Source organism: Streptomyces sp. NPDC025618, from assembly GCF_055558795.1.
Genome location: NZ_JBVHLW010000004.1, coordinates 71,482 through 244,756 on the forward strand (window position 1 = coordinate 71,482; position 173,275 = coordinate 244,756).

The following is a 173,275-nucleotide window of genomic DNA, read 5'->3' on the forward strand; positions in this document are numbered from 1 at the left end:
GTGGGCACCGAGGACGCCTACCGCGAAGTGCTCCTCGGCTCCTCCCGCGTGGCCACCTTCCGCACCTTCGCCAACTGTGTCACCGCCGTGCGCGCCTATCTCGACCACCACCGCTTCGTCGCCCACTACCGCTCCCCGTTCGAGGACGCCCCCCGCGCCCTCTCCCCCTCCGCCCGCAAGGCACAGGCCCTCATGCGGCCGGGCGAACAGCTCAGCGAGCACGCGGCGAAGCAGCTCCTGCGCGCGTACGGCATCCGCGTGCCCCGGGAACAGCTGGTGACCAGCGCCGCCGCTGCCGTTCGGGCCGCCGGGCTGGTGGGCTACCCCGTGGTGATGAAGGCGTCGGGCCCCCAGCTCGCCCACAAGACGGAGCTGGGCCTGGTGAAGATCGGCCTGACCTCGGCGAGCCAGGTCCGCGACGCCTACCGCGAGCTGACCGACATCGCCCGCTACGAGGGCCTGCCCCTGGACGGCGTCCTCGTCTGCCAACTCGTCGGGCACGGCGTGGAGATGGCGGTCGGGATCTCGCCGGACCCGCTCTTCGGCCCCACCGTGACGGTGGGGCTGGGCGGGGTGCTGGTCGAGGTGATGCGCGACATCGCGGTGGGCGTACCGCCGTTCGACGAGGGCCGGGCCCGCGCGATGCTCGGCGAACTGCGCGGCAGCACCCTGCTGGACGGGGTCCGGGGAGCGCCCCCGGCCGACGTGGACGCGCTCGTGGAGACCGTCCTGCGCGTGCAGCGCATGGCTCTGGAGCTGGACGGCGAGCTCGCCGAGCTCGACATCAACCCCCTCGTGGTGCTGGACCGCGGCCAGGGCGCGGTGGCCCTGGACGCGCTGGCCTTCTGCCGCTGAGCCGCCCGCGGCGACCCTGAGAACCAGGAGCTTCCCCATGCCCGTCTCCCCCCGTGAAACGTCCGACGACACTCCCGGAGCGGACGGACCCACCGAGCCCCCCGGGCCCGTCCGCTCCGATGCCTCAGTGATACTCCACGCCACTGACAACGGAGTCCTGCGGATCACGCTCAATCGTCCCAAAGCTCTCCACGCCATCACCGCTGACCTGCGAGAACAACTGATTTCAAGATTTTTTGACGCTTCCGCCGACCCGGCCGTGCGAGCCGTCGTCGTCACCGCGACGGGCCGGGCCTTCTGCGCCGGGGCTGATCTTCGCCCGACTTCCCGGCCCCGGCCCGGCGGGCCCGTACCGGGCGATGTCGCCCGCCTGATCCAGCGCGGCGCGCAGCGGCTGATCGGCGCGGTCCTGGACTGCGAGAAGCCTGTGATCGCCGCCGTGAACGGCGTCGCCGCCGGGCTCGGCGCACACCTCGCGCTGGCCTGTGATCTTGTCCTGGCGGGCGAATCGGCGCAGTTCATCGAGGTGTTCGTGCGCCGCGGCCTGGTCCCCGACGGGGGCGGCGCCTATCTCCTCCCGCGGCTCGTGGGCCCACGGCGCGCGAAGGAGCTGATGTTCTTCGGTGACGCCCTCTCCGCCGAAGAGGCGGAACGGCTGGGGCTGGTGAACCGGGTGGTGCCCGACGGCGAACTGGCCGGGACGGCTCACGCCTGGGCGGAGCGGCTGGCCGCCGGACCGACCCGCGCCCTCGCCCTGACCAAGCAGCTGATCAATGCCTCCCTCGACGCCGACCGGGCGGCGGCCTTCACCGCGGAGGCCACCGCGCAGGAGATCAACATGACGACGGCGGACGCCCGGGAGGGCCTGGCGAGCTTCGCGGAACGGCGCGCCCCGCGCTTCAGGGGCCGTTAGCGCCCACCCGGCCCTTCCAAGCTGACTCTCCGTCAGTTTCAATGGAGCCATGATGGGACACGCGGGCATGGCGGCTGCCGCCGTGCGATATCTGCGGTCGACCGGAGCGCCGACCTCCGCACCACCGGGGCCCGCCCTCCCGCCCCGCCCGGAGCCGCCGCGCGTCGATCCCATGCCGCGACCGGAACTGCGGGCCGTACGAGCGGACGAGCCGATTCCGCCAGCCCCGGACGAATTCCGGCGCGTACTCGGCCACTTCGCCAGCGGCGTCACGGTGGTCACGGCGCCGGGGCGGGACGGCGAACCGCCCGCGGGCTTCTCCTGCCAGTCCTTCGCCTCCCTCTCCCTCGACCCGCCGCTGGTCGTCTTCATGGTGGCCCGTACGTCCTCCACCTGGCCGCGCATCGCCCGCGCCGGCGTCTTCTGCGTCAACATCCTCGGCGCGGACCAGGAAGAGCTCTGCCGGGCCTTCGCGGTCAGCGGCGCGCGGACGGCCGACAAGTTCGCGGGCGTACGGCACGAGCCGTCCCCCGCGACCGGTTCACCCCGCCTCGCGGACGTCCCGGCATGGGTCGACTGCGCGGTTCACGCCGTGCACACCGGCGGGGACCACCTGATCGTCGTCGGGAGCGTCGAGGCACTCGGAGCGGGCGCGGGCGCGGCCGGGGCGCGGCCGCTGCTCTTCCACAGGGGCACGCTCGGGACGTTCACCCCCTGAGGGCGCCCAGCCGGGCTACTTCTTGTGCCCGGCCACCTTCGTCAGCACATAGCGCTTGCCGGAGCCGGGCTTGCCGATCTCGTGGTAGATCCGCGGCTTCTTCTGCGTGCCGCCGACGCTCCAGTCGCGGCTGAGCTCGCAGGACTTGATGCGCAGGACCACGCTTTCGATCTTGCCGTTCTCCCGGAGAGGCTTCCAGTTCCCCGAGCCGTCGCAGTCCTTCGGCCGGTCCTTGCCCGTCTCGTCCCAGACGTAGTTGTCGAGCCCCTGAGCGACGGCACCGCCGTCCGAGTCGAACTTGACCGTGCCGCCGTGGCCGTCGGTCCAGGTGCCGGCCAGGTCCGACTTGTGCAGCTGCGGCGGCTCGTACACCTTCACCAGGCCGGTGCCGTAGACCCCCGCGCCCACCACGGCGACCGCCAGCCACGCGAGTGCCCCGTCGCGCGCGATCCTGCGGACCAGGCCCCTGGGGCGGCCCTTGCGGACGCGCCGGCCGGCGACAGCCGCGACGAAGGCGGCGGGCAGCAGCCCGGCGGTGAGACAGGCCCACCACAGGACGTAGGACAGCGCGGGGGCGAACGCGTGGCTGCCGAGCGCCGCCACACCCCCGAACGCGATCACCAGCAGGGCCGCCACCACCGGCACCGCGGCGAGATCCAGGCGCAGGCGCTCGGCCCTGCCCATGCGCCGTGCCACGCGCCGCGCGAGCCCCAGCGCGGGCATCACCGCGACGCCCGTGACGAAACCGCTGACGAGGACGGCGAAGAACGCGATGCCGAGGACCGCCGCGATGATCACGGCCACGTTGTGCGGCAGCCCGTCGTGCTCGCGCGAGAGCATCACCAGGACGGCGACCGTCCCGCCGATCACCGCCTCCGCGCACAGACCGGCCATCGACGCGCAGAACGCCGCGCCGAATCCGTCCGCGTGCACCGCGCGCTTCGGCGCGCGAGCGGACCGCTCGGGTGCCGCTGCCACCTCTGCCTCGGCCGGCTTGGCGTCCGGCTCGGCCTGCTGTGTCATAACCGCCCCTCTCCCCAAGAAAGATTCCCCCAGAGGCCGGGAGGTTGCTTCCGCGCACAGACCGTGACCAGCACTGCCCTCCGGACTGCCGGCTCGCACCGGCGAGGAGGCTCATACGCACACCGCGTCGGCACGCGCCGCGGCGGACCATTCTTACCGATTGCCCGCCTTGACCGGAATGAGGCCCGACGCGGCCGCACTCTTCCGGAGGGCCGGAAAGTCTTCGACAGACACGAGCCAACAACACCTCGCGGCCGTGACCGGCGCAAGACCGCGGACACGGATCGCAAGAGGGATCACACAGCGGGGGCGGCCGCCGGGACGCGGGACGGCCTCCTCCGGATGACCAGAGCCATCAACGCGGCCACCGCGCACAGTGCTCCGGAGGCGTACCAGACGAGGTCGTACGAGCCGAGGGCGTCGCGGGCCACACCGCCCAGGAACGCGACCAGGGCGGCACCCACCTGGTGGGAGGCGAGCACCCAGCCGAAGACGATCGCGCTGTCGTCCCCGTAGTGCTCGCGGCACAGGGCGATGGTCGGCGGCACGGTGGCCACCCAGTCGAGCCCGTAGAAGACGATGAAGAAGACCATCGGGAGGTGCACCGCCGGGGCCATCAGCATCGGCAGGAACATCAGCGAGACCCCCCGCAGCCCGTAGTAGACGGCGAGCAGCCTGCGCGCCTCGAACCGGTCGGTGAACCAGCCGGAGGCGATCGTCCCGACGACATCGAAGACACCGACCACCGCGAGCAGCCCGGCGGCCGCCGTGACCGGCATCCCGTGATCGTGGGCGGCGGGCACGAAGTGCGTCTTGACCAGTCCGTTCGTGGACGCGCCGCAGATCGCGAAGGTGCCGGCGAGCAGCCAGAAGGGACCGGTGCGGGCCGCCTTCACCAGAGCGCGCACCGCACGCCGGGCCGCACCGGAGACGGGCGCGGGTTTCGGCGTGTACTCCGGCGCCCCGTAGGCGGCGAGGCCGACGTCCGCCGGGTGGTCGCGCAGCAGCAGCCAGACGAAGGGGACGACGGCGAGCGCGGCGGCGGCTACGATCAGCGCCGCGGGCCGCCAGTCGTGGTGTTCGACGATCCAGGAGAGCAGCGGGAGGAAGACCAACTGCCCGGAGGCGCCCGCGGCGGTGAGGATGCCGGTGACCAGGCCGCGCCGGGCGACGAACCACCGGTTCGTGACGGTCGCCGCGAAAGCGAGAGCCATCGAGCCGCTGCCGAGGCCGACGAGCACACCCCAGCACAGGACGAGCTGCCAGCTCTTTGTCATGAAGACGGTCAGCCCCGCGCCCGCCGCGATCACGGTCAGGGCGCAGGCGACGACCCTGCGGATGCCGAAGCGGTCCATGAGAGCCGCGGCGAAGGGCGCGGTGAGCCCGTAGAGGGCGAGGTTGACGGAGGCGGCGAAGCCGATGGTGCCGCGTGACCAGCCGAACTCCGCGTGCAGCGGTTCGATCAGCAGGCCGGGCAGGGAGGCGAACCCGGCAGCTCCGATGATGGTCACGAAGGTGACGAGGGCGACGAACCAGGCGCGGTGGATCCGGGCCCGCCGCTCGCCGCGCGGCGAGCGCTCCGCCGCACGGGCGGGGCGAGGAGTTGTCTGGGTCACGTCATCAGCATCGGGAGCATACTGGAGACGAACGAGTGGCCGGAAGGACAGTATTCGCAAGGATCGGGCCACGGTGGTCCGGTAGGCCGCAGGTCTGCGGCAGCCTTGTGGAAGGCGGGCCGGGGATTGTCAGTGGCCGGCCGCAGACTGGTCGGAGCAGGGCGGGAGCCCGCCCGGGAAGGACGTGGGGGGACGCTATGGACATGCCGCAGACCACCGAAGCCGGGCGTACGGTCCGCCGCCCGGGCCGACGGCCGCACCGCGTCGCGGTGCTCGCCCTGACGGGCGTCATCCCCTTCGAGCTCTCCATCCCGTACCGCATCTTCGGCAAGGCGAGGACGCCGTCCGGCGAGCCGCTGTACGAGGTGGTGACGTGCGCGCTCGCACCGGGCCCCGTGCGGACCGACGCCGACTTCTCCATCACCGTCGAGCGCGGCCCGGAGGCTCTCGCGGAGGCCGACACCGTCGTCATCCCCGCGTCGTACGAGCCCGGCCTCCCCTACACCGAGGGCAGACTCGAGGACGCCCAGGCCGCCGCCCTCGCGCACATACGCCCGGGCACACGCCTGGTGTCCATCTGCACCGGGTCGTTCATCCTGGCGGCCGCCGGTCTCCTCGACGGGCGGCCGGCCACCACCCACTGGAGCAGCACCGATCACTTCCAGCGGCTGTTCCCGTCGGTCCGGGTGGACGCCAACGTGCTGTTCGTCGACGACGGCGATCTGCTGACCTCCGCGGGGGTGGCCTCCGGCATCGACCTGTGCCTGCACATCGTGCGGCGCGACCACGGGTCCGCGGTGGCCAACGAGGTGGCCCGGCGCAGCGTGGTGCCTCCGCACCGCGACGGCGGCCAGGCGCAGTACATCCACCGGCCCGTGCCGGAGCCGCAGTTCGCGACGACCACGGCGGCGCGCGCGTGGGCACTGGGGCGGCTGCACGAGCCCATCCAGCTGCGCGACATGGCCGAGCAGGAGGCGATGAGCGTACGGACCTTCACGCGCCGCTTCCGGGAGGAGGTCGGGATCAGCCCCGGGCAGTGGCTGACCCAGCAGCGGGTGGAGCGGGCTCGGCACCTGCTGGAGGACAGCGACCTCTCCGTGGACCAGGTGGCGCGCGACGCGGGATTCGGCACGGCGGCGTCCATGCGGCAGCATCTCCAGGCCGCGCTGGGTGTGTCGCCGACGGCGTACCGGCGTACGTTCCGGACGGCACCGGAGGCCTCCCACCGCTGATCCGTCTCCGGTCCCGCTGCCCGCCCGGCGGTGGCGCGACAGCGGTCAGGTGAAGGTCAGTACGGCGCGTGCCACCCGTCCGCCCAGGGTGTCGTCGACGGCCTTCGCGAAGCCCTCGACCGGGTAGGCCGCGGTGACCAGTTCGTCCAGCAGGAGACGGCCTTCGGCGTACAGCCGGGCGTAGAGGGCGATGTCGCGCTGCGGACGGGACGAGCCGTAACGGCAGCCCAGTATCGACTTGTCCAGATAGAGGGACGAGACGGGGAAGGACGCCTCGGCGGTCGCGGGCGGCACCCCGAGCAGCACCGCCTGACCGTGCCGGTCGAGGAGACCGACCGCCTCCCGTACGAGGCCCACGTCCCCGACGCATTCGAAGGCGTGGTCCGCGCCGCTGGGCAGGATCGCGCGCACGGCCCCCCGGATGCCGTCGGTGGCGGAGGCATCGACGAAGTGCGTGGCCCCGAACTGCCGGGCCGCGCCCTCCTTCCCGGGGTTCGCGTCGATCGCGACGACGACCGAGGCCCCGGCGACGCGCGCTCCCTGGAGGACGTTCAGCCCGACGCCGCCCGCTCCGATGACGACGACGGAATCGCCCTGGCGGACCCGGGCCCGGTTGAGGACCGCGCCCACACCGGTCACGACGGCGCACCCGATGACGGCCGCCGAGGCCGGCGGCACGTCGGAGGGGATCCTGACCGCCTGGACCGCCTTGACGACCGTCCGCTCGGCGAAGGCGGAGCAGGACGCGAACTGGTAGAGCTTGCCCCCGCGCCGGGCGAAGGGCCTGCCGGGCATGCCGATCGAGCTGCGGCACATGGTCGGGCGGCCGCGGTCGCACTCGGCGCACGCGCCGCAGTTGGCGAGGGTGGAGAGCGCGACGTGATCGCCGCGCGCCACGTGGGTGACCCCGACGCCGACCTCTTCCACCACTCCCGCCCCCTCGTGCCCGAGCACCGCCGGGACGGGGTAGGGGATGGTGCCGTCGATGACGGACAGATCGCTGTGGCAGAGGCCGGCGGCGGACACGGCGACGAGCACCTCGCCGGGCCCCGGCCCGCGGACGACGAGGCCGTCGACGACCCGGGCACGCTCGCCGTCGAAGATGACACCTCTCATGGCTGGTCCGTCCTCTCGGCGGCTGGGATGCGGGGCGGGCTGGGCGGCTCAGGCGGGCCAGACGACGGACTGGAGTTCGCTGTACGCGTCCAGCCCGAAGGAGCCGCCGTCCCGGCCGACCCCGCTCTCCTTGAAGCCGCCGAACGGTGTCTCGGGGTGCCGTTGGAGCGTGTTGATCCCGACGTTGCCGCAGCGCAGGCGGGCGGCGAGGGCCCAGGAGCGGCCGGTGTCGGCGCTGAAGACGTAGTCGTAGAGGCCGTACGAGGTGCCGTTGGCGATGTGGACGGCCTCGTCCTCGTCCTCGAAGGGAAGGGCCACGACGACGGGCCCGAACAACTCCTCGCGGGCGACGGTCATGTCCGGGGTGGCGTCCGTGATCAAGGTGGGTGCGACGTAGAAGCCCCGGTCGAGGCCGGGGCGGGCGCCGCCCACCGCGACGCGGGCACCTTGCGCGCGGGCTCCGGCGATGTACGCCTCGACGCGGTCGCGCTGCGCGGCGGAGATCAACGGGCCCACGATCGTGGAGTTATCCACAGGGCTCCCGATCTTCAGCGCCCGCGCGTAATGTGAGAGGCCGGTGACGGCCTTCTCGTACGACGACCGGTGGACGAGCACCCGGGTCGGCGCCGTGCAGATCTGCCCGCTGTGGAACGACCAGACCGAACCGACCGCCCCGATCGCCGACTTGAGCACGTTGTCGTCGGCATCCTCCAGGACGATGGCCGCGCCCTTGCCGCCCAGCTCCATCAGGGTGCGCTTCATCGACCTCCCCGCGGCTTCGGCGATCTTCTTTCCGACAGCGGTGGAGCCGGTGAAGCTGACCATGTCGACACCGGGATGGGCTACGAGCGCCTCGCCCGTGGCGGGGTGCGAGCCGGTGACGACGTTGAAGACGCCGTCCGGAAGGCCCGCCTCCTTGAGGATCGGCCCCAGCGCGAGACAGCAGAGTGGGTCCTGCGGCGCCGGCTTGGCGACGACCGCGTTCCCCATGGCCAGGGCGGGCGCGACCTTGCCCGCGAGATTGACGACCGGGAAGTTGTAGGAGGTGATGCAGCAGACGACGCCCACGGGGCGCCGGACCGCGGCGGCGCCCAGCAGGCCGCCCGGAGCCAGTGGGGTCCCCTTGACGGGGCAGGGCGCGAGCGGGACGACACCCGGCTCGAGCGCGCCCCGCGCGTAACGGCGGAACCGGTCGACCGCCGGGGGCAGTTGCAAGGCCGTCGCGACGCGGACCGTCGCGCCCGTCTCCGCCTGGAGGAGAGGTATCAGTTCCTTCGCACGTTCATCGAGCAGTTCCGCTGTCCGGTCCAGAACGGCCGCGCGCTCGCGCGGATCCGTACGGGACCAGCCGTCCTGAGCGGCCCGCGCGGCGGCCACGGCATCGGCGACTTCGGCGGGAGTCGCCTCCGGGGCCTCCCCGACGACCTCTTCGGTCGCCGGATTGACAACTGCATAGTGCCCTTTTTCCGGCGTGCGCCATGCGCCGTCGATCCACAGTCCGTACGCCGTCATGGACGCGGCTCCTTCGGCAGGCCGAGCACGCGCTCGGCGATGACGGTGCGCTGGATCTCGTCCGACCCGCCGTAGATGGTGTCGGCACGCGAGAAGAGGAACAGGCGTTGCAGAGAGTCGAGTTCATAAGGTTGATCGGCATCCCAGGCGCCCGGTCCCAGGGTGGCGGCCGGGCCACGGATCGCCATCGCCAGTTCGCCGAGTTCCTGGTGCCAGCGGCCCCACAGGAGTTTCGCGACGCAGGGGGCCCCGGGGTCGCCGGACGACCCCAGGGTGCGCAGGGCGTTCCAGCGCATGGTCTGCAACCGGGCCCAGTGCCGTACGATCCGGTCGCGCGTGACCGGATCCGCTGCGGCACCCGTCTCCAGGGCGAGGCGGATGAGTTCGTCCAGCTCGGCGGCGAAGCCGATCTGCTGGGCGAGGGTGGACAGCCCGCGCTCCCGGCCGAGGAGGTCCATCGCGACCGGCCAGCCGTTGCCCTCCCCGCCGACGAGGTCTTCGGCACGGGCCTCGGCCCCGTCGAAGAACACCTCGTTGAAGTGGGCGGCCCCCGACATGTCGCGGATCGGGCGGACCTCGATCCGGCCGGGCTGGTCCATCGGCATGAGCAGCAGGGAGAGTCCGTGGTGCCGCCGCGCCCCTTCGGTGGTGCGAGCCAGCAGGAAGCACCAGTCCGCTTCATGGGCGTGGGAGGTCCAGGTCTTCTGTCCGGTGACGCGGTAGGTCCCGCCCGCGCCGGTGAGGACGGCGGACGTGCGGAGGGCGGCGAGGTCCGAGCCGGCGCCGGGCTCGCTGTAGCCCTGGCACCAGATGGCTTCCCCCCGGGCGATGGCGGGCAGGAACCGGCCGCGCTGGGCGGGGGTGCCGTGGGCGAGGAGCGTGGGGGCGAGGAGGTTCTCGCCCATGTGGCCGAGGCGGGCGGGCGCCCCTGCCCGCGCGTACTCCTCGGCCCAGACGACCTGTCCGGTCAGGCCGGCGGTGCGGTTGCCGTAGGCGCCGTGAGAGGTGTCCCAGGCAAGGCCGATCCAGCCGCCGGTCCCGAGTTCACGCTCCCAGGCCCGGGGCGAGGGGGCCGGGTGGGATGCGAGGTGTCCGGCGAGCCAGCCGCGCGCCTCTTCCCGGAAGGCTTGGTCCTCCGGCCCGAATGCGAAGTCCACACTCTGTCCTCTCCCTGCGGCGCCCTGCCGCGCTCACTCGGCGCGAGGACGATGGGTGACCGCGATCTATGGCGCCCCTGGGGCGGCCATACCCTGGGGGCACACGCCCCCGGCACGCGGTCAGGCGTTGGGTCGCTCATGGGCGGCAGCAGCTTTGGCCATCGCCTCCAGCCTCGCGAGCAGCGGCATCGGGTCGGTGCCGACGGTGCCGGGGAGGTGGTCCGCGATCTTCTGCGGGGTCCAGGCGCCGTCGGCGTACGCGGCGCGCAGTTCGCGCGGCTGGGCCCAGACCGCGATCTTGGGACCGGCCACGGTGTAGACCTGTCCGGTGATGCCGTGCTCGCGCGCCCGGTCGCTGAGGAGGTAGACCACCATGGTGGCGACGTCCTCGGGTTCGCCGATCTCGGTCAGCTCCATCGGCACCCCGGCGGACATCCGCGTACGGGCCACGGGGGCCACGCAGTTGGCGGTGACGCCGTATTTGTGCAGCCCCAGGGCGGCGCTGCGGACGAGCGAGATGATGCCGCCCTTGGCGGCGGAGTAGTTGGCCTGCGCCACGCTGCCCTGATGGTTGCCGCTGGTGAAGCCGACGAGCGCGCCGTGCCCTTGGCGGCGCATGAGCGCGGAGGCGGCGCGGAAGACGGTGAAGGTCCCCTTGAGGTGGGTGGCGATGACCGGGTCCCACTCCTCCTCGCTCATATTGAAGAGCATCCGTTCCCGGAGGATGCCCGCGGCGCACACGGCTCCGTCGAGCCGGCCGTAACGGGCCACCGCGGTCTCGACGACCCTCTGGCCGCCCGCCATGGTCGACACGTCGTCCGCGAGCGCGATCGCCCGGCCGCCCGCCGCCTCGATCTCCTTGACCACCGCGGCGGCGACCTCGCTCGCCGGTTCCGCGCCGTCGACGGACACGCCGTAGTCGTTGACGACCACGCTCGCTCCTTCGGCCGCGCAGGCCAGGGCGACCGCACGGCCGATGCCACGGCCGGCGCCGGTGACGGCGATCACCTTGCCGGTCAGGAAGTCACCCATGCGGCACCCCTTCCGCGTTTCTGACGGACCGTTAGATTTTTGAGCAGAGCGGGCCCGGACACAAGACCCGGCGGGGCCCGGATCTGGGGAGGGGACGCATGTCTTTGCCGGCGGAGTTCTACGACATGGCCAAGCGCGTCAACAACTGGGGCCGTTGGGGCAGAGAGGACGAGATCGGGACCCTCAACCTGATCACGAACGAGGTCGTCCGCGACGCCGTGTCGACAGTGCGCACGGGCCGCCGCATCCCGCTGGCCGTGCCGCTGCGGCAGGAGGGGATCCAGACCGGACTGATCCCCGGCAGGGTCAACCCCCTGCACACGATGGTCTCGATCAACCTGGAGCTGTTCGGCGCAGGCGCCGTCGCCAGCAGCGACGACGCCGTGACCATGGGCCTTCAGGCGGGGACACACTGGGACGGGCTCGCCCACATCTCGCACGGCGGCAAGATCTACAACGGCCGCCCGGCGAGCTCGATCACGGCTCATGGGGGCGCGGCGTACCACGGCATCGAGAAGGTCCGGCACATCGTCTCGCGCGGGGTCCTGCTCGACGTCGCCCGCGCCCACGGAGTCGAGCGGCTCGCCGCCGGGCACGCCGTCGGCCCGGAGGATCTGAACGCCGCGGAGGAACTCGCGGAGATCAGGGTGCGGGCGGGGGACGTCGTGCTGGTGCGGACGGGGCAGATCCAGATGTATCTGGCGGGCTCCCGGCGGGCGTACGGCCATCCGTCACCCGGACTGTCGTTCCGCACACCCGAGTGGTTCCACGCCCGGGATGTCGCGGCGGTCGCCAACGACACCCTGACCTTCGAGATCATCCCGCCGGAGATCGCCGGGCTCTGGCTTCCGGTGCACGCGCTCGACCTCGTGGAGATGGGGATGCCGCAGGGGCAGAGCTGGAACCTGGAGGAACTGTCGCGGGCATGCGCGGAAGAGGGGCGCTACGCCTTCCTGCTCACCGCGACGCCGGAGCCCTTCACGGGCGGGACCGGTTCGCCGGTCGCTCCGGTCGCGATCCTCTGACTGACGCGATCCTCAGACTGACGCGACCCTCTGACTGACGCGACCGTCTGACGGCCGGGTCGGCTTCGCCTCGGCCCGGCCGGGCCATTTTCCCCCGGCTGGAGCAACCGCAGGAGGCCCGCAGGAGCGATCACCGGGGCGACTCCGGGGAACTCACCCTCGCCCGCGAAGAAGTGGGCGGGCGGCGGCGCACCGATGCGCACCCCGAGCACGGCACCGCACGCCGCCGCCGGCTCCGGCGCGCAAGCCCTGTTTGCGCCGGACCGCGACCCGTACTCGCCAAGCAGCCCAGTACGAACGGGCCCCTCGACGTCCCCTCGCAACGAATCGCTGCGTCCAAGGGTGATCACGTGGACACTTCACGTCAACACCTGGTCTGGACTTTGTCGACTAAGCCCGATTTGTGACGGCGCGTGGCGACTCGAAAGCGCCGACCCAGGGGGCCCGCCCCCGGTCGACCTCGCACCAGATGCGCTTGCCCGCACCCTCGGGCTGCCAGCCCCAGCGGTCGGCGAGGCCGTCCACCAGCTCCAGACCCCGGCCGCCCGTGTCGTCGCCCTCGGCGCGTCGCGGGCGGGGCGGGCGGGCGCTGATGTCCGCGACCTCCACGCGGACGGTGCCCGCACAGAGCCCGGCCTGGCCGGAGGTGTCGGCGGCGTCCGGGAAGAGCATGCGCAGCACGGCCGGACAGCCGGTGTGCACCACGGCGTTGGTGACGAGCTCCGAGATGAGCAGGATCAGCGTCTCCGCCAGGGGCTCATCGACGCCTATGCCGGAGCCGGCCAGTCGCGACCTCGCCCACCTGCGGGCCCGTCCCACCTCCGCGGGATCGGCCCGGACTTCCATCTGCATCTGAAGCACCTGCACCGCTCACACCATCCGAACCGGCGGACACAACGCCTCGCGTCTCCGTGGGGTCACGGAACGTGACCCCGCTCCGAGACAGCATGGTTGACGCACAGTCACCTCAACAAGCGCTTCGGGCATATTCCGGCGCAAAGGAGTATGTGTACTGCATACTGTGCGACGCGCGCTGCGAAGACTCGAACATCGGAGGGCCGCAGGCCCCGTTCCGAGACGAGCGCCGGACATTTTCCCGCCCGGCGTTGCCGCGTGGACAACACCCGACTTGTTGCGCCCCTGAACCACTCGCATCCAAGGGAGAGTACCCGAGGGCGGGACCGACTCCACCCAGTGACGAGTAACGCACAGGACACAGCCTGATATCGGCGTTCTGCGAGCCGTTAGTTATGACATGACCGGCATTCCGCCCATGCCGATTAAGCCTGGACATTTTCCTCACCCAGGGTGTCCCACCAAACATCTGGCGCATTTTCTCGGGCGGCGTCCATCAACAGTTCATTCGCAAGGAATTCCTCCGATTCTTCGGTCGACTGCCACTGGCAGGCTCTTACCCAGGCGCGTTTGAGATGCAGATGAATGTCGGCTTCCCATGTGAAGCCCAGGCCACCGTGCACTTGCAGACAGTCACGGGCGTTGCGGATAGCAGCACTGTCCGCAAGCAGCTTCGCGCCCATGATCTCGGCCTGGGCCTCCGTCAATGACGCGGCGTAGACGCCCGCGCGAGCGAGGTCGGTGCGTACGAGCATCTGGGCACACAGGTGCTGCACCGCCTGGAAGGAACCGACCGGGCGGCCGAACTGGGTGCGGTGGCGCGCGTGGGAGACGGCGAGCGCGAGGGTGGCGCGGGCGCTGCCGAGTTGCTGCGCGGCCGTCAGCAGTGCCGCCTCACAGCGCAGCCGTGCGACATCGGCCGCCGGGCCAAGGGCGGCCGTGCGGGCGGGAGATGGCAGTTCCCGTACCCGGTGCAGGGGGGTGAGCGGATCGACGGAGCGGAAGGGGGCGGCCGCCAGGGCGCGCGGGCCCCTACCGCCCGCCACGGGCAGCAGCCGGGCGGTGTCGCCGGTGAGCAGCAGTACGGCGTCGGCGGACGCGAGGTGGGCGGTGACGCCGGAGCCGTCCAGGGCGGTGACGACCCGGGTGCCGTCGGCCGCGCCGGGCACGAGGCCGGCGGCCAGTTGGGTGGCGGCCAGGGGGCCGGGCAGCAGGGCTCGCCCCGCTTCCTCGAAGAGGAGTACGGCTTCCGGGAGTCCGAGGCCCGCCCCGCCGTCCTCCTCGGGCAACCGCAGCGCGAAGAAGCCGGCCTCCCCGAGCGCCGCCCACAGCCGCCGGTCCACGGCAGGCTCCGCTGCCCCATGAGCCCCCGGGGCCCCGGCGTCCTCGTCGGCCCCCAGCGCCTCACTCCGGCCGTGTGGAGCGTCCACTTCGGCCCGCAGCCTCTCGCGCGGGTACCGGGCCGCCAGGAGCGTGCGCATTCCCGCCTGGAGGGCGCGCTGGTCGTCGGTCAGCCGGAAGTCCATGGTCACCGCGCCTTCGGCAGGCCGAGGACGCGCTCGGCGACGATGTTCCGCTGGATCTGGGAGGTGCCCGCGGCGATCGTGTAGGAGAGCGAGGAGAGCCGGTCGGCGGTCCACGCCTGGTCGGCGTCCAGGGACTGCGGGCCCAGGACGGATGCCGCGGCCTCGTACAGCTCCTGGCGCGCTTCGGAGTAGCGCAGCTTGAAGACCGAACCGGTCTCGCCCGGCACGCCGCTGCCGCCGGTGCGTGCCGCGTGGTCCGCCTCGCTCACGTTCCACTGGATGAGCCGCCACAGGGCCGCGAACTCGGCGTTGAGCCGCCCCAGGCGGCGGCGGAGCACGGCGTCGTCCCAGCGGCCGTTCGCGCGGGCCGTGCGGGCGAGCCGGGTGAGGGTGCGGCGGCAGGCGATGACCTCGCCCGCGAAGGCGGTGCCGCGCTCGAAGGCGAGGGTGACCATGGTGACGCGCCAGCCGTCGTTCTCCGCGCCGACCCGGTTGGCGACCGGCACCCGCACCCCGTCGAGGAAGACCTCGGCGAATTCGTCGGACCCGGCGAGGGTCCGCAGGGGCCGTACGGTCACGCCGGGCGCGTCCATCGGCAGGGCGAGCCAGCTGATGCCCCGGTGCCGGGGTGCCGAAGGGTCGGTACGGACGAGCAGTTCGCACCAGTCGGCGACCTCGGCGTGCGAGGTCCAGATCTTGCTGCCAGTGACGACGTAGGAGTCACCGTCGCGGACGGCGCGGGTGCGCAGGGCGGCGAGGTCGGAGCCTGCCTCGGGCTCCGAGAAGCCCTGACACCAGATCTCCTCGCCGCGCAGGATGGGCGGGAGCCACCGGGCCCGCTGCGCGGCGTCGCCCTCCGCGGCGATGGTGGGTCCCGCGTGCAGCAGACCGACGAAGTTGGCGCCCACATAGGGCGCGCCGGCCCGCTCCGTCTCCTCCAGGAAGATCAGGTGCTGTGTGGGGGAGGCGCCGCGGCCACCGGCCTCGGAAGGCCAGTGCAGTCCCGCGTATCCGGCGTCGTACAGGGCGCGTTGCCAGGCGCAGTCGTGGGCGCGCCGCGCGGGCCAGTCGGTGGCCGGCGGCCGCGGCGGCAGTTTCGGCAGCGTTTCGCGCAGCCATGCGCGCAGCCGGTGCCGGAATGCCTCCTCCTCCGCTGTGGCGCCGATGTCCACCGCGCCTCACCTGCCCGGCCGGTCGAGGTCGAGGCCGAGCATGCGGATGGCGTTGCCGCGCATCAGTTTGTGGACGGTCTCCTCGTCCAGACCGCGGACGTGGTCGAGCGCGACGTCCTTGGTGTGCGGGAAGGTGGAGTCGACATGGGGGTAGTCGGTCTCGAAGGTGGCGTTGTCGCGGCCCACCTCATCGAGTGACGCGATGCCGTGTTTGTCGCGGAAGAAGCAACAGAAGACCTGTCGGTAGTAATAGCTGGAGGGCGGTTCGGGGATCAGGTCGCGCACTCCGCCCCAGGCGCGGTGTTCCCGCCAGACGTCGTCCGCGCGCTCCAGGGCGTACGGGATCCAGCCCATCTGCCCCTCGCTGTAGGCGAGTTTGAGGCGCGGGAAGCGCACCAGTACGCCGCTGAAGAGGAAGTCGGCCAGCGAGGCCATGGCGTTGTTGAAGGACAGGGTCGCCTGCACCGCGACCGGGGCGTCCGGCGATGCGGCGGGCATCTGCGAGGACGACCCGATGTGCATGTTGACGACGGTGTCCGTCTCCTGGCAGGCGGCGAAGAAGGGGTCCCAGTAGCCGGAGTGGATGCTGGGCAGGCCCAGGTGGGTGGGGATCTCGCTGAAGGTCACCGCGCGCACGCCCCGGGCGGCGTTGCGGTGGATCTCGGTGACGGCGAGGGAGACGTCCCACAGGGGGATGAGGCAGAGCGGGATGAGCCGGCCGCCGCTGTCGCCGCACCACTCCTCGACCATCCAGTCGTTGTAGGCCCGCACGCAGGCGAGCGCGACCTCCTTGTCATGGGCCTCCGCGAAGGTCTGGCCGCAGAAGCGGGGGAAGGTCGGGAAGCACAGGGACGCCTCCACGTGATTGAGGTCCATGTCCTTGAGGCGCTCCGCCGGGTCGAAGCAGCCGGGGCGCATCTCCCCGCGGGTGATGCCCTCCAGGGTCATGTCGTCGCGTTCGAAGCCGACGGCGGCGATGTTGCGCTTGTACGGGAAGGCGAGGTCCTCGTAGACCCACCAGTCGGCGGGCCGGCCGTCGGGGTCCATGGAGACGGTGTACTTGCCGCCCTTGTAGACGAGTTCGCCGATGCCGGTGGTGAGCGGGCGGGGGCCGCGGTCGTGGAAGCGGGCGGGGAGCCAGGAGGCGAAGAGGTGGGCCGGTTCGATCACATGGTCGTCGACGCTGACGATGCGGGGCAGTTCCACGGCGGCCCTCCAGCTCATCTGACGCTCCGTCAGAAATGAGGCTAGCCTCCCCTCCATGGACCGACAAGGCGTGGCGCCCCGCGCTTCGCGCCACGCCCGCCGCCGGAGCGGCCGACACTGGGAGCCCCCATGACCGGTACCGATGACGACCTCGCCGCCTCCCGCACCCTGTGGGAGCTGCTCGCGCGCCGCGCTGCCCGCACCCCCGACGCCACCGCGCTCGTCCAGGCCGACGACCCCGGCCCCACGGGCGCCGACCGGCGGCTGTCCTTCGGCGCGCTGCGGGAGCGGACGGAGCGCACGGCGGCCGGGCTGTACGAGCTCGGGGTGCGCCCCGGCGACCGGGTCGCCTGGCAGCTGCCCACGCGCATCGAAACCGTCGTGCTGACCTTCGCCCTGGCCCGCCTCGGCGCCGTGCAGTCGCCCCTCATCCCCTTCCACCGCGACCGCGAGACCGGTCACGCGCTACGCGCCGTCGAGGCGGCCTTCTTCGCGATCCCCGGCACCTGGCGGGGCTACGACCACGCGGCCATGGCCTCCCGGCTGGCGCGACGGATGCCCACGCCGCCGCTGGTGTTCACCGCCTACGACGCCCTCCCGCAAGGGGATCCGGCGGTCCTCCCGCCACCGCCCGCCGACGGCGACACCGTCCGCTGGGTCTACTGGACCTCCGGCACGACCGCCGAACCCAAGGGCGCCCTGCACACCGACCGCGGCCTGATCGCCGCCGGCGCCTGCCTCGCCCGCGCCCTCCGCCCCAGCCCGGCGGACACCGGCTCGATGGCCTTCCCCTACGCGCACGTCGCCGGCCCCGACTACACCGTGATGATGCTGCTGTGCGGCTTCCCCGCCATCCTCCTGGAGCACTTCGCGCTCCCCGCCGCGCTGGACGCCTACCGCCGCCACGGCGTCACGATCGCGGGCGGCTCCACCGCCTTCTACGCGATGTTCCTCGCCGAGCAGCGCAAGGAACCGGGCCGCCGGATCCTCCCCACGCTCCGCCTGATGGCGGGAGGCGGAGCGCCCAAGCCGCCCGCGCTGTACCACGACGTCGTCCGCGAGCTGGGCTGCCGGCTGACACACGGCTACGGCATGACCGAAGCCCCAATGATCACCATGGGGGACCCGGACGACACCCCGGAGAACCTCGCCACCACGGAGGGCCGCCCGGCCACGGGGATGGAGATCCGGGTCACCGGCGCCGACGGGCTGCCCGTCCCGCCGGGTGTGGACGGGGACGTACGGCTGCGCGGCGAGGCCGTCTGCCGCGGCTACCTCGATCCGGCGCAGACCGCCGAGGCGTTCGACGCGGACGGCTTCCTCCGCACCGGCGACCGCGGCCACCTCACGGCCACCGGGCACCTCGTGCTCACCGGACGCGCCAAGGACGTCATCATTCGCAAGGGCGAGAACATCTCCGCCCGCGAGATCGAGCGGCTCCTCCAGGAACACCCCGCCGTCGAGGACGTCGCCGTGATCGGACTCCCCGACCCGGCGCGCGGGGAGCGCGTCTGCGCCGTCGTCCGGCAGGCCACCGGGAGCACGCCCCTCACCCTCGCCGGCATCGTCGCCCACCTGCGGAGCGCGGGCCTGGCCGTGCACAAACTCCCCGAGCGGCTGGAGCTGGTCGACGAGCTGCCGCGCGACGCCACCCTCGGCAAGGTCCTCAAGCAGCGGCTGCGCGAGCGCTTCTCCGAGGACTGACTCACCGGGTCCGGTAGGTGGCGGTGGCCTGGTCGAAGTAGCCGTCGACCGTGCGCTGTTCGTCCGCCGGGCCGATCACCTGGAGCACGTGATAGCGGCCGCCGAGGATCATCGCGGAGTTGCGCACATAGACCTGCCGACCGCTGCTGTCGTTCCAGTTGAACGTGCCCTCCGCCGACGCCCGCTGCCCGACGTCGATACGGCGCAGCCCGGAGGCGCCCGCCCAGGAGGACGAGCGGTAGGCGCCGAGCTCCGGCTCCTTGTCCTGCTGATAGGCCATGGGGTCGCTGCCGAACTCGGCGACCTTGTCCCGGCCGGGTACGACCAGCAGTTGGCAGTCGCCGCCGAAATAAACCACCTGGCCCCGGTCGTTCTCACCGCGCCGCTGCCAGTCCTTGGCCACCGCCACGGTGAAGCCCTTGGGGTCCTGCCGCAGGGTGAAGCCCTTGGCGAGCCCCTCGCTCTCGGGGATCACGTCGTCCGAACCCGCCGCGGCCTGGCCCACCTTGCCGGTGGCGGGGGCACTCGGGACCCCGGAGGACGTGCCCGTGTGCTCCGTCGGCGCCTTCCCCTCGCTCTTGTCGGCCCCCGGCATCAGCAGCATGGCGTACAGCACCACCCCGACCAGCAACAGCAGGATCAGCCCCAGGAGTAACCGCCCGAGGCTGAGCGGGCTGCGCCGTACGCGCTGCTCCTGGAGGTGCCCGGTGGTGTGCGCCCGGGCGCGCGGCTGGAGTTGGTCCTTGGCGCTCTTCTTGTGCCGCCCGTGCGCGGGAGAGGCCGCGTCCACGGCCGCGGCCGGACGGCCGCGCCTGCGGCGCACGAGTTCGCCCTTGCGCCGTATGACCGGCAGCCGGTGCTGGTCGGCGGGGACTCCCGGCCCGATCGAGGGCACCGTGACGGTGCGGCTGCCGATGTCGGGCTCTGGCGCCGAGCGGATGAGGGACCGCAGCCACCCGCGCAGCTCCTCGAACTCCGGCCGCTCGGCGGGGTCCTTGCGCATGAGGGACTCGACCACGGGCCGCAGCGCGCCGCACTCCTCGGCGTACGCGGGCGGTTCCACGCAGACGAGCTGGAGGAGGTCGGCCGTGCTGTTCTCGGGGTACGGCGCGTGGCCCTGCACCACGCGGAAGAGCAGCGCGCCCAGGGCCCACAGGTCGGCCGCGGGGCCGACCGGAGGGGCGAGCTGCCAGTTCTCCTGCACCGGCCACGCCTGCTCGGGCGACCAGCGCTCGGTGACAGCTCCGACCACCACCATCCGTGCCTGCCGGGCCCGTTCGGCCGCGTGCGCGCTCCCCGCCGGACCGGCGCCGCCCCATCCGGCAGGGTCGGCCCCCGGGCCCTCGTCGCCGTCGGCCGGGGAGACCGGGTCGGCCAGGGAGTGCGGGTCGGCTGGAAAGTGCGGGAAAGAGTCCTGCGCGGGAGGGGCCGCCGCCGGCTCCGGACCGGGGACGCGGGGCGTGCCAGGGCCCGGGCGGGGCGACGGCGCACGGCCGGCGGGAGCGGGCGCGGGAGCCGTGCCGCTGGCCGCGCTGCCACCGCCCCAGGTGGAGGTCCCGGCCGGGCTGTGCGCGGCGCTCTCCGCGGCCGCCCGCGCGGCCGCGGCCCGGGCCCCCGCGCGGTACGCGGCGATGGCTCCGGCCCGCGCCGCCCGCGGGTCCTGCGGCACATGCCCGGACGCGCCTCCCCCGAGCCCGCCGGGCGCTGTGTCGCCGGGCGGAAGGAATCCGCCCGCGGCGCCCTGATCGCGATACGCGGGCCTGCCCTGCGCGGGGCCCGGGGCGCCCGGTCCCGGCACCCGGCCGCCGCCGGAGGCACCGTACGCCGACGGCCCGCCCGGCGCGGCGGGGCCGCCGGGAAGGCCGCCACCCCTCGGTGCGGCCCCCGGGCGCGGCGACACCCGGCCGCCATCTGGCGCCCCCGCCGATCTCGGCCGAACAGCACCACCCGGCCGCGCCACCGCGTCCGTCCCCGCACCCGAAGCCGGGCCGCCCGGCACCGGGTCGTAGCCGCACAGGGCCTCTTCCGCCGCGCCCGCCGCCAGGCCGGTGAGGAGGGCGCGGCCGTCGTCGCAGATGAGGACCGTGCGGGTGGTGATGTTGCGGTGGGTCCAGCCGTGGGCGTGCAGGGCGCGCAGGGCGGTGAGGACGTCGGCGGCGACCTCGGCGGCGCGGTGCGGGGAGAGAGCGCGCTCGGCGAGGAGCGCGGCGAGCGGGCGGGCGGAGACGAGCTCGCTGACGATCCACAGGCTGCCCCCCTCCGCGAAGACGTGGAAGACCTGGTCGAGCCTGGGGTGGTCGGGGACCTGCGCGGCGGCGCTCGCGGCCGCGAGCGCGCGGCGCACCGCCGGGTCACCGGAGCCCAGCCGGGCGGCGGCCTCCCCGCGCGCGGATCCGGCGCCGTGCGCCCGCTCGCCCTCGACGACCTCGGCCTCCACGACCTCCGGCAACGGGATCTGCCGGACGAGGACTTCCTGGCCGCTATAGGTGTCGAAGGCGCGGGTCTCCACGAGCTCGAACACATCGGACGGTGGCAGCGGCAGGCGATAGCGGTCGGCGAGCACCCGTCCCGCGTAATCGTCCACGACGCCTCCCCACGCGCGTGATCCGCACCGTCGCCCCATTGACGGCCGAGCGGCCGTCAACACCGGTCAAGTTGCTGCCTATTGTGGTTGCGTACCGTCCACGACGACTCACGATACGTGCCCAACCCACCCCTTCGGGGCCGTACGGCTCAGTACGTCGCCGCGTACGCCGTCACGTTCCGCCCCACGGGCCCGCGGAGCGGACCGCACTCCCTCAGGTCACGTGCTCACCAGCGACCGGAGCGGGCTCCGGGCCCCTCAGCCCGCGGATCAGCCCTCGGGTCAGTCCTCGGGCGTGAACGTCCTGAAGGCCATGTCGCGCAGGGAGCGGCATTCCACGCCGTTCCACTTGGCCTTCTCGCACGTGATCATGATGGCGTAGCCGTGCTCGTCGTCCACCTTGAACCCGCGGTTGAGGACCTGGACGCGCTTGCCGTCCTGGTCGCGCTCGAAGGACCAGTCGGCCACGGTGGGATAGTCATGGCCGTTCCAGGAGTGGACGTCCTTGATGCCGAGGCCCTTGTAGTTCCTCATGCTGTGCTTGGCGCCGGACTCCGCCTCGCGCCACGCCTTGGCGGCGTCCGCCTGCGGTTCGGGCCCGAAGTCGACCTGCAGCCGGGGGAAGCCGCCGTCGGCGCTGTAGACGGCCCCGGAGTGGTCGCCCGCCGTGCCGGTCTGCTTCCAGCCCTTGGGCATGTCGATCTCGAACTCGTACGCGTCGTTCTCGACCCGCCCGAAGCCGGACTTGGCACCACCGGGAGCCTGCCGGTCCACGGCGCCCGGGAGTTCGCCCGTCGCCGACGCGGCGGCGGACTTGACGGGCTTGCCGCTCTTGGCGCCCTTGTCCCCGCCGCCGTTCCCGTCGTTGCCCACCGCGAAGGCGAGCACCGTCCCGACCACGGCGAGCACGACCACGACCGCCACGATGACCAGCGTGCGGCGCGGCACGACCTCCAGGACCGAGGCCCGCTCCCACGTCACCCGCTGCAGCCCGCCCGTGCGGGGCGCGCCGTCGTGGGAGACCCGCGCGGCGACACCGGCGTCACCCGCGACGGCGGGCTTCGCCGCCGGCGTCTTCGGCGAACCGCCGGAAGCGGCGACACCGGCCTTCTTCAAGGACGGCTTCAAGGACGGCTTCAGCGACGGCTTGCCCGAGGGCCTCGCCGTCGCCTTCTCCCCCGGCCGGGCCGCGGCGGACCGCGCCGCCGGCTCGGGGATCGCCGGGATGGCGATCGCCTGCGTCGCGTCCAGCTCGGGCCCCGGCTCCGGCGGCGCCGGCAGCCGCTCGTCCGGGGCGTTGACCGCGCCGTTCAGCAGCGCCCGGGCACCGGCCTCGTCCAGCCGCTTCTCGGGGTCCTTGGCGAGCAGCCCGTACATGACCTCCGCCAGCGGTCCCGCGTTCCGGGGCGGGCCCAGCGGCTCGGTCATCACGGCGGTGAGGGTCGCTATGGCCGAACCCTTGTCGTACGGAGGGACGCCCTCGACGGCCGCGTACAGCAGGCCGCCCAGGGACCACAGGTCCGCCGGAGGGCCGGGCTTCTGGCCGCGCGCCCGCTCCGGGGATATGTACGAGGGCGCGCCGACCAGCATTCCCGTCGAGGTGACCGAGGGGTCGCCCTCGACCTGCGCGATGCCGAAGTCGGTGAGCACCACGCGGCCCTCGTCCGCGATCAGCACGTTGGACGGCTTCACGTCGCGGTGCAGGATGCCCTGGCGGTGCGCGGCGCCGAGCACGTCCAGGACGGCCAGCCCGACCTCCGCGGCGCGCCGCCACTTCAGCGGCCCGTCCTCACGGATGACGTCGGCGAGCGACCGGCCCTCGATGAGCTCCATGACGATCCACGGCCGGTCGTCCTCGTGCACCACGTCGTAGACGGTGACGGCGCCCGCGCTGCGGATGCGGGCGATGGCCTTGGCCTCGCGCAGCGTGCGCGTGATCAGGCGGCGCTTCTCGTCCTCGTCGATGTTGGCCGGGAACCGCAGTTCCTTCACCGCGACCGTGCGCCCCAGGGTCTCGTCGGTCGCCCGCCAGACCGTGCCCATGCCGCCGCGCCCGAGGACGTCCCCGAGGCGGTACCGCCCGGCCAGGAGGCGCCCTGCCGTGCCCTGCGTCTGCTCCGCCTCCGACATGCGTCCCCTCTGGCAATCAGCTCTGCGACCAACCCACCCTGGCAGAGCCACCATTGTCTCTCATCCGCGGACCGGTGGAAGGCCAGGGTCCACGGGCCCCCGGATGATGGCCGCATGCCGACACCCCGGCGCCACCGCGCGCCGCGCCTCGGCCACCGCCGCGCGGACCCTGCCTGACCTGCGCTGTCACGGCACGGGTGCTGACGGTGGCACAGCGGTGGGCCACGCGGACCGGTCTCTCCTGAGGGACCTGCTTTCGGCCGGAGCGGTTCCCGGACCGGCCGAGCTGTCACAGGATGCTCATGGGTGCCCTGTTAACACCGTGTATGTAGGCATCCGCAGGCGACACTCCCTCAGTTATCGCGTCAACAACGACACTCCTGACTCACCCACACGAAGACGATCGCTTCCGCGCGGACCGGCCCCCGGTCGCGTCTCAGATCGGCTGTACGTCCGGTGCTCCCAGCCGTGCCGCGTCGGCCGTCAGGTCGTCGGGCTGCAACTGCGATTCGCGCTCCGCCTCGACCCTCTTCTCGTAGCGCTCGATCTCCTTCTCGACCTGCGTGTGGTCCCAGCCCAGCACGGGCGCCATCAGCTCGGCGGCCTCGCGCGCGGTGCGGGTGCCGCGGTCGAAGGTCTCGATGGAGATGCGCGTACGGCGCGTCAGGACGTCGTCCAGGTGGCGCGCGCCCTCGTGCGAGGCGGCGTAGACGACCTCCGCCCGGAGATAGTCGTCGGCCCCGGTGAGCGGGTCGCCCAGGGTCGGGTCGGACGTGACGAGGTCCAGCACCTCGTCCACCATCGAGCCGTAGCGGTTGAGCAGGTGCTCGACGCGCGCCACATGCAGTCCGGTGCGCCGGGCGAGCTGCGCGCGGCCGTTCCACAGCGCGCGGTAGCCCTCGGCACCCACCAGCGGCACGTCCTCCGTGACGCAGTCGGCCACCCTCTGCGCGAGCCCGTGCACCGCCTCGTCCACGGCGTCCTTGGCCATGACCCGGTAGGTCGTGTACTTCCCGCCCGCGACGACCACCAGCCCCGGCACCGGGTGGGCCACGGTGTGCTCGCGGGAGAGCTTGCTGGTCGCGTCCGACTCCCCCGCCAGCAGCGGGCGCAGCCCCGCGTAGACGCCCTGCACGTCGTCACGCGTGAGGGGCACCGCGAGCACGGAGTTGACGTGCTCCAGCAGATAGTCGATGTCGGCGCTGGACGCCGCCGGGTGTGCCTTGTCCAGGTCCCAGTCGGTGTCGGTCGTGCCGATGATCCAGTGCCGGCCCCAGGGGATCACGAAGAGGACGCTCTTCTCCGTCCGCAGGATCAGGCCCGAGCTGGAGTGGATGCGGTCCTTCGGCACGACCAGATGGATGCCCTTGGACGCCCGTACGTGGAACTGGCCGCGCTCGGCGATCAGCTTCTGGGTGTCGTCCGTCCACACGCCCGTGGCGTTGACGATCTGCCGGGCCCTGATCTCGAACTCGCCGCCCTGCTCCAGGTCGTGCACCCGGGCGCCGACGACCCGCTCGCCCTCGCGCAGGAACCCCACCACGCGCGCCCGGTTGGCCACATCGGCGCCGTAGGCCGCCGCCGTGCGCACGAGGGTGGTGACGTAGCGGGCGTCGTCCATCTGCGCGTCGTAATACTGCAGCGCGCCGACCAGGGCGTCCTTCCGCAGGCACGGTGCGACCCGCAGCGCGCGCTTGCGGGTGAGGTGACGGTGGGTGGGCAGGCCGCGGCCATGGCCCGAGGAGACGGACATCGCGTCGTAGAGGGCGACACCCGAACCCGCGTAGAAGCGCTCCCAGCCGCGGTGCTGGAGGGGATAGAGGAAGGGGACGGGCTTGACCAGGTGCGGCGCGAGGCGCTGCAGCAGCAGCCCGCGCTCCTTGAGCGCCTCACGCACGAGCGCGAAGTCGAGCATCTCCAGATAGCGCAGGCCGCCGTGGATGAGCTTGCTGGAGCGGCTGGAGGTGCCCGCCGCCCAGTCGCGCGCCTCGACGAGCCCGGTCGACAGGCCGCGGGTCGCCGCGTCCAGCGCGGTGCCCGCGCCGACGACTCCGGCTCCGACCACCAGGATGTCCAGTTCCCGCTCCGCCATACGGGCGAGCGCCTCACCGCGCTCGACCGGCCCGAGTGTCGCTGTCCTCACTGCTGCCTCCCGCTCGACCGCTGTCACTGCCGTTCACTTCAGCCGCGCTTCCGTCCGGGCCGCGGCCGTCCGTCAAGCCTCTGATCCGCCTGTGCCCCTGCCGTCCGGAGGGCCCGCCGTGGGGAGCGGACACCCGCTCTCCTTCGATGCTGCCCCAGATCGCCCGCTTCGGCCGGGCCGGAAGCACCCGGGTGCGAGCCACGACGCCGCAATCCCTCATAACAGTCATATATCCGCTTAACCTGATGTATGCCCTCCAGGTCGTCCAGGGACCGGCCCTCCGGGAAGGACCGCCTCGCCATGCCCGCAGATCTCGCCGTCATCGGTCTGGGCCCCCTCGGCCTCCCTCTCGTCCGGGCAGCCACCGCCGCCGGCATCGCCACCATCGGCTACGACCCCGACCCCTACACGGTCGCCGAGCTCCGCGCCGGACGGCTGCCCTCGGAGGGCGTCGACGGCACCCTCACCGCCGCCGACGTCCGCCGCATGCTCGCCGCCGGCTTCCGGCCGACGACCGCGGACGCCGAGCTGGGCAGGGTCCGCACGGCCGTGATCTGCGCCCCCACCCGGCTCGGCGAGGACCGGGCGCTGGACCTGACGCCCGTCGGGGACGCGGCCCGCACGCTCGCGGCGCGGCTGCGCCCGCACACCACGGTGCTCCTGGAGTCAGCCGTCTACCCAGGAGCCACAGAGGAATACCTGCTTCCCTTGCTGGAGGCAGGCTCCGGGCTGCGCGCCGGACGGGACTTCCATCTGGCGTACTCCCCCAGCCGCGCCGACCCCGGCAACCGCCGCCACAGCTACACCACCACCCCCAAGGTGCTGGGCGGACTCACGCCCGCCTGCACGGAGGCCGCCGCCACCTTCTACGGCCGGATCTGCGAGAAGATCGTCCGCGCGCGCGGACCGCGCGAGGCGGAGACGGTGCGGGTGCTGGAGACCAACTACCGGCACGTCAACATCGCGCTCGCGAACGAGATGGCGGTCTTCTGCCACGACATCGGCGTCGACATGTGGGACGTCGTGCGCTGCGCGGAGACCAAGCCCTTCGGCTTCCAGGCGTTCCGCCCGGGGCCCGGCGTGGGCGGCCACGGCGTGCCCGTCGACCCCAACTACCTCTCCTACAAAGGCCGCAGCCTCGGCTACCCGCTGCGCATGGTCGAACTCGCGCAGGAGGTCAACGGGCGGATGCCGCGCTACGTCATCCAGCGCTGCGCCACGCTCCTCAACGAACACGGCAAGTCCGCGCGCGGCGCGCGCGTCCTGCTGCTCGGCGTCAGCTACAAGGCGGACATCGCCGACCAGGAGGGCTCGCCCGCCCGCGAGATCGGCTCCCGGCTGATCGAACTGGGCGCCCAGCTCAGCTATCACGACCCCTACGTCGCGCAGTGGCGCGTGCTCGGGCAGCCCGTGCCGCGCGCGGACTGCCTCTACGAGGCCGCCTCGGAGGCGGACCTGACCGTGCTCCTCCAGCACCACCGCACGTACGACCTCCAGGGGCTGGCGGTGAAGGCACAGCTGCTGCTGGACACCCGCGGGGCGACACCGGCGGGGGCCGCCCACCGGCTGTGAGAAGCACGGCCCCCGGACCGCCCGGCCCCGGACCGGCTACAGCCGGCCCGTGCCCAGCAGGCGGTTCGGCTGCGCGTCCAGGACCGTCTTCAGCGACGCGAAGTCCTCCACGCAGCGCCCCGTACCGACCGCGACGCAGTCCAGCGGCTCGTCGGCGACGATGACCGGGATGTCGAGCTCCTTGCTCAGCCGCACGTCCAGGCCGCGCAGCAGCGCGCCGCCGCCGGTGAGGACGATGCCGCGGTCCATGATGTCGCCCGCGAGCTCCGGCGGCGTCTCGTCCAGGGTCTGGCGGACCGCCATGACGATGGCGTCCACCGGCTCGGCCAGCGCGTGCCGGATCTCGTCGGCCGTCAGCTCCAGCGTCTTCGGCAGACCGCTTACCTGGTCGCGACCGCGAATGGTGAAGCGGTCCGGCGGCAGCAGGCCCTGCGTCTCCTCGGGGTCGCCGCCCACGTCCTCCAGGCCGTCGTTCTTCTCCAGCTGCTTGGCGAGCGCGGTGAGCCCGGCGGCGGTCCAGGAACCCGTGGGCGAGGCCGAGCCGATGCTCATCTTGATTTCCTCGGCGGTGCGTTCACCGATCGCGAGGGCGAACTTCTTCTTCACGTACGAGGTGATGGCCACGTCCATCGCGTCCCCGGCGGTGCGCACGGAGCGGGCCGTGACGATGCCGCCCAGCGAGATCACCGCGACCTCGGTGGTGCCGCCACCGATGTCGACGACCATGCAGCCGGTCGGCTCGCTGACCGGCAGCCCCGCGCCGATCGCCGCCGCCATCGGCTCCTCCACCAGGTGCACCTGACGGGCGCCGGCCCGGGACGCGGCCTCGATGACCGCGCGCCGCTCGACACCCGTGATGCCGGACGGCACGCACACCACGACGCGCGGACGGGTGAAACGGCGGTTGCCCAGCACCTTCTTGATGAAGTGCCGCATCATCCGCTCGGCTATCTCGAAGTCGGCTATGACGCCGTCGCGCAGCGGGCGGACCGCGACGATGTTCGAGGGGGTGCGGCCGATCGTCTCCTTGGCCTCCGTACCGACCGACAGCACGCTGCCGTCCTCGGCGTTGACGGCGACAACTGATGGTTCGTTGAGCACAACCCCCTTACCCCGCACGTACACCAGCGTGTTCGCCGTGCCGAGGTCGATCCCCATGTCCCTGCCGCTGAACGACTTGCTTTGCGCCATAAGGTGCCATTATTCCTTACAGTCGAACTTTTATACGGAGTTCACAGCGGGCCGCTCGCTGTCGGTGACAGCGGTGACCGCACTGCCGCGGCGCCCGCTCCCTCTCGCTCCTTCACTTTCGCAAGAGGTCACACACCACATGAGTCACCCCCGGCATCAGCGGTTCCCGTAAACACCGGCCGCCGCGGAAACGACGAGGGCCCGGACCGCCGAAGCGGTCCGGGCCCTTCGCCCTGCTGAAGGTCAGCGGTTGTCGTGCTGCGACGGCGCGACCGTCACCTCGACCCGCTGGAACTCCTTGAGCTCGCTGTAGCCCGTGGTCGCCATGGCACGGCGCAGCGCGCCGAACATGTTCATCGACCCGTCCGGCGTGTGCGAGGGGCCGGTGAGGATCTCCTCGGTGCTGCCGACCGTGCCCAGGTTCATGCGCTTGCCGCGCGGCACGTCCTCGTGGACGGCCTCCATGCCCCAGTGGAAACCACGGCCCGGCGCGTCGGTGGCGCGGGCGAGCGGGGAGCCCATCATCACGGCGTCGGCACCGCAGGCGATGGCCTTGGGCAGGTCTCCGGACCAGCCCACGCCGCCGTCGGCGATGACGTGGACGTAGCGGCCGCCAGACTCGTCCATGTAGTCCCGGCGGGCGGCGGCCACGTCGGCCACCGCGGTCGCCATCGGGACCTGGATGCCCAGGACGTTACGGGTGGTGTGGGCCGCGCCGCCGCCGAAGCCGACGAGGACGCCCGCCGCGCCCGTACGCATCAGGTGCAGCGCCGCGGTGTACGTGGCGCAGCCGCCGACGATGACCGGGACGTCGAGCTCGTAGATGAACTGCTTCAGGTTCAGCGGCTCGGCGGCGCCGGAGACGTGCTCGGCGGAGACGGTCGTGCCACGGATCACGAAGATGTCCACGCCGGCGTCGACGACGGCCTTGGAGAACTGCGCGGTGCGCTGCGGGGAGAGCGCGGCGGCGGTCACGACACCGGAGTCGCGGACCTCCTTGATGCGCTGCCCGATCAGCTCCTCCTTGATGGGGGCCGCGTAGATCTCCTGGAGGCGCCGGGTCGCGGCGGTCTCGTCCAGCTCGGCGATCTCGGCGAGGAGCGGCTCCGGGTCCTCGTAGCGGGTCCACAGGCCCTCGAGGTTGAGCACGCCCAGGCCGCCCAGCTCGCCGATGCGGATGGCGGTCTCGGGCGAGACGACCGAGTCCATGGGCGCGGCCAGGAACGGCAGCTCGAAGCGGTAGGCGTCGATCTGCCAGGCGATCGAGACCTCCTTCGGGTCGCGGGTACGGCGACTCGGGACGACGGCGATGTCGTCGAACGCGTACGCCCGGCGGCCGCGCTTGCCGCGCCCGATCTCGATCTCAGTCACGTTTGTGGCCTTTCCTTCTTCGTCTGCCGCATCCCAGTATCCCTGACGCGATGCGGTTCCGGCGGCGGCGGATCCGCGGGGCTCCGCCCCCGCCCCCGGACCGCAAACCGCCGGGCGGGCTGAATGATCAGCCCGCCCGGCGTTTGTGGATTCCGACAATCAGCGACGCGAGTAGTTCGGCGCCTCGGTCGTCATCTGACAGCCCCGCCCGGGGGACAACCCCCGGACCCCCGGCCGGACACCCAGCCTCAGCGACGCGAGTAGTTCGGCGCCTCGGTCGTCATCTGGATGTCGTGCGGGTGGCTCTCCTTGAGGCCCGCCGCCGTGATGCGGACGAACGTGCCCTTGTCCTTGAGCTCCTGGACGTTCGCCGAGCCGACGTAGCCCATGGAGGCGCGCAGGCCGCCGATGAGCTGGTGGGCGACCGAGGACAGCGGGCCGCGGTAGGGCACCTGGCCCTCGATGCCCTCGGGGACGAGCTTGTCCTCGGAGAGGACGTTGTCCTGGAAGTAGCGGTCCTTGGAGTACGAGCGGGCCTGGCCGCGCGACTGCATCGCACCCAGCGAGCCCATGCCGCGGTACGACTTGAACTGCTTGCCGTTGATGAAGACCATCTCGCCCGGCGACTCCTCGCAGCCCGCGAGCAGCGAGCCGAGCATCACCGTGTCCGCGCCGGCGGCGATCGCCTTGGCGATGTCGCCCGAGAACTGCAGGCCGCCGTCACCGATCAGCGGGACGCCCGCCGCGTGGCACGCCTTCGCGGCCTCGTAGATCGCGGTGACCTGCGGCACGCCGATGCCGGCGACGACGCGGGTGGTGCAGATCGAGCCCGGGCCGACGCCGACCTTGACGCCGTCCACGCCCGCGTCGATCAGCGCCTGGGCGCCGTCACGCGTGGCGACGTTGCCGCCGACGACATCGACGTTGATGTTGGACTTGACCTTGGCGATCATGTCCAGGATGCCGCGGCTGTGGCCGTGGGCGCTGTCGACGACCAGGAAGTCGGCACCGGCCTCGACCAGCGCCTGGGCGCGCTCGTACGCCTCGTCGCCGACACCCACGGCGGCACCGACGACCAGGCGGCCCTCGGAGTCCTTCGCGGCGTTGGGGTACTTCTCGGCCTTGACGAAGTCCTTGACCGTGATGAGGCCCTTGAGCACGCCGGCGTCATCGACCAGCGGCAGCTTCTCGATCTTGTGGCGGCGGAGCAGCTCGATGGCGTCCTCGCCGGAGATCCCGACCTTGCCCGTGACCAGCGGCATCGGGGTCATGACCTCGCGCACCTGGCGGCCGCGGTCCAGCTCGAAGGCCATGTCGCGGTTGGTGACGATGCCGAGCAACTTGCCCGCCGGGTCGGTGACCGGCACACCGCTGATGCGGAACTTCGCGCACAGCGCGTCCGCCTCGGCCAGCGTGGCGTCCGGGCGGACCGTGATCGGGTCGGTGACCATGCCGGACTCGGAGCGCTTGACCAGGTCGACCTGGTTGGCCTGGTCCTCGATGGAGAGATTGCGGTGCAGGACACCGGCGCCGCCCTGGCGGGCCATGGCGATGGCCATGCGCGCCTCGGTCACCTTGTCCATCGCCGCGGACAGCAGCGGGATGTTCACCCGGACGTTGCGCGAGACCCGGGAGGAGGTGTCGACGCCGTTCGGCAGGACCTCTGAGGCGCCCGGCAGCAGCAGGACGTCGTCGTATGTCAGACCGAGCATCGCGAATTTCCCGGGCATTCCGTCGACGTTGTCAGTCATGACACCTTCCCAATGGTCTTGCCCCAGCGCGGACTCCCATGCTAACGGCCGTCACAGGTGTCCCATTCCACGACGGCTGAGTCCCGCGTCACTTGGATATTCCTATGAAGAGGGGGTGCCGGGCGGCTTGGACCCCTCTCCGTCACTGCTCGGCGAGCGCCCGCAGCCTGCTCAGCGCCCGGTGCTGGGCGACCCGCACGGCACCCGGGGACATGCCCAGCATCTGCCCCGTCTCCTCGGCGGTCATCCCGATGGCGACGCGCAGCAGCACCAGCTCGCGCTGATTCTCCGGGAGATTGGCCAGGAGCTTCTTGGCCCACTCGGCATCGCTGCTGAGCAGCGCCCGCTCCTCGGGTCCCAGGGAGTCGTCGGGCTGCTCCGGCATCTCGTCGGAGGGCACCGCGGTGCTGCCCGGGTGGCGCATGGCGGCGCGCTGGAGGTCGGCGACCTTGTGCGCGGCGATGGCCACGACGAACGCCTCGAAGGGACGGCCGGTGTCGCGGTAGCGCGGCAGGGCGCAGAGCACCGCGAGGCAGACCTCCTGCGCCAGGTCGTCCACGAAGTGCCGGGCGTCGCCCGGCAGCCGCGAGAGCCGGGTGCGGCAGTAGCGCAGCGCGAGGGGGTGCACCAGCGCGAGCAGATCGTGTGTGGCCCGCCGGTCCCCCTCGACAGCGAGGGTGACGAGTGCGCCGATCTCCCCGGGGGCGGCAGCCGCGGGTGACCCCGTCGTGTCGTCGTCGCGCATCGGTCCATGGTGCCTTGACGCCAAGCGATCCACGGCACCGCCTTCATAGTCGTGCATCGAACCGTTACGCGTAGGTGTCCTCGTACTCACGTCTCGCGTCTCCCCCTTCCGGGTATACCCGCCCCCGCCCTCACGACTCCACCGATAGCTTGTGCCGGTACCGCGTGGCACAGGACAGGGCTTGTCCGTCATGGGGTCATCGCCGACCGAGTGCGGAGCCTCGGCCTCCGGCCGGGGAGGGGTCACACTCCAAGGATGCGGCATCCCTCGGAGTTTCGGCGCTGCACGGCCACGCGATGAGGTCACGGCACGGTCACCTACCCGGGTGGCGCGCACCGCGACCTCACGGCGCTGCGCGCCACTCCCGGCTCAGCGAACCAGGCCCCAGCGGAATCCGAGGGCCACGGCGTGGGCCCGGTCCGAGGCGCCCAACTTCTTGAAGAGCCGCCGCGCGTGGGTCTTCACGGTGTCCTCGGAGAGAAACAGCTCACGGCCGATCTCCGCGTTGGAACGGCCGTGGCTCATCCCCTCGAGCACCTGGATCTCACGCGCGGTGAGAGTGGGGGCGGCGCCCATCTCGGCCGAGCGCAGCCGCCGGGGGGCGAGCCGCCAGGTCGGGTCGGCGAGCGCCTGCGTCACGGTGGCCCGCAACTCGGCGCGCGAGGCGTCCTTGTGCAGATAACCGCGCGCCCCGGCGGCGACCGCGAGCGCGACGCCGTCGAGGTCCTCGGCGACCGTGAGCATGATGATGCGTGCGCCGGGGTCCGCGGAGAGCAGCCGGCGGACCGTCTCGACACCGCCGAGTCCGGGCATCCGTACGTCCATCAGAATGAGGTCCGAACGATCGGCGCCCCAGCGGCGGAGGACTTCCTCGCCGTTGGCCGCCGTCGTCACACGCTCGACGCCGGGCACGGTCGCCACCGCACGGCGGAGCGCCTCTCGGGCAAGCGGGGAATCGTCGCAGACGAGGACGGATGTCATGACCGTCCTCCGCAGCTGATGCGCGTCACCTTGAGCCTCCAGGCTGGTACTGATCGTCACCTGTGCGATCGACGCTCTCCGGCAGGCTCGGACATCTGCCCGACTGCTTCATCCGTCAACCGCCTCCGCCCTCTCAACGACGGTCACCCGAAAGAGTTACGGGCTCGGTCGGCCACGTTCGGCACTCTACGTGAGGGCGCGGACACGGAGCAGGGCGCATTGGGGGCGCCCTTCGCGGCGCACAAGCTATGCCCCATTTGCCCAGGCGGACCAGTCTTTCTTCCCATTTGCCGGTGTCTATGACTAGATTCGCAATCAGTCATATTTACATCTGCTTCCACGGCAGACGTAGACGGCACAGGCAGTGCGTCCGCATCAGATCGCTCGTGCCGGGCCGCTTCCGCCGGATCCTCCGGCGGATCGCCCCGGCGGATCGCTTCGAGGGGATAGCCATGGCAGATTTCTCCCGCCTTCCCGGTCCCAACGCCGACCTGTGGGACTGGCAGCTCCTGGCGGCGTGCCGCGGGGTCGACAGCTCGCTGTTCTTCCACCCCGAGGGCGAGCGCGGCGCGGCCCGCAGCGCGCGCGAGACCTCGGCGAAGGAGGTGTGCATGCGCTGTCCCGTACGGGCGGAGTGCGCGGCCCACGCCCTGGCCGTGCGGGAGCCCTACGGCGTCTGGGGCGGCCTCACCGAGGACGAGCGCGAGGAGCTGATGGGCCGCGCGCGGCACCGGGTCATCGCCGTGACCCCCACCAGCGCCTGAGCGCCTCCGGCCCGGCCCTCGCTACGGACGCGCGGCCGCGGTCGCCAGCTGGTCGAGCATCGCCGCCACCGCCGGCACCCGCGCCAGGTCCGGCAGCGTGAGGGCCACGATCTCGCGCTGCACCACCGGCTCGACCGGCACGGTGCGCGCACCCTTGGGGCGTACGGACTCCAGCGCCAGCTCCGGCATCACCGCCACCCCGAGCCCCGCCCCGACCAGCCCGAACACCGCCGGGTAGTCATCCGTCGCGAAGTCGATCCGGGGCGTGAAGCCGGCGCCCTCGCACACCTCGACCAGGTGCTTGCGGCAGCGCGGGCAGCCCGCGATCCACGACTCCCCGGCGAGCTCCGTGATCCCTATCCGCTCCGCCCCGGCCAGCCGGTGGTCCTCCGGCACCACGCCGATGAGGCGGTCGGTGAGCAGCGGGCGCACGACCAGGTCGTCCCACTCCGCGGCCGCGGCGGGGTCGGCGCCCCGCACCTCGGGGTAGCGGAAGGCCAGCGCGATCTCGCAGTCGCCGTCGCGCAGCATCTCCACCGAGCGCGGCGGCTCCGCCTCCACCAGCGAGACCCGGGTGCCGGGGTGCGCGGCGCGCATCCGCGCGAGGGCGCACGGCACCAGCGTCGAGCTGCCGCTGGGGAAGGACACCATCCGCACCCGCCCGGCGCGCAGGCCGGCGATCGCGGCGATCTCCTCCTCGGCCGCGGTCAGCCCGGCGAGGATCCCGGAGGCGTGCCGGACCAGCGCCGCACCGGCCTGGGTGAGGCGCATCTCGCGTCCCGTGCGGATCAGCAGCGGGGTGCCCGTGGACTGCTCCAGGGCCTTCATCTGCTGGCTGACGGCGGGCTGGGTGCACCCCAGCTCCCGGGCCGCGGCCGAGAAGGAACCGGTGGCGGCCACCGCGCGCAGCACCCTCAGGTGACGAGCCTCGATCATTCTTCGAGCATAAGCCCACCTTGGGGGTGATCGTAAATATCGGTTCACTACTTTGAGCGACGTCGCCTAGCCTTCCCCCATGCATCTGCACTCCGTGAACATCGGCCGCGGCCGCAGCGAGGATCTCCCCGGCTTCGCCGCCGGGCTGGCCACCGGCATCGACAAGCGCCCCGTCACCGGCCCGGTCGCCGTGGCGGCCCCCGGCCCCCGGGGCACGGGGGGCAGCGGCCTCGCCGGTGACACCGTCGTGAATCTGCGCCACCACGGCGGGGACGACCAGGCGGTGTACGCGTTCGCGCGCGAGGACCTCGACCGCTGGGAGCGCGAGCTCGGGCGCGCGCTGCCCGACGGGGCGTTCGGCGAGAACCTCACCACCAGCGGGGTCGACGTCAACGGCGCGCTCATCGGCGAGCGTTGGCGCGTGGGCGCGGACCTGCTGCTGGAGGTGAGTTCCCCGCGCATCCCCTGCCGCACCTTCGCGACCTGGCTGGGCGAGGAGGGCTGGGTCAAGCGCTTCACACAGGCGGCCGCCCCCGGCGCCTACCTTCGGGTGATAGCCCCCGGAGAGGTCCGTGCGGGTGATCCCGTCACCGTCGTCCACCGGCCGGATCACGCCGTTTCGGTCTCGTACGTCTACCGCGCCCGCACCCTCGAAAGGGACCTGCTGCCCGGCGTTCTGGCAGCTGGCGACGCGCTGCCCGCGGGCATCCGGGAGAAGGCGCTCGCGGATGCCGCCGCCCGCTGAGCGCGGCCGGGGACCGGCAAAAAGCGGACGGCGCACCGCCACGGGGCGCCCCCGGGCTCTAACGTGCCTGTATGACGACTGTATTGATCACAGGAGCGACCGCCGGGATCGGCGCCGCCTTCGCGCGCAAGCTCGCGGCCGACGGCCACGACCTGGTCCTCGTCGCCCGCGATGAGGAGCGCCTGCACGAGCAGGCGACCGACCTCCACGACCGGCACGGCGTGGAGGTCGAGGTCCTCCCGGCCGATCTCGCCGAGGACAAGGGCATCGAGTCCGTCGAGGCCCGGCTCCGCGACGGCTCGCGGCCGGTGCATCTGCTGGTCAACAACGCCGGGTTCGGCAACAAGGGCGCCTACCTCGAAGTGCCGATGGCCGACGAGCTGCGGATGCTCAAGGTGCACTGCGAGGCGGTGCTGCGGCTGACCTCGGCGGCGGCGGAGGGGATGCGGGAGCGCCGCAGGGGCGCGGTCGTCAACGTGGCGTCGGTGGCCGCCTTCACCCCGCGCGGCACATACGGCGCGAGCAAGTCGTGGGTGGTGCAGTTCACCCAGGGCGTGGCCCGGGACCTGGCAGGCTCGGGCGTGCGGCTGATGGCCCTGTGCCCCGGCTTCGTGCGTACGGAGTTCCACCAGCGGGCCGGGATGGGCACGGACAACGTCCCCGGCTGGCTGTGGCTGGACGCGGACAAGGTGGTCACGGCGGCGCTGCGCGACCTCGCGCACGGCAAGACCCTCTCCGTGCCGGACCCGCGCTACAAGGCACTCACGGGTCTGATGCGGCTGGCGCCGCGCGGTGCCGTGAGCCGGGCGTCCTCCACGACGGGCCGCAAGTACGGACCGAAGTAGCCGGAAGCCACCGGGAACGGCCGCGGCCCGGCACCCCCGAGGGGGCACCGGGCCGCGGCCGCGCGATGCGCGTGGCGTCAGTGCGCGTGCCCGTGGCCGTGACCGGCCTCGGGCTCCTCGTCGGCCGGCTTCTCGACGACCAGGGTCTCGGTCGTGAGCAGCAGCGACGCGATGGACGCGGCGTTCTCCAGCGCGGAGCGGGTGACCTTGACCGGGTCGATGACGCCGGCCTTCACCAGGTCGCCGTACTCGCCGGTCGCGGCGTTGAAGCCCTGGCCCTTGTCGAGCTCGGCGACCTTGGAGGTGATGACGTAGCCCTCCAGGCCGGCGTTCTCGGCGATCCAGCGCAGCGGCTCGACGGCGGCGCGGCGGACCACGGCGACACCGGTGGCCTCGTCGCCGTCCTTGCCGAGGTTGCCCTCGAGCACCTTGACGGCGTGGACCAGCGCGGAGCCACCACCGGAGACGATGCCCTCCTCGACCGCGGCGCGGGTCGCGGAGATGGCGTCCTCCAGACGGTGCTTCTTCTCCTTGAGCTCGACCTCGGTGGCCGCGCCCACGCGGATGACGCAGACGCCGCCGGCGAGCTTGGCGAGGCGCTCCTGGAGCTTCTCGCGGTCCCAGTCGGAGTCCGTGGACTCGATCTCGGCCTTGATCTGGTTGACGCGGCCGAGGACGTCCTCGGAGCTGCCGCCACCGTCGACGATGGTGGTGTCGTCCTTGGTGACGGTCACGCGGCGGGCGGTGCCCAGCACGTCCAGACCGGCCTGGTCGAGCTTGAGGCCGACCTCCTCGGCGATGACGGTGGCACCGGTGAGGGTGGCCATGTCGCCGAGCATCGCCTTGCGGCGGTCACCGAAGCCGGGCGCCTTGACGGCGACGGCGTTGAAGGTGCCACGGATCTTGTTGACGACGAGGGTGGAGAGCGCCTCGCCCTCGACGTCCTCGGCGATGATCAGCAGCGGCTTGCTGGCGCCGGCCTGGATGACCTTCTCCAGCAGCGGCAGCAGGTCCTGGATCGAGGAGATCTTGCCCTGGTGGATCAGGATGTACGGGTCGTCGAGGACGGCCTCCATGCGCTCCTGGTCGCTGACCATGTAGGGCGAGAGGTAGCCCTTGTCGAAGGCCATGCCCTCGGTGAAGTCCAGCTCCAGGCCGAAGGTGTTGGACTCCTCGACGGTGATGACACCGTCCTTGCCGACCTTGTCCATCGCCTCGGCGATGAGCTCGCCGACCTGCTTGTCCTGGGCGGACAGCGCGGCCACGGCGGCGATGTCGGTCTTGTCGTCGATCGGACGGGCGGTCGCGAGCAGCTCGTCGGAGACGGCCTTGACCGCGGCGTCGATGCCCTTCTTCAGGGAGGCCGGGGAAGCACCGGCGGCGACGTTGCGCAGACCCTCACGGACCAGCGCCTGGGCCAGGACGGTCGCGGTGGTGGTGCCGTCACCCGCGATGTCGTTGGTCTTGGTCGCCACCTCCTTGACGAGCTGGGCGCCCAGGTTCTCGTAGGGGTCGTCGAGCTCGACCTCACGCGCGATGGTGACACCGTCGTTGGTGATGGTCGGGGCACCGAACTTCTTGTCGATGACGACGTTGCGGCCCTTGGGGCCGATCGTCACCTTGACCGTGTCGGCCAGCTTGTTGACACCGCGCTCGAGGGCGCGACGGGCGTCCTCGTCGAACTTCAGGATCTTCGCCATGGTTGCTTCAAGTCCTCTCGTTGCGATCCTCGGCCACGCAGCGGCGGCCGCTATCGCTCAAACGAACTGCGCCCCGGGCGCCCGGCCGGTGAAGAGCGGGAGCACGGGGCGCAGATCAAAAACTTCGGGTGAATTACTTCTCGACGATCGCGAGGACGTCGCGGGCCGAGAGGACGAGGTACTCGTCGCCGTTGTACTTCACCTCGGTGCCGCCGTACTTGCTGTAGAGCACGACGTCGCCGACGGACACGTCGAGCGGAAGACGGTTGCCCTCCTCGAAGCGACCCGGACCGACGGCGAGGACGACGCCCTCCTGGGGCTTCTCCTTCGCGGTGTCCGGGATGACCAGGCCAGAGGCCGTGGTCTGCTCGGCGTCGAGCGGCTGGACCACGATGCGGTCCTCGAGCGGCTTGATGGCAACCTTGGAGCTGGCGGTCGTCACGATCCGACCTCCCCCTTCGGAGATCTCACGGGGTTAACTGTCTGAGGTGGCGACCAGGTCGGATCCGTCGTCGCGGGTGCCGGATCTGCCCGTCGCTGTGTTTGGCACTCCCGGGTGGAGAGTGCCAACGGAAGCGAGACTATGACGCGGTTAGCACTCGGTCAAGCGGAGTGCCAATTCGCCGTGCGGCGCGCGCCGTGACGCGGGGGTGGATCTTCCCCTGCGCCACCGGCCGTAATCGTCGTCCGCACCAGCGCTTCACGGCGGCGCGCCTCCACCGCCGGACGGGCCCGGCGCACCGCATCCGGTCTGCCGCCCGCGACGGAGCCGCGCGCCTCGCTCAGACGTAGTCCTCCAGGCGGGCCACCGTGTAGCCCTGCCGCTGGATGCTGCGCAGCATGTTCGTCACCATCTCGGTCATCGAGGTGCCCTTGAGCTCCTGCGGCCCGCGGAAGTGCGCGAGGACGATGTCGCCGGGGCGCAGCTTGTCGCCCTCGGCGTAGCGCATGTCGTTGATCTGCATCGTCGCCTCCCACAGCACGAGCGCCTTCACCCCGCAGCTCCCGGCGGCGGTGAGCGTCGCGTCGTTGTAATTGCCGTAAGGCGGGCGGAACAGCCACGGCTCGACCCCGGTCCGCTTCTTCAGCCGGTCCTGCTGCCCGCATATCTCGTGGCGCTGGGCGTCGGGCGAGAGCGTGCGCAGGTTGGGGTGGGAGAGGGTGTGGTTCTGGATGGTGTCGGGGTGGCCGGCGTCGCCCCGGAGCTGCTCGAAGTAGCCGTAGCCGCGGCCCGCGCGGGCGATGTCGTCCGTCAGGAACATCGTGTAGGGCAGCTTCAGGTCCTTCGTCATCTTCACGAACTCCGGGTCCTTCTCGGCCCCGTCGTCGAAGGTCAGGAAGACGACCTTGTCCTTGGTCTCCACCCGCCGCACGACCCTGGGCTTCTCCCCCCGCTTCATCCCGTCCGTCACCTTCCCCGCGGGCGGCGCGGGCGGCGCGGCGAGGGGCGCGTCGAGCCCCCAGCGGCGGTACGCGCCGGTGTCGGCGGAGGGCGACGCCGAGGGCGCTTCCGTACGGCCGGTGGCCGACGGGGCGGACTTCCCCGGTCCGGAGGACGATCCGGAACACCCGGAGACGAGTCCGGCGAGCAGCAGGGCGACGGCGACGGCCCGGGGGCCGGATATGGAAGGACTCACCCATCCGATTCTTGTGCACTCGTTCGAGTTAGGCGAGGCGGGTACGGGTGGCCGCGTCCCGGAGGCCGGCCGCGGAAGCCGATTACGGAAAGCGGCGGGGCTGGGGAAAGAATGAAACCGTGCCCGCACCGAACCAGCCGACCGAAGCCTTCGCCGCCCTTCTCACCGCCGAGGGGCGCCACCTCCTGGACGAGCTCCGCGACCACGACCCCGCCCAGGAGCTGGCCACCGCGACCCGGCTGCGCCGTGAGCACCCGGCCGAGCTGGTCTCCGCCGCGATCGGGCAGGCGCGGCTGCGGCAGCGGGCCGTCGCGAAGTTCGGGGCTGAGGACGCGTACCGCATGTTCTTCACCCCCAACGGCGTCGAGCAGTCGACCCGCAGGACCGTGGCGGAGTACCGCGCCGCCCGCTTCGCCGCGCTCGGCGTCCGCTCCGTGGCCGATCTCTGCTGCGGCATCGGCGGCGACGCGCTCGCGCTGGCCCGCGCGGGCGTACGGGTCCTCGCCGTCGACCGCGACCCGCTGACCTGCGCGGTCGCGACCGCCAACGCGGAGGCGCTCGGCCTGGCCGAGCTCATCGAGGTGCGCTGCGCGGACGTCACGGAGATCGACACCGCAGCGTACGACGCCGTCTTCGTCGACCCCGCCCGCCGTGGCGGACGCGGCCGGATCTTCGACCCGGAGGCGTACTCACCCCCGCTGTCCTGGGCCGTGCGGGCCGCCCTCGCGGCCCCGCGCGCCGCGCTGAAGATCGCGCCCGGCATTCCGCACGAGGCGATCCCCGCCGAGGCGGAGGCCGAGTGGATCTCGGACGGGGGCGACGTCAAGGAAGCGGTGCTGTGGTTCGGCACCGCGCCCGGCACGCACCGCTCGACGCTCCTCCCCTCGGGCGCGACCCTCACCGGCCGCGGCCTCCCCGACCCCGCGGTCCGCCCGGTCGGCCGCTATCTCTACGAACCGGACGGCGCCGTCATCCGCGCCCACCTCGTCGCCGAGGTCGCGGAGGACCTCGCCGGCGGCCTGATCGACGAGACGATCGCCTATGTGACGGGCGACGAACTCCGCCCGACGCCGTACGCGACGCCGTACGAGATCACCGACGTGCTCCCCTTCAACCTCAAGCACCTCAAGAAGCTGGTGCGCGAGCGGGAGATCGGCGTCGCGGTCATCAAGAAGCGCGGCTCGGCGGTGGAGCCGGAGGAACTGCGCAAGAAGCTGAAGCTCGAAGGGGGGAACTCCTGCGTGATCGTCCTTACGCGCGTGGCGGGGGCCCCGACCATGCTCCTGGGGCATCCGGCCCAGGCGTAACCGGACCTCAAGTCCCGCCGCCGCGTCACTCGTTGCTGATGCCGTGCACGCGCTCGCGGGTGTGCGCCTGGATGTCCTTGATCGTGATGTCCAGCAGCTGGCTGGACAGGTGGTGCAGGGCGCGCGAGGCCGCCAGTTCGTCGCCGATCGCCGGGACGTTCTCGTCGGCGGGGTGGCAGTGCGCGGTGCCGTCGCCGACCATCGGGCCCGGCGCCCTGCCCGTGAGGCGGGCCTCGGCGGTGACCACGTGATCGTGTTCCTTGATGCTGACCTCGACAGTCCAGACCTTGCTGCCGCTCACGGGTGGACCTCCTTGCGCGCCGACGCGGTCCCACCACGCTGACACGCGGGTGCGGGGCGCGCACGGGGCCATGGGCCGAACGGGACTTCGCGGTACCCCTGAGCAGGTACCGCGAGAGTTGCTTACGCGGCCGGCCGCGCCCCGGGAAGCTGGTCACCGTGATCAGTGAGATTCCGCCTCGTGGGGCGTACGTCATCGACACCCGGACCGACCGGGTCGGCCAAGTCATGGACCACACAGGCGACTTCGTCCACCTACGCCCGCCCGGTGGCGGCAAGGAGTGGGAGTGCCCCGTCACCTCACTCCAGATCACGACCCTGCGCGCCTATCTGCGCGCACACGTGACGGACGTCAACAACCACCGGAGGTTCATCCGGTGACCGGCGGCGGTCGGTCGTGGTGACCCGCGTCGTCCCGCCCTTCGAGCAGCTCTGACCGGCTTCGCCGCTCGCCCCTACGCCAGATCCGTCAGATCCTCCGCGTAGAACGTCGTCAGCGGCTGGGGGCCTATGTACTGCTGGCAGTTGCACTGGCCCCGTTCATAGCTCGTCGGCTTCTTGTCCGCGTCCCAGGCCGACGGGAGCTCCACCGATTCGTGGCAGCGGCCCTGCTTGTCGTGTTTGGCCAGGTGGTGGGTGCAGCCGCAGACCGGCTGGGGTGGCTTGGACGCGGATTCCAGGGCCTCGCGCTGCTCGCGCTCGGTCTCCAGGAGTTCGAGCTTGCGCTCGTGGCGCGTGCGCAGGGCAGTGCGGCCCATGTCGGCCGCCTTGGTGAAGCCTCCGACGCCGAAAAAGATCAATACCCACCAGAGCCATTCCATATCCGGCTCCTCCCCGTCCGCCCTGCCCGGCCTCCAGAATAGGTGTTCCCCGTTCGGGCCCGGCAGGGCTGTGGACAACCCGCTACCGGCTCACGACTCGTACAGGTTCTTCTTGCTCAGCTCGTGCACGTGGTCGTGGTCGTGGGAGTGGCCGTGGTCATGGGAGTGCGCGTGGTCGTGGCCGGGTACGTGCGTCTCGGTCACCGGCAGCGAGGAGTCCGCCGAGAGGTCCCACGACGACGCGGACCGCCCCCGTGCCACCATCTCCGAGCCCAGGGCCGCGACCATCGCGCCGTTGTCCGTGCACAGCTTCGGGCGCGGCACGCGCAGCGTGATGCCGGCGTCCTCGCAGCGGCGGGCGGCCATGGCGCGCAGCCGCGTGTTCGCCGCGACACCGCCGCCGATCATGAGGTGGTCGACGCCGTTGTCCTTGCAGGCCCGCACGGCCTTGCGGGTCAGGACGTCCACGACCGCCTCCTGGAAGGACGCCGCCACGTCCGCGACCGGCACCTCCTCGCCCGCCGCGCGCCTGGCCTCTATCCAGCGGGCCACGGCAGTCTTCAGACCGGAGAACGAGAAGTCGTAGACCGGGTCGCGCGAGCCCGTCAGACCGCGCGGGAAGCGGATGGCCTCCGGGTCGCCCTCGCGCGCGTACCGGTCGATGACCGGGCCGCCGGGGAAGCCGAGGTTCAGCACGCGGGCGACCTTGTCGAACGCCTCGCCCGCCGCGTCGTCGATCGTCGAGCCCAGCGGGCGGACGTCGGAGGTGATGTCCGGCGCGAGGAGCAGCGAGGAGTGTCCGCCGGAGACCAGCAGGGCCATCGTCGGCTCGGGCAGCGCGCCGTGTTCGAGCTGGTCGACGCAGATGTGCGAGGCGAGGTGGTTCACGCCGTAGAGCGGCTTGCCGAGGGCGTACGCGTACGCCTTCGCGGCCGAGACCCCGACGAGCAGCGCGCCGGCGAGGCCGGGGCCCGCGGTGACGGCGATGCCGTCCAGGTCCTTGGCGCTGACCCCCGCCTCCTTGAGCGCCCGCTCGATGGTCGGGACCATCGCCTCCAGGTGGGCGCGGCTGGCGACCTCGGGCACCACGCCGCCGAAGCGGGCGTGCTCGTCGACGCTGGAGGCGACGGCGTCCGCGAGCAGCGTGTGGCCCCGGACGATGCCGACGCCCGTCTCGTCGCAGGAGGTCTCGATGCCGAGGACGAGGGGTTCGTCAGCTCTGGGAGCCATGGGTCATTCCTTGCACTGCGGAGTTCGGATCGGAAAGGCGCATCACGAGCGCGTCGACGTTACCGGGCTGGTAGTAGCCACGGCGGACGCCGACCGGCTCGAAGCCGAAGCGCTCGTAGAGCCGCTGGGCGCGGGTGTTGTCGACGCGCACCTCCAGGAGCACCTCACGGCACTCGAAGGCGGTCGCGGTGGTGAGCAGTTCGGCGAGCAGCCGGGCGCCGAGGCCGGTGCTCCAGTGCTCGTGGGCGACGGCGATGGTCTGTACGTCGCCGGTACCGTCGATCGCGGCGAGGCCGGCGTAGCCGACGACGTGGCCGTCGGGGGCCTCGGCGACCACATAGCGGCGGTTGGCACCGGCGCCGCGGGCGTGGGCGAGCTCGGACCAGAACAGGCCCTTGGACCAGGCGTCGTCCGGGAAGAGCACGCGCTCCAGCTCCAGCACCGGCCCGATGTCCCACCAGCGCATCTCGCGGATACGCACTGTCTCGGTCACTTCGGTGTGACCACCTTGTAGTTCGCGGGCACCTGCGCGTCCGGACGGCGCAGATAGAGCGGCTGGGCCGGCAGGAACTCCCCGCCCGTCCGCAGCTTCTCCACCGCCAGCGACGCCAGGGCGCCCGCCGACTGGTGCTCGGGCATGTCGGTGCGCACGTCCGTGAACGCGTCCGGATAGAGCAGCCCGCCCGCGCCGATGACGGTCAGCCCGGCGAGCGGCTCGGTGAGGTCGGCGGGGCGGTCCACGGCGGGCTCGGTGACGCGGGTACGCGCGTCGCCGTACCGCGCCCAGTAGACCTCCTTGCGGCGGGCGTCCGTCGCCACGACGAACTCGCCCTCCAGCCCCCGCTGCCCCGCCGCGTACGCGATCCCGTCGAGCGAGCACAGCCCGTGGACGGGCACGGAGAGCGCGGCGCCGAAGGTCGCGGCGGTCACGATGCCGACGCGCAGGCCGGTGTAGGGGCCGGGGCCGACGCCGACGACGATGCCGGTCACGTCCGCCAGCGTGCGACCTGCCTCGCCGAGCACCCGGTCGACGGCGGGAAGCAGCAGCTCACCGTGCCTGCGGGCGTCCACCTGTCGCGATTCGGCGATGACTTTGTCGCCGTCGTGGAGGGCGGCGGTGACGGCGGGGGTTGCGGTATCAAGAGCGAGCAGCAGCACACTGACAGCCTACGGCGCGCCATGGGGCGGACGGTGCCCGCGCCCGCTCTCGCCGAGGGCGCGGCGGGGGCGTACGCGGGTGCTACGGTCAGCCGCATAGCCGTACGCAGGACGAAAGGGTGCGCAGCGTGGCACGCAGCAGCTCGGGAGCGATGGTGACAGCGCTCACCGCGGTGGCGCTGGCCGGAGTCGGGTTTCTCGCCTACCAGGCGGACGCCGCGCCCGGACGCCCGCACGCGGCCGCTTCCGCCGCCCCGTCCGGCTCCGGCACGGTGTCCCCCGGCCAGGACGCCGGCGGCAAGGACAAGCCCGCGCAGGACCCCGCCACGACCGTCCCGGCGAACTCCGGCACCGGGAAGCGGGTCGTGTACGCGCTCGGGGCCAAGCGGGTGTGGCTGGTCGGCGTGAACGGGCAGCCGACCCGGTCGTTCGAGGTCGCGCCCAGCGCGGTGAACCCGCTGCCGGGGTCCTACAAGGTGACCTCGCGGACGCCCACCGGCAATGGCTCGGACGGGGTCCCGATCGAGCACATCGTGCGCTTCCACCAGAACGCGGCCGGTGTCGTCTTCGGCTTCAGCGCGGCGGTCGACGGTTCGTCGCCGAAGCCGTCCGCCACGCAGAAGACCGGTGGCATCCGGGAGCAGCCGGCGGACGGGCGGGCCATGTGGGAGTTCGCGGTGAGCGGGGCGAGCGTGGTGGTGGTCCCGTAAGGGGGCACCGGCGGCCCCTGCGGGGGCACCGGCCGTCGGGGGCTACGCGCCGTTCACCCTGACGGGTTTCTTTTTCCCGGCGCGGCCGGGGGCTCGTCTCACGCCGCCGGGCGGTCGCGTTCCTCTTCGGGCCCGGGGGCCCGCGGGGGCGTGGACACCGCGTCCGCCGCCGCGCACGCCGCCAGGAGGTCCCGCATCGACAGGGGCCGCTCTTCGGACCGCTCGTCACGGCGGTCGGCAGCAGGCGCAGGCTCGGCGGCTGGTTCTCGGGCCGTCATGAGTGCCTCCTGGGGCAGCTGGGCAAGGTTAGGTAGACCTAACCGTGTCTCTGTCTTCCATGTGACCACGCCGGAGACCGCCCGCGCAACATGTTGCCGACGGCTTGTCGGAATGAAGCGGCGTACGGCGACATGAAGCGGCGTACGGCGACGGGCCCCGTACCATCGACGGGTATGAACGCCCCGCATGACATCTCCACCGCCAACATCGCCCATCTGACCGTCAAGTCCGCCGAGGACATGCGGGACTTGGGCCGCAGGCTGGCCGCGCTGCTGCGGCCCGGCGATCTGGTCCTGCTCACCGGTGAGCTGGGCGCGGGCAAGACGACGCTGACCCGTGGGCTGGGCGAGGGCCTGGGCGTGCGGGGCGCGGTCACCTCGCCCACCTTCGTGATCGCCCGCGTCCACCCGCCCCTCGGCTCCGGCCCGGCCCTCGTGCACGTCGACGCCTACCGGCTGAACGGCGGCCTGGACGAGATGGAGGACCTCGACCTGGACGTCTCCCTGCCGGAGTCGGTCATCGTCGTGGAGTGGGGCGACGGCAAGGTCGAGGAGCTCTCGGACGACCGCCTGCACGTGGTGATCGAGCGGGCCGTGGGGGCGGAGGCGGATCTCTCCGAGGACGCGGACGACGTGCGGGGGGTTCGCTTCGAGGGTGTGGGCGAGCGGTGGGCCGGCGCGGACCTGGCTGGGCTGGGCTGAGGTCTCGGGTGCGGGGCGGCTCCGCCGTGGGGAGCGCGCCTTGGGCCCCCCGTGGGTCCGTTGCCGCCTGCGGCGGGAGCGGCCTGCGGCCGCGTCCTCAATCGCCGGACGGGCTGGATTGCGCGGACCGTGGCCACCCTATTCAGCCCGTCCGGCGCTTGAGGACACCGCGCGGAGCGCGGTCAGAGGGGGGCTGAGGGCAAGCCCCCGGTTCCAGAGGAACCGGTTCAGACCCGGCGCCGCGCCGCCGATACCCGCTCGCACGACGCCCCCGCCGCCGCGGCGAGCAGCTCCATCAAGCAGCCGGAAACCACTTCCGGCTGCTCCATCATCGCCATATGGCCGACCCCGGGGAGAAGCACCAGCCGCGCGTCCGGGAGGACCTCCGCGATCGCCTCGGAGTGCGCGCTCGGGATCATCAGGTCCTTGTCGCCGGCTATGACGGCGACGGGACGGTCGGCGAACGTACAGAGCGCCTCGACCTTGTCGTGCCCCGCGAAGACCTGGTAGAACTCCGCGACGATGTCGACCGGGGTCGCCTCCAGGAGGCGCTCGGCGAAGCGGGCGACGGCAGGGTCCACGTCGCGGGAGCCGAACGAGTAGCGGCGGATGAGGCCCGCGAAGAGGTCGGCGGTGGCCCGGCGGCCGCGCTCCACCAGTTCCGGCTGCGTGGCCATCACCTTGAAGACGCCCGGCAGCACTCGCCGCACCACGCTCATGCCCGCGGCCGGCAGCCCGTACGTATTGGCCGCGAGGCCGCCCGAGGACGTGCCGACGAAGGCCGTGCCCACGACACGCTCGGCGATCAGCCCGGGGTACTGCGCGGCCAGCGCCATCATCGTCATGCCGCCCATGGAGTGCCCCACGAGCACCAGTGGTCCCTCGGGGGCGGCGGCGTCGATGACCGCCTTGAGGTCGCGGCCGAGCAGGTCGACGGAGACCGGAACGCTCCCGTCCAGCTGGGAGCGGCCGCGCTCCGAGCGGCCGTGGCTGCGCTGGTCCCAGAAGACCGTGCGGACGGCCCCGCGCAGCGCGGCCCGCTGGAAGTGCCAGGCGTCCTGGCTGAGGCAGTAACCATGGCTGAAAACCACGGTGACCGGCGGGGGCGGGCGCCGCCCGAAGATCCGCTTCAGCAGCGGTTCCTGCGCGCCGCCGGAGGAGCCGGCCGGGGCGTCCCCCACCTCGTCGACCTCGTAGTAGAGCTCCGTGCCGTCCTCGGCGACCGCCCGTCCCGGCCGGCCCCGCAGCGTGCCGTAGGGGCCCATCGAGTCCAGCGCGAGCCGGGCCTTGCGACGTACGCCGCGCCCCACGGTCAGACGTTCCACCGCCACGCCGACCGCGGCTCCGGCGGCCACCACGCCGATCGCGGCCGTGGCGACACCCGCGCCCCGGCGCCACCCGGCGCTCCCGGCCGCATCGACCGCGGCGGCCCCCAGGCCGGCCACGTCGGCCACTCGGGTCACTCCGGTCCCGTCGGTCTTCGCGCTGTCGCTCATGCCGTGCCCCCCGTGTCCTAGCTCTCCTGCCCGATCACGTCCGTGCTCTCGTTCACGTTCTCCCGCGCGGCCCCGTTCACACCCGCGTCCATGTCCACGTTCTCACCGACATAGACGCGAGGCACCCGGCTGGTGATGCGCGTGACGACCTCATAGGCGATGGTTCCGGTCGCCCGCGCCCAGTCCTCGGCGGTCGGCTCGCCCCGGTCGCCCGGTCCGAACAGCACCGCCTCGTCGCCCGCACGCGCGCTGTCGCCGCCCAGGTCGACCACGAACTGGTCCATGGCCACCCGGCCCGCGACCGTCCGCCACTTGCCCCCGATCAGCACGGGCCCCGTCCCGGAAGCGGCGCGCGGGATCCCGTCCGCGTAGCCGACGGGAACGAGGGCGAGAGTAGTGTCCCCCGGCGTGACGTAGTGATGCCCGTATGAGACACCGTGCCCGCCCGGCACCCGCTTGACCGAGGCGAGGGACGCGGAGAGCGTCATCACGGGCCGCAGACCGAGCTCGGCGGACGTGCCGAGCTCGGGGCTCGGCGAGACGCCGTAGATCGCCAGGCCGGTGCGGACGAGGTCGAAGTGGCTCTCCGGCAGCGTGAGGGTCGCCGGGGAGTTGGCTATGTGCCGCACCTCCGGCTCGATGCCCCGCGCCTCGGCATAGGACACCGCGTCCTCGAAGACCCGCAGCTGCGCCTGGATGGACGGGTGGCCCGGCTCGTCCGCGCACGCGAAGTGCGACCACACACCGGTGACCTCGATCAGGCCCTCGTCCTCCGCGGCGCGGGCGGCGGCGATCAGTTCCGGCCAGTCGTCGGGCTGGCAGCCGCTGCGGCCGAGACCGGTGTCGATCTTCAGCTGTACGCGGGCGGCGCGGCCGCACGCGCGGGCCGCCTCGCTCACCTCGCGCACGGCCCACAGACCGCTCACCGACACGTCGACGTCCGCCTCGACCGCCTCCCGCCAGGGCCCGCCCGGCGTCCACAGCCAGCACATCAGGCGGCCCCGGTCACCGGCCGCGCGGAGCGCGAGCGCCTCCTCCGGCGTGGCCGTGCCGATCCAGGCCGCGCCCGCCTCACGAGCCGCCCTGGCACACGGGATCGCGCCGTGGCCGTACGCGTCCGCCTTCACCACGGCCATCAGCTGCGCCCGGGGCGCACGGGCGCGCAGCAGGCGTACGTTGGCCCGCAGGGCGGCCAGGTCGACCAGGGCACGGGCGCGCATCGGTGTCTCGTTCATCCCCGTCAGTCTCTCAGGTGTCCGTTTCCGTGCGCTCCCACTGCCGGATCCGCCGCGATACAGGGGCGTGCGGAGGACCTGAAGGTGACACTGGGGAGCATGAGGACTGCGTACAGCGTCGAGACCGTACGGGCCGCCGAGCGCGCGCTCATGGCACAGCTCCCCCAGGGCGCCCTGATGCAGCGCGCGGCCGCCGGGCTCGCGGCCGCCTGCGCGAGCCTGCTGGGGCGTACGTACGGGGCGCGGATCGCGCTGCTCGTCGGCAGCGGGGACAACGGCGGGGACGCGCTCCACGCCGGCGCCCGGCTCGCCCGGCGCGGCGCGGGCGTCACCGCCGTCCTGCTCGCCCCGGAGCGCACGCACGCGGGCGGCCTGGCCGCGCTGCGGGCCGCGGGCGGGCGGGTCGCCTCCGCGGAGGCCGCGGAGGCGGCCGTGCGCCGCGCCGACCTCGTCATGGACGGCATCGTCGGCATCGGCGGCAAGGGCGGACTGCGGCCGGAGGCGGAGGCGCTGGTACGGGCCGCGTACGCGGGGGGCGGGACGATCGTCTCCGTCGACCTGCCGAGCGGCGTCGACGCGGACACCGGCGAGGTGCGCGGCGCGGCCGTGCGCGCGGACGTGACCGTCACCTTCGGCGCGTACAAACCCGGCCTCCTGCTCGACCCCGCGCGCGAACACGCGGGCGCGCTGCGGCTGGTCGACATCGGGCTGCGGCTGCCGTCCGGGCCGGACGCCGAGGCGCTCCAGCACGCGGACGTCGCCTGGCTGCTGCCGCGCCCGCAGGCGGAGAGCGACAAATACCGGCGCGGTGTCGTCGGCGTCGTCGCGGGCTCGGCCCGCTATCCGGGCGCCGCGGTGCTCGCCGTGGCCGGCGCGCTGCACGGGGGCGCGGGGGCCGTGCGCTACGTCGGCCCCGCGGCGGAGGCGGTCATCGCCCGCTTCCCCGAGACGCTCGTCTCCGCGGGCCCGCCGTCGAAGGCGGGGCGGGTACAGGCGTGGGTCGTCGGCCCCGGTCTCGGTGACGGCGCGGACGCGCGGCAGGCGCTGGAGGATGTCCTGGCCTCGGACGTCCCGGTCCTGATCGACGCGGACGGGCTCCGCCTGCTCTCCCCCGAGGCCCTGCGGGCCCGCTCCGCCGGAACCGTCCTCACCCCGCACGCGGGCGAGGCCGCCGTCCTCCTCGGCCAGACCCGCGAACGCGTCGAGTCCGCCCGCCTGGTGTCCGTACGCGCCCTGGCCGGGCGCTACGGCGCCACCGTCCTCCTCAAGGGCTCCACCACGGCGGTCGCCGCCGCCCGCCACGCGGTACGCGTCAACCCCACGGGCACCCCCTGGCTCGCGACGGCGGGCAGCGGCGACGTCCTGTCGGGCCTGACGGGCGCCCTCCTGGCAGCGGGCCTCACGGGCTACGACGCCGCGTCGGCGGGCGCCTACCTCCACGGCCTGGCGGCCCGCTCCCTGGGCCAGGCCCCGCTGACGGCCTCGGCGGTGGTGGAGGCGCTGCGGGGGGTGTGGCGGGAGGTGGTGGAGGGGTGAGGGGCGGTTGACCGGGAGCCGGTGTCCGACCGGCGAGCGGCACTACCCACGCCGCCACTCCGCCGTCACCGTGAGTTCCGCGCCCGCCGGGAGGCGGTGGGCGTTGAGGACCGGGCCGCTGTGTTCTATGAAGATGCAGAAGGACTTCAGGTCCGCCAAGTGCGCCGCGTCCAGGGGTTCCGTCGAGGAGCCGCAGTAGAACCAGAGTTCCTCGAGGCCGGGAAACGCGCGCGCCACGTGGGCCAGCCCGGCGAGGTGCCGTGGCTCTTCCAGGAACAGGCGCCGCACCTGCGGCAGCGGTGCGGCGGACGCCCAGGCCGTCAAGGACTCGTCGGTGACCCTCAATTCCCTCAGCGCGGGGAGGTGCTCCAGCGCCAGGCGGCCGCTCGCGGCCGTGTCCGTGCCGAAGTACGACACCGAGATCAGCGCGCGGCACCCCGCCGCGTCCCGCAGCCGCAGTTCGGCCGACGGGCCCCGGCCCAGCCTCAGGTACTGGAGGCCCGGCGGCAGGGACACCTCCGGGCCCGGCCGTGGCCCCATGGGAGGCCAGTCGAGGGCCAGCACCTCCAGCCTCGCCATGTCCGCCACGGCGTCCAGGTCGCCGGGGTCGTGACTGACCGCGAGGTTCAGCGTGTGGAGTGCCTCGCTGTGCACGGCGCCCAGGTGCGACCACCCGCGCGACTCCGCGATGCCGAGCGCCGCCACCGGCGGGCAGGAGCGCAGCGCGCTGAGGTCGACGACCTCCGGGTTCGAGCGGAACGACAGCGTGTTCAGCACCGGGGTGCCCAGGTCCGTCAGGTCGTCCGCCGTGAGCGCGCCCACGCACCGCACCCAAGGCCGGCCGCCGAGCCGTTTCAGCGCGGAGACCTGGGCCTTCGACTGCACCACGAATTCCAGGTCCTCCACCCCCTCACCCGTATAGGCGAGTTTGGCTATCACATCGTCCGCGTAGTGGTCGGTGTCGAACCGGTCCCACGCCCAGACGAGCTGGGCGCGCACCCCGAGGTGCCGGTGGTCGGCGTATTCGGACAGCAGGGGAATGGCCCGGGCGTCCGCCACCGTCGTCGCGGCCACGACGACGGCGTGCGCGACCTCGTCCGACTTGCTGCCGAACTTCTGCAGCCGCTCACTGCCGGGACCGGGCAGCAGGTCGAGGATGACCCCGCCCGCCCGCGCCAGCACCTTCGCCGACTGCACGTCGCGCGGCGGCACCAGCCGCAGCGCCGCGTCGGCCACCCGTCTGCGTACGGCCGGGTCGAGCTCCGTCGCGTGCTCCAGGCAGGCCGCCGCCAGCAGCCGCAGCCGCTGCCGGTGCGGCTCGTCCCGCGCGGCCCGGTCCAGCAGCATCCCCAGCAGCTCGTCCCGGCCGCGCCGGTTCGCGTGGCCGACGGCCATGCGCAGGACGTCCTCCCACTGGTCGTCGTGCGCGTGCTCGACCAGGACGCCGAAGTCCCCTTCGTCGACGGCCGCCTGGGCACCCAGGTAGTCCTGGAACGTGCGGTGGATGAAGTCCAGCGTGTCCGCCGTCGGCTGCCGCAACAGCCCGCTCCGCAGCACCAGATGGCGCAGGATGCCCGCCGCGTCACCCTGCTCCGCCAGCGACGGCATGTACGGCAGCGCGCCCTCGACGATCCGTACGGCCTTGGGCCACTCGATCTCGGAACGGCCGTTGCGGATCAGCCAGTACGCGATCTTCTGCAACAGCACGACCTGCTGGGCGTGGTCGAGCCCCGGGCCGGGTATGTCGCGCTCCCGGTCGCGCCGCACGAGCAGCAGCTCCAGCGCGGCGCGGTACAGCTCCATCCGGCCCTCCGGGAGGCTGCCGCGCCGGGAGCGGTTGAGCGCGCAGATCAGCGCGCACATCAGGGGGTTGGTGGCGAGCCGGCCGAGGTCCGGCTTGGTCACCACCGCCTTGGCGAGCGCCGCCCGGAAGTCCGGGATCCGCTCGCTTCCCCGCCGGCCCGCGGCCGCGTGCCAGCGGTCGATGAAGGCGGCGACGTCGCCCCGGCTCATCGGCAGCAGCTCCAGCTCCGTGAAACCGGCGTCCGCGAGCCAGCCCTCCCGTACGGCGGCGGGGCGGGTGGTGATGACGTACCGGGCCTCCGGATAGGCGGCGAGCAGCTCCTTGATCCAGGTCAGGGTGCGGCGGCGGTCGGCCTCGGGGACCTCGTCCACCCCGTCGATCAGCAGCAGGACGCGCCCTTCGGCGAGCCGCCGCGTCACCCAGCCCCGGGCGGCGGGCTGCCCGGACAGCGGCCGGGCAGCGGTGTGCAGGAACTCCTCCGGGCCCGGCAGGCCGCCCCGCCGGATGAGCGTACGCAGCGGGAGCGGCAGCGGCACACAGCCGCGTAAGTGGTCGAGGCCCGGCGGCAGTTCGCCCTTCGCGGTGAGCGTGGTGAGCCACTGCAGCAGCGTCGTCTTGCCCGAGCCCGCGGCGCCGCGCAGCAGGACGCGGCGCTGTCCGGCGAGGGCCGCCTCGGCGCGGCGCGGTGAGGTCACCGGGGGACAGCTGCTCCCGGGGCGGTGACCCGGATCGAAGCCCGTCCCCACGTCCCAGTGCGCGCCGCGCCCCGGCCGCGGGGCGAGCCGCTCCACGCCCGTCATCTCCAGGCTCAGGTAGGCCGGGTCCAGCGGCCACGCCTCCCCTTCGGTGTCGGACAGCGTCAGGCCGACGATCGTCAATTCCCCGGCACGGCCGCCGAGGTACTCCCGCAGCCGCCGCTCGAACGCCTCGTCCTCCAGCTCCGCGGGCGACGCCGGCGCGCGCGACACCGGCTCGTGGCCGTGCTCCGCGCACAGCTCCAGGAACGCCGGGTCCCACAGCACGCCGGACAGGGGCGTCACCACCAGCCGCCCGTGCGGCCAGCCGCTCGGGTCCTCGCGGACGACACCGCACAGCAGACCGCCCGCGAAGACCGCCGCACCGGACATCCCGGCCCACGGCGACCCGCCGTCCGCCGGCGCGGCCGGGGCGCCGTGGTCGCTGTCGAGCACGTGGTGTTCGCCGAGCAGCCCGCTGCCGGGCTTGAGGGTGCCGACGAGCTGTTCGGTGTCGAGCTCGTCGTACGCGTCCCGGGCGACCTGCGGAAAGCCGACCGCCTGCGCCCCGCGCCAGACGCGCAGGTCGCCGATCAGCCCCCAGACGACCGGCTCGAAGGCCGCCGCCGTCTCCGGCGGCACCAGGTCCCGCTCGGCCAGGAGCAGCGCGACGTCGTGCTTCCCGTCGCCCCGGGCCCACAGCGTCCGGCAGTCCACCAGGCCGACGCCACCGGGAACGGCCACCCGCACGGGCTCCTCCGCCACGTGGGCGGCCGTCAGCACGAGACGTGGGGCGAGCAGATAGCCGCTGCCCTGCGTCCACTGTCCGATGACGGCCGCTATGCGTTCCTTCGCTGGATGCACGGGCACAGGCTACTCAGCGCCCCCGCCAACCGCCCCGGAACGAAGGCCGGTCAGGGCTCCATTCCTCGCGTACCAGTAGCTACCGTCAGCCTCATGACAACAGCGCCCTCGGCCTCTTAGCAGGCAGGACCGCCCTCATCACCGGCGCCGGCGACGGCATAGGCGCGGCCGCCGCCCGTGTGTTCTGTCGTGAGGGCGCGGCCGTCACCCTCGTCGCGCGGAGCGAGGAGAAGCCGGCCGCGCTCACCGAGGAGCTCACCGGCAGCGGCCACCGGGCCGCGTACGCCGTCGCCGACGTCGCCCTCCCCCGCGAGGCCGCCCACGCGGTCGAGGCCGCCGTCCGGAACTTCGGCGGGCTGGACATCGCGTTCAACAACGCCGGTGTGTGGGCCGCCCGGTCGCCCATGCACCTGGTGGGCGACGACGTCTACGACGGCATCATGGACACCAACGTGCGCGGCGTCTGGAACTGCATGCGCGCCGAGATCGCCGTGATGCTCGCACGGGGCGGCGGCACCATCGTGAACAACAGCAGCGCCGCGGGGCTCGTCGCCACCCCCGCCGCCGCGCCGTACATCGCCGCGAAGCACGCCGTCATCGGGCTGACCGAGGCCGCGGCGGCCGAATACGCGGAAGCGGGCATCAGGATCAACGCCCTCGCGCCCGGCATCACCCTCATCGAGGAGGTCGCCGGATATCTGCGGAGCGTTCCGGAGGCGGCGGAGGCGATGCACAGGTCGTCGCTGCTGCCGCGCGGCGCGCGGCCGGAGGAGATCGCCGAGGCGGCCGCGTGGGTCGCCTGCGACCGCGCGTCCTTCGTCGTGGGCGCGACCGTCCCGGTGGACGGCGGCTGGACCACGCGCTGAACGCCCCCGGACGCCGGACGAGCGGGGCGCGCCGCGCCTGATCGTCAACGCGCCGCACGGACAGGCCCGTCCGGCCTCCGAGGACGCCCCCTCACTTCTCCGCGATCACCACGGCCGACGCGATGCCCGCGTCATGGCTCAGGGAGACGTGCCAGGAGCACACCCCCAGCTCCTCGGCGCGCGCCGCGACCGTGCCGGTGACCACCAGGCGCGGCTGGCCGGTCGGCTCGGTGGTCACCTCCGCGTCCGTCCACAGCAGATTGCCGGGCGCGCCCAGGGCCTTGGCCACGGCCTCCTTCGCGGCGAAGCGGGCGGCGAGGGAGGCGATGCCCCGCCGCTCGCCGCTCACCAGATACAGCTCGCGCTCGACGAAGAGCCGGCCGGCCAGGCCGGGCGTGCGGCGCAGGGCCGCGTCGAAGCGCTCGATCTCGGCGACGTCGATGCCCACTCCGACGATCATTCGACGGTCACCGACTTCGCGAGGTTGCGGGGCTGGTCGACCTCGTTGCCGCGCGCGGTGGCGAGCTCGCAGGCGAAGACCTGGAGCGGCACGGTGGCCACGAGGGGCTGGAGCAGCACGGGAGTCTGCGGGATCTCGATGAGGTGGTCGGCGTAGGGGCGTACGGCCTCGTCGCCCCGCTCGGCGATCACGATCGTCCGGGCGCCCCGCGCGCGGATCTCCTGGATGTTGGAGACGATCTTGTCGTGGAGCACCGAGCGGCCGCGCGGCGAGGGGACGACCACGACGACCGGCAGGTCCCGCTCGATCAGCGCGATCGGGCCGTGCTTCAGCTCGCCGGCGGCGAAGCCCTCGGCGTGCATATAGGCCAGCTCCTTGAGCTTCAGGGCGCCCTCCAGGGCCACCGGATAGCCGACGTGCCTGCCGAGGAAGAGCACCGTGTTCTTGTCCGCCAGGGAGCGGGCCAGCTCCCGTACGGGCTCCATCGTCTCCAGCACCTCGTCCACCTGCGTGGCGATCGCGGAGAGCTCGCGCACGACCGAGCGGATCTCGTCGCCCCACTTCGTGCCGCGCACCTGGCCCAGATACAGCGCGACGAGGTAGCAGGCCACCAGCTGGGTCAGGAACGCCTTCGTGGACGCCACCGCGACCTCGGGCCCGGCGTGGGTGTAGAGCACGGCGTCCGACTCGCGGGGGATCGTCGAGCCGTTGGTGTTGCAGATCGCGAGCACCCGCGCGCCCTGCTCCCGCGCGTGCCGCAGGGCCATCAGGGTGTCCATCGTCTCGCCGGACTGGCTGATCGCGATCACCAGCGTCCGCTGGTCGAGGATCGGGTCGCGGTAGCGGAACTCGCTCGCCAGCTCCGTCTCGCACGGGATCCGCGTCCAGTGCTCGATGGCGTACTTCGCGATCATGCCCGCGTGGTACGCCGTGCCGCACGCCACGATGACGACCTTGTCGACCTCGCGCAGCACGGAGCCGGGGATGCGCACCTCGTCCAGCGCCAGCGTGCCCGCCGCGTCGATCCGGCCGAGCAGGGTGTCCGCGACGGCCTTCGGCTGCTCGGCGATCTCCTTGAGCATGAAGTAGTCGTAGCCGCCCTTCTCGGCGGCGGAGGCGTCCCAGTCCACGTGGTACGCGCGGACGTCCGCGGGCGCGCCGTCGAAGTCCGTGACGGTCACGCCGTCGCGGCGCAGCTCCACGACCTGGTCCTGGCCGAGCTCCAGGGCGTCGCGGGTGTGGGCGATGAAGGCGGCGACGTCGGAGGCGAGGAAGGACTCGCCGGCCCCGACGCCGACGACCAGCGGGGAGTTGCGGCGGGCGCCGACGACGACGTCCGGCTCGTCGGCGTGCACGGCGACGAGGGTGAACGCGCCCTCCAGCCGGCGGCACACCTGCCGCATCGACTCGGCGAGGTCGCCGCAGGAGGAGAACGCCTCGGACAGCAGGTGCGAGACGACCTCGGTGTCGGTCTCGGAGCCCAGGGCGTGACCGCGCTCGGCCAGCTCGGCGCGCAGCTCGGCGAAGTTCTCGATGATGCCGTTGTGGACGACCGCGACGCGGCCCGCGTTGTCGAGGTGCGGGTGGGCGTTGGCGTCGGTGGGGCCGCCGTGGGTGGCCCAGCGGGTGTGGCCGATGCCGGTCGGGCCGGACGGCAGCGGGCGGTCGGCGAGCTCCTTCTCCAGATTGGCGAGCTTGCCCGCCTTCTTCGCGGCCGCGAGCCCGCCGTCGGCGAGCACGGCGACCCCGGCCGAGTCATAGCCGCGGTACTCCAGGCGCTTCAGCCCGGCCAATACGACGTCGAGGGCGCACTGCCCTCCCACATAGCCAACGATTCCGCACATGCGCAGCAGCGTACGGCCCAGGGCCCGGCGGGTGCCCCCAATGGCGGAACGCGGGCGCCCGGAAGTGTCCACGCGCCCCCGTGGGCCCCTCAACGCCCCCGCTCGATGCGGTCGATCGCGTCCTGGACCAGTTCGAGGTACTCGATCTCCTCGCACCGCGGCTTGCTGCCGAACTCATAGCGGTCCAGGCAGTCGCCCAGGTCCTGGCCGAGGTCCTCGTCCGGCAGCTCGGCGGCCAGCTCGCCCGCGACCAGCGCGGCGAAGTCGGGGCGCGGGTCCGCCGCCGCCCGGACGTCCTGGGCGGGGCGCGGGCGGCGCGCGAGGCGGCGTACGAAGTGGCGCAGGGAGACCCTGACGGAGTTGCGCAGGGCGCGGAGAACGAACACGGCGTTCCTAGCGGGGGTGCGGCGGCCGGTGGTGGGTGCCGGTGGCCGGAGAGGGGGACCGTAGTCCTGACCCGCCAGTAGGTACAGGGCCTCCGCGGAACTTCACCGTCCGGCAGCACGCGAGTCACCCGAAACCGGTGAGAACCCCCGCTTCCGCCACCCGGAAGTGAGCCGCGCGCCGCGCCCGCGCACAATGGGCCCGTGCCGACCACCTCAGAGCAGCAGCAGCGCCGCCGCGACTCGTCCCCCTATGTGGACCTGACCCGCGCGGAATGGAGCGCCCTGCGCGAGAACACCCCGCTGCCCCTGACCGCTGAGGAGGTCGAGCGGCTGCGCGGGCTCGGCGACGTCATCGACCTGGACGAGGTGCGGGACGTCTATCTGCCGCTCTCCCGGCTGCTCAACCTCTACGTCGGCGCCACCAGCCAGTTGCGGGGCACGCTCAACACCTTCCTCGGCGAGGCCGGGACCCGTGGCCACGGATCGCAGCCGGGCACGCCCTTCGTCATAGGGGTCGCGGGCAGCGTCGCCGTCGGCAAGTCGACCACCGCGCGCCTCCTCCAGGCGCTGCTGGCCCGCTGGCCGGAGCACCCGCGCGTCGAGCTGGTCACCACGGACGGCTTCCTGCTGCCCAACGCGGAGCTGCACCGCCGGGGCCTGATGTCGCGGAAGGGCTTCCCCGAGTCCTACGACCGCCGGGCCCTCACCCGCTTCGTCGCCGACGTGAAGGCGGGCAAGGAGGAGGTGACCGCGCCGGTCTACTCCCACCTGATCTACGACATCGTCCCCGGCGAGCGGCTGACCGTGCACCGCCCGGACATCCTGATCATCGAGGGCCTCAACGTCCTCCAGCCCGCCCTGCCGGGCAAGGACGGGCGCACGCGGGTGGGGCTCGCCGACTTCTTCGACTTCAGCGTCTACGTGGACGCGCGGGCGGAGGACATCGAGCGGTGGTACTACGACCGCTTCAAGAAGCTGCGCCTGACGGCGTTTCAGGACCCGCACTCGTTCTTCCGTCGGTACACGCAGGTGCCGGAGGAGGAGGCGCTGGATTACGCGAGACGCAACTGGCGCACCATCAACAAGCCGAACCTGCTGGAAAATGTGGCGCCGACGCGCGGCCGCTCGAACCTGATCCTCCGGAAGGGACCGGACCACAAGGTGCAGCGCCTGTCCTTGCGCAAGCTTTAGGGGTACGCGCGGGGTGGGGTGCGGTTCCGCTGCGCCTGCGGCGGACCCGCACCCCCCGAACCGCCTACCCCAGCGCCGACTTGACCGCGTCAGCGAGCCGCTCCGCGACAGACTTCGCCTGCTCGATGTCCGGCGCCTCCACCATGACCCGAACCAACGGCTCCGTCCCCGAGGACCGCAGAAGCACCCGCCCGGTAGCCCCGAGCTCCGCCTCCGCCGCGGCGACAGCCGCACCGAGCTCCTCGGAGGTCTTCACACGCGACTTGTCGACATCGCGCACGTTGATCAGGACCTGCGGCAGCCGCTCCATGACCCCGGCGAGGTCGGCCAGCGACCGGCCCGTCGCGGCGACGCGGGCCGCCAGCATCAGGCCGGTGAGGGTGCCGTCGCCGGTCGTCGCGTGGTCGAGGACGATGACGTGGCCGGACTGCTCGCCGCCGAGGGCGAAGCCGTGGGCCTTCATCTCCTCCAGCACATAGCGGTCGCCGACCGCGGTCTGGACGAGCTCGACGCCCTCGCGCTCCATGGCCAGCTTGAAGCCGAGGTTGGACATCACGGTGGCGACGACCGTGTTCTGGCGCAGCGAGCCCGCCTCGCGCATCGCGAGCGCTAGGACGGCCAGGATCTGGTCGCCGTCGACCTCGTTGCCCTTGGCGTCCACGGCCAGGCAGCGGTCGGCGTCACCGTCGTGGGCGACGCCCAGGTCGGCGCCGTGCTCGACCACGGCGGTACGCAGCTTGTCCAGGTGGGTGGAGCCGCACTCGTGGTTGATGTTGAGGCCGTCGGGCTCGGTGCCGATGGTGATCACCTCGGCGCCCGCGCGGGAGAACGCCTCGGGGGAGACGCGGGAGGCGGCACCGTGGGCGCCGTCGATGACGACCTTGAGGCCGTCCAGGCGGTTGGGCAGCACGCCGATGAGGTGGGCGACGTAGTTGTCGAAGCCCTGGTCGTACTCCCGGACCCGGCCGACACCGGCGCCGGTGGGCCGGTCCCAGGGCTCGCCGGAGGCGTGCGCCCGGTAGGTCTTCTCGATCCGGTCCTCGAGCTCGTCGGCGAGCTTGTGGCCGCCGCGGGCGAAGAACTTGACACCGTTGTCCGGCATGGCGTTGTGGCTGGCGGACAGCATCACGCCGAGGTCCGCGCCGAGCGCCCCCGTGAGATACGCGACGGCCGGCGTGGGCAGCACGCCCACCCGCAGGACGTCCACACCGGCGCTGGCGAGCCCGGCCACCACGGCGGCCTCCAGGAACTCCCCGGACGCGCGCGGGTCCCGTCCCACCACGGCCACGGGGCGGTGGCCCTCGAACGTACCCGCCTCGGCGAGCACATGCGCCGCGGCGACCGACAGACCGAGCGCCAGCTCGGCTGTCAGATCGGCGTTGGCCACACCGCGCACACCGTCCGTACCGAAGAGTCGTCCCACTGGTGTCCTCCGAAAAAACGCGGGGGTTACGGGGCCCGGGAGGGGCCCCCGCGAAAGAAAGGTGTCGAATCCGGAACCGGAGCGTTGCGCCCGGGTACATCCAGGTATACGCCCCGTGCCGCCGATAGCCGAACGCCCCGGCGGGCACGGAGCGTGCCGCCGGGGCGTTCGAGCAGAAGCAGCGAAGCCGCTGTTTAGCGCTTGCTGTACTGCGGAGCCTTGCGGGCCTTCTTCAGACCGGCCTTCTTGCGCTCGACCGCACGGTCGTCGCGGCTCAGGAAGCCGGCCTTCTTCAGCGGGCCGCGGTTGTTCTCCACGTCCGCCTCGTTCAGCGCGCGGGCCACACCGAGGCGCAGGGCGCCGGCCTGGCCGGACACGCCGCCACCCGCGATGCGGGCGACAACGTCGTAGCGGTCGTCGAGCTCGAGCACCTTGAAGGGCTCGTTGACTTCCTGCTGGTGCACCTTGTTGGGGAAGTAGTCCTCAAGGGTGCGGCCGTTGATCTTCCACTTGCCGGTGCCCGGGATGATCCGGACGCGGGCGATGGCGTTCTTACGACGACCCAGGCCGGCGGCCGGCTGCGGGTCACCGAAACGGGACGCGAGCGACTCGGAGGTGTACTCCCCCTCGACGATCTCGGTCTCGGTGGTGTACTCCTCGACGCCAACCTCGTCCTCGATGACGGGGGTCTCGGCGGTGGTCTCAGCCACGATTCTCCTCAGATACTTTCTGTCTGGTCGGCGGTGGCCGGGACTAGCCCTGCTTGACCTGGGTGATCTCGAACGGGACGGGCTGCTGGGCGGCGTGCGGGTGCTCGCTGCCCGAGTAGACCTTCAGCTTCGAGAGCATCTGACGGCCGAGGGAGTTCTTGGGGATCATGCCCTTGATGGCCTTCTCGACGGCCTTCTCGGGGCTCTTGTCGAGCAGCTCGTCGTAACGAACGGCACGGAGACCACCCGGGAAGCCGGAGTGGCGGTACGCCAGCTTCTGGGTCTTCTTGTTGCCGGACAGGTGCACCTTGTCGGCGTTGATGATGATGACGAAGTCACCCATGTCCATGTGCGGGGCGTACACAGGCTTGTGCTTGCCGCGCAGCAGGTTGGCGGCCTGGGAGGCCAGACGGCCCAGGACGACGTCCTGCGCGTCGATGATGTGCCACTGGCGCGTGACATCGCCGGGCTTGGGGCTGTACGTACGCACGGTCGTAGCCTTCGCTTCTTCAGTGAGTGTGGGTCCTGACACGTCTCTCCGGGCGGTCAACCGACACTGGCGGCGGCTCGGGGACGCAACCCGAACGCGCACCGGTGGTTTTCGGCCCGATGAGCAAGCGTAAGGGCCCCTCGCGTGAGAACGACCAAGCCAATACGCATAACGAACTCGTAGAGTACCGGTCGTCTACGGGCGGGGTCAAAACACATGGTCTCACCGGCGGCCGGGCCCCGCCAGCTAGGCCGTACGGGCTACGCCTGCGGCGGGCTTTCCCCAGCCCCGCCCCTTCCCGGCTGCATCTGATGTGCGGCTCCGCCGCGTGGAGGGCTGTCACCCCAGACCCCGCAACACGCTTCGCGCGTTGTCCTCAAACGCCGGACGGGCTGAATGTGCTGGCTACGGTCCGCACAACCAGCCCGTCCGGCGATTGAGGACAACGCGCGAAGGGCGCTCCCGCCGCAGGCGGAAGCAACCCGCACCCGGGAAACTACCGCCGTCGTGCCACCCGCGCCTCGTCCCACACCGGCTCCGGAACCTCCCGGACCAGGCCGTCCGAGCCGAACACCACAAATCGATCGAACGCACGAGCGAACCACCGATCGTGCGTCACCGCGAGCACCGTCCCCTCGTACGCCTCCAGCCCCTCCTGAAGCGCCTCCGCCGACTCCAGGTCCAGGTTGTCCGTCGGCTCGTCCAGCAGCAGGGCCGTCGTCCCGGCCAGCTCCAGGAGCAGGATCTGGAAGCGCGCCTGCTGCCCGCCCGACAGCTTCTCGAAGGGCTGGTCGCTCTGCTTCTCCAGCTCGTACCGCCGGAGCACGGACATCGCGCCGCCCCGGTCCTTCGCGTGCTCGGTCCAGAGGATGTCCACCAGCGTGCGGCCCAGCAGCTCGGGGTGCGCGTGGGTCTGGGCGAAGTGCCCGGCCACCACGCGGGCGCCCAGCTTCCACGTGCCCGTGTGGGCCACGTCGTCACCGGCGAGGAGCCGCAGGAAGTGGGACTTGCCGGAGCCGTTCGAGCCGAGCACCGCGACCCGCTCGCCGTAGAAGACCTCCAGGTCGAACGGCTTCATCAGGCCGGTGAGCTCCAGCTTCTCGCAGGTCACGGCCCGGACCCCGGTGCGCCCGCCGCGCAGCCGCATCCGGATGTCCTGCTCGCGCGGCGGCTCCGGCGGCGGGCCAGCCTCCTCGAACTTCCGCAGCCGGGTCTGCGCGGCGGCGTAGCGCGAGGCCATCTCGTGGCTGACCGCGGCCGCCTGCCGGAGGTTGATCACCAGCTTCTTCAGCTGGGCGTGCTTCTCGTCCCAGCGGCGGCGCAGCTCCTCGAAGCGGGCGAAGCGCTCCTTGCGGGCCTCGTGATAGGTGCCGAAGCCGCCGCCGTGCACCCAGACGTCCGACCCGGCCGGGCCCGGCTCGACGCTGATGATCTTCTCGGCGGCGCGGGCGAGCAGCTCACGGTCGTGGGAGACGAAGAGCACGGTCTTCTTCGTCTCGCGCAGCCGCTCCTCCAGCCAGCGCTTGCCGGGCACGTCGAGGTAGTTGTCCGGCTCGTCGAGGAGCAGCACCTCGTCCGTGCCGCGCAGCAGCGACTCCAGGACGAGCCGCTTCTGCTCACCGCCGGAGAGCGTGCGCACCTCGCGCCACTGCGCCTTCTCGTACGGGACGCCCAGGGCGGCCATCGTGCACATGTCCCAGACGGTCTCCGCCTCATAGCCACGCGCCTCGGCCCAGTCGGAGAGGGCCTGCGCGTAAGCCATCTGCGCGGCCTCGTCGTCCCGCGTCATGATCGCGTCCTCGGCCTGGTCCACGGCCGCGGCCGCTTCCCTGATCCTCGGCTGCGCCACGGATACCAGGAGGTCACGCACCGTACGCCCGTCGCGCACGGAGCCCACGAACTGCGGCATCACGCCGAGCCCGCCGGTGACCGAGACCGTGCCGCCGTGCGGCTGGAGCTCCCCGGAGATCAGCCGCAGCAGCGTCGTCTTGCCCGCGCCGTTCGCACCGACGAGCGCGACCGCCGCGCCCTCCCCGACCCGGAAGGAGACGTCACCGAGCAGCGCCCGGCCGTCCGGAAGATAGAACTCCAGGTGCGCTGCTTCGACGTGTCCCATGGGTGGGATTGTCGCCGCTGGTGAGGGGTGCGACCAACCGGATTACGATGCACGCCATGAGCTTTGGGCAGGGAGGGCCGCACGGGGCCCCGGGGGAACCCCATCGGCCGACTCCGCAGTGGGGCCCGCCCCCGCAGCCACCGCCCTGGGGGCCCGCGGCCGACACGCCGCGGACGCCCGACTGGTCGGCCCTCGCCGACGACACCGCCGCCCGCGACCGCCGCCGCAAGTGGCTCCTCCTCGGTGGCGGCGGCGCGCTCGCCACGGCCGCGGTCGCCACGGCCGTGACCTTCGCGGTCGCCGGCTCGCACGGCGGCGGCAAGCAGTCCGGCCTGCCCGCGCCCGAGAAGCTGCCGAGCTCCTCCGGCGCCCCGGAGCCGTCCTTCTCCGAATCCGCCCCGCCGCCCCCGCCGAACCCCCTCGACTTCATATCCAGCGCCGACAAGGACAAGGCGCCGCTGAGCACCAAGACGCTCTTCCCGCACACCAAGCCGGTCCTGTACAAGCGCAAATACGAGCAGACCGCCACCGCCACCACGACGGACTGCGCCTCCGCGACCCAGGGCGCGCTCGGCTCCGTCCTCACCGACAACGGCTGCCGCGAGGTGCTGCGCGCCACGTACGTACGGGACGGGATCGCGGTCACCGTCGGCGTCGCCGTCTTCGACGACAAGGCGGCCGCGGCCAAGGCCAAGGACCAGTCCTCCGGCAACATCGCCTCCCTCTCCGGCGACAACGACCCCGCCTTCTGCCGCGCGACGGCCTGCCGCCTGACGGCGAACGCGCAGGGGCGCTACGCGTACTTCACGGTGGCGGGGTACGCGAACGGGAAGGCGGTGGGTGAAAGCGATACCGCCGCGCTGACGGCCGGCCGTGACGTGTCGGACTACACGTTCCGCCGCATCATGTACCGGGCTCAGGCACAGGCGGCGGATTCGGTACGGTCGAGCGCGCCGCGGGCTTAGGGCTTTTCCCCAGCGCCCTGCGGGCGCGTCCTCAATCTCCCCCAGCTAACGCTGGGAGGTGCCCCCAACGGGCTGGTTATGGCTGAGCTCAGCCATAACCAGCCCGTCCGGCGATTGAGGACAACGCGCGAAGCGTGTTGCGGGGGTCTGGGGGATCACCCCCAGTTTCGGGAAGGGGCGGGTAGGGGAAAAAGCCCGCCGCAGGCGCCGCCCGTCACCCCGACGGATCCTCGTCCTCGTCGTCCTCCCCGGACCCCACCGCGGCGGAGCCGGCAGAGCCCCCACCCCCCGCCACCCCCCGAAGCTTCGCCACCTGCGCCCGCACAAGCGCGAGCGGCACCGTCACCCCGTCCGGATCCGAAAGACTCGTCGCGAAGAACATCGCGAGCGTCCTCCCCGACCGCACGGCGGTGATCAGGCTGGGCGCCCGCTCGGCCACGTTCTCCAGGCGGATCGCCACGGCCTCGTCCCCCAGCTCGGGTGGCGACAGCGTGCGGACCGCCTCGAACTCCTGCGGCTCGCCCTCGCCCGTTCGCATCCGGAAACCGTCCGCGCAGGCGGCGGCCGCCGTACGCAGGGCCTCCAGCGTGTCGGCCGCGCCGTCCCCCGCGTACTCCGAGACGCGGATCATGCCCATGAGGCCCTCGAAGTCCATGTCCTCGCCGGTCTTGGCGAAGGTGCGCACCAGCGTCGCGGTGGGCGCGGGCCGCAGCCGGAAGCCCAGCGCGTCGGCCAGCGGCCGGCACGCCTCGGTGTCCGTACGGGGCGTGCCCGCGCCCGCCGCGCCCTCGCCCGCCTTCTCGATCCGGAAGCCGGGCACCTCGTGCGCGCCCAGCTCCACCCGTCTCAGCTCGGCGGGACCCGGCACCGCCGCCTTCTCCGGGCGGGGCGCCCCACGGGACCCGCCGCCGTCTGCACCACACCCGGCCGTCAGCCCGAGGGCCACGACCGCGGAGACCGCCACCATCGCCTTCACACCCCCAGCCTCCCAGCGCCCGCGGGGTCCGTCCGGGCGCCACGCCCGGCGCTCCGGTTACCCTCTGGACGGCTGTCCGAGCGCCTCCGGCGCACGGCCAGCGGGGGCGATCACCCCCTTGACCCACGACCTGTGACTCAAGCCACAATGTAGGCTTCGCAGGCAACCGATACCCCTCCCAACGGTCTTTACCGACGGATCGGACCGCACCCGACCAACACTTGGCCCAGCGGTCCGCACAAGGGGCAGACCCGGACACCCAGGCCAGGGGGAAGGACGGACGCGGCGCCGACGTGCCGCGCACACACCGCCATGAAGATCTCTTTCCTTTTGCAGAACGCCTACGGCATCGGCGGCACGATCCGCTCCACGTTCAACGTCGCCGGCGCCCTCGCGGCCCGCCACGACGTGGAGATCGTGTCGATCCACAGAACCGGTGGCACGCCCAAGCTCCCCCTGCACCGCAAGGTCAAGCTGGTCCACCTCATCGACACCCGCGCCGAGACCGGCGCCGACCGGGACAACCCGGCCCTGGAGCAGGACAGCGCGCTGGTCCCGCCCGTCGAGGCGAAGGGCGCGCAGTTCAGCGCGCTCACCGACAAGCGCGTCGCCGAGCACCTCGCCCGCACCGACGCCGATGTCGTGATCGCCACCCGCCCCGGCCTGGTGATGTATCTCGCGGAGTTCGGCCAGGACCGCTACCTCAAGATCGGTCAGGAGCACCGGATCTACGGCACGCACGAGCCGAACATCCGCGCCGCCCAGGACCGCGCCATCCCGCTGCTGGACGCGCACACCGCCGTCTCCGAGGCCGACGCGGCCACCCACCGCGAGCACTTCCCGGGCGTGAAGACCAAGCTGATCGCGCTGCCCAACGGCGTCCCGCCGTCCGAGGTCGAGCCCTCCGACAGCACCGTCAAGCTGGTCGTCGCCGCGGGCCGCCTCATCCCCGTCAAGCGCTACGACCTGCTGGTCAAGGCGTGGGCCACCGTCGCCGCCGCCCGCCCCGACTGGAAGCTGCGGATCTACGGCCGCGGCCCCCAGCAGGCCAAGCTGCGCGAGCAGATCGACAAGCTGGGTCTCAACGAGCACGTCCGCCTCATGGGCCCCCACTCCCCCATCGAGACCGAGTGGGCCAAGGGCTCCATCGCCGCCGTGACCTCCCGCGAGGAGTCCTTCGGCATGACGATCGTGGAGGCCATGAACTGCGGCGTGCCCGTCGTCGCCACCGACTGCCCGCACGGCCCCGGCGAGATCATCAGCGACGGCAAGGACGGCCTGCTCGTCACCAACCTCGACAGCGACGCCATCGCCAAGGGCCTGCTCAAGCTGATCGAGGACGACGAACTCCGGCACGCCATGGGCAAAGCCGCCCTGGTCTCCGCCGAGCGCTATCAGCCGGACGCCATCGCCCGCCGCTACGAGGACCTCATCGAGAGCCTCGGCGGCGACACCGGCACCCCCGCCGCCCCTGCCGGCAGCGCCCCGAGCGAGCCCCGCAAGCCGGCGCCCGTGCCGCTGTCGAAGGTGCTGCGCCGCACCGCCGGCAAGCTCCTCCGCCCGCTGCGCCGCTCCGTGGCCAAGCCCGCCACCCCGGCGGTCAAGGCGGCCATAAAGGAGATCGTCCGCAAGCCGCTGCGCTGCACGGCGTCCTGCCGCGTCGACGCCGACGGCAATCTCGTGGTCTCCGTCGACCGCAAGGGCCTGTCCGGCGAGAAGCTGTCCCTGACGGTCACCCGCCGCAAGGAGGGCAAGCCGGTCAGCGTGCCCCTCAAGGCCGCGGCCGACGGCAAGGGCCCCTACACCGCGGTGCTCGACCGCCGCGAACTCCGCCTGGGCGAAGGCCGTTGGGACTTCCACGTCGTGCGGGGTGACGACGGCGCCCGCCGCCGGGTCGTCTCGCACCTCGCCGAGGGCCGCGGACTGGTGGAGCTGGAGCCGCTGACCGGCTCCCCGTTCACCTGGTGGGTGCCCTATCCCACCGTCGACGGCTTCCTCGCGCTGCGCGCCTGGAACCGCAAGCAGCACGCCGAGGCCCGCACGGTCCGGCAGGGCAACAACGCGCTGACGGTCGAAGGCACCCTGCACGGCGCGGAGTTCACCGTCGGCAGCGAACCCGTCCTCGTCGCCACCCCGCGCATCGAGGCGGCCTCGGCGGTGACCGTTCCGGTGACGGTCGTCAACGGCACGGCCTTCACCTTCAACCTGCCGTACGCCGACCTGCGCCACGCCCGCGCCGGGGACGAGAACACCGTCTGGGACCTGGCCGTGCGCCCGGCCCCCGACGCCGAGCCGATCCGTGTCGCCCGGCTCATCGGTGACATCGTCGACCGCAACAAGACCGACATCTATCCGGTGATCGACGGCATCAAGCCGTACTTCACGGTCAACAGCGACCTCGCCGTCAGCTGCCCCGCCCCTGACGCTTCCTGACGTCGCATCAAAAAGCGCCGGGCGGGCTGGAGTTCCAGCCCGCCCGGCGCTTTCGCGCGCGGCGCTTCAGCAGCAGCCCGCCCCGGGCAGCGTGCGCTTGTTGCGTGCCTCCCGGTTGCGCGCGGCGAGTTCGGAGTCCGCCGGATAGCCGACCTCTTCGAGCGTCAGCCCGTGCGGCCGTACGACATGCACCGCGGAATCGCGCACGCCCGCGGCCAGCACCTTGCCCGGCCAGTCCACCGGCCGGTGCCCGTCGCCGACGAACAGCAGCGCGCCCACCAGCGAACGCACCATGTTGTGGCAGAAGGCGTCGGCCTTCACCGTCGCGGTGACGACACCCGAGGCGTCCCGCTCCCAACTCAGCCGCTGGAGCGTGCGGATGGTGGTCGCACCCTCGCGCTTCTTGCAGTACGCGGCGAAGTCGTGCTCCCCGAGCAGCGCGCGCGAGGCGGCGTTCATCGCGTCGACGTCCAACGGCCAGTCGTGCCACAGGACATGACCGCGCAACAGCGGATCGACGCCGCCCACGTGATCGGTCACGCGGTAGGCGTACCGCCGCCAGATCGCCGAGAAGCGCGCGTTGAAACCGGCCGGAGCCTCCGCGACCTTCCACACCCGCACATCGTGCGACAGCCGTCCGGCGAGCCGGCGGAGCAGCTTCTCCTCGTGCTCGGCCCACACCTCGGCCGGCAGGTCGACGTGCGCGACCTGGCCACGGGCGTGCACCCCGGAGTCCGTACGGCCGGCGACCGTCAGCTCATAGGTCTCGGACGACCGCGTCACCGTACGCAGGGCGGACTCGATCTCGCCCTGCACGGTACGCAGGCCCGAGCGCTGCTTGGCCCAGCCGGAGAAGTCCTTGCCGTCGTACGACAGATCCAGCCGCACCCGCACAAAGCCGGGCTCAACTTCGTCACTCACCGAGAGTTCCTCGTTTCAAGAATTTGCGGCGCCACGAGAACGCGGAACGGGCCCGCCCCCGAGGGAGCGGACCCGTCTCACGGACCCAGGATGGGCCCCTCCTGCGCGGCGGCGCCAGGAGGGAGCGTCAGGCGTCCTTGGACTCCTCGGCCGGAGCCTCGGCGGCAGCCTCGGACTCCTTGACCGCACGCTTGGTGGCGGCCTCGGCCTCGGCGACGGTCGCCTTCTTCGCGATCTCGCCCTCGACGAGCTCGATCACGGCCATCGGGGCGTTGTCGCCACGACGGTTGCCGACCTTGGTGATACGGGTGTAGCCACCCGGACGCTCGGCGAAGCGCGGAGCGATCTCGGTGAAGAGCGTGTGGACGATGCTCTTGTCCGTGATCGTCTGAAGAACCTGGCGACGGTTGTGGATGTCGCCCTTCTTCGCCTTGGTGATCAGACGCTCGGCCACGGGGCGCAGGCGACGGGCCTTGGCCTCGGTGGTGGTGATGCGGCCGTGCTCGAAGAGCGACTTGGCGAGGTTCGCCAGCATCAGCTTCTCGTGCGCGGCACCGCCGCCCAGACGGGCACCCTTGGTGGGACGCGGCATGGTGTTTCTCCTTTAGTCTGCCCCGGCCGTATCAGGTACCGGAGTCAGTATCCGAGCAGGCGGTCGCCTGTCGGAGACCCGAGCCCCCGAAGGGGCGCGGGGAACTGCGCGACCAGCCGAAGCCGACCCGCAGCCGAAAACCGATCAGTACTGCTCGGTCTCCACGAACCCGGCATCCGCGTCGTCGTCGGCGCCGAACGCGTCGGCGGCGGCGGTCGGGTCGAATCCGGGCGGGCTGTCCTTGAGGGCCAGGCCCATGCCGGCCAGCTTCGCCTTGACCTCGTCGATCGACTTCGCACCGAAGTTGCGGATGTCGAGCAGGTCGGCCTCGGAGCGGGCGACGAGCTCACCCACGGAGTGGATGCCCTCGCGCTTGAGGCAGTTGTAGGACCGAACGGTGAGCTCGAGCTCCTCGATCGGCAGCGCCAGGTCGGCGGCCAGGGCGGCGTCCGTCGGGGACGGGCCCATGTCGATGCCCTCGGCGTCGATGTTGAGCTCGCGGGCCAGACCGAACAGCTCGACCAGGGTCTTACCGGCGGACGCCATGGCGTCACGCGGGCGCATGGCCTGCTTGGTCTCGACGTCGACGATCAGCTTGTCGAAGTCGGTGCGCTGCTCGACTCGGGTCGCCTCGACCTTGTAGGTGACCTTCAGAACGGGCGAGTAGATGGAGTCGACCGGGATACGGCCGATCTCCTGGCCCACCTGCTTGTTCTGGACGGCGGAGACGTAGCCGCGACCGCGCTCGACGGTCAGCTCCATCTCCAGCTTGCCCTTGGCGTTCAGCGTCGCCAGGACCAGGTCGGGGTTGTGCACCTCGACGCCGGCCGGCGGGGCGATGTCCGCCGCGGTGACCAGGCCGGGACCCTGCTTGCGCAGGTACATCACGACCGGCTCGTCGTGCTCCGAGGAGACGACCAGCTGCTTGATGTTCAGGATGAGGTCGGTGACGTCCTCCTTGACGCCCGGCACGGTGGTGAACTCGTGCAGGACCCCGTCGATCCGGATGGACGTGACCGCCGCACCGGGAATCGAGGAGAGGAGCGTACGACGCAGGGAGTTACCGAGGGTGTAGCCGAAGCCCGGCTCCAGCGGCTCGATCACGAACCGGGAGCGGAACTCGTCGACGACCTCTTCGGTCAGCGAGGGGCGCTGAGCGATCAGCATGCGAAGCATCCTTCAGTCATGGACACCCACTATTTGATGTCCTGAGGTACTACAAGGGTACGGGCGGTACGGCTCCGAAGAGCCGTACCGCCCAGACCCTCAAGGCAACCGCGAAGCGGTCACGCCATACGCGGCGGCGTCAGACGCGGCGGCGCTTCGGCGGACGGCAGCCGTTGTGCGGGGTGGGGGTGACGTCCTGGATCGAGCCGACCTCGAGGCCGGTCGCCTGGAGCGAACGGATGGCGGTCTCGCGACCGGAACCCGGGCCCTTGACGAAGACGTCAACCTTGCGCATGCCGTGCTCCTGCGCGCGACGGGCAGCCGACTCGGCGGCCATCTGCGCGGCGAACGGAGTGGACTTGCGGGAGCCCTTGAAGCCGACGTGGCCGGCGGAGGCCCAGGAGATCACGTTGCCGGACGGGTCCGTGATCGAAACGATGGTGTTGTTGAACGTGCTCTTGATGTGCGCGTGGCCGTGAGCGACGTTCTTCTTTTCCTTGCGACGCACCTTCTTGGCTGCGCCCTGACGTCCCTTGGGGGGCATGTCTTACTCCTGTGGAGTGGAGGTGATCGGTCCTACAGCGAAGACCGCTGGTGAGCGTCCGCTGAGGACTACTTCTTGCCCGGCTTCTTCTTGCCGGCGATCGCGCGACGCGGGCCCTTGCGGGTACGAGCGTTCGTGCTGGTGCGCTGACCGTGGACCGGCAGGCCACGACGGTGACGCAGACCCTGGTAGCAGCCGATCTCGACCTTGCGGCGGATGTCGGCCTGGATCTCGCGACGGAGGTCACCCTCGGTCTTGAGGTTGGCGTCCACGTACTCGCGGATCTTGACCAGGTCCTCTTCGGGAAGGTCACGAACGCGGGTGTTCGGGTTCACACCGGTCGCGGCGAGAGTCGCCTGCGACTGGGTGCGGCCGATACCGAAGACGTAGGTGAGTGCAACCTCCACGCGCTTGTCACGCGGGATGTCAACACCGGAAACGCGTGCCATTGAATGGCTCCAGTTGATTCTCGGGGGTCTTCCACAGTGCCGCTCTCGACCGCCGACCGTCCTGGATCAGGAGCGGTGGTACGTTCCGAGTCCCCGGCCCCCGCCGGAGGTGTCGCCAGCCGTGGCTGGACGGGCCCTGCGTATGTACGTTGCTGTGCGTCGCGCGAAGTAACTGCGAAGTGCAGGTTCTGCGTCAGCCCTGGCGCTGCTTGTGGCGCAGGTTGTCGCAGATGACCATGACCCGGCCGTGGCGGCGGATCACCTTGCACTTGTCGCAGATCTTCTTGACGCTCGGCTTGACCTTCATGGGATGTCAGGTTCTCCGGGTCAGTGCCGTCACCCCGCGAAGGGGGCGTCGACAAGATCTACTTGTAGCGGTAGACGATCCGGCCACGCGTCAGGTCGTAGGGAGAGAGCTCCACGACGACCCGGTCATCCGGGAGGATGCGGATGTAGTGCATCCGCATCTTGCCGCTGATGTGCGCGAGGACCTTGTGACCGTTCTGGAGCTCCACCTTGAACATTGCGTTCGGCAGAGACTCGATCACGGTGCCCTCGATCTCGATGGCACCTTGCTTCTTGGCCACGCTTCGCCTTTCGAATCGGCTACCTTGATCAACTCCCGTGATCGAACACCACCTGCGGAAAGCAGGCATGCGGATACACGAGAGCCGACGCGTCAGTCTACGTCAGGGCAACCCGAAAGACTAATCCAGGGGTGACTGCCCAGCCGCAGAGATCCTTAAGCCAGCGGGTCGGGTGCGGCCGTGATGCCGTACTCCGCCAGCTTCGCCTTGCCGCCGTCGACCGCCGTCAGCACCAGCGGGCCCTGCTCCGTCAGGGCGACGGAGTGCTCCCAGTGGGAGGACCAGGTCAGGTCGTCGGTGAGGACCGTCCAGTCGTCCTCCAGGACGTGCGTGCGCGCCGTGCCGAGGCTCACCATCGGCTCGATCGCGATGCAGAAGCCGGGGACGAGCTTGGGGCCCTTGCCGCGCTTGCGCGAGACGTAGTTCAGCAGGTGCGGGTCCATGTGCATCTCGCTGCCGATGCCGTGCCCGCCGTAGTCCTCGATGATCCCGTACTTCCCGGTGGCCGGGCGGGGCTGGCGGCGGATGTAGCCCTCGATGGCCTTGGAGATGTCCACCAGGCGGTTGCCGTTCCTCACGGCCGCGATGCCGGCCCACATCGACTCCTCGGTCACCCGGGAGAGCTCGACCAGCTCCGGAGCGTGACCGGTGCCCACGAAGGCCGTGAAGGCCGCGTCGCCGTGCCAGCCGTCCACGATCGCGCCCGCGTCGATCGAGATGATGTCGCCGTCCTTCAGGACGGTCTTCGTGTCCGGGATGCCGTGGACGACGACCTCGTTCACCGAGGTGCAGATCGTCGCGGGGAAGCCGCCGTAGCCGAGGAAGTTCGACTTCGCGCCGTGCTCGGCGAGCACCTTGCGGGCGACCTCGTCCAGGTCCTTGGTCGTCGCACCCGGCACGGCCGCCTCCCGGGTGGCCGCGTGAATGGCGGCGACGACCAGCCCCGCCTCGCGCATCTTCGCGATCTGCTCGGGAGTCTTGATCTCCACCATGGGGGTGCTGCCTCTCTCGGTGCCGCGTCACGGATGGTGCCGCAAACTAAAAAACTGCTCGGACAACACTACGGCCGCGATGCCGGGTGGGGCATCGCGGCCGTGGGAGGACCGGGGTCCGTCAGGCGTTCGCGCGGTCCAGAGCCGCCATCGCGCGCTCGGTGATCTCGTGGACCGGGCCGAGCGCCGAGATCGTCACCACGAGGCCCTGGGCCTTGTAGTAGTCGATGATCGGCTCGGTCTGCGTGTGGTAGACCTCGAGGCGGTCACGGACCGTGTCCTCGTGGTCGTCGTCACGCTGGTAGAGCTCGCCGCCGCAGGCGTCGCAGACACCCTCGGTCTTCGGCGCGTTGTAGATCACGTGGAAGACGTGGCTGCTGTCCCGGCGGCAGATCCGGCGGCCGGCGATCCGCTTGACGACCTCGTCCTCCGGGACCTCCAGGTCCAGGACGGCGTCCAGCGCCAGGTCCTCGGCCTTGAGGATCTCGTCCAGGGCCTCGGCCTGGACGAGATTCCGCGGGAAGCCGTCCAGCAGGAAGCCGCGTTCGGCGTCGGCCTGCTCCATGCGGTCCTTGGCCATCCCGATGGTGACCTCGTCCGGCACGAGCTGACCGGCGCGCATGTACTCCTGCGCCTTCTGCCCGAGCGGCGTGCCCTGACTGATGTTCGCCCGGAACAGGTCACCCGTCGAGATGTGCGGGATCGCGAGATTCTTGGCGAGGTACGCGGCCTGCGTACCCTTGCCGGCGCCGGGCGGCCCGACGAGGACGATTCGCATCAGCGGAGGAACCCTTCGTAGTTGCGCTGCTGAAGCTGGCTCTCGATCTGCTTCACAGTCTCCAGACCGACACCCACGATGATCAGGATGCTGGTTCCCCCGAACGGGAAGTTCTGGTTTGCGTTGAGTGTGACCAGTGCCACGGTGGGCACCAGGGCGATCAGGCCCAGGTAGAGAGAGCCGGGCCACGTGATGCGATTCAGCACGTAGCTCAGGTACTCCGCGGTGGGACGACCGGCCCGGATGCCCGGAATGAACCCACCATACTTCTTCATGTTGTCGGCAACTTCTTCGGGGTTGAAGGAGATGGCGACGTAGAAGAAGGCGAAGAAGACGATCAGCAGGAAGTACGTGACCATGTAGACGGGGTGGTCACCCTTGACGAGGTTGGAGTTGACCCACGTCGCCCAGCCCGCCTTGGAGCCGGTGAACTGCACCAGCAGCGCCGGGATGTACAGCAGCGACGAGGCGAAGATGACCGGGATCACGCCGGCCTGGTTCACCTTGAGCGGGATGTAGGTCGACGTGCCGCCGTAGGACCGGCGGCCGATCATGCGCTTCGCGTACTGCACGGGGATGCGGCGCTGGGCCTGCTCGACGAAGACCACCAGCGCGACCATGGCCAGGCCGCAGATGATGACGAGCCCGAACTCCAGCCAGCCGCCCATCAGCTTGCCCTGGAGCTTGATGCCCCACAGGCCGCTCGGGAAGCCCGCCGCGATGGACGTGAACATCAGGATGGACATGCCGTTGCCGATGCCGCGGTCGGTGATCAGCTCACCGAGCCACATGATCAGACAGGTGCCCGCGGTCATGGTGATGACCATGGTGGCGGTGGCGAAGATGGACTTGTCCGGAACGATCTGGTTGCCGACCGCACAGCCGCTGAACAGCGCGCCGTTGCTCGCGGTGGCCACCAGGCCGGTGCCCTGGAGGATGGCGAGCGCGACGGTCAGATAGCGCGTGTACTGCGTGATCTTGGCCTGCCCGGACTGCCCCTCCTTCTTGAGGGCCTCCAGCCGGGGAATGACCACGGTGAGCAGCTGCAGGATGATGCTTGCCGTGATGTACGGCATGATCCCGAGCGCGAAGATCGTGATGTGCAACAGCGCGCCACCGCTGAACATGTTCACGAGGCCGAAGAGGCCCTGGCCGCTCTTGGCCTGGTCCATACACGTCTGGACGTTGGAGTAGCTGACGCCCGGGACCGGTACATGCGCACCGAGCCTGAAGAGCACCATGATGCCCAGCGTGAACAGCAGCTTCTTGCGCAGGTCGGGCGTCTTGAACGCCCGGGCGAACGCGGTGAGCACGGTGCCTCCTGCGCCTCTCACGCGGGACGCGAGAGGTGACGGTCTTGAGGATCGACGAATACATATCAGTCAAAATCCGCACGGACAGGGGCCGCGCGGAGGTTAACAGTGCACGCCACCTTACCGGCGACCGTGCCCCCCTTGGAACGACCAACCGGGGATGCCCCTTTTGGGACATCCCCGGTTGTCAGATCAACGAGTTCAGACGAGCTCGGTGACGGTGCCGCCGGCGGCGGCAATCTTCTCCTTGGCGGAGCCGGAGACGGCGTCGACCGTCACCTGCAGCGCCACGGAGATCTCGCCCTGGCCCAGGACCTTGACGAGCTGGTTCTTGCGAACCGCACCCTTGGCGACCAGATCGGCCACCGTGACCTCGCCACCCTGCGGGTAGAGCGCGGCCAGCTTGTCCAGGTTCACGACCTGGAACTCGGTGCGGAACGGGTTCTTGAAGCCCTTGAGCTTCGGGAGACGCATGTGGAGGGGCATCTGCCCACCCTCGAAGCGCTCCGGAACCTGGTAACGGGCCTTGGTGCCCTTGGTACCACGACCTGCGGTCTTACCCTTGGACGCCTCACCACGACCCACACGGGTCTTGGCGGTCTTGGCGCCCGGGGCGGGCCGGAGGTTGTGGACCTTCAGCGGGTTCTGCTCCGCCATGTCAGTCGACCTCCTCAACCGTCACGAGGTGGCGGACGGTCTGCACCATGCCGCGGATCTCGGGACGGTCCTCCTTGACGACCACGTCGTTCATGCGCTTGAGACCAAGCGAACGAAGGGTGTCGCGGTGGTTCTGCTTGCTACCGATGTAGGACTTGACCTGCGTGACCTTGAGGCGAGCCATTACGCACCCGCCCCTGCACGCGCCCGCAGCAGTGCGGCGGGGGCGACGTCCTCCAGCGGCAGACCACGACGGGCGGCGATCTCCTCGGGACGCTGCAGTCCCTGGAGGGCCTCCACCGTGGCGTGCACGATGTTGATCGGGTTCGACGAACCGAGCGACTTCGACAGGATGTCGTGGACGCCGGCGCACTCGAGCACCGCGCGCACCGGGCCACCGGCGATAACACCGGTACCGGGGGACGCGGGCTTGAGCAGGACGACACCGGCCGCCTTCTCGCCCTGGATCGGGTGCGGGATGGTGCCCTGGATGCGGGGGACCTTGAAGAAGTTCTTCTTGGCCTCTTCCACGCCCTTGGCGATGGCCGCGGGAACTTCCTTGGCCTTGCCGTATCCGACACCTACGGTGCCGTCACCGTCGCCCACCACGACCAGCGCGGTGAAGCTGAAGCGGCGACCACCCTTGACAACCTTGGCGACGCGGTTGATCGCGACAACGCGCTCAACGTACGCGGTCTTCTCGGCGGCAGGGCCACCGTCGCGACCCTTCCGGTCCCGCCGCTCGCCGCCACCGGCACCGCTTCCGCGGCGCTGGGGTCCAGCCATTGGATTTACCTCTCTCTGTTACGTCCGCTAGCTCCGGAACCGGGGCTTAGAACTTCAGCCCGGCTTCGCGGGCGGCGTCAGCCAGAGCGGCAATGCGCCCGGCGTACCTGTTGCCACCACGGTCGAACACGACGGTCTCGACGCCGGCAGCCTTCGCACGCTCGGCGACCAGGGCACCGACCTGCTTGGCCTGCGCGGACTTGTCGCCCTCGCCACCACGGATCGACGCGTCCAGGGTCGACGCCGACGCCAGGGTGTGACCCTTGATGTCGTCGATGACCTGAGCGGTGATACCGCGGTTCGAGCGGGTCACGACGAGGCGCGGACGCTCCGCCGTACCCGACACGTTCTTGCGAATGCGGACATGGCGGCGGGCCTTGGCGGCACGCTTGTAAGCGTCGCCCTTGGCGATCTTCACACCGTATGCCATGGCTTACTTACCAGCCTTTCCGACCTTGCGGCGGATGACCTCGCCGGCGTACTTGACGCCCTTGGCCTTGTACGGGTCGGGCTTCCGCAGCTTGCGGATGTTCGCCGCGACCTCGCCGACCTTCTGCTTGTCGATGCCCTCGACGCTGAGCTTGGTCGGGGACTCCACCTTGAAGGTGATGCCCTCGGGCGCCTCGATCAGGATCGGGTGGCTGTAGCCCAGGGCGAACTCCAGGTTGGAGCCCTTCGCCTGGACGCGGTAACCGACACCGCTGATCTCGAGAGCCTTGCTGTAGCCCGCGGTCACGCCGGTGATCATGTTCGCCACCAGCGTGCGGGACAGGCCGTGCAGGGCCTTGTTCTGACGCTCGTCGTTGGGACGCGAGACGACAAGAGTGCCGTCCTCGGCCTTAGCGATCTCGATGGGCGCGGCAACGGCGTGCGTGAGGGAACCCTTGGGGCCCTTCACGTGCACCGTACGGCCATCGATGGTGACGTCCACACCAGCGGGAACCTGGATGGGCAGCCGTCCAATACGCGACATTGGCTATTCCTCCGTTCCCGATTACCAGACGTAGGCGAGGACTTCCCCACCCACGCCCTTCTTGCTGGCCTGCTGGCCGGTCAGGAGACCGTGGGACGTGGAGATGATCGCCACGCCCAGGCCGCCGAGGACCTTCGGCAGGTTGGTGGACTTTGCGTAGACCCGCAGACCCGGCTTCGAGATGCGCTTGATGCCGGCGATCGAGCGCTCGCGGTTCGGGCCGAACTTCAGCTCGAGGGTCAGGGACTTGCCGACCTCGGCGTCCTCGACCTTCCAGCCGGTGATGTAGCCCTCCTGCTGGAGGATCTCCGCGATGTGCGACTTGATCTTGCTGTGCGGCATCGACACGGTGTCGTGGTATGCCGAGTTAGCGTTTCGCAGACGGGTCAGCATGTCTGCGATCGGATCGGTCATGGTCATGTTTGGCCTTCGGCCTCTCTCGCCGGGGTTTCCTATCTGCGCCATCCCTCTCCCCGAGCAGAGTCGGGACGGGTGCGGCGCGGGGACCTACGGCGTAGTAAGCGACTTTAAGTGGGCGTACGCCCACGGGCGGTCTCGGGCGGCAGGCGCCCAACCCTTCCACTCTACGGGAGTGTGGGGCGGGCGCCCGCCGACCAGATGCTTACCGAGAGTCCTGGTCAACCCAAGTGGGTTGTTACCAGGAGCTCTTGGTCACGCCCGGCAGCTCGCCACGGTGAGCCATCTCACGAAGGCACACGCGGCACAGGCCGAACTTGCGGTACACGGAGTGCGGACGGCCACAGCGCTGGCAGCGCGTGTAGGCGCGCACACCGAACTTCGGCTTGCGGGCAGCCTTGGCAATAAGAGACTTCTTCGCCATCTCGCTTACGCCTCCTTGAAGGGGAAGCCGAGGTGACGAAGGAGGGCGCGACCCTCGTCGTCGTTGGTCGCCGTGGTGACCACGGTGATGTCCATACCCCGGACGCGGTCGATCTTGTCCTGGTCGATCTCGTGGAACATGACCTGCTCCGTGAGACCGAAGGTGTAGTTGCCCCGACCGTCGAACTGCTTCGGGGACAGACCACGGAAGTCGCGGATGCGCGGCAGCGCGAGCGACAGCGTACGGTCCAGGAACTCCCACATGCGGTCACCGCGGAGGGTGACGTGGCAGCCGATCGGCTGCCCCTCGCGCAGCTTGAACTGCGCGATCGACTTGCGGGCCTTGGTCACGGCCGGCTTCTGACCCGTGATCGTGGTGAGGTCGCGGATGGCGCCCTCGATCAGCTTGGAGTCGCGGGCGGCGTCGCCCACACCCATGTTGACCACGATCTTGGTCAGGCCGGGGACCTGCATGACGTTCTCGTAGGAGAACTCCTCGCGGAGCTTCCCGGCGATCTCGTCACGGTAGCGCTGCTTGAGACGCGGTGCGTTGGTGGTGGCAGTCATCAGATGTCCTCACCGGTGCGCTTGGCAACGCGGATCTTGTTGCCCTCGTCGTCGAAGCGGTAACCGACACGCGTGACGACCTTCTTGCCGTCCTTCTCCACGATCAGCTGAACGTTGCTGACGTGGATGGGGGCCTCGGTCGTCACGATGCCGCCGGTCTTGGAACCACGAGCGGTCTGGCCGGCCTTGGTGTGCTTCTTGACCCGGTTGACACCCTCGACAAGAACACGGTCCTCAGCGGGCATGGCCTGAATGACCTTGCCCTGCTTGCCCTTGTCCTTGCCGGTGATGACCTGAACCAGGTCGCCCTTCTTGATCTTCATCGGTTACAGCACCTCCGGCGCGAGCGAGACGATCTTCATGAACTTCTTCTCGCGCAGCTCTCGGCCCACGGGGCCGAAGATACGGGTGCCGCGGGGGTCACCGTCGTTCTTGAGGATGACGGCCGCGTTCTCGTCGAAGCGGATGTACGAGCCGTCGGGACGGCGGCGCTCCTTGACGGTGCGAACGATGACCGCCTTGACGACGTCACCCTTCTTCACGTTGCCACCGGGGATCGCGTCCTTGACGGTGGCGACGATGACGTCACCGATGCCCGCGTAGCGGCGACCCGAGCCACCGAGAACACGGATGCAAAGGATCTCCTTGGCACCAGTGTTGTCGGCGACCCGAAGTCGCGACTCCTGCTGGATCACGTCTATCTCCTGATCGTCTGCCGGTTCCCGGCGGGGGTCTCAAGGAATTGAGACCCCACGCCGAGCCTGGCGGAACTTATCCGAGGGGAAACCCCGCTCGGACGGTAATTGCGGAATTCCCTTGCGGGAAATTCCTTACTTGGCCTTCTCGAGGATCTCGACGATGCGCCAGCGCTTGCTCGCCGACAGCGGACGCGTCTCCATGATGAGGACGCGGTCGCCGACACCGGCAGCGTTCTGCTCGTCGTGCGCCTTGAGCTTGTTCGTACGGCGGATGACCTTGCCGTACAGCGCGTGCTTGACGCGGTCCTCGACAGCGACGACGACGGTCTTGTCCATCTTGTCGCTGACGACGAGACCCTCACGGGTCTTGCGGAAGCCGCGCTCGTTCGTCTCAGTCACATTCTTCTCGCTCATCAGGCGCTCTCCACCGTCTCGATGCCCAGCTCGCGCTCGCGCATCAGGGTGTAGATCCGGGCGATGTCCTTACGGACGGACTTGAGCCGACCGTGGTTCTCGAGCTGCCCGGTCGCCGCCTGGAAGCGGAGGTTGAACAGCTCTTCCTTGGCCTCACGGAGCTTCGCGACGAGGTCCTCGTCGTTCAGCTCACGCAGCTCGGTCGCCTTGATACCAGCGGCCATCACGACTCACCTGCCTCGCGCCGAACAATGCGGCACTTCATCGGAAGCTTGTGGGCGGCGCGGGTGAGCGCCTCACGAGCAACCTTCTCGTTCGGGAAAGACAGCTCGAACATCACCCGACCGGGCTTGACGTTCGCGATCCACCACTCCGGAGAACCCTTACCGGAACCCATGCGGGTTTCGGCCGGCTTCTTCGTCAGCGGGCGGTCGGGGTAGATGTTGATCCACACCTTGCCGCCACGCTTGATGTGACGGGTCATGGCGATACGAGCGGACTCGATCTGCCGGTTCGTCACGTAGGCCGGGGTCAGGGCCTGGATGCCGTACTCACCGAAAGCGAGCTCGGTGCCACCCTTGGCCATGCCCGAGCGCTTCGGGTGGTGCTGCTTGCGGTGCTTGACCCTGCGAGGGATCAGCATGTCGGTCAGGCCTCCGTTCCGGTGGACTCGGCCGGAGCAGCGGCAGCGGCCTCGGCCTTGGGGGCCTCGGCAGCGGCGTTCTGCTGCGGCTTGCGGCCGCGGCCGCCACGCTCGCCACCACGGCCACCGCGGGCCGGGCGGTCCTGGGCGCCGCCACGGGACGGGCGGTTGCCCGCACGCGCCGCGGCGTTCTCGGCGCGGACCTCGGCGATGTTCTTGACGTCGCCCTTGTAGATCCAGACCTTCACGCCGATGCGGCCGAAGGTGGTCTTGGCCTCGAAGAAGCCGTAGTCGACGTTCGCGCGGAGCGTGTGCAGGGGCACACGGCCCTCGCGGTAGAACTCCGAGCGGGACATCTCGGCGCCGCCGAGACGGCCACCACACTGGATCTTGATGCCCTTGGCGCCGGCCTTCATCGTCGACTGCATGCTCTTACGCATGGCGCGACGGAAGGAGACGCGGGAGGACAGCTGCTCGGCGACGGCCTGGGCCACCAGCTGAGCGTCCACCTCGGGGTTCTTGACCTCGAGGATGTTCAGCTGAACCTGCTTGCCGGTCAGCTTCTCCAGCTCGCCGCGGATGCGGTCGGCCTCGGCGCCGCGGCGGCCGATGACGATGCCCGGACGAGCGGTGTGGATGTCGACGCGGACGCGGTCGCGGGTGCGCTCGATCTCAACCTTCGAGATACCGGCGCGCTCCATGCCCTTCGTCATCATGCGACGAATGGCAACGTCTTCCTTGACGTAGTCCTTGTACAGCTTGTCGGCGTACCAGCGGGACTTGAAGTCCGTGGTGATGCCGAGGCGGAACCCGTGCGGGTTAACCTTCTGGCCCATTACCGGGTTCCTTCCTTGCTGCTGACGACCACGGTGATGTGGCTGGTCCGCTTGCGGATCCGGTAGGCACGGCCCTGGGCACGCGGACGGAACCGCTTCAGGGTCGGGCCCTCGTCGACGTACGCCTCGCTGATGACCAGCGAAGAGGCGTCGGTGTGGTCGTAGTTGTGTGCAGCGTTGGCGATGGCGCTGTCCAGCACCTTGCCAACCGGCACGCTCGCGGCCTGCGGGGCGAAACGCAGGACCGCCTGAGCCTCCGTGGCATCCATGCCACGGATGAGGTCCACCACGCGGCGGGCCTTCATGGGCGTGACGCGGATGTACCGCGCCTGGGCCCTGGCTTCCATGGTTGTCCCTTCGGTGTCAGTCATAGTCGTTCACACCCCGCCTTAGCGGCGCTTCGACTTGCGGTCGTCCTTGACGTGGCCGCGGAAGGTGCGGGTCGGCGAGAACTCGCCGAGCTTGTGGCCGACCATCGACTCGGTGACGAACACCGGGACGTGCGTCTTGCCGTTGTGCACCGCGAGCGTGTGGCCCAGCATGGCCGGCACGATCATGGAGCGACGGGACCAGGTCTTGATGACGTTCTTGGTACCGGCTTCGTTCTGAGCGTCCACCTTCTTGATGAGGTGGGCGTCGACGAAGGGTCCCTTCTTGAGACTACGCGGCATCTAAACCCGCTCCTAGCGCTTCTTGTTCGTCTTGCGGCGGCGGACGATGTACTTGTTGCTCGCCTTCTTGGGAGAACGAGTACGACCCTCCTTCTGACCCCACGGGGAGACCGGGTGGCGACCACCGGAGGTCTTGCCCTCACCACCACCGTGCGGGTGGTCGACCGGGTTCATCGCCACACCACGCACGGTCGGGCGAACGCCCTTCCAGCGCATACGGCCGGCCTTGCCCCAGTTGATGTTCGACTGCTCGGCGTTGCCGACCTCGCCGACAGTGGCGCGGCAGCGGACGTCGACCAGGCGGACCTCGCCGGACGGCATGCGCAGGTGGGCGTACTGGCCCTCCTTCGCCAGCAGCTGCACGGACGAACCGGCAGAGCGGGCGAACTTGGCGCCGCCACCGGGGCGGAGCTCGATCGCGTGGATCGTGGTACCGACCGGGATGCTGCGCAGCGGAAGGTTGTTGCCCGGCTTGATGTCGGCCTTGGGGCCGTTCTCGATCCGGTCACCCTGCTGGAGCTTCGCGGGGGCGATGATGTAGCGCTTCTCGCCGTCTGCGTAGTGCAGCAGCGCGATGCGCGCGGTGCGGTTCGGGTCGTACTCGATGTGAGCGACCTTGGCCGGCACGCCGTCCTTGTCGTGACGACGGAAGTCGATCACGCGGTAGGCGCGCTTGTGGCCACCACCCTGGTGGCGAACGGTCACACGACCGGCGTTGTTACGGCCGCCCTTGCTGTGCAGGGGGCGGACCAGCGACTTCTCCGGCGTGGACCGCGTGATCTCGACAAAGTCGGCGACGCTGGAGCCACGACGGCCCGGGGTCGTCGGCTTGTACTTGCGGATACCCATTTCTCAGTCCTCGTCCGATTCCGGACGACTCGGACTCCGTTAGGAGACCGGGCCGCCGAAGATGTCGATACGGTCGCCCTCGGCGAGGGTCACGATGGCGCGCTTGGTGTTGGCGCGCTTGCCGAAACCGGTCTTGGTGCGCTTGCGCTTACCCTGACGGTTGATCGTGTTGACCCCGGTGACCTTGACCGAGAAGACCGCCTCGACGGCCTGCTTGATCTGGGTCTTGTTCGCGCGCGGGTCGACGATGAACGTGTACTTGTTCTCGTCGAGAAGCGCGTAGCTCTTCTCCGAGACCACCGGCTTGACCAGGATGTCACGGGGGTCCGTGTAGGTCTTGCTGGTGACCACGGCGACAGTCGCCTCGCTCATCAGGCGTCGCTCCCTTCGAGCTCGCCGGCCGTCTTCGCGGCCACGAAGGACTCGAAGGCAGCCTTGGTGAAGACCACGTCGTCCGAGACGAGCACGTCGTACGTGTTCAGCTGACCCGGCTCCAGGATGTGGACCTGGGGCAGGTTGCGGGCGGACAGCCACGCGGCCTCGTCGGCGCGGTCGACGACCAGGAGCAGGTTCTTGCGCTCCGAGATCTTGCCGAACAGCGTCTTGGCGGCCTTGGTGGAAGCGGCACCCTCGACCACGCCGGAGACGACGTGGATGCGGGAGTGGCGCGCCCGGTCGGTGAGGGCACCGCGCAGGGCGGCGGCCTTCATCTTCTTCGGGGTCCGCTGCGAGTAGTCACGCGGCACGGGACCGTGCACGACGCCACCACCGGCGAACTGCGGCGCGCGGGTCGAACCCTGACGGGCGCGACCGGTGCCCTTCTGGCGGTACGGCTTCTTGCCGCCGCCTCGGACCTCACCGCGGGTCTTGGTCTTGTGCGTGCCCTGACGGGCAGCGGCCAGCTGCGCGACGACGACCTGGTGGATCAGCGGAATGCTGACCTTCGCGTCGAAGATCTCCGTGGGGAGCTCGACGGTCCCGGCCTTGTCGCCTGCCGGCGAAAGGATGTCAATGGTGCTCATCGTTACCTCAGGCCCCCTTGGCCGCGGTACGGACCAGGACGAGGCCGCCGTTCGGACCAGGAACCGCGCCCTTGATCAGGAGCAGGCCCTTCTCCGCGTCAACGGCGTGGACGGTCAGGTTCTGGGTGGTGACCCGCTCGTTGCCCATGCGGCCCGCCATGCGGAGGCCCTTGAACACGCGGCCCGGGGTGGCGCAGCCACCGATGGAACCGGGGGAGCGGTGCTTGCGCTGGGTGCCGTGACCGGCGCCGAGGCCCTTGAAGTTGTGACGCTTCATGACACCGGCGAAGCCCTTGCCCTTGCTCTTGCCGGTGACGTCGACCTTGACGCCCGACTCGAACACGGCAGCGGTGATCTCCTGGCCGAGCGTGTACTCGCTGGCGTCAGCGGTACGCAGCTCCACCAGGTGGCGGCGCGGGGTGACGTCGGCCTTGGCGAAGTGACCCTTGAGGGGCTTGTTCACCTTGCGCGGGTCGATCTCGCCGAAGGCGATCTGGACCGACTCGTAGCCGTCGCTGTCGTTGGTGCGGACCTGGGTGACGACACAGGGCCCGGCCTTGACGACGGTCACCGGGACGACCCGGTTGTTCTCGTCCCAGACCTGGGTCATGCCGAGCTTCTCGCCCAGGACGCCCTTAATGTTCTTAGCCATCTCGCGCGTCACCTCAGAGCTTGATCTCGATGTCGACGCCCGCCGGCAGGTCGAGGCGCATGAGCGAGTCAACCGTCTTCGGCGTGGGGTCGAGGATGTCGATGAGGCGCTTGTGCGTGCGCATCTCGAAGTGCTCGCGCGAGTCCTTGTACTTGTGCGGCGACTTGATGACGCAGTACACGTTCTTCTCAGTGGGCAGCGGCACCGGGCCTGCGACCGACGCACCAGTGCGGGTCACCGTCTCGACGATCTTCTTCGCCGAGGAGTCGATGACCTCGTGGTCGTAGGCCTTGAGCCGGATGCGGATCTTCTGTCCCGCCATGGCTACTTCGTAGTCCTGTCTCTCGTAACGCTCTGGGACTCGGTGTGCTGCGCCTCTTGCGAGGCGCCGCCCCTCCTCCGACCCACGCGGTCGGGCGTGTCGCCCCCCTTCCGGAAACTTTCCCAAAGGAAAATCCCTTACGAAGGGGGATGTGGGGGAAGGACACCCACCGAGTGCCTGGCCGGGGCCGCGTCAACGCTTCCCGGAAGATTCCCGTACTTCCACCCCTGAGAAGAGGTGACGAGTACTGCGGGACTCGCTTCCAGTCCTCCCGGCGGGAGGCGCGCAAACATCAGCTCACAACCGAGCAACCTGAACAGTGTGCCATACGCCCCCGAAGGGGCGCCAATCGCAGCCGAAGAAGGTACCCCGACCGGCTCAGTTGTCAAACCACCTCGCCGACATACGGGACACTATGGTCGCGTAGGCCCAGGCCGCCCACCAGCGGTCAGCCGGCCCGACCGTCGCGCCGGCACCCTGGGCCACCTTGGCCTTACCCGCCTTTGCCGTGGTTTGCCGTGGTCTTGAGCAACCCACGCGATCCCCATCACGTCCCCTAACACGCTGGGGCAGCCGGGGACTGCGTGCTGCACAACGAGACGGAGTCGCTTAGTTGAACACCTCACAGCGCATGGTGATATCCCGCCGGACCGCGCTCGCCGGCCTGGCCACCACCTCCCTGGCGGTCGCGGCGGGGTGCAGCGGCGGCGGGGGCGCCAAGAAGCCCAAGGCGTCCGCGAGCCCGATCAGGGCGGTGGATCCCCATGCCACGCAGTCGTTCAACGGCGTGAAGAACCCCCTGCTGCTCCAGATCATGGCGCACCCCGACGACGACCTGTTCTTCATGAACCCCGACGCCCTGCACATCGTGGAGTCCGGGGTGCCCGTCGTCTCGGTCTATGTGACGGCCGGCGAGGCCGTGGGCCAGAACTGGATCGAGGGCATGCCCAAGGGCAAGCCCGACAAGGCCGCCTACTCCTCGGCCCGCCACCAGGGCCTCCGCCAGGCGTACGCCGAGATGCTGGGCGCCGACAAGTTCACGGGCTGGAAGAAGTCCGTCCTGGACCTGGGCAACGGCGTCAAGGCGGAGACCGACGAGCTGTCCCACGGCGACCGCCGCGCCCAGCTGATCTTCCTCAACATCGCCATGCTCTCCGCCCACGAGATGCGCCTGCCGCTGCTGTGGGAGCGCCCGTCCGCCGAGATGCAGAGCCTGGTCGCCACGGGCTCGCCGTGCACCACGGTGAGCAAGTACACCCACGGCACGCTGGTGGACACGCTGGCCACGATCATGGACCGCTTCAAGCCGTCCGTGATCCACACGATGGACCCGGACCCCGACTACCAGGTCCACGACGCCACGCACCCCAAGGACAACGACTACGGCGCCTGCTCGGACCACCGCGACCACACGCCGACCGCGCTCTTCACCTGGAAGGCGATGTCGCAGTGGGTCGCCGACGCCACGAAGCGTGACGGGCACACCCCGCGCTTCGTGACCACGGCCTTCCGCGGCTACTACAACCAGCGCTGGCCGCACAACCTGCCCCCCGAGGTCGTGGAGCAGAAGCACCGCCTGGTGGAGGCGTACGGCGGCGATCCCACGTGGGAGTGCGGCAACCCCGCGGGCTGCGGCGACTACGGCCAGGGCGGCGACCGCCCGATGAAGAACCGCAAGGGCTGGATCCGCTCCACCCACTACCGCTACGAGGGCGCCACGACGGCCCCGGACACCGACAGGTCGGGCCGGCTGGTGGCGTACGGCGTGCTCGGCATGCAGGCGGTGCGCTGGCAGGAGACCTCCGCGGGCAGCGGCCGCTGGGGCGACCCGCAGAACCTCGGCGGCGGCCCCCTCGCCCCCGCCCTGGCCTCCGTCAAGGACAGCGCCGGGCGGCGGCTGCTGTTCGGCCTGCGGTTCTCGGCCCTGGCGGGCCAGGGGCGGCCGGACACCCGCGAGATCGTCGTGGCGGAGCAGGGCTCCCCCGACGGCGCCTTCAAGGACTGGAAGCCGCTCGGCAACCCCGAGCACAAGGCCGACCGCGGCCGCCGCCTCGGCATGCCCGCCGCGATCGCCACCCCGGACGGCCGGGTGCACCTCTTCGTCCGCAACGCCGGCAAGGGCGTCTCCAGCCGCGTCCGCGAGGCCGACGGCACGTGGGGCAAGTGGCAGAGCCTGCACGGCCAGGAGATCCAGGACGGCCTGACGGTCACCCTGGACCAGGACAAGCGCGTGCACGTCTTCGGCACGGGCCGGGACACCGTGCACCACTGGAGCCAGGACGCGCCGGACAAGCCGGTCCGCGCGATGCCCCTCAAGGGCCTCCCCCAGCCCGGCGGGCTCCCCGGCGCCACGCTGGACCCGGACGGGCGGCTCGCGGTCGTCTACCGCACCCCTGAGGCCGTCCAGCCGTCCGTATACCGCTTCAAGCCGGGCTCCGACGACGTCGCCACCACCGAGCTCAAGGAGTTCCCGGGCTACGGCCCGCTCGACGCCCACACCCTGGCCGTACGCGGCGGCGACACCGTGACCGTCCTCGGCCGGGCCGTCGACGGCAAGCTCCAGGTGGTCGACGCCGGCTCCGGCGACGCCTCGCCCCGCACCGCGCCCGACCAGGTCGCCGTGGGAACCGCGGCGGTGCTCACCGACGCCGGCCACCAGCTGTGCGTGGTGGCCATGGGCACGGACGCGAGCCCCTGGGTCTGGCGCCCCGGGAACAGCTGACGGACAGGCCGCCCACCGCCCCCGGAATTCACCCTCCGGGGGCGCCGCCTTTCCCCAGTACGAGCGATTCCACGCCATGACGTGGATCGCTGCCGGGCGCGGACGCCCTTGCTACGTTGCGACGATGCCGTCGACGACTCCCGGACCACCCGCGAACGGACGGCTCCTCGCCGTCAGCGACCTGCACATCGGCATGGCCGACAACGTACCGATCATGGAGTCCCTGCGGCCCGGCACGGACGACGACTGGCTGATCGTGGCCGGGGACGTCGCCGAGGAGGCCGCCGACGTCGAGCGGGCCCTGACGCTGCTCGCCGCCCGCTTCGCCAAGGTGATCTGGGCGCCGGGCAACCACGAGCTGTGGACTCCCCCGGGCGACCCGGTGGCCCTGCGCGGCCAGGCGCGCTACGAGCACCTCGTCGGGCTCTGCCGCCGCCTCGGCGTGGCCACGCCCGAGGACCCGTATCCGGTGTGGGAGGGCGAGGGCGGGCCGGTGGCCGTCGCCCCGCTGTTCACGCTCTACGACTACAGCTTCCGCACCCCCACCGCGGCCTCCAAGCGGGAATCCCTGGAACAGGCGCACGCGGCGGGCATCGTGTGCACGGACGAGTACCTCCTGCACCCGGAGCCCTATCCGGCGGCCGACGACTGGTGCCGCGCCCGGGTGGCCGCCACCGAGGCCCGGCTGGCCGCGCACGACCCGTCGGTGCCGCTGGTCCTGGTCAGCCACTGGCCGCTGGTGCGCGAGCCCACGGACGTCCTGACGTACCCCGAGTTCGCGCAGTGGTGCGGCACCGCGCTGACCCGCGACTGGCACCGGCGCTTCCCCACGGCGGCCGTCGTCTACGGCCATCTGCACATCCCCCGCACCACCTGGTACGACGGCGTCCGCTTCGAGGAGGTCTCGATCGGCTACCCGCGCGAGTGGCGCCGCCGCGGCCACCCCCGGGGTCTGCTGCGGCAGATCCTGCCGTACGACAAGGCGTGAGCACCCGGCCGCGGACAGACGAAAGGGCCCGCACATCCGAAGATGTGCGGGCCCTTCCTGACCGTCTAGGTCAGACCTTCAAGCAAGAGGACTTACTTGTTGATCTTGGTGACCTGGCCGGCGCCGACGGTGCGGCCGCCCTCACGGATGGTGAAGCGCAGGCCCTCCTCCATGGCGACGGGCTGGATCAGGGAGACGGACATCTCGGCGTTGTCGCCGGGCATGACCATCTCCGTGCCCTCCTTGAGGGTCACAACACCGGTCACGTCAGTCGTACGGAAGTAGAACTGCGGACGGTAGTTGTTGAAGAACGGGGTGTGACGGCCACCCTCGTCCTTCGACAGGATGTACGCCGTGGCCTCGAACTCGGTGTGCGGCGTGACCGAACCCGGCTTGATGATGCACTGGCCGCGCTCGACGTCCTCGCGCTTGATGCCACGGAGGAGCAGACCGACGTTCTCACCGGCCTGGCCCTCGTCGAGCAGCTTGCGGAACATCTCGATGCCGGTGACCGTGGTGGTGGTCTTCTCGGTCTTGATGCCGATGATGTCGACGGTCTCGTTGACCTTCAGGACACCACGCTCGATACGACCGGTGACGACGGTGCCACGACCGGTGATCGTGAAGACGTCCTCGATCGGCATCAGGAACGGCTTGTCGACGTCACGCTCGGGCTGCGGGATGTTCTCGTCGACGGCCTTCATCAGGCCGAGGAGCTTCTCGCCCCACTCCTTGTCGCCCTCGAGCGCCTTGAGCGCCGAGACCTGGACGACCGGAGCGTCGTCGCCGTTGAACTCGTACTCGTTGAGGAGCTCACGGACCTCGAGCTCGACGAGCTCCAGGATCTCCTCGTCGTCCACCATGTCGGCCTTGTTCAGGGCGACGACGATGTACGGAACGCCGGACTGGCGGGCCAGGAGCACGTGCTCCTTGGTCTGCGGCATCGGACCGTCGGTCGCGGCGACCACGAGGATCGCGCCGTCCATCTGGGCGGCACCGGTGATCATGTTCTTGATGTAGTCCGCGTGACCGGGGCAGTCGACGTGGGCGTAGTGACGCGACTCGGTCTGGTACTCAACGTGAGCGATCGAGATCGTGATACCACGCTGACGCTCTTCGGGCGCCTTGTCGATCTCGTCGAACGGCGTGAAGGGGTTCAGCTCGGGGTACGCGTCGTGCAGCACCTTGGTGATCGCCGCGGTAAGAGTGGTCTTACCGTGGTCGACGTGACCGATGGTGCCGATGTTGACGTGCGGCTTAGTCCGCTCGAACTTCGCCTTCGCCACTGGGTCCTCCTACGGAGTGGTTCTGTACGCCTTACTCATCGGCGCCAGGTGATCTTTGCTGGGGTGCCGTCCGCCGGGGCATCCGCCACGCATCGAAAGGAACACGTTCCTCACGTTACGCGGTGGCATGCCCCGACAGTCGGTGTAAAGCCTAAAGCGTGAGCTTTGCGTGCGGAGACGCGGTTACTCGCCCTTGGCCTTCGCGATGATCTCCTCGGCGACGTTCCGCGGAACCTCGGCGTAGGAGTCGAACTGCATCGAGTAGCTTGCGCGACCCGAAGTCTTGCTGCGGAGGTCTCCGACGTAGCCGAACATCTCCGACAGCGGAACCAGGCCCTTGACGAGCTTGGCGCCGTGACGGTCCTCCATGGCCTGGATCTGGCCACGGCGGGAGTTGATGTCACCGATCACATCGCCCATGTAGTCCTCGGGGGTGGTGACCTCGACGGACATCATCGGCTCGAGCAGAGCCGGGGACGCCTTGCGAGCACCCTCCTTGAACGCCATGGAACCGGCGATCTTGAAGGCGAGTTCGGACGAGTCGACGTCGTGGTAGGCGCCGTCGAGCAGCGTCACCTTCACGCCGGTCAGCGGGTAGCCGGCCAGCACGCCGAACTCCATGGCCTCCTGGCAACCCGCGTCCACGGACGGGATGTACTCCCGCGGGATACGGCCACCGGTGACCTTGTTCTCGAACTCGTAGCCATCGCCCTCGAGGGGCTCGATGGCCATCTGCACCTTGGCGAACTGGCCGGAACCACCAGTCTGCTTCTTGTGCGTGTAGTCGATACGCTCGACGGCCTTGCGGATCGTCTCGCGGTACGCGACCTGCGGCTTGCCGACGTTCGCCTCGACGCGGAACTCACGGCGCATACGGTCGACCAGCACGTCGAGGTGCAGCTCGCCCATACCCGCGATGATGGTCTGGCCCGTCTCCTCGTCCGTGTGGACCTGGAAGGACGGGTCCTCCTCGGCGAGACGCTGGATGGCGACACCCAGCTTCTCCTGGTCGCCCTTGGACTTCGGCTCGATGGCGACCTGGATCACCGGGGCCGGGAAGTCCATGGACTCGAGGATGACCGGCTTGCCCGCGTCACAGAGGGTCTCACCGGTGGTGGTCTGCTTCAGACCCATGACGGCGACGATGTCACCGGCACCCACCGACTCGATCTCCTCACGCTTGTTCGCGTGCATGCGGTAGATCTTGCCGATGCGCTCCTTCTTGCCCTTCACGGAGTTCTGCACCTGGGTGCCGGTCTCCATGCGGCCCGAGTAAACCCGGACGAAGGTGAGCTTGCCGAGGTGCGGGTCGCTCATGATCTTGAAGGCGAGACCGGCGAACGGCTCGTCGTCGGACGGCTTGCGCTTGACGACCTCGTCGGGGTTGTTGACGGCGTGGCCCTCAACAGCCTCGATGTCCAGCGGCGACGGCAGGTAGCGCACGACCGCGTCGAGCAGGGGCTGAACGCCCTTGTTCTTGAACGCGGTGCCACAGAACACCGGGGTGACGGTGACGGAGTCGGCGCCGCCGCGGGAGGCCAGCGTGATGCGACGGATGGCGGCCATCAGCTGGTCCTCGGTGGGCTCCTTGCCCTCGAGGAACAGCTCCATCATCTCGTCGTCGTGCTCGGCGACGCCCTCGAGGAGCTTGCCGCGCCATTCCTCGGCAGCCTCGGTGTGCGTGGCCGGGATGTCGACGACGTCGTACATCTCGCCCTTGGCGGCCTCGGCGGACCAGACCAGCGCCTTCATCTGGACGAGGTCGACCACGCCCTTGAAGTCGGCCTCGGCACCGATCGGCAGCTGCATGACCAGCGGAACCGCACCGAGGCGGTCGACGATCATGTCGACGCAGCGGTGGAACTCGGCACCGGTGCGGTCGAGCTTGTTGACGAAGCAGATACGCGGAACGCCGTAGCGGTCCGCCTGACGCCACACGGTCTCGGACTGGGGCTCAACACCGGCAACGCCGTCGAACACCGTCACGGCACCGTCGAGGACGCGCAGCGAACGCTCCACCTCGACGGTGAAGTCGACGTGGCCCGGGGTGTCGATGATGTTGATGGTGTGGTCGACGTCGTTCAGCGGCCAGTGGCAGGTCGTCGCGGCAGACGTGATCGTGATGCCGCGCTCCTGCTCCTGCTCCATCCAGTCCATCGTGGCAGCGCCGTCGTGGACTTCACCGATCTTGTACGAGACACCGGTGTAGAACAGGATCCGCTCGGTGGTGGTCGTCTTGCCCGCGTCGATGTGGGCCATGATCCCGATGTTGCGGACCTTGGCCAGGTCAAGCGAAGTGGTGGCCATATGGCTCAGTCTTCTCTCGGTTCTCGATGGGGGTAGCGACTACCAGCGGTAGTGCGCGAAGGCCTTGTTGGACTCGGCCATCTTGTGCGTGTCCTCACGCTTCTTGACCGCAGCGCCCAGACCGTTGGAGGCGTCCAGGAGCTCGTTCATGAGGCGCTCGGTCATGGTCTTCTCGCGACGGGCGCGGGAGTAACCGACGACCCAGCGAAGCGCCAGGGTGGAGGCGCGGCCCGGACGGACCTCGACCGGCACCTGGTAGGTGGCGCCACCGACACGACGGGACTTGACCTCGAGAGCCGGCTTGACGTTCTCGAGGGCGCGCTTGAGGGTGATGACCGGGTCGTTACCGGTCTTCTCGCGCAGACCCTCCATGGCGCCGTACACGATGCGCTCGGCGGTGGAGCGCTTTCCGTGCAGCAGGATCTTGTTGATCAGGGAGGTGACAAGAGGAGAACCGTAGACCGGGTCGATGATGACCGGGCGCTTCGGGGCGGGGCCCTTACGAGGCATTCTTACTTCTCCTTCTTGGCGCCGTAGCGGCTGCGAGCCTGCTTACGGTTCTTGACGCCCTGCGTGTCGAGGGAGCCGCGGATGATCTTGTAGCGAACACCCGGCAGGTCCTTCACACGGCCACCGCGCACGAGCACGATCGAGTGCTCCTGCAGGTTGTGGCCCTCACCCGGAATGTAAGCGGTGACCTCGATGCCGGAGGTCAGACGCACACGCGCGACCTTACGGAGCGCCGAGTTCGGCTTCTTCGGGGTGGTCGTGAAAACACGCGTGCAGACGCCACGACGCTGGGGCGAACCCTCGAGCGCGGGCGTCTTGTTCTTCTCGACCTTGTCCTGCCGGCCCTTTCGGACCAGCTGCTGGATCGTAGGCACCGTTTCTCCGGTTTCTGTGTGCCGATCACGATAAAACTAACCTGGGAGCTACCACCGACCCACGCGGTCGGGTGTGTCGAAGGCTGCAGACCACCGCCGAAGACGGCTAGGCGCAGATTTCGGTGTCTCGGACCGGTGACGGTCCGGGTCTCCCGCACGGTCTAAAGGCACGCACGAGAGCCCAGGGACACCCCAGGCACAAGGTCAGAGCGTACCTAGCGCATGGGCTGCGGTCAAAACAAATGCACACGCGGTGGACACCCCGGCGCGCGTGGCACAGCGCGGCCCGGGGCCCGTTTCCCCGGGCCCCGCACGGGCGACCGGGGCATCGCCGAAGATGACGATCACTCTACCGGCCGAACGAGTGAGAGTGACAACACGCCGCAGGGCGGCCACCCCCGGAAGGGGATGACCGCCCTGTGCGTTCGACTTGCGACTTACTGGTTGTACGGACCGTAGTCGTAGTCCTCCAGCGGGACCGCCTGGCCGGAGCCGGTGCCGAAGGGCGAGTAGTCGATGTCGTCGTAACCGACGGCCGAGTACATCGCGGCCTTGGCCTCCTCGGTGGGCTCCACCCGGATGTTGCGGTAACGGGACAGGCCCGTACCGGCCGGGATGAGCTTACCGATGATGACGTTCTCCTTGAGGCCGATCAGGGAGTCCGACTTGGCGTTGATCGCCGCGTCGGTGAGCACCCGGGTCGTCTCCTGGAAGGACGCCGCCGACAGCCACGACTCGGTGGCGAGCGAGGCCTTGGTGATACCCATCAGCTGCGGACGGCCGGAGGCGGGGTGACCGCCCTCGGTGACCACACGACGGTTCTCACCCTCGAAGCGCGAGCGCTCCACGAGCTCGCCCGGCAGCAGCTCCGCGTCGCCGGACTCGATGATCGTCACGCGGCGCAGCATCTGCCGGATGATGATCTCGATGTGCTTGTCGTGGATCGACACACCCTGCGAGTTGTAGACCTTCTGGACCTCGCCGACCAGGTGGACCTGGACGGCGCGCTGACCCAGGATGCGCAGAACGTCGTGCGGGTTGGTGGCACCCACGGTGAGCTTCTGGCCCACCTCGACGTGCTCACCCTCGCTGACCAGCAGACGGGCACGCTTGGAGATGCCGAAGGCGGTCTCCTCGGAGCCGTCGTCCGGGGTGACGACAATCTTCTTGGTCTTCTCGGTCTCCTCGATACGGACGCGGCCGGCCGCCTCCGAGATCGGGGCGACACCCTTGGGCGTACGGGCCTCGAAGAGCTCGACGACACGGGGCAGACCCTGGGTGATGTCGTCACCGGCCACACCACCGGTGTGGAAGGTACGCATCGTCAGCTGGGTACCCGGCTCACCGATGGACTGGGCCGCGATGATGCCGACGGCCTCACCGATGTCGACCAGCTTGCCGGTGGCCAGCGAGCGGCCGTAGCAGAAGGCACAGGTGCCGACCGCGGACTCACAGGTGAGGACCGAGCGGGTCTTGACCGTCTCGACGCCGTGGGCGACGAGCTGGTCGATGAGCACATCGCCCAGGTCGACGTTGGCCGGCGCGATGACCTTGCCGTCGACGACGACGTCCTCGGCGAGCATGCGGGCGTAGACGCTGGTCTCGACGTCGTCCGCCTTGCGGAGCACGCCGTCGGCACCCTTGGACGCGATCTGCAGCTTGAGGCCACGCTCGGTGCCGCAGTCCTCCTCGCGGATGATCACGTCCTGCGAGACGTCCACCAGACGACGGGTCAGGTAACCCGAGTCGGCGGTACGCAGGGCGGTGTCCGCGAGACCCTTACGGGCACCGTGGGTGGAGATGAAGTACTCCAGCACGGACAGACCCTCACGGAACGACGCCTTGATGGGTCGCGGGATGGTCTCGTTCTTCGCGTTCGACACCAGACCACGCATACCGGCGATCTGACGCATCTGCATCATGTTTCCTCGGGCACCCGAGTCAACCATCATGAAGATGGGGTTCGTCTTGGGGAAGTTCGCGTTCATCGCCTCGGCGACCTCGTTGGTCGCCTTGGTCCAGATCGCGATGAGCTCCTGCGTGCGCTCGTCCTTGGTGATCAGACCGCGCTCGTACTGCTTCTGGACCTTCTCGTCCTGCGCCTCGTAGCCCTTGACGATCTCCTTCTTCGCCTCGGGAACGACGACGTCGGAGATGGCCACGGTGACACCGGAACGGGTCGCCCAGTGGAAACCGGCCGCCTTCAGGTTGTCGAGCGTCGCCGCCACGATGACCTTGGGGTAGCGCTCGGCCAGGTCGTTGACGATCTCGGAGAGCTGCTTCTTGCCCACCGAGTAGTCGACGAACGGGTAGTCCTCGGGCAGCAGCTCGTTGAAGAGCGCGCGGCCCAGCGTGGTGCGCAGCCGGAAGCTGTCACCCTGCTGCCACTCCGGCTCGCCCTCCTCGGCGACCGGGGGAACCCAGCCACGCGGGGGAACGGTGCCGATCGGGAAGCGGATGTCGACCTTCGCCTGGAGCGAGAGCTCGCGGGCGTCGAACGCCATGATCGCCTCGGCGACCGAGCCGAAGGACCGGCCCTCGCCGATGACCTTGCGCTCCTCCTCGTCGGTGGTGAGGAAGAACAGACCCAGCACCATGTCCTGGGTCGGCATGGTGACCGGACGGCCGTCGGCCGGCTTGAGGATGTTGTTCGAGGACAGCATCAGGATGCGGGCCTCGGCCTGCGCCTCCGCGGAGAGCGGCAGGTGGACGGCCATCTGGTCACCGTCGAAGTCCGCGTTGAACGCGGTGCAGACGAGCGGGTGGATCTGGATGGCCTTGCCCTCGACCAGCTGCGGCTCGAAGGCCTGGATGCCGAGGCGGTGCAGCGTGGGCGCACGGTTCAGCAGCACCGGGTGCTCGGCGATGACCTCTTCGAGGACGTCGTACACGACGGTGCGGCCGCGCTCGACCATGCGCTTGGCCGACTTGATGTTCTGCGCGTGGTTCAGGTCGACCAGGCGCTTCATCACGAACGGCTTGAAGAGCTCCAGCGCCATGGCCTTGGGCAGACCGCACTGGTGCAGCTTCAGCTGCGGACCGACGACGATGACGGAACGCGCGGAGTAGTCCACACGCTTACCGAGCAGGTTCTGACGGAAACGACCCTGCTTGCCCTTCAGCATGTCGCTGAGGGACTTCAGCGGGCGGTTGCCGGGACCGGTGACCGGGCGACCGCGGCGGCCGTTGTCGAACAGCGCGTCGACGGCCTCCTGCAGCATCCGCTTCTCGTTGTTCACGATGATCTCGGGGGCACCGAGGTCAAGGAGACGCTTGAGGCGGTTGTTGCGGTTGATCACACGGCGGTACAGGTCGTTCAGGTCGGAGGTCGCGAAGCGGCCACCGTCCAGCTGCACCATCGGACGCAGGTCCGGCGGGATCACGGGGATGCAGTCGAGCACCATGCCGCTGGGGCTGTTGCGGGTCTGCAGGAAGGCGGAGACGACCTTGAGGCGCTTGAGCGCACGGGTCTTCTTCTGGCCCTTGCCGGTCCGGATGATCTCGCGGAGGCGCTCGGCCTCCTCGTCGAGGTCGAAGGACTCCAGGCGCTTCTGCAGCGCGGCGGCGCCCATCGCACCCATGAAGTAGGTGCCGAAGCGGTCGCGCAGCTCGCGGTAGAGCAGCTCGTCGCCCTCGAGGTCCTGGACCTTGAGGTTCTTGAAGCGGCTCCACACCTCGTCGAGGCGGTCGATCTCGCGCTGCGCGCGGTCGCGCAGCTGCTTCATCTCACGCTCGGCGCCCTCGCGCACCTTGCGGCGCACGTCGGCCTTGGCACCCTCGGCCTCGAGCTCGGCCAGGTCGGCCTCGAGCTTCTTGGCGCGGGCCTCCAGGTCGGCGTCGCGGCGCTGCTCGATCTGCTGACGCTCGACGGAGACGTGGGCCTCCAGCGAGGGCAGGTCGCGCGTGCGGCGCTCCTCGTCCACCCACGTGATCATGTAGGCGGCGAAGTAGATGACCTTCTCGAGGTCCTTCGGGGCGAGGTCGAGCAGGTAGCCCAGGCGCGACGGGACGCCCTTGAAGTACCAGATGTGGGTGACGGGGGCGGCGAGCTCGATGTGGCCCATCCGCTCACGGCGCACCTTGGCGCGCGTGACCTCGACGCCACAGCGCTCACAGATGATGCCCTTGAAGCGGACACGCTTGTACTTGCCGCAGTAGCACTCCCAGTCCCGGGTCGGACCGAAGATCTTCTCGCAGAAGAGTCCGTCCTTTTCGGGCTTCAGGGTGCGGTAGTTGATGGTCTCCGGCTTCTTGACCTCGCCGTGGGACCAGGTTCGGATGTCGTCCGCGGTCGCCAGGCCGATCCGCAGCTCGTCGAAGAAGTTGACGTCGAGCACTGTTCGTCAATCCCTCTTTCAGGGTTTGTGCCCCCTCGCGCCAGCGAGTTATTGGGCTCTACATCATGGTCTGGGGGTCCAGGGACGGTGGGGGGCTTCCGGAGAAGCCCCCCACCAGACCCGTCAGACCTCTTCGACGCTGCTCGGCTCGCGCCGGGACAGGTCGATACCGAGCTCTTCCGCCGCGCGGAAGACGTCCTCGTCCGTGTCGCGCATCTCGATGGACATGCCGTCCGAGGACAGCACCTCCACGTTGAGGCACAGCGACTGCATTTCCTTGATGAGCACCTTGAAGGACTCGGGAATGCCGGGCTCGGGGATGTTCTCGCCCTTGACGATGGCCTCGTAGACCTTCACGCGGCCGGTGACGTCGTCGGACTTGATGGTCAGCAGCTCCTGGAGGGCGTAGGCGGCGCCGTATGCCTCCAGCGCCCACACCTCCATCTCACCGAAGCGCTGGCCACCGAACTGAGCCTTACCACCCAGCGGCTGCTGGGTGATCATGGAGTACGGACCGGTCGAGCGGGCGTGCAGCTTGTCGTCGACCAGGTGGTGCAGCTTGAGGATGTACATGTACCCGACGGAGATCGGGTCCGGGAACGGCTCGCCGGAGCGGCCGTCGAACATCCGGGCCTTGCCGGAGGGCAGGACCAGGCGGTCACCGTCGCGGTTGGGGATCGTGGACTCGAAGAGACCGGCGATCTCGTCCTCGCGGGCACCGTCGAAGACCGGGGTCGCGACGTTGGTGCCGGCGGCGACCTCGTCGGCGCCGATCGCCTGGAGCCGCTTCATCCAGTCCTCGTCGCCCTCGACCTTCCAGCCGCGGCTGGCGAGCCAGCCGAGGTGGATCTCGAGGACCTGTCCCGGGTTCATTCGGGACGGGACACCGAGCGGGTTGAGGATGATGTCGACCGGGGTGCCGTCCTCGAGGAAGGGCATGTCCTCGACCGGAAGGATCTTGGAGATGACACCCTTGTTGCCGTGGCGGCCGGCGAGCTTGTCACCGTCGGTGATCTTGCGCTTCTGCGCGACGTAGACGCGGACCAGCTGGTTCACGCCCGGCGGCAGCTCGTCGCCCTCTTCGCGGTCGAAGACGCGGACGCCGATGACCTTGCCGATCTCACCGTGCGGCACCTTCAGCGAGGTGTCACGGACCTCACGGGCCTTCTCACCGAAGATCGCGCGGAGCAGGCGCTCCTCCGGCGTCAGCTCGGTCTCACCCTTGGGCGTGACCTTGCCGACGAGGATGTCGCCGGCGACGACCTCGGCACCGATGCGGATGATGCCGCGCTCGTCGAGGTCGGCGAGGACCTCCTCGGAGACGTTCGGGATGTCCCGGGTGATCTCCTCCGGGCCGAGCTTGGTGTCACGGGCGTCGACCTCGTGCTCCTCGATGTGGATCGAGGAGAGGACGTCGTCCTGCACGAGGCGCTGCGACAGGATGATCGCGTCCTCGTAGTTGTGACCCTCCCACGGCATGAACGCCACGAGCAGGTTCTTGCCGAGCGCCATCTCGCCCTCGTCCGTGGACGGACCGTCGGCGAGCACCTGGCCGGCGATGACGCGCGCGCCCTCGTCCACGACGACCTTCTGGTTGAAGGACGTGCCCTGGTTGGAGCGGGAGAACTTGGCGACCCGGTACGTGTTGTACGTGCCGTCGTCGTTGGCGACGGTGACGTAGTCCGCGGAGACCTCCTGGACCACACCGTCCTTCTCCGCCTTGATGACGTCACCGGCGTCGACCGCGCAGCGGTACTCCATGCCGGTGCCGACCAGCGGGGCCTCCGCCTTGATCAGCGGAACGGCCTGGCGCATCATGTTCGATCCCATGAGCGCGCGGTTGGCGTCGTCGTGCTCGAGGAAGGGGATCATGGCGGTCGCGACCGACACCATCTGGCGCGGGGAGACGTCCATGTAGTCGACGTCGTCGCCGGCGATGTAGTCGATCTCGCCGCCACGGCGGCGGACCAGCACGCGGGACTCGGCGTAACGCATGTCCTCGGTGAGGGGGGCGTTCGCCTGGGCGATGACGAAGCGGTCTTCCTCGTCGGCAGTCAGGTAGTCCACGTCATCGGTGACGACGCCGCCCACGACCTTGCGGTACGGGGTCTCGACGAAGCCGAAGGCGTTGACACGGCCGTACGAGGCGAGCGAGCCGATCAGACCGATGTTCGGGCCTTCGGGCGTCTCGATGGGGCACATGCGGCCGTAGTGCGACGGGTGAACGTCTCGCACCTCGAAGCCGGCCCGCTCACGGGACAGACCACCGGGGCCCAGCGCGGACAGACGGCGCTTGTGGGTCAGGCCCGACAGCGGGTTCGTCTGGTCCATGAACTGGGACAGCTGGCTGGTGCCGAAGAACTCCTTGATGGAGGCGACGACCGGCCGGATGTTGATCAGGGTCTGCGGCGTGATCGCCTCGACGTCCTGGGTGGTCATCCGCTCGCGGACGACGCGCTCCATACGAGCCAGACCCGTGCGGACCTGGTTCTGGATGAGCTCACCGACGTTGCGCAGACGACGGTTGCCGAAGTGGTCGATGTCGTCGGTCTCGACGACGATCGAGGTGCCGTTCTCGCCGACCGTCTCCAGCTCACCCGCGTGCAGCTTGACCAGGTACTTGATCGTCGCGATGACGTCGTCGACGGTCAGCACACCGGCGTCGAGGGGGGCGTCCGCGCCGAGCTTCTTGTTCACCTTGTAGCGGCCGACCTTGGCGAGGTCGTAGCGCTTGGGGTTGAAGTAGAGGTTCTCGAGCAGCGTCTGCGCGGCCTCGCGCGTCGGCGGCTCGCCCGGGCGCAGCTTGCGGTAGATGTCGAGCAGCGCGTCGTCCTGGCCCTGGGTGTGGTCCTTCTCCAGGGTGGCGCGCATGGACTCGTACTCGCCGAACTCCTCGAGGATCTGCTCGGTCGTCCAACCGAGGGCCTTGAGCAGGACGGTCACGGACTGCTTGCGCTTGCGGTCGATGCGGACACCGACCATGTCGCGCTTGTCGACCTCCATCTCCAGCCAGGCACCCCGGGACGGGATGATCTTGGCGGTGAAGATGTCCTTGTCGGACGTCTTGTCGATGGAGGAGTCGAAGTAGACGCCCGGCGAGCGGACCAGCTGCGAGACGACGACACGCTCGGTGCCGTTGATGCAGAAGGTGCCCTTGTTGGTCATGAGCGGGAAGTCGCCCATGAAGACCGTCTGAGACTTGATCTCGCCGGTCTCGTTGTTGGTGAACTCGGCGGTGACGAAGAGCGGGGCCGCGTACGTGAAGTCGCGCTCCTTGCACTCGTCGATGGAGTTCTTCGGCGGCTCGAAGCGGTGGTCGCGGAAGGTCAGCGACATCGACCCGGAGAAGTCCTCGATCGGGGAGATCTCTTCGAAGATCTCCTCCAGACCGGACTTGGTGGGGACGTCCTGACCGCTTTCCAGCGCAGCCTCGACGCGAGCCTTCCAGGCGGCGTTGCCGAGCAGCCAGTCGAAGCTCTCGGTCTGCAGCGCAAGGAGGTTCGGAACCTCGAGGGGCTCCTTGATCTTCGCAAAAGAGATGCGCAGCGGGGCGGTGCTGGCGCCGGTGTTCGTATTGGCAGTCGAGGCGTTGCGCGAGGCGGCCAAGAGGGGGTCCTTCCGAGGGCTCGGACTCACTACGCGCGTACCGGCCCCACTCCGTGCATTGGATAAGAAATCCCAGGTCAGCGGGTTTCCATCGGCAGTGCTCGACAGTGGGCATGCCCCTGGTGACGGGCAGGGAGCAGCTAACAGGCAGCGCAAAGGGTCAGTGTAGCCACTTGGCCCACTGATGTCCAGAGCGGATTTCCGGAGACCGGTGCGATACCAATCTCTCCCTCCGGGATCCTGTTGTTCCTCATTGCCTGGAGCAAGGCTTCCCTCTTCGCCTTCGATCCATGCCTCGGGCTGCGGATCGATGTGGCGACGCGTCCTGAGAATTGCGCGCGGCGTGCCGTTCGTCAAGGCCCCTCGGCCTCCGGACGCCTCCCGTGGCGTCTTCCACGGCCGTCCGCCCGGCGCCCTCTCACGCGCTTCCGGCAGACAACGAAGATCACCATACTCGCCCCCGCGCCCGGGGCAAGGCAGCCGTCGCGGGAACGCCCAAGGGCGACCACCCGCATGGGTGATCGCCCTTGAGACTTACGCACCGCCCGGACGTGCCGGGCCGCGCGGGAGAGAGTCAGCAGACTCCGAAGGTCACTTGACCTCGACGGAGGCGCCGGCGCCCTTGAGGGCCTCGGCGGCCTTGTCCGCGGCGTCCTTCGCGACCTTCTCGAGGACCGGCTTCGGGGTGCCGTCGACGAGGTCCTTGGCCTCCTTCAGACCCAGGGAGGTCAGCTCGCGCACGACCTTGATGACCTGGATCTTCTTGTCACCGGCGGCGGTGAGGATGACGTCGAACTCGTCCTGCTCCTCGACGGCCTCGGCGGCGGCAGCGGCGCCACCGGCGGCGGCAACGGCGACCGGGGCGGCGGCGGTGACGTCGAACTTCTCCTCGAAGAGCTTCACGAACTCAGAGAGCTCGATGAGGGTCATCTCCTCGAACTGAGCGAGCAGGTCTTCCTGAGAGAGCTTCGCCATGATGGCGGTCCTTCCACTAAATCGGCTGGTGCCGGATGTACATGTAGGCGGGCGTACTGACGGCCCGCTGCGACCAGCGCCTCAAGCGGCGCTGATCAATGCGCGAGCCGAATTACTCGGCACCGCCCTGCTCGGCCTTCTTGGCACGAAGCGCCTCCGCGGTGCGGACGAACTTCGAGGGAAGCGCCTGGAAGAGCGCGGCAGCCTGGGACTGCTTGCCCTTCATGGCGCCCGCCAGCTTGGCGAGCAGAACCTCGCGGGACTCGAGGTCCGCGAGCTTCTTGATCTCATCGGCGGACAGCGCCTTGCCATCAAGGACACCGCCCTTGATGATCAGGTTGGGGTTCTCCTTGGCGAAGTCACGAAGACCCTTCGCCGACTCCACCGGGTCACCGGTGATGAAGGCGACAGCCGTCGGACCAGTGAACTGGTCGTCCAGCGTCGTGATCCCGGCCTCGTTGGCCGCAATCTTGGTCAGCGTGTTCTTCACCACGGCGTACTGGGCGTTCTCACCGAGCGAACGGCGCAGCTGCTTGAGCTGTGCCACGGTGAGACCGCGGTACTCGGTAAGCACGGCGGCGTTCGAGCTGCGGAACTTGTCCGTCAGCTCGACAACCGCGGCAGACTTGTCGGGCCTCGCCATGAGCCTCGGCCTCCTTCCGGGTGATTCGGACCGCATAGACACGCGAAGGGACCTGGGCAAAACGAAACGCCCCGGCGCAGGCGCTCGGGGCGTGCACTCGACCGGCCGGACCAGAGGTCCTCCCGGGAGTTCATCCACAAATCACCTGCGCAGGTCGCCCGCAGCTAGCGGATCCTTCGGCCACCACACCTTCGCTACGAAGGCACAGCAACGACCAGCGGTCTTTGGCTTCTGGAACAAGGTACGGGAAGGGGCAGCCCGAGGCAAATCGGCCGTGCGGGCCCTTGGCGGCGGCCGCCCGGGAGCGGGCTCTGGCGCCTCCGGCCGGGCGCCCCCGGCCTGGCCGCGGCCGGCCGCACCGCGGGCCGGGAGCATGGCGTCCGCGGGCTTCCGGGCGCCGCTCGCTGCCACTGCCACCGACCCACCGGCTCAACAGGCACAGGACGAAGAGCCGGGCCCCGCATCTCCGAAGAGGTGCGGGGCCCGGCTCTTTGCAACGATCACTCGCTACGAGGGGTCGGTTCAGACCGTCTCGTCCTCGACCAGGAGGTTGCGGGTGCGGTTGGAGTCCAGCGCGATGCTGGGGCCCATCGTCGTCGTGATGGACGCCTTCTTGATGTAGCGGCCCTTCGCGGCGGACGGCTTGAGGCGGTTGATCTCCTCGAGCGCGGCGGCGTAGTTCTCGACCAGCTTGGTCTCGTCGAACGACACCTTGCCGATGATGAAGTGCAGGTTCGAGTGCTTGTCGACGCGGAACTCGATCTTGCCGCCCTTGATGTCCGTGACAGCCTTCGCCACGTCCGGGGTGACCGTGCCGGTCTTCGGGTTCGGCATCAGACCACGCGGACCGAGCACGCGGCCGAGGCGGCCGACCTTGCCCATGAGGTCCGGGGTGGCGACGACGGCGTCGAAGTCCAGACGGCCCTTCGCAACCTCGTCGATCAGTTCGTCGGAGCCGACGATGTCGGCGCCAGCGGCTTCCGCGGCCGCAGCACGGTCACCGGTCGCGAAGACCAGGACCCGGGCGGTCTTACCGGTGCCGTGCGGAAGGTTCACGGTGCCGCGGACCATCTGGTCGGCCTTGCGCGGGTCGACACCCAGGCGCATGGCAACCTCGACGGTCGCGTCGAACTTGGTGGTGGAGGTTTCCTTCGCGAGACGGACGGCCTCGAGGGGGGCGTACAGGCGCTCCGCCTCGACCTTGGCGTCCGCAGCGCGGAGAGTCTTGCTGCGCTTCACTGCTTCTCCTCAGTGGTTATGGAGTCGTGGTACGGACCAGCGCTGGCCCTCCCACGGGTACCGCTTGGGGTGGCTGATCAGCCCGCGCGTTGATCGCTCGGGCTTCCTCACTCGCTCGCTACGCGGACGACCTCGCTGCGCTCGGCCGGCCACTGCGCGAACTCGTTCGTCAGCCCTCGACCGTGACGCCCATGGAACGGGCGGTGCCGGCGATGATCTTCTCGGCGGCGTCCAGGTCGTTGGCGTTCAGGTCGGGCATCTTGGTGGTGGCGATCTCACGCACCTGGTCGCGGGTGATCTTCGCGACCTTCTTGGTGTGCGGCTCGCCGGAGCCCTTCTCCACGCCCGCGGCCTTGAGGATCAGCTTCGCGGCCGGCGGAGTCTTCGTCACGAAGGTGAAGGAACGGTCTTCGTAGACCGTGATCTCCACCGGCACGACCATGCCACGCTGCGACTCGGTCGCGGCGTTGTAGGCCTTGCAGAACTCCATGATGTTGACGCCGTGCTGACCCAGCGCGGGGCCGACCGGCGGAGCCGGGTTCGCGGCACCGGCGCTGATCTGGAGCTTGATCAGCCCTGTGATCTTCTTCTTCTTGGGAGGCATTGCTCTCTCCGGGTCCTAGTGAGAGTTTTTTGCCCGCGCACAGTGCGCGCAGGCATACCGCACCACGATAACGGGTAACATGCTGCGGCCAAAAACCGAGCAGGTCAGACAGGCTGTGAGCAGCCGGTCTGACCTGTTCGGAGGCGTATGTCCCAGAAGAACTAGTTCTTCTGGATCTGGTCGAAGCTGAGCTCGACCGGGGTCTCGCGACCGAAGATCTCGACGAGGCCCTTGACCTTCTTCGAGTCGGCGTTGATCTCGTTGATCGTGGCCTGGAGCGTCGCGAACGGGCCGTCCGTGACGGTGACCGAGTCGCCCACCTCGAAGTCCAGCACCTGGACCTCGACCTTGCGGGACGGCGCCGGCTTGCCCTCGGCCTCGGCGGCCTCGCGGGCGGCCTTCTCCTCGGCCTCCGGGGCGAGCATCTTGACGATCTCGTCCAGGGTCAGCGGGTACGGGTCGTAGGCGTTGCCCACGAAGCCGGTGACGCCCGGGGTGTTGCGGACGACGCCCCAGGACTCGTTCGTCAGGTCCATGCGCACCAGCACATAGCCGGGGAGCTTGTTCTGGCGGACGGTGCGGCGGTCGCCGTTCTTGATCTGGACGACCTCTTCCTGCGGCACCTCGGCCTGGAAGATGTAGTCCTCGACGTTGAGCGAGACGGCGCGCTGCTCGAGGTTGGTCTTCACGCGGTTCTCGTAACCCGCGTAGGTGTGGATGACGTACCACTCACCGGGCAGACCGCGCAGCTCGTCGCGGAGCGCGGCGACGGGGTCGACCGGGGCCTGCTCCTCGGCCGGCACCTCGTCGGCCTCGACCGCGGCGGCGGCCTCGGACTCGGCGTCGTCCTCGACGTGGAGGGCGGCCTGCTCGGCGGGCTCGCCGGCGGCGGAGTCCTCGGCGTCGAGCTCGTCGACGCCGTCGGCGTTCTCGACGATCTCCTGCGCGGTGTCGTCGCCCTCGACCTCGGCCGAGGCAGCCGCGACCACGTCGGCCTCTGCCGCCTCGACGGAGTCGACGGCGTCGTTCAGGTTCGGGTCAGACACGTGGCTGCTTCTTCCTGGCTTCAAGGGGTGGAACGTGCGAAGGGGCGGCTCTCCGAGAAGCAGCCGCCCTACGCGCGGGTTCAGCCGAAGACGTACTTGACGGCGTTGGAGAACCCATAGTCAATCACGGTGACCAGGCCAATGACGATGACGACAAAGACGATCACGACAGTGGTGTACGTCGAAAGCTGGTTCCGCGTGGGCCAGACGACCTTGCGGAGCTCTGCGACGATCTGGCGGTAGAACAGCGCGAGGCGGCCGAAGGGGCCCTTCTTCCCGCGCTTCCCGCCACGGCGGCCCTTCTTGGCGGCCACCTCGTCCTCGGGACGACCGCTCTCAGGCGTCGCGGTGGAGCCCAGGGCTTCCGTCACTACGTCCTCACCTGAATCCGGGTCGTGAGCCGTGCCGCGCCCGGTTGAGCCGCACGGCGGTGCATTTCAGTACGTACGCATGCACGCACCCTGGAAACGATGCGTGTAGCAGGGCCGAAGGGACTTGAACCCCCAACCGCTGGTTTTGGAGACCAGTGCTCTACCAATTGAGCTACGACCCTTTGTGGTTCCCCCAACCTACCGCATCCGGGCGTACGCACGGTGTGCGTGCCCGAGAAGAGGCGGACGTGCCGGTGAGGGGCCAACGACGGATGAGTGTACGTGCTCCGGAGGCCCGCGTCGAACAGCGCCACCCGGGGCACCCACGGCCCAGGCGCCGCAGGGGCGGGCAGGTGCCCGGCGGTAACGCTCCGGCCGACTCGTGTGCCCCGCTCCCGCCCGGTCTGCGACGATGCCTGCATGAGCGCTGCGACTCCTTCCGAGCCCCCCGTACAGTCCCCCACCGAGCGCCGGGTGTCGGCCCGTATCGGATCGATCTCCGAGTCCGCCACCCTCGCCGTGGACGCCAAGGCCAAGGCCCTCAAGGCCGCCGGCCGCCCGGTGATCGGCTTCGGCGCGGGCGAGCCCGACTTCCCGACCCCCGGCTACATCGTCGAGGCCGCGGTGGAGGCGTGCCGCACTCCGAAGTACCACCGCTACACCCCCGCCGGCGGCCTGCCCGAGCTGAAGAACGCGATCGCCGCCAAGACGCTGCGCGACTCCGGCTATGAGGTCGACGCCTCCCAGGTGCTCGTCACCAACGGCGGCAAGCAGGCCATCTACGAGGCGTTCGCCGCGATCCTCGACCCGGGCGACGAGGTCATCGTGCCCGCCCCGTACTGGACCACCTACCCGGAGTCGATCCGCCTCGCGGGCGGTGTGCCGGTCGACGTCGTCGCCGACGAGACCACCGGTTACCGCGTCTCGGTCGAGCAGTTGGAGGCGGCCCGCACCGAGCGGACCAAGGTCCTGCTCTTCGTCTCCCCCTCCAACCCGACCGGCGCGGTCTACAGCCGCGAGCAGGTCGAGGAGATCGGCCGCTGGGCCGCCGAGCACGGCCTGTGGGTGCTGACGGACGAGATCTACGAGCACCTGGTCTACGGCGACGCGGAGTTCTGCTCCCTGCCGGTGGTCGTCCCGGAGCTGCGCGACAAGTGCATCGTGGTCAACGGTGTCGCCAAGACGTACGCGATGACGGGCTGGCGCGTGGGCTGGATCATCGGCCCGAAGGACGTCGTCAAGGCCGCGACCAACCTCCAGTCGCACGCCACCTCCAACGTCTCCAACGTCGCGCAGATCGCCGCCCTGGCCGCGGTCTCCGGTGACCTGGACGCCGTCGCCGAGATGCGCACCGCCTTCGACCGCCGCCGCCGGACGATCGTGCGGATGCTCAACGAGATCGACGGCATCGTCTGCCCGGAGCCGGAGGGCGCGTTCTACGCCTACCCGTCCGTGAAGGGGCTGCTGGGCAAGGAGATCCGCGGCAAGCGGCCCGCCACCTCGGTGGAGCTGGCCGCGCTGATCCTCGACGAGGTCGAGGTCGCGGTGGTGCCGGGCGAGGCGTTCGGCACGCCGGGCTACCTGCGCCTGTCCTACGCCCTGGGCGACGAGGACCTGGTCGAGGGCGTCTCCCGGATCCAGAAGCTGCTGGCGGAGGCCACGGCCTGACGGCCGTCCCCCACCGCATTGCCGCGGGCCCCCGGCCAGGTGCCGGGGGCCCGCAATTCTTTTCGGCCGGGCCCCGTTCAGGGAAAGTCCCTTCCGGTTGCCGGGCGCGTGCGGCAGGATCCTGGAATGGAGAGTGTTCGCGACGTCAAGCTGCTGCCGAAGGCCCATCTGCACCTGCACTTCACCGGGTCCATGCGCCCGTCGACCTTGCTGGAGCTGGCCGACAAGTACGGGGTGCACCTGCCCGAGGCGCTCAGTGGCGGCGAACCTCCCCGGCTGCGCGCCACCGACGAACGCGGCTGGTTCCGCTTCCAGCGGCTCTACGACATCGCCCGGTCCTGCCTGCGCTCCCCCGAGGACATCCAGCGCCTGGTGCGCGAGGCCGCCGAGGAGGACGTGCGCGACGGCTCCGGCTGGCTGGAGATCCAGGTCGACCCCACCTCGTACGCGCCCCGGCTCGGCGGGCTGATCCCGGCGCTGGAGATCATCCTCGACGCCGTCGACAGCGCGTCCCGGGACACGGGCCTCGGCATCCGCGTCATCGTGGCCGCGAACCGCATGAAGCACCCGCTCGACGCCCGCACGCTGGCCCGGCTCGCCGTGCGGTACGCCGACCGCGGCGTCATCGGCTTCGGGCTCTCCAACGACGAGCGGCGCGGCCTCGCCCGCGACTTCGACCGCGCCTTCGAGATCGCCCGGGAAGGCGGCCTCCTCGCCGCGCCGCACGGCGGCGAGCTCGCGGGCCCCAGCAGCGTCCGCGACTGCCTGGACGACCTGCGCGCGGGCCGCGTCGGGCACGGCGTGCGCGCCGCGGAGGACCCCCGGCTGCTCCGCAAGCTCGCGGAGCGCGAGGTGGCCTGCGAGGTCTGCCCGACCTCGAACGTGGCGCTGGGCGTCTACGAGAAGCCGTCCGACGTGCCCCTGCGGGTGCTCTACGAGGCGGGCGTGCCGATAGCCCTGGGCGCGGACGACCCGCTGCTCTTCGGCTCGCGGCTGGCCGCGCAGTACGACGTGGCGCGGGAGCACCACGGCTTCACGGACGCGGAACTGGCGGAGCTGGCCCGCCAGTCGGTCCGGGCGTCACGGGCCCCGGAGGACGTCCGGGAGAAGCTGCTGTCCGGCGTGGACGACTGGCTGGCGGCGTAGGCCGCGCGCGGTCAGAGCGCGCAGCCCACCGTCACCGGCTCGTTGACGAGGGTGACGCCGAACGCCGCGTGGACGCCGTCGCGGACCTCGCGGGCGAGGGCCAGCAGGTCCTCCGTGGTGGCGTCGCCGCGGTTGGTGAGCGCCAGGGTGTGCTTCGTGGAGATGCGGGCGGCGCCCTCGCCGTACCCCTTGGTGTAGCCGGCCTTGTCGATCAGCCAGGCCGCGGAGGTCTTCATGAAGCCCTCCCCCGCCGGGTACGAGGGCGGCAGGACGCCCGCGCCGAGCCGCTGGGCGACCCGCTCCAGGAAGGCGGCGTGCTCGGCCTCCGTGAGGATCGGGTTGGTGAAGAAGGAGCCCGCGGACCAGGTGTCGTGGTCCTCCGGGTCGAGCACCATGCCCTTGCCCGAGCGGAGCTTCAGCACGGTCTCCCGGGCCTTGGCGGCGGGTACGCGCTCCCCCGCCGCCACGCCGAGGGCGCGGGCCGTCTCGGCGTACTTGAGCGGCGCGGACAGCCCGTCCGCGTCCTCCAGCCGGAAGCGGACGCGGAGCACGACGTGGCGCGTGGGGTCCTGCTTGAAGCGGCTGTGGCGGTAGGAAAAGGCGCACTCCTCGTTCGTGAGGGTGACGACCTCGTCGGCGCGGCGGTCGTAGGCGACCACCTCGGTGATCGTCGCGGAGACCTCCTGGCCGTACGCGCCGACGTTCTGGATCGGGGTGGCACCGGCGGAGCCGGGGATCCCGGCGAGGCACTCGATGCCGGCGAGCCCGGCCTCGACGGTGCGGGCCACGGCGTCGGACCAGTTCTCACCGGCGGCGAGTTCGAGGTCGGTGCCGTCGAGGGTGAAGCCGGTGGTGGCGATGCGCAGGGCGGTGCCGTCGAAGCCCTTGTCGGAGACGACCAGGTTGCTGCCGCCGCCGATGATCAGCAGCGGGGTGCCGACCGCGTCGGCTTCGCGTACGGCCGCGATCACCTCGTCGTCGGTGGTGGCGGTGACCAGGCGGGTCGCGGGGCCACCGAGACGGAAGGTGGTCAGGGGGGCGATGGGGGCATCGTGGAATTCCTGCACGCGCCCCAGCGTAAACGCTGCGCTGAGCCGCTCTCTTCGGGTCACCCCGCCGCACGGATCCTGCCGTCAGGGCTGCGCCCGGGCCCCGTTTTCCGGGTGCTCTTCGGTTTTTCGGCTGCGCCTGCTGTTGCTGGTGCGGCACGCCTGCTCAAGAGCCACGTGAGCTTCGTGTGCGGCCGCGGGTCGTGCAGGGCTGGTCGCGCAGTTCCCCGCGCCCCTGACGGGGCGGGGGCCGGGGCCCGACGTAAGGGGCACCCGCCCCTGGCGGGTGCCCCTTACGTCTGCGTTCCGGAGGGTGTCGCTCAGGCGAGCCTGACGACCGCGCGGGACATGCCCAGCACCTTCTGGCCCGCGCTCTTGACCAGCAGGTCGACGCGGACCGTACGGGACTCGTCGTCCTTGGCCGCGACCTTGCCGCCGACCTCGATGACCGCGCCCTCGTCGTCGTTCGGCACGACGACCGGCTTGGTGAACCGCACGCCGTACTCCACGAGCGCGCCCGGGTCGCCGGTCCAGTCGGTCACCACGCGGGCCGCCTCGGCCATGGTGAACATGCCGTGCGCGATGACGTCCGGCAGCCCGACCTCCTTGGCGAACTTCTCGTTCCAGTGGATCGGGTTGAAGTCGCCCGAGGCGCCCGCGTAGCGGACGAGAGTGGCACGGGTCACCGGGAAGGACTGCACCGGCAGTTCGGTGCCGATCTCGACCTCGTCGTAGGAAATGCTCGCTGCCATCACGCCTCCTCGGCGGCGCGCGCCACCAGCATCGTGTGCGCGGTCACCACATGCTCACCGGACTCATCGTGCACATCACCACGGACGGTCACCAGGTCGTTGCCCGCCATGGACTTGATCGCCTCGATCGTGGAGATGACCGTCAGCCGGTCGCCCGCGCGGACCGGGCGGGTGTAGGCGAACTTCTGGTCGCCGTGCACCACGCGGTCGTAGTCCAGGCCCAGCTGCGGGTCCTGGACGACCTGACCGGCGGCCCGGAAAGTGATCGCGAACACAAAGGTCGGCGGAGCGATCACATCCGGGTGACCGACGGCCTTGGCGGCCTCGGGGTCGGTGTAGACCGGATTGGCATCACCGATGGCCTCGGCGAATTCGCGGATCTTCTCCCGGCCGACCTCGTACGGCTCGGTGGCCGGATAGGTCCGTCCGACGAAGGACTGGTCGAGTGCCATGGGCTCGGCACCTCCTGAGTGGACTGCGATGGATTCCTGGGAACCGGTTCACGGGATCCCGGGGAACCGGCGCCGATTCCGCGAACGGTCGCGGATACGCCATGAGGCCGCCCCCAGGATCTGGGGACGGCCTCATGAACGAGCCTGTGTTTAGCGCGTCTCGCGGTGCGCGGTGTGCGCGTTGCAACGAGGGCAGTGCTTCTTCATCTCAAGACGGTCCGGGTCATTACGCCGGTTCTTCTTGGTGATGTAGTTCCGCTCCTTGCACTCCACGCAGGCCAGCGTGATCTTCGGGCGGACGTCGGTGGCAGCCACGTGAGTGCTCCTTGACGGATGGACGGATGAACGCAGACAAGAGTAGCCGACCGGAGGACCGACCCCACAATCGGCTACTACGTGTAGCGGTGACCGGACTTGAACCGGTGACACAGCGATTATGAGCCGCTTGCTCTACCGACTGAGCTACACCGCTTTGATGCGAGAGAGATCCTCGCCCGAAGGCGAGGAACCTCACACACCAGAGCCCCAATACGGAATCGAACCGTAGACCTTCTCCTTACCATGGAGACGCTCTGCCGACTGAGCTATTGGGGCGAGCGAGGAAGACATTACACGGTTGGCCGCCGAACGTGAAATCCGTATCCGGCGGCCACCCCGGAGGGCACTTCCCGCCCCTCTCACACCACACCAGTACGACTATTCGTCGCTTGCTCGAAGCCGATCCGAACGCGCCCTAGGCTCGGAACACGCTGCGTGATCATGCACGCCCCGGACCCCGGAGGAGCGCGATGCCCGACAGCCAGCCGCAGCCCCCGAGAAACCCCGGGGGTGACACCCCGCCGGTCCCCGGCGCCGCGCCCGGCGACAGCGCCCTGGTGCTGTGCGGCGCCCGGCTCGCCGACGGCCGCACCGTGGACGTACGGCTCAGCGGCGGGACCATCGAGGCCGTCGGGACCTCCGGCAGCCTCGCCCCCGGGCCGCGCGTCGACCTCGGCGGCTATCTGCTGCTGCCCGCCCCCGCCGAGCCCCACGGACACGGCGACACGGCGCTCACGGCGGACGCCGACGGGCCCGTCCCGTACTCCGTCGAGGACGTCCAGCGCCGCGCCACCGAGGCCGCGCTGCTCCAGCTCGGCCACGGCGCCACCGCGCTGCGCTCGCACGTGCGGATCGGTGACGTCCAGGGCCTGCGCTCGCTCGAAGCCGTCCTCCAGGCGCGGCGGGCGCTGCGCGGGCTCACCGACCTGACCACCGTGGCGGTCCCCCGGCTGCTCACCGGGGTCGCCGGGGCCGACGGGCTGGCCATGCTGCGGGACGCCGTGAAGATGGGCGCGGCCGTGGGCGGCTGCCCCGACCTCGACCCCGACCCCACCGGCTACGCCGAGGCCGTCCTGGACCTCGCCGCCGAGCACGGCTGCGCCGTCGACCTGCACACCGACGGCGCCGACCCCGCCCGGCTCGCCCGCCTCGCCGCCATGGCCGGCGGCCTGCGCCCCGGCGTGACCCTCGGCCCCTGCGGCGGCCTGGCCCGGCTGCCGTACGAGCAGGCCGTGCGGGCCGCCGAGCAGCTGGCGGCGGCCGGGGTGACCGTGGTGTGCCTGCCGCAGGGCGACTGCGGCGCCCTGGAGCAGCGCGGGGCCCGGGTCTCGCGCTGCGCGCCGGTGCGGCTGCTGCGGGCGGCCGGGGTGCGGGTGACGGCCGGCAGCGGGGCGCTGCGGGACGCGGCCAATCCGGTCGGCCGCGGCGACCCCCTGGAGGCCGCCTTCCTGCTGGCCTCGCGCGGCGAGCTGCGCCCGCTGGACGCCTACGAGGCCGTCAGCGGCTGCGCGCGGGCCGCGATGGGGCTGCCCCCGGTCCGGGTCGAGGCGGGCTTCCCCGCGGAGCTCCTGGCCGTGCGGGGGCGCCGTGTGGAGGGCGTGCTGTCGCTCGCCTACAGCCGTCTGGTGGTGCACCGGGGGCGCGTGGTGGCGCGGACCAGCGCGGTGCGGGAGTACTGCGATTCCTCGGCCGCGGCGGCGCTGGAGCTGCCGCGGCAGTCCTCGCGCGGCGGCGAACCCTCCTGACGGGCGCCTGATCAGGCCGGTTCGCGCCCTTCCGCGTGGCGGCGAGGGCCGTGGCGCGTACGGTCGGATCATGCGCATTGTCATCGCTGGTGGACATGGTCAGATCGCGCTGCGGCTGGAGCGGTTGCTCGCCGGGCGCGGGGACGAGGTCGCGGGGATCATCCGCAGGCCGGAGCAGGCGGGGGCGCTCCTCGCCGCGGGCGCGGAGCCGGTCGTGTGCGATCTGGAGTCGGCGTCGGTCGCGGACATCGCCCGGCATCTGGAGAGCGCCGACGCGGCCGTCTTCGCGGCCGGGGCGGGGCCGGGGAGCGGCGTGGAACGCAAGGACACCGTGGACCGCGGCGCGGCCACCCTCTTCGCCGACGCGGCGGAGGCGGCGGGCGTCCGGCGCTTCCTGGTGGTCTCCTCGATGGGCGCGGACCGCGAGCCGCCGGAGGACACCGACCCGGTCTTCGCCGCGTACCTCCGGGCGAAGGGCGCGGCCGACGCGGACGTACGGGCCCGGGCCGGGCTGGACTGGACGATCCTGCGGCCGGGCAGGCTCACCGACGAGCCCGGTACGGGCCGGGTCGCCCTGGGCGAGGCGACGGGCCGCGGGCCGGTCTCCCGGGACGACGTGGCGGCGGTCCTGGCGGCGCTGCTGGCCGAACCCCGCACGGCGGGGCGCACGCTGGAGCTGATCGCGGGCGACACGCCGGTGGACGAGGCGGTGAAGAGCGTGGCGGAGGGCTGAGCCGGGGAGCGCGACGAGCCACTGCCGGGAAAGTGCGGGAGATCACATTCTCCCGGCGGCGCGGGAATCCGCGAGCGTCCGGAAAACACTGAAGGGCCTTCTCCGATAAGGAGAAGGCCCTTCACATGTGGCGGCGCCAGGGTTCGAACCTGGGTAGGCTGAGCCGGCAGATTTACAGTCTGCTCCCTTTGGCCACTCGGGCACACCGCCAAGGGTTGCCGCCGCGGATTCCGCCTTGCGGTGGTGCTCCGTGGCAACGACGTAAACCATACCCGATGACCAGGGGTGGTCCGCCACTCGATTCATCACCCCTCGCGCGGGGCCCGGGTGACTAGGCTTGCGGAGCGGCCACGGGCCGTACCCCCTGATGGATCTACGTATGAGGAGCCAACTCAATATGGCCGACTCCAGTTTCGACATCGTCTCGAAGGTCGAGCGGCAGGAGGTCGACAACGCCCTCAACCAGGCCGCCAAGGAGATCTCGCAGCGCTACGACTTCAAGGGCGTCGGCGCCTCGATCGAGTGGTCCGGCGAGAAGATCGAGATGCGCGCGAATGCCGAGGAGCGGGTCAAGGCCGTCCTCGACATCTTCGAGACCAAGCTGGTCAAGCGGGGCATCTCGCTGAAGTCCCTGGACGCGGGCGAGCCGCAGGCATCCGGCAAGGAGTACAAGATCTTCGCCTCGGTCGAGGAGGGGATCTCGCAGGAGAACGCGAAGAAGGTCGCCAAGATCATCCGCGATGAGGGCCCGAAGGGCGTCAAGGCGCAGGTCCAGGGCGACGAGCTGCGCGTCAGCTCCAAGAGCCGCGACGACCTCCAGGCGGTCCAGGCCCTCCTCAAGGGCAAGGACCTGGACTTCGCGATCCAGTTCGTCAACTACCGCTAGCCGCACGGGCCACGGACCGCCGTGGCCCGGGGCGCGGCGACGACGAGGGCGCGCCGGGGGGTGATCCTCCCCGGCGCGCCCTCGTCGTGCGCGCGGTGCTCCGCCCGTGCGGGGGCGTGCCGTTCAGCGGGTGGCGAAGGGGCGGTCCGTCGGGACGATCTCGCGGCCCAGTGGCATCAGGGAGATCGGGATCAGCTTGAAGTTGGCGATGCCCAGCGGGATCCCGATGATCGTGAGGCACAGGGCGATGCCGGTGAAGATGTGCCCGAGCGCCAGCCACCAGCCCGCGAACACGAACCAGATGACGTTGCCGATCAGCGAGCCCGCCCCGGCGTCACGCCGCTCGACGGTGGTCCGCCCGAAGGGCCACAGGGCGTAGCCGGCGATGCGGAAGGAAGCTATCCCGAAGGGGATCGTAATGATCAGAACGCAACAGATCAGGCCCGCGACCACATAGCCGATCGCCATCCAAAGGCCGCAGAGGACCAGCCAGATGACATTCAGGATGAACCTCATGAATACAGCCTCCCACGCGAAACAGTGCCTAGCGAGCAGGACGCTTGCCCACCGGAAAGTGGTTGCCCTGAAGGCGGTCGCGCGGGCTCAGCGGGGACGGCTCCGGCGGACGGCCGCCGTCTGATGCCTGATGCCTGACGCCGGGTCCGGCTCTCTGCCCGCGGCACCGCGTGTGCGGCCCGGTCCACAAGGGCGGACGACGCCGAAGGGCCGGACCAGCCGCGGGGACACCGCAGAAGCGGCGCTCGCGAGAGGAAACGGCGCGTGGACGCTCCCCTTCGCCGAGGCCGCCGAGGTCACCGGGCTCGCCGAGGCCGCCGAGCGCCGGTCGCCGGCTCCTGTGCGACCGCTCGGGGCGGCCGGCGGCGGCCTGGCTCAGATCCGGCGGCCCGCCATGCCTTCGAGGCGGCTGATGCGCTCGGCCATCGGGGGGTGGGTGGAGAAGAGCTTGGACATCCCCTCGCCCGCGCGGAACGGGTTCGCGATCATCATGTGGCTCGCGGTCTCGATGCGCGGCTCGGGGGGCAACGGGAGCCGCTGGGTGCCCGCTTCGAGCTTGCGCAGGGCGGAGGCGAGGGCCAGGGGGTCGCCGGTCAGGCGCGCGCCGGAGGCGTCCGCCTCGTACTCCCGGGAGCGGCTGACGGCGAGCTGGATGAGGGAGGCCGCGATGGGGCCCAGCAGCATGATCATGATCATGCCGACGATGCCGGGGCCCTCGTCGTCGTCCGATCTGCCGAAGGGGATCAGCCAGGCGAAGTTCACCAGGAACATCACCACCGAGGCGAGCGCGCCGGCGATCGAGGAGATCAGGATGTCGCGGTTGTAGACATGGCTGAGCTCGTGGCCGATGACGCCGCGCAGCTCGCGCTCGTCGAGCAGGCGCAGGATGCCGTCGGTGCAGCAGACGGCGGCGTTGCGCGGATTGCGGCCGGTGGCGAAGGCGTTGGGCGCCTCGGTGGGTGAGATGTACAGCCGGGGCATGGGCTGGCGGGCGGCCGTGGAGAGCTCGCGCACCATGCGATAGAGCTGCGGCGCCTCGAACTCGCTCACCGGCCGGGCCCGCATCGCCCGCAGGGCCAGCTTGTCGCTGTTCCAATAGGCGTAGGCGTTGGTGCCGAGCGCCACCACGACGGCGACGACCAGGCCCACGCGCCCGAAGAGGCTGCCGATGACGATGATGAGCGCGGACAGCCCCCCGAGGAGGACCGCGGTCCTGAGCCCGTTGTGCCGGCGGTGCACGGTACGCCCTCCAGATCGTGCGGCAGGGGAACCCTTTGCGGTGGTGCGCGCCACTTCGCAGTGGAGCCTCCAGTGGAACCTTCCTGCCCGATCAACGCCAGACGAAGGCCGCTGGTTCCCTTGTGCGCGCGAGGGGGCGCCTGGGCCGTACGGGTGAGCGTGCCTACAGCAACGCCCCCGAGGCGAAGCGCAGGACGAGCTGCGGGGCGCCCGACAGGGCGAGGCCGGCGAGGGCCGCGAGCGCCGTCGCGGCGGCCAGCGGCAGCGGGATCCGCGCGGGCCGTTCCGCCGCCTGCCCCTCCGCCCCGGCCCCGGCCTCCGGCGCGCGGAAGAGCAGCGCCGTCCACTGGAGGTAGTAGTAGAGGGCGATCACGACGTTGACGGCCATGACGACCGCCAGCCAGCCCAGCCCCGCGTCCACGGCGGCGTGGAAGACGGTGACCTTGGCGAACAGGCCGATGATGCCCGGCGGCAGGCCGGCCAGGCAGAGCAGGAAGAAGCCGAGCGCCAGGGCCGCCAGGGGCCTGCGGGCGTAGAGGCCCCGGTAGTCCGCGACGCGGTGCGCCGGGTGCGTACGGGCGACGAGCGCGGCGACGGCGAAGGCGCCGAGGTTCACGGCCGCGTACATCAGGGCGTAGGCGACGGTGGAGCCGATGGCGTGGCCCGGGTCGTCGGCGTATCCGGCGGCCGCGATCGGCACCAGCAGATAGCCGGCCTGGCCGATGGAGGACCAGGCGAGGAGGCGTACGGCGCTGCGGGTGCGGTCCGGGCGCTGGCGCAGGGCGCCGGCGTTGCCGAGGGTCATGGTGAGCGCGGCGAGGACGGCGAGGGCGGGCGCCCAGACGTCCGCGTAGGACGGGAACGCGACGACCGTCACGAGGATGAGGCCGGTGAAGCCGACCGCCTTGCCGACGACGGAGAGATAGGCCGCGATGGGCAGCGGGGCGCCCACATAGGTGTCGGGCACCCAGAAGTGGAAGGGCACCGCCGCGGTCTTGAAGGCGAAGCCGACGAGGGTGAGGGCCACGCCCGCCTGGGCGAGGGTGCCGAGGCGCGGGTCCACGTGGGTGAGGGCGTCGGCCACCTGGGTGAGGTGCAGGGTGCCGGTCGCGGCGTAGACGAAGCTGACGCCGAGGAGCGTCACGGCGGTGGCGGTGACCGAGGAGAGGAAGAACTTCAGGGCCGCCTCGGAGGAGCGGCTGTCGTCGCGGCGCAGGCCGACGAGGGCGAAGGCGGGCAGGGAGGCCACTTCGAGGGCGACGACGAGGGTCGCGAGGTCCCGGGAGGCGGGCAGCAGGGCGGCGCCCGCGACGGAGGACAGCAGCAGGAACCAGTACTCGCCCGAGGGGAGCGCGAAGTCGACGAGGTCGCTGACGGACAGCAGGGCCGTCAGCAGGGCGCCGCCCAGCACGAGGAGCTGGATGACGAGGGTGAAGTGGTCCGCCGTGTAGCTGCACGCGCGCGTGCCCGACGTCAGGCAGAAGGTGGAGCGGTCGCCGTCGAGGAGCGGCAGCAGGGAGAGCCCGGCGAGGGTGAGGCCGGCGAGCGAGATCCCGCCCAGGAGGGGCTTCCTCCGCGCGGGCAGGAAGAGGTCGGCGACCAGGACGACGAGCGCCGTCACGGCGACGACGGTGGGCGGGGCGATGGCGAGCCAGTCGACGGACTGGACCGCGCTTCCGGCGAGGGGAACCATCAGTTGCCTCCTCGGAGGAGCTGCTGAACGGCCGGGTCGGTGAGGCCGAGGAGGGCCGCGGGCCAGAGTCCGGCGAGGACGGTGAGGGCGACGAGGGGGGTCCAGGCGGCGAACTCGTAGGTCTGGACGTCGGTGAGGGCGGGCGCGCCCCCGGGCCGGCCCTCGCCGTCGCCGCCCATGCACACCCGGCGCACCACGATCAGCATGTACGCGGCGGTGAGCAGCGTGCCGAGGCCGGCGAGCGCCATGTAGGTGAGGTAGGCGGGGCGGCTGAGGCCCTCGGCGGGGTGGAAGGAGCCGAGCATCGCGAGCATCTCGCCCCAGAACCCGGCGAGTCCGGGCAGGCCGAGCGAGGCGACGGCGCCGAAGGCGAGCAGGCCGCCGAGGCGTGGTGCCCTGCCGTAGAGCGCGGCGCCGGTCGCCCCGGAGAGGGCGTCGAGATCGCTGGTGCCGTGCCGGTCCTTGATGGCGCCGACGAGGAAGAAGAGGAGGCCGGTGATGAGGCCGTGGGCGATGTTGGCGAAGAGGGCGCCGTTGACGCCGGTGGGGGTGAGAGTGGCGATGCCCAGCAGGACGAAGCCCATGTGGCCCACCGAGGAGTAGGCGATCAGGCGCTTGAGGTCGCCCTTGGCGCCGCGGCGGGCGAGGGCCAGGCAGGCCAGCGAGCCGTAGATGATGCCGACGACCGCGAAGGCGGCGAGGTAGGGCGCGAAGGTGTGCGCGCCCTCGGGGGCGATGGGCAGGACGATGCGGACGAAGCCGTACGTGCCCATCTTCAGCAGGACGCCCGCGAGGAGGACGGAGCCGACGGTCGGGGCGGCGGTGTGGGCGTCGGGCAGCCAGCTGTGGAAGGGCCACATCGGGGCCTTGACGGCCAGTCCGGCGCCGATGGCCAGAACGGCGATGACCTGCGTGGTGTGGCTCAGTCCTGAGCCGTTGTCAGTGGCGAGTGCCACCATGTCGAAGGTGCCGCCCTTGATGCCGATGAGGAGGAGGCCGAGCAGCATCACGACGGAGCCGAGCAGGGTGTAGAGGATGAACCGCCAGGCGGCGCGCTCCCTGCCCTCGCCGCCCCAGCGGGCGATGAGGAAGTACATCGGGATGAGCACCATCTCGAAGGCCAGGAAGAACAGCATCAGGTCGAGGACGGCGAAGCTCGCGAGGGTGCCGGCCTCCAGCACGAGGAGCAGCGCGACGAATGCCTTGGGAGACGGGCCCGACGGCAGTTTGAAGTAGCTGTAGACCGCGCTGAGAAAGGTCAGCAGCGCGGTGAGCACGAGGAGGGGGAGCGAGACGCCGTCGACGCCGAGGTGGATCCGGATGCCGAGGGCGGGGATCCAGCTGATGTCGGTGGTGGCCTGCATCCGCGCGGGGTGGCCGTGGTCGAAGCCCGCGGCGAGGGCCACGGTCAGGGCCAGGACCACGCCGGTGACGGTGACGCCGTGGCGGAGCACGGCCTGCTCCGGGCTTTTGCCCTTGAGGCCGGGCGGCGCCGGGAGCAGGGCGGCGACGGCACCGAGGAGGGGGACGGCGACGGTCGCAGCGAGGAGGGACTGCATGACGGTATGACTCACGGTCAGGCTCCGGTGGCTACGAGCACGGCGGCGACGGCCAGGACGACGGAGCCGGCGAGCAGGGCGCTGAGATAGGTCTGCACATTGCCGGTCTGGGCGCGGCGGACGGCCGCGCCGAGCAGGCGGGGGGCGCCTCCGGCGCCGCTGACGTAGGCGTCGACGACCTCGCGGTCGAGGAAGCGGACGAGCCGGGCGGCGGCGCGTACGGGCCGTACGAACAGCCTGGTGTAGACGGCGTCGAGGTGGAAGCCGGTGACGGCGTGGCGGTGCAGGGGGCCGAGGAGGAGGCGGCCGGGGTCGGCCACATCGTGGGCGCCCGCGATGTGGCCGTAGGCCGCCACGTGGGTGGCGATGGTCTCCTCCTCGGAGACGTAGGGGGCGGCGTCCGGGTCGGCGGCGACGGCGCCCAGGGGCGCGCGGGTCGCGAGGGGGGCGGTGCGCCGCCAGGCCGCGTAGGTGACGAGCAGGCCGGCGAGGGCACAGCCGGTGCCGAGGACGGAGGTGGTGAGGGTCGGGGTGAGGGAGCGCCCGTCGAAGAAGTGAGGGAGCTTCCAGGCCGCCAGGCCGAGCCCGAGGGTGGGGATGAAGAGGACCCACAGGACGGCGTTCATGACGGCGGGCTGCCTGCCGTGGTCGGGCGCCTGCGGTCCCTTGCCGTGGAAGGCGAGCAGCCACAGCCGGGTGGCGTAGGCGGCGGTGAGGAGGGCGGTGAGCAGCCCGGCGGCGAGGACGGTCCAGCCGGCCGCGTGCGGGATGCCGTGCGCGTCGGCGCCGGTGGCGTGCTCGGCCGCGCCGAGGACGGCCTCCTTGGAGAAGAAGCCGCTGAACGGGGGGATCGCGGCCAGTGCGAGCAGGGCGACGGTCATCGTCCAGTACGCGTCGGGGACGCGCTTGGCGAGGCCGCCCATGCGGGCCATGGCGCCCAGCGAGTTGGTGCCGGCGGCGTGGATGATCACGCCTGCCCCGAGGAAGAGGAGGGCCTTGAACGCGCCGTGGGAGATGAGGTGGAAGACGGCCGCGTCGCGGTCGCCGACGGCGAGGGCGCCGGTCATGTAGCCGAGCTGGCCGACGGTCGAGTAGGCGAGCACGCGCTTGATGTCGTCCTGGGCGAGCGCGGCGAGCGCCGAGCCGACCATGGTGACCGCCGCCATCACGGCGAGCACCACCAGCGCCGCCGAGGAGGCGGTGAAGACGGGGAGGAGCCGGGCGATGAAATAGACACCGGCGGCGACCATCGTCGCGGCGTGGATCAGCGCGGAGACGGGCGTGGGGCCCGCCATCGCGTCGGGCAGCCAGGTGTGCAGCGGGAACTGGGCGGACTTGCCCGCGACGCCCGCGAGCAGCAGCAGCGCGATGAGCGTCGGGTGCCCGACGGAGCCGGAGGCGACGGCGCTGAGGATGCCGTTGATCCGGAACGTTCCGGCGTCGGCGGCCAGCGCGAGGATGCCGATCAGGAAGGGCACGTCACCGAGCTTGGTGACCAGGAACGCCTTGAGCGAGGCGCTGCGCGCGGCCTCGGTCTCCCAGTAGTGGCCGACCAGGAAGTACGAGCAGATGCCCATGATCTCCCAGCCGACCAGCAGCACCATGAGGTCGCCGGAGTAGACGACGAGCAGCATGGCGGAGGTGAAGAGGGAGACGAGGGCCGCGTAGGAGGGGTAGCGCGGGTCGTCGCGCAGATAGGCCGTGGAGTAGAGCTGGACGCAGGTCGCGACGACGCCGACGAGCACGGCCACGAGGACGGCGAAGCCGTCGAGGTGCAGCGCGAGGTCGATGGGCACGGACCCGGTGGGGGTGAGCCGGGTGGCGGCGTCGAGGGGCGCTCCCCCGCCCTGCCGACAGGCGACGACGACGGCGAGCACGGCCGCGGCGAGGGTCGGCAGCACGGCGAGGGGCCGTACGAAGCCGGGCGCGCGGCGGCCGAGCAGGAGCCCCGCGACGGCGCCGAGGAAGGGCAGCAGGGGGACGAGTACGGCGGTGGTCGTGGTCGTCACGCGGCGGCCTCCGCCTTCTCCTCGCGGTCACCGGGTCCGGCGTCGGATCCGGGGGCGTCCTCACCGAGGTCGCGGAGCCGGTCGATGTCGGCGGTGCCGCGGTTGCGGTACACGAGCAGCACGATCGCCAGGCCGATGCCGATCTCGGCGGCGGCGATCGCGATGATGAAGAGGGTGAGCGCCTGGCCCGCGTGGAGCGTGTCGCGCAGCCACACGTCGAAGGCGACGAGGTTGAGGTTGACGGCGTTGAGCATCAGCTCGACGGACATCAGGACGAGGATGGCGTTGCGCCGGGCGAGCACGCCGTAGAGGCCGGTGCAGAAGAGCAGGGCGGCGAGGACAGCGGGATAGACGAGGTGCATCAGCGCTTCCCCCCTGTCGCGCCGTCAGCTGTGCCGGAGCCGTCAGCTGTCCCGGAGCCGGCGTCTGTACCGGAGCCGGCGTCGGCCTTGCGCCGCGAGAGGACGACCGCGCCGACGAGTGCCGCGAGCAGCAGCACGGACAGGGCCTCGAAGGGCAGCACCCAGTGCCGGAAGAGGATCTCTCCGGAGACCTTGGTGGTGCCCTGCGGGGCGGCGCCGTCGAGGTCGATCCAGGTCGTACGGAAGGCGTCGGCGACCACCCACACCAGGGCGACGGCCGCGGCGACCGCGACCCCGAGGGCGGGGTAGCGGTTGGCGGAGTCGGCGTCCGGGGAGCGGCCGATGGGCGCCTTCGTGAGCATCAGTCCGAAGAGCAGCAGGACGACGACGGAGCCCACGTAGATCAGCACCTGCACCCAGGCGATGAACTCCGCCGTCAGCAGGAGGTACTCGACCGCGAGCCCGCCGAGGGTGACCACCAGCCACAGCGCGGCGTGCACCAGCTGCTTGGTGGTGACGGTGACCAGGGCCGCCCCGAAGGTGACCAGGCCGACCAGGAGGAAGGCGATCTCCACGCCGGACGTGGAGAGGAAGCCGTGCGTCTGCGCGGCGGCGAGCGTGTGGGTGCCGTGCGCCTGCGCGGCGAGCGCTGCGGTGGCGGTCACGCTTCTCCCTCCTCTGTCTCTTTCTCCTTCTCCCGCTGGGCGGCCATCTTCTCCGCGGTCTTGCGGGCCGCCGCGATCTCCTTCGGCTCCTCGGCCGCCGGGTCCAGCGCGGGCGGCTCCGGCACCGTCCACATCCACTCGCGCAGCTTGTCGCGCTCGTGGGTGAGGTCGTGGATGTCGGTCTCGGCGTACTCGAACTCCGGGGACCAGAAGAGCGCGTCGAAGGGGCACACCTCGATGCAGATGCCGCAGTACATGCAGAGCGAGAAGTCGATGGCGAAGCGGTCGAGGACGTTCCGGCTGCGCTCGCGGCCGCCGGGGGCGGCCGGGGGCACGGTCTCCTTGTGGGAGTCGATGTAGATGCACCAGTCCGGGCACTCACGGGCGCACAGCATGCAGACCGTGCAGTTCTCCTCGAACAGGCCGATGACACCGCGGGTGCGGGGCGGCAGTTCGGGAGTCACGTCCGGGTACTGCGCCGTGACCGAACGCTTCGTCATCGTCCGCAGCGTGACGGCGAGGCCCTTGGCGAGGCCGGTACCGGGGAGCGGCACTACTGGATCACCACCTTGACGACGCCGGTCAGCGCGATCTGCGCCAGGGCGAGCGGGATGAGGACCGTCCAGGCCAGCTTCTGCAGCTGGTCCTCGCGCAGTCGGGGATAGGTGACGCGCAGCCAGATGACCACGAAGGCGAGGACGAGCGTCTTGAGCAGCGTCCACAGCCAGCCGAGGCCGTCGGCGCCGAACGGGCCGTGCCAGCCGCCGAGGAAGAGGACCGTCGTCAGACCGCAGAGGACGACGATGCCCGCGTACTCGGAGAGGAGGAAGAGCGCGAAGCGGAGGCCGGTGTACTCGGTGTAGGCGCCGAAGATGATCTCGGAGTCCGCCACCGGCATGTCGAACGGCGGGCGTTGCAGCTCGGCGAGCCCGGCCGTGAAGAAGACGAGGCCGCCGACGATCTGCCAGGGCACCCACCACCAGTGGAAGGCGTCCACGATGCCCGGCAGCGAGACCGTGCCCGCCGCCATGGCGACCGAGGCCGCCGCGAGCAGCATCGGCAGCTCGTACGCCATCAGCTGGGCGGCGGTGCGGAGGCCGCCGAGCAGCGAGAACTTGTTCGCCGACGCCCAGCCGGCCATCAGCGAGCCGAGCACTCCGACGCCCATGACGGCGAGGACGAAGAAGATGCCCGCGTCGATGAACTGCCCCACGGCGTTGCCCGGCCCGACCGGGATCGCGACCAGCACCAGGAGATACGGCAGGAGGGCGACGGCCGGCGCGAGCTGGAAGATCCGCCGGTCCGCGCCCGCGGGCACGACGTCTTCCTTCTGCGCGAACTTCACGCCGTCCGCGACGAGCTGTGCCCAGCCGTGGAACCCACCGGCGTACATCGGCCCGAGCCGCCCCTGCATATGGGCCATGACCTTGTGCTCGGTCTGCCCGATCGCCAGCGGCAGCACGAGGAAAACGGCGAACACGGCGACGAGCCGCAGCACGACGTCGAGGGTGTCACTCACGGACGTCGCCTCCTTCGGTCGTCTCGGGCCGGGCGCCGGGGTCCGTCTTCCGGTCGTCCGCGGACCGGTCGTCTGCCGACTGGTCTTCACGGACGGGCTGGTCGGGGGTCTCCGCTGCGGCGGGGGGTACGGGCTCCGCTGCGGCAGGGGGCTCGGGTGGCGCGGGCTCCGCCGCTTCCGCTGCCGCGGGGGGTGCGGGTTCCGCTCGCGCGGGGGAAGCGGGCGGTGCCGGCTCCGCTCCCGCGGAGGGAGCGGCTTCCGCCGACTCCGCTCGCGCGCCGTCTTCCTCCGGCTCCGCTGCCGCGGGAGGTACGGGTGATGCCGATCCCGCTCCCTCGGAGGATGCGGCTTCCGCCGACTCCGCTCGCGCGGGGGAAGCGGACGGTGCCGGCTCCGCTCCCGCAGAGGGCACGGCTTCCGCCGGGGCGGGTGGGGTCTTGTCGTCCTCGAAGGCGGGGCGGGCGTGGTGCCACGGCGCATCGGGCGACCGCGGCGCGGTGCTCGGCGCGCGGGGCGGCTCGCCCTGGCTCGCGGAACCATCGGCGGCGCTCCGCTGCTGGCTCGCGGAGCCATCGGTGGCACTGCGGCTGCGCCGCGCGGGCGCGCCCGCACCCGACTGCCGGCTCGCGGATCCCTCACTCGCGCTGCGCGAACGGCGTGCCGGAGCCGCCGCGGTGGGCTGCTCACCTGCGGGGCCGTCCGCCACCGGCGGCGCCTCCGCCGCGTCGGCCTGCTGACTCACCGAACCCTCACTCGCACTGCGCGAACGGCGCGCAGGAGCGGGCCCCGTAGACGGCGCCTCTCCCGTCCCGGCCTGCTGGCTCGCCGAACCGTCCGCCGCACTGCGGCTGCGCCGCGCGGGGCGTTCCGGCGCGGCAGGCGCGGACCCGGCCGCCGCCCCGGCGGCCTGCTGGCTCGCCGAGCCCTCGCTCACACTGCGGCTGCGACGAGCCGGGCGGTCCGTCGGCGGAGCCGGCTCCGCCGGCGCCTGGCTCGCGGAGCCCTCGCTCACGCTGCGGGCGCGGCGTACGGGGCGGTCGCCCGTGGCCGCCGCGCGGGCTCCGCGTGCCGGGCGGGCCGGGGCCGGGGGGAGCTGGCCCTTGAGGGGGCCCCACTCGTTGGGGTCGGGGACGCCCGGTGGGAGCATCTGACGGCGCTTCGGCCCGCCGCCCTCGGACTCGCCCGGCTCCTTCGCGCCCGGCCATGCCTTCGCGACGCGCGCCGCCAGCACGAAGTCCTTGCGCAGCGGGTGCCCCTCGAAGCTTTCGGGGAGCAGCAGCGGTACGAGGTGGGGGTGCCCGGTGAAGTCCACGCCGAACATCTCGTGGGTCTCGCGCTCGTGCCACGCCGCACCGGCGTAGACGCCGGTCGCGGTCGGCAGCGCGGGCTTGTCGTGCGGCACGGTGGTGCGCAGGACGAGGCGGCGCACCCCGCCGTCCGGGCCGGGCAGGGCCACGAGGTGGGCGCAGACACGGAAGCCCGTACCGGGCTCGTCGACCGCGCTCAGCCAGTCGAAGAACGTGCAGCCCAGCGTGGTGCGGGCGGTTTCGAGCGCGGTGAGCCACGCGGCGGCGGGCACGTCGACGGTCAGCAGCCCGTACGCCTCCTCGGCGCTCGCGCCCTCGCCGAACAGCTCGGCGGCACCGCGCGGCAGCCACCCGACGAGCGGCTGCGCCGCTTCGTCGGCGGGGGCGGCAGCCGCGTCCTGCGGGGCCCCGTCAGCGGCCGGGGCCTGCTCCGGCGCGCCCTCACCCTGATGCGTCGGCTCGCTCATCGTCCGGCCTCCCCGGCATCGTTGCCGGAGCCCTCACCGGCGGCCTCACCCGAGGCGGACCCCGTGGCGGAGCCACTGCCGGAGCCCTCACCGGTGGCATTCGCGGCGGCGGACCCCGCCGCGCCCGGCGTCGGCGGCGGCGTCACAAGACCGCTCTTCAGCGCCGCGGCCGACGGGCCGGAAGCCGCGCCCGCGGAAGCCGGCGAACCGCCGGGGGCAGTCGCGTACCGGTCCCGCAGGGACTCCTGGGCGATCTTCTCCTGGAGCTTGAGGATGCCCTGGAGCAGCGCCTCGGGGCGGGGCGGGCAGCCGGGGACGTAGACATCGACCGGGATGATCTGGTCGACGCCCTTGGTCACCGCGTACGAGTCCCAGTACGGGCCGCCGCAGTTGGAGCACGCGCCGAAGGAGATGACGTACTTCGGCTCCGGCATCTGCTCGTACAGCCGCTTGACCGCGGGGGCCATCTTGTCCGTCACCGTGCCCGAGACGATCATGAGGTCCGCCTGGCGGGGGCCCGGGGCGAAGGGGATGACGCCGAGCCGGATGAAGTCGTGCCGGGCCATGGACGCGGCGATGAACTCGATCGCGCAGCAGGCGAGGCCGAAGTTGAAGACCCACAGGCTGTAGCGGCGGCCCCAGTTCAGGACCACCTTCATGGGTTCGGGCGCGAGCCGGGACAGTACGCCCAGCCGTCGGGGCTCGGGCAGGTCCACCGGTGTCACGTCCATTCGAGGACGCCCTTCTTCCATGCGTACAACAGACCCACGGCCAGGAAGCCGAGGAAGATGAACATCTCCACGAGCGTGGCGCCGCCGAAGCCCGGCGCGGCGAAGACCGTCGCCCAGGGGAACAGGAAGATCGAGTCCACCGCGAAGATCACGTACAGGAAGGCGTAGACGTAGTAGCGGATCTGGGTGTGTGCCCAGCCCTCGCCGACGGGGTCGACGCCGCACTCGTACGTCAGCAGCTTCTCGGGCGTCGGCACCACGGGCCGCAGCAGCCGTCCGGACGCGAAGGCGACGGCGACGAAGAGCACGCCGACGACCGCGAGCAGTCCGACGACCGAATAGCTGTGGAAATAGTCCGTCGCCAGCTGGACGTCGGGGACGCCCGCACTGTCGGTGCGCACGGTGGCCTCCGGCACGTCCGCCCTCGCTCCCTGTCCAGCACATTTCGACGATTCTTTACGCACGGGAGTCTAGGCCCTGACAAGGTCACGGCGAGCAGCGCTGTCCGGCCGGAGGTGGGGTTATCCCCACCCGGGCGCCCCCAGGGCCCCCATGGCGTCGGCCCGTCCGGCCCGGCAGGCTGGGCGTATGACCGCCAGCAGTGCCGCACACAGCGCCACCACAAGCACCACCGGGAGCACCGGCCCCGCGACCCTCCGTCACGGCGGGACCGAGCCCGACCAGGACCGGCTGCCGCCCGTCCGCTTCGCCTTCGACGCGTCGACATGGCGGGAAGTCGCCCACCTCCTGCTGAATCTGCCGGTGGGAATGATGGGCTTCGTCTATGTGTCGCTGTGGTTGTACGCGGGTGCGGGCCTGTCGGTGACCGTGATCGGGCTGCCGGTGCTGGCGGTCGGGCTGCTGGGGTCGCGGGGGCTCGGCCGGCTGGAGCGGGGGCGGGCGCGGGGGCTGCTGGGCGTCCGGATCGACGAGCCGATCCCGCTGTCGCGGCACCCGCGGAACGCGGGCTTCCTCGCCTGGACGTGGGCGGCGGTGAAGGACCCGGTGGCCTGGCGGGCGACGCTGTACTCGTTCATACGACTGCCATGGGGCGTTCTCACTTTCGGCGTGACCCTCTGCACGCTGCTCGTCGCCTGGCCCGTTCTCGGGTACCTGGCGCGCGGGCTCGCGAACGTGGACCGGGCCATGGTGCGCGGGCTGCTGTCCCCGTCCAGCGAGCTGGAACGGCGGGTCGCCGAGCTGGAGTCGGACCGCGGCATCGTCGTGGACACCGCGGCCGCCGACCTGCGCCGCATCGAACGCGACCTGCACGACGGCGCCCAGGCCCGCCTCGTGGCGCTCGCGATGGGGCTGGGTCTGGCGAAGGAGAAGGTGCTGGAGGACCCGGAGGCCGCGGCGCGGATGGTCGACGAGGCGCACGGCGAGGTGAAGCTCGCCCTCCAGGAACTGCGCGACCTCGCCCGCGGCATCCACCCGGCCGTCCTGACGGACCGTGGCCTGGACGCGGCGCTGTCGTCGGTCGCGGCCCGCTGCACCGTGCCGGTCAGCGTCTCGGTGGACCTGGCCGCCCGGCCCGCGCCGGCGATCGAGGGCATCGCCTACTTCACGGTCTCCGAACTCCTCCAGAACATCAGCAAGCACAGCGGTGCCCGCAGCGCCGAGGTCGAACTGTGGCGGGCGGAGAACCGCCTGCTCATCCAGGTCCGCGACGACGGCAGGGGCGGCGCGTCGACGGACTCCGGCAGCGGACTGGCGGGCCTGGCCGAGCGGCTGGGGTCGGTGGACGGGCTGTTCGCCGTGGCGTCGCCGGCGGGCGGCCCGACGGTGATCACGGCGGAACTGCCGTGGCGCGACCGCCCGCTGCGCTCGGCGGGCGGCTGACCACGGTGCCGACCGCTTCCGAGTGCGGGTCGTTCGCGCCTGCGGCGGGCGGCCTCACACGCCGGCCGGGCTGATTGTGTGTGGTCCCTGGCCCCTTCCGCCCCGGCCGGGGCAGGGGCGCCCGCCCCCCCATGGTGGGGACAGCCCCACCCCCAGGACACCGACCCGCTCCATGGCCCGGCCATCCGCGTTCGGGAAGGCTGGGACGCAAGAGAAGCCCTGGCAGATCGGACGACTGAGATGGCCATCGACAAAGGACAGGCGGCACCGCACCGCGTGCCCGCCGTGCTGCGCGCGCCCCTGGAGGGGCGCACCTGGCGGGAGTTCCTCTATCTCCTGCTCAGCTTCCCGATGTCGGTGCTGACCTTCGTCTACGCGGCCACGATGGTGTCCCTGGGGGTCGGCCTGCTGGTCACCTTCGTCGGGGTGCCGGTGCTGGCCGCGGCGCTCCTCGGGTCCCGCGCGCTGGGCGCCGTCGAGCGCGTACGGGCGCGGGCGCTGCTCGGCGTCGAGATAGCCGAACCGGAGCCCGTACGCCCGCCGAAGGGCAAGCGCGGTCCGCTCGCCTGGACGGGGGCGCTGCTCAAGAGCGGTACGTCCTGGCGGAGCCTGCTCTACTGCGCGGTCCACCTGCCGTGGGCGGTGACGGCCTTCGCGGTGTCGCTGACGCTGTGGACGGTCAGCTGGGCGCTGTTCCTCTACCCGGCGTACGCGTGGATGTACCCCACCTACTGGGGCCAGCCCGGCATGCAGGTGTTCGGCGACGACAACGGCACCTCGCTCTACCTCGACAACCCCTTCGAGATCGGGGTCACCTGCGCCATCGGCCTGGTCTTCGTCCTGATCACCCCGTGGATCATCCGCGGTCTCGCCTTCGGCGACCGGATGCTGGTGCTGGGGCTGCTGGGGCCGTCCCGGCTGGCCGAGCGGGTGTGGGAGCTGGAGGAGGACCGCGGCGTGGTCGTGGACACCGCGGCCGCCGACCTGCGCCGCATCGAACGCGACCTGCACGACGGCGCCCAGGCCCGCCTCGTGGCGCTGGCCATGGACCTCGGGCTGGCGAAGGAGAAGCTGGAGGAGGACCCCGAGGCCGCGGCGAAGATGGTCGACGAGGCGCACGGCGAGGTGAAGCTCGCCCTCCAGGAACTGCGCGACCTCGCCCGCGGCATCCACCCGGCGATCCTCACCGACCGGGGCCTGGGCCCCGCCCTCTCCGCCCTGGCGGCGCGCTGCACCGTGCCGGTACGCGTCGAGGTCGACCTGCCGTCCCGTCCGGCCCCGGCGATCGAGGGCATCGCCTACTTCACGGTCTCCGAACTCCTCCAGAACATCAGCAAGCACAGCGGTGCGCGGACGGCGCGGGTCGATGTGTGGCGTGCCGAGAACCGCGTGCTGCTTCAGGTCTCCGACGACGGCAGGGGTGGCGCGTCGACGGACTCCGGCAGCGGACTGGCCGGCCTGGCCGAGCGGCTGGGGTCGGTGGACGGGTTGCTGGTGGTCGACTCGCCTGTGGGCGGGCCCACGACGGTGACGGCGGAGCTTCCTTGGCGGGGGTGAGGTGGGTTGCCCTCGCCTGCGGCGGGCTTTTTCCCCAGCTGCGGGTCCGTTGCCGCCTGCGGCGGGAGCGCCCTGCGGGCGCGTCCTCAAACGCCGGATGGGCTGAATTGCGCACCCACATCAGCCGAAACCAGCCCGTCCGGCGTTTGAGGACAACGCGCGGAAAGAGCCCGCCGCAGGCGCGCACCCCCCTCGCCGTCCCCATTGCTGCGATGCTGGACGCTCATACAGCGGCAGCAAACAGGGGGCAAAGGAATCGTGGAGGACAGAGTGCGGGTCGTCATCGCCGAGGATTCGGTGCTGCTTCGGGAAGGGCTGACCCGCCTGCTGACCGATCGAGGGCACGACGTCGTCGCGGGCGTCGGTGACGCGGAAGCGCTGCTGAAGGTCATCAGGGAGCTCGCCGACGAAGGCGCCCTGCCGGACGTCGTGGTCGCGGACGTACGGATGCCGCCGACGCACACCGACGAGGGCGTGCGGGCGGCCGTGCGGCTGCGCCGGGAGCACCCGGAGCTGGGTGTGCTGGTGCTCTCGCAGTACGTGGAGGAGCAGTACGCGACGGAGCTGCTGGCGGGGAGCAGCCGGGGTGTGGGCTATCTGCTCAAGGACCGGGTGGCGGAGGTGCGGGAGTTCGTCGACGCGGTGGTGCGCGTCGCCCGGGGCGGCACCGCCCTGGACCCCGAGGTCGTCGCGCAGTTGCTCGGGCGCAGCCGCAAGCAGGACGTGCTCGCCGGGCTCACCCCGCGCGAGCGCGAGGTGCTCGGCCTGATGGCCGAGGGAAGGACGAATTCCGCCGTGGCACGGCAGTTGGTGGTCAGCGACGGCGCCGTCGAGAAGCACGTCAGCAACATCTTCCTGAAGCTGGGGCTGTCGCCGAGTGACGGGGATCACCGACGGGTGCTGGCGGTGCTGACGTACCTCCGGTCCTGAGCCTTCCGTACCACACCCGTCGGGGAGAGCCGCCCTGGTGAGAAGGTCGCCGGGGCGGGGCCCTAGGCCAAAAGACCAAGTCGGAGCCACCTCCTCCGCAAAGGCCGTCCAGGTGGCTCGAAAACCGCTTACCAGGACAAAACGGAAAGGCTACGGCGCGGGCAACTTGTGATCCGTCCCAGGTAGGCGACCCTTACCCCCGTACGATGGCGGTGGGAACGCCGGCCGTCACCACCGCGTGCGAGCCGCCGCCACGAGGGAGGTCCGTAGCAGTGACCAGCCAGGTCAGCAGCCCGGCCGAGCAGGCCGAACCAGGCGAGCAGCCGAGTGGGGCCGCCCCGCCGCCGACGGAGCGGGAGCCTTCGCACCTCAGCCCGCCGCGCCATCCCGACGAGGAGTCGGGCACCAAGTCCGTGCGGAAGCTGGAGCGGGTGATCATCCGGTTCGCGGGGGACTCGGGTGACGGCATGCAGCTCACAGGTGACCGGTTCACGTCGGAGACGGCGTCGTTCGGCAACGACCTCTCCACGCTGCCGAACTTCCCCGCCGAGATCCGCGCCCCCGCCGGGACGCTGCCGGGCGTCTCCAGCTTCCAGCTGCACTTCGCCGACCACGACATCCTCACCCCGGGTGACGCGCCCGACGTGCTGGTGGCGATGAACCCGGCCGCGCTGAAGGCGAACATCGCCGACGTCCCCCGGGGCGCCGAGATCATCGTGAACACCGACGAGTTCACCAAACGCCCGATGGCGAAGGTCGGTTACGCGGTCTCGCCGCTGGAGGACGGGTCGCTGGACGCCTATCGCGTCCACCCCGTGCCCCTGACGACGCTGACGATCGAGGCCCTGAAGGACTTCGGCCTGTCGCGGAAGGAGGCCGAGCGCAGCAAGAACATGTTCGCCCTCGGCCTGCTGTCGTGGATGTACCACCGGCCCACCACGGGCACGGAATCCTTCCTGCGGAAGAAGTTCGCGAAGAAGCCCGACATCGCCGAGGCGAACGTCGCGGCCTTCCGGGCCGGCTGGAACTTCGGTGAGACGACGGAGGACTTCGCGGTCTCCTACGAGGTCGCCCCCGCCACCGCCGCCTTCCCCACCGGCACCTACCGCAACATCTCCGGCAACCTCGCCCTCTCCTACGGCCTGATCGCCGCCGGGAAGCAGGCCGACCTGCCGCTCTACCTCGGCTCGTACCCGATCACCCCGGCCTCCGACATCCTCCACGAGCTGTCGAAGCACAAGAACTTCGGCGTGCGCACGTTCCAGGCGGAGGACGAGATCGCCGGCATCGGCGCCGCCCTCGGTGCCGCCTTCGGCGGGGCGCTCGCGGTGACCACCACCTCCGGCCCCGGCGTGGCGCTGAAGTCCGAGACGATCGGCCTGGCCGTCAGCCTCGAACTGCCCTTGCTGGTCGTGGACATCCAGCGCGGCGGCCCCTCGACGGGTCTGCCCACCAAGACCGAGCAGGCCGACCTGCTCCAGGCGATGTACGGGCGCAACGGCGAGGCCCCGGTGCCGGTCGTCGCGCCGCGTACCCCGGCCGACTGCTTCGACGCCGCCCTGGACGCCGCCCGCATCGCCCTGACCTACCGCACCCCGGTGTTCCTGCTCTCCGACGGCTATCTCGCCAACGGCTCCGAGCCCTGGCGGATCCCGGATGTCGACGAACTGCCCGATCTGCGCGTGCAGTTCGCCACCGGCCCCAACCACACCCTGGCCGACGGCACCGAGGTCTTCTGGCCCTACAAACGCGACCCGCAGACCCTGGCCCGTCCCTGGGCCGTGCCCGGCACCCCCGGCCTCGAACACCGCATCGGCGGCATCGAGAAGCAGGACGGCACGGGCAACATCTCCTACGACCCGGCCAACCACGACCTCATGGTCCGCACCCGCCAGGCCAAGATCGACAACATCGCCGTCCCCGACCTCGAGGTCGACGACCCGGACGGCGCGGGCACCCTGGTGCTCGGCTGGGGATCGACGTACGGGCCGATCACCGCCGCCGTACGCCGCCTGCGCGCCCAGGGCGTCCCCATCGCCCAGGCCCACCTGCGCCACCTCAACCCCTTCCCGCACAACCTCGGCGACGTCCTGGCCTCCTACACCAAGGTGATCGTCCCCGAGATGAACCTCGGCCAGCTCGCCACCCTCATCCGCGCGAAGTACCTGGTCGACGCCCACTCCTACAACCAGGTCAACGGCATGCCGTTCAAGGCCGAGCAGCTCGCCACCGCGCTCAAGGAGGCCATCGATGACTGAGGCGCTCAAACTGGTCCCCAAGGCCGAGGCCGCGCAGAGCATGAAGGACTTCAAGTCCGACCAGGAAGTGCGCTGGTGCCCCGGCTGCGGCGACTACGCCATCCTCGCCGCCGTCCAGGGCTTCATGCCCTCCCTCGGCCTGGCGAAGGAGAACATCGTCTTCGTCTCCGGCATCGGCTGCTCCTCCCGCTTCCCGTACTACATGAACACCTACGGGATGCACTCCATCCACGGCCGCGCCCCCGCCATCGCCACCGGCCTCGCCTCCTCCCGCCCCGACCTGAGCGTCTGGGTCGTCACCGGCGACGGCGACGCCCTCTCCATCGGCGGCAACCACCTCATCCACGCCCTCCGGCGCAACGTCAACCTCAAGATCCTGCTCTTCAACAACCGGATCTACGGCCTGACCAAGGGCCAGTACAGCCCGACGTCGGAGGTCGGCAAGATCACCAAGTCGACGCCGATGGGGTCGCTGGACGCGCCCTTCAACCCCGTCTCGCTCGCGATCGGGGCCGAGGCGTCCTTCGTGGCCCGCACGGTCGACTCCGACCGCAAGCACCTCACCGAGGTGCTGCGGCAGGCCGCCGAGCACCCCGGCACCGCGCTGGTGGAGATCTACCAGAACTGCAACATCTTCAACGACGGTGCCTTCGAGGCCCTCAAGGACAAGGAGCAGGCCCAGGAGGCGGTCATCCGCCTCGAACACGGCCGGCCCATCCGCTTCGGCAGCGACGACGGCAAGGGCGTCGTCCGCGACCCGGACACCGGCGACCTCAAGGTCGTCACGGTCACCCCGGACAACGAGGCCCGGATCCTGGTCCACGACGCCCACAGCGCCAGCCCCACCACCGCCTTCGCGCTGAGCCGCCTCGCCGACCCCGACACCCTGCACCACACCCCCATCGGCGTGTTCCGCAGCACCGACCGGGCCGTCTACGACACGCAGATGTCCGATCAGCTCGAAGCCGCCATCGTCCAGAAGGGCAAGGGCGACCTCGCCTCCCTCCTCGCCGGCAACGACACCTGGACCGTCGCCGGCTGACGCGGCACCACGAACGCCGGGCGGCCGACTTTTCGGCCCGTCCGGCGTTTGGCCGTACGGGCCCCGGCGCGGAGCCGGAAGATACGGCTATGGCCGACCGCCCCGAAGTCGTACCCGACATCCCCGACCGGCTCGCCTATCGCGTCAAGTGCCGACTGCTCGGCCGCCCGCTGGTGACCCAGGAGCTCTCCCACGAGACGCTGTCCAACCCGCTCGCCCTGGGCGTCCTCGCCTCCGACTGCATCTCCTCCACCGCGTACGGCAGCGAGGAGATACTGCGCATCCTCGTACCCGTCGTGGGAGCCGCCGCGTTCAGCCTGCTGATGCCGGTGACCGGCGCGATCCTGTTCGTCCTGCTGCTCCTCACGCTCTCCTACCGCGACGTGGTGTCCGTCTACACCCGCGCCGGCGGCTCGTACGTCGTCGCCCGTGAGAACTTCGGGCCGCGCGTCGCCCAGATCGCCGCCGTCGCGCTCCTCGTCGACTACATCGTCACCGTGGCCGTGCAGACGGCCGCCGGCACCGACGCGCTGATCTCCCTCGCCCACCTCACCGGCGACGGCTACACCGGCCTCGACCACCTCAAACTCCCCATCACGGTGGGCGTGGTGGGGGTGCTGATGTACGGGAATCTGCGCGGGATCCGGGAGGCGGGACGGGCGTTCGCGGCACCCGCGTACCTCTTCATGGCCGCCGTCGCGCTGATGCTGGCCATCGGGCTCGTACGCGCCCTCACCGGCGGGCTCCCCCACGCCGACCTGCACGCCTCCGGCGTGGTGCCGCTCGGCACGTCCGGATCCGGCTGGCTCTACGGCGCCTCGCTGTTCATGGTGCTGCGCGCGTTCGCCAACGGCGGCTCCTCGCTGACCGGCCTGGAGGCGATCTCCAACAGCGTCTCGGCCTTCCGCAAGCCGCAGGGCCGCAACGCCCGGCGCACCCTCACCGTCATGAGCTGCGTCCTCGGCGTCATGGTGCTCGGCGTCTCCACGCTCGCCCACTTCACCCACGCCGTCCCCTACCGGGACGGCAATCCGACCGTCATCGCGCAGGAGGCGCACCTCATCTTCGGGAACGGCTGGCTCGGCACGACGGGGCTGGTCTACGTCCAGCTCGCGACCGCGCTCATCCTCTACACCGGCGCCAACACGCCCTTCACCGGCTTCCCCTTCCTCGCCAGCTTCGTCGCCGAGGACCGCTTCCTGCCGCGCCAGCTGACCCGCCGCGGCCACCGGCTGGCCTTCTCCAACGGGATCATCTCGCTGGCCGTCGTCTCGCTCGCGCTGCTCGTCGTGACCGGCGGCAGCGTGGACAAGCTCGTCGCGCTCTACGCCATCGGCGTCTTCACCGGCTTCACGATGGCCGCGGCCGGGATGACCGCCCACTACTGGCGGCGGCCCGGGGAGCGGCGCCGACGCTGGAACGTGGGCGTGAACCTCGTCGCGGCGGTGGCCTCGGCGCTCGTCGTCGTCATCTTCGCGATCACCAAGTTCACGGAGGGCGCGTGGCTCGTCGTGGTGGTCTTCCCGCTGGGCGTGTGGGCGCTGATCCGCATCAACCGGCAGTACCGCGAGGAGGCCGAGGCACTGGACAATATCCCCGCGGTGGCCACGGACCAGCCGCACTGGCGGCGCCACCTGGTGTTCGTCCTCGTCGACGACCTCGACCTGGCCACGGTGAAGGCCCTGCGCTACGCGCACGAGCTCCGGCCCGACGAGGTGCGGGCCCTGCACTTCGTCATCGACACCGAGCGGGCGCGGCGGCTCACCGGGAAGTGGGACGCCACCCCCGGCACGACGATCCCCCTGGAACTGGTCGACTGCCCCGACCGCCGCCTCCGCCACGCCGTCGCCGCCCTGGCCGCCCGCACGACGGCGGACGGCGAGACGGCTCTGACCCTCCTGATCCCCATCCGCACGTACTCCGGGCCACTCGGCTCCCTGCTCCACCCGGACCGGGGGAACGAGATGGCCAAGACGCTGGAGCAGCTTTCCAATGTGGCGGTGACGGTGTTGCCGTTCGACGTGAGTGGGGCGGTCCGCTCTCGCCGGTAGGTATGTGCGGTGTGTGCGGTCGCGGTTCAGGTGGCCTCGATCGCCGGCCGGGCTCGGGTTCAGGGTCCGCGTCCAGCCCGCCGCCGGCAACCGTCATGACCGTCATTCGATACACGCATGACACCGCCCCACCCACCCGCTACCTTCACAAGCGTCGCCGCAACACCCAGGAGCCGCCCGTGAAGACCGCCGAGAACGAGACCCGCACCGGCCTGCTGTGCAGCGTCGCCGCCTATACGATCTGGGGGCTCTTCCCCCTCTACTGGCCCCTGTTGGAACCGGCCGGAGCCGGTGAGATCCTCGCGCACCGCATGGTGTGGTCGCTCGCGACCGTGCTCGTCGTGCTCACCGTGACCAAGCGCTGGGACTGGATACGGCCGCTGCTCCGGCAGCCGAAGCGGCTCGGGATGATCGCGCTCGGCGCGGGCCTGATATCCGTGAACTGGGGCGTCTACATCTGGGGCGTCAACTCCGGGCACGTCGTCGAGACGTCGATGGGCTACTTCATCAACCCCCTGGTCAGCATCGGCTTCGGGGTTCTCGTGCTGCGCGAGCGGCTGCGGGTGTCGCAGTGGGTGGCGGTCGGGGTCGGCGCGGCCGCGGTCGTGGTGATGGCCGTCGCGTACGGCAAGCCGCCGTGGATCGCGCTGACGCTGGCCATCTCCTTCAGCACCTACGGCCTGGTCAAGAAGAAGGTCGGGCTGGGCGGCCTGGAGTCGATGGCGGCCGAGACGGCGGTGCAGTTCCTGCCCGCCCTCGGCTTCCTGCTGTTCCTCGGCGGCAGCGGCAGCAGCACGTACGCGAGCGAGGGCACCGGACACGCCCTGCTGCTGATGGGCACCGGCGCGATCACCGCCCTGCCGCTCATCTGCTTCGGCATCGCCGCCGTACGACTGCCGCTGTCGGTGATGGGGATGGTGCAGTACCTCGCGCCGGTCTTCCAGTTCGCCCTGGGCCTGCTGGTCTTCCACGAGTCGATGCCCGCGGAGCGGTGGGCGGGCTTCGCCCTGATCTGGCTGGCGCTGGCGCTGCTCACCTGGGACGCGCTGCGTACGGCCCGTACCGCCCGGGTCGCGCTGCGGGCCGCGCGGGAGAAGGCGGCGGCCAACGTTCACACAGAAATCACAGACGCCACACAGAGCACAGAAGCACCTGAAGCCACAGCTCAGGGCCGGTAGAGCGGCGCCCGATATCCGGAAACCGGTGTTCGGTGTCCGAAATCCGCCCTTGACTCGTTTCACAGGGGCCCCCAACATCATGGCCACGTCACATGAGTCGGGAGCCCCCCATGCTTGAACTCCACGGACCGACCCGCAGACGCCGCGCCGTAGCCCTCCTGGCCACCGGCGCGGCCCTCACCGCCGCTCTCCTCGGCACGGCCTCCGGCGCGGCCGACGCGGTCCCCACCACCGCGACCGCCGCCGGCACCACCTTCAAGACGAAGGCCGCCGCGCCCACCATCCCCGTAGCCAACGTCAAGGCCCACCTCAACCAGCTCCAGTCGATAGCCAACGCCAACCACGGCAACCGCGCGCACGGCCGCAGCGGCTACAAGGCGTCGCTCGACTATGTGAAGGGCAAGCTGGACGCCGCCGGATTCACCACCACCGTGCAGCAGTTCAGCGCCAACGGCGCCACCGGCTACAACCTCATCGCCGACTGGCCCGGTGGCGACGCCGACCACGTCGTCTTCGCCGGCTCGCACCTGGACTCCGTCTCCGCGGGCCCCGGCATCAACGACAACGGCTCCGGCTCCGCCGGTGTCCTGGAAGTCGCCCTCGCCGTCGCCCGCGAGGGCTACAAGCCCGACAAGCACCTGCGGTTCGGCTGGTGGGGCGCCGAGGAACTCGGCATGGTCGGCTCGCAGAACTACGTCGACAAGCTGTCCTCCGCCGACCGGTCGAAGATCGACGCCTATCTGAACTTCGACATGATCGGCTCGCCCAACCCCGGCTACTACGTCTACGGCTACGACTCCGGCCTCCAGAGCCTCTTCGAGAACTGGTTCGCCGCGAAGAACATCGCCACCGAGGTCGACCACGAGGGCGACGGCCGCTCCGACCACGCGCCCTTCCAGAACGTCGGCATACCCGTCGGCGGGCTCTTCAGCGGAGCGGATTACATCAAGACCGACGACCAGGCGCGGAAGTGGGGTGGCACGGCGGGCAAGGCGTTCGACGCTTGCTACCACCGGTCGTGCGACACGTACGCGAATCTCGACGACAAGGCGCTCGGGACGAATACGGATGCGATCGCCGGGGCGGTCTGGGCGTTGAGCGGCTCGTAGTTCGGCCGGGGGGCGGGGCCGGTCTTTCCCCCAGTCCCGCCCCTTCCCGAAACCGGGGAGACCCCGGACCCCAGCGGCCTACGACCGCGTCCTCAAACTCCCCCAGCTACCGCTGGGAGGTGCCCCCAACGGGCTGGATAACCAGCCCGTCCGGCGTTTGAGGACAACGCGCGAAGCGCGTTGCGGGGTCTGGGGCGCAGCCCCCCACGCGGCGGAGCCGCACATCAGACGCAGCCGGGAAGGGGCGGGTAGGGGAAAAGCCCGCGCCCCCGGCCTCACACCGTCACATCCCGCCCCGTGAACCGCGCCCAAGCCGCCGACCCGAACACCACCGCGTACAGCCCCTGAAGCCGCAGATTTTCCCAGAGCTGGTCCCAATACACCGGCTCCCGCAGCAGATCCGCGAAGCTCAGCCAGTAATGCGGGAAGAGATACGGCTGCACCGCATGCAGCTGCGGGAACTGGTCGAGGATCTGCACCGTGATCAGCAGCCCCACCGTCGTGGCCATGGCCGCGATCCCGCTGTTGGTGAGGGTCGAGACGAACAGCCCGACCGCCGCGACACCGATCAGCGACAGCGCGACGACCCCCGCGACGGCCAGCGCGCGCAGCAGCCCTTCCCCGAAGGACACGGTCGTCCCGCTGATGAGCGTGACCTCGCCCAGGGGGAACAGCAGCGCCCCCACCGCCAGCGCGGAGGCGGTGACGACGAGGGTGGCCGCGAGGCAGAAGACCAGCGTCGACGCGTACTTGGCGCACAGCAGCCGGGTGCGTCCGGCGGGGGCGACGAGGAGATAGCGCAGGGTGCCCGCGTTCGCCTCGCCGGCTATGGAGTCGCCCGCGATCACGCCTATCGCCATCGGCAGGAAGAACGGCAGGGTCGCGGCGAGCGAGGTGAAGACGAGGAAGAGGCCGTTGTTGGTGACCTGGTTGATGAACGCCGGGCCGCCACCGCCGCCCTCGCGGCCGATCGTGCCGCCGCCCCGGGTCTCGATCTTCACGGCGATGCCGACGAGCACCGGCACGGCCGCGAGCACGCCCAGCAGGGCGATCGTCCGCCACCGCCGGAACACCGTCCCCACCTCGCTGCGGAAGAGGGACAGCTGCCACAGCGGGCTCACCGCCCGGGGCCCGGCCGCCGTCAGGGTGTCAGCCCGCGACATCGAAGCCCTCCCCGGTGAGCGCCACGAACGCGTCCTCCAGCGAGGCGCGTTCGGTGCCGAAGGCGCGTACCCGCACCCGCGCGTGGACGAGCGCGGCGTTGAGCTCCGCGAGGTCGGGCGGCGGGTTGGCCTCGGGCGGTTCCCCGGTGGGGAGTTCGCCGGTGACGCGGTCGTCCACGACGACGAGGTCGGTCACGCCGTACTCCTTGAGGACGCGCACGGCGTCCGCGGTGTCGGGGGTGGTGACGGTCAGCCGGCCGCGCGCCCGGGAGGCGAGGTCCGCGACCGTGCCCTGGGTGAGCAGCCGCCCCTGGGCCATGACGGCGGCGTGCGTGCAGACCTGCTCGATCTCGTCCAGGAGGTGCGAGGAGAGGAAGATCGTGGTGCCCTCGGCCGCGAGCTCCCTGACGAGCGCGCGGATCTCCCGCATGCCCTGCGGGTCCAGGCCGTTGGTCGGCTCGTCCAGGACGAGCAGTTCGCGCGGCTGGAGCAGGGCCGCGGCCAGCCCGAGGCGCTGCTTCATGCCCAGGGAGTACGCGCGTGCCTTCTTGCCTGCCGCGGCGACGAGCCCCACCCGGTCGAGCGCCGCGTCCACCCGGGCGGCACGGGTACGGGGGTCGGCCGTCGGGTCGGCGGCGTCGAAGCGCACGAGGTTGTCGCGCCCGGACAGGAAGCCGTAGAGCGCGGGACCCTCGATCAGCGCGCCCACCCGGGGCAGCACGCGGCGGGCGGCGCGCGGCATCGGCTCGCCCAGCACCTCGGCCGCGCCGGAGGTCGGCTCGATGAGGCCCATGAGCATGCGGATGGTGGTGGTCTTCCCCGAGCCGTTGGGCCCGAGGAAGCCGAAGACGCTCCCGCGCGGCACGGTGAGGTCGAGCCCGTCCACGGCGAGCTGGCCGCCGCGGTAGCGCTTGGTCAGGGAACGGGTGTGGACTGCGGCGTCCGAAGACACGCGCTCGGACGATCCTGGCACCCGTTCTCCCCTCGTCGCACCGGTGCGGAGCACCCGCGGCCGGCCCCTTCCGGACCGGCCGCGGGCCGTGCTTACCTCGCGGCCTTGATGAGCGCTTCCTTCGTCACCGCGCCCGCGTAGACGTGGCCGTCGTCCGTCATCAGGACGTTGACGAGGCGGGTGCTGAAGATGTGGCCCGAGCCGAAGGGGCCCGAGACCTTGGTGCCGAGGGTGTCCAGGAGGGCACCGGCGCCGCCGGCGTTCTTCCCGAGGCTGCCCCCCTTGGCCCCCTTGGCACCGTTAGCCACGTCTGCCGGCATCTTGAACTGCGCGATGGACGTCCAGCTCTTGCCCACCACATCGAGGCCCGACAGCTCGGCCGGGGCGCCCTTGTGGTCCCGCTGCCGCTTCGCGCCGTCGGCCTTGTCCTCGGTGACCTTGGCGCCCTTCGGCGGGGTGAAGTCGAAGGTGCTCGCACCCGGCTTGGCGAAGTCCACCTTGGTGAAGGCCGCGTCGATCGCCGCCTTGCCACCGCTCTTCGGGGAGAGCGTGAACTTCAGCGGCATCCCGGTCTTGGCGTCCACCGCGATCCGGACCGCGCCGACCGTCGACTCCTGGGCCTTCGGCTTCACGACCAGCTGATAGGCGTCCCGCCCGGCCACCTTGGCCGTGCCGTCGACCGAGACGGCGGTCGAGTCGTCCACGGCGGCGAGCGCCTTCTTCGCCAGCTCCTGCGGCGACGCGCCCTTCAGCTTCTCGGGGCCCGCGTGCTGTCCGGCCTTCGCCTTGCCATGCGGGGCGGTCGTGTGGTGGACGGTGTTGCTGCCGCTGTCGTACGCCCAGACCTGGTCGCCGTTGCGGATCACGCTGTACTCCGCGGCGGACTCGACGATCGACACGCGCTGCTTGTCCGGGCCGTCGACGGCGACCCGCAGCGTGTGCGAGCCCGAGGCGAGCTCGGCGAGCTTGGCCTGCGGGTCCGCGCCGCCCGACTTCCCGCCGTGGCCCGCGCCCGCGCCCAGCGAGCCGAGTGAGCCGCCGCCCGGCAGCGACGGCAGACCCAGGTCGGTGGTCACCTTCACCGAGCCGGACAGCTGCTGCACGTCCGACGTGGCGACCTTGGCTATCAGGTCCTCCGCGCTGATCTTCGGCAGATCCGGGTCACCGCTCTTGGCCAGCGCCGGGACGAGCCCGATCGTGGCCGCCGCGAGACCCGCCACCGCGACCGGAACGGCATAGCGGACCGCTTTACGGCGCCCCGGCGAGCGCTGGCCTTCCGGGCTCTCGGAGCCACCCTGGGTCGGTTCATTCCGTGCCATCAGCCATTACCTCCGTCGTCGGCGCCCCCGGGCCGCTCTCATTGTGGCCCTGCCGCTGGTTGGTGGAGCAGTGTCAATTCCACCAAATGCGCTGCGCTCCGGCATCAGCCGTCGGGAGCAGCTGTGTGTACCTCTTGGGTATGACGTGGTGTTGGCGTTGTGCGGGGCTTGTTGTGCGGGGTTCGTTGTGCGGGTCTGTTGCCGCCTGCGGCGGGAGCGCCCTGCGGGCGCGGCCTCGATCGCCGGCCGGGCCTGGGTGGTGGTGGGTGCCGGGGGGCGACATCGGGTTGTGGGGCGCGCCTGCTCTTTTTGTTTTCAGCCCGTCCGGCGCTTGAGGACAACGCGCGAAGCGTGTTATGGGGTCTGGGGCGGCGCCCCCACGCGGCGGAGCCGTACATCAGATGCGGCCGGGAAGGGGCGGGGCTGGGGAACAAACAGCCCGTTGGGGGCACCTCCCAGCGTTAGCTGGGGGAGATTGAGGACGCGGCCGCAGGCCGCCCCCGCCGCAGGCGGCAACGAAACCCGCAGGCTCCCAACCCCCGTCAACCCGCCCGATGCACGACCGCGTCGCAGAGATCTTCCAGCGCCGCCTTCGCGAACCCCTCCGGCAGAGGAGCCAGGATCGCCCGGGCCTCCTCCGCGTAGCGGACCGTGTCCCGCCGCGCCTGCTCCAGCGCCGGATGCGCGCGCAAGCGCCGAAGCACCTCGGCGTGCACGGCGTCGTCGCTGAGGTCGCCGTCGAGGAGCTCGCACAGCCGGCGGTCCTCCGCCGAGCCGCTCGCCGCCGCCTGGGCGCGCAGGTGCAGCACCGGCAGCGTGGGGATGCCCTCGCGCAGGTCCGTGCCGGGCGTCTTGCCGGACTCGTGGGAGTCGCTGGCGATGTCGAGGACGTCGTCGGCGAGCTGGAAGGCGATGCCGAGCCGCTCGCCGTAGTGGGTGAGGATGTCGACGGTGCGCTCGTCGGCGCCGGACATCATCGCGCCGTACCGCCCGGAGACGGCGATCAGCGAACCGGTCTTGCCCGCGAGGACGTCGAGGTAGTGCTCGATGGGGTCGCGGCCGTCGCGCGGCCCGGCCGTCTCCAGGATCTGGCCGGTGACCAGCCGCTCGAACGCCTCGGCCTGGATGCGGACGGCCTCCGGGCCCAGGTCGGCGAGGATGTAGGAGGCCCGGGAGAAGAGGAAGTCCCCGGTCAGGACGGCCACGGAGTTGCCCCAGCGGGCGTTGGCGCTGTCGACGCCGCGCCGCACCTCCGCCTCGTCCATGACGTCGTCGTGGTAGAGCGTGGCCAGGTGGGTGAGCTCGACGACGACGGCCGAGGGCACGATGCCGGGGGCGTGCGGGTCGCCGAACTGCGCGGCGAGCATCACCAGCAGCGGGCGGAACCGCTTGCCGCCGGCCCGGACGAGGTGCTGGGCCGCCTCGGTGATGAAGGGCACGTCGCTCTTGGTGGCCTCGAGGAGGCCCTCCTCGACGGCGGCCAAACCGGCCTGGACATCGGCTTCAAGAGCCTGGTCCCGCACGTTCAGCCCAAAAGGCCCGACGACGGTCACGAGGGGTACTCCTGTCTGCCTGCGAACACGGGGATTGTCGATGTGTCGCTGTCTCCACCGAAAGTCAGCGTATCCGGTCGGCTGTCGATCACCGTGGGCGCCTTCCCGGTCGACCGGACGTGTGCCCCGTTATGTACGCGGTCATCCCCCGGGGGCGGGCCTCCTGACCCCCTTGACACGGGCCCTGGCGCGGCTCTGCCGCTCGTCGCGCGGCAGTGGGAGGGTCCGGTTCCGGCCAACCCGGAACCGGACCCTCCCACCGGCGCGACCCCGCCTCACGAAAGGGCGCCCACCGCCTTCGCCAGCCGCGGCGACGCGTACTCCGTGCCGCAGACGAACCGCATCACCGGTCCGTAGCTCGCCGCCGCCGGGAGGCCCGTGAAGAACAGGCCCGGGACCGACGAGTGGTAGCCGGGGCCCAGCCGGGGGCCGCCCGCGCCGACCGCGAGCCTGGTCCGCAGGCCGTGGCCGAGGAAGTCGAGGGCGGCCAGATCGACGTGATAGCCGGTCGCCGCGAGGACGTGGTCCGCGGCGAGCTCCCCCTCGGTGGACCCGTCGGGCCCGGCGAGCGCCAGGACAGGACGGCCGTCCTCCACCCTCGCCCGGACGATCCTCTTGCCCTCCGTGACCTGCACCCGGCCGATGAAACGATCCCGCAGCCACCAGGCGCCGAGCGGCCCGAGCACCCGCTGGACGAGATACTTCCGGGCCGGCGCCGGGAGCCTGCGGAAGCCGTCCGCGTAATACGAGAACGCGTACAGCGACCAGGCCCGCCCGAACGGCGTGTCCGGCTTCAGCGGCGACTGCCCGTCCGGCGCCGCCCCGAAGCGCACCGCGCCCCGGCGCCGCGCCAGCACCCGCACCGACGCGGCCCCGCCCTCCGCCAGCAGCACGGCGCTCTCCAGCGCCGACTGCCCGGCGCCGACGACCACGACATCGCGCCCGGCGAACCGCGAGAGGTCCTCGTGCTGCGAGCTGTGCGAGATGGGGCCGCTCACCGACGGGCCGTCCGGCACGGCCGCGGCCAGCTCGGCCGGCAGCCGCGCGAAGCCGCTGAGCCCGGTCGCGACCACCACGGCACGGGCCGCGAACTGCTCGCCGGAGTCCAGCTTCAGCTCGAAGGCGGTGGACCTGCGGTCCACGGACACCACCCGCACCTGCTCCAGATCCGGCACCAGGCGCTCCTGGAACCACAGGCCGTAACGGGCGAAGACCTCGACCGGGATGGCGTCCCAGTCCGATTCGTACCGCCGCTCCCCCACGTCACGGCAGAAGTCGAGCAGCGTGTGCCCCGGTTGAGGCGCGTCGATGCTCGACGCCACCGGGGTGGATTTCAGCAGCATTCCGGCGGGCATGTGCTCCCGCCAGCTCACCATCGGCGAACCGAAGACCCGGGTCGCTATGCCGTGCGCCTTCAGATGGGCGGCGGTCGACAGTCCGTACGGACCGGCCCCGATGACTACGACGGGAAGTGTCACGAGTCCCCTCCCAGGGCATTGCTTGCTCGAATTGATCGAATCAATCGACGAGAGCAGCGGCACGCCTGGAGCGCCACAGCTGCCAGAGGTGCCGGACACCCGGCTTCACGAACCGGGCGAGCATGGTGAAGAACGGCTTCATGTCGTCCCGGGCGGCCCAGGCCAGCTCCGTGCCGCTCGCCCGCGCGGGCGCGTGCGGGGTGGTGTAGCCACTGCGGCGGTAGGCGGCGAGAGCCGGCAGGTCGATGTTCTCGACGACGAACCGGCGGCCCGCGAGCTGCTCCCCCTCGGGGACCTTGCGCCCGGTCAGGTCGAGGTGCTGGGCCCGGACGACGTCGACGCCCGCCTCGTTCTCGAAGAGGCGGAACTGGGCACCCATCCGGGGGTTGAAGTCCAGCAGCTTGTAGCGGCCGTCGCGCCGGTCGAAGCGCCAGTCCAGGTCGATGATCCCGCTGAAGCCGACCTGCTTGATGAACTGGGCTGCCATGCCGGCCAGTTCGGGGTTGTCGACGACGTACGCGTGGGCCGTCATGCCCGCGTGCGGCGGCCAGGAGCGCACCTTGACGCCGGTGAACAGCGCGAGCGGGGTGCTCTCCGCGTCGAAATACGCGTGCACGATCCAGTCCTCGGCCTGCTCGCGGGGCAGGTACTCCTGGAGGATCACCCCGGGCGAGGGGCCCCAGCCCCGCGCCAGGGCCAGCAGCTCGCGCGGGCCGCCGATGCGGGTGGTGCCGTGCACGGCGGGCCTGCGGCGCCGCTCGAACGCCTCGCGGTTCTTCGCCACCAGCGGGAAGCGGGCGCGCGCCGCGAACTCCGCGATCTCCGCGTACGAGGAGGGGAAGAGGGCGTCCGGGGACGGCACCCCGTGCTCCACGCAGAGCTCGTGCAGCCCCTGCTTGCTCGCGAGGCGGCGCGGCAACTCCCGCTCCACCGGCGGGAAGAGGAAGCTCTCCGACAGCTGCTCGGCGTGCTCGGCGACGAGGACGGCGGCCTCCTCGTCGGTGGGCAGCAGCACCGCGGGGCGGCCGATGGACCGGCCTATGCCCAGCAGCCCCTCGACGAGCTCCTCGGGACGCTCGCGGCCGGTGGTCGGCCAGATGAAACCACCGCGCAGATAACGGGATACGGCGGCGGGGGTCCAGCGGTCCTCGGTGATGGCGTACATCGGGATACCGAGCCTGCCGAGGCTGCGGATCGCGCCGACCCCGCCGTGATGCAGGGGGTAATCGCCGATTTTCATGATGAGCCCCGGAACGGACCGGTCCGCCGCGATGGACGTGTGCCTGCTCGCCACCAGCATCCCCCTTGGCCACTCAGCCGCAGCGGCCCCCCACTGTGCGTGACCCGATTAAGGACGCTACTTCGGAATTACTGCTTCCAGCAAGGAATTACCGGACATTGCTCGCCCTTTAGTGAGCGGTCGGACAGCGGTTCGGGCGCGCTCGCCGAAGGCCGTTCCGAGCCGGGGTGGACGGCGTCCGGAGCAGCGCTCACCCCCTGTCCGCGCGCGCGGCGCGCACGCCCCTCACCACCCCTTTCGCTCACCCCTTGTCTGGCGGCCGCCAGCACGTAATGTGGGCACGGACGGTCACCAGACGTCCAGGAGAGAGCGAGGCAGCGTCCCATGCCCCAGCACAGCCCCCGCGAGCTTCCCGAAGGCGATCCCTTCGGCGCGGCCACCCTCCCGTACGGCGTCTTCTCGACGCCCGACGCCCCGGAGCGCCGCCGGATCGGCGTCCGCTACGGCGCTCACGTCCTCGACGCCGCCGCGGCCGCCGCCGCGCACGGCTCGGCGTACGCGGGGCTGCTGGACGAGCCGACGCTCAACCCCCTGCTGGCCGCGGGCCGCTCCGTGTGGCAGGGCGTCCGCGCGGAGATCCGCGGCTGGCTGGGCGGAGAGCACTTCCACCCGCTGGAGGAGGTGACGCTGCACCTGCCCTTCGAGGTCGCCGACTACGTCGACTTCTACGCCAGCGAGCACCACGCCACCAACGTCGGCCGCATCTTCCGGCCCGACGGCGACCCGCTCACGCCCAACTGGAAGCACCTGCCGATCGGTTACCACGGCCGGGCGGGCACGGTCGTGGTCTCCGGCACCGACGTGGTCCGCCCCCAGGGGCAGCGGCGGACGTCGGACGGGCCGGTGTTCGGGCCGTCGACGCGCCTCGACATCGAGGCCGAGGTCGGCTTCGTCGTCGGCACGCCCGCGCCGCCGAACACCCCGGTGCCCCTCGGCGACTTCCGGGAGCACGTCTTCGGCGTGTGCCTGGTCAACGACTGGTCGGCGCGCGACCTCCAGGCGTGGGAGTACGTCCCCCTGGGCCCGTTCCTCGGCAAGTCCTTCGCGACGTCCGTCTCGGCCTGGATCACCCCGCTCGACGCCTTCGACGAGGCGCGCACCGCGCCGCCGGAGCGCACCCACCCGCTGCTGCCCTACCTCGACGACTCCGCGGCGGAGCCGGGCGGCATCGACCTGCGCATCGAGGTGACCATCAACGGCGAGCGGGTCTCCCGGCCGCCCTTCGCCTCCATGTACTGGACGGCGGCCCAGCAGCTCGCCCATATGACCGTCAACGGCGCCTCGTTGCGCACCGGCGACCTCTTCGCCTCCGGCACGGTCAGCGGGCCCGAGCCCGACCAGCGCGGCTGCCTGCTGGAACTCACCGAGGGCAAGGGCCCCTGGCTGGAGGACGGCGACGAGGTCACCCTCACCGCCTGGGCACCGGGTCCCGACGGCGCCCGTATCGGCCTCGGCGAGGTGACCGGCAGGATCACGCCCGCGCGCACGGCCGGGTCATGACCGGCGCCGCCCCGGGCCTCACGCTGCCCGAGGAACTGCTGCTGCTCTCCTTCGATCCGGTCACCGGACGCAAGCTGTGCCGGCATCGCTTCCTCCAGTACGGCGTGGCCGGGGCGGTGCTCGCCGAACTGGAGCTGGCCGGGCGGATCGTGGAGGAGCACGGCCGCCCCACCGCGACCAGCCCCGTGCCCCCGGCGGACCCCCTGCTGGCCATGGCCCTCGCCACGCTGCCCCCGCCCGGCAAGGGCCGGGCGGGCCGGGGGCCGCGGGCGGCCGCCTGGGTGCGCCGCGTCTCGCGCCGCCTGGAGGAGCCCTGGCTGCGGCGGCTGGTGGAGCAAGGCGCGCTGCGCCCCGAGCGGGTGAGGGTGCTCGGCCTCTTCCCCTGTACGCGCTTCCCCGCGGGGCCCGCCGAGCGGACCACCGAGGCACGTGAGCACCTGGCCGCCGCCGTCCGTACGGGCTTCGCCGAGCCGCGCGGCCGCGCCCTGGCCGCCCTCCTCGCGGCCACCGGCGCGGGCCGCCGCCTCCACCCCGGCCCCGAGGGGCGGCCGGCGCGCAGGGCGACGCGGCAGCTGGTGCGCGTGGTGTGGCCGGCGCTCGCGGTCCACCGCAACGTGCAACGCGACCGGTCCGCGGACGCCGGCTGACGCCGCTCCGGAGCAGTGGATCAGGACTGCTAATTTGTCGTGTCCAGATCCACTACGGAGGAGCGAGCGCACGTGCGCAAGGCAGTACAGATCACGGGGGCGGCGTTCACCGCCGCTGTGCTGATGACCGGTTGCAGCAGCCAGAGCGACGACAAGGACAAGAACAAGTCCGCCACACCACCGGCCGCCGCCGGGCAGCAGACGCCGGGCGACGCCCCGGCACCCGACGCCCCGGCCAAGGGCGGCAATGTCAAGGCCGCCGACCTCAGGGGCGGCTGGTCCAAGGGCAAGCTCATGGACAAGAGCATGCTGATCATGTCCTTCTCCGGGAACATGGTGATGCTGAGCGGGAAGACGGCCTGCTCCGGCACCGTCGTCGACAGCGCGCAGCCGGTCACCATCAACATCACCCACTGCCAGGACGGCAGCAGCGAGTACACCAAGGGCACCATCAAGAGCGTGGACGCCAAGACGCTCACGGTGGCCTGGGCCTCCGGCAAGGAGGACACCCTCACCAAGACCGTGAGTGCGGACGGCAAGCCCGCCGTCGAGCTGCCCGGCAAGCTCGGCCACTGACGCACCGCTGCCCGGCACCCTCCGCGGGGTGCCGGGCAGCGCGCCTGTCGCCTTCTCGCGCCTACCGCACGAAGACCCCCGCCTGGCCCGCCAGATCGAGGAAATACTGCGGGGCGACACCGAGGACGAGCGTGACCGCCACCCCGACCGCGATCGCCGTGGAGGTCAGCGCGCTCGGCACCGCCACGGTCGGCCCGTCGGCCTTCGGCTCGCTGAAGAACATCAGCACGATCACCCGGATGTAGAAGAACGCGGCGATCGCCGAGGACACCACACCGACGATGACCAGCGGCACCGCGCCGCCCTGCGCCGCGGCCTTGAAGACCGCGAACTTCCCGGTGAAGCCGCTGGTCAGCGGGATGCCCGCGAAGGCGAGCAGGAAGACCGCGAAGACGGCGGCCACCAGGGGCGAACGGCGGCCGAGACCGGCCCACTTGGACAGGTGCGTCGCCTCGCCGCCCGCGTCGCGCACCAGCGTCACCACGGCGAAGGCGCCCAGGGTCACGAAGGAGTACGCCGCCAGATAGAAGAGGACGGAGGAGACCCCGTCCGGGCTGACGGCGATGACACCGGCGAGGATGAACCCGGCGTGCGCGATCGAGGAATAGGCGAGCAGCCGCTTCACATCCGTCTGGGTGACGGCGACGATCGCGCCCACCAGCATGGTGACGATCGCGACGCCCCACATCACCGGCCGCCAGTCCCAGCGCAGCCCCGGCAGGACCACGTACAGCAGGCGCAGCAGCGCGCCGAAGGCGGCGACCTTGGTGGCGGCGGCCATGAAGCCCGTGACCGGCGTGGGGGCACCCTGATAGACGTCGGGGGTCCACATGTGGAAGGGCACCGCGCCCACCTTGAACAGCAGCCCCATCAGCACCAGCGCCCCGCCGATCAGCAGCAGCGCGTCGTTGCCCGTGGTCGAGGCGAGGGCGGGGTCGACCGTCCTGACCGTGCCGCTCACGACATCCGCGATCCCGGCGTAGGTGACCGTGCCCGCGTAGCCGTAGAGCAGCGCCACCCCGAACAGCAGGAACGCCGAGGAGAAGGCGCCCAGCAGGAAGTACTTGACCGCCGCCTCCTGGGACAGCAGCCGCTGGCGGCGGGCGAGCGCGCACAGCACGTACAGCGGGAGGGAGAAGACCTCCAGCGCGATGAAGAGGGTCAGCAGGTCGTTCGCGGCGGGGAAGACGAGCATGCCCGCGACCGCGAAGAGCACGACGGGGAAGATCTCGGTGGTGGTGAACCCGGCCTTCACGGCGGCCTGTTCGGCCTCGCCGCCCGGCACGGCGGCGCCCTGCGCGACGAAGGAGTCGACGCGCCTGCCGTGCGCCTTCGGGTCCAGGCGCCGCTCGGCGAAGGTGAACACCGCGATCAGGGAGACCAGGAGAATGGTCCCCTGGAGGAACAGCGCCGGGCCGTCGACGGCGACGGCGCCCATGGCGGCGGCGTGCGCCTTGCCGGTGCCGTAGCCGCCGGCGGCCAGAGCGATGACGGCGGCGAACGCGGCGACGAGGCCGGCGGCGCTCAGCAGGGTCTGCGCCGTATAGCGCAGGCGGCGCGGCAGGAACGCCTCCACGAGGACGCCGAGCACGGCGGCGCCGAGGACGATCAGCGTCGGTGACAGCTGGGCGTACTCGATATGAGGAGCCGGGATCTTCTTCGCCGGGTCGGCCGACATCGTCCACAGGCTGTGGACGAATGCTGCGTGACTCACTTCGCGGCCTCCACATCGTTCGTCGGGGAAGTCGGCACCTGGGGCTTGGGGTCGACCTTGTGCACCTGCGACATCGTCCGGCCGACCGCCGGGTCGATGATCTGCGTCAGCGGCTTGGGGTAGACGCCGAGGAAGATCAGCAGGGCGATCAGCGGCCCGACGACGACCAGTTCGCGCACCTTCAGGTCCGGCATGCCGCGCACCGGCTCCCGCACCGGGCCGGTCATCGTGCGCTGGTAGAGCACCAGGACGTACAGCGCGGCGAGGACGATGCCCAGCGTCGCGACGATCCCGGCGGCCGGATAGCGGCTGAAGGTGCCGACCAGGACCAGGAATTCGGAGACGAACGGTGCGAGGCCCGGCAGCGAGAGCGTGGCCAGACCGCCCACCAGGAACGTCCCCGCGAGGACCGGCGCGACCTTCTGCACCCCGCCGTAGTCGGCGATCAGCCGGGATCCGCGGCGGGAGATCAGGAAGCCGGCGACCAGCATCAACGCGGCCGTGGAGATGCCGTGGTTGACCATATAGAGCGTCGCGCCGCCCTGGCCCTGGGTGGTCATCGCGAAGATGCCGAGGATGATGAAGCCGAAGTGCGAGATCGACGCGTAGGCGATCAGCCGCTTGATGTCCCGCTGGCCGACCGCGAGCAGCGCGCCGTAGAGGATGCCGATCACCGACAGCACAATGATCACCGGGGTCGCCCACTTCGACGCCTCGGGGAACAGCTGGAGGCAGAAGCGGAGCATCGCGAAGGTGCCGACCTTGTCGACCACCGCGGTGATCAGCACGGCGACGGGCGCGGTGGACTCGCCCATGGCGTTGGGCAGCCAGGTGTGCAGCGGCCACAGCGGCGCCTTCACCGCGAAGGCGAAGAAGAAGCCGAGGAACAGGGCCCGTTCGGTGACGGTCGCGAAGTGCAGCTCGCCGGCCGCCCGCGCCTGGACGATTTCCTGGAGGGAGAAGGTGCCGGTGCCGAGCTGGTGCGCGGTGACGGCGTAGAGCCCGATGACGGCGGCCAGCATGATGAGCCCGCCGGCGAGGTTGTAGAGCAGGAACTTCACGGCCGCGTACGAGCGCTGGGCCGCCGTCTCCGCCTCGGTCCGCCCGCCCGCCCGGTCACCGAAGCCGCCGATGAGGAAGTACATCGGGATCAGCATGGCTTCGAAGAAGATGTAGAAGAGGAAGACGTCGGTGGCCTCGAAGGAGATCACCACCATCGCCTCGACCATCAGGATCAGCGCGAAGAAGCCCTGGGTGGGCCGCCAGCGCCGGTTGGGCGCGGGCTCTTCGAGCGGGTCGGCGTCATGCCAGCCGGCCAGCATCACGAAGGGGATCAGCAGCGCGGCCAGGGCGATCAGCACCACGGCGATGCCGTCGACCCCCAGGTCGTAGCGCACCCCGAAGTCCTTGATCCAGGCGTGCGACTCGGTCAGCTGGAACGGCTTCCCGGAGTCCGGGTCGAACCGGGCCAGTTGCACACCCGCGAGCGCGAGCGTGGCCAGCGCGAAGCCGAGCGCGAGCCATTTGGCGGCCGTGCGGCGCGCGGCCGGGACGGCGGCGGTCACGACCGCGCCGGCCGCGGGCACCGCGGCCGTGACCGTCAGCAGGGGAAAAGACATGATCAGACCGCCCTCATCAGCAGGGTCGCGGCGATGAGCAGGGCCGCACCGCCGAACATCGAGACCGCGTACGACCGCGCGTAGCCGTTCTGGAGCCTGCGCATCCGGCCCGAGAGCCCGCCGACGGAGGCGGCCGTGCCGTTGACCACGCCGTCGACCAGCGTGTGGTCGGCGTAGACCAGGCTGCGGGTGAGGTGCTCACCGCCGCGGACCAGCACGACGTGGTTGAAGTCGTCCTGGAGCAGGTCGCGCCGGGCGGCCCGGGTGAGCACGTTCCCCCGCGGCGCCGTGACGGGGACGGGCCCGCGGCCGTACTGCGCCCAGGCGAGCGCCACCCCGAGGACGAGGACGGCCATGGTGCCGATCGTGACGGTGAGCGCGCTGACGGGGGAATGGCCCTCCGCGTGCCCGGTGACCGGCTCCAGCCACTTCAGGAAGGTGTCGTTGATGCTGAACAGCCCACCGGCGAAAACCGATCCGAAGGCGAGCACGATCATGGGGATCGTCATGGTCGTGGGCGACTCGTGCGGGTGCGGGGCGTTGCCGTCCGCGTCCGACTGCCAGCGCTTCTCGCCGAAGAAGGTCAGGATCATCACGCGCGTCATGTAGTACGCCGTGATGGCCGCGCCCAGCAGGGCCGCGCCGCCGAGGATCCAGCCCTCGGTGCCGCCCTTGGCGAAGGCGGCTTCGATGATCTTGTCCTTGGAGAAGAAGCCGGACAGGCCGGGGAAGCCGATGATGGCCAGATAGCCGAGGCCGAAGGTGACGAAGGTGACCGGCATATACCTGCGCAGGCCGCCGTAACGCCGCATGTCGACCTCGTCGTTCATGCCGTGCATCACCGAACCGGCGCCGAGGAAGAGACCCGCCTTGAAGAAGCCGTGGGTCACCAGGTGCATGATCGCGAAGACATATCCGACGGGACCGAGCCCGGCGGCGAGGATCATGTAGCCGATCTGGGACATCGTCGAGCCCGCCAGGGCCTTCTTGATGTCGTCCTTCGCACAACCGACGATCGCACCGAAGAGGAGCGTCACCGCGCCGACCGTGACGACCGCGGTCTGGGCATCCGGTGCCGCGTTGAAGATCGCGCCGGAGCGGGTGATGAGATAGACGCCCGCGGTCACCATCGTCGCCGCGTGGATGAGGGCCGAGACCGGGGTCGGGCCCTCCATCGCGTCACCGAGCCAGGACTGCAGCGGCACCTGGGCGGACTTGCCGCACGCGGCGAGCAGCAACAGCAGCCCGACGGCCGTCAGCTTGCCCTCCCCCGCGCCCGTGGCGTGGGAGAGGACCGGGCCGAAGGCGAAGGAGCCGAACGTGGTGAACATCAGCATGATCGCGATGGACAGGCCCATGTCGCCCACGCGGTTGACGAGGAACGCCTTCTTGGCGGCGGTGGCCGCGCTCGGCTTGTGCTGCCAGAAGCCGATCAGCAGATACGACGCGAGGCCGACGCCCTCCCAGCCGACGTACAGCAGGAGGTAGTTGTCGGCGAGGACGAGCAGCAGCATCGCGGCGAGGAAGAGATTCAGATAGCCGAAGAAGCGGCGGCGCCGCTCGTCGTGCTCCATATAACCGACCGAATAGAGGTGGATCAGCGCGCCCACCCCCGTGATCAGCAGGACGAAGGTCATGGACAGCTGGTCCAGCTGGAAGCCCACGTCCGCGCGGAAGCCGCCGACCGGCACCCAGCTGAAGAGGTGCGAGGTGAGCGTGCGGTCCTCGCGGCCCTTGCCGAGCAGGCCGGCGAAGAGCACCACGCCCAGCGCGAAGGACACCGCCGCGAGCAGCGTGCCGATCCAGTGCCCGGCGCGGTCCAGCCGGCGGCCGCCGCACAGCAGCAGGCCCGCGCCCAGCAGGGGGGCCGCGACGAGCAGTCCGATGAGGTTCTCCACGTCAGCGTCCCCTTACAGCTTCAGCAGGGCGGCGTCGTCGACCGAGGCCGAATGGCGGGAGCGGAAGACCGACACGATGATCGCGAGGCCGATCACGACCTCGGCGGCGGCCACCACCATCGTGAAGAAGGCGATGATCTGGCCGTCCAGATTGCCGTGCAGCCGGGCGAAGGTGACGAACGCCAGGTTGCAGGCGTTCAGCATCAGCTCGACGCACATGAAGACGACGATCGCGTTCCGCCGGATGAGCACACCGGCGGCACCGATGGTGAACAACACGGCCGCCAGATAGAGGTAGTTGACCGGGTTCACTTGCGAGCCTCCTTCGCGTCCTCGCCGCGGCCGCGGCCGACCCACTCCGCGGACCGCTGCTCCAGGGCCGCCAGCTCCTCCAGCGCCTCGCCGGAGACGTCGCGGATCTGGCCGCGGGAGCGCAGCGTGGGGTTGACGGTGAGCTCGGCGGGGGTGCCGTCGGGCAGCAGGCCGGGAACGTCCACGGCGTTGTGCCGGGCGTAGACGCCGGGGGCGGGCAGCGGCGGCACCTGCTTGCCCGAGCGCACCCGCGCCTGGGAGCGCTCGCGCTGGCCGACGGGCCGCTCGGTGCGCTCCCGGTGGGTGAGGACCATCGCCCCGACGGCCGCGGTGATCAGCAGCGCGCCGGTGATCTCGAAGGCGAAGACGTATTTGGTGAAGATGAGCGCCGCGAGCCCCTGCACATTGCCACCGGAATTGGCCTGGCCGAGCCCGGTGAAGTCCTTCAGGGAGGCGTTGGCGATGCCCGCGACCAGCAGGATGCCGAAGCCGAGCGCGCAGAGCCCGGCGAGCCAGCGCTGGCCCCTGATGGTCTCCTTCAGGGAGTCGGCGGCGGTGACGCCGACCAGCATGACCACGAAGAGGAAGAGCATCATGATGGCGCCGGTGTAGACCACGATCTGGACGACGCCCAGGAAATAGGCGCCGTTGGCGAGGTAGAACACCGCGAGCACGATCATGGTGCCGGCCAGCGAGAGGGCGCTGTGCACGGCCCTCTTCATCAGCACCGTGGACAGCGCGCCGATGACGGCGACGGTGCCCAGCAGCCAGAACTGCACGGCCTCACCGGTGGAGGCCGTGCCCGCGGCGGCGAGGGCGCTCATGACCGCCCCTCCCCGGCCTGGGCGGCCGCGGCCTCCGGCGGCTGCTCGCCCTTGGAGACGGCCACCTGCCGCACCGTGCCCGGCGCGGCCTCCGTCACCAGACCGCGGTAGTAGTCCTTCTCGGTCATGCCGGGGAAGATCGCGTGGGGGGTGTCGACCATGCGGTCCTCCAGGCCCGCGAGCAGCTCCTCCTTGGTGTAGATGAGCGATTCGCGGCTGGAGTCGGCCAGTTCGTACTGATTGGTCATGGTCAGGGCCCGGGTGGGGCACGCCTCGACGCACAGGCCGCACAGGATGCAGCGGAGGTAGTTGATCTGATAGACGCGGCCGTAGCGCTCGCCGGGCGAATAGCGCTCCTCGTCGGTGTTGTCCGCGCCCTCGACATAGATCGCGTCCGCCGGGCAGGCCCAGGCGCACAGCTCGCAGCCGATGCACTTCTCCAGCCCGTCCGGGTGCCGGTTGAGCTGGTGGCGGCCGTGGAAGCGCGGCGCGGTGTGCTTCTTCTCCTCCGGATACTGCTCGGTCAGCCGCTTCTTGAACATGGCCTTGAAGGTCACGCCGAAGCCGGCCACGGGGTTCTGGAAGTCAGTCACCCTCGCCCTCCTTTCCGTCTCGGGGACCGTCACTGACAGTATTCACTCCACCACTGACAATGAGCTCGCGGGCCTGGCGCGAGGGCCTGCGCGGCACGGGCGGCAGGGTCTGACCGGGCAGCGGGGGCACGGGGAAGCCGCCCGCCATCGGGTCGAACTCCCCTCGCGGAGCGGCCTCTTCCGCCTCCTGCCCCGCCTTCGCGCCGCGGTCGCGGAAGACGTCGGCCACGAAGGACAGCAGCAGGACCGCGACGACCGCGCCGCCCACGTAGAGCACGATGCGCTGGAAGTCGTAGTGCTCGTTGCGCATGGCCCGGACCGCGGCGACGAGCATCAGCCACACCATCGAGACCGGGATGAGGACCTTCCACCCCAGCTTCATGAACTGGTCGTAGCGCAGCCGCGGCAGGGTCCCGCGCAGCCAGATGAAGAAGAACAGCAGCAGCTGGAGCTTGATGACGAACCACAGCATCGGCCACCAGCCGTGGTTCGCCCCCTCCCAGAACGCCGAGACGGGGTACGGGGCCCGCCAGCCGCCCAGGAACAGCGTCACCGCGACGGCCGAGACCGTGACCATGTTGACGTACTCGGCGAGCATGAACATCGCGAACTTGATGGAGGAGTACTCGGTGTTGAAGCCGCCGACCAGGTCGCCCTCGGACTCCGGCAGGTCGAACGGCGCCCGGTTGGTCTCCCCGACCATCGCCACGATGTAGATGAGGAAGGAGACCGGCAGCAGCAGGACGTACCACCGGTCGTGCTGCGCGTCCACGATCGTCGAGGTCGACATCGACCCCGAGTAGAGGAAGACCGCGGCGAAGGAGACGCCCATCGCGATCTCGTACGAGATCATCTGGGCGCACGACCGCAGGCCGCCGAGCAGCGGATAGGTCGAGCCGGAGGACCAGCCCGCGAGGACGATGCCGTAGATGCCCACCGACGCGGTGGCGAGGATGTAGAGCACGCCGATCGGCAGGTCGGTGAGCTGCATCGTGGTGCGGTGGCCGAAGATCGAGATCTCGTTCCCGGCCGGGCCGAAGGGGATCACGGCGATCGCCATGAAGGCCGGGATGGCCGCGACGACGGGCGCGAGGACGTAGACGACCTTGTCGGCCCGCTTGACGACCACGTCCTCCTTGAGCATCAGCTTGATGCCGTCCGCGAGGGACTGGAGCATGCCCCAGGGGCCGTGCCGGTTGGGGCCGATGCGCAGCTGCATCCACGCGACGACCTTGCGTTCCCAGACGATCGAGAACAGCACCGTCAGCATGACGAACGCGAAGCAGAAGACGGCCTTGACGACGATCAGCCACCACGGGTCCCGGCCGAACATCGACAGGTCCTCGGCGGCCAGTGCGTATGCCTTCACTACCGTGCCTCCGGTGTCTCGGTTCCGGTGCCGTCGCCGACGGCAGCGGCGATGCGTACGAGCTCGCCGGGGCGGGCGCCGGTGCCGTCGGTGACGCCGGTGCCCACGGAGTTGAGCGGGAGCCACACCACCCGGTCCGGCATGGGGGTGATCCGCAGCGGCAGCCGCACGCTCCCGGCCGGGCCGGTCACGGCCAGCATGTCCCCCTCGCGCGCCCCCGCCTCGGCGGCGGTCGCGGCGGAGAGCCGGGCGACCGCGGCGTGCCGCGTGCCGGCGAGTGCCTCGTCGCCCTCCTGCAGGCGTCCCTGGTCCAGAAGCAGCCGGTGGCCCGCGAGCACGGCCTCGCCGGCGCCGGGCGGCGGCAGCGGCCGGCCGGGCTCGGCGGGGTCGGCCGCGTGGGCGCCGTCCCAGGGGCCGAGGCGGTCCAGCTCCGCGCGCGCGGCGTCGACGTCCGGCAGGGCGAGGGCCACGCCCATCGCGTCGGCCAGCATGTGCAGCACCCGGACGTCCGGCGGCACATGATGGCGCGTCAGCTGATCGAGCTTGATGGCGACCTCGAAGGGGCGGGCCCGCCCCTCCCAGTTGAGGAACGTGCCCGCCTTCTCCTCGACCGCCGCGACCGGCAGCACCACGTCCGCCCGTTCCGTCACCTCGCTCGGCCGCTGCTCCAGGCTCACCAGGAAGCCGATGGCGTCCAGCGCCGCACGCGCGCGTGCCGGGTCGGGCAGGTCCGCGACCTCCACCCCGCCCACCAGCAGGGCGCCCAGCTCGCCGGTGGCCGCGGCCTCGACGATCTGGCCGGTGTCCCGGCCGGTGCCGCGCGGCAGGTCGGCCACCCCCCAGGCGGCCGCCGTCTCCTCCCGCGCGCGGGGGTCGGTGGCCGGCCGGCCGCCGGGCAGCAGGCCCGGCAACGCGCCGGCCTCCAGCGCGCCCCGCTCCCCGGCCCGGCGCGGGATCCACACCAGGCCCGCCCCGGTGGCCCCCGCGGCCGCCAGCGCCGCGGTCAGCGCGCCCGGCACGGCCGCCAGCCGCTCGCCGACGACGATCACCGAGCTGTCCGCGCGCAGCGCCTCGGCCGCCGCCTGTCCGGCGGCATCCAGCCCGGTGGCGTCCGCCAGCGCCCGCAGCCACTCCGGCTCCGTGCCCGGCGCCGCGGGCAGCAGCGTGCCACCCGCCTTCAGCAGACCGGGAGTCGTGTGCGTGGCGAGGGAGAAGACGCGCTGCCCGTGCTTGCGGTGCGCCTTGCGCAGCCGCAGGAAGACGCCGGGCGCCTCCTCCTCCGCCTCGAACCCGGCGAGCAGCACGGCGGGCGCCTGCTCCAGCGTCCGGTACGTCACCCCCGTGCCGTCCAGGTCCCGCCCCCGCCCGGCGACCCGCGCCGCGAGGAAGTCGGCCTCCTCCGCGCTGTGCGCGCGCGCCCGGAAGTCCACGTCGTGCGTGTCGAGGGCGACGCGCGCGAACTTGGCGTAGGCGTAGGCGTCCTCGACCGTCGGCCGCCCGCCCGTCAGCACGCCCGCCCGGCCGCGCGCGGCGGCCAGCCCGCGGGCCGCCGCCTCCAGCGCCTCGGGCCAGCTCGCGGGCTCCAGGGTGCCCCCGGCACCACGCACCAGCGGGGTGGTCAGCCGGTCCGGGCGTCGCGCGTAGCGGAACGCGAAGCGGCCCTTGTCGCACACCCACTCCTCGTTGACCTCGGGGTCGTCGGCCGCGAGGCGGCGCATCACCTTGCCGCGCCGGTGGTCCGTACGCGTCGCGCAGCCGCCCGCGCAGTGCTCGCACACCGACGGCGAGGAGACGAGGTCGAAGGGCCGGGAGCGGAATCGGTACGCCGCCGAGGTGAGCGCGCCCACCGGGCAGATCTGGATGGTGTTGCCGGAGAAGTACGACTGGAACGGCACGTCCTCGCCGGTGCCCACCTGCTGGAGCGCGCCCCGCTCCAGCAGCTCGATCATCGGGTCGCCCGCGATCTGCTGGGAGAAGCGGGTGCAGCGCGCGCACAGCACGCAGCGCTCGCGGTCGAGGAGCACCTGGGTGGAGATCGGCACCGGCTTCTCGAAGGTCCGCTTGCGGCCCTCGAAGCGGGAGTCCGCCTGTCCCGCGGACATCGCCTGGTTCTGCAGCGGGCACTCGCCGCCCTTGTCGCAGACGGGGCAGTCGAGCGGGTGGTTGATGAGCAGCAGCTCCATCACACCGCGCTGCGCCTTCTCGGCGACGGGCGAGGTGAGCTGGGTCCGTACGACCATGCCGTCAGTGCAGGTGATGGTGCAGGACGCCATCGGCTTGCGCTGGCCCTCGACCTCGACGATGCACTGCCGGCAGGCCCCGGCGGGGTCGAGCAGCGGGTGGTCGCAGAACCGCGGGATCTCGATGCCGACGAGCTCGGCGGCGCGGATGACCAGCGTCCCCTTGGGCACGGAGAGCGTGATGCCGTCGATGGTGACGGAGACCAGGTCGTCCGGGGGCACCGCCGCGTTCCCTCCCCCGGAGGAAGCCGGCGTGGTGACGGTCATGCGGATACCTCCTGGTGGTTCCCGTCCGCCCACGCCGTGGACTTCGCGGGGTCGAAGGGGCAGCCCTTCCCCTTGATGTGCTGTTCGTACTCCGCGCGGAAGTACTTCAGTGAGGAGAAGATCGGGCTCGCGGCGCCGTCACCGAGCGCGCAGAAGGACTTGCCGTTGATGTTGTCGGCGATGTCGGCCAGCTTGTCCAGGTCCGTCATGCGGCCCCGCCCGGCCTCGATGTCGCGGAGCAACTGCACCAGCCAGTACGTGCCTTCGCGGCAGGGCGTGCACTTGCCGCAGGACTCGTGGGCGTAGAACTCGGTCCACCGGGTGACGGCCCGCACCACGCAGGTCGTCTCGTCGAAGCACTGGAGCGCCTTGGTGCCGAGCATGGACCCGGCGGCGCCCACCCCCTCGTAGTCCAGGGGGACGTCGAGGTGCTCCTCCGTGAGCAGCGGGGTCGAGGAGCCGCCCGGCGTCCAGAACTTGAGCCGGTGGCCCGGGCGCATGCCGCCGCTGATGTCGAGGAGCTGGCGCAGGGTGACGCCGAGCGGTGCCTCGTACTGCCCGGGACCCGCGACGTGGCCGCTGAGGGAGTAGAGCGTGAAGCCCGGGGACTTCTCGCTGCCCATCGAACGGAACCATTCCTTGCCCCGGTTGAGGATCGCGGGAACCGACGCGATGGACTCGACGTTGTTCACCACGGTGGGGCAGGCGTAGAGCCCCGCCACCGCCGGGAAGGGGGGCCGCAGCCGGGGCTGGCCGCGCCGCCCTTCGAGGGAGTCGAGGAGGGCCGTCTCCTCGCCGCAGATATAGGCGCCCGCCCCCGCGTGCACGGTGACGTCGAGGTCGAGCCCGCTGCCGAGGACGTCCCGGCCGAGGTAGCCCGCGTCGTACGCCTCGCGCACGGCCTCGTGCAGCCGCCGCAGCACGGGGACGGTCTCGCCGCGCAGATAGACGAAGGCGTGCCGGGAGCGGATCGCGTAGCAGGCGATCAGCATGCCCTCGATGAGGGCGTGCGGATTGGCGAAGAGGAGGGGGATGTCCTTGCAGGTGCCCGGTTCCGACTCGTCCGCGTTGACGACGAGGTAGTGCGGCTTGCCGTCGCCCTGGGGGATGAACTGCCACTTCATCCCGGTCGGGAAGCCCGCGCCGCCCCGGCCGCGCAGCCCGGCGTCCTTCACATAGGCGATCACGTCGTCGGGGGTCATCGCCAGGGCCTTGCGCGCGCCCGCGTAGCCCTCGTGCCGCAGATAGGTGTCCAGCGTCCAGGACCGGGGCTGGTCCCAGAAGGCGCTGAGCACGGGCACGAGCAGCTTCTCGGGGTCGGCCCCTGCCCCGGCCGCGGGCCGGGGAGTCCCACCGTTCGCGGGTGCCATGGTCATTCCTCCCCCTCCTCGGTCACGGGACCGGCCGGGAAGCCGGGGTCCGAGGCCGATGTCTGCTGGGGCGCGTCGTGGGAGCTGGGGTGCTCGGCGGGGCCCGCCTCGCGCGAGGGCCCGTCCGCCGCGGGCGCGCCGCGCGGCGGGCCGACGTGGGCGGCCGGGGCCTCGCCCCTGGCCAGCCGCAGGCCCGCGAGGGTCGCGGGCCCGGCGGCACCGGACGCCTCGACGGCGCCGGGCCGCGGGTCCGGGAAGCCGGCCAGGATGCGGGCCGTCTCCTGATAGGTGCACAGGGGGGCGCCGCGGGTCGGCTCCACGGTGCGCCCGGCGCGCAGGTCGTCGACGAGGGCCTTGGCGCTCTCGACGGTCTGGTTGTCGAAGAACTCCCAGTTGACCATCACCACGGGCGCGAAGTCGCAGGCCGCGTTGCACTCGATGTGTTCGAGAGTGACCTTGCCGTCGTCCGTGGTGCCGCCGTTGTCGACGCCCAGGTGGCGGCGCAGGGCGTCGAAGATGGCGTCACCGCCCAGCACCGCGCACAGCGTGTTGGTGCAGACGCCGACCTGGTAGTCCCCGCCCGGCCCGCGGCGGTACATCGAGTAGAAGGTCGACACCGCCGTGACCTCGGCGACGGTCAGTTCGAGCACCTCGGCACAGAAGCGCAGGCCGGTGCGGGTGACATGCCCCTCCTCGGCCTGCACGAGGTGCAGCAGGGGCAGCAGCGCGCTGCGGCTGTCGGGATAGCGGGCGATCACCTCCTTGGCGTCGGCCTCCAGCCGGGCCCGTACATCGGCGGGGTAATCAGGAGCCGGGAGTTGGGGCATCCCCAACTGGACGTCGCTCACTGCGTCCCCCTGTTCGCTTCTCCGCCCACGCGGCGCAGAGGTGCGGCCTTCGTAGTCATCCGCGGCCGAGTGGCCGCGTGTGCGTCGCTCACCGGTCCACGCCTCCCATCACAGGGTCGATCGACGCCACCGCGACGATGACGTCGGCCACCTGGCCGCCCTCGCACATCGCCGCCATGGCCTGGAGGTTGGTGAAGGACGGGTCGCGGAAGTGGACCCGGTAGGGCCGGGTGCCGCCGTCGCTCACCACGTGCACGCCGAGCTCGCCCTTGGGGGACTCCACCGCCGCGTACGCCTGGCCGGGCGGCACCCTGAAGCCCTCCGTCACCAGCTTGAAGTGGTGGATCAGGGCCTCCATCGAGGTGCCCATGATCTTCTTGATGTGGTCGAGGGAGTTGCCGAGGCCGTCCGGGCCGAGGGCCAGCTGGGCGGGCCAGGCGATCTTCTTGTCGGCGACCATGACCGGGCCGGGCGCCAGCCGGTCCAGGCACTGCTCGACGATCCGCAGGGACTGCCGCATCTCCTCCAGCCGGATGAGGAAGCGCCCGTACGCGTCACAGGTGTCGGCGGTCGGCACCTCGAAGTCGTAGGTGTCGTAGCCGCAGTAGGGCTGCGCCTTGCGGAGGTCGTGCGGGAGGCCGGCGGCGCGCAGGACGGGGCCGGTCGCGCCGAGCGAGAGGCAGCCGGCGAGGTCCAGATAACCGACGTCCTGCATCCGGGCCTTGAAGATCGGGTTGCCGGTGGCGAGCTTGTCGTACTCCGGCAGGTTCCTGCGCATCTTCTTCACGAACTCGCGCACCGCGTCCACCGCGCCCGGCGGCAGGTCCTGCGCGAGCCCGCCGGGGCGGACGTACGCGTGGTTCATCCGCAGGCCGGTGATGAGCTCGTAGAGGTCCAGGACCATCTCGCGGTCCCGGAAGCCGTAGATCATGATCGTGGTGGCGCCGAGCTCCATGCCGCCGGTGGCGATGCACACCAGGTGGGAGGAGAGACGGTTCAGCTCCATCAGCAGCACGCGGACGACGGTGGCCCGGTCCGGGATCTGCTCCTCGATGCCCAGCAGCCGCTCCACGCCCAGGCAGTACGCCGTCTCGTTGTAGAACGACGTGAGGTAGTCCATGCGCGTGACGAAGGTGGTGCCCTGGGTCCAGTTCCGGTATTCGAGGTTCTTCTCGATGCCGGTGTGGAGATAGCCGATGCCGCAGCGGGCCTCGGTGACGGTCTCGCCGTCGATCTCCAGGATCAGCCGGAGCACTCCATGCGTGGAGGGGTGCTGGGGGCCCATGTTGACGATGATGCGCTCGTCGTCGGCCCGTTTCGCGGCCGTGGCGATCTCGTCCCAGTCGCCGCCGGTGACCGTGTAGACGGTGCCCTCGGTGGTGTCGCGCGGGCTTGCGGGGGGAGTGCTCATCAGTTGTACGACCTCCGCTGGTCCGGAGCCGGGATCTGTGCGCCCTTGTATTCGACGGGGATGCCGCCGAGGGGGTAGTCCTTGCGCTGCGGGAAGCCCTGCCAGTCGTCCGGCATCATGATCCGCGTGAGCGCCGGGTGGCCGTCGAAGACGAGGCCGAAGAAGTCGTACGTCTCGCGCTCGTGCCAGTCGTTGGTGGGATAGACGTCCACGATCGAGGGCACGTGCGGATCGCTGTCGGGGGCGCTCACCTCCAGCCGGAGCAGCCGGTTGTGGGTGATCGAGCGCAGGTGGTAGACCGCGTGCAGCTCCCGCCCCTTGTCCTCGGGGAAGTGGACGCCGCTGACGCCGGTGCACAGCTCGAAGCGCAGCGCCGGGTCGTCGCGGAGGGTGCGGGCGACGCGCGGCAGGTGCTCGCGGGCGATGTGGAAGGTGAGCTCGCCGCGGTCGACGACGGTCTTCTCGATCGCGTTCCGCGGGAGCAGTCCCTGCTCCTCCAGCGCCCCTTCGAGCTCGTCGGCGACCTCGTCGAACCAGCCGCCGTACGGCCGGGACGTGGAGCCCGGCAGCCGCACGGTCCGGACGAGCCCGCCGTAGCCGGAGGTGTCGCCGCCGTTGCGGGTGCCGAACATGCCGCGCTGGACGCGGATGGCCTCGCCCGTGCCGCCGCGCTGACCGGGGAGGTTCTGGGCGTTGACGTCCTTGTCGGGGTTGACGCCGTTCGTCGGCTCGCTCACCGCAGCAGACCCTTCATCTCGATCAGCGGCAGGGCCCCCAGCGCCGCCTCCTCCGCCTCGCGGGCGGCCTCCTCGCGGTTCACGCCGAGCTTCTCGCCCTGGATCTTCTTGTGCAGCTTCAAGATCGCGTCCATCAGCATCTCGGGGCGCGGCGGGCAGCCGGGCAGATAGATGTCGACCGGCACGATGTGGTCGACGCCCTGGACGATCGCGTAGTTGTTGAACATGCCGCCGCTGGAGGCGCAGACACCCATGGAGATCACCCATTTCGGGTTGGGCATCTGGTCGTAGACCTGGCGCAGCACCGGCGCCATCTTCTGGCTGACCCGGCCGGCCACGATCATCAGGTCCGCCTGGCGCGGTGAGCCGCGGAAGACCTCCATGCCGAAGCGGGCGAGGTCGTAGCGCCCGGCGCCGGTGGTCATCATCTCGATGGCGCAGCAGGCGAGTCCGAAGGTGGCCGGGAAGACGGACGCCTTGCGCACCCACCCGGCGGCCTGTTCGACGGTGGTCAGCGCGAAACCGCTGGGCAGCTTCTCTTCGAGTCCCATGGTGTGGTGCCCCCTAGTCCCATTCCAGGCCGCCGCGGCGCCAGACGTAGGCGTAGGCGACGAAGACGGTGAGCACGAAGAGCAGCATCTCGACGAGCCCGAACAGCCCCAGGGAGTCGAAGGTGACGGCCCAGGGGTAGAGGAAGACGATCTCGATGTCGAAGACGATGAAGAGCATCGCCGTCAGGTAGTACTTGATCGGGAAGCGCCCGCCCCCGGCGGGCTGCGGGGTGGGCTCGATGCCGCATTCGTAGGCTTCGAGCTTGGCGCGGTTGTACCTCTTGGGCCCGATGAGCGAGGCCATGACCACGGAGAAGATCGCGAAGCCTGCTCCGAGGGCTCCCAGTACGAGGATGGGCGCGTAGGCGTTCACCGCTCCTCGCTCCTTCCAGTCGACGCTGACTGCTGGCTGACCGGACCCCGGCGGCGCCCCGCCTCCGGTGGTCTCCGCGAAGATCACCCCTATGTGAGGCAGTTCACAAGCCCGGGTCGCCTGCATCCTATGCCCGCCGGTCTGTGATCTGCGACACGGGGTGCGGGCCCGTGTTTGTGATCTCCACCACCTGACGAACGATCATCAAGTCGGATGAGCGCCGATCTTCGTACACGAAGCGGTCGAGTGATCACGAGAGGTGACAATTGACGGTCGCGGCGCTGGTCGGAGAGGTGTGGCTTTATCAAGACGTGGTCGCAGCACGCAAATTGGCATCGGAGATCGTCAACTGATATAGGGGCGCCGCTCACTGAGCCGGTGCCGGCCGGCGGGGCGTCGGCCGTCGCTCCGTGCCCCGGTTCACGAGCGCGCGGCGGGAGGCGGGCGGGGCGTGAGCTGTGCCACGCTCCGGGAGGTTCGGAACCCCGTTTCCGTGGGTAGCCTCGACACGCGAGTCGTAAAGGTGATATGCCCGCCGCCGGTCACCCCCGGCGGCCAAACCCCGTGCTGAGGGGCCTGTTCACGCCCGACGCGACATGGGCCGCCGTGACTTCGTCGTGATCAAATGCCCGAATTGTGGCCGCGGACATGGCCATTGTGACGCACGCCACCTTTATTGAACTCAACCTGCGCGGCCTGATAGTCCGTTGTCCCATGTCCCCGAACGCGCATATAACCAGCCACCGGAAGCCCCGTCGTACGGCCACCCAGTCGTGGGTCGTGCGCACGGGTGTTGCCGGTGGCGTCCTCAGCACCCTGGCCGTGGCCGGCGCCGGTTCCGCCACCGCCGTCGAGAAGCCCACCGAGGCCACGATGGAGATGCCGGCGATCAACGCGACGATCTCCTCCTCCATCGCGCAGAGCGCCGCTGCCACCCAGCAGACCGCTTTCGGCTACCAGGAGAGCGCGCAGCAGGACAAGGCCGACGACACGGCCAAGGACGCCTCCAAGCAGGCCAAGGACGAGGCTCAGCGCATCGCCGACGCCGCGGAGAAGAAGGCCGCCGCGGAGAAGGAGAAGCGCGAGCAGGAGGAGGCCCGCGCCTCCCGCGCCACCGAGCGCAAGACCCTCAGCGCCAAGTTGGCCGCGGACTCCTCCGACGAGGCGTCCTCCGCCGCGTCGTCCTCCTCGGCGTCCGTCGGCAGCGGCAGCACCGCCACGCTGATCTCCTTCCTCCAGGCGCAGCTCGGCAAGGCGTACGTGATGGGTGCCACCGGCTCCTCCTCGTACGACTGCTCCGGCCTGGTCATGTCCGCGTACAACCAGATCGGCATCAGCCTGCCGCGCGTCTCGCAGGACCAGTCGACCGCCGGTACGCAGGTGTCGCTGAGCAACCTCCAGCCCGGCGACATCCTCTACTGGGGCTCCGCGGGCAGCGCCTACCACGTCGCCGTCTACGTCGGCGGCGGAAAGTTCATCGGCGCGCAGAACCCCAGCTCCGGTGTGGTCGAGCGCGACCTCAGCTTCGACATGCCCACGGGTGCCGTGCGCGTCATGTGACGCCTCGCGCCTGGCTCTTGAGCCTCGCGCCTCGTGAAAGGGCCGCCGCTCCCCACCGCTCGGGGACGGCGGCCCTTTCGCGTACGTGCCTTTCGTGTACGTGGCGGCACATACAAGGACCGCCCGCCGTACGGGGGCTGTGGCGCACGGCGAGCGGTTGCTTGTCTGTGTTCTTCCGCGAAGCGGACACGCCGAAACGGCATGAAAGTTACCCGAAAGGGTGAAACTCACTCGTTCGTCACGAGCGCGGCGCCACCTTGCTGAGGCCGTTGATGATCCGGTCCATGGCGTCGCCGCCCGTCGGGTCCGTCAGGTTCGCCAGCATCTTCAGCGTGAACTTCATCAGCAGCGGGTGCGTCAGGCCGCGCTGCGTGGCCATCTGCATCACCTTCGGGTTGCCGATCAGCTTCACGAAGGCGCGGCCGAGCGTGTAGTAGCCGCCGTAGGTGTCCTTGAGGACCTTCGGGTAGCGCTGGAGGGCCAGCTCGCGCTGCGCGTACGAGGCGCGGGCGTGGGCCTGCACGATGACGTCGGCCGCGATCTGGCCGGACTCCATCGCATAGGCGATGCCCTCGCCGTTGAACGGGTTGACCAGCCCGCCCGCGTCGCCCACCAGCAGCAGGCCGCGCGTGTAGTGCGGCTGACGGTTGAACGCCATCGGGAGGGCCGCGCCGCGGATGGGGCCCGTCATGTTCTCCGGGGTGTAGCCCCAGTCCTCCGGCATCGAGGCGCACCACGCCTTGAGGACCTCGCGCCAGTCCAGCTCCTTGAAGGAGTCGGAGGTGTTGAGGACGCCGAGGCCGACGTTGCTCGTGCCGTCGCCCATGCCGAAGATCCAGCCGTAGCCGGGCAGCAGCCGGTCCTGCGGGCCGCGCCGGTCCCACAGCTCCAGCCACGACTCCAGGTAGTCGTCGTCGTGCCGGGGCGAGGTGAAGTAAGTACGGACCGCCACGCCCATCGGACGGTCCTCGCGCCGGTGCAGGCCCATCCCCAGCGACAGGCGCGTGGAGTTGCCGTCCGCGGCGACGACGAGCGGGGCGTGGAAGGTGACCGGGGTCTTCTCCTCGCCGAGCCTGGCGTGCACGCCGGTGATCCGGCCCGTGCGGTCGTCGATGACCGGCGCGCCGACGTTGCACCGCTCGTGGAGCCGGGCGCCCGCCTTCTCCGCGTTCCGCGCGAGCTGCTCGTCGAAGTCGTCGCGCTTGCGGACGAGTCCGTAGTCGGGGAACGAGGCGAGCTCCGGCCAGTCCAGCTGGAGCCGCACGCCACCGCCGATGATGCGCAGGCCCTTGTTTCGCAGCCAGCCCGCCTCCTCGGAGATGTCGATGCCCATCGACACGAGCTGCTTGGTCGCGCGCGGCGTCAGGCCGTCGCCGCAGACCTTCTCGCGCGGGAACGCCGTCTTCTCCAGCAGCAGCACGTCCAGCCCGGCCTTGGCCAGGTGATACGCGGTGGCGGAGCCGGCCGGGCCTGCACCGACGACGATCACGTCGGCGGTGTGTGCGGTGGGGGACTCGGTCACGGTCGGCTCTCCCGTTCGACGGAGGGTTTGATGCGTCGAGTCTATGAGCCGGGGGTTGTGGGCCGGGGGGCCGGGGCGGCGGGTCCGCCGGCCTGCGGCGCTTGTTCCCCTACCCGCCCCTTCCCGAACTGGGGCGCGCGTGCCCCAGACCCCCGGCTGCGGGTCCGTTGCCGCCTGCGGCGGGAGCGCCCTTGGGGGTCCCCCCGGACGAAGTCTGGGGGAGCGTCCTCAATCGCCGGACGGGCTGGATTGCGCACTCACATCAGCCAAATCCAGCCCGTTGGGGGCACCTCCCAGCGTTAGCTGGGGGAGATTGAGGACACCGCGCGAAGCGTGTTGCTGGGGGCCTGGGGGCTCGCCACCAGTTTCGGGAAGGGGCGGGGTAGGGGAACAAAGCGCCGCAGGCGGCAACGGCGGGCAACCGAACCCCCGGTCAACCCCTACCGCTTCGTGCCCCGGTGCAGAGCCACCACCCCGCCCGTCAGGTTCCGCCAGGCCACGTCCGACCAGCCCGCCTCCTGGAGGCGGGAGGCCAGTGCCGGCTGGTCCGGCCAGGCGCGGATGGACTCGGCGAGATAGACGTACGCGTCAGGGCTGCTGCTGACGACCCGGGCGATCGGCGGCAGAGCGCGCATCAGGTACTCCGTGTAGACCGTGCGGAACGGCCCCCACGTCGGCTGGCTGAACTCACAGATCACCACGCGCCCGCCCGGCTTGGTCACCCGCAGCAGCTCGCGCAGGGCCTGGTCCGTCTCCCGCACGTTGCGCAGGCCGAAGGAGATGGTGACGGCGTCGAACACGCCGTCCGCGAAGGGCAGTCGGGTCGCGTCACCGGCGGTGAGCGGGAGCCACGGGTGGCGCTTCTTGCCCTCGCGCAGCATGCCGACGGAGAAGTCGCACGGCACGACGTACGCGCCCGCCGCGGCGAACGGCATGGAGGACGTGCCCGTGCCGGCCGCGAGGTCCAGCACCTTCTCCCCCGGGCGCGCGTTCACGGCCTGGGCGACGGCCTTGCGCCACAGGCGGGCCTGGCCGAGCGAGAGCACGTCGTTGGTCAGGTCGTATTTCGCCGCCACGTCGTCGAACATCGCGGCGACTTCGTGCGGCTGCTTGTCCAGGGATGCTCGGGTCACGACCCCATTGTTCACCGCCCGCCACAGCGGTGCCGCGCGGGGTTCGCGCGCGCCCAGGAGTCCTGGACGGGGGCGGGTCACCGGCGCTCGGCGCTGTGACGTCGTACCGGGGACCCCCGCCCCCCGGAACCAACTGGGTACCCCCCGGTCCCACCGCCCCCGCACGTCTCATTCTTATGAGCGAAAGAGGAAGATCCACATCCGTTAACGGGCCCCTGACGTCGCGCGCAACCGCTTTTACGGATCACTGACGCGCGTCAGCGCGCGCGGTAGACCAGCCGCCCGGCGAGGACCGTGGCGACGCAGGACCCCGCGCCCCGCGCCGCGAGCGCGGCGGCGTCCGGGACGTCGAAGACGGCGAAGTCCGCCCGCGCGCCCGGCGCGAGCGCGCCCGCGAACGCCGCGTCCGGCGCGGCGCCTTCGGGCAGGGCCGTCAGCGGGTCCAGGGCCGGCGCGAGGCCGGGCGGCGCCTGCCGTACGACCTGGGCGAGGCCCGCCCGCGCCACTGCCGTCCGTACGGCCGCGCGGGCGAAGGGGCCGGTCACCGCGGTCGTCCCGTGCCGCAGCAGCCGCTGCGCGCCGCGCCGCGCGGACGCGCCCCAGCGGGCGTCGTCCATGCCGAGCGCCGCCAGCCGGTCGCCGGTCAGCGGCTCCTCGCCCAGCTCTTGCGCCTCGCGCGGATCCGGGTGGTAGGCGGCCTCCAGCAGCGCGGCGGCACCGGGGTGCACGAGGCCGGGGGTGAGCAGGCCGGGCCAGCGGCGGACCCTGGCCAGCGGATGCGCGTCGGCCACGTCGGCGTACGCCCCGACGGCCACGATCCGGTCGCCCTCCACGGCGACGGCCCCCTCGGGCAAGGGGGCCGCTCCGGGGCCGGGCAGCAGCAGCCCGGCTGTGTGAATGGTCAGCACGACCGGGGGTCAGCTCGTCGCGACGATCTTCAGCTCGGGGTGTGCGGTGCCCCCCGCGATCGCCGTCGAGGACAGATGCGAGACCACCCGGTCGTCGACCGGGTCGTTCGCCGGGTCCTCGTGCACCACCAGGTGCTCGTACGTCGTGGCACGCTGCGCCGGGACCCGGCCCGCCTTACGGATCAGATCGATGATCTCCATCCGGTTGGAGCGGTGCTTGGCACCCGCGGAGGAGACCACGTTCTCCTCCAGCATGATCGAGCCGAGGTCGTCGGCGCCGTAGTGCAGCGACAGCTGACCGACCTCCTTGCCCGTCGTCAGCCACGACCCCTGGATGTGCGCCACGTTGTCCAGGAAGAGACGGGCGATCGCGATCATCCGCAGATACTCGAAGATCGTCGCCTGGGTGCGGCCCTTGAGGTGGTTGTTCTCCGGCTGGTACGTGTACGGGATGAACGCGCGGAAGCCGCCCGTGCGGTCCTGCACATCGCGGATCATCCGCAGGTGCTCGATCCGCTCCGCGTTCGTCTCGCCCGTGCCCATGAGCATGGTGGAGGTGGACTCGACGCCCAGGGTGTGGGCGAGCTCCATGATCTCCAGCCAGCGCTCACCCGACTCCTTCAACGGCGCGATCGCCGTCCGCGGCCGCGCCGGCAGCAGCTCCGCGCCCGCGCCCGCGAACGAATCCAGACCCGCGGCATGGATCCGGCGGATCGCCTCCTCCGCGCTCACCCCGGAGATCCGCGCCATGTGGTCCACCTCGGAAGCGCCGAGGGAGTGGATCACCAGCTGCGGGAACGCCTTCTTGATCGCGGCGAAGTGCTCCTCGTAGTACTCCACCCCGTAATCCGGGTGGTGCCCGCCCTGGAACATGATCTGCGTGCCGCCCAGCTCCACGGTCTCCGCGCAGCGGCGCAGGATGTCCTCCAGGCCGCGCGTCCAGACCTTGTCACTCTTCGGCGGGGCGTAGAACGCGCAGAACTTGCACGCCGTCACACACGCGTTCGTGTAGTTGATGTTCCGCTCGATGATGTACGTCGCGATGTGCTCCACACCCGCGTACCGCCGGCGCCGCACCGCGTCCGCCGCCGCGCCGAGCGCGTGCAACGGCGCCGAGCGGTACAGCTCCAGCGCCTCCTCCGCGGTGATCCGGCCACCGGCGGCGGCGCGGTCGAGGACGGACTGAAGGTCGGCGTTCTCGGTCACCGGGCGTCCCTTCGGAGGGGGTTTGACACGACCGGGCCAGCGTACGCCAGCCCTGTGACACAGCGGATGGCGGCCGTCGGCGGTCACCCTCCGCGCCCGGCGCGTCTCGCACCGGGACCTTCGTCTCCTCCTGGCAGGGACTGACGACTCCGATTTTCAGCCTATGACTCAATTCACGAGGTCTCCGAGGAACCCGGAGGCCGTGATTACTCATCCATCAGGGCGGAACAAACCGTCATGTCCTTCGGGGCAGCAGCATCATCCGGAGCGACGCGATGACGCACTCATCCAATGGGGCCTACCGGTCCCAGGGCCACCGCCGGGCCTCCCGCGCCAAACGATGGATCATCGTCGTGGCGTCCATAGCCGTGCTCGGGCTGATCGCCTGGCCCGTCATGACCTACTTCGAGATCCCGCCCTTCACCGACAAGGGCAAGCCCGTGAGCTTCGGCGAGGTGCCGGACGGCGGCGGCCAGGCCGGCGGGACCAGCGGCGACCAGCCCGCGGACTCCAAGATCTCGATGCCCACGGGCCCGAAGGCCGACTTCAAGATCGCCAGCACGCTGGGCAACGGCACGCACGTCGGGGTCGTCTCGTACGACGGCAAGAAGTCCGGCTTCAAGGGCAAGGTCTGGGTGTGGGCGCCCAAGGAGTACGAGGACCCGAAGTTCGCCAAGAGCGGCTTCCCGGTCCTGATCGCCCTCCCCGGCGGCCCGGGCTTCCCGGCCAACTACTGGATGGACGACAACCTCAAGCTGGAGTCGTCGATCTCCAAGTGGTACTCCGAGGGCAAGAGCAAGCCCTTCCTCCTCGCGATGCCCGTCCTCAACCCCAAGCCGGACGACGGCGGGCTCTACTGGGACGGCAGTGACATCCCCGGCCAGCCGAAGATGGGCACCTGGCTCACCGAGGACGTCCCGGACCTGATGAAGCAGAACTTCCGGACGATCAACTCGCGCGACGGCTGGGCCTTCATGGGCTCCTCCTCCGGCGGCTTCTCCGGCCTGAAGGCCGTGCTCAAGCACCCGGACAAGTTCAAGGCCGTGATCGCCTCCGGCCCGGACATCGTCCCGGACTCCCCGCTGTGGAAGGGCCACGAGCAGGAGAAGAACGAGAACAACCCCGAGCTGCTGGCCAAGGCCCTGATCGCCGCCAACAAGCCGGGCCAGGACGTCTATCTCGCCTTCCAGTACGGAACGCTGGAGAAGAGCGTCATCCCGAAGGTGGACCAGTTCATCAAGACCTACGGCAACAAGGGTCCGATCCACACCCGCCTCCAGGTCATCCAGGGCGGCAAGCACGACGCCAAGACCTATGTCGAGGGCATGGGCGACGGCAGCATGCAGTGGATCAGTGAGCACATGGAAGGCCCCGTGCCCGCCTCCTGACGAAACCGGCCCGGGGGGGGGGGGGGGGGGCCCCCCGCCCCCCACCCCCCCAACACCTTTCTCACCCCCCCCCCCCCCCCCCCCCAGC

The 173,275-nt window shown here is 70.9% G+C and carries 161 protein-coding genes and 4 tRNA genes (1 of these 165 cut by a window edge); 39 read left to right on the forward strand and 126 right to left on the reverse strand.

Translation table 11 applies throughout. The features are described from left to right. The 3 genes in view from ACZ4A5_RS05865 to ACZ4A5_RS05875 are tightly spaced (at most 49 nt apart) and all read left to right on the forward strand, a layout consistent with a single transcriptional unit that may run on beyond the window. On the forward strand, nucleotides 1-855 hold the final stretch of the coding sequence (locus ACZ4A5_RS05865; protein WP_467578822.1) for an acetate--CoA ligase family protein. It extends 1,392 nt beyond the left edge of the window; only the last 855 of its 2,247 coding nucleotides appear in the window; its start codon lies off the left edge, out of view; it ends in the stop codon at nucleotides 853-855. A 37-nt stretch (nucleotides 856-892) separates the two neighbouring features. Next, on the forward strand, nucleotides 893-1,768 hold the full coding sequence (locus tag ACZ4A5_RS05870; protein ID WP_467578824.1) for an enoyl-CoA hydratase/isomerase family protein: 876 nt from the start codon (nucleotides 893-895) through the stop codon (nucleotides 1,766-1,768). 49 nt (nucleotides 1,769-1,817) lie between these two features. After that, the gene (locus ACZ4A5_RS05875) at nucleotides 1,818-2,486 is read left to right on the forward strand and encodes a flavin reductase family protein (protein ID WP_467578826.1); all 669 of its coding nucleotides are present in this window, start codon (nucleotides 1,818-1,820) and stop codon (nucleotides 2,484-2,486) included. Nucleotides 2,487-2,501: 15 nt separating this feature from the next. On the opposite strand, the gene ACZ4A5_RS05880 is transcribed toward ACZ4A5_RS05875, so the two are convergent. Both ACZ4A5_RS05880 and ACZ4A5_RS05885 read right to left on the reverse strand, forming a co-directional pair. Beyond that, the gene (locus tag ACZ4A5_RS05880) at nucleotides 2,502-3,509 is read right to left on the reverse strand and encodes a hypothetical protein (RefSeq protein ID WP_467578828.1); all 1,008 of its coding nucleotides are present in this window, start codon (nucleotides 3,507-3,509) and stop codon (nucleotides 2,502-2,504) included. 296 nt (nucleotides 3,510-3,805) lie between these two features. Continuing rightward, nucleotides 3,806-5,125 carry an MFS transporter gene (locus ACZ4A5_RS05885; protein ID WP_467578830.1) on the reverse strand — a complete coding sequence of 440 codons (1,320 nt, stop codon included), beginning with the start codon at nucleotides 5,123-5,125 and terminating at the stop codon, nucleotides 3,806-3,808. Between the two features lie 203 nt (nucleotides 5,126-5,328). Here ACZ4A5_RS05885 and ACZ4A5_RS05890 point away from each other — a divergent pair, with 203 nt between their 5' ends. After that, nucleotides 5,329-6,357 (forward strand): GlxA family transcriptional regulator, encoded by a 1,029-nt coding sequence (locus tag ACZ4A5_RS05890; protein ID WP_467578832.1) that lies wholly within the window; start codon nucleotides 5,329-5,331, stop codon nucleotides 6,355-6,357. Nucleotides 6,358-6,402: 45 nt separating this feature from the next. Here the strand turns inward: ACZ4A5_RS05890 and ACZ4A5_RS05895 are convergent, their stop codons facing one another. The 4 genes from ACZ4A5_RS05895 to ACZ4A5_RS05910 all read right to left on the reverse strand — a co-directional run bounded on the left by ACZ4A5_RS05895 (nucleotide 6,403) and on the right by ACZ4A5_RS05910 (nucleotide 11,174). Further along, on the reverse strand, nucleotides 6,403-7,473 hold the full coding sequence (locus tag ACZ4A5_RS05895) for an alcohol dehydrogenase catalytic domain-containing protein (protein WP_467578834.1): 1,071 nt from the start codon (nucleotides 7,471-7,473) through the stop codon (nucleotides 6,403-6,405). 48 nt (nucleotides 7,474-7,521) lie between these two features. Next, entirely contained in the window at nucleotides 7,522-8,985 is a 1,464-nt protein-coding gene (locus ACZ4A5_RS05900; RefSeq protein WP_467578836.1) for an aldehyde dehydrogenase family protein, read from the reverse strand. Further along, nucleotides 8,982-10,142, reverse strand: coding sequence for an acyl-CoA dehydrogenase family protein (locus ACZ4A5_RS05905; RefSeq protein ID WP_467578838.1), 1,161 nt, complete (start codon nucleotides 10,140-10,142; stop codon nucleotides 8,982-8,984). Before ACZ4A5_RS05905 ends, ACZ4A5_RS05900 begins: the two co-directional genes overlap by 4 nt. Before the next feature lie 120 nt (nucleotides 10,143-10,262). Next, nucleotides 10,263-11,174 (reverse strand): SDR family oxidoreductase, encoded by a 912-nt coding sequence (locus ACZ4A5_RS05910; RefSeq protein WP_467578840.1) that lies wholly within the window; start codon nucleotides 11,172-11,174, stop codon nucleotides 10,263-10,265. Nucleotides 11,175-11,272: 98 nt separating this feature from the next. On the opposite strand from ACZ4A5_RS05910, the gene ACZ4A5_RS05915 reads away from it, so the two are divergent. Next, on the forward strand, nucleotides 11,273-12,199 hold the full coding sequence (locus ACZ4A5_RS05915) for a cyclase family protein (protein ID WP_467578842.1): 927 nt from the start codon (nucleotides 11,273-11,275) through the stop codon (nucleotides 12,197-12,199). A gap of 390 nt (nucleotides 12,200-12,589) precedes the next feature. Here ACZ4A5_RS05915 and ACZ4A5_RS05920 read toward each other — a convergent pair whose 3' ends face one another. From ACZ4A5_RS05920 to ACZ4A5_RS05935, 4 genes are all read right to left on the reverse strand, one after another. Then, nucleotides 12,590-13,066: an ATP-binding protein gene (locus ACZ4A5_RS05920; RefSeq protein WP_361527614.1), complete on the reverse strand. Its 477-nt coding sequence runs from the start codon at nucleotides 13,064-13,066 to the stop codon at nucleotides 12,590-12,592. 413 nt (nucleotides 13,067-13,479) lie between these two features. Then, entirely contained in the window at nucleotides 13,480-14,580 is a 1,101-nt protein-coding gene (locus tag ACZ4A5_RS05925; protein WP_467578845.1) for an acyl-CoA dehydrogenase family protein, read from the reverse strand. A 2-nt stretch (nucleotides 14,581-14,582) separates the two neighbouring features. Continuing rightward, nucleotides 14,583-15,752 (reverse strand): acyl-CoA dehydrogenase, encoded by a 1,170-nt coding sequence (locus ACZ4A5_RS05930; RefSeq protein ID WP_467578847.1) that lies wholly within the window; start codon nucleotides 15,750-15,752, stop codon nucleotides 14,583-14,585. 6 nt (nucleotides 15,753-15,758) lie between these two features. Continuing rightward, on the reverse strand, nucleotides 15,759-16,976 hold the full coding sequence (locus ACZ4A5_RS05935; RefSeq protein WP_467578849.1) for an amidohydrolase family protein: 1,218 nt from the start codon (nucleotides 16,974-16,976) through the stop codon (nucleotides 15,759-15,761). Between the two features lie 111 nt (nucleotides 16,977-17,087). Here ACZ4A5_RS05935 and ACZ4A5_RS05940 point away from each other — a divergent pair, with 111 nt between their 5' ends. Beyond that, the gene (locus ACZ4A5_RS05940) at nucleotides 17,088-18,662 is read left to right on the forward strand and encodes a class I adenylate-forming enzyme family protein (protein WP_467578852.1); all 1,575 of its coding nucleotides are present in this window, start codon (nucleotides 17,088-17,090) and stop codon (nucleotides 18,660-18,662) included. Nucleotide 18,663: 1 nt separating this feature from the next. On the opposite strand, the gene ACZ4A5_RS05945 is transcribed toward ACZ4A5_RS05940, so the two are convergent. The 3 genes from ACZ4A5_RS05945 to ACZ4A5_RS05955 form a co-directional block, all read right to left on the reverse strand. After that, nucleotides 18,664-21,246 carry a protein kinase gene (locus ACZ4A5_RS05945; RefSeq protein WP_467578854.1) on the reverse strand — a complete coding sequence of 861 codons (2,583 nt, stop codon included), beginning with the start codon at nucleotides 21,244-21,246 and terminating at the stop codon, nucleotides 18,664-18,666. 282 nt (nucleotides 21,247-21,528) lie between these two features. After that, nucleotides 21,529-23,376: a serine/threonine-protein kinase gene (locus ACZ4A5_RS05950; protein ID WP_467578856.1), complete on the reverse strand. Its 1,848-nt coding sequence runs from the start codon at nucleotides 23,374-23,376 to the stop codon at nucleotides 21,529-21,531. Between the two features lie 436 nt (nucleotides 23,377-23,812). Beyond that, nucleotides 23,813-25,519, reverse strand: coding sequence for a glycerol-3-phosphate dehydrogenase/oxidase (locus ACZ4A5_RS05955; protein WP_467578858.1), 1,707 nt, complete (start codon nucleotides 25,517-25,519; stop codon nucleotides 23,813-23,815). Nucleotides 25,520-25,819: 300 nt separating this feature from the next. Here ACZ4A5_RS05955 and ACZ4A5_RS05960 point away from each other — a divergent pair, with 300 nt between their 5' ends. Beyond that, complete coding sequence (locus ACZ4A5_RS05960; RefSeq protein WP_467578860.1) at nucleotides 25,820-27,091, forward strand: nucleotide sugar dehydrogenase; 1,272 nt, start codon at nucleotides 25,820-25,822, stop codon at nucleotides 27,089-27,091. A 36-nt stretch (nucleotides 27,092-27,127) separates the two neighbouring features. On the opposite strand, the gene ACZ4A5_RS05965 is transcribed toward ACZ4A5_RS05960, so the two are convergent. From ACZ4A5_RS05965 to ACZ4A5_RS05985, 5 genes are all read right to left on the reverse strand, one after another. Further along, nucleotides 27,128-28,282 carry a rod shape-determining protein gene (locus ACZ4A5_RS05965; RefSeq protein ID WP_398869026.1) on the reverse strand — a complete coding sequence of 385 codons (1,155 nt, stop codon included), beginning with the start codon at nucleotides 28,280-28,282 and terminating at the stop codon, nucleotides 27,128-27,130. A 243-nt stretch (nucleotides 28,283-28,525) separates the two neighbouring features. Further along, the gene (locus ACZ4A5_RS05970) at nucleotides 28,526-29,653 is read right to left on the reverse strand and encodes a GuaB3 family IMP dehydrogenase-related protein (protein ID WP_116212340.1); all 1,128 of its coding nucleotides are present in this window, start codon (nucleotides 29,651-29,653) and stop codon (nucleotides 28,526-28,528) included. Between the two features lie 248 nt (nucleotides 29,654-29,901). After that, complete coding sequence (gene guaB, locus ACZ4A5_RS05975; RefSeq protein ID WP_361531092.1) at nucleotides 29,902-31,404, reverse strand: IMP dehydrogenase; 1,503 nt, start codon at nucleotides 31,402-31,404, stop codon at nucleotides 29,902-29,904. A 142-nt stretch (nucleotides 31,405-31,546) separates the two neighbouring features. Beyond that, complete coding sequence (locus tag ACZ4A5_RS05980; protein WP_301886704.1) at nucleotides 31,547-32,149, reverse strand: sigma-70 family RNA polymerase sigma factor; 603 nt, start codon at nucleotides 32,147-32,149, stop codon at nucleotides 31,547-31,549. A 369-nt stretch (nucleotides 32,150-32,518) separates the two neighbouring features. Next, nucleotides 32,519-33,130, reverse strand: coding sequence for a response regulator transcription factor (locus ACZ4A5_RS05985; RefSeq protein ID WP_003948568.1), 612 nt, complete (start codon nucleotides 33,128-33,130; stop codon nucleotides 32,519-32,521). A gap of 452 nt (nucleotides 33,131-33,582) precedes the next feature. On the opposite strand from ACZ4A5_RS05985, the gene ACZ4A5_RS05990 reads away from it, so the two are divergent. Then, the gene (locus ACZ4A5_RS05990; protein WP_361531089.1) at nucleotides 33,583-33,894 is read left to right on the forward strand and encodes a WhiB family transcriptional regulator; all 312 of its coding nucleotides are present in this window, start codon (nucleotides 33,583-33,585) and stop codon (nucleotides 33,892-33,894) included. A gap of 21 nt (nucleotides 33,895-33,915) precedes the next feature. On the opposite strand, the gene ACZ4A5_RS05995 is transcribed toward ACZ4A5_RS05990, so the two are convergent. Continuing rightward, nucleotides 33,916-34,830 (reverse strand): LysR family transcriptional regulator, encoded by a 915-nt coding sequence (locus ACZ4A5_RS05995; RefSeq protein WP_398869024.1) that lies wholly within the window; start codon nucleotides 34,828-34,830, stop codon nucleotides 33,916-33,918. A gap of 79 nt (nucleotides 34,831-34,909) precedes the next feature. On the opposite strand from ACZ4A5_RS05995, the gene ACZ4A5_RS06000 reads away from it, so the two are divergent. Together ACZ4A5_RS06000 and ACZ4A5_RS06005 are read left to right on the forward strand one after the other, a co-directional pair. After that, complete coding sequence (locus ACZ4A5_RS06000; protein ID WP_467578865.1) at nucleotides 34,910-35,575, forward strand: MOSC domain-containing protein; 666 nt, start codon at nucleotides 34,910-34,912, stop codon at nucleotides 35,573-35,575. Between the two features lie 71 nt (nucleotides 35,576-35,646). Beyond that, a complete protein-coding gene (locus ACZ4A5_RS06005; protein WP_467578867.1) occupies nucleotides 35,647-36,420 on the forward strand; it encodes an SDR family NAD(P)-dependent oxidoreductase in 774 nt (257 codons plus the stop codon). A 77-nt stretch (nucleotides 36,421-36,497) separates the two neighbouring features. Here the strand turns inward: ACZ4A5_RS06005 and groL are convergent, their stop codons facing one another. From groL to ACZ4A5_RS06020, 3 genes are all read right to left on the reverse strand, one after another. Then, the gene (groL, locus tag ACZ4A5_RS06010) at nucleotides 36,498-38,120 is read right to left on the reverse strand and encodes a chaperonin GroEL (protein WP_467578869.1); all 1,623 of its coding nucleotides are present in this window, start codon (nucleotides 38,118-38,120) and stop codon (nucleotides 36,498-36,500) included. 133 nt (nucleotides 38,121-38,253) lie between these two features. Next, nucleotides 38,254-38,562, reverse strand: a complete 309-nt coding sequence (groES, locus tag ACZ4A5_RS06015) for a co-chaperone GroES (protein ID WP_398869019.1) — start codon at nucleotides 38,560-38,562, stop codon at nucleotides 38,254-38,256. 340 nt (nucleotides 38,563-38,902) lie between these two features. Beyond that, on the reverse strand, nucleotides 38,903-39,757 hold the full coding sequence (locus ACZ4A5_RS06020; protein WP_467578872.1) for a polysaccharide deacetylase family protein: 855 nt from the start codon (nucleotides 39,755-39,757) through the stop codon (nucleotides 38,903-38,905). Between the two features lie 119 nt (nucleotides 39,758-39,876). Here ACZ4A5_RS06020 and ACZ4A5_RS06025 point away from each other — a divergent pair, with 119 nt between their 5' ends. Then, complete coding sequence (locus ACZ4A5_RS06025; protein ID WP_467578874.1) at nucleotides 39,877-41,064, forward strand: THUMP-like domain-containing protein; 1,188 nt, start codon at nucleotides 39,877-39,879, stop codon at nucleotides 41,062-41,064. 25 nt (nucleotides 41,065-41,089) lie between these two features. Here the strand turns inward: ACZ4A5_RS06025 and ACZ4A5_RS06030 are convergent, their stop codons facing one another. Further along, a complete protein-coding gene (locus ACZ4A5_RS06030) occupies nucleotides 41,090-41,365 on the reverse strand; it encodes a DUF1876 domain-containing protein (protein WP_467578876.1) in 276 nt (91 codons plus the stop codon). Between the two features lie 158 nt (nucleotides 41,366-41,523). Here ACZ4A5_RS06030 and ACZ4A5_RS06035 point away from each other — a divergent pair, with 158 nt between their 5' ends. Beyond that, nucleotides 41,524-41,745 carry a hypothetical protein gene (locus tag ACZ4A5_RS06035; protein ID WP_467578878.1) on the forward strand — a complete coding sequence of 74 codons (222 nt, stop codon included), beginning with the start codon at nucleotides 41,524-41,526 and terminating at the stop codon, nucleotides 41,743-41,745. 74 nt (nucleotides 41,746-41,819) lie between these two features. Here ACZ4A5_RS06035 and ACZ4A5_RS06040 read toward each other — a convergent pair whose 3' ends face one another. The 4 genes from ACZ4A5_RS06040 to tsaB all read right to left on the reverse strand — a co-directional run bounded on the left by ACZ4A5_RS06040 (nucleotide 41,820) and on the right by tsaB (nucleotide 44,573). Next, nucleotides 41,820-42,185, reverse strand: coding sequence for a hypothetical protein (locus ACZ4A5_RS06040; RefSeq protein ID WP_467578880.1), 366 nt, complete (start codon nucleotides 42,183-42,185; stop codon nucleotides 41,820-41,822). A 90-nt stretch (nucleotides 42,186-42,275) separates the two neighbouring features. After that, nucleotides 42,276-43,415: a tRNA (adenosine(37)-N6)-threonylcarbamoyltransferase complex transferase subunit TsaD gene (gene tsaD / locus ACZ4A5_RS06045; RefSeq protein WP_467578882.1), complete on the reverse strand. Its 1,140-nt coding sequence runs from the start codon at nucleotides 43,413-43,415 to the stop codon at nucleotides 42,276-42,278. Then, entirely contained in the window at nucleotides 43,399-43,881 is a 483-nt protein-coding gene (gene rimI / locus ACZ4A5_RS06050; protein ID WP_467579129.1) for a ribosomal protein S18-alanine N-acetyltransferase, read from the reverse strand. Before rimI ends, tsaD begins: the two co-directional genes overlap by 17 nt. A gap of 23 nt (nucleotides 43,882-43,904) precedes the next feature. Next, nucleotides 43,905-44,573: a tRNA (adenosine(37)-N6)-threonylcarbamoyltransferase complex dimerization subunit type 1 TsaB gene (gene tsaB, locus ACZ4A5_RS06055; RefSeq protein WP_467578884.1), complete on the reverse strand. Its 669-nt coding sequence runs from the start codon at nucleotides 44,571-44,573 to the stop codon at nucleotides 43,905-43,907. A gap of 128 nt (nucleotides 44,574-44,701) precedes the next feature. Between tsaB and ACZ4A5_RS06060 the strand changes: the two genes are divergently transcribed. Next, nucleotides 44,702-45,283, forward strand: coding sequence for a hypothetical protein (locus tag ACZ4A5_RS06060; RefSeq protein ID WP_467578886.1), 582 nt, complete (start codon nucleotides 44,702-44,704; stop codon nucleotides 45,281-45,283). Nucleotides 45,284-45,381: 98 nt separating this feature from the next. On the opposite strand, the gene ACZ4A5_RS06065 is transcribed toward ACZ4A5_RS06060, so the two are convergent. Beyond that, nucleotides 45,382-45,561, reverse strand: coding sequence for a hypothetical protein (locus ACZ4A5_RS06065; protein WP_467578888.1), 180 nt, complete (start codon nucleotides 45,559-45,561; stop codon nucleotides 45,382-45,384). A gap of 174 nt (nucleotides 45,562-45,735) precedes the next feature. Here ACZ4A5_RS06065 and tsaE point away from each other — a divergent pair, with 174 nt between their 5' ends. Beyond that, the gene (gene tsaE, locus ACZ4A5_RS06070) at nucleotides 45,736-46,263 is read left to right on the forward strand and encodes a tRNA (adenosine(37)-N6)-threonylcarbamoyltransferase complex ATPase subunit type 1 TsaE (RefSeq protein ID WP_467578890.1); all 528 of its coding nucleotides are present in this window, start codon (nucleotides 45,736-45,738) and stop codon (nucleotides 46,261-46,263) included. A gap of 227 nt (nucleotides 46,264-46,490) precedes the next feature. Here the strand turns inward: tsaE and ACZ4A5_RS06075 are convergent, their stop codons facing one another. Further along, nucleotides 46,491-47,759: an alpha/beta fold hydrolase gene (locus tag ACZ4A5_RS06075; protein ID WP_467578892.1), complete on the reverse strand. Its 1,269-nt coding sequence runs from the start codon at nucleotides 47,757-47,759 to the stop codon at nucleotides 46,491-46,493. A gap of 17 nt (nucleotides 47,760-47,776) precedes the next feature. Continuing rightward, a complete protein-coding gene (gene alr / locus ACZ4A5_RS06080; protein ID WP_467578894.1) occupies nucleotides 47,777-48,994 on the reverse strand; it encodes an alanine racemase in 1,218 nt (405 codons plus the stop codon). 99 nt (nucleotides 48,995-49,093) lie between these two features. Here alr and ACZ4A5_RS06085 point away from each other — a divergent pair, with 99 nt between their 5' ends. After that, nucleotides 49,094-50,530, forward strand: coding sequence for an NAD(P)H-hydrate dehydratase (locus ACZ4A5_RS06085; RefSeq protein ID WP_467578896.1), 1,437 nt, complete (start codon nucleotides 49,094-49,096; stop codon nucleotides 50,528-50,530). A gap of 42 nt (nucleotides 50,531-50,572) precedes the next feature. On the opposite strand, the gene ACZ4A5_RS06090 is transcribed toward ACZ4A5_RS06085, so the two are convergent. Then, nucleotides 50,573-53,932 (reverse strand): NACHT domain-containing protein, encoded by a 3,360-nt coding sequence (locus tag ACZ4A5_RS06090; protein ID WP_467578898.1) that lies wholly within the window; start codon nucleotides 53,930-53,932, stop codon nucleotides 50,573-50,575. Nucleotides 53,933-54,069: 137 nt separating this feature from the next. Between ACZ4A5_RS06090 and ACZ4A5_RS06095 the strand changes: the two genes are divergently transcribed. After that, nucleotides 54,070-54,798, forward strand: coding sequence for an SDR family NAD(P)-dependent oxidoreductase (locus tag ACZ4A5_RS06095; RefSeq protein WP_467579131.1), 729 nt, complete (start codon nucleotides 54,070-54,072; stop codon nucleotides 54,796-54,798). Nucleotides 54,799-54,889: 91 nt separating this feature from the next. On the opposite strand, the gene ACZ4A5_RS06100 is transcribed toward ACZ4A5_RS06095, so the two are convergent. The 3 genes from ACZ4A5_RS06100 to ACZ4A5_RS06110 form a co-directional block, all read right to left on the reverse strand. Then, nucleotides 54,890-55,258 (reverse strand): holo-ACP synthase, encoded by a 369-nt coding sequence (locus ACZ4A5_RS06100; RefSeq protein WP_467578900.1) that lies wholly within the window; start codon nucleotides 55,256-55,258, stop codon nucleotides 54,890-54,892. Continuing rightward, the gene (gene glmS / locus ACZ4A5_RS06105; protein WP_467578902.1) at nucleotides 55,255-57,102 is read right to left on the reverse strand and encodes a glutamine--fructose-6-phosphate transaminase (isomerizing); all 1,848 of its coding nucleotides are present in this window, start codon (nucleotides 57,100-57,102) and stop codon (nucleotides 55,255-55,257) included. The genes ACZ4A5_RS06100 and glmS overlap by 4 nt, the downstream gene beginning before the upstream one ends. A gap of 89 nt (nucleotides 57,103-57,191) precedes the next feature. Next, nucleotides 57,192-57,488, reverse strand: coding sequence for a hypothetical protein (locus ACZ4A5_RS06110; RefSeq protein ID WP_467578904.1), 297 nt, complete (start codon nucleotides 57,486-57,488; stop codon nucleotides 57,192-57,194). A gap of 201 nt (nucleotides 57,489-57,689) precedes the next feature. Between ACZ4A5_RS06110 and coaA the strand changes: the two genes are divergently transcribed. Next, a complete protein-coding gene (gene coaA, locus ACZ4A5_RS06115; protein WP_398869000.1) occupies nucleotides 57,690-58,679 on the forward strand; it encodes a type I pantothenate kinase in 990 nt (329 codons plus the stop codon). Between the two features lie 64 nt (nucleotides 58,680-58,743). On the opposite strand, the gene glmM is transcribed toward coaA, so the two are convergent. From glmM to ACZ4A5_RS06135, 4 genes are all read right to left on the reverse strand, one after another. Next, nucleotides 58,744-60,102: a phosphoglucosamine mutase gene (gene glmM, locus ACZ4A5_RS06120; RefSeq protein ID WP_467578906.1), complete on the reverse strand. Its 1,359-nt coding sequence runs from the start codon at nucleotides 60,100-60,102 to the stop codon at nucleotides 58,744-58,746. A gap of 194 nt (nucleotides 60,103-60,296) precedes the next feature. Then, entirely contained in the window at nucleotides 60,297-60,812 is a 516-nt protein-coding gene (rpsI, locus tag ACZ4A5_RS06125; protein WP_398868997.1) for a 30S ribosomal protein S9, read from the reverse strand. Between the two features lie 43 nt (nucleotides 60,813-60,855). Beyond that, complete coding sequence (gene rplM, locus ACZ4A5_RS06130; RefSeq protein ID WP_361521834.1) at nucleotides 60,856-61,302, reverse strand: 50S ribosomal protein L13; 447 nt, start codon at nucleotides 61,300-61,302, stop codon at nucleotides 60,856-60,858. Between the two features lie 496 nt (nucleotides 61,303-61,798). Continuing rightward, a complete protein-coding gene (locus ACZ4A5_RS06135; RefSeq protein ID WP_467578908.1) occupies nucleotides 61,799-63,418 on the reverse strand; it encodes an ABC-F family ATP-binding cassette domain-containing protein in 1,620 nt (539 codons plus the stop codon). A 56-nt stretch (nucleotides 63,419-63,474) separates the two neighbouring features. Here ACZ4A5_RS06135 and ACZ4A5_RS06140 point away from each other — a divergent pair, with 56 nt between their 5' ends. Further along, nucleotides 63,475-64,383: a hypothetical protein gene (locus ACZ4A5_RS06140; RefSeq protein ID WP_467578910.1), complete on the forward strand. Its 909-nt coding sequence runs from the start codon at nucleotides 63,475-63,477 to the stop codon at nucleotides 64,381-64,383. 214 nt (nucleotides 64,384-64,597) lie between these two features. On the opposite strand, the gene ACZ4A5_RS06145 is transcribed toward ACZ4A5_RS06140, so the two are convergent. After that, nucleotides 64,598-65,359, reverse strand: a complete 762-nt coding sequence (locus ACZ4A5_RS06145) for a hypothetical protein (protein ID WP_467578912.1) — start codon at nucleotides 65,357-65,359, stop codon at nucleotides 64,598-64,600. 312 nt (nucleotides 65,360-65,671) lie between these two features. On the opposite strand from ACZ4A5_RS06145, the gene ACZ4A5_RS06150 reads away from it, so the two are divergent. After that, the gene (locus tag ACZ4A5_RS06150) at nucleotides 65,672-67,792 is read left to right on the forward strand and encodes a glycosyltransferase (protein ID WP_467578914.1); all 2,121 of its coding nucleotides are present in this window, start codon (nucleotides 65,672-65,674) and stop codon (nucleotides 67,790-67,792) included. A 66-nt stretch (nucleotides 67,793-67,858) separates the two neighbouring features. On the opposite strand, the gene truA is transcribed toward ACZ4A5_RS06150, so the two are convergent. The 31 genes from truA to rpsJ all read right to left on the reverse strand — a co-directional run bounded on the left by truA (nucleotide 67,859) and on the right by rpsJ (nucleotide 85,065). Next, a complete protein-coding gene (truA, locus tag ACZ4A5_RS06155) occupies nucleotides 67,859-68,713 on the reverse strand; it encodes a tRNA pseudouridine(38-40) synthase TruA (protein WP_361521849.1) in 855 nt (284 codons plus the stop codon). A gap of 127 nt (nucleotides 68,714-68,840) precedes the next feature. Continuing rightward, nucleotides 68,841-69,305, reverse strand: a complete 465-nt coding sequence (rplQ, locus tag ACZ4A5_RS06160; RefSeq protein ID WP_361521852.1) for a 50S ribosomal protein L17 — start codon at nucleotides 69,303-69,305, stop codon at nucleotides 68,841-68,843. A gap of 144 nt (nucleotides 69,306-69,449) precedes the next feature. Next, on the reverse strand, nucleotides 69,450-70,472 hold the full coding sequence (locus ACZ4A5_RS06165) for a DNA-directed RNA polymerase subunit alpha (RefSeq protein WP_004946635.1): 1,023 nt from the start codon (nucleotides 70,470-70,472) through the stop codon (nucleotides 69,450-69,452). Between the two features lie 139 nt (nucleotides 70,473-70,611). Then, the gene (gene rpsK, locus ACZ4A5_RS06170; RefSeq protein WP_003956432.1) at nucleotides 70,612-71,016 is read right to left on the reverse strand and encodes a 30S ribosomal protein S11; all 405 of its coding nucleotides are present in this window, start codon (nucleotides 71,014-71,016) and stop codon (nucleotides 70,612-70,614) included. Between the two features lie 68 nt (nucleotides 71,017-71,084). Continuing rightward, entirely contained in the window at nucleotides 71,085-71,465 is a 381-nt protein-coding gene (gene rpsM, locus ACZ4A5_RS06175; RefSeq protein ID WP_030368393.1) for a 30S ribosomal protein S13, read from the reverse strand. Between the two features lie 193 nt (nucleotides 71,466-71,658). Next, nucleotides 71,659-71,772: a 50S ribosomal protein L36 gene (rpmJ, locus tag ACZ4A5_RS06180; RefSeq protein WP_003956441.1), complete on the reverse strand. Its 114-nt coding sequence runs from the start codon at nucleotides 71,770-71,772 to the stop codon at nucleotides 71,659-71,661. A gap of 58 nt (nucleotides 71,773-71,830) precedes the next feature. Beyond that, the gene (infA, locus tag ACZ4A5_RS06185; protein WP_003956442.1) at nucleotides 71,831-72,052 is read right to left on the reverse strand and encodes a translation initiation factor IF-1; all 222 of its coding nucleotides are present in this window, start codon (nucleotides 72,050-72,052) and stop codon (nucleotides 71,831-71,833) included. A gap of 155 nt (nucleotides 72,053-72,207) precedes the next feature. Next, a complete protein-coding gene (map, locus tag ACZ4A5_RS06190) occupies nucleotides 72,208-73,044 on the reverse strand; it encodes a type I methionyl aminopeptidase (RefSeq protein WP_467578916.1) in 837 nt (278 codons plus the stop codon). Nucleotides 73,045-73,165: 121 nt separating this feature from the next. After that, entirely contained in the window at nucleotides 73,166-73,822 is a 657-nt protein-coding gene (locus ACZ4A5_RS06195; RefSeq protein ID WP_467578918.1) for an adenylate kinase, read from the reverse strand. Further along, the gene (gene secY / locus ACZ4A5_RS06200) at nucleotides 73,822-75,135 is read right to left on the reverse strand and encodes a preprotein translocase subunit SecY (RefSeq protein WP_361521861.1); all 1,314 of its coding nucleotides are present in this window, start codon (nucleotides 75,133-75,135) and stop codon (nucleotides 73,822-73,824) included. Before secY ends, ACZ4A5_RS06195 begins: the two co-directional genes overlap by 1 nt. Before the next feature lie 201 nt (nucleotides 75,136-75,336). Continuing rightward, nucleotides 75,337-75,792, reverse strand: a complete 456-nt coding sequence (rplO, locus tag ACZ4A5_RS06205) for a 50S ribosomal protein L15 (RefSeq protein WP_361521864.1) — start codon at nucleotides 75,790-75,792, stop codon at nucleotides 75,337-75,339. 1 nt (nucleotide 75,793) lies between these two features. Continuing rightward, the gene (gene rpmD, locus ACZ4A5_RS06210; protein WP_030368398.1) at nucleotides 75,794-75,976 is read right to left on the reverse strand and encodes a 50S ribosomal protein L30; all 183 of its coding nucleotides are present in this window, start codon (nucleotides 75,974-75,976) and stop codon (nucleotides 75,794-75,796) included. After that, entirely contained in the window at nucleotides 75,976-76,578 is a 603-nt protein-coding gene (gene rpsE, locus ACZ4A5_RS06215; RefSeq protein WP_467578920.1) for a 30S ribosomal protein S5, read from the reverse strand. The genes rpmD and rpsE overlap by 1 nt, the downstream gene beginning before the upstream one ends. Before the next feature lie 46 nt (nucleotides 76,579-76,624). Further along, complete coding sequence (gene rplR / locus ACZ4A5_RS06220) at nucleotides 76,625-77,008, reverse strand: 50S ribosomal protein L18 (RefSeq protein ID WP_366003543.1); 384 nt, start codon at nucleotides 77,006-77,008, stop codon at nucleotides 76,625-76,627. Between the two features lie 3 nt (nucleotides 77,009-77,011). Next, nucleotides 77,012-77,551, reverse strand: coding sequence for a 50S ribosomal protein L6 (gene rplF / locus ACZ4A5_RS06225; protein ID WP_235484794.1), 540 nt, complete (start codon nucleotides 77,549-77,551; stop codon nucleotides 77,012-77,014). A gap of 21 nt (nucleotides 77,552-77,572) precedes the next feature. Then, entirely contained in the window at nucleotides 77,573-77,971 is a 399-nt protein-coding gene (gene rpsH, locus ACZ4A5_RS06230) for a 30S ribosomal protein S8 (protein WP_116212436.1), read from the reverse strand. Between the two features lie 235 nt (nucleotides 77,972-78,206). Further along, the gene (locus tag ACZ4A5_RS06235; protein WP_030368403.1) at nucleotides 78,207-78,392 is read right to left on the reverse strand and encodes a type Z 30S ribosomal protein S14; all 186 of its coding nucleotides are present in this window, start codon (nucleotides 78,390-78,392) and stop codon (nucleotides 78,207-78,209) included. A 5-nt stretch (nucleotides 78,393-78,397) separates the two neighbouring features. After that, nucleotides 78,398-78,958 carry a 50S ribosomal protein L5 gene (gene rplE / locus ACZ4A5_RS06240; RefSeq protein WP_398868989.1) on the reverse strand — a complete coding sequence of 187 codons (561 nt, stop codon included), beginning with the start codon at nucleotides 78,956-78,958 and terminating at the stop codon, nucleotides 78,398-78,400. Beyond that, nucleotides 78,958-79,281: a 50S ribosomal protein L24 gene (gene rplX / locus ACZ4A5_RS06245; RefSeq protein WP_361521876.1), complete on the reverse strand. Its 324-nt coding sequence runs from the start codon at nucleotides 79,279-79,281 to the stop codon at nucleotides 78,958-78,960. The genes rplE and rplX overlap by 1 nt, the downstream gene beginning before the upstream one ends. A gap of 3 nt (nucleotides 79,282-79,284) precedes the next feature. Beyond that, a complete protein-coding gene (rplN, locus tag ACZ4A5_RS06250; protein WP_087927567.1) occupies nucleotides 79,285-79,653 on the reverse strand; it encodes a 50S ribosomal protein L14 in 369 nt (122 codons plus the stop codon). 135 nt (nucleotides 79,654-79,788) lie between these two features. Beyond that, the gene (gene rpsQ, locus ACZ4A5_RS06255; RefSeq protein WP_030026328.1) at nucleotides 79,789-80,070 is read right to left on the reverse strand and encodes a 30S ribosomal protein S17; all 282 of its coding nucleotides are present in this window, start codon (nucleotides 80,068-80,070) and stop codon (nucleotides 79,789-79,791) included. Continuing rightward, nucleotides 80,070-80,294 carry a 50S ribosomal protein L29 gene (rpmC, locus tag ACZ4A5_RS06260; protein WP_030368408.1) on the reverse strand — a complete coding sequence of 75 codons (225 nt, stop codon included), beginning with the start codon at nucleotides 80,292-80,294 and terminating at the stop codon, nucleotides 80,070-80,072. The genes rpsQ and rpmC overlap by 1 nt, the downstream gene beginning before the upstream one ends. Further along, entirely contained in the window at nucleotides 80,294-80,713 is a 420-nt protein-coding gene (gene rplP / locus ACZ4A5_RS06265) for a 50S ribosomal protein L16 (protein ID WP_087927565.1), read from the reverse strand. The genes rpmC and rplP overlap by 1 nt, the downstream gene beginning before the upstream one ends. A gap of 5 nt (nucleotides 80,714-80,718) precedes the next feature. Next, nucleotides 80,719-81,549 carry a 30S ribosomal protein S3 gene (gene rpsC, locus ACZ4A5_RS06270; RefSeq protein WP_095580665.1) on the reverse strand — a complete coding sequence of 277 codons (831 nt, stop codon included), beginning with the start codon at nucleotides 81,547-81,549 and terminating at the stop codon, nucleotides 80,719-80,721. Beyond that, nucleotides 81,549-81,896, reverse strand: a complete 348-nt coding sequence (gene rplV / locus ACZ4A5_RS06275; protein ID WP_004571827.1) for a 50S ribosomal protein L22 — start codon at nucleotides 81,894-81,896, stop codon at nucleotides 81,549-81,551. The genes rpsC and rplV overlap by 1 nt, the downstream gene beginning before the upstream one ends. A gap of 42 nt (nucleotides 81,897-81,938) precedes the next feature. Then, nucleotides 81,939-82,220, reverse strand: coding sequence for a 30S ribosomal protein S19 (gene rpsS, locus ACZ4A5_RS06280; RefSeq protein ID WP_351506807.1), 282 nt, complete (start codon nucleotides 82,218-82,220; stop codon nucleotides 81,939-81,941). A gap of 12 nt (nucleotides 82,221-82,232) precedes the next feature. After that, nucleotides 82,233-83,069: a 50S ribosomal protein L2 gene (gene rplB, locus ACZ4A5_RS06285; RefSeq protein WP_366003536.1), complete on the reverse strand. Its 837-nt coding sequence runs from the start codon at nucleotides 83,067-83,069 to the stop codon at nucleotides 82,233-82,235. Between the two features lie 39 nt (nucleotides 83,070-83,108). Further along, nucleotides 83,109-83,441, reverse strand: coding sequence for a 50S ribosomal protein L23 (rplW, locus tag ACZ4A5_RS06290; RefSeq protein WP_116212450.1), 333 nt, complete (start codon nucleotides 83,439-83,441; stop codon nucleotides 83,109-83,111). Then, the gene (rplD, locus tag ACZ4A5_RS06295; RefSeq protein WP_398868988.1) at nucleotides 83,441-84,091 is read right to left on the reverse strand and encodes a 50S ribosomal protein L4; all 651 of its coding nucleotides are present in this window, start codon (nucleotides 84,089-84,091) and stop codon (nucleotides 83,441-83,443) included. The genes rplW and rplD overlap by 1 nt, the downstream gene beginning before the upstream one ends. A 7-nt stretch (nucleotides 84,092-84,098) precedes the next feature. Continuing rightward, a complete protein-coding gene (rplC, locus tag ACZ4A5_RS06300; protein ID WP_086567349.1) occupies nucleotides 84,099-84,743 on the reverse strand; it encodes a 50S ribosomal protein L3 in 645 nt (214 codons plus the stop codon). Between the two features lie 13 nt (nucleotides 84,744-84,756). Next, the gene (rpsJ, locus tag ACZ4A5_RS06305) at nucleotides 84,757-85,065 is read right to left on the reverse strand and encodes a 30S ribosomal protein S10 (protein ID WP_003948644.1); all 309 of its coding nucleotides are present in this window, start codon (nucleotides 85,063-85,065) and stop codon (nucleotides 84,757-84,759) included. Nucleotides 85,066-85,678: 613 nt separating this feature from the next. On the opposite strand from rpsJ, the gene ACZ4A5_RS06310 reads away from it, so the two are divergent. Both ACZ4A5_RS06310 and ACZ4A5_RS06315 read left to right on the forward strand, forming a co-directional pair. After that, nucleotides 85,679-87,787 (forward strand): PIG-L family deacetylase, encoded by a 2,109-nt coding sequence (locus ACZ4A5_RS06310; protein ID WP_467578924.1) that lies wholly within the window; start codon nucleotides 85,679-85,681, stop codon nucleotides 87,785-87,787. Nucleotides 87,788-87,911: 124 nt separating this feature from the next. Next, entirely contained in the window at nucleotides 87,912-88,775 is an 864-nt protein-coding gene (locus tag ACZ4A5_RS06315; protein ID WP_467578926.1) for a metallophosphoesterase family protein, read from the forward strand. A gap of 92 nt (nucleotides 88,776-88,867) precedes the next feature. Here the strand turns inward: ACZ4A5_RS06315 and tuf are convergent, their stop codons facing one another. The 13 genes from tuf to ACZ4A5_RS06380 form a co-directional block, all read right to left on the reverse strand. Continuing rightward, nucleotides 88,868-90,061 carry an elongation factor Tu gene (tuf, locus tag ACZ4A5_RS06320; protein WP_361521889.1) on the reverse strand — a complete coding sequence of 398 codons (1,194 nt, stop codon included), beginning with the start codon at nucleotides 90,059-90,061 and terminating at the stop codon, nucleotides 88,868-88,870. A 183-nt stretch (nucleotides 90,062-90,244) separates the two neighbouring features. Next, entirely contained in the window at nucleotides 90,245-92,368 is a 2,124-nt protein-coding gene (gene fusA / locus ACZ4A5_RS06325; RefSeq protein WP_467578928.1) for an elongation factor G, read from the reverse strand. A gap of 39 nt (nucleotides 92,369-92,407) precedes the next feature. Continuing rightward, nucleotides 92,408-92,878: a 30S ribosomal protein S7 gene (gene rpsG, locus ACZ4A5_RS06330; protein WP_030368420.1), complete on the reverse strand. Its 471-nt coding sequence runs from the start codon at nucleotides 92,876-92,878 to the stop codon at nucleotides 92,408-92,410. Between the two features lie 2 nt (nucleotides 92,879-92,880). Beyond that, entirely contained in the window at nucleotides 92,881-93,252 is a 372-nt protein-coding gene (rpsL, locus tag ACZ4A5_RS06335; RefSeq protein WP_003948652.1) for a 30S ribosomal protein S12, read from the reverse strand. A gap of 437 nt (nucleotides 93,253-93,689) precedes the next feature. Beyond that, complete coding sequence (locus ACZ4A5_RS06340) at nucleotides 93,690-97,589, reverse strand: DNA-directed RNA polymerase subunit beta' (RefSeq protein WP_467578930.1); 3,900 nt, start codon at nucleotides 97,587-97,589, stop codon at nucleotides 93,690-93,692. A gap of 123 nt (nucleotides 97,590-97,712) precedes the next feature. Beyond that, the gene (gene rpoB, locus ACZ4A5_RS06345; RefSeq protein WP_467578932.1) at nucleotides 97,713-101,195 is read right to left on the reverse strand and encodes a DNA-directed RNA polymerase subunit beta; all 3,483 of its coding nucleotides are present in this window, start codon (nucleotides 101,193-101,195) and stop codon (nucleotides 97,713-97,715) included. A 591-nt stretch (nucleotides 101,196-101,786) separates the two neighbouring features. Beyond that, nucleotides 101,787-102,170, reverse strand: a complete 384-nt coding sequence (rplL, locus tag ACZ4A5_RS06350; protein ID WP_467578934.1) for a 50S ribosomal protein L7/L12 — start codon at nucleotides 102,168-102,170, stop codon at nucleotides 101,787-101,789. Nucleotides 102,171-102,282: 112 nt separating this feature from the next. After that, on the reverse strand, nucleotides 102,283-102,813 hold the full coding sequence (rplJ, locus tag ACZ4A5_RS06355) for a 50S ribosomal protein L10 (RefSeq protein WP_467578936.1): 531 nt from the start codon (nucleotides 102,811-102,813) through the stop codon (nucleotides 102,283-102,285). A gap of 522 nt (nucleotides 102,814-103,335) precedes the next feature. Continuing rightward, entirely contained in the window at nucleotides 103,336-104,052 is a 717-nt protein-coding gene (rplA, locus tag ACZ4A5_RS06360) for a 50S ribosomal protein L1 (protein ID WP_467578938.1), read from the reverse strand. Nucleotides 104,053-104,221: 169 nt separating this feature from the next. After that, entirely contained in the window at nucleotides 104,222-104,656 is a 435-nt protein-coding gene (gene rplK, locus ACZ4A5_RS06365; RefSeq protein WP_366003524.1) for a 50S ribosomal protein L11, read from the reverse strand. Between the two features lie 161 nt (nucleotides 104,657-104,817). Beyond that, on the reverse strand, nucleotides 104,818-105,702 hold the full coding sequence (gene nusG, locus ACZ4A5_RS06370; protein ID WP_398868978.1) for a transcription termination/antitermination protein NusG: 885 nt from the start codon (nucleotides 105,700-105,702) through the stop codon (nucleotides 104,818-104,820). Nucleotides 105,703-105,782: 80 nt separating this feature from the next. Continuing rightward, on the reverse strand, nucleotides 105,783-106,073 hold the full coding sequence (gene secE, locus ACZ4A5_RS06375) for a preprotein translocase subunit SecE (protein ID WP_361521919.1): 291 nt from the start codon (nucleotides 106,071-106,073) through the stop codon (nucleotides 105,783-105,785). 109 nt (nucleotides 106,074-106,182) lie between these two features. Then, nucleotides 106,183-106,255, reverse strand: a tRNA-Trp gene (locus tag ACZ4A5_RS06380). A gap of 238 nt (nucleotides 106,256-106,493) precedes the next feature. Between ACZ4A5_RS06380 and ACZ4A5_RS06385 the strand changes: the two genes are divergently transcribed. Beyond that, on the forward strand, nucleotides 106,494-107,741 hold the full coding sequence (locus tag ACZ4A5_RS06385; RefSeq protein ID WP_467578941.1) for a pyridoxal phosphate-dependent aminotransferase: 1,248 nt from the start codon (nucleotides 106,494-106,496) through the stop codon (nucleotides 107,739-107,741). A 126-nt stretch (nucleotides 107,742-107,867) separates the two neighbouring features. Then, entirely contained in the window at nucleotides 107,868-108,887 is a 1,020-nt protein-coding gene (locus ACZ4A5_RS06390) for an adenosine deaminase (protein ID WP_467578943.1), read from the forward strand. Between the two features lie 11 nt (nucleotides 108,888-108,898). Here the strand turns inward: ACZ4A5_RS06390 and ACZ4A5_RS06395 are convergent, their stop codons facing one another. From ACZ4A5_RS06395 to ACZ4A5_RS06420, 6 genes are all read right to left on the reverse strand, one after another. Further along, nucleotides 108,899-109,954: a UDP-N-acetylmuramate dehydrogenase gene (locus ACZ4A5_RS06395; protein WP_467578945.1), complete on the reverse strand. Its 1,056-nt coding sequence runs from the start codon at nucleotides 109,952-109,954 to the stop codon at nucleotides 108,899-108,901. 302 nt (nucleotides 109,955-110,256) lie between these two features. Next, the gene (locus ACZ4A5_RS06400; RefSeq protein WP_467578947.1) at nucleotides 110,257-110,688 is read right to left on the reverse strand and encodes a MaoC family dehydratase; all 432 of its coding nucleotides are present in this window, start codon (nucleotides 110,686-110,688) and stop codon (nucleotides 110,257-110,259) included. After that, nucleotides 110,688-111,140 carry an FAS1-like dehydratase domain-containing protein gene (locus ACZ4A5_RS06405; protein WP_467578949.1) on the reverse strand — a complete coding sequence of 151 codons (453 nt, stop codon included), beginning with the start codon at nucleotides 111,138-111,140 and terminating at the stop codon, nucleotides 110,688-110,690. Before ACZ4A5_RS06405 ends, ACZ4A5_RS06400 begins: the two co-directional genes overlap by 1 nt. 150 nt (nucleotides 111,141-111,290) lie before the next feature. Beyond that, complete coding sequence (gene rpmG, locus ACZ4A5_RS06410; RefSeq protein ID WP_004571794.1) at nucleotides 111,291-111,455, reverse strand: 50S ribosomal protein L33; 165 nt, start codon at nucleotides 111,453-111,455, stop codon at nucleotides 111,291-111,293. 84 nt (nucleotides 111,456-111,539) lie between these two features. After that, nucleotides 111,540-111,612: transfer RNA gene (locus ACZ4A5_RS06415), tRNA-Met, on the reverse strand. Nucleotides 111,613-111,661: 49 nt separating this feature from the next. Beyond that, nucleotides 111,662-111,734, reverse strand: a tRNA-Thr gene (locus ACZ4A5_RS06420). A 194-nt stretch (nucleotides 111,735-111,928) separates the two neighbouring features. Here ACZ4A5_RS06420 and ACZ4A5_RS06425 point away from each other — a divergent pair. Further along, nucleotides 111,929-113,203, forward strand: coding sequence for an amidohydrolase family protein (locus ACZ4A5_RS06425; protein WP_467578951.1), 1,275 nt, complete (start codon nucleotides 111,929-111,931; stop codon nucleotides 113,201-113,203). Nucleotides 113,204-113,273: 70 nt separating this feature from the next. After that, on the forward strand, nucleotides 113,274-113,936 hold the full coding sequence (locus tag ACZ4A5_RS06430; protein WP_467578953.1) for an NAD(P)H-binding protein: 663 nt from the start codon (nucleotides 113,274-113,276) through the stop codon (nucleotides 113,934-113,936). A 128-nt stretch (nucleotides 113,937-114,064) separates the two neighbouring features. Here ACZ4A5_RS06430 and ACZ4A5_RS06435 read toward each other — a convergent pair. After that, nucleotides 114,065-114,146, reverse strand: a tRNA-Tyr gene (locus ACZ4A5_RS06435). A gap of 187 nt (nucleotides 114,147-114,333) precedes the next feature. Between ACZ4A5_RS06435 and ACZ4A5_RS06440 the strand changes: the two genes are divergently transcribed. Then, a complete protein-coding gene (locus ACZ4A5_RS06440; protein WP_398868970.1) occupies nucleotides 114,334-114,822 on the forward strand; it encodes a YajQ family cyclic di-GMP-binding protein in 489 nt (162 codons plus the stop codon). 123 nt (nucleotides 114,823-114,945) lie between these two features. Here ACZ4A5_RS06440 and ACZ4A5_RS06445 read toward each other — a convergent pair whose 3' ends face one another. The 12 genes from ACZ4A5_RS06445 to ACZ4A5_RS06500 all read right to left on the reverse strand — a co-directional run bounded on the left by ACZ4A5_RS06445 (nucleotide 114,946) and on the right by ACZ4A5_RS06500 (nucleotide 127,305). Next, nucleotides 114,946-115,338 (reverse strand): YccF domain-containing protein, encoded by a 393-nt coding sequence (locus ACZ4A5_RS06445; RefSeq protein ID WP_467578955.1) that lies wholly within the window; start codon nucleotides 115,336-115,338, stop codon nucleotides 114,946-114,948. 375 nt (nucleotides 115,339-115,713) lie between these two features. Further along, nucleotides 115,714-116,577, reverse strand: a complete 864-nt coding sequence (htpX, locus tag ACZ4A5_RS06450) for a zinc metalloprotease HtpX (protein WP_467578957.1) — start codon at nucleotides 116,575-116,577, stop codon at nucleotides 115,714-115,716. A gap of 163 nt (nucleotides 116,578-116,740) precedes the next feature. Then, entirely contained in the window at nucleotides 116,741-118,270 is a 1,530-nt protein-coding gene (locus ACZ4A5_RS06455) for an NADH-quinone oxidoreductase subunit N (protein ID WP_467578959.1), read from the reverse strand. Next, on the reverse strand, nucleotides 118,270-119,829 hold the full coding sequence (locus tag ACZ4A5_RS06460; RefSeq protein WP_467579133.1) for a complex I subunit 4 family protein: 1,560 nt from the start codon (nucleotides 119,827-119,829) through the stop codon (nucleotides 118,270-118,272). Before ACZ4A5_RS06460 ends, ACZ4A5_RS06455 begins: the two co-directional genes overlap by 1 nt. Nucleotides 119,830-119,846: 17 nt before the next feature. Then, a complete protein-coding gene (locus tag ACZ4A5_RS06465) occupies nucleotides 119,847-121,838 on the reverse strand; it encodes an NADH-quinone oxidoreductase subunit 5 family protein (RefSeq protein ID WP_467578961.1) in 1,992 nt (663 codons plus the stop codon). Beyond that, nucleotides 121,835-122,200: an NADH-quinone oxidoreductase subunit NuoK gene (gene nuoK / locus ACZ4A5_RS06470; RefSeq protein ID WP_398868962.1), complete on the reverse strand. Its 366-nt coding sequence runs from the start codon at nucleotides 122,198-122,200 to the stop codon at nucleotides 121,835-121,837. The genes ACZ4A5_RS06465 and nuoK (ACZ4A5_RS06470) overlap by 4 nt, the downstream gene beginning before the upstream one ends. Continuing rightward, nucleotides 122,200-122,865: an NADH-quinone oxidoreductase subunit J family protein gene (locus ACZ4A5_RS06475; protein WP_467578963.1), complete on the reverse strand. Its 666-nt coding sequence runs from the start codon at nucleotides 122,863-122,865 to the stop codon at nucleotides 122,200-122,202. Before ACZ4A5_RS06475 ends, nuoK (ACZ4A5_RS06470) begins: the two co-directional genes overlap by 1 nt. Continuing rightward, a complete protein-coding gene (locus ACZ4A5_RS06480; RefSeq protein ID WP_467579135.1) occupies nucleotides 122,862-123,365 on the reverse strand; it encodes a 4Fe-4S binding protein in 504 nt (167 codons plus the stop codon). The genes ACZ4A5_RS06475 and ACZ4A5_RS06480 overlap by 4 nt, the downstream gene beginning before the upstream one ends. Nucleotides 123,366-123,418: 53 nt before the next feature. After that, on the reverse strand, nucleotides 123,419-124,384 hold the full coding sequence (locus tag ACZ4A5_RS06485; RefSeq protein ID WP_398868960.1) for a complex I subunit 1/NuoH family protein: 966 nt from the start codon (nucleotides 124,382-124,384) through the stop codon (nucleotides 123,419-123,421). After that, a complete protein-coding gene (locus tag ACZ4A5_RS06490; RefSeq protein ID WP_467578965.1) occupies nucleotides 124,377-126,158 on the reverse strand; it encodes an NADH-quinone oxidoreductase subunit C in 1,782 nt (593 codons plus the stop codon). Before ACZ4A5_RS06490 ends, ACZ4A5_RS06485 begins: the two co-directional genes overlap by 8 nt. Further along, complete coding sequence (locus ACZ4A5_RS06495) at nucleotides 126,155-126,889, reverse strand: NADH-quinone oxidoreductase subunit B (RefSeq protein WP_467578967.1); 735 nt, start codon at nucleotides 126,887-126,889, stop codon at nucleotides 126,155-126,157. Before ACZ4A5_RS06495 ends, ACZ4A5_RS06490 begins: the two co-directional genes overlap by 4 nt. Further along, nucleotides 126,880-127,305 (reverse strand): NADH-quinone oxidoreductase subunit A, encoded by a 426-nt coding sequence (locus ACZ4A5_RS06500; protein ID WP_366003503.1) that lies wholly within the window; start codon nucleotides 127,303-127,305, stop codon nucleotides 126,880-126,882. The genes ACZ4A5_RS06495 and ACZ4A5_RS06500 overlap by 10 nt, the downstream gene beginning before the upstream one ends. A 172-nt stretch (nucleotides 127,306-127,477) precedes the next feature. Between ACZ4A5_RS06500 and ACZ4A5_RS06505 the strand changes: the two genes are divergently transcribed. From ACZ4A5_RS06505 to ACZ4A5_RS06540, 8 genes are all read left to right on the forward strand, one after another. Beyond that, nucleotides 127,478-128,731, forward strand: a complete 1,254-nt coding sequence (locus tag ACZ4A5_RS06505) for a sensor histidine kinase (protein ID WP_467578969.1) — start codon at nucleotides 127,478-127,480, stop codon at nucleotides 128,729-128,731. Between the two features lie 240 nt (nucleotides 128,732-128,971). Continuing rightward, complete coding sequence (locus tag ACZ4A5_RS06510) at nucleotides 128,972-130,288, forward strand: sensor histidine kinase (protein WP_467578971.1); 1,317 nt, start codon at nucleotides 128,972-128,974, stop codon at nucleotides 130,286-130,288. 270 nt (nucleotides 130,289-130,558) lie between these two features. Next, nucleotides 130,559-131,218 carry a response regulator gene (locus ACZ4A5_RS06515; protein WP_398869181.1) on the forward strand — a complete coding sequence of 220 codons (660 nt, stop codon included), beginning with the start codon at nucleotides 130,559-130,561 and terminating at the stop codon, nucleotides 131,216-131,218. Between the two features lie 272 nt (nucleotides 131,219-131,490). Further along, on the forward strand, nucleotides 131,491-133,476 hold the full coding sequence (locus tag ACZ4A5_RS06520) for a 2-oxoacid:acceptor oxidoreductase subunit alpha (RefSeq protein WP_467578973.1): 1,986 nt from the start codon (nucleotides 131,491-131,493) through the stop codon (nucleotides 133,474-133,476). After that, nucleotides 133,469-134,518 (forward strand): 2-oxoacid:ferredoxin oxidoreductase subunit beta, encoded by a 1,050-nt coding sequence (locus ACZ4A5_RS06525; protein ID WP_467578975.1) that lies wholly within the window; start codon nucleotides 133,469-133,471, stop codon nucleotides 134,516-134,518. Before ACZ4A5_RS06520 ends, ACZ4A5_RS06525 begins: the two co-directional genes overlap by 8 nt. An 89-nt stretch (nucleotides 134,519-134,607) precedes the next feature. Next, on the forward strand, nucleotides 134,608-136,569 hold the full coding sequence (locus tag ACZ4A5_RS06530) for an APC family permease (RefSeq protein WP_467578977.1): 1,962 nt from the start codon (nucleotides 134,608-134,610) through the stop codon (nucleotides 136,567-136,569). Nucleotides 136,570-136,748: 179 nt separating this feature from the next. Beyond that, nucleotides 136,749-137,747 carry an EamA family transporter RarD gene (rarD, locus tag ACZ4A5_RS06535; RefSeq protein WP_467578979.1) on the forward strand — a complete coding sequence of 333 codons (999 nt, stop codon included), beginning with the start codon at nucleotides 136,749-136,751 and terminating at the stop codon, nucleotides 137,745-137,747. Between the two features lie 110 nt (nucleotides 137,748-137,857). Beyond that, nucleotides 137,858-138,856, forward strand: coding sequence for a M28 family metallopeptidase (locus ACZ4A5_RS06540; protein ID WP_467578981.1), 999 nt, complete (start codon nucleotides 137,858-137,860; stop codon nucleotides 138,854-138,856). 275 nt (nucleotides 138,857-139,131) lie between these two features. Here the strand turns inward: ACZ4A5_RS06540 and ACZ4A5_RS06545 are convergent, their stop codons facing one another. The 6 genes from ACZ4A5_RS06545 to ACZ4A5_RS06570 form a co-directional block, all read right to left on the reverse strand. After that, a complete protein-coding gene (locus ACZ4A5_RS06545) occupies nucleotides 139,132-140,019 on the reverse strand; it encodes an ABC transporter permease (RefSeq protein ID WP_467578983.1) in 888 nt (295 codons plus the stop codon). Then, complete coding sequence (locus ACZ4A5_RS06550; RefSeq protein WP_467578985.1) at nucleotides 140,006-140,971, reverse strand: ABC transporter ATP-binding protein; 966 nt, start codon at nucleotides 140,969-140,971, stop codon at nucleotides 140,006-140,008. The genes ACZ4A5_RS06545 and ACZ4A5_RS06550 overlap by 14 nt, the downstream gene beginning before the upstream one ends. A 92-nt stretch (nucleotides 140,972-141,063) precedes the next feature. Continuing rightward, the gene (locus tag ACZ4A5_RS06555; RefSeq protein WP_467578987.1) at nucleotides 141,064-142,290 is read right to left on the reverse strand and encodes a LolA family protein; all 1,227 of its coding nucleotides are present in this window, start codon (nucleotides 142,288-142,290) and stop codon (nucleotides 141,064-141,066) included. Nucleotides 142,291-142,832: 542 nt separating this feature from the next. Beyond that, nucleotides 142,833-143,843, reverse strand: coding sequence for a polyprenyl synthetase family protein (locus ACZ4A5_RS06560; protein WP_467578989.1), 1,011 nt, complete (start codon nucleotides 143,841-143,843; stop codon nucleotides 142,833-142,835). 275 nt (nucleotides 143,844-144,118) lie between these two features. Beyond that, on the reverse strand, nucleotides 144,119-145,321 hold the full coding sequence (locus tag ACZ4A5_RS06565; RefSeq protein ID WP_467578991.1) for an NAD(P)-binding domain-containing protein: 1,203 nt from the start codon (nucleotides 145,319-145,321) through the stop codon (nucleotides 144,119-144,121). A 40-nt stretch (nucleotides 145,322-145,361) separates the two neighbouring features. Next, nucleotides 145,362-146,621 (reverse strand): carboxylate--amine ligase, encoded by a 1,260-nt coding sequence (locus ACZ4A5_RS06570; RefSeq protein ID WP_467578993.1) that lies wholly within the window; start codon nucleotides 146,619-146,621, stop codon nucleotides 145,362-145,364. Nucleotides 146,622-146,945: 324 nt separating this feature from the next. Here ACZ4A5_RS06570 and fahA point away from each other — a divergent pair, with 324 nt between their 5' ends. The 3 genes from fahA (at nucleotide 146,946) to ACZ4A5_RS06585 (ending at nucleotide 149,344) form a co-directional block, all read left to right on the forward strand. Beyond that, entirely contained in the window at nucleotides 146,946-148,121 is a 1,176-nt protein-coding gene (gene fahA, locus ACZ4A5_RS06575; protein ID WP_467578995.1) for a fumarylacetoacetase, read from the forward strand. Beyond that, nucleotides 148,118-148,768 carry a GOLPH3/VPS74 family protein gene (locus ACZ4A5_RS06580; RefSeq protein WP_467578997.1) on the forward strand — a complete coding sequence of 217 codons (651 nt, stop codon included), beginning with the start codon at nucleotides 148,118-148,120 and terminating at the stop codon, nucleotides 148,766-148,768. The genes fahA and ACZ4A5_RS06580 overlap by 4 nt, the downstream gene beginning before the upstream one ends. A 72-nt stretch (nucleotides 148,769-148,840) precedes the next feature. Beyond that, the gene (locus tag ACZ4A5_RS06585) at nucleotides 148,841-149,344 is read left to right on the forward strand and encodes a hypothetical protein (RefSeq protein WP_467578999.1); all 504 of its coding nucleotides are present in this window, start codon (nucleotides 148,841-148,843) and stop codon (nucleotides 149,342-149,344) included. Nucleotides 149,345-149,405: 61 nt separating this feature from the next. On the opposite strand, the gene nuoN is transcribed toward ACZ4A5_RS06585, so the two are convergent. From nuoN to ACZ4A5_RS06655, 14 genes are all read right to left on the reverse strand, one after another. Then, a complete protein-coding gene (gene nuoN, locus ACZ4A5_RS06590) occupies nucleotides 149,406-151,058 on the reverse strand; it encodes an NADH-quinone oxidoreductase subunit NuoN (RefSeq protein WP_467579001.1) in 1,653 nt (550 codons plus the stop codon). Further along, the gene (locus ACZ4A5_RS06595) at nucleotides 151,055-152,677 is read right to left on the reverse strand and encodes an NADH-quinone oxidoreductase subunit M (protein WP_467579003.1); all 1,623 of its coding nucleotides are present in this window, start codon (nucleotides 152,675-152,677) and stop codon (nucleotides 151,055-151,057) included. Before ACZ4A5_RS06595 ends, nuoN begins: the two co-directional genes overlap by 4 nt. Nucleotides 152,678-152,679: 2 nt before the next feature. Continuing rightward, nucleotides 152,680-154,575 carry an NADH-quinone oxidoreductase subunit L gene (gene nuoL / locus ACZ4A5_RS06600; RefSeq protein ID WP_467579005.1) on the reverse strand — a complete coding sequence of 632 codons (1,896 nt, stop codon included), beginning with the start codon at nucleotides 154,573-154,575 and terminating at the stop codon, nucleotides 152,680-152,682. Between the two features lie 12 nt (nucleotides 154,576-154,587). Next, nucleotides 154,588-154,887, reverse strand: coding sequence for an NADH-quinone oxidoreductase subunit NuoK (nuoK, locus tag ACZ4A5_RS06605; RefSeq protein WP_398868936.1), 300 nt, complete (start codon nucleotides 154,885-154,887; stop codon nucleotides 154,588-154,590). Beyond that, nucleotides 154,884-155,711 carry an NADH-quinone oxidoreductase subunit J gene (locus ACZ4A5_RS06610; protein WP_467579007.1) on the reverse strand — a complete coding sequence of 276 codons (828 nt, stop codon included), beginning with the start codon at nucleotides 155,709-155,711 and terminating at the stop codon, nucleotides 154,884-154,886. Before ACZ4A5_RS06610 ends, nuoK (ACZ4A5_RS06605) begins: the two co-directional genes overlap by 4 nt. Further along, nucleotides 155,708-156,304, reverse strand: a complete 597-nt coding sequence (gene nuoI, locus ACZ4A5_RS06615) for an NADH-quinone oxidoreductase subunit NuoI (RefSeq protein ID WP_467579009.1) — start codon at nucleotides 156,302-156,304, stop codon at nucleotides 155,708-155,710. The genes ACZ4A5_RS06610 and nuoI overlap by 4 nt, the downstream gene beginning before the upstream one ends. Next, nucleotides 156,297-157,637 (reverse strand): NADH-quinone oxidoreductase subunit NuoH, encoded by a 1,341-nt coding sequence (nuoH, locus tag ACZ4A5_RS06620; protein WP_467579137.1) that lies wholly within the window; start codon nucleotides 157,635-157,637, stop codon nucleotides 156,297-156,299. The genes nuoI and nuoH overlap by 8 nt, the downstream gene beginning before the upstream one ends. Before the next feature lie 35 nt (nucleotides 157,638-157,672). Then, nucleotides 157,673-160,180, reverse strand: a complete 2,508-nt coding sequence (locus ACZ4A5_RS06625; RefSeq protein WP_467579012.1) for an NADH-quinone oxidoreductase subunit G — start codon at nucleotides 160,178-160,180, stop codon at nucleotides 157,673-157,675. Beyond that, nucleotides 160,177-161,556: an NADH-quinone oxidoreductase subunit NuoF gene (nuoF, locus tag ACZ4A5_RS06630; RefSeq protein ID WP_467579014.1), complete on the reverse strand. Its 1,380-nt coding sequence runs from the start codon at nucleotides 161,554-161,556 to the stop codon at nucleotides 160,177-160,179. Before nuoF ends, ACZ4A5_RS06625 begins: the two co-directional genes overlap by 4 nt. Continuing rightward, a complete protein-coding gene (gene nuoE, locus ACZ4A5_RS06635; RefSeq protein WP_467579139.1) occupies nucleotides 161,553-162,377 on the reverse strand; it encodes an NADH-quinone oxidoreductase subunit NuoE in 825 nt (274 codons plus the stop codon). The genes nuoF and nuoE overlap by 4 nt, the downstream gene beginning before the upstream one ends. A gap of 109 nt (nucleotides 162,378-162,486) precedes the next feature. Next, the gene (locus ACZ4A5_RS06640) at nucleotides 162,487-163,809 is read right to left on the reverse strand and encodes an NADH-quinone oxidoreductase subunit D (RefSeq protein ID WP_467579016.1); all 1,323 of its coding nucleotides are present in this window, start codon (nucleotides 163,807-163,809) and stop codon (nucleotides 162,487-162,489) included. Then, entirely contained in the window at nucleotides 163,809-164,546 is a 738-nt protein-coding gene (locus ACZ4A5_RS06645; RefSeq protein ID WP_467579018.1) for an NADH-quinone oxidoreductase subunit C, read from the reverse strand. The genes ACZ4A5_RS06640 and ACZ4A5_RS06645 overlap by 1 nt, the downstream gene beginning before the upstream one ends. Continuing rightward, a complete protein-coding gene (locus ACZ4A5_RS06650) occupies nucleotides 164,543-165,097 on the reverse strand; it encodes a NuoB/complex I 20 kDa subunit family protein (protein ID WP_467579020.1) in 555 nt (184 codons plus the stop codon). The genes ACZ4A5_RS06645 and ACZ4A5_RS06650 overlap by 4 nt, the downstream gene beginning before the upstream one ends. 13 nt (nucleotides 165,098-165,110) lie before the next feature. After that, nucleotides 165,111-165,470, reverse strand: coding sequence for an NADH-quinone oxidoreductase subunit A (locus tag ACZ4A5_RS06655; protein WP_398868928.1), 360 nt, complete (start codon nucleotides 165,468-165,470; stop codon nucleotides 165,111-165,113). A gap of 714 nt (nucleotides 165,471-166,184) precedes the next feature. On the opposite strand from ACZ4A5_RS06655, the gene ACZ4A5_RS06660 reads away from it, so the two are divergent. Then, nucleotides 166,185-167,030 (forward strand): C40 family peptidase, encoded by an 846-nt coding sequence (locus tag ACZ4A5_RS06660; RefSeq protein WP_467579023.1) that lies wholly within the window; start codon nucleotides 166,185-166,187, stop codon nucleotides 167,028-167,030. A gap of 238 nt (nucleotides 167,031-167,268) precedes the next feature. On the opposite strand, the gene ACZ4A5_RS06665 is transcribed toward ACZ4A5_RS06660, so the two are convergent. The 4 genes from ACZ4A5_RS06665 to mqnC all read right to left on the reverse strand — a co-directional run bounded on the left by ACZ4A5_RS06665 (nucleotide 167,269) and on the right by mqnC (nucleotide 171,799). Beyond that, complete coding sequence (locus tag ACZ4A5_RS06665; protein ID WP_467579141.1) at nucleotides 167,269-168,597, reverse strand: geranylgeranyl reductase family protein; 1,329 nt, start codon at nucleotides 168,595-168,597, stop codon at nucleotides 167,269-167,271. 395 nt (nucleotides 168,598-168,992) lie between these two features. Continuing rightward, on the reverse strand, nucleotides 168,993-169,685 hold the full coding sequence (locus tag ACZ4A5_RS06670; protein ID WP_467579025.1) for a demethylmenaquinone methyltransferase: 693 nt from the start codon (nucleotides 169,683-169,685) through the stop codon (nucleotides 168,993-168,995). Between the two features lie 257 nt (nucleotides 169,686-169,942). After that, complete coding sequence (locus ACZ4A5_RS06675; RefSeq protein WP_467579027.1) at nucleotides 169,943-170,593, reverse strand: imidazolonepropionase-like domain-containing protein; 651 nt, start codon at nucleotides 170,591-170,593, stop codon at nucleotides 169,943-169,945. Nucleotides 170,594-170,602: 9 nt separating this feature from the next. Beyond that, a complete protein-coding gene (mqnC, locus tag ACZ4A5_RS06680; RefSeq protein WP_467579029.1) occupies nucleotides 170,603-171,799 on the reverse strand; it encodes a cyclic dehypoxanthinyl futalosine synthase in 1,197 nt (398 codons plus the stop codon). 275 nt (nucleotides 171,800-172,074) lie between these two features. On the opposite strand from mqnC, the gene ACZ4A5_RS06685 reads away from it, so the two are divergent. Then, nucleotides 172,075-173,187, forward strand: a complete 1,113-nt coding sequence (locus tag ACZ4A5_RS06685; RefSeq protein WP_467579031.1) for an alpha/beta hydrolase — start codon at nucleotides 172,075-172,077, stop codon at nucleotides 173,185-173,187. Nucleotides 173,188-173,275: the final 88 nt, after the last annotated feature.

What these genes read in the sequence shown, in the direction of transcription:
- ACZ4A5_RS05870 (WP_467578824.1), top strand. Translation starts at nt 893, where the DNA reads ATGCCCGTCTCCCCCCGTGAAACGTCCGACGACACTCCCGGAGCGGAC.
- ACZ4A5_RS05875 (WP_467578826.1), top strand. Translation starts at nt 1,818, where the DNA reads ATGATGGGACACGCGGGCATGGCGGCTGCCGCCGTGCGATATCTGCGG.
- ACZ4A5_RS05880 (WP_467578828.1), bottom strand. Translation starts at nt 3,509, where the DNA reads ATGACACAGCAGGCCGAGCCGGACGCCAAGCCGGCCGAGGCAGAGGTG.
- ACZ4A5_RS05890 (WP_467578832.1), top strand. Translation starts at nt 5,329, where the DNA reads ATGCCGCAGACCACCGAAGCCGGGCGTACGGTCCGCCGCCCGGGCCGA.
- ACZ4A5_RS05895 (WP_467578834.1), bottom strand. Translation starts at nt 7,473, where the DNA reads ATGAGAGGTGTCATCTTCGACGGCGAGCGTGCCCGGGTCGTCGACGGC.
- ACZ4A5_RS05900 (WP_467578836.1), bottom strand. Translation starts at nt 8,985, where the DNA reads ATGACGGCGTACGGACTGTGGATCGACGGCGCATGGCGCACGCCGGAA.
- ACZ4A5_RS05910 (WP_467578840.1), bottom strand. Translation starts at nt 11,174, where the DNA reads ATGGGTGACTTCCTGACCGGCAAGGTGATCGCCGTCACCGGCGCCGGC.
- ACZ4A5_RS05915 (WP_467578842.1), top strand. Translation starts at nt 11,273, where the DNA reads ATGTCTTTGCCGGCGGAGTTCTACGACATGGCCAAGCGCGTCAACAAC.
- ACZ4A5_RS05925 (WP_467578845.1), bottom strand. Translation starts at nt 14,580, where the DNA reads ATGGACTTCCGGCTGACCGACGACCAGCGCGCCCTCCAGGCGGGAATG.
- ACZ4A5_RS05935 (WP_467578849.1), bottom strand. Translation starts at nt 16,976, where the DNA reads ATGAGCTGGAGGGCCGCCGTGGAACTGCCCCGCATCGTCAGCGTCGAC.
- ACZ4A5_RS05940 (WP_467578852.1), top strand. Translation starts at nt 17,088, where the DNA reads ATGACCGGTACCGATGACGACCTCGCCGCCTCCCGCACCCTGTGGGAG.
- ACZ4A5_RS05950 (WP_467578856.1), bottom strand. Translation starts at nt 23,376, where the DNA reads ATGTCGGAGGCGGAGCAGACGCAGGGCACGGCAGGGCGCCTCCTGGCC.
- ACZ4A5_RS05960 (WP_467578860.1), top strand. Translation starts at nt 25,820, where the DNA reads ATGCCCGCAGATCTCGCCGTCATCGGTCTGGGCCCCCTCGGCCTCCCT.
- ACZ4A5_RS05965 (WP_398869026.1), bottom strand. Translation starts at nt 28,282, where the DNA reads ATGGCGCAAAGCAAGTCGTTCAGCGGCAGGGACATGGGGATCGACCTC.
- guaB (WP_361531092.1), bottom strand. Translation starts at nt 31,404, where the DNA reads ATGACTGACAACGTCGACGGAATGCCCGGGAAATTCGCGATGCTCGGT.
- ACZ4A5_RS05980 (WP_301886704.1), bottom strand. Translation starts at nt 32,149, where the DNA reads ATGCGCGACGACGACACGACGGGGTCACCCGCGGCTGCCGCCCCCGGG.
- ACZ4A5_RS05985 (WP_003948568.1), bottom strand. Translation starts at nt 33,130, where the DNA reads ATGACATCCGTCCTCGTCTGCGACGATTCCCCGCTTGCCCGAGAGGCG.
- ACZ4A5_RS05990 (WP_361531089.1), top strand. Translation starts at nt 33,583, where the DNA reads ATGGCAGATTTCTCCCGCCTTCCCGGTCCCAACGCCGACCTGTGGGAC.
- ACZ4A5_RS05995 (WP_398869024.1), bottom strand. Translation starts at nt 34,830, where the DNA reads ATGATCGAGGCTCGTCACCTGAGGGTGCTGCGCGCGGTGGCCGCCACC.
- ACZ4A5_RS06000 (WP_467578865.1), top strand. Translation starts at nt 34,910, where the DNA reads ATGCATCTGCACTCCGTGAACATCGGCCGCGGCCGCAGCGAGGATCTC.
- ACZ4A5_RS06005 (WP_467578867.1), top strand. Translation starts at nt 35,647, where the DNA reads ATGACGACTGTATTGATCACAGGAGCGACCGCCGGGATCGGCGCCGCC.
- groL (WP_467578869.1), bottom strand. Translation starts at nt 38,120, where the DNA reads ATGGCGAAGATCCTGAAGTTCGACGAGGACGCCCGTCGCGCCCTCGAG.
- ACZ4A5_RS06040 (WP_467578880.1), bottom strand. Translation starts at nt 42,185, where the DNA reads ATGGAATGGCTCTGGTGGGTATTGATCTTTTTCGGCGTCGGAGGCTTC.
- tsaD (WP_467578882.1), bottom strand. Translation starts at nt 43,415, where the DNA reads ATGGCTCCCAGAGCTGACGAACCCCTCGTCCTCGGCATCGAGACCTCC.
- rimI (WP_467579129.1), bottom strand. Translation starts at nt 43,881, where the DNA reads ATGCGCTGGTGGGACATCGGGCCGGTGCTGGAGCTGGAGCGCGTGCTC.
- ACZ4A5_RS06065 (WP_467578888.1), bottom strand. Translation starts at nt 45,561, where the DNA reads ATGACGGCCCGAGAACCAGCCGCCGAGCCTGCGCCTGCTGCCGACCGC.
- tsaE (WP_467578890.1), top strand. Translation starts at nt 45,736, where the DNA reads ATGAACGCCCCGCATGACATCTCCACCGCCAACATCGCCCATCTGACC.
- ACZ4A5_RS06075 (WP_467578892.1), bottom strand. Translation starts at nt 47,759, where the DNA reads ATGAGCGACAGCGCGAAGACCGACGGGACCGGAGTGACCCGAGTGGCC.
- alr (WP_467578894.1), bottom strand. Translation starts at nt 48,994, where the DNA reads ATGAACGAGACACCGATGCGCGCCCGTGCCCTGGTCGACCTGGCCGCC.
- ACZ4A5_RS06085 (WP_467578896.1), top strand. Translation starts at nt 49,094, where the DNA reads ATGAGGACTGCGTACAGCGTCGAGACCGTACGGGCCGCCGAGCGCGCG.
- ACZ4A5_RS06100 (WP_467578900.1), bottom strand. Translation starts at nt 55,258, where the DNA reads ATGATCGTCGGAGTGGGCATCGACGTCGCCGAGATCGAGCGCTTCGAC.
- glmS (WP_467578902.1), bottom strand. Translation starts at nt 57,102, where the DNA reads ATGTGCGGAATCGTTGGCTATGTGGGAGGGCAGTGCGCCCTCGACGTC.
- ACZ4A5_RS06135 (WP_467578908.1), bottom strand. Translation starts at nt 63,418, where the DNA reads ATGGGACACGTCGAAGCAGCGCACCTGGAGTTCTATCTTCCGGACGGC.
- ACZ4A5_RS06140 (WP_467578910.1), top strand. Translation starts at nt 63,475, where the DNA reads ATGAGCTTTGGGCAGGGAGGGCCGCACGGGGCCCCGGGGGAACCCCAT.
- ACZ4A5_RS06150 (WP_467578914.1), top strand. Translation starts at nt 65,672, where the DNA reads ATGAAGATCTCTTTCCTTTTGCAGAACGCCTACGGCATCGGCGGCACG.
- rplQ (WP_361521852.1), bottom strand. Translation starts at nt 69,305, where the DNA reads ATGCCGCGTCCCACCAAGGGTGCCCGTCTGGGCGGCGGTGCCGCGCAC.
- ACZ4A5_RS06165 (WP_004946635.1), bottom strand. Translation starts at nt 70,472, where the DNA reads ATGCTGATCGCTCAGCGCCCCTCGCTGACCGAAGAGGTCGTCGACGAG.
- rpsK (WP_003956432.1), bottom strand. Translation starts at nt 71,016, where the DNA reads ATGCCCCCCAAGGGACGTCAGGGCGCAGCCAAGAAGGTGCGTCGCAAG.
- rpsM (WP_030368393.1), bottom strand. Translation starts at nt 71,465, where the DNA reads ATGGCACGCGTTTCCGGTGTTGACATCCCGCGTGACAAGCGCGTGGAG.
- rpmJ (WP_003956441.1), bottom strand. Translation starts at nt 71,772, where the DNA reads ATGAAGGTCAAGCCGAGCGTCAAGAAGATCTGCGACAAGTGCAAGGTG.
- map (WP_467578916.1), bottom strand. Translation starts at nt 73,044, where the DNA reads ATGGTGGAGATCAAGACTCCCGAGCAGATCGCGAAGATGCGCGAGGCG.
- ACZ4A5_RS06195 (WP_467578918.1), bottom strand. Translation starts at nt 73,822, where the DNA reads ATGCGAATCGTCCTCGTCGGGCCGCCCGGCGCCGGCAAGGGTACGCAG.
- rplO (WP_361521864.1), bottom strand. Translation starts at nt 75,792, where the DNA reads ATGGCGGAGCAGAACCCGCTGAAGGTCCACAACCTCCGGCCCGCCCCG.
- rpmD (WP_030368398.1), bottom strand. Translation starts at nt 75,976, where the DNA reads ATGGCTCGCCTCAAGGTCACGCAGGTCAAGTCCTACATCGGTAGCAAG.
- rpsE (WP_467578920.1), bottom strand. Translation starts at nt 76,578, where the DNA reads ATGGCTGGACCCCAGCGCCGCGGAAGCGGTGCCGGTGGCGGCGAGCGG.
- rplR (WP_366003543.1), bottom strand. Translation starts at nt 77,008, where the DNA reads ATGGCATACGGTGTGAAGATCGCCAAGGGCGACGCTTACAAGCGTGCC.
- rplF (WP_235484794.1), bottom strand. Translation starts at nt 77,551, where the DNA reads ATGTCGCGTATTGGACGGCTGCCCATCCAGGTTCCCGCTGGTGTGGAC.
- rpsH (WP_116212436.1), bottom strand. Translation starts at nt 77,971, where the DNA reads ATGACCATGACCGATCCGATCGCAGACATGCTGACCCGTCTGCGAAAC.
- ACZ4A5_RS06235 (WP_030368403.1), bottom strand. Translation starts at nt 78,392, where the DNA reads ATGGCGAAGAAGTCTCTTATTGCCAAGGCTGCCCGCAAGCCGAAGTTC.
- rplE (WP_398868989.1), bottom strand. Translation starts at nt 78,958, where the DNA reads ATGACTGCCACCACCAACGCACCGCGTCTCAAGCAGCGCTACCGTGAC.
- rplX (WP_361521876.1), bottom strand. Translation starts at nt 79,281, where the DNA reads ATGAAGATCAAGAAGGGCGACCTGGTTCAGGTCATCACCGGCAAGGAC.
- rpsQ (WP_030026328.1), bottom strand. Translation starts at nt 80,070, where the DNA reads ATGAGCGAGAAGAATGTGACTGAGACGAACGAGCGCGGCTTCCGCAAG.
- rpmC (WP_030368408.1), bottom strand. Translation starts at nt 80,294, where the DNA reads ATGGCCGCTGGTATCAAGGCGACCGAGCTGCGTGAGCTGAACGACGAG.
- rplP (WP_087927565.1), bottom strand. Translation starts at nt 80,713, where the DNA reads ATGCTGATCCCTCGCAGGGTCAAGCACCGCAAGCAGCACCACCCGAAG.
- rpsC (WP_095580665.1), bottom strand. Translation starts at nt 81,549, where the DNA reads ATGGGCCAGAAGGTTAACCCGCACGGGTTCCGCCTCGGCATCACCACG.
- rplV (WP_004571827.1), bottom strand. Translation starts at nt 81,896, where the DNA reads ATGGAAGCCAGGGCCCAGGCGCGGTACATCCGCGTCACGCCCATGAAG.
- rpsS (WP_351506807.1), bottom strand. Translation starts at nt 82,220, where the DNA reads ATGCCGCGTAGTCTCAAGAAGGGACCCTTCGTCGACGCCCACCTCATC.
- rplB (WP_366003536.1), bottom strand. Translation starts at nt 83,069, where the DNA reads ATGGGTATCCGCAAGTACAAGCCGACGACCCCGGGCCGTCGTGGCTCC.
- rplW (WP_116212450.1), bottom strand. Translation starts at nt 83,441, where the DNA reads ATGAGCGAGGCGACTGTCGCCGTGGTCACCAGCAAGACCTACACGGAC.
- rplD (WP_398868988.1), bottom strand. Translation starts at nt 84,091, where the DNA reads ATGAGCACCATTGACATCCTTTCGCCGGCAGGCGACAAGGCCGGGACC.
- rplC (WP_086567349.1), bottom strand. Translation starts at nt 84,743, where the DNA reads ATGGCTAAGAACATTAAGGGCGTCCTGGGCGAGAAGCTCGGCATGACC.
- rpsJ (WP_003948644.1), bottom strand. Translation starts at nt 85,065, where the DNA reads ATGGCGGGACAGAAGATCCGCATCCGGCTCAAGGCCTACGACCACGAG.
- ACZ4A5_RS06315 (WP_467578926.1), top strand. Translation starts at nt 87,912, where the DNA reads ATGCCGTCGACGACTCCCGGACCACCCGCGAACGGACGGCTCCTCGCC.
- fusA (WP_467578928.1), bottom strand. Translation starts at nt 92,368, where the DNA reads ATGGCCACCACTTCGCTTGACCTGGCCAAGGTCCGCAACATCGGGATC.
- rpsG (WP_030368420.1), bottom strand. Translation starts at nt 92,878, where the DNA reads ATGCCTCGTAAGGGCCCCGCCCCGAAGCGCCCGGTCATCATCGACCCG.
- rplL (WP_467578934.1), bottom strand. Translation starts at nt 102,170, where the DNA reads ATGGCGAAGCTCTCTCAGGAAGACCTGCTCGCTCAGTTCGAGGAGATG.
- rplJ (WP_467578936.1), bottom strand. Translation starts at nt 102,813, where the DNA reads ATGGCGAGGCCCGACAAGTCTGCCGCGGTTGTCGAGCTGACGGACAAG.
- rplK (WP_366003524.1), bottom strand. Translation starts at nt 104,656, where the DNA reads ATGCCTCCCAAGAAGAAGAAGATCACAGGGCTGATCAAGCTCCAGATC.
- ACZ4A5_RS06385 (WP_467578941.1), top strand. Translation starts at nt 106,494, where the DNA reads ATGAGCGCTGCGACTCCTTCCGAGCCCCCCGTACAGTCCCCCACCGAG.
- ACZ4A5_RS06390 (WP_467578943.1), top strand. Translation starts at nt 107,868, where the DNA reads ATGGAGAGTGTTCGCGACGTCAAGCTGCTGCCGAAGGCCCATCTGCAC.
- ACZ4A5_RS06400 (WP_467578947.1), bottom strand. Translation starts at nt 110,688, where the DNA reads ATGGCAGCGAGCATTTCCTACGACGAGGTCGAGATCGGCACCGAACTG.
- ACZ4A5_RS06405 (WP_467578949.1), bottom strand. Translation starts at nt 111,140, where the DNA reads ATGGCACTCGACCAGTCCTTCGTCGGACGGACCTATCCGGCCACCGAG.
- ACZ4A5_RS06425 (WP_467578951.1), top strand. Translation starts at nt 111,929, where the DNA reads ATGCCCGACAGCCAGCCGCAGCCCCCGAGAAACCCCGGGGGTGACACC.
- ACZ4A5_RS06430 (WP_467578953.1), top strand. Translation starts at nt 113,274, where the DNA reads ATGCGCATTGTCATCGCTGGTGGACATGGTCAGATCGCGCTGCGGCTG.
- ACZ4A5_RS06440 (WP_398868970.1), top strand. Translation starts at nt 114,334, where the DNA reads ATGGCCGACTCCAGTTTCGACATCGTCTCGAAGGTCGAGCGGCAGGAG.
- ACZ4A5_RS06445 (WP_467578955.1), bottom strand. Translation starts at nt 115,338, where the DNA reads ATGAGGTTCATCCTGAATGTCATCTGGCTGGTCCTCTGCGGCCTTTGG.
- ACZ4A5_RS06455 (WP_467578959.1), bottom strand. Translation starts at nt 118,270, where the DNA reads ATGGTTCCCCTCGCCGGAAGCGCGGTCCAGTCCGTCGACTGGCTCGCC.
- ACZ4A5_RS06460 (WP_467579133.1), bottom strand. Translation starts at nt 119,829, where the DNA reads ATGCAGTCCCTCCTCGCTGCGACCGTCGCCGTCCCCCTCCTCGGTGCC.
- nuoK (WP_398868962.1), bottom strand. Translation starts at nt 122,200, where the DNA reads ATGCACCTCGTCTATCCCGCTGTCCTCGCCGCCCTGCTCTTCTGCACC.
- ACZ4A5_RS06480 (WP_467579135.1), bottom strand. Translation starts at nt 123,365, where the DNA reads ATGACGAAGCGTTCGGTCACGGCGCAGTACCCGGACGTGACTCCCGAA.
- ACZ4A5_RS06490 (WP_467578965.1), bottom strand. Translation starts at nt 126,158, where the DNA reads ATGAGCGAGCCGACGCATCAGGGTGAGGGCGCGCCGGAGCAGGCCCCG.
- ACZ4A5_RS06495 (WP_467578967.1), bottom strand. Translation starts at nt 126,889, where the DNA reads ATGGACGTGACACCGGTGGACCTGCCCGAGCCCCGACGGCTGGGCGTA.
- ACZ4A5_RS06505 (WP_467578969.1), top strand. Translation starts at nt 127,478, where the DNA reads ATGACCGCCAGCAGTGCCGCACACAGCGCCACCACAAGCACCACCGGG.
- ACZ4A5_RS06510 (WP_467578971.1), top strand. Translation starts at nt 128,972, where the DNA reads ATGGCCATCGACAAAGGACAGGCGGCACCGCACCGCGTGCCCGCCGTG.
- ACZ4A5_RS06525 (WP_467578975.1), top strand. Translation starts at nt 133,469, where the DNA reads ATGACTGAGGCGCTCAAACTGGTCCCCAAGGCCGAGGCCGCGCAGAGC.
- ACZ4A5_RS06530 (WP_467578977.1), top strand. Translation starts at nt 134,608, where the DNA reads ATGGCCGACCGCCCCGAAGTCGTACCCGACATCCCCGACCGGCTCGCC.
- ACZ4A5_RS06540 (WP_467578981.1), top strand. Translation starts at nt 137,858, where the DNA reads ATGCTTGAACTCCACGGACCGACCCGCAGACGCCGCGCCGTAGCCCTC.
- ACZ4A5_RS06545 (WP_467578983.1), bottom strand. Translation starts at nt 140,019, where the DNA reads ATGTCGCGGGCTGACACCCTGACGGCGGCCGGGCCCCGGGCGGTGAGC.
- ACZ4A5_RS06555 (WP_467578987.1), bottom strand. Translation starts at nt 142,290, where the DNA reads ATGGCACGGAATGAACCGACCCAGGGTGGCTCCGAGAGCCCGGAAGGC.
- ACZ4A5_RS06570 (WP_467578993.1), bottom strand. Translation starts at nt 146,621, where the DNA reads ATGCTGGTGGCGAGCAGGCACACGTCCATCGCGGCGGACCGGTCCGTT.
- fahA (WP_467578995.1), top strand. Translation starts at nt 146,946, where the DNA reads ATGCCCCAGCACAGCCCCCGCGAGCTTCCCGAAGGCGATCCCTTCGGC.
- ACZ4A5_RS06580 (WP_467578997.1), top strand. Translation starts at nt 148,118, where the DNA reads ATGACCGGCGCCGCCCCGGGCCTCACGCTGCCCGAGGAACTGCTGCTG.
- ACZ4A5_RS06595 (WP_467579003.1), bottom strand. Translation starts at nt 152,677, where the DNA reads ATGTCTTTTCCCCTGCTGACGGTCACGGCCGCGGTGCCCGCGGCCGGC.
- ACZ4A5_RS06610 (WP_467579007.1), bottom strand. Translation starts at nt 155,711, where the DNA reads ATGAGCGCCCTCGCCGCCGCGGGCACGGCCTCCACCGGTGAGGCCGTG.
- nuoH (WP_467579137.1), bottom strand. Translation starts at nt 157,637, where the DNA reads ATGTTCGGCCGGGACCCGTGGTGGCTGATCGTCGTCAAGGCCGTCTTC.
- ACZ4A5_RS06625 (WP_467579012.1), bottom strand. Translation starts at nt 160,180, where the DNA reads ATGACCGTCACCACGCCGGCTTCCTCCGGGGGAGGGAACGCGGCGGTG.
- nuoF (WP_467579014.1), bottom strand. Translation starts at nt 161,556, where the DNA reads ATGACCATGGCACCCGCGAACGGTGGGACTCCCCGGCCCGCGGCCGGG.
- nuoE (WP_467579139.1), bottom strand. Translation starts at nt 162,377, where the DNA reads ATGCCCCAACTCCCGGCTCCTGATTACCCCGCCGATGTACGGGCCCGG.
- ACZ4A5_RS06640 (WP_467579016.1), bottom strand. Translation starts at nt 163,809, where the DNA reads ATGAGCACTCCCCCCGCAAGCCCGCGCGACACCACCGAGGGCACCGTC.
- ACZ4A5_RS06650 (WP_467579020.1), bottom strand. Translation starts at nt 165,097, where the DNA reads ATGGGACTCGAAGAGAAGCTGCCCAGCGGTTTCGCGCTGACCACCGTC.
- ACZ4A5_RS06660 (WP_467579023.1), top strand. Translation starts at nt 166,185, where the DNA reads ATGTCCCCGAACGCGCATATAACCAGCCACCGGAAGCCCCGTCGTACG.
- ACZ4A5_RS06685 (WP_467579031.1), top strand. Translation starts at nt 172,075, where the DNA reads ATGACGCACTCATCCAATGGGGCCTACCGGTCCCAGGGCCACCGCCGG.